Annotated in this window: 193 protein-coding genes, 1 tRNA gene and 3 pseudogenes (2 of these 197 cut by a window edge); 136 read left to right on the top strand and 61 right to left on the bottom strand. The window is 68.8% G+C overall.

The window, feature by feature from the left end; translation table 11 throughout:
- On the bottom strand, window positions 1–81 hold the 5' end (the start) of the coding sequence (locus BM355_RS07185) for a sensor histidine kinase (protein ID WP_091696594.1). Its footprint begins 1,695 nt before the window's first position; 81 of the gene's 1,776 nt are visible here — the first part of the coding sequence; its start codon is at window positions 79–81; the stop codon falls past the left edge of the window.
- 135 nt (window positions 82–216) lie between these two features.
- On the opposite strand from BM355_RS07185, the gene BM355_RS07180 reads away from it, so the two are divergent.
- The 4 genes from BM355_RS07180 to scpB all read left to right on the top strand — a co-directional run bounded on the left by BM355_RS07180 (window position 217) and on the right by scpB (window position 4,595).
- Window positions 217–1,665, top strand: coding sequence for a cation:dicarboxylate symporter family transporter (locus BM355_RS07180; protein ID WP_091696736.1), 1,449 nt, complete (start codon window positions 217–219; stop codon window positions 1,663–1,665).
- Window positions 1,666–2,149: 484 nt separating this feature from the next.
- Entirely contained in the window at window positions 2,150–3,007 is an 858-nt protein-coding gene (locus BM355_RS07175; protein WP_091696734.1) for a ParA family protein, read from the top strand.
- A 44-nt stretch (window positions 3,008–3,051) separates the two neighbouring features.
- On the top strand, window positions 3,052–4,005 hold the full coding sequence (locus BM355_RS07170) for a segregation and condensation protein A (protein WP_425435608.1): 954 nt from the start codon (window positions 3,052–3,054) through the stop codon (window positions 4,003–4,005).
- Window positions 4,002–4,595: an SMC-Scp complex subunit ScpB gene (scpB, locus tag BM355_RS07165; RefSeq protein WP_091696590.1), complete on the top strand. Its 594-nt coding sequence runs from the start codon at window positions 4,002–4,004 to the stop codon at window positions 4,593–4,595. Before BM355_RS07170 ends, scpB begins: the two co-directional genes overlap by 4 nt.
- A 72-nt stretch (window positions 4,596–4,667) precedes the next feature.
- On the opposite strand, the gene BM355_RS07160 is transcribed toward scpB, so the two are convergent.
- The gene (locus BM355_RS07160) at window positions 4,668–5,504 is read right to left on the bottom strand and encodes an NAD-dependent epimerase/dehydratase family protein (protein WP_218154321.1); all 837 of its coding nucleotides are present in this window, start codon (window positions 5,502–5,504) and stop codon (window positions 4,668–4,670) included.
- Window positions 5,505–5,628: 124 nt separating this feature from the next.
- Between BM355_RS07160 and BM355_RS07155 the strand changes: the two genes are divergently transcribed.
- From BM355_RS07155 to BM355_RS07145, 3 genes are all read left to right on the top strand, one after another.
- Window positions 5,629–6,108, top strand: a complete 480-nt coding sequence (locus tag BM355_RS07155; protein WP_177227875.1) for a DUF2975 domain-containing protein — start codon at window positions 5,629–5,631, stop codon at window positions 6,106–6,108.
- A complete protein-coding gene (locus tag BM355_RS07150; RefSeq protein WP_091696587.1) occupies window positions 6,108–6,326 on the top strand; it encodes a helix-turn-helix domain-containing protein in 219 nt (72 codons plus the stop codon). The genes BM355_RS07155 and BM355_RS07150 overlap by 1 nt, the downstream gene beginning before the upstream one ends.
- A gap of 77 nt (window positions 6,327–6,403) precedes the next feature.
- Window positions 6,404–7,723 (top strand): APC family permease, encoded by a 1,320-nt coding sequence (locus BM355_RS07145; RefSeq protein WP_091696585.1) that lies wholly within the window; start codon window positions 6,404–6,406, stop codon window positions 7,721–7,723.
- On the opposite strand, the pseudogene BM355_RS07140 reads toward BM355_RS07145, so the two are convergent.
- A pseudogene (locus BM355_RS07140) lies at window positions 7,724–8,773 on the bottom strand (cytochrome c oxidase subunit I); the annotation flags it as partial. It lies immediately after the preceding gene.
- 132 nt (window positions 8,774–8,905) lie between these two features.
- Here BM355_RS07140 and BM355_RS07135 point away from each other — a divergent pair.
- The 4 genes from BM355_RS07135 to der are packed head-to-tail and all read left to right on the top strand — an operon-like array spanning window position 8,906 to window position 13,400.
- Complete coding sequence (locus tag BM355_RS07135) at window positions 8,906–9,949, top strand: pseudouridine synthase (protein WP_091696582.1); 1,044 nt, start codon at window positions 8,906–8,908, stop codon at window positions 9,947–9,949.
- Window positions 9,946–11,073: a prephenate dehydrogenase gene (locus BM355_RS07130; protein ID WP_091696579.1), complete on the top strand. Its 1,128-nt coding sequence runs from the start codon at window positions 9,946–9,948 to the stop codon at window positions 11,071–11,073. Before BM355_RS07135 ends, BM355_RS07130 begins: the two co-directional genes overlap by 4 nt.
- A complete protein-coding gene (gene cmk / locus BM355_RS07125; RefSeq protein WP_091696577.1) occupies window positions 11,074–11,841 on the top strand; it encodes a (d)CMP kinase in 768 nt (255 codons plus the stop codon).
- Complete coding sequence (gene der / locus BM355_RS07120) at window positions 11,838–13,400, top strand: ribosome biogenesis GTPase Der (RefSeq protein WP_091696575.1); 1,563 nt, start codon at window positions 11,838–11,840, stop codon at window positions 13,398–13,400. Before cmk ends, der begins: the two co-directional genes overlap by 4 nt.
- On the opposite strand, the gene BM355_RS14605 is transcribed toward der, so the two are convergent.
- Both BM355_RS14605 and BM355_RS14600 read right to left on the bottom strand, forming a co-directional pair.
- Window positions 13,309–13,944: an FAD-dependent monooxygenase gene (locus BM355_RS14605; RefSeq protein ID WP_342715248.1), complete on the bottom strand. Its 636-nt coding sequence runs from the start codon at window positions 13,942–13,944 to the stop codon at window positions 13,309–13,311. The genes der and BM355_RS14605 overlap by 92 nt on opposite strands.
- Before the next feature lie 164 nt (window positions 13,945–14,108).
- A pseudogene (locus BM355_RS14600) lies at window positions 14,109–14,213 on the bottom strand (FAD-dependent monooxygenase); the annotation flags it as partial.
- Between the two features lie 108 nt (window positions 14,214–14,321).
- Between BM355_RS14600 and BM355_RS07110 the strand changes: the two are divergent.
- Window positions 14,322–14,756, top strand: a complete 435-nt coding sequence (locus BM355_RS07110; protein ID WP_177227874.1) for a DUF4825 domain-containing protein — start codon at window positions 14,322–14,324, stop codon at window positions 14,754–14,756.
- A gap of 27 nt (window positions 14,757–14,783) precedes the next feature.
- On the opposite strand, the gene BM355_RS07105 is transcribed toward BM355_RS07110, so the two are convergent.
- The gene (locus BM355_RS07105; protein ID WP_245760651.1) at window positions 14,784–15,659 is read right to left on the bottom strand and encodes a transporter substrate-binding domain-containing protein; all 876 of its coding nucleotides are present in this window, start codon (window positions 15,657–15,659) and stop codon (window positions 14,784–14,786) included.
- 166 nt (window positions 15,660–15,825) lie between these two features.
- On the opposite strand from BM355_RS07105, the gene BM355_RS07100 reads away from it, so the two are divergent.
- Window positions 15,826–15,899 (top strand) — tRNA-Pro (locus BM355_RS07100).
- A 196-nt stretch (window positions 15,900–16,095) separates the two neighbouring features.
- Here the strand turns inward: BM355_RS07100 and BM355_RS07095 are convergent.
- Window positions 16,096–16,287 carry a tyrosine-type recombinase/integrase gene (locus tag BM355_RS07095; protein ID WP_091696570.1) on the bottom strand — a complete coding sequence of 64 codons (192 nt, stop codon included), beginning with the start codon at window positions 16,285–16,287 and terminating at the stop codon, window positions 16,096–16,098.
- A gap of 245 nt (window positions 16,288–16,532) precedes the next feature.
- Here BM355_RS07095 and BM355_RS07090 point away from each other — a divergent pair, with 245 nt between their 5' ends.
- The 5 genes and pseudogenes from BM355_RS07090 to BM355_RS07070 all read left to right on the top strand — a co-directional run bounded on the left by BM355_RS07090 (window position 16,533) and on the right by BM355_RS07070 (window position 23,458).
- On the top strand, window positions 16,533–17,153 hold the full coding sequence (locus tag BM355_RS07090; RefSeq protein WP_218154320.1) for a hypothetical protein: 621 nt from the start codon (window positions 16,533–16,535) through the stop codon (window positions 17,151–17,153).
- A gap of 39 nt (window positions 17,154–17,192) precedes the next feature.
- Window positions 17,193–20,729: pseudogene (mobF, locus tag BM355_RS07085) on the top strand (MobF family relaxase).
- 45 nt (window positions 20,730–20,774) lie between these two features.
- Entirely contained in the window at window positions 20,775–21,005 is a 231-nt protein-coding gene (locus BM355_RS07080; RefSeq protein WP_245760659.1) for a helix-turn-helix domain-containing protein, read from the top strand.
- 48 nt (window positions 21,006–21,053) lie between these two features.
- On the top strand, window positions 21,054–22,568 hold the full coding sequence (locus tag BM355_RS07075) for a hypothetical protein (protein ID WP_091696562.1): 1,515 nt from the start codon (window positions 21,054–21,056) through the stop codon (window positions 22,566–22,568).
- Window positions 22,565–23,458: a DNA adenine methylase gene (locus tag BM355_RS07070; protein ID WP_091696559.1), complete on the top strand. Its 894-nt coding sequence runs from the start codon at window positions 22,565–22,567 to the stop codon at window positions 23,456–23,458. Before BM355_RS07075 ends, BM355_RS07070 begins: the two co-directional genes overlap by 4 nt.
- A 48-nt stretch (window positions 23,459–23,506) precedes the next feature.
- On the opposite strand, the gene BM355_RS07065 is transcribed toward BM355_RS07070, so the two are convergent.
- The 6 genes from BM355_RS07065 to BM355_RS07040 all read right to left on the bottom strand — a co-directional run bounded on the left by BM355_RS07065 (window position 23,507) and on the right by BM355_RS07040 (window position 29,665).
- Window positions 23,507–24,757 (bottom strand): AlbA family DNA-binding domain-containing protein, encoded by a 1,251-nt coding sequence (locus BM355_RS07065; protein ID WP_091696557.1) that lies wholly within the window; start codon window positions 24,755–24,757, stop codon window positions 23,507–23,509.
- A 184-nt stretch (window positions 24,758–24,941) separates the two neighbouring features.
- Window positions 24,942–26,054 carry a hypothetical protein gene (locus BM355_RS07060; RefSeq protein ID WP_091696554.1) on the bottom strand — a complete coding sequence of 371 codons (1,113 nt, stop codon included), beginning with the start codon at window positions 26,052–26,054 and terminating at the stop codon, window positions 24,942–24,944.
- Window positions 26,055–26,356: 302 nt separating this feature from the next.
- Window positions 26,357–27,487, bottom strand: coding sequence for an NAD(P)/FAD-dependent oxidoreductase (locus tag BM355_RS07055; protein WP_177227873.1), 1,131 nt, complete (start codon window positions 27,485–27,487; stop codon window positions 26,357–26,359).
- A 141-nt stretch (window positions 27,488–27,628) separates the two neighbouring features.
- Window positions 27,629–27,931 carry a putative quinol monooxygenase gene (locus BM355_RS07050; RefSeq protein WP_091696548.1) on the bottom strand — a complete coding sequence of 101 codons (303 nt, stop codon included), beginning with the start codon at window positions 27,929–27,931 and terminating at the stop codon, window positions 27,629–27,631.
- Window positions 27,928–28,497 carry a type 1 glutamine amidotransferase domain-containing protein gene (locus BM355_RS07045; RefSeq protein WP_091696546.1) on the bottom strand — a complete coding sequence of 190 codons (570 nt, stop codon included), beginning with the start codon at window positions 28,495–28,497 and terminating at the stop codon, window positions 27,928–27,930. The genes BM355_RS07050 and BM355_RS07045 overlap by 4 nt, the downstream gene beginning before the upstream one ends.
- Window position 28,498: 1 nt before the next feature.
- Window positions 28,499–29,665 (bottom strand): glutathione-independent formaldehyde dehydrogenase, encoded by a 1,167-nt coding sequence (locus BM355_RS07040; protein ID WP_091696544.1) that lies wholly within the window; start codon window positions 29,663–29,665, stop codon window positions 28,499–28,501.
- A 466-nt stretch (window positions 29,666–30,131) separates the two neighbouring features.
- Here BM355_RS07040 and BM355_RS07035 point away from each other — a divergent pair, with 466 nt between their 5' ends.
- The gene (locus BM355_RS07035; protein WP_091696542.1) at window positions 30,132–30,929 is read left to right on the top strand and encodes a MerR family transcriptional regulator; all 798 of its coding nucleotides are present in this window, start codon (window positions 30,132–30,134) and stop codon (window positions 30,927–30,929) included.
- A 296-nt stretch (window positions 30,930–31,225) separates the two neighbouring features.
- Entirely contained in the window at window positions 31,226–32,878 is a 1,653-nt protein-coding gene (locus BM355_RS07030; protein WP_091696539.1) for an AbgT family transporter, read from the top strand.
- A gap of 21 nt (window positions 32,879–32,899) precedes the next feature.
- On the opposite strand, the gene BM355_RS07025 is transcribed toward BM355_RS07030, so the two are convergent.
- Window positions 32,900–33,964 carry an SH3 domain-containing protein gene (locus tag BM355_RS07025; RefSeq protein WP_091696536.1) on the bottom strand — a complete coding sequence of 355 codons (1,065 nt, stop codon included), beginning with the start codon at window positions 33,962–33,964 and terminating at the stop codon, window positions 32,900–32,902.
- A gap of 206 nt (window positions 33,965–34,170) precedes the next feature.
- On the opposite strand from BM355_RS07025, the gene BM355_RS07020 reads away from it, so the two are divergent.
- Together BM355_RS07020 and BM355_RS07015 are read left to right on the top strand one after the other, a co-directional pair.
- The gene (locus BM355_RS07020; RefSeq protein WP_091696533.1) at window positions 34,171–34,872 is read left to right on the top strand and encodes a DUF4190 domain-containing protein; all 702 of its coding nucleotides are present in this window, start codon (window positions 34,171–34,173) and stop codon (window positions 34,870–34,872) included.
- Window positions 34,873–35,048: 176 nt separating this feature from the next.
- Window positions 35,049–36,263, top strand: a complete 1,215-nt coding sequence (locus BM355_RS07015) for a globin domain-containing protein (RefSeq protein ID WP_342715246.1) — start codon at window positions 35,049–35,051, stop codon at window positions 36,261–36,263.
- A gap of 9 nt (window positions 36,264–36,272) precedes the next feature.
- On the opposite strand, the gene BM355_RS07010 is transcribed toward BM355_RS07015, so the two are convergent.
- Entirely contained in the window at window positions 36,273–37,010 is a 738-nt protein-coding gene (locus BM355_RS07010; RefSeq protein ID WP_177227872.1) for a winged helix-turn-helix transcriptional regulator, read from the bottom strand.
- 36 nt (window positions 37,011–37,046) lie between these two features.
- Entirely contained in the window at window positions 37,047–37,583 is a 537-nt protein-coding gene (locus BM355_RS07005; protein WP_091696527.1) for a DUF488 domain-containing protein, read from the bottom strand.
- Between the two features lie 120 nt (window positions 37,584–37,703).
- Between BM355_RS07005 and BM355_RS07000 the strand changes: the two genes are divergently transcribed.
- The 6 genes from BM355_RS07000 to BM355_RS06975 all read left to right on the top strand — a co-directional run bounded on the left by BM355_RS07000 (window position 37,704) and on the right by BM355_RS06975 (window position 43,968).
- Window positions 37,704–39,236 (top strand): peptide MFS transporter, encoded by a 1,533-nt coding sequence (locus BM355_RS07000; RefSeq protein WP_281247569.1) that lies wholly within the window; start codon window positions 37,704–37,706, stop codon window positions 39,234–39,236.
- 173 nt (window positions 39,237–39,409) lie between these two features.
- Window positions 39,410–39,964 (top strand): hypothetical protein, encoded by a 555-nt coding sequence (locus BM355_RS06995; RefSeq protein WP_143109440.1) that lies wholly within the window; start codon window positions 39,410–39,412, stop codon window positions 39,962–39,964.
- Window positions 39,965–40,052: 88 nt separating this feature from the next.
- Window positions 40,053–41,429 carry an MFS transporter gene (locus BM355_RS06990; protein WP_091696521.1) on the top strand — a complete coding sequence of 459 codons (1,377 nt, stop codon included), beginning with the start codon at window positions 40,053–40,055 and terminating at the stop codon, window positions 41,427–41,429.
- Window positions 41,430–41,519: 90 nt separating this feature from the next.
- The gene (locus BM355_RS06985) at window positions 41,520–42,278 is read left to right on the top strand and encodes an SDR family NAD(P)-dependent oxidoreductase (RefSeq protein ID WP_091696519.1); all 759 of its coding nucleotides are present in this window, start codon (window positions 41,520–41,522) and stop codon (window positions 42,276–42,278) included.
- Window positions 42,278–43,459: an acetyl-CoA C-acetyltransferase gene (locus BM355_RS06980; protein ID WP_091696516.1), complete on the top strand. Its 1,182-nt coding sequence runs from the start codon at window positions 42,278–42,280 to the stop codon at window positions 43,457–43,459. Before BM355_RS06985 ends, BM355_RS06980 begins: the two co-directional genes overlap by 1 nt.
- A complete protein-coding gene (locus tag BM355_RS06975; RefSeq protein WP_091696514.1) occupies window positions 43,459–43,968 on the top strand; it encodes a nuclear transport factor 2-like protein in 510 nt (169 codons plus the stop codon). The genes BM355_RS06980 and BM355_RS06975 overlap by 1 nt, the downstream gene beginning before the upstream one ends.
- A gap of 18 nt (window positions 43,969–43,986) precedes the next feature.
- Here the strand turns inward: BM355_RS06975 and BM355_RS06970 are convergent, their stop codons facing one another.
- Window positions 43,987–44,970 carry an amidohydrolase gene (locus BM355_RS06970; RefSeq protein ID WP_342715245.1) on the bottom strand — a complete coding sequence of 328 codons (984 nt, stop codon included), beginning with the start codon at window positions 44,968–44,970 and terminating at the stop codon, window positions 43,987–43,989.
- Window positions 44,971–45,308: 338 nt separating this feature from the next.
- On the opposite strand from BM355_RS06970, the gene BM355_RS06965 reads away from it, so the two are divergent.
- From BM355_RS06965 to BM355_RS06940, 6 genes are all read left to right on the top strand, one after another.
- Window positions 45,309–45,830, top strand: a complete 522-nt coding sequence (locus BM355_RS06965; RefSeq protein WP_091696512.1) for a mycothiol transferase — start codon at window positions 45,309–45,311, stop codon at window positions 45,828–45,830.
- A 97-nt stretch (window positions 45,831–45,927) separates the two neighbouring features.
- A complete protein-coding gene (gcvH, locus tag BM355_RS06960) occupies window positions 45,928–46,314 on the top strand; it encodes a glycine cleavage system protein GcvH (RefSeq protein WP_091696509.1) in 387 nt (128 codons plus the stop codon).
- Window positions 46,315–46,402: 88 nt separating this feature from the next.
- Window positions 46,403–46,873 carry an FHA domain-containing protein gene (locus BM355_RS06955; protein WP_091696507.1) on the top strand — a complete coding sequence of 157 codons (471 nt, stop codon included), beginning with the start codon at window positions 46,403–46,405 and terminating at the stop codon, window positions 46,871–46,873.
- A 158-nt stretch (window positions 46,874–47,031) separates the two neighbouring features.
- Window positions 47,032–47,718 carry a transcriptional regulator FtsR gene (gene ftsR / locus BM355_RS06950; RefSeq protein WP_091696504.1) on the top strand — a complete coding sequence of 229 codons (687 nt, stop codon included), beginning with the start codon at window positions 47,032–47,034 and terminating at the stop codon, window positions 47,716–47,718.
- A 39-nt stretch (window positions 47,719–47,757) separates the two neighbouring features.
- Entirely contained in the window at window positions 47,758–48,387 is a 630-nt protein-coding gene (locus BM355_RS06945) for a bifunctional nuclease family protein (RefSeq protein WP_091696502.1), read from the top strand.
- Between the two features lie 228 nt (window positions 48,388–48,615).
- On the top strand, window positions 48,616–49,209 hold the full coding sequence (locus BM355_RS06940) for a MerR family transcriptional regulator (protein WP_245760650.1): 594 nt from the start codon (window positions 48,616–48,618) through the stop codon (window positions 49,207–49,209).
- Window position 49,210: 1 nt separating this feature from the next.
- Here BM355_RS06940 and BM355_RS06935 read toward each other — a convergent pair whose 3' ends face one another.
- On the bottom strand, window positions 49,211–50,038 hold the full coding sequence (locus BM355_RS06935) for a ParA family protein (protein WP_091696497.1): 828 nt from the start codon (window positions 50,036–50,038) through the stop codon (window positions 49,211–49,213).
- Window positions 50,039–50,426: 388 nt separating this feature from the next.
- Between BM355_RS06935 and BM355_RS06930 the strand changes: the two genes are divergently transcribed.
- Together BM355_RS06930 and BM355_RS06925 are read left to right on the top strand one after the other, a co-directional pair.
- Window positions 50,427–53,870, top strand: coding sequence for a pyruvate carboxylase (locus BM355_RS06930; RefSeq protein WP_091696722.1), 3,444 nt, complete (start codon window positions 50,427–50,429; stop codon window positions 53,868–53,870).
- Between the two features lie 47 nt (window positions 53,871–53,917).
- On the top strand, window positions 53,918–55,339 hold the full coding sequence (locus tag BM355_RS06925; protein WP_091696495.1) for a mycothione reductase: 1,422 nt from the start codon (window positions 53,918–53,920) through the stop codon (window positions 55,337–55,339).
- A gap of 90 nt (window positions 55,340–55,429) precedes the next feature.
- Here the strand turns inward: BM355_RS06925 and BM355_RS06920 are convergent, their stop codons facing one another.
- A complete protein-coding gene (locus tag BM355_RS06920; protein WP_091696493.1) occupies window positions 55,430–57,247 on the bottom strand; it encodes an AMP-dependent synthetase/ligase in 1,818 nt (605 codons plus the stop codon).
- Between the two features lie 191 nt (window positions 57,248–57,438).
- Here BM355_RS06920 and BM355_RS06915 point away from each other — a divergent pair, with 191 nt between their 5' ends.
- Window positions 57,439–58,536 carry an ROK family protein gene (locus tag BM355_RS06915; RefSeq protein ID WP_143109439.1) on the top strand — a complete coding sequence of 366 codons (1,098 nt, stop codon included), beginning with the start codon at window positions 57,439–57,441 and terminating at the stop codon, window positions 58,534–58,536.
- Here the strand turns inward: BM355_RS06915 and BM355_RS06910 are convergent.
- Window positions 58,475–58,921, bottom strand: coding sequence for a hypothetical protein (locus tag BM355_RS06910; protein WP_091696487.1), 447 nt, complete (start codon window positions 58,919–58,921; stop codon window positions 58,475–58,477). The genes BM355_RS06915 and BM355_RS06910 overlap by 62 nt on opposite strands.
- Window positions 58,918–59,727, bottom strand: coding sequence for an alpha/beta hydrolase (locus BM355_RS06905; protein ID WP_091696484.1), 810 nt, complete (start codon window positions 59,725–59,727; stop codon window positions 58,918–58,920). Before BM355_RS06905 ends, BM355_RS06910 begins: the two co-directional genes overlap by 4 nt.
- Window positions 59,728–59,832: 105 nt before the next feature.
- Here BM355_RS06905 and BM355_RS06900 point away from each other — a divergent pair, with 105 nt between their 5' ends.
- Both BM355_RS06900 and BM355_RS06895 read left to right on the top strand, forming a co-directional pair.
- Window positions 59,833–60,612, top strand: a complete 780-nt coding sequence (locus BM355_RS06900) for a lysophospholipid acyltransferase family protein (protein WP_091696482.1) — start codon at window positions 59,833–59,835, stop codon at window positions 60,610–60,612.
- A gap of 94 nt (window positions 60,613–60,706) precedes the next feature.
- Window positions 60,707–62,113 (top strand): class II 3-deoxy-7-phosphoheptulonate synthase, encoded by a 1,407-nt coding sequence (locus tag BM355_RS06895; protein WP_091696479.1) that lies wholly within the window; start codon window positions 60,707–60,709, stop codon window positions 62,111–62,113.
- A gap of 68 nt (window positions 62,114–62,181) precedes the next feature.
- Here BM355_RS06895 and BM355_RS06890 read toward each other — a convergent pair whose 3' ends face one another.
- On the bottom strand, window positions 62,182–64,422 hold the full coding sequence (locus BM355_RS06890; protein ID WP_091696477.1) for a Stk1 family PASTA domain-containing Ser/Thr kinase: 2,241 nt from the start codon (window positions 64,420–64,422) through the stop codon (window positions 62,182–62,184).
- Window positions 64,423–64,470: 48 nt separating this feature from the next.
- Complete coding sequence (locus BM355_RS06885; protein ID WP_091696475.1) at window positions 64,471–65,805, bottom strand: lytic transglycosylase domain-containing protein; 1,335 nt, start codon at window positions 65,803–65,805, stop codon at window positions 64,471–64,473.
- Window positions 65,806–66,208: 403 nt separating this feature from the next.
- Between BM355_RS06885 and BM355_RS06880 the strand changes: the two genes are divergently transcribed.
- Window positions 66,209–66,547 carry an Rv2175c family DNA-binding protein gene (locus BM355_RS06880; protein ID WP_091696720.1) on the top strand — a complete coding sequence of 113 codons (339 nt, stop codon included), beginning with the start codon at window positions 66,209–66,211 and terminating at the stop codon, window positions 66,545–66,547.
- Window positions 66,548–66,573: 26 nt separating this feature from the next.
- On the opposite strand, the gene BM355_RS06875 is transcribed toward BM355_RS06880, so the two are convergent.
- Window positions 66,574–67,674, bottom strand: a complete 1,101-nt coding sequence (locus tag BM355_RS06875) for a polyprenyl synthetase family protein (RefSeq protein WP_245760649.1) — start codon at window positions 67,672–67,674, stop codon at window positions 66,574–66,576.
- A 114-nt stretch (window positions 67,675–67,788) separates the two neighbouring features.
- Between BM355_RS06875 and dinB the strand changes: the two genes are divergently transcribed.
- From dinB to nrdR, 24 genes are all read left to right on the top strand, one after another.
- A complete protein-coding gene (gene dinB, locus BM355_RS06870; RefSeq protein ID WP_091696472.1) occupies window positions 67,789–69,036 on the top strand; it encodes a DNA polymerase IV in 1,248 nt (415 codons plus the stop codon).
- A gap of 78 nt (window positions 69,037–69,114) precedes the next feature.
- On the top strand, window positions 69,115–69,498 hold the full coding sequence (locus BM355_RS06865; RefSeq protein ID WP_091696470.1) for a DUF3040 domain-containing protein: 384 nt from the start codon (window positions 69,115–69,117) through the stop codon (window positions 69,496–69,498).
- A gap of 431 nt (window positions 69,499–69,929) precedes the next feature.
- Window positions 69,930–70,361, top strand: coding sequence for a division/cell wall cluster transcriptional repressor MraZ (gene mraZ, locus BM355_RS06860; protein ID WP_091696467.1), 432 nt, complete (start codon window positions 69,930–69,932; stop codon window positions 70,359–70,361).
- A 209-nt stretch (window positions 70,362–70,570) separates the two neighbouring features.
- On the top strand, window positions 70,571–71,566 hold the full coding sequence (gene rsmH, locus BM355_RS06855; RefSeq protein WP_091696465.1) for a 16S rRNA (cytosine(1402)-N(4))-methyltransferase RsmH: 996 nt from the start codon (window positions 70,571–70,573) through the stop codon (window positions 71,564–71,566).
- A complete protein-coding gene (gene ftsL, locus BM355_RS06850) occupies window positions 71,563–72,222 on the top strand; it encodes a cell division protein FtsL (protein ID WP_143109438.1) in 660 nt (219 codons plus the stop codon). The genes rsmH and ftsL overlap by 4 nt, the downstream gene beginning before the upstream one ends.
- Before the next feature lie 64 nt (window positions 72,223–72,286).
- On the top strand, window positions 72,287–74,083 hold the full coding sequence (locus tag BM355_RS06845) for a peptidoglycan D,D-transpeptidase FtsI family protein (RefSeq protein ID WP_091696460.1): 1,797 nt from the start codon (window positions 72,287–72,289) through the stop codon (window positions 74,081–74,083).
- A gap of 34 nt (window positions 74,084–74,117) precedes the next feature.
- The gene (locus tag BM355_RS06840) at window positions 74,118–75,830 is read left to right on the top strand and encodes a Mur ligase family protein (protein ID WP_091696457.1); all 1,713 of its coding nucleotides are present in this window, start codon (window positions 74,118–74,120) and stop codon (window positions 75,828–75,830) included.
- Between the two features lie 13 nt (window positions 75,831–75,843).
- Window positions 75,844–77,394 (top strand): UDP-N-acetylmuramoyl-tripeptide--D-alanyl-D-alanine ligase, encoded by a 1,551-nt coding sequence (locus BM355_RS06835; protein WP_091696454.1) that lies wholly within the window; start codon window positions 75,844–75,846, stop codon window positions 77,392–77,394.
- Window positions 77,391–78,494: a phospho-N-acetylmuramoyl-pentapeptide-transferase gene (gene mraY, locus BM355_RS06830; RefSeq protein ID WP_091696451.1), complete on the top strand. Its 1,104-nt coding sequence runs from the start codon at window positions 77,391–77,393 to the stop codon at window positions 78,492–78,494. Before BM355_RS06835 ends, mraY begins: the two co-directional genes overlap by 4 nt.
- Entirely contained in the window at window positions 78,491–80,020 is a 1,530-nt protein-coding gene (murD, locus tag BM355_RS06825) for a UDP-N-acetylmuramoyl-L-alanine--D-glutamate ligase (RefSeq protein ID WP_091696449.1), read from the top strand. The genes mraY and murD overlap by 4 nt, the downstream gene beginning before the upstream one ends.
- An 11-nt stretch (window positions 80,021–80,031) precedes the next feature.
- The gene (gene ftsW / locus BM355_RS06820) at window positions 80,032–81,327 is read left to right on the top strand and encodes a putative lipid II flippase FtsW (protein ID WP_177227871.1); all 1,296 of its coding nucleotides are present in this window, start codon (window positions 80,032–80,034) and stop codon (window positions 81,325–81,327) included.
- Complete coding sequence (gene murG / locus BM355_RS06815) at window positions 81,324–82,463, top strand: undecaprenyldiphospho-muramoylpentapeptide beta-N-acetylglucosaminyltransferase (RefSeq protein WP_091696447.1); 1,140 nt, start codon at window positions 81,324–81,326, stop codon at window positions 82,461–82,463. The genes ftsW and murG overlap by 4 nt, the downstream gene beginning before the upstream one ends.
- Window positions 82,460–83,947, top strand: coding sequence for a UDP-N-acetylmuramate--L-alanine ligase (gene murC, locus BM355_RS06810; RefSeq protein ID WP_091696444.1), 1,488 nt, complete (start codon window positions 82,460–82,462; stop codon window positions 83,945–83,947). The genes murG and murC overlap by 4 nt, the downstream gene beginning before the upstream one ends.
- Complete coding sequence (locus BM355_RS06805) at window positions 83,937–84,746, top strand: cell division protein FtsQ/DivIB (RefSeq protein ID WP_177227870.1); 810 nt, start codon at window positions 83,937–83,939, stop codon at window positions 84,744–84,746. The genes murC and BM355_RS06805 overlap by 11 nt, the downstream gene beginning before the upstream one ends.
- Before the next feature lie 177 nt (window positions 84,747–84,923).
- Window positions 84,924–86,147, top strand: coding sequence for a cell division protein FtsZ (gene ftsZ, locus BM355_RS06800; RefSeq protein ID WP_091696712.1), 1,224 nt, complete (start codon window positions 84,924–84,926; stop codon window positions 86,145–86,147).
- Window positions 86,148–86,160: 13 nt separating this feature from the next.
- Window positions 86,161–86,982 (top strand): purine nucleoside phosphorylase YfiH/LACC1 family protein, encoded by an 822-nt coding sequence (locus tag BM355_RS06795; protein WP_245760648.1) that lies wholly within the window; start codon window positions 86,161–86,163, stop codon window positions 86,980–86,982.
- Complete coding sequence (locus BM355_RS06790; RefSeq protein WP_091696436.1) at window positions 86,979–87,761, top strand: YggS family pyridoxal phosphate-dependent enzyme; 783 nt, start codon at window positions 86,979–86,981, stop codon at window positions 87,759–87,761. The genes BM355_RS06795 and BM355_RS06790 overlap by 4 nt, the downstream gene beginning before the upstream one ends.
- A gap of 87 nt (window positions 87,762–87,848) precedes the next feature.
- The gene (locus BM355_RS06785) at window positions 87,849–88,421 is read left to right on the top strand and encodes a cell division protein SepF (RefSeq protein ID WP_091696433.1); all 573 of its coding nucleotides are present in this window, start codon (window positions 87,849–87,851) and stop codon (window positions 88,419–88,421) included.
- 74 nt (window positions 88,422–88,495) lie between these two features.
- Window positions 88,496–88,786, top strand: a complete 291-nt coding sequence (locus BM355_RS06780) for a YggT family protein (protein WP_091696431.1) — start codon at window positions 88,496–88,498, stop codon at window positions 88,784–88,786.
- Window positions 88,787–88,955: 169 nt separating this feature from the next.
- A complete protein-coding gene (locus BM355_RS06775; RefSeq protein WP_091696429.1) occupies window positions 88,956–89,726 on the top strand; it encodes a DivIVA domain-containing protein in 771 nt (256 codons plus the stop codon).
- Window positions 89,727–89,918: 192 nt separating this feature from the next.
- A complete protein-coding gene (gene lspA / locus BM355_RS06770; RefSeq protein ID WP_177227881.1) occupies window positions 89,919–90,473 on the top strand; it encodes a signal peptidase II in 555 nt (184 codons plus the stop codon).
- Window positions 90,463–91,419: an RluA family pseudouridine synthase gene (locus tag BM355_RS06765; protein WP_091696710.1), complete on the top strand. Its 957-nt coding sequence runs from the start codon at window positions 90,463–90,465 to the stop codon at window positions 91,417–91,419. Before lspA ends, BM355_RS06765 begins: the two co-directional genes overlap by 11 nt.
- A gap of 154 nt (window positions 91,420–91,573) precedes the next feature.
- The gene (gene dnaE / locus BM355_RS06760) at window positions 91,574–95,086 is read left to right on the top strand and encodes a DNA polymerase III subunit alpha (RefSeq protein ID WP_245760657.1); all 3,513 of its coding nucleotides are present in this window, start codon (window positions 91,574–91,576) and stop codon (window positions 95,084–95,086) included.
- Between the two features lie 118 nt (window positions 95,087–95,204).
- A complete protein-coding gene (gene nrdR / locus BM355_RS06755; RefSeq protein ID WP_091696420.1) occupies window positions 95,205–95,699 on the top strand; it encodes a transcriptional regulator NrdR in 495 nt (164 codons plus the stop codon).
- Between the two features lie 106 nt (window positions 95,700–95,805).
- Here nrdR and ppgK read toward each other — a convergent pair whose 3' ends face one another.
- Window positions 95,806–96,570, bottom strand: a complete 765-nt coding sequence (gene ppgK, locus BM355_RS06750; protein ID WP_091696707.1) for a polyphosphate--glucose phosphotransferase — start codon at window positions 96,568–96,570, stop codon at window positions 95,806–95,808.
- Window positions 96,571–96,728: 158 nt separating this feature from the next.
- Complete coding sequence (gene map, locus BM355_RS06745; protein ID WP_091696418.1) at window positions 96,729–97,676, bottom strand: type I methionyl aminopeptidase; 948 nt, start codon at window positions 97,674–97,676, stop codon at window positions 96,729–96,731.
- Window positions 97,677–97,740: 64 nt separating this feature from the next.
- Between map and BM355_RS06740 the strand changes: the two genes are divergently transcribed.
- The gene (locus BM355_RS06740; protein WP_091696415.1) at window positions 97,741–97,944 is read left to right on the top strand and encodes an SPOR domain-containing protein; all 204 of its coding nucleotides are present in this window, start codon (window positions 97,741–97,743) and stop codon (window positions 97,942–97,944) included.
- Window positions 97,945–98,015: 71 nt separating this feature from the next.
- Here the strand turns inward: BM355_RS06740 and panB are convergent, their stop codons facing one another.
- Complete coding sequence (gene panB, locus BM355_RS06735; RefSeq protein ID WP_091696413.1) at window positions 98,016–98,861, bottom strand: 3-methyl-2-oxobutanoate hydroxymethyltransferase; 846 nt, start codon at window positions 98,859–98,861, stop codon at window positions 98,016–98,018.
- Window positions 98,862–98,995: 134 nt separating this feature from the next.
- Between panB and glnA (BM355_RS06730) the strand changes: the two genes are divergently transcribed.
- Together glnA (BM355_RS06730) and BM355_RS06725 are read left to right on the top strand one after the other, a co-directional pair.
- The gene (gene glnA, locus BM355_RS06730) at window positions 98,996–100,336 is read left to right on the top strand and encodes a type I glutamate--ammonia ligase (RefSeq protein WP_091696411.1); all 1,341 of its coding nucleotides are present in this window, start codon (window positions 98,996–98,998) and stop codon (window positions 100,334–100,336) included.
- Window positions 100,273–103,404 carry a bifunctional [glutamine synthetase] adenylyltransferase/[glutamine synthetase]-adenylyl-L-tyrosine phosphorylase gene (locus BM355_RS06725; protein ID WP_091696408.1) on the top strand — a complete coding sequence of 1,044 codons (3,132 nt, stop codon included), beginning with the start codon at window positions 100,273–100,275 and terminating at the stop codon, window positions 103,402–103,404. The genes glnA (BM355_RS06730) and BM355_RS06725 overlap by 64 nt, the downstream gene beginning before the upstream one ends.
- Before the next feature lie 4 nt (window positions 103,405–103,408).
- Here BM355_RS06725 and BM355_RS06720 read toward each other — a convergent pair whose 3' ends face one another.
- Together BM355_RS06720 and glnA (BM355_RS06715) are read right to left on the bottom strand one after the other, a co-directional pair.
- Entirely contained in the window at window positions 103,409–104,401 is a 993-nt protein-coding gene (locus BM355_RS06720) for an LLM class flavin-dependent oxidoreductase (RefSeq protein ID WP_091696405.1), read from the bottom strand.
- 206 nt (window positions 104,402–104,607) lie between these two features.
- On the bottom strand, window positions 104,608–106,032 hold the full coding sequence (glnA, locus tag BM355_RS06715; protein WP_091696403.1) for a type I glutamate--ammonia ligase: 1,425 nt from the start codon (window positions 106,030–106,032) through the stop codon (window positions 104,608–104,610).
- 236 nt (window positions 106,033–106,268) lie between these two features.
- On the opposite strand from glnA (BM355_RS06715), the gene BM355_RS06710 reads away from it, so the two are divergent.
- Window positions 106,269–106,706 (top strand): RDD family protein, encoded by a 438-nt coding sequence (locus BM355_RS06710; RefSeq protein WP_091696400.1) that lies wholly within the window; start codon window positions 106,269–106,271, stop codon window positions 106,704–106,706.
- A 93-nt stretch (window positions 106,707–106,799) separates the two neighbouring features.
- Here BM355_RS06710 and BM355_RS06705 read toward each other — a convergent pair whose 3' ends face one another.
- From BM355_RS06705 to lipB, 3 genes are read right to left on the bottom strand one after another with little or no spacing between them, the layout of a single operon-like run.
- Window positions 106,800–107,675 carry a DUF4191 domain-containing protein gene (locus BM355_RS06705; RefSeq protein WP_091696398.1) on the bottom strand — a complete coding sequence of 292 codons (876 nt, stop codon included), beginning with the start codon at window positions 107,673–107,675 and terminating at the stop codon, window positions 106,800–106,802.
- A gap of 12 nt (window positions 107,676–107,687) precedes the next feature.
- The gene (gene lipA, locus BM355_RS06700) at window positions 107,688–108,692 is read right to left on the bottom strand and encodes a lipoyl synthase (RefSeq protein WP_091696396.1); all 1,005 of its coding nucleotides are present in this window, start codon (window positions 108,690–108,692) and stop codon (window positions 107,688–107,690) included.
- The gene (lipB, locus tag BM355_RS06695; protein ID WP_091696394.1) at window positions 108,689–109,417 is read right to left on the bottom strand and encodes a lipoyl(octanoyl) transferase LipB; all 729 of its coding nucleotides are present in this window, start codon (window positions 109,415–109,417) and stop codon (window positions 108,689–108,691) included. Before lipB ends, lipA begins: the two co-directional genes overlap by 4 nt.
- 112 nt (window positions 109,418–109,529) lie before the next feature.
- On the opposite strand from lipB, the gene BM355_RS06690 reads away from it, so the two are divergent.
- A complete protein-coding gene (locus tag BM355_RS06690) occupies window positions 109,530–111,101 on the top strand; it encodes a serine/threonine-protein kinase (protein WP_091696392.1) in 1,572 nt (523 codons plus the stop codon).
- A 13-nt stretch (window positions 111,102–111,114) separates the two neighbouring features.
- The gene (locus BM355_RS06685; protein WP_091696391.1) at window positions 111,115–114,513 is read left to right on the top strand and encodes a S41 family peptidase; all 3,399 of its coding nucleotides are present in this window, start codon (window positions 111,115–111,117) and stop codon (window positions 114,511–114,513) included.
- A 108-nt stretch (window positions 114,514–114,621) separates the two neighbouring features.
- On the opposite strand, the gene BM355_RS06680 is transcribed toward BM355_RS06685, so the two are convergent.
- The 4 genes from BM355_RS06680 to BM355_RS06665 all read right to left on the bottom strand — a co-directional run bounded on the left by BM355_RS06680 (window position 114,622) and on the right by BM355_RS06665 (window position 120,044).
- Window positions 114,622–114,978: a hypothetical protein gene (locus BM355_RS06680; RefSeq protein ID WP_091696389.1), complete on the bottom strand. Its 357-nt coding sequence runs from the start codon at window positions 114,976–114,978 to the stop codon at window positions 114,622–114,624.
- The gene (gene sucB, locus BM355_RS06675) at window positions 114,978–116,783 is read right to left on the bottom strand and encodes a 2-oxoglutarate dehydrogenase, E2 component, dihydrolipoamide succinyltransferase (RefSeq protein ID WP_091696387.1); all 1,806 of its coding nucleotides are present in this window, start codon (window positions 116,781–116,783) and stop codon (window positions 114,978–114,980) included. The genes BM355_RS06680 and sucB overlap by 1 nt, the downstream gene beginning before the upstream one ends.
- A 98-nt stretch (window positions 116,784–116,881) precedes the next feature.
- Window positions 116,882–118,279: a dihydrolipoyl dehydrogenase gene (gene lpdA / locus BM355_RS06670; RefSeq protein ID WP_091696385.1), complete on the bottom strand. Its 1,398-nt coding sequence runs from the start codon at window positions 118,277–118,279 to the stop codon at window positions 116,882–116,884.
- A gap of 148 nt (window positions 118,280–118,427) precedes the next feature.
- Window positions 118,428–120,044: a leucyl aminopeptidase gene (locus tag BM355_RS06665; RefSeq protein WP_245760646.1), complete on the bottom strand. Its 1,617-nt coding sequence runs from the start codon at window positions 120,042–120,044 to the stop codon at window positions 118,428–118,430.
- Window positions 120,045–120,221: 177 nt separating this feature from the next.
- Between BM355_RS06665 and BM355_RS06660 the strand changes: the two genes are divergently transcribed.
- The 4 genes from BM355_RS06660 (at window position 120,222) to BM355_RS06645 (ending at window position 125,490) form a co-directional block, all read left to right on the top strand.
- Entirely contained in the window at window positions 120,222–121,256 is a 1,035-nt protein-coding gene (locus tag BM355_RS06660) for a proteasome assembly chaperone family protein (protein ID WP_091696383.1), read from the top strand.
- 138 nt (window positions 121,257–121,394) lie between these two features.
- Entirely contained in the window at window positions 121,395–122,612 is a 1,218-nt protein-coding gene (locus BM355_RS06655; RefSeq protein ID WP_091696382.1) for a DUF4192 family protein, read from the top strand.
- A gap of 239 nt (window positions 122,613–122,851) precedes the next feature.
- A complete protein-coding gene (locus BM355_RS06650) occupies window positions 122,852–124,213 on the top strand; it encodes an RNA polymerase sigma factor (protein WP_091696379.1) in 1,362 nt (453 codons plus the stop codon).
- Window positions 124,214–124,353: 140 nt separating this feature from the next.
- Window positions 124,354–125,490 carry an SGNH/GDSL hydrolase family protein gene (locus BM355_RS06645; RefSeq protein WP_091696377.1) on the top strand — a complete coding sequence of 379 codons (1,137 nt, stop codon included), beginning with the start codon at window positions 124,354–124,356 and terminating at the stop codon, window positions 125,488–125,490.
- Between the two features lie 82 nt (window positions 125,491–125,572).
- On the opposite strand, the gene BM355_RS06640 is transcribed toward BM355_RS06645, so the two are convergent.
- Window positions 125,573–125,794, bottom strand: coding sequence for a DUF7455 domain-containing protein (locus BM355_RS06640; protein ID WP_091696374.1), 222 nt, complete (start codon window positions 125,792–125,794; stop codon window positions 125,573–125,575).
- Between the two features lie 258 nt (window positions 125,795–126,052).
- Here BM355_RS06640 and BM355_RS06635 point away from each other — a divergent pair, with 258 nt between their 5' ends.
- Window positions 126,053–128,161, top strand: coding sequence for a DNA gyrase/topoisomerase IV subunit B (locus BM355_RS06635; RefSeq protein ID WP_091696371.1), 2,109 nt, complete (start codon window positions 126,053–126,055; stop codon window positions 128,159–128,161).
- Window positions 128,162–128,173: 12 nt separating this feature from the next.
- Here the strand turns inward: BM355_RS06635 and BM355_RS06630 are convergent, their stop codons facing one another.
- From BM355_RS06630 to BM355_RS06605, 6 genes are all read right to left on the bottom strand, one after another.
- Window positions 128,174–128,872 (bottom strand): type 1 glutamine amidotransferase domain-containing protein, encoded by a 699-nt coding sequence (locus tag BM355_RS06630; RefSeq protein ID WP_091696369.1) that lies wholly within the window; start codon window positions 128,870–128,872, stop codon window positions 128,174–128,176.
- A gap of 61 nt (window positions 128,873–128,933) precedes the next feature.
- Window positions 128,934–129,929 (bottom strand): NAD-dependent epimerase/dehydratase family protein, encoded by a 996-nt coding sequence (locus BM355_RS06625; RefSeq protein ID WP_177227867.1) that lies wholly within the window; start codon window positions 129,927–129,929, stop codon window positions 128,934–128,936.
- A complete protein-coding gene (locus tag BM355_RS06620) occupies window positions 129,926–132,733 on the bottom strand; it encodes an alpha/beta fold hydrolase (protein WP_245760645.1) in 2,808 nt (935 codons plus the stop codon). Before BM355_RS06620 ends, BM355_RS06625 begins: the two co-directional genes overlap by 4 nt.
- Window positions 132,730–133,752, bottom strand: coding sequence for a 3-oxoacyl-ACP synthase III (locus BM355_RS06615; protein ID WP_177227866.1), 1,023 nt, complete (start codon window positions 133,750–133,752; stop codon window positions 132,730–132,732). Before BM355_RS06615 ends, BM355_RS06620 begins: the two co-directional genes overlap by 4 nt.
- A 105-nt stretch (window positions 133,753–133,857) precedes the next feature.
- Complete coding sequence (locus tag BM355_RS06610; RefSeq protein WP_091696360.1) at window positions 133,858–134,817, bottom strand: M56 family metallopeptidase; 960 nt, start codon at window positions 134,815–134,817, stop codon at window positions 133,858–133,860.
- Window positions 134,818–134,861: 44 nt separating this feature from the next.
- Window positions 134,862–135,221, bottom strand: a complete 360-nt coding sequence (locus tag BM355_RS06605) for a BlaI/MecI/CopY family transcriptional regulator (protein ID WP_091696357.1) — start codon at window positions 135,219–135,221, stop codon at window positions 134,862–134,864.
- 313 nt (window positions 135,222–135,534) lie between these two features.
- Between BM355_RS06605 and BM355_RS06600 the strand changes: the two genes are divergently transcribed.
- The 3 genes from BM355_RS06600 to cydC are packed head-to-tail and all read left to right on the top strand — an operon-like array spanning window position 135,535 to window position 141,786.
- On the top strand, window positions 135,535–137,136 hold the full coding sequence (locus BM355_RS06600) for a cytochrome ubiquinol oxidase subunit I (RefSeq protein WP_091696355.1): 1,602 nt from the start codon (window positions 135,535–135,537) through the stop codon (window positions 137,134–137,136).
- A gap of 47 nt (window positions 137,137–137,183) precedes the next feature.
- Complete coding sequence (gene cydB / locus BM355_RS06595; RefSeq protein WP_091696352.1) at window positions 137,184–138,203, top strand: cytochrome d ubiquinol oxidase subunit II; 1,020 nt, start codon at window positions 137,184–137,186, stop codon at window positions 138,201–138,203.
- Between the two features lie 7 nt (window positions 138,204–138,210).
- Window positions 138,211–141,786: a thiol reductant ABC exporter subunit CydC gene (gene cydC, locus BM355_RS06590; protein ID WP_091696350.1), complete on the top strand. Its 3,576-nt coding sequence runs from the start codon at window positions 138,211–138,213 to the stop codon at window positions 141,784–141,786.
- A gap of 10 nt (window positions 141,787–141,796) precedes the next feature.
- Here cydC and BM355_RS06585 read toward each other — a convergent pair whose 3' ends face one another.
- Window positions 141,797–144,373, bottom strand: coding sequence for a DNA gyrase/topoisomerase IV subunit A (locus BM355_RS06585; RefSeq protein WP_091696348.1), 2,577 nt, complete (start codon window positions 144,371–144,373; stop codon window positions 141,797–141,799).
- Window positions 144,374–144,475: 102 nt separating this feature from the next.
- Between BM355_RS06585 and BM355_RS06580 the strand changes: the two genes are divergently transcribed.
- The 3 genes from BM355_RS06580 (at window position 144,476) to BM355_RS06570 (ending at window position 149,056) form a co-directional block, all read left to right on the top strand.
- Window positions 144,476–147,208, top strand: a complete 2,733-nt coding sequence (locus tag BM355_RS06580) for a bifunctional acetate--CoA ligase family protein/GNAT family N-acetyltransferase (protein WP_091696346.1) — start codon at window positions 144,476–144,478, stop codon at window positions 147,206–147,208.
- 67 nt (window positions 147,209–147,275) lie between these two features.
- Window positions 147,276–147,890, top strand: coding sequence for a DUF5998 family protein (locus BM355_RS06575; protein ID WP_091696700.1), 615 nt, complete (start codon window positions 147,276–147,278; stop codon window positions 147,888–147,890).
- Complete coding sequence (locus BM355_RS06570; protein ID WP_091696344.1) at window positions 147,887–149,056, top strand: alkaline phosphatase family protein; 1,170 nt, start codon at window positions 147,887–147,889, stop codon at window positions 149,054–149,056. Before BM355_RS06575 ends, BM355_RS06570 begins: the two co-directional genes overlap by 4 nt.
- A gap of 28 nt (window positions 149,057–149,084) precedes the next feature.
- Here BM355_RS06570 and sepH read toward each other — a convergent pair whose 3' ends face one another.
- Window positions 149,085–150,449, bottom strand: coding sequence for a septation protein SepH (gene sepH / locus BM355_RS06565; protein WP_091696342.1), 1,365 nt, complete (start codon window positions 150,447–150,449; stop codon window positions 149,085–149,087).
- A 431-nt stretch (window positions 150,450–150,880) separates the two neighbouring features.
- Here sepH and BM355_RS06560 point away from each other — a divergent pair, with 431 nt between their 5' ends.
- Complete coding sequence (locus BM355_RS06560) at window positions 150,881–151,180, top strand: DUF4193 domain-containing protein (protein ID WP_091696340.1); 300 nt, start codon at window positions 150,881–150,883, stop codon at window positions 151,178–151,180.
- A gap of 68 nt (window positions 151,181–151,248) precedes the next feature.
- Here BM355_RS06560 and BM355_RS06555 read toward each other — a convergent pair whose 3' ends face one another.
- Window positions 151,249–151,824 (bottom strand): DUF3093 domain-containing protein, encoded by a 576-nt coding sequence (locus BM355_RS06555; protein WP_091696338.1) that lies wholly within the window; start codon window positions 151,822–151,824, stop codon window positions 151,249–151,251.
- A gap of 156 nt (window positions 151,825–151,980) precedes the next feature.
- Between BM355_RS06555 and dut the strand changes: the two genes are divergently transcribed.
- Genes dut through BM355_RS06535 form a run of 4 tightly spaced genes read left to right on the top strand, consistent with a single transcriptional unit; the run spans window position 151,981 to window position 154,373 of the window.
- On the top strand, window positions 151,981–152,466 hold the full coding sequence (dut, locus tag BM355_RS06550) for a dUTP diphosphatase (protein WP_091696336.1): 486 nt from the start codon (window positions 151,981–151,983) through the stop codon (window positions 152,464–152,466).
- A 46-nt stretch (window positions 152,467–152,512) separates the two neighbouring features.
- On the top strand, window positions 152,513–153,286 hold the full coding sequence (locus tag BM355_RS06545) for a DUF3710 domain-containing protein (RefSeq protein WP_091696334.1): 774 nt from the start codon (window positions 152,513–152,515) through the stop codon (window positions 153,284–153,286).
- Window positions 153,287–153,601: a hypothetical protein gene (locus tag BM355_RS06540; protein WP_091696332.1), complete on the top strand. Its 315-nt coding sequence runs from the start codon at window positions 153,287–153,289 to the stop codon at window positions 153,599–153,601. It begins immediately after the preceding gene.
- Complete coding sequence (locus BM355_RS06535) at window positions 153,594–154,373, top strand: DUF3159 domain-containing protein (RefSeq protein ID WP_177227865.1); 780 nt, start codon at window positions 153,594–153,596, stop codon at window positions 154,371–154,373. The genes BM355_RS06540 and BM355_RS06535 overlap by 8 nt, the downstream gene beginning before the upstream one ends.
- A gap of 30 nt (window positions 154,374–154,403) precedes the next feature.
- Here BM355_RS06535 and BM355_RS06530 read toward each other — a convergent pair whose 3' ends face one another.
- Together BM355_RS06530 and BM355_RS06525 are read right to left on the bottom strand one after the other, a co-directional pair.
- Complete coding sequence (locus tag BM355_RS06530) at window positions 154,404–155,177, bottom strand: potassium channel family protein (protein ID WP_091696329.1); 774 nt, start codon at window positions 155,175–155,177, stop codon at window positions 154,404–154,406.
- On the bottom strand, window positions 155,174–155,896 hold the full coding sequence (locus tag BM355_RS06525) for a potassium channel family protein (protein WP_091696695.1): 723 nt from the start codon (window positions 155,894–155,896) through the stop codon (window positions 155,174–155,176). Before BM355_RS06525 ends, BM355_RS06530 begins: the two co-directional genes overlap by 4 nt.
- Window positions 155,897–155,996: 100 nt before the next feature.
- Between BM355_RS06525 and BM355_RS06520 the strand changes: the two genes are divergently transcribed.
- The 7 genes from BM355_RS06520 to BM355_RS06490 all read left to right on the top strand — a co-directional run bounded on the left by BM355_RS06520 (window position 155,997) and on the right by BM355_RS06490 (window position 166,396).
- Complete coding sequence (locus BM355_RS06520; RefSeq protein WP_091696327.1) at window positions 155,997–158,015, top strand: APC family permease; 2,019 nt, start codon at window positions 155,997–155,999, stop codon at window positions 158,013–158,015.
- 65 nt (window positions 158,016–158,080) lie between these two features.
- Window positions 158,081–159,514 carry a class I SAM-dependent RNA methyltransferase gene (locus BM355_RS06515; RefSeq protein WP_091696325.1) on the top strand — a complete coding sequence of 478 codons (1,434 nt, stop codon included), beginning with the start codon at window positions 158,081–158,083 and terminating at the stop codon, window positions 159,512–159,514.
- 128 nt (window positions 159,515–159,642) lie between these two features.
- Window positions 159,643–162,342, top strand: coding sequence for an aconitate hydratase AcnA (gene acnA, locus BM355_RS06510; protein WP_091696323.1), 2,700 nt, complete (start codon window positions 159,643–159,645; stop codon window positions 162,340–162,342).
- A 234-nt stretch (window positions 162,343–162,576) separates the two neighbouring features.
- Complete coding sequence (gene dxs / locus BM355_RS06505) at window positions 162,577–164,589, top strand: 1-deoxy-D-xylulose-5-phosphate synthase (protein WP_091696320.1); 2,013 nt, start codon at window positions 162,577–162,579, stop codon at window positions 164,587–164,589.
- A complete protein-coding gene (locus tag BM355_RS06500; RefSeq protein ID WP_091696318.1) occupies window positions 164,586–165,104 on the top strand; it encodes a hypothetical protein in 519 nt (172 codons plus the stop codon). Before dxs ends, BM355_RS06500 begins: the two co-directional genes overlap by 4 nt.
- Window positions 165,105–165,134: 30 nt before the next feature.
- Window positions 165,135–166,109, top strand: coding sequence for an aldo/keto reductase (locus BM355_RS06495; RefSeq protein WP_091696315.1), 975 nt, complete (start codon window positions 165,135–165,137; stop codon window positions 166,107–166,109).
- 2 nt (window positions 166,110–166,111) lie between these two features.
- Complete coding sequence (locus tag BM355_RS06490; protein WP_091696312.1) at window positions 166,112–166,396, top strand: PLD nuclease N-terminal domain-containing protein; 285 nt, start codon at window positions 166,112–166,114, stop codon at window positions 166,394–166,396.
- Window positions 166,397–166,398: 2 nt separating this feature from the next.
- Here BM355_RS06490 and BM355_RS06485 read toward each other — a convergent pair whose 3' ends face one another.
- On the bottom strand, window positions 166,399–166,914 hold the full coding sequence (locus tag BM355_RS06485) for a QcrA and Rieske domain-containing protein (protein ID WP_218154319.1): 516 nt from the start codon (window positions 166,912–166,914) through the stop codon (window positions 166,399–166,401).
- Window positions 166,915–167,027: 113 nt separating this feature from the next.
- On the opposite strand from BM355_RS06485, the gene BM355_RS06480 reads away from it, so the two are divergent.
- Window positions 167,028–167,669, top strand: coding sequence for a hypothetical protein (locus BM355_RS06480; protein ID WP_091696310.1), 642 nt, complete (start codon window positions 167,028–167,030; stop codon window positions 167,667–167,669).
- Between the two features lie 79 nt (window positions 167,670–167,748).
- Here the strand turns inward: BM355_RS06480 and BM355_RS06475 are convergent, their stop codons facing one another.
- The 5 genes from BM355_RS06475 to msrB all read right to left on the bottom strand — a co-directional run bounded on the left by BM355_RS06475 (window position 167,749) and on the right by msrB (window position 173,454).
- Complete coding sequence (locus tag BM355_RS06475; RefSeq protein WP_091696308.1) at window positions 167,749–169,899, bottom strand: 3-hydroxyacyl-CoA dehydrogenase NAD-binding domain-containing protein; 2,151 nt, start codon at window positions 169,897–169,899, stop codon at window positions 167,749–167,751.
- 87 nt (window positions 169,900–169,986) lie between these two features.
- Window positions 169,987–171,273 (bottom strand): HRDC domain-containing protein, encoded by a 1,287-nt coding sequence (locus BM355_RS06470; protein WP_091696689.1) that lies wholly within the window; start codon window positions 171,271–171,273, stop codon window positions 169,987–169,989.
- Between the two features lies 1 nt (window position 171,274).
- The gene (locus BM355_RS06465) at window positions 171,275–171,889 is read right to left on the bottom strand and encodes a DUF3000 domain-containing protein (RefSeq protein WP_091696687.1); all 615 of its coding nucleotides are present in this window, start codon (window positions 171,887–171,889) and stop codon (window positions 171,275–171,277) included.
- Window positions 171,890–171,937: 48 nt separating this feature from the next.
- Window positions 171,938–173,047, bottom strand: coding sequence for a threonine aldolase family protein (locus tag BM355_RS06460; protein WP_091696305.1), 1,110 nt, complete (start codon window positions 173,045–173,047; stop codon window positions 171,938–171,940).
- A complete protein-coding gene (gene msrB, locus BM355_RS06455) occupies window positions 173,044–173,454 on the bottom strand; it encodes a peptide-methionine (R)-S-oxide reductase MsrB (RefSeq protein ID WP_260062607.1) in 411 nt (136 codons plus the stop codon). The genes BM355_RS06460 and msrB overlap by 4 nt, the downstream gene beginning before the upstream one ends.
- 181 nt (window positions 173,455–173,635) lie before the next feature.
- Here msrB and BM355_RS06450 point away from each other — a divergent pair, with 181 nt between their 5' ends.
- Window positions 173,636–174,958, top strand: a complete 1,323-nt coding sequence (locus BM355_RS06450) for an alpha/beta hydrolase family protein (protein ID WP_091696300.1) — start codon at window positions 173,636–173,638, stop codon at window positions 174,956–174,958.
- A 1-nt stretch (window position 174,959) separates the two neighbouring features.
- Here BM355_RS06450 and BM355_RS06445 read toward each other — a convergent pair whose 3' ends face one another.
- Window positions 174,960–176,993, bottom strand: coding sequence for a M3 family metallopeptidase (locus tag BM355_RS06445; RefSeq protein ID WP_091696684.1), 2,034 nt, complete (start codon window positions 176,991–176,993; stop codon window positions 174,960–174,962).
- A gap of 177 nt (window positions 176,994–177,170) precedes the next feature.
- Between BM355_RS06445 and BM355_RS06440 the strand changes: the two genes are divergently transcribed.
- The 8 genes from BM355_RS06440 to BM355_RS06405 all read left to right on the top strand — a co-directional run bounded on the left by BM355_RS06440 (window position 177,171) and on the right by BM355_RS06405 (window position 186,653).
- A complete protein-coding gene (locus BM355_RS06440; protein ID WP_091696297.1) occupies window positions 177,171–177,926 on the top strand; it encodes a YebC/PmpR family DNA-binding transcriptional regulator in 756 nt (251 codons plus the stop codon).
- An 8-nt stretch (window positions 177,927–177,934) separates the two neighbouring features.
- The gene (gene ruvC, locus BM355_RS06435; RefSeq protein WP_245760644.1) at window positions 177,935–178,642 is read left to right on the top strand and encodes a crossover junction endodeoxyribonuclease RuvC; all 708 of its coding nucleotides are present in this window, start codon (window positions 177,935–177,937) and stop codon (window positions 178,640–178,642) included.
- A 75-nt stretch (window positions 178,643–178,717) separates the two neighbouring features.
- Window positions 178,718–179,356 carry a Holliday junction branch migration protein RuvA gene (gene ruvA, locus BM355_RS06430; protein ID WP_091696294.1) on the top strand — a complete coding sequence of 213 codons (639 nt, stop codon included), beginning with the start codon at window positions 178,718–178,720 and terminating at the stop codon, window positions 179,354–179,356.
- A 9-nt stretch (window positions 179,357–179,365) separates the two neighbouring features.
- Window positions 179,366–180,475, top strand: a complete 1,110-nt coding sequence (ruvB, locus tag BM355_RS06425; protein WP_245760643.1) for a Holliday junction branch migration DNA helicase RuvB — start codon at window positions 179,366–179,368, stop codon at window positions 180,473–180,475.
- A 133-nt stretch (window positions 180,476–180,608) separates the two neighbouring features.
- Window positions 180,609–181,115: a preprotein translocase subunit YajC gene (gene yajC / locus BM355_RS06420; protein ID WP_091696291.1), complete on the top strand. Its 507-nt coding sequence runs from the start codon at window positions 180,609–180,611 to the stop codon at window positions 181,113–181,115.
- Between the two features lie 64 nt (window positions 181,116–181,179).
- Window positions 181,180–183,081: a protein translocase subunit SecD gene (gene secD, locus BM355_RS06415; protein ID WP_091696288.1), complete on the top strand. Its 1,902-nt coding sequence runs from the start codon at window positions 181,180–181,182 to the stop codon at window positions 183,079–183,081.
- The gene (gene secF, locus BM355_RS06410; protein ID WP_091696286.1) at window positions 183,078–184,160 is read left to right on the top strand and encodes a protein translocase subunit SecF; all 1,083 of its coding nucleotides are present in this window, start codon (window positions 183,078–183,080) and stop codon (window positions 184,158–184,160) included. The genes secD and secF overlap by 4 nt, the downstream gene beginning before the upstream one ends.
- A gap of 81 nt (window positions 184,161–184,241) precedes the next feature.
- Window positions 184,242–186,653 carry a RelA/SpoT family protein gene (locus tag BM355_RS06405; RefSeq protein ID WP_091696283.1) on the top strand — a complete coding sequence of 804 codons (2,412 nt, stop codon included), beginning with the start codon at window positions 184,242–184,244 and terminating at the stop codon, window positions 186,651–186,653.
- Between the two features lie 12 nt (window positions 186,654–186,665).
- On the opposite strand, the gene BM355_RS06400 is transcribed toward BM355_RS06405, so the two are convergent.
- Window positions 186,666–187,292, bottom strand: a complete 627-nt coding sequence (locus BM355_RS06400; RefSeq protein WP_091696281.1) for a hypothetical protein — start codon at window positions 187,290–187,292, stop codon at window positions 186,666–186,668.
- A gap of 92 nt (window positions 187,293–187,384) precedes the next feature.
- Window positions 187,385–189,070: a DUF349 domain-containing protein gene (locus tag BM355_RS06395; RefSeq protein WP_342715238.1), complete on the bottom strand. Its 1,686-nt coding sequence runs from the start codon at window positions 189,068–189,070 to the stop codon at window positions 187,385–187,387.
- Between the two features lie 278 nt (window positions 189,071–189,348).
- On the opposite strand from BM355_RS06395, the gene hisS reads away from it, so the two are divergent.
- A complete protein-coding gene (hisS, locus tag BM355_RS06390) occupies window positions 189,349–190,716 on the top strand; it encodes a histidine--tRNA ligase (RefSeq protein WP_091696279.1) in 1,368 nt (455 codons plus the stop codon).
- Between the two features lie 73 nt (window positions 190,717–190,789).
- On the opposite strand, the gene BM355_RS06385 is transcribed toward hisS, so the two are convergent.
- Complete coding sequence (locus tag BM355_RS06385; RefSeq protein WP_091696276.1) at window positions 190,790–192,058, bottom strand: APC family permease; 1,269 nt, start codon at window positions 192,056–192,058, stop codon at window positions 190,790–190,792.
- A 170-nt stretch (window positions 192,059–192,228) separates the two neighbouring features.
- Here BM355_RS06385 and aspS point away from each other — a divergent pair, with 170 nt between their 5' ends.
- Both aspS and BM355_RS06375 read left to right on the top strand, forming a co-directional pair.
- Window positions 192,229–194,064 (top strand): aspartate--tRNA ligase, encoded by a 1,836-nt coding sequence (aspS, locus tag BM355_RS06380; protein ID WP_091696273.1) that lies wholly within the window; start codon window positions 192,229–192,231, stop codon window positions 194,062–194,064.
- A complete protein-coding gene (locus BM355_RS06375) occupies window positions 194,061–194,309 on the top strand; it encodes a hypothetical protein (RefSeq protein ID WP_091696270.1) in 249 nt (82 codons plus the stop codon). Before aspS ends, BM355_RS06375 begins: the two co-directional genes overlap by 4 nt.
- Here BM355_RS06375 and dtd read toward each other — a convergent pair.
- A complete protein-coding gene (dtd, locus tag BM355_RS06370) occupies window positions 194,292–194,738 on the bottom strand; it encodes a D-aminoacyl-tRNA deacylase (protein ID WP_091696267.1) in 447 nt (148 codons plus the stop codon). The genes BM355_RS06375 and dtd overlap by 18 nt on opposite strands.
- 72 nt (window positions 194,739–194,810) lie before the next feature.
- Window positions 194,811–196,514: a choice-of-anchor I family protein gene (locus BM355_RS06365; RefSeq protein WP_091696265.1), complete on the bottom strand. Its 1,704-nt coding sequence runs from the start codon at window positions 196,512–196,514 to the stop codon at window positions 194,811–194,813.
- A gap of 198 nt (window positions 196,515–196,712) precedes the next feature.
- Here BM355_RS06365 and BM355_RS06360 point away from each other — a divergent pair, with 198 nt between their 5' ends.
- From BM355_RS06360 to BM355_RS06230, 27 genes are all read left to right on the top strand, one after another.
- The gene (locus BM355_RS06360) at window positions 196,713–198,194 is read left to right on the top strand and encodes a replication-associated recombination protein A (protein WP_245760642.1); all 1,482 of its coding nucleotides are present in this window, start codon (window positions 196,713–196,715) and stop codon (window positions 198,192–198,194) included.
- A 77-nt stretch (window positions 198,195–198,271) separates the two neighbouring features.
- Window positions 198,272–198,775, top strand: coding sequence for a YflT domain-containing protein (locus BM355_RS06355; RefSeq protein WP_091696675.1), 504 nt, complete (start codon window positions 198,272–198,274; stop codon window positions 198,773–198,775).
- 298 nt (window positions 198,776–199,073) lie between these two features.
- Window positions 199,074–199,700, top strand: a complete 627-nt coding sequence (rpsD, locus tag BM355_RS06350; protein WP_091696261.1) for a 30S ribosomal protein S4 — start codon at window positions 199,074–199,076, stop codon at window positions 199,698–199,700.
- 135 nt (window positions 199,701–199,835) lie between these two features.
- Window positions 199,836–200,426, top strand: coding sequence for a hypothetical protein (locus BM355_RS06345; RefSeq protein WP_091696259.1), 591 nt, complete (start codon window positions 199,836–199,838; stop codon window positions 200,424–200,426).
- A complete protein-coding gene (alaS, locus tag BM355_RS06340) occupies window positions 200,423–203,137 on the top strand; it encodes an alanine--tRNA ligase (RefSeq protein WP_091696256.1) in 2,715 nt (904 codons plus the stop codon). The genes BM355_RS06345 and alaS overlap by 4 nt, the downstream gene beginning before the upstream one ends.
- Complete coding sequence (ruvX, locus tag BM355_RS06335) at window positions 203,134–203,655, top strand: Holliday junction resolvase RuvX (RefSeq protein ID WP_091696253.1); 522 nt, start codon at window positions 203,134–203,136, stop codon at window positions 203,653–203,655. Before alaS ends, ruvX begins: the two co-directional genes overlap by 4 nt.
- Window positions 203,648–205,063 (top strand): endolytic transglycosylase MltG, encoded by a 1,416-nt coding sequence (mltG, locus tag BM355_RS06330; protein WP_177227864.1) that lies wholly within the window; start codon window positions 203,648–203,650, stop codon window positions 205,061–205,063. Before ruvX ends, mltG begins: the two co-directional genes overlap by 8 nt.
- A 6-nt stretch (window positions 205,064–205,069) precedes the next feature.
- A complete protein-coding gene (locus tag BM355_RS06325; protein ID WP_091696248.1) occupies window positions 205,070–205,969 on the top strand; it encodes a shikimate dehydrogenase family protein in 900 nt (299 codons plus the stop codon).
- Window positions 205,970–206,022: 53 nt separating this feature from the next.
- Window positions 206,023–207,264: a chorismate synthase gene (gene aroC / locus BM355_RS06320; RefSeq protein ID WP_091696246.1), complete on the top strand. Its 1,242-nt coding sequence runs from the start codon at window positions 206,023–206,025 to the stop codon at window positions 207,262–207,264.
- Between the two features lie 161 nt (window positions 207,265–207,425).
- Window positions 207,426–207,989 (top strand): shikimate kinase, encoded by a 564-nt coding sequence (locus tag BM355_RS06315; RefSeq protein WP_143109437.1) that lies wholly within the window; start codon window positions 207,426–207,428, stop codon window positions 207,987–207,989.
- A complete protein-coding gene (gene aroB / locus BM355_RS06310; protein WP_091696241.1) occupies window positions 207,989–209,143 on the top strand; it encodes a 3-dehydroquinate synthase in 1,155 nt (384 codons plus the stop codon). The genes BM355_RS06315 and aroB overlap by 1 nt, the downstream gene beginning before the upstream one ends.
- Before the next feature lie 120 nt (window positions 209,144–209,263).
- Window positions 209,264–209,827: an elongation factor P gene (gene efp / locus BM355_RS06305; RefSeq protein WP_091696673.1), complete on the top strand. Its 564-nt coding sequence runs from the start codon at window positions 209,264–209,266 to the stop codon at window positions 209,825–209,827.
- A 6-nt stretch (window positions 209,828–209,833) separates the two neighbouring features.
- The gene (gene nusB, locus BM355_RS06300) at window positions 209,834–210,244 is read left to right on the top strand and encodes a transcription antitermination factor NusB (RefSeq protein WP_091696238.1); all 411 of its coding nucleotides are present in this window, start codon (window positions 209,834–209,836) and stop codon (window positions 210,242–210,244) included.
- 170 nt (window positions 210,245–210,414) lie between these two features.
- Complete coding sequence (gene pyrR, locus BM355_RS06295) at window positions 210,415–211,047, top strand: bifunctional pyr operon transcriptional regulator/uracil phosphoribosyltransferase PyrR (protein WP_091696236.1); 633 nt, start codon at window positions 210,415–210,417, stop codon at window positions 211,045–211,047.
- Window positions 211,044–212,030, top strand: a complete 987-nt coding sequence (locus BM355_RS06290; protein WP_091696233.1) for an aspartate carbamoyltransferase catalytic subunit — start codon at window positions 211,044–211,046, stop codon at window positions 212,028–212,030. Before pyrR ends, BM355_RS06290 begins: the two co-directional genes overlap by 4 nt.
- Window positions 212,027–213,367, top strand: a complete 1,341-nt coding sequence (locus BM355_RS06285) for a dihydroorotase (RefSeq protein WP_091696230.1) — start codon at window positions 212,027–212,029, stop codon at window positions 213,365–213,367. The genes BM355_RS06290 and BM355_RS06285 overlap by 4 nt, the downstream gene beginning before the upstream one ends.
- 50 nt (window positions 213,368–213,417) lie before the next feature.
- Window positions 213,418–213,978 (top strand): PH-like domain-containing protein, encoded by a 561-nt coding sequence (locus BM355_RS06280; protein WP_245760641.1) that lies wholly within the window; start codon window positions 213,418–213,420, stop codon window positions 213,976–213,978.
- A 36-nt stretch (window positions 213,979–214,014) separates the two neighbouring features.
- The gene (gene carA, locus BM355_RS06275; RefSeq protein WP_091696228.1) at window positions 214,015–215,250 is read left to right on the top strand and encodes a glutamine-hydrolyzing carbamoyl-phosphate synthase small subunit; all 1,236 of its coding nucleotides are present in this window, start codon (window positions 214,015–214,017) and stop codon (window positions 215,248–215,250) included.
- A gap of 6 nt (window positions 215,251–215,256) precedes the next feature.
- Complete coding sequence (gene carB / locus BM355_RS06270) at window positions 215,257–218,571, top strand: carbamoyl-phosphate synthase large subunit (RefSeq protein ID WP_091696226.1); 3,315 nt, start codon at window positions 215,257–215,259, stop codon at window positions 218,569–218,571.
- Between the two features lie 77 nt (window positions 218,572–218,648).
- Complete coding sequence (gene pyrF, locus BM355_RS06265; protein ID WP_091696669.1) at window positions 218,649–219,455, top strand: orotidine-5'-phosphate decarboxylase; 807 nt, start codon at window positions 218,649–218,651, stop codon at window positions 219,453–219,455.
- A gap of 198 nt (window positions 219,456–219,653) precedes the next feature.
- On the top strand, window positions 219,654–219,968 hold the full coding sequence (gene mihF / locus BM355_RS06260; protein ID WP_091696223.1) for an integration host factor, actinobacterial type: 315 nt from the start codon (window positions 219,654–219,656) through the stop codon (window positions 219,966–219,968).
- Between the two features lie 128 nt (window positions 219,969–220,096).
- Window positions 220,097–220,714 carry a guanylate kinase gene (gene gmk, locus BM355_RS06255; protein WP_091696667.1) on the top strand — a complete coding sequence of 206 codons (618 nt, stop codon included), beginning with the start codon at window positions 220,097–220,099 and terminating at the stop codon, window positions 220,712–220,714.
- A gap of 84 nt (window positions 220,715–220,798) precedes the next feature.
- A complete protein-coding gene (gene rpoZ, locus BM355_RS06250) occupies window positions 220,799–221,269 on the top strand; it encodes a DNA-directed RNA polymerase subunit omega (RefSeq protein WP_091696221.1) in 471 nt (156 codons plus the stop codon).
- A 99-nt stretch (window positions 221,270–221,368) separates the two neighbouring features.
- Complete coding sequence (locus BM355_RS06245; RefSeq protein WP_091696219.1) at window positions 221,369–222,709, top strand: bifunctional phosphopantothenoylcysteine decarboxylase/phosphopantothenate synthase; 1,341 nt, start codon at window positions 221,369–221,371, stop codon at window positions 222,707–222,709.
- Between the two features lie 60 nt (window positions 222,710–222,769).
- On the top strand, window positions 222,770–223,972 hold the full coding sequence (gene metK / locus BM355_RS06240) for a methionine adenosyltransferase (protein ID WP_143109445.1): 1,203 nt from the start codon (window positions 222,770–222,772) through the stop codon (window positions 223,970–223,972).
- Window positions 223,969–226,170, top strand: coding sequence for a primosomal protein N' family DNA-binding protein (locus tag BM355_RS06235; protein WP_245760640.1), 2,202 nt, complete (start codon window positions 223,969–223,971; stop codon window positions 226,168–226,170). Before metK ends, BM355_RS06235 begins: the two co-directional genes overlap by 4 nt.
- 71 nt (window positions 226,171–226,241) lie before the next feature.
- Window positions 226,242–226,469 carry a hypothetical protein gene (locus BM355_RS06230; protein WP_091696213.1) on the top strand — a complete coding sequence of 76 codons (228 nt, stop codon included), beginning with the start codon at window positions 226,242–226,244 and terminating at the stop codon, window positions 226,467–226,469.
- A gap of 28 nt (window positions 226,470–226,497) precedes the next feature.
- Here BM355_RS06230 and BM355_RS06225 read toward each other — a convergent pair whose 3' ends face one another.
- Window positions 226,498–227,547, bottom strand: a complete 1,050-nt coding sequence (locus BM355_RS06225) for an alpha/beta fold hydrolase (RefSeq protein WP_091696211.1) — start codon at window positions 227,545–227,547, stop codon at window positions 226,498–226,500.
- Window positions 227,548–227,697: 150 nt separating this feature from the next.
- Here BM355_RS06225 and glpK point away from each other — a divergent pair, with 150 nt between their 5' ends.
- From glpK to leuS, 3 genes are all read left to right on the top strand, one after another.
- Window positions 227,698–229,248: a glycerol kinase GlpK gene (gene glpK, locus BM355_RS06220; RefSeq protein WP_091696208.1), complete on the top strand. Its 1,551-nt coding sequence runs from the start codon at window positions 227,698–227,700 to the stop codon at window positions 229,246–229,248.
- Window positions 229,249–229,267: 19 nt separating this feature from the next.
- A complete protein-coding gene (locus BM355_RS06215; protein ID WP_218154322.1) occupies window positions 229,268–230,170 on the top strand; it encodes a dihydrodipicolinate synthase family protein in 903 nt (300 codons plus the stop codon).
- Between the two features lie 141 nt (window positions 230,171–230,311).
- Window positions 230,312–230,686 carry the 5' portion of a leucine--tRNA ligase gene (gene leuS, locus BM355_RS06210; protein WP_091696204.1) on the top strand. It continues 2,148 nt past the right edge of the window, so the window shows 375 of its 2,523 coding nt (coding positions 1–375); it begins with the start codon at window positions 230,312–230,314; its stop codon lies beyond the right edge, outside the window.

The following is a 230,686-nucleotide window of genomic DNA, read 5'->3' as shown; positions in this document are numbered from 1 at the left end:
CCCGGCGAAGACCGTGAGCACCAGCAGGCCCAGCAGCTGCGCGGCTGCCAGGCGGCGGGCGATGCTCCAGGGGTGCTGCACGGGTCTCCTCTGCCGGTGATGGTCCTGCCATGAACTTTATGACCGCAACGGTGACCAGCGGCACAGCCGGACGTGATGATCGTCTCAGCAATCCTGACACCACCGGCGTCCGCGCCCCCACTGAAGAAGGTCACCATGGCTGAACAGCTCAGCTCGCAGCAGGCGACGGAGGCATCCGTCCAGAAGAAGACGAAGGACCGGACCCACTGGCTCTACATCTCCGTGATCGCCTCGGTGATCCTGGGTGCCGCCGTGGGCCTGATGTTCCCCGAGTTCGGCAAGTCCCTCAAGCCGCTGGGCGACGGCTTCGTCTCCCTGATCAAGATGATGATCGGCCCGGTCATCTTCTGCACGATCGTGCTGGGCATCGGCTCGATCGCCAAGGCCGCCACCGTCGGCAAGGTCGGCGGCATGGCCCTGGGCTACTTCATGATCATGTCCACCTTCGCACTGGGCATCGGCCTGGTGGTGGGCAACCTGGTCCACCCGGGCGAGGGCCTGAAGCTGGTCCCCTACGACCCGGCCAAGAAGGCCGAGCTGGACCCGACCGTCCAGTTCCTGCTGGACATCATCCCGGACTCGGTCCCGGTGCTGCCGGTGCTGTTCGTGGCCCTGCTGGTCGGCTTCGCGCTGCAGCAGATGGGTGAGTCCGGCAAGCCGCTGCTCAAGGGCCTGACCCTGGTCCAGGGCGTGGTCTTCCGCATCCTGATGATGATCATGTGGGTGGCCCCGATCGGCGCCTTCGGTGCCATCGCCGCCGTGGTCGGCTCCACCGGCTGGTCCGCCATCGGCGCCATGGCCCTGCTGATGGGCGCGTTCTACGCCACCTGCATCGTGTTCATCGTGGTCATCCTGGGCGGACTGCTCAAGATCGTCACCGGCCTGAGCATCTTCAAGCTGATGAAGTACCTGGGCCGGGAGTACCTGCTGATCTTCGCCACCTCGTCCTCCGAGTCCGCGCTGCCCCGCCTGATCGCCAAGCTGGAGCACGCCGGCGTCTCCAAGCCCGTGGTCGGCGTGACCGTGCCCACCGGCTACTCCTTCAACCTGGACGGCACCGCCATCTACCTGACCATGGCCGCGCTGTTCGTCTCCAACGCCATGGGCCTGGAGATGTCCCTGGGCGAGCAGATCGGTCTGCTGGTCTTCATGATCGTGGCCTCCAAGGGCGCGGCCGGTGTCACCGGTGCCGGTCTGGCCACCCTGGCCGCCGGCCTGCAGGCCCACAGCCCCGCACTGCTGGGCGGCATGGGCGTGATCGTGGGCATCGACAAGTTCATGTCCGAGGCCCGCGCCCTGACCAACTTCACCGGCAACGCCGTGGCCACCATGCTGATCGGCAAGTGGGTCGGCGAGTTCGACGGTGCCCAGGCCCGCGACGTGCTGGAGGGCCGCATCAAGTTCGACGAGGCCATGGTCACCGGTGACCACGGACTCTCCTTCGGTGGGAAGTCCGAGGGGGAGCTGGAGGCCCGGCAGGGTGAGGTCTTCGATCCCTACGCCTCGCCCACCGCTGCCGAGCAGGCCTTCGAGGGGCACCCCGAGTCGAGCCTGAACGTCACCGGGCGCTCTGAGCGCCGCTGACCTGCTCACCGGCTCAGCTGAGCACGGCAGGGGGGTGTCCCTGCCGACAGCGCCCCGCATCGTCTCCGGACGGTGCGGGGCGCTCTGCTGTGTGCTGGGATCAGCCGCAGTGTTTGCCGCACCGTTCGTGTGACAGCGTCCCCTGTCCGTCACCGCTGGTGTGACCGCACCACGCGTGCTGAGCGGCGTTCCGGTCACACGAACGGTGATGGAGCAGCCCACAGCGGAATCGGACCTGGGAACCGCCGCCGGGGCACCCGTGGTGAGGGGCCGTCGTCGGGACGCTGGACGTATACACTCTCAACCTGCACTTGAAGGTGAGGGCTCGCCGGTGGGGCTCCGGAAAGTTTCTCCGCATGCGGCCTGGCGCATTAGTGTTGCCTCTGTGCCGCGGACCCTGTCCGGCGCGCACTGTCCCGTCCGTCCCCGATCACCCGCAGGAGCAGGCCCCATCGTGAACAGCCAGCAGCCCACCCCCGTCCTGATGATCTCAGGGGAGCCGGTGATCGGACCCACGGGGCGGCCGAAGCACGATTTCCCGGAGCCGCCGCCGCTGGAGTCGCACGGCCCGGCGCGGATCATCTCGATGGTGAACCAGAAGGGCGGGGTCGGCAAGACCACCTCGACCATCAACCTGGGCGCCGCCCTGGCCGAGTACGGGCGCAAGGTGCTCATGGTGGACTTCGACCCGCAGGGCGCCCTCTCCGCCGGTCTGGGCACCAGCCCGCACGAGCTGGACACCACCGTCTACAACGTGATGATGGAGCGCTCGGTGACCGCCCGGGACGCGATCGTGGAGACGGACTTCGAGAACATCGACCTGCTGCCGGCGAACATCGACCTCTCCGCCGCCGAGGTGCAGCTGGTCAACGAGGTGGCCCGTGAGCAGGTGCTCGAGCGCGCACTGCGCCAGGTGCGGGACGACTATGACGTCATCCTGATCGACTGCCAGCCCTCGCTCGGACTGCTCACCGTCAACGCCCTGACCGCCTCGCACGGGGTGATCATCCCGCTGACCGCCGAGTTCTTCGCCCTGCGTGCGGTGGCCCTGCTGGTGGAGACCATCGAGAAGGTCCAGGACCGGCTGAACCCGGACCTGGAGATCGACGGCGTGCTGGCCACCATGTTCGACCAGCGCACCCTGCACTCCAAGGAGGTCGTGGGACGACTGGTGGAGGCGTTCGGGGACAAGGTGTTCGAGACCGTCATCAAGCGCACCATCAAGTTCGCCGACGCCACCGTGGCCGCCGAGCCGATCACCGCCTTCGCCCAGAACCACCCCGGCTCCAAGGCCTACCGCCAGCTGGCCCGCGAGCTGATCTGCAGGGGCGGAGCGCCGTGACCCCCCGGGCCGGCACCGCGCCGGCCCTGCCAGACCCTGCGGAGCTGCTCAGCGCTGACGCGCTGGGAGATCCCGACGACGGCCCCTCCGGCTTCTCCGTCAGCCTCACCAACTTCGCCGGTCCCTTCGATGTCCTGCTCTCGCTGATCGCACGGCGCCAGATGGACATCACGGAGGTGTCCCTGGCGGCGGTGACTGATGAGTTCATCGCCTACATCGCCCAGCTGCGCGAGACCGCCCGGGCCGCGGTGGCAGAGGGGACGGACGCCGGGAATGATGCCCCCGCGGCAGCCACAGCCCGAAGGGTGGCCGACGCCGCGCTGGACGAGTCCAGCCAGTTCCTGGTGGTGGCCTCCACCCTGTTGGACCTCAAGGCCGCCCGGCTGCTGCCAGCCGGCACCACGGACACGGAGGCGGACGAGGCTCTCCTGGAGGCCCGGGACCTGCTGTTCGCCCGGCTGCTGCAGTACAAGGCGTTCAAGGACGTCTCCGCCATGATGTCCACACGCATGGCCGAGGAGGCCCGGCGCTTCCCCCGGCAGACCTCCCTGGACCCGCGCTTCGCCGCCGTGCTGCCCGAACTGGTGTGGACCCTGAGCCCGGAGCAGTTCGCCGCCCTGGCCCAGGACGTGCTCACCCGCACCCCGGAGGAGAAGCCCGACGGCGTGGGGTTGGGACATCTGCACGCCCCAGCGGTCTCCGTGCGGGAGCAGGCCGGGCTGATCGCGGCACGGTTGCAGGCGGCCGGACGGCTCAGCTTCGCCGAGCTGGTGGCAGACGCCGACTCCACCCTGGTGGTGGTGGCACGGTTCCTGGCGCTGCTAGAGATGTACCGGGACCGAGCCGTCACCTTCGAACAGGACACTCCGTTGGGAGACCTGCAGGTGCAGTGGGACCCGACCGCAGCCGACGAGCTGCCGGTGATGAGTGGAGAGAGCGACTTCGACCAGGAGCCCGGTGAACCGGGGGAGTCCGAACCTGTGGAGGAGGAGTCATGAGCGATCAGGAGATCCCGGCCACCCCGCTGCGGGAGCTGGTGGAGGCCGTGCTGATGGTCGTGGACGAGCCCGTCACCGACGAGCAGCTCGCCGAGGCCACGGGAGCCGACGGCGCCGAGGTGCACCAGGTGCTGACCTCCTTGGTGGGCGACTACAACGGCGAGAACGGCTCGGCCCGCCGAGGCTTCGAGTTGCGCGAGGTGGCCGGCGGCTGGCGGATCTACTCGCGTCCGGCCCACGCCGAGGTGGTGGAGCGGTTCATCGTGGAGGGGCAGACCGCACGGCTGACCCAGGCCGCCCTGGAGACCCTGGCGGTGGTGGCCTACCTGCAGCCGGTCACTCGCTCGCGGGTGGCGGCCATCCGCGGGGTCAACACGGACACCGTCATGCGCACCCTGGTCAGCCGCGGCCTGGTCTCCGAGACCGGATCCGACCCGCTCACCGGCGCGGTCCTCTACGGCACCACGGGGACCTTCCTGGAGACCTTGGGCGTGGACTCCCTGGAGGAGCTTCCCAAGCTCTCCGCCCATCTGCCGGGAATCGGCGATCTTCCTGCCTTGGCTGAGGCGGACGAGGGGTTCCGGGGCTGACCCACGCTGGAATGATCCCCGGCTAGGGGCTGGGCTGACAGGACTGACGGACTCGATGCTCGGTCTCCTCGCTCAGTCCGGCGCCCACAGGTCCGCCGCGTGACTCCTCGAACGCCAGCGCGTCGGCCAGGGTGTCCTCCAGTGGCCTGAACGTGAGTCCGGCAGTGCTGGCACCACCGCCGCGCCACCAGGACCGGTGCCATGACCCGTCGCACGGCCGGCCACTCGCCGAGCCGCGCCGATCGCGTCGGTGAGCGACGTCGTCGGGCCGGTGGCATGGAAGGTCCCGGTGAGGCGTTGCTCCAGGCACCGCACCAGCCAGGCGGCGAGGTCCTTCACATCGATCATGGCGACGACGGCGCCCGCGGCATCTGGCACCACCACGCTCGGTCCTGTGAGGTGGGCGAAGCGCCACGGGTAGTAGCCAGTGCGGCCGGTGTCATCCCCAGCACCGCCGATCAGCCCGGGGCGCACCACCGTCCAGGCGCTCGCGGACTGCTGGACGATCTGTTCGCAGGCCACCTTGGCCGGGCCGTAGTCCTGCGGGCCGGACAGGCCGTCAGCGTTGAGTGGAGGCACCAGTTCGGCGTCCTCGGTGCGGCAGGGCTGGTCATGGAGCGCGTAGACGCTGATCGAGGAGACGTAGAGCCAGTGGTCGGCGGTGATGGAGGAGGTCGCCTCGCGGACGCGGCCAGGGGCGGAGGCCAGTTCGACGACGGCGTCCAACCGGGTGCCCTCCACCTCACGGTAGGGGTGAGGCAGGTCGCGATCTGCTCGGACCAGCTGGGCGCCGCCCGGAGCCGGGTTCGTGCCCCGGGCCAGGCAGGTGACGCTGTGCCCCGAGTCAAGGGCGGCCGCGACGATGTGGCGGCCGAGTTGGCCGGTGCCGCCGAGGATGAGCAGGTCCATGGACACAGCCTGCGCCATCGGCCCGGGGCGGGGCAGGGCTTCAGCGGTGGGCGTAGGCGCCACCGTGGTGATCGGCTCACAGGAACTATCGACTTTCGATAGAAAACTGTCTAGTGTCGGTGGCATGAGCAATCGCATCGTCGTCGACACCCTTCGAGTCATGCTGGTGGTGGCCCTGGTGGCCATCACCGCCCTCCAGGTCATCGGACTGCCGTGGCTGTCCGGCGTGATGGCTGAGGGCCTCCCAGGAGAGGCGCATATGCGCTGGCCGATCCTGATCCTGTCCATGCTGGGGCTGGCCTGTGTGCAGGTCGGCATCGTGTGCACCCTGCGGCTGCTGGGGTTCACGCGCAGCGATGAGGTGTTCTCCCCGCGTGCCTTCCGCTGGGTCAACGGCATCATCGGTGCGTTCCTGGGATGCAGCCTGGTCTGTGCGGCGACCATCGTGTACCAGTCGGCCACGGTGGCCGGACCTCCCCTGTGGATGATGGCTCTGCTGGGTGGAGTCTTCGCCGGGTTGGGCCTGGCGCTGCTGATGACGGTCATGCGCACCCTGTTGGTCCGTGCCACCACGCTGCAGAGCGAGATGGATGTGGTGATCTGATGGCGATCATCGTCCGCATTGATGTCCAGCTGGCCCGGCGGAAGATGTCCGTAGGGGAGTTCGCCGATCGAGTGGGGATCACTCCGGCGAACGTCGCCGTGCTCAAGAACGGCCGGGCCAAGGCCATCCGGTTCAGCACCCTGGAGTCGATCTGCGAAGTGTTGGAGTGCCAGCCCGGAGACCTCCTGGAGTGGGAGCCGGACGACGTGGAGGCATGACCGTCAGTTCTCTCTGGACGGGCAGACCTGTCCCTCCCGGTACCGCCCCAGGCGGCGTCAGAGCGTAGGTTGGGTGCATGTCTCACACCCCCACAGACGGCACTGCTCCGTCACTGCGCCGCGCAGTCACCACCACCGGACTGTTCCTCTTCATCCTCGGTGATGTCCTGGGGGCGGGGGTCTACGTTCTGGCGGGGACGATTGCCGGCATCTCCGGCGGAGCCGTCTGGGTTCCCCTCGTGACCGCTCTCGTGCTGGCACTGCTCACCGCCGGCTCCTATGCGGAGCTGGCCACCAAATACCCGCGAGCCGGCGGATCCGCGCACTACACCACGCGAGCCTTCGGACCGTTCATCGGGTTCCTCGTGGGGTTCTGCATGCTGGCAGCTGGCATCGTCTCCGTGGGCGCCCTGGCCCTCGGGTTCGCCGGGGACTACCTGACGGAATTCGTCTCACTCCCCGTCGCGGCCGTCGTCGTGGTCTTCCTGGGCCTGCTGGCCGCACTCAACGCCCGCGGGATCTCTGAATCCATGGGGGCCAACCGGGTGGCCACCATCATCGAGGTGGCCGGTCTGGTGGTGATCATCGTGCTCGGGATCATCGTGGTCTCACGTGGAGAGGGCGACCTCGGGCGTCTGACTCAGCTCGGCACGCCGGAGAACGGACCGCTGGCGGCTGTGCTGGCCGGCACCGTGCTGGCGTTCTACTCCTACGTGGGGTTCGAGACCAGTGTGAACATCGCCGAGGAGACCAAGGACCCGGCACGGTCCTACCCCCGGGCCCTGTTCGGAGCGCTGATCGTGGCCGGACTGGTCTACGCGCTGGTGGGAGCGGCTGCGTCCGTGGTGGTGCCCACAGCCGCTCTGGCCGAGTCCACCGCACCGCTGCTGCAGGTGGTGCAGGCCGCGGGGATCATCCCGCCCGTGGTCTTCAGTGCGGTCGCTCTGGTGGCGGTTGCCAACGGTGCGCTGCTGACCGGGATCATGTCTTCGCGCCTGGCCTACGGCATGGCCCGGGACGGGCTGCTGCCCGGGTTCCTCACCAAGGTCCTTCCCGAGCGCCGCACCCCGTGGGTGGCCATCCTGGTCACCACGGCCATCTCGGTGTTGCTGGCCTTGACCGGAACGCTCGAGGTGCTGGCCAGCACCATGGTGCTGCTGCTGCTTGTCGTGTTCACCGCCGTCAACGCCGCAGTCCTGGTGCTGCGCCGGGACACGGTGGAAGGCCGCCACTTCCGCGTACCGATCGCTCTGCCGATCGCGGGGATCGTGGCCTGCCTGGGGCTGGCCACCCAGGTCGAGGCAGAGGTATGGGCCGTAGGCCTGCCGTTCCTGGGTGTAGCCGCTGTGCTGGCCGGCATCGCCGCCTGGCGCCGAAGGACCGCTCGCTCCACCTGATCAGATGGATGCCCGCTCACCGAACAGCTCGGGTTCGTGCTGGGGTGAGGAGGGACTGAGTTCGGGGTGGTGCAGGTCCAGGGCAGGACGTTCGGAGCGGATGCGGGGCAAGGAGGAGTGGAAGTTGTGCCGCGGCGGCGAGCAGGAGGTGGCCCACTCCAGGGAGCCGCCGAAGCCCCAGGGGTCGTCCACCGTGACCTTCTTGCCGTGGCGGGCGGTATGGACGAGATTCAGGAAGAACGGGATCATCGAGGCCCCCAACAGCAGCGAGAACACCGTGGAGAACTGGTTCATCGCCGTGAATCCGTCCTCCACCAGATAGTCCGCGTAGCGACGGGGCATGCCGATCACACCCAGCCAGTGCTGGATCAGGAACGTGCCGTGGAAGCCGGCGAACAGCATCCAGAACTGGATCTTGCCCAGACGCTCATTGAGCTTCCGCCCGGTGAACTGGGGCCACCAGAAGAAGAACCCGGCGAACATGGCGAACACCACCGTCCCGAAGACCACGTAGTGGAAGTGAGCCACTACGAAGTACGTGTCGGTGACGTGGAAGTCGAGCTTGGGCGCCGCCAGGATCACGCCGGTCAACCCTCCGAAGAGGAAGGTCACCAGGAACCCCAAGGACCAGAGCATGGGCGTCTCGAAGGTGATGGATCCGCGCCACATGGTGCCGATCCAGTTCAGGAACTTCACCCCGGTGGGCACGGCGATCAGCATGGTCATCAGTGAGAAGAAGGGGAGCAGCACGGAGCCGGTGGCGTACATGTGGTGCGCCCAGACCGTGACAGAGAGCGCGGCGATGGCCACGGTGGCGAACACCAGGGACTTGTAGCCGAAGATCGGCTTGCGGCTGAAGACCGGGATGATCTCCGAGACGATGCCGAAGAACGGCAGCGCGATGATGTACACCTCGGGGTGGCCGAAGAACCAGAACAGGTGCTGCCACAGGATGGCACCGCCGTTCTCCGGATCGAACACCCGCCCGCCGAACCGGCGGTCGATCCCCAAGGCGAACAGAGCGGCGGCCAACGGCGGGAACGCCATCAACAGTCGGTCGTCGGCTGACACCAGAGCGTGGACTATGATGGAGTGTTCGGTGTAGCGCACTCCTGCGCCCCGATCCGGCCGTCACTGGCCACCTCGACCCCTGCACATGCCGTGAGGCACTGAAAGGACCCCATGACTCCGCGTACCCCAGGCAACCGCTCCGGCGGATCTCAGAACTCCGGCGGCGCTCGCCGCGGCCAGGGCGGATCCCGTCCCGGCTCGAACAAGGGCTTCAGCAAGTCCGGCGCCGGCAAGTCCACGTCTCCACGCTCCGGCGGACCGACCTCCGGCCGCGGCCGCACCCCGCAGCCCGGTCAGAAGGGTGGTCCGTTCCAGCGGGACAACTATGACCGCAACCTCGGCGCAGCTCCCCGCGCGGCTGGCCAGTTCGCCAAGGAGGCCGGCCGTCCCTCAGGCAAGATCGATCCGGCCGTCAAGCGCATCCATGACCAGGACGGTGAGCGTCTGCAGAAGGTCATGGCCCAGGCCGGAGTGGCCTCCCGCCGCGTCTGCGAGGACCTGATCGCCGAGGGCCGCGTGGAGGTGGACGGCGTGGTCGTCACTGAGCCGGGCATCCGTGTGAACCCGGAGCGTGCCGTCATCCATGTGGACGGCATCCGTCTGCAGCTGGACACCCGTCTGCAGTACTTCGTCTTCAACAAGCCCCGCGGCGTGATCTCCACCATGGTGGACCCCGAGGGACGGCCCAGCATCTCCAACTACCTCAAGGCCGGCCAGGAGCGACTGTTCCATGTGGGCCGCCTGGACAACGAGACTGAGGGGCTGCTGCTGCTGACCAATGACGGCGAGCTCTCCAACCGGCTGACCCACCCACGCTACGAGATCCCCAAGACCTACCTGGTCCAGGTGCCCGGTCCCATGGCCAAGGGCGTGGGCACCCAGCTCAAGGAAGGCATCGAGCTGGAGGACGGGATCGCCAAGGTCGACTCCTTCAAGCTGATCGACTCCACCCCGGGCCACGTGCTGGTGGAGGTCGTGCTGCACTCGGGCAAGAACCGGATCGTGCGCCGCATGTTCAAGGAGGTCGGCTACCCGGTCGAGCGTCTGGTGCGCGTGCAGATGGGCCCCATCCACCTGGGCGACCAGCGCCAGGGCACCGTGCGCCCGCTGAACTCCCAGGAGGTCGGGCACCTCATGGCGGCGGTGGGACTGTGACCGCACCGGTCTCCACGGTGCTGATCCGCGGGACCGGCCTGCTGGGCACGTCGATCGGTCTGGGCCTGCGCGCCCGCGGCACCACGGTGCTGCTGCATGACCCCTCGCCGTCCGCTCAGGCGGTGGCCCAGGACATCGGTGCCGGGCGGGCCTACCCGGTGGACGCCGCAGGCGTCCTGATTCACGACGACGGCCCCTCACCTGAGGTGGTCATCGTCGCCGCGCCGCCGGACGTCACCGGGCAGGTCGTGGTGGACTCGCTGCGCAGGTTCCCGGCCGCCGTCGTGATGGACATCGCCTCGGTGAAGGTGCAGATCGCCGCTGACGTGGCCGAGGCCGTGTCTGAAGGGACCATCACCGCGCAGGACGCCGCCCGCTATGTGGGCACCCACCCCATGGCCGGGCGGGAGCGCTCCGGGCCGGTGGCCGCACGGGGTGCGCTGTTCACCGCAGCACCGTGGGTGGTCTGCCCCAACGAGCACACCGCCCCGGAGGCCGTGGAGTCCGCCGAGCAGCTGGCCCGGGCCCTGGGCGCCACCGTCTACCGGATGGGCGCTGAGGAGCATGACGCCTCGGTGGCCCTGATCTCGCACCTGCCGCAGATCGCCGCCTCGCTGGTGGCCTCTCGGCTGCAGGAGACACCGGCCGGATCCCTGGCGTTGGCCGGCAACGGGCTGCGGGACACCACGCGGATCGCCGCCTCAGACCCGCAGCTGTGGGTGCAGATCCTCTCGGCCAACGCCCCGCAGATCGTGGAGATCCTCTACGGAGTGCGGGAGGATCTGAACCGGCTGATCGGGACCATGGAGCAGCCCACTGCGCCGGGCTCGCGCCTGGACATCGCCCAGCTGATCGCCGAGGGCAACGCCGGACAGGCCCGCATCCCCGGCAAGCACGGCGCACCGCCGCAGGCGTTCGCCGTGGTCACCGTGCTGGTGGACGACACTCCGGGCCAGATCGCCGCCGTGCTGGCGGACGTGGGTGAGGCTGGAGTGAACGTGGAGGATCTGCGCATGGACCACTCCGCTGGGTACGAGGTGGGCATGCTGGAGATCTCCGTGGTGCCCGGCCACAAGCAGGAACTGACGGACGCGCTGACCGCGCGGGGATGGAAGGTGGTCTGAATGACCGAGGTGAACGCACAGGAGAGCCCCCGCCTGGTGGTGGCCGTGGACGGTCCCTCCGGCTCCGGCAAGTCCTCGGTCTCCAAGGAGGTCGCCCGTCGGCTCGGAGCCGCCTACCTGGACACCGGTGCCATGTACCGGGCCGTGGCCTGGCACTGCGCGAACTCCCAGGTGGACCTGACCGATCCGGAGGCGGTGCTGGCCGCCGCCCAGGGGATCGAGCTGGTGATCTCGGTGGATCCGGACGCGGAGCGCGTGGTGGTGGGCACCGAGGACATCACCCAGGCCATCCGTGAGCCCGAGGTCACCGCCGTGGTCTCCACCGTGGCCACCAACATGCCCGTGCGACAGTTGTTGGTGGAGCGCCAGCGCCAGATGATGGACACCCACCGGCGGATCGTGGCCGAGGGCCGGGACATCACCACCGTGGTGGCCCCGGACGCCGACGCCCGCGTGCTGCTGACAGCCTCCGCCGAGGCCCGGATGGCCCGCCGCGGGATCCAGCTGGGCGGCACCGTGGGTGAGAAGGACCTGAAGGAGCAGATCTCCGGCCGAGACGCCAAGGACTCCACCGTGGTGGACTTCATGACCCCCGCGGACGGGGTCGGCCTGGTGGACTCTACCGAACTGGACCTGGAACAGACCGTGACCGCGATGCTCGGTGAGATCGAGCGTCAGGCCGGGGCCGCCGTCGGGAATCCCCTGGAGGGGAATGCCGCGGCGACCGGCCAGAATGACCTGACTGACAGCGAAGGACGTGCCGAATGAGCACCGAGAACACCAACGCCCCTCTGGGCGGATCAGACGGCTCCGAGGACGAGTACGTCCCCACTCATGAGGACCAGATCGCCCAGCGCCTGGCCGAGCTCTCCGAGGAGGACGCCCGCCAGCGCGCGGAGGCCCTGCGCGCCGGGCTGCTCGACTATGACCTGGACGAAGAGGACGCCGCGCTCCTGGACCTGTGGGAGGAGGGCGAGCCTGAGCCTGAGGACGAGCCGATCCCGCCGGTCCTGGCGATCGTCGGACGTCCGAACGTGGGCAAGTCCACCCTGGTCAACCGCATCATCGGCCGGCGTGAGGCCGTGGTGGAGGACGTGCCGGGTGTGACCCGTGACCGCGTCAGCTATGAGGCTGAATGGAACGGCAGGGTCTTCACCGTGGTGGACACCGGGGGTTGGGAGCACGATGCCAAGGGCATCCACCAGCGGGTGGCCGAGCAGGCCGAGCTGGCCGTGGACGTGGCCGACGCCGTGGTGTTCGTGGTGGACTCCACCGTGGGCCCCACCTCCACGGACGAGGCCGTGGTGAAGATGCTGCGCCGCAAGGGCAAGCCGGTCATCCTGGCCGCCAACAAGGTGGATGACATCACCCAGGAGGCCGACGCCGCCTCGCTGTGGGGCCTGGGCTTCGGCTACCCGTACCCGGTCTCGGCCATCCACGGCCGCGGCACCGGCGACCTGCTGGACGCCGCCCTGGACGAGCTGCCGGAGGAGTCGGCCTACGGCGGGCTGATCCCGCGCGGCGGTCCCCGGCGGGTGGCGCTGCTGGGGCGTCCGAACGTGGGCAAGTCCTCACTGCTGAACAAGCTGGCCGGATCCGACCGCGTGGTGGTGGACGACCTCGCCGGCACCACCCGTGACCCGGTGGATGAGCTGGTGGAGCTGGGCGGACGGCTGTGGAGGTTCGTGGACACCGCGGGCATCCGCCGGCGCCAGCACATGGCCCACGGCGCCGACTACTACGCCTCCCTGCGTACCCAGTCCGCCCTGGACAAGGCCGAGGTGGCCGTGGTGCTGCTGGAAGCCTCCGAGGTGCTCTCCGAGCAGGACGTGCGCATCCTGCAGCTGGTCCTGGAGTCCGGCCGCGCCCTGGTGCTGGCCTTCAACAAGTGGGACCTGCTCTCCCAGGACGAGGATCGCCGCTGGTACCTGGAGCGGGAGATCGAGAAGGACCTGGCCCACGTGGCCTGGGCCCCACGGGTGAACCTCTCGGCCAAGACGGGCTGGCACAAGGACAAGTTGGTGCCCGCCCTGGACACCGCCCTGGAGTCCTGGGACAAGCGCATCCCCACCGGCAAGCTCAACGCCTTCCTGGGTGAACTGGTGGCCGAGCACCCGCACCCCGTCCGCGGTGGCAAGCAGCCTCGCATCCTCTTCGCCACGCAGCCCAGTTCGCGTCCGCCCAAGTTCATCCTGTTCACCACCGGGTTCCTGGACCCGGGCTACCGCCGCTTCATCATCCGGCGCCTGCGGGAGACCTTCGGGTTCGAGGGCACCCCGATCGAGGTGGCCATGCGCGTGAGGGAGAAGCGCGGACGGCGCCGCTGACCGGGCCGCGCCTCGCCCAGTGCGGGGCGCGCTCGGAGAGCAGCCCGACGCCCACCAGGTACCCCGGGATCGGCGCCAGCGCCGGGACCCGGCGCAACAGCGCCACCAGGGGCTGGGGCGCTTCGGCGAGCCTCCCGCTGAGCACCTGGATGATCGGTCGGGCGTGCAGGATGCGTTGGAGTCCCTGGGCGGCCACCGTCGGCATCAGACGACGACGTCGGACCCTTGCCAGGTCCTGCACGCTCACCTCGCCCTGGCGCAGGGAAGGTGCCAGCAGCCGCGCCGTGGCCACCGCATCTTGAACCGTCAGGTTGATGCCCACCCCGCCGACCGGGGACATGGCGTGGGCGGCATCGCCAATGCACAGCAGCCCGGCGCAGTGCCACCAGGTGAGCCGGTCCAGGCGAACATCGAGGTGCTTGACCTCATCCATCGAGGCGAGCTGCTCCACCTGGGAGCCTTCGGGCAGCAGGTCCCGGACGCTCTGGCGGAACGCTTCGATTCCGGCGGCGCGCAGCTGGGCGTCGCGACCCTTGTGACCCAGTAGGGCAACCTGCAGGTACCCGGTGCGGGGGATGGCAACCGGGAGAAGTCCACTGCCCGCACCACGGTCCCGTCCGGCTGGGTGAGGTCCATTCCCTCCAGTCGGCTCTGAGGGAGCGCATCAAACTCGTTGAACAATGCCAGATCGTCAAGCGGGGTTATCGTGCTGGGGTGGACGGTGTCGCCACGGAAGTCACGCAGAAAGTCCGTGTGCTTCTCCAGCACCGTCACGGTGATGCCGGCGCGGGCCAAGAGCAGCCCCAGGACCATTCCGGCCGGACCGCCGCCGACCACCACCACGGAGCTCGTCATGAACCCATGGTGTTCCTTCGGGGTGTCTCCGGGCAATATCCCAGGTCAGGCTGGCACACTGCGACCATGAAACGTTGCATCCAGCCCGCCGGGGCGGCCGTTCTTCTCGCCGTGACCCTGGTGGGGTGTGCCGAGGCACAGCAGGTCCGCGACCAGGCCGATCAGGTGATCTCCCAGGCCCAGGAGCTGGGCGACCTCACGCGCGAGTCCGTGGAGAACTTCGATTGGAACTCCCTGAGTGAGTACCAAGACATCTACCTGGGCGACAACTCGAAGGTCGTGGAGTTCTTCCGCTCCATGCCTTCCGGCCCGGACATGGAGACGTTCCAGATCCAGGGGGACGAGGGCAAGCTCATCGTGAACTACGGCGACGAGGCCACCACCATCGACCCCGCGGTGCTGCAGACCACCATGGAAGAGGTCGCCGCCCAGGCCAAGGAACGCGTGCAGAACCTCGAGACGGTCGAGTTCCACGTGGGGGACAAGACCTACACCTTCTGACGCGTTGCAGCAGGCGCGTCGGCGCCGTCAGTCCTCGGGGATCAGCTCCACATTGCCAACCCACGGTTCAGCGATCTCGTCGTACGTTCCGTCCTTCAGCGCAATCGTCAGCCACTGGTCGACGTACTCCTTGAAGACCACATCGCCCTGCGGGAGCATGTAACCCATCACCGAGAAGTCGTAGGTCTCATCCGGGTTCACCGCGCACAGTTCGTCGTACTCGTGGGCGATGTAGAGCACCTCTGCACGATCAGTCGTCATGACATCGGCACCGCCGGCCACCAGCTCGTCGAAGATCGTCAGATTGTCGTGGGTCTTCAAATCCCCGTTGGGGAAGTGCTCCCGGGCGAAGGCCTCATTGGTCCCACCCTCCGGGAAGATCGAGGTGACGTTGGGCTGGTTGATGTCCTCGATGGTCTGGTAGTTCTGCACCTCATCGCAGCGCGCGATCGACGTCTTGCCGTCCTCCAGGATCGGATCGCTGAAGAAGACCTGCTCCGCGCGGGGCGGGTTCATAGAAATTCCCCCGACGGCGATGTCGCAGTCGCTGAGGAACGTGTCCATCAGATCGCCCCAGCTCGTCTGATGCCACTCGATGTCCACCTCAAGTGTCTCGGCGAGGTCCGCAGCCATGTCGACGTCAATGCCGGTCAGTTCGCCGTCTCCGGTGTCCTCAGTAAACGGTGGGTAGTCGCCCGTGGTGCAGGCGTTCAGAACGCCGGAGGTCTTGATCGTTTCAAGGCGTGACTCGTTGGTGCTGGACTGAGCGCCGTGTGCCGATGGCCCCTCTGAGTCCGCGCTGTCGATTGCACGGAACTGATCGGCACAGCCAGTCATGAGAATGAGCGCCGTGACTGCTCCCAATGCGGTCATGGTGTGGCGAATGCAGTGGGCGGTCGTCATGATGTTCTCCAGACTCTTTAGCGCAAGCACGTTATTCGAGTCACGCTACTCCGGCTGTTCGTCGGAGGGGATGGGCGACATGGCCGATCAGGCCCATTGAGTGGTCCGAAGTGAGGCTCTGAATGGGGTACAGTTGTCTGGTGGCCGCGCCAAGTTGGGCGGCCAGCGGGCTGTGGCGCAGTTTGGTAGCGCACTTGACTGGGGGTCAAGGGGTCGCAGGTTCAAATCCTGTCAGCCCGACAGAAAAGCCCCGATGAGAAGCCATTTTCATCGGGGCTTCGTCGTGTCTGGCGACGGGATTTTGTTGGTCCCCTCTGGTCCCCTCGCCAAGGCATCGATGCGGGTTCACGGACGTCGGAGGGCGTATCTGGCTCTCTGGAGGTCGTTGCCTGTGGATAAGGGGACCAGAGCCTCCGTCGTGGCTCCCGGCTCCCCGTCACAGTGACCTCGAGGCCTCGCGCCGGCTCGGTCTGCTGGCCTTAGCGGATCTGGGAAGGAAGGCTTTGGCCTGCTCCGCAGCAGAGGCGAGGTGTCGGTCGTTGGGGTGCAGGTATCCGCGTGTGGTCTCGACGGAGGCGTGGCCGAGGATGTCCGGAAGGACGTGGAGCGGGATGCCTGCGTCGGCCATCCAGGTCGCGCCGGTGCGCCGGAGGCCGGGCCGGGTGAGGTCGGGCAGGCCGAGATCGCTGACGATCTAGTCCCCGTTCGTCGCTGCCCGCACGGTCGCGGTCTTGAGAGCGCCGCACTTCGGGCCGACCAGCAGCCGGTCCTCGGGTTCTTTCCCCTCTGTGAGCCGCTCCAGGACCGGTAATGTACGTTCCTAGTCTGCAAGACGCCGTGAATCGGTACGCCACGAGTCTCGTGGTGCCCTCGATGCTTGCGAAACTGCATCCTGGCGCCCGAGGGAACCCCGGCAACGCTGGGGCGCTCGCGCCTGCGATCGTTCTCACCGCGGTGTCTGCCTCTGAAGGTTTCGTTGAGGAGTTCGTGGCGCTCGTCGCCGCTCACCGAATCCAGAGCTTTCGACAGATCGCCAAATTGGTGTCTATGAACAACCCCACTGTGAGGGTGTTCGATGAGAAGCTCCGACAGGTGCTTGCCTGGGGAGACGGCACGATTTTGAAGACGCCTTTCGCTGTGAACGTCTGGAAGCCTACAGCGATCGGCGACTCGTCGTGGGTTCGTAAGCAGGCGCTCTCGTGGACGGATGCGGAGACGCACGCCGAGGGCTGGATGCAAGTCCGTCATTGCCTCACACATGGGTTAGCGCGCGGATTCCGTTCCGAGGTGTGGCCTGGACCGCTCAGAGGAACAGTGTCGGCCTCGAGTGTGTTGCGGCCGAGGAGCAACGGCAAGTACTCATTGTCGGTTCATGGCGCCGAATCTTATGCACATATCTATTGTGTATGTGCACAACGCCTCGCTGATGAAGCAGCTTTTTTTGTAGGCAATCCCACGCTGGACTGGTCAAGGGTGCCCGACTTCAAGCTCTAGGCGTATCGGTGCGCGTACCTGCAATACGTGACGGTCTCGATGCGCGTGATGTCGGCGAGTGACGGGTATAAGTACCTGTTTCGCACCGTCGCGGCCGGAGACGGTGACCGCTCGCTCTCGACTCCGTTGACGCGATAGTACAACGCCGAGGGCACCTCGCCGGGTCGCTGGCTCGGCGCCGGAGTCGCCATGCTCGGCAGCGGACGGATCAGCGTGGGCGGTCAGGTCTCCGAAGCCCAGCTCCAGCTCCTGGTCGGCATGGGCCGCGACCCGATCACCGGGGAACCGCTCGGTCGCGCCTACCCGGAATACCGGAGCGTGGCCGAGCGGATAGAGGCCCGCACCGGTGCACTCGACCCGGCCCTCGACCCTGCCTCACGAGCCGAAGCAGTTGCGGCAATCGAGGCCGAGGAGTCCGAGCGCGGGACGCGCCGGGCGGTTGCGGGGTTCGACTTCACGTTCAGCACCCCGAAGTCCGCGAGCGCACTCTGGGCGGTCGCTGATGCCGGGACGCAGACGCTGATTGCGGACGGTCATCATGCGGCGGTCGCGGAGGTGATTGCGTTCATGGAGCGGGAGGTTGCAGCCACGCGCACGGGCGCAACCGGCCGCGACGGCGCGGTTGCACAGGTCGACGTCCGGGGCCTGATCGCGACGGCGTTCCATCACTACGACAGCAGGGCGGGTGATCCGCACCTGCACACGCACGTCGTCATCAGCAACAAGGTGCAGACCGTCCTCGAGGGCAAATGGCGGAGCCTTGATGGGCGGCCGATGCAGGCCGCCGTGGTCGCTCTCTCCGAGTTGCACGGGGCGGTCTTCGCTGACCATCTCACGCGGATGCTCGGGGTCGGCTGGGAGGCGCGCGACATGGGTCGCGACCGTAACCCCGCCTGGGCGGTCACCGCGGTGCCGGAGGCGCTGGTCAAGGAGTTCTCCACCCGTGCTCGGCACATCGACGCCGAGACCGACCGCCTCATCGAGCGCTACATCTCCGAGCATGGGCGGCGGCCGTCGCCGGCGACGATCATGAAGCTCCGTGCCCAGGCCACCCTCTCCACACGGCCGGAGAAGGAGATGCGGTCGCTGGCCGACCTCACCGCCTCCTGGCGGGAACGGGCCGGGCGGGTGCTCGGGGCGGATGCGACCTCGTGGGCGCGCGGCGTGACGGCGAACGAGGAGCCGTTGCTGCTGCGTGCCGACGACGTGCCGCTGGACTTGATCGCCTCGTTTGGGCAGGACGTCGTGGACGCGGTCGGTGAGAAGCGCTCCACCTGGCATCGATGGAACCTCACGGCCGAGGCCGCGAGGCAGACGATGGCCTTCCGGTTCGAGTCGACCGAAGATCGAGAAGCCGTTGTCAGCCTGGTCATGGATGCCGCCGAGGCCGCGTCGTTGCGCCTGACCGCGCCGGAGCTCGCATCCAGCCCGGCCGTGTTCCGTCGGACGGACGGCACGAGTGTGTTCCGGCCGAAGCACTCCGCGCTGTTCTCCTCCGAGGTGCTGCTGACGGCCGAAGACCGCCTTCTCGAGCGCGCCCGCACCACCACGGCCCCGACCGTGCCGCTGACCACCGTCGAACGAATCACGAAGCGCGCTGACAGCAAGGGCCGGATGCTCGGCGAAGACCAGGCGGCCGCACTGACGAAGATCGCGGTCTCCGGGCGGATGGTCGGTTTGCTGGTCGGCCCGGCGGGGGCTGGGAAGACGACGGCGATGTCGGCGTTGCGGCGGGCGTGGGAGCACGAGCACGGGCGCGGCAGCGTGGTCGGGCTCGCGCCGTCAGCGGTCGCCGCGCAGGTCTTGGCCGATGACCTTGGCATCCAGACCGAGAACACGGCGAAGTGGCTCGACAGTCACGACCGCACCGGCGAGACGTCCGCCAAGGGTCAGCTCGTCATCGTCGATGAGGCGTCCCTGGCTGGCACGCTCTCCCTCGACCGCATCACCGCCCTCGCTGCGGAGGCCGGGGCGAAGGTGCTGCTCGTCGGGGATCACGCCCAGCTCCAGTCGGTCACGGCCGGCGGAGCGTTCTCCCTCCTCGTTCACGACCGCGATGACGCCCCCGAGCTGGTCGACGTGCACCGGTTCGTCAACCCGTGGGAGAAGACCGCGTCCCTCGCGCTGCGCCACGGCCGCACCGATGTCATCGACACCTACGCCGAGCACTGCCGCGTGATCGGCGGGGAGACCGAGGCGATGATCGACGCTGCCTACACCGCCTGACGCTCCGACACTCTCGTCGGGCGGGCGAGGGTCCTCGTGACCGACTCCAACGAGTCCGTCCAGGCGCTCAACAACAGGGCACGGGCCGATCTCACCCTCGACGGCACCGTGAACGCCCGCCGCGAGGTCGAACTACACAACGGCACCCGTACCGCGGCCGGGGATACCGTCATCACCCGCCGCAACGACCGACGCCTTCGCGCCGGCCGCTCCTGGGTCCGCAACGGCGACAGATGGACGGTCACCGAAGTCCGCGACGACGGCGCCCTCACCCTCCGCCGCGCAGGGCGCAAGTGGGGTGCCCACGTCGTGATCCCGGCCGAGTACGCGGCCGAACATCTCGACCTCGGCTACGCCGTCACGTCCTACCGGGCGCAGGGCATCACCGTGGACACATCGCACGTCCTGGCGGATGCCTCGATGACCAGAGAGACGTTCTACGTCGCCATGACAAGGGGACGCGAGCAGAACATCGCCTACGTCGCCGTTGACAAGCCCGACTCCGCCCACGACGGCCCGCACCCCGGCGACAACGAGGAAGCGACCGCCCGGTCGGTGCTTTTCGGGGTGCTACAGCACGTCGGCGCCGAGCCGTCCGCGCACGAGACGATCACCACCGAGCAGGACGCCTGGGGCTCGATCGCCCAGCTCGCCGCCGAGTACGAGACCCTGGTCGCGGCCGCACAGCACGACCGCTGGGCCGCACTAATCCGCTACTCCGGTCTCAGTGACGACGACGCAGACGACGCGATCACCTCTCCCGCCTTCGGAGCGCTGACCGCCGAGCTCCGGCGAGCCGAGGCGAACCAACACGATGTCGAGACCCTGCTCCCACGCCTCGTGCGAGCACGCGGGTTCGGGGACGCCGACGACATCGCCGCTGCCCTGCACTACCGGGTCGCGAGGGCGACCGCCCGCCTCGCCAGGTCCGGGGGTGCCCGGAAGAGACCGCGGCTGAACGCCGGCCTGATCCCCGAGGCCACCGGCACCATGTCCCCGGACATGCGGCAGGCGCTGACCGAGCGACGCGACCTCATCGAGACCCGAGCCGGTACTCTCCTCGACACGGCGCTCGCCGAGAATCACGAGTGGATCACGAAGCTCGGCGTCCAGCCGAAGCAGGCACGAGCGGCCCAACCATGGCGGAACGCCGCTCGCACCATCGCTGCCTACCGCGACCGCTACGGCGTCAATGGGCCTGCACCCCTCGCGGCACCCGCCGAGGCCGAGTCGCGAAAGCTCGACACTGCCCGCGCCCGCGCTGCGCTTGACCGAACTCGCTCGCTCGAAGGAGAGCCGAAAGGCGCGCGCCAATCGCCTGCTGCTAGGCCGGTCGGACCCTCCTTGTAGCGCCTGAACGCCAACGTACGGACGCCGCGACCTGGTAGCGTGAAGATGCGTCCCGCACAAGGAGGCTACGAAAAGGTGCCGGAAGATAACGAGGTTCTGACCGCTGATGAGGCGGCAGCGCTCTTGCGTGTCTCCACCAAGACGGTGCTCTCACTCGCCCGCGCGGGGTCGCTGCCTGGGGAGAAGGTGGGACGTGCTTGGCGCTTCGTGAGGAGCGATGTCCTTGCGTACGTCCGCGGCGCACTGCCGCAGGCAGGAGCGGAGCACAATGAGTGAGGCCGTGACGGCGCTGTCCGAGATGAACGGCGCAAAAGGCGGCGACGAATGCTAGATACATCGAACTGGCCCGAAGTTGAGCTTGATGTCTTGAAGGAAGTCCAACTCGACCCGAAGAACGTCCGCCTTGAAGTGGCCGACGCGAAGGTCGAGGCCGACATCATTGAAGACCTGTTCGTCAACGAAGATGCATTGGGGCTTGTCGAGGGCATCTGCAAGGTCGGCTATCTGACGCACGAGACGCCGGTCGTCCTGAAGCGACGCGGTAAGTACGTGATGGTTGAGGGGAACCGCAGGCTCGCTGCACTCAAAGCCATCCAGAACCCGATGCTGGTCCCCGACTATCAGGCGCGGGTCGCGTCGCTGGCGGCCCTTCTGCCAGACCGCTCTGTGCTCTCGAAGGTCCGGGTCATGGTTGCACCGAACCAGACCGAAGCGGATCAGTTGATCGCGGCTATCCACACCGGGAATTTGCGGCGGGCTTGGAGTCCCAGCAGGCAGGCGGCGTTCTTCCAGGCGCAGATCGACGCGGGGAGGAAGCTCCGTGAACTTCTGACTAGGTATCCTACGATCGACGTTCGCAAGTTCGTTTTCCGAGCGCACATCATCAATCTCTTCAAGTCCGTGCAGTACGACGAGGCCGAGCTTCAAGACTTCCTCGCAACGAAGAAGTGGGCCAGGGGCCTATCGACGCTGGCGCGCATCTACGAGTCGAAAGAGTTCCTTGACCTGACGGGGCTTGCGATGGATTCAGACGGCAACGTCACGAAGACGCTCTCGGATGCAGTCTTCAAGGATGTTGCTACCGCGATCGTTCGCGGGATGTACGACGAGAACATCAATACGCGCAGCCTGAACTCGGTCTCAAGTCCTCGCTACACGCAACTGATGAAGGAACTGCGTCAGATCGTTGCCGACGCGGGAGACACAGCTCCTACTGACCCCACGACCCCGATTACAGGAACGACTCCCGGCGGAGGGGACAACCCGCCGTCCGGTGGCCCCGGCGCTAAGCCGACTCCGCCCACGGGAGCACCCGGTCCTGGAGAACCTCCGAGCGGTGCGCCTGGCCCCACGGGGCCGAAGCCTCCGAGGAAGCGTCCGGCCAAGAAGAAGCTCAGGAACCTTGACCTCGGGCAGATCAAGGCTCCCGCGAGTTACCCCGAAGGGTTGAAACTGCTGCTCGGCGAACTCTCTGAGGTCGACGTGCAAAAGTTCCCTAACGCCACCTTCCTCATGCTCCGGGCCGTACTGGAGAAGTCGATCAAGGCATATGCGGAGGCAAGGTCGATCGACATCAAGGGCTCCGGGAACAACCAGAACGGCCGTGTCCAACTCGGCCACGCCCTAGATTGGCTCTTGGAACACGTAAAGGCGAGCGGCCCGAAGTACCTGGTCCAGGTCATCGAGGGTGTCAGGACAGGGAAGCTCGTTACTTACACGAACTCAGGCGACTCGCTCAATGCGATCAACCACAACCACCACTTCCTAGTCGATCCCGACCAGGCGTTCTCAATGTGGGCCTCCATCGACTCGATCATGAGATACGTGATGAAGCCATGAGCACGAGCGCCATCGGGGTGTCCACACGACGCCCGCGAATATCCCCGCTCCGGTACCCAGGCGGCAAGTCTGCCTTGTACTCGCGCCTCCGCAAGATGATCCGAGACATGGATCTCGCAGGCTGCACCTACGTCGAGCCGTATGCGGGCGGAGTCGGCGCCGGTCTCAGTCTTCTAGTAACGGGGCAGGTCGAGCGCGTCGTCATCAACGACCTAGACCCGGCTATTCACGCATTCTGGACTACCGTTCAGTCCGAGCCCGGATGGCTGATCGAGCGAATCCATAAGGCCAAGCTTGACGTCACCGAGTGGCGGCGGCAGCGCGAAATCTATGTTGCCGCCGACACCAGCGATCTGTCACAGCTCGGATTTGCGACCTTCTATCTCAATCGCACAAACAGGTCCGGCGTGCTCAACGGCGGTCCGATCGGCGGGCTAGACCAAACGGGTAACTACAAGATCGACGCCCGCTTCAACCGGGACGGCCTTGTTGAACGTATCCGCATACTGTCGCTCTATGCCGACAACATCGTCCCGACGTCGCGCGATGGCATCGAAGTCATCTCTGAGTACGCTCCCAAGGACGATGTCTTCATATACGCCGACCCGCCCTACTTCGAGAAGGCCGGGTCGTTGTACCTCAACGCCTTCTCTGCGACCGACCACGAAGACCTTGCGCGAGTCCTCAACTCCGTCGCAGACAGGCCGTGGGTTCTCACCTATGACAACGCTCCACAGGTGGCGGAGCTCTACGCGGCGCGTCGGCGTCGAGAGTTTGAGCTCCACTACTCAGCGCATCGCGTTGGCAAAGCCACTGAGATCGCCGTGCTCTCTGAATCCGTTCCAGAGATCGGACAGGGCTGGCCGCTCACACCGACAACGTTGACGTAGCCCGCTCCTACGGGACGAAGCCCGCCCACCGCAGAAGTGGCGGAAGAACTATGCCTCCTCGCGCTCGGGCGGACGGATCAGCCGTACGTTTGATACACCGCCTTGGTTGACGCAATCCTGAGCGAGGTCGTGAACGTGCCAGTAGAAGTCCAGGTCGGCCTCCACCGCGTTCACGGTGGTCTCGACAGGTATGTAGCGATGCAATGGCGTGGAGACACCGTCGTAAGAGTGACCGAGGTTGTTCACAGTCAGGATCGCCAGTGGCTCTGAACCGGACCACTCGATCCCGACGCGCACGTCGTACTCATCGTTGCCCGTCGCGTCGGCGGTCGCCCTGATGAGAGCCATCAGGTCTGCAACGCCGCACTCGACCGCGTCCGACTGGACCTGCGATCCCTCGAAGTACCCGTCGCTACTCATGCGATGGCCGCCGATTGCGGCTGCGAGCGTGACTGATCCGTCGTGGTGGAGACTCGCCCATGCTTCCTTCCACATTGATCGATCGCCTGTTGCGGTGTTGACGGCGACCCAACGGCGCAACCCCGGTCGTGGATTGTGCCGGTCGACGTTCTCCAGCGGGTGCACACCGCCACGTCCGGCGTGGAACAGGGCGAGGCCTTCGGCCCGGGTCAGCACGTCGCGCGCTCCGTCGTGCGTCAGGCGGTTGTGGCGGCGAGGGAGGTGCGGGTGGGCGACAGCGATCAGCCAGGCGCGTTCGCTCGTGGTCCGCCCACCCGCGGTCTCGGCATACAGGTTGTCGAGTGCTTCGCTGGCGTGGCGGCGTTCATCGAAGCGAGCTCGGTACATCGCCTCGATCTGTCGTTCCTTCATCCATACGGTGTCGGAGTCGTTGCGCACCGGCGCGCCGAAGTAGTCGTTGCGGTAGATCAGGTGCGGTCCGTCGACGCTTGCCGGCACTTCCACGACGACAGCACGTGCACCCTCAACTCCGAGACGGTGCACGTTGAGGCCGAAGACAGGCGGGGAGATAGCGGTGATCGCTGCGGAGCGCAGGGATCGCTCGTACGCTTCATCGAACTCTCCGACGTCGACCCGCTCTGTCGCGGCCTTCTGCGACTCGCGTACTCCGAACACGATGATGCCGCCGCCACTGTTCGCCATCGCTGCGACATCCTTGGGGAAGTCCGTTTGCGGTAGTCCCTTCGCCGGCGGCAACTCTGACTTCCAGTCCAGATCGTTCGTCTCCACGACGCCGTCGCTCACCGCCGCATCCAGCAGTTCGTCCGTCAGCGGTCCAGGAGCGGACCCGAGGGCGCGATGCAGAGCGGTGAAGGTCATTATTCCAGCATACGGATCTTCCACGAGGATGTGAGCGCGGTCTACAGCTGACCATCTCCAGAGTGTGCCGCACCGATCTGGAGTCCACGGCTGTGAGCACGTCTGTCAAGGGGTTCGTTCTCAACGGAGTGGTTTGCCTCGGCCAGATCGATGAGGCGATGCTCAAGGGGCGGTAGGCATCTGCTCAAGAATTTGCAGTCCTGACGCCGGAGTTCGGCATGGAGAAAGCCCGACCTGAAGCGTCGACCAATCGCATGGATGCGCCGAGCAGCCGGTCGTCGTACGGCAGAGGCTCAGGTGTCTGGAGATGGTACTCGCTGTCACCGGGGCCGAGTTCGTCCCAGGCTGTCTTACTCGAGATATGATCTACACTCGACGTGATGTCGTCAAGGAGTTCAGGAAGGCTGTGGAGCTTTGCGACAACTTTCGTGCCGTGCCGTGTCCCGGCGCCGGTGCGGCCGAGGAGGTCGGCTGCGTCCTTGTCGGTGACGACGACATGACAGTAGGGGATGGCAAGGCTGAGCGCGTCGATATCTCGAAGCATGTTCCAAGACCAGCTACGCCCCTTGTTCCGGAAAAGCAGCGCTTTCATGTCCGCGGAGATCCGGGCTGTGGGAACACGTTCCATGAACGCGACGGCCTTCGCGCGGCTTGCCATGCCGGTGCTACCCCCGGTGATCATCGACAGCGTAAGCCGATAGTCGGCGAAGAGGTCGTTGAGCAGGTCGGTGTACTCGTGATGGATCTCGCGCGCCATCACTAAGGCTCGTAGCTCGTCCGTGTCGGGGCTGCGGTCGGCGAGCTGCTCTGAGAGCCATTGCTCGTATTCGACGCGACTACCGGGACGGCTCTCGAGAACGCGCGGCGCGACGTATCCGAGATCAACCAGGCCCGGTAGCTCGTCCGGCAAAGGGCCAGCGAACACTGCAGCCTCGGCGTACTGATTGAGATGTCGTAGACGCGTCGTGTCGACGTCGATCACCTGCCCTTCGTCGTTCACGACTTTGAATAAGGCCTGCACACCGCTGAACGCCCAATGGACGCCAACGCCGAGGACCTCGGGTCGCGGCGGGCGGAATGCGGGGCGTCCAAGCGTCTCGTGAAGCGCAACCAGGAACTGATGTCGCATGAGCACAGGCTGCGCTCGGATCGTTTGCATGAGCGAGATAGGCGCGACCACATCGGTGAGGTTCTTCCGCTGTCGCCAGTCCAAGATGCGCCCGGTTTCCGCATAGTGGATCGCTGACAGCGGAAAGCGGACTCCCCTCGCGGCAGCGGCTCGTACCGCATCCAGCACTCGCTGGTCCTCGTTATGCTGGGGGCGTCCGACGTTCGCGCGAGCGAGTCGAATCCATACCCACTGATCCAGGTATACGGCTGGATGCGAGAGTTTCAACCCAACCTCGTGCACTACTCGTCACCATGTTTCGTCGTCGAGGCGTCTCCGTCGAGCTGCAGACGAGTCAGGAACGACAAAGCCACAGCTCGTCGATTCTCAGGGTTGTCTTCGAGTCTCCTGCGGTCCGCTTCTTCAAGCAGCGGGCTCGGGATCCGGCCTCGTAAGGCATGTAGTACCCCCACGCGATGGGGAGACACGCCCTAGCCCTGAGCCTCGCCGAGGCACGCTTCGGGCGTGAGCTCGGCGCGGAGACCGCCGCCGGTCGCAGCCTGGGCAAGAGCGCGCCCCAGCGCAGGTGCCTGCTTGAACAGATTGTGACCGGCCACAAAAAAGACAGACCCTGCCTCCCACACGGCCACGCCGTCCTCACTCCACGGGAGGTCGGTCACCCAGCAGTGAAGGAAGTCGCGCGGCTCTGGGTGGAGACCGGGCAGCGCCCGTGTCACGTATTCGCGTGCGCGTTCGTCCAGCGACCGAATGGCCGCCGGGTCAATGAAAGTACCGTCGTCGCGGACGCCGACGGTGTCGCTGAGTCCGACCGAATAGCTGCTGTTGCCCGGTAGCGGCGTCGCGTAGACGCCGACTTCGCCATAGACGCCGCTGCTGTCCTGCAGGCAAGCGACTCGTGCCGGGGCGGCGGCTTTCACGTCGAAGGTCAGCCGGACGTGTGCGGCAAGGCGAACCGGCAGCGACAGGCCGACGCTGCGTGCCAGGCGGGCGGTTTCCCGGCCGGCGCACACGACCACCTTGGAGTAGACAGCCCGGTCGGTGACGCTGCGGACCTCGACCGTCCCGTCGGCGCGGGGATCGATGGAGATGACCTCACCGGTGGTGACCGCATCTGCCAGGGCACCCGTGAGTGCCGTGATCGCGGCGCGGGTGCGGATCGCGCCGCCCGACTCGTCGAGCACCGCCGGCCCCGAGTAGCCAGCGAGCAGCGGCATCCTCTGGGCGACCTCGGCCGCGTCGATCTCGTGCGCTTCCACGCCGCCGACCTGGTCGAGCACCCGCAGCCGCTCCAGGGCGCTGTCTCCGATCGCCAGGACACCGTCTGATGAGACCAGCTCGACGTCGAAGTGTTCGGCCCACTCATCCCATACGCCGCGGCTTTCGCGCGCGAAAGCAACGAGTCGCGGGTCGTCGTGGGCATGTCGGAAGATCCGCGACTCGCCTGCGGACTGACCCGTCCCGGGCAGACCAGCCTCGTACAAACGCACCGGCACGCCCTGCTCCCGAAGAGCGTACGCCGTCGACAGACCAACGATCCCGCCCCCGATCACTGCTACCTCGGGTGAACGCGTCGTGGCAACGCCGTCGTCAGTTCCTGTCATCGCGGTTCCTCGATCTGTTGGTGATGAGCGAAAGGCCGCAGGAGAAGGGGCCGCTGCCACGACGTCAGCGGGCTGTGTAAGCCCGAAGTCACCGCGCGCGGCGACCCCTCCTCTCTGGGCCAGTGCTCCCGTCCTGTGGTGTCAGGCGGGGAGTTTGGAGCCCAGTACGTCGAGCTTCTCGATCGTCGGTTCGGAGAACAACGTGCCCGTCTGCTCGCCGAGAGCCACCGCAACAGGGCCGGTCAGGTGGGCGTCACGTCCGGCGTCATCGGGGAACACGTCGAAGATCCCGAACGAGGTCGGCCCGAGGCGGATCGCGAACCACGCGGTGGTCGCCTGCTCGTCCTCAACAAGCGCACGTCCGCTGTCAAGGAACTCCTTCACGTCGTCCTCCTTCCCGGGCAACGCGTCAAACCTGACCAGCAATCCCTTGGTCACACTCATGACTTCTCCTCTTCCTTTGTCGGGGTGCCCGCGAGTTGGGACACTATCGCCTCGGAGAACGCCGGCAGGTCCTCCGGCGAGCGGCTGGTGATCAGGTTCCCGTCGACCACCACCTCCTGGTCGACGACCTCCGCACCGGCGTTGCGCAGGTCGGTGCGAATGCTCGGGAACGACGTCAGGGTGCGACCGGCGGCCACGCCAGCCTCGATCAACGTCCACGGCCCGTGACAGATCGCCGCCACTGGCTTGCCGCTCTCGACGAAGTCGCGGACGAAGGAAACGGCGTCCTTGTCGACCCGGAGCTGGTCGGGGTTCACCGTGCCGCCGGGAAGCAGCAGGGCGTCGTAGTCGCCCACCGAGGCGTCGGCGACCAGCCCGTCGACGGTGAACGTGCCCGCTTCATCCAGGTCGTTCTTACGGGCCTTGATCTCGCCGTCGTGGATCGAGAGGACCTCGGTCTGAGCGCCCGCGCGGTCCAGTACTTCGCGGGGTTGCTCGAGCTCAACGCGTTCGACTCCATCGGCGGCGAGGATTGCGACCTTCTTGCCCTGAAGATCTGCTGCCATATCAGCTTGCCGCTTTTCCGTTGGACATGCCGGGCTTGATGACGACCTTGGTCCAACCCTCGGACCTGGAGTCGAAGTTCCTGTAGGCGTCGGCAGCCTGATCCAGCGAGATCTCGTGGGAGACGATCCAGGACGGCTTCGCCTTGTCAGCCGCAATGAGGTCTCGCAGCCGACGGTTGTACCGCTTGACCGGGGCCTGACCGTTACCCATGGTCTGTCCCTTGAACCAGTGGGTGCCGAAGTCGATGGCCACCTTGCCCTGCTTGGCCAATTCGTCCTTGGCCCCCGGGTCCTGGGGCACGAACACGCCGACGGTGCCGATCCCGCCGGTGAACCGCACCGAGTTGATGAGCATGTTCAAGGTGGCAGCCGGATCTTCGTTGCCCTCAGGATCGTGGGCCTGGTATCCGACGCACTCGCAGCCGCGGTCGGCTCCGAGCCCCATGGTCTCGTCCAGCACAGCCTGCACGGGGTCGACCTTGGAGTCGTCGATGGCGATCGCTCCGATCTGCTCGGCCAGCGCGAGCCGGTCGGGATGACGATCGACCACCATCACCTTCGAGGCACCCTTGATCGTCGCGGACAGGGCGGCCATCAGTCCCACGGGGCCGGCCCCGGCGATCACGACGCTGTCGCCCGGGATCACGCCGGCCATCTCGGTGGCGTGGTAGCCGGTGGGGAAGATGTCGGAGAGCATGACGTAGTCGTTCTCCTTGTCCTGCGCGTCTTCACCCAGGCGCAGCGCGTTGTGGTCTCCGAAGGGCACCCGGAGCAGTTCTGCCTGCCCGCCGCCGTACTGGCCCATTTCGGCGAAGCCGTAGGCCGCACCGGCGGCCGACGGGTCAGGTTGCGTCGTCAGGCAGTAGTTCGTGAGCCCGCGCTCGCAGTTCTTGCAGAACCCGCACGAGATGTTGAAGGGCAGCACGACCCGGTCGCCCACCTTGACCTTCTCAACTCCCTTGCCGATCTCCACCACCTCTCCCATGTTCTCGTGACCGAACGTCCGGCCCTTCTCGAAGGAGGTTCGCCCCTCGTACATGTGCAGGTCCGAGCCGCAGATGTTGGTCGTTGTCACCCTGACCAGCACATCGGTGGGCCGCTCGATCTTCGCGTCCGGAACATCCGTGACTGCGACATCGTGCGGTCCCTGATAGACCACAGCCTTCATGGTGAAACTCCAATCGTTGGTTGATGGTCTGACTTTCGAGACGGTACACCCTCCACCCACAACGAACGAGGGGGTCGTAGGTACATCAGGCCGAACCCGGGGGCTAACCCGGACCGTTCACGACGCCGCGGAGTGATCGGCGCGTAGAAGCACGGCACGACGAAAGTGATCAAGAAGCAGGGGCTAGGGGCAGCCTGACGGCCGGAATCACGCAGAATCCGGTCTCGCGGGAGCAGTCTGGACGCCTGGGGGTCAAGGGGTCGCAGGTTCAATACCTGTCAGCCCGACCGCATGATGTCTCGTGGCATCGAAAAAGTCGGACCTGCATTCCTGTAGGTTTAGCTGTTTTCATGGTGGCTCCATCTGGGCGCCCCGGTCAGTGGGCAGTCGCGTGTCGGGTGCGTCTGCGAGAGATCTGCGGCGCAGGACTTGACCCTCACACTGTGGCAGCTGGAACAAAGGACGCATGATGAAGATCGGAGACTTCGCCCGACTCGGTCAGGTGTCGGTTCGGATGCTGCGCCACTACGACGCGATCGGGCTGCTGCGGCCTGCGCACGTGGATGTGGGCACCGGCTACCGCTCCTACGATCCCGAGCAGCTCCACGCCCTCAACCGTCTCGTAGCTCTCAAGGACCTCGGCTTCACTCTCGAGCAGGTGCGTGAGCTGCTTGTCGACGACGTGGGTCCGCGCGAGTTGCGGGGCATGCTTCGCCTCAGACAGGTGGAGTTGGAGGCCGAGGAGCGCGCCGTCAGGACCAGGCTGGCGGCGGTTGAGTCGAGGCTCCGGATGATCGAGAAGGAGAACCACATGCCCACCGACTACGTCATCAAGTCCCAGCCCGCACTGCGGCTGATCGCCCGGACTGCGACGCTCGACCCAGACCGGATGGGCGAGCACATCGGCCCGATGTTCGACGCCGTCGCTGATGCGATCGCCCATGCTCCGGGCGCATTGGAGACGCCCGTGGCGACTTACGCGCCCAGCGACGACGGCATGGACGTCGTGGTCGGCTATGCAACCAGCCTCAGCCAGGCACCTCAGGGCACCGAACTCGTCGACCTGCCAGCAGTGCAGGCCGTGTGCGGTGTGCACCTGGGACCGATGACGACCATCCATGAGAGCTGGCAGGAGATGCATCGCTGGATCGTGGACAACGGGTACGAACCCGCCGGGTCATGCCGTGAGCTGTACGTCCGGGCCGAGGCCGAGGACCAAGCCGACTGGGTGACTGAGCTGCAGCAGCCGGTGTCTCGAAGCTGATTCCGCCGTGCCGCGTCCGCACAGCTGAGCATCGCGGGTGTGCTCAGCTGTGCGGACCGGCTAGCTACTCCAGCAGGAGCGCGGCACGAGGTCCCGGGTTCCCGGTGGGGACGAGTCAGCTCCGGGCGGGCTGCCGCTGTTCGGCGCGGACACCGTCAATGCCAGGACTCCGCGCTCAGCCGTCAGCGCCCGATGACCCGCGCACATGACGCCGCAGGTCTCCGAACGCTGTCCGGCGCTTCGTCCGGATCCTAAACTGGCCACGTCCCCCACCCCAGAGACACCAGAGGTCTGCCTTGTCCTCCCTCCCCACCGGCACCCCCACGTCCCGCAGCCTCGGGGACCGCCTGCTCGGCGGCGTCGAGAAGTGGGGCAACCGCCTGCCGGATCCCCTGATCCTCTTCACCGGACTCTTCCTGATCGTCGCGGTGCTCTCCACCGTCTTCGGTGCCCTGGGCACCACGGTCACCGTGCCAGGTTCGGAGGAGGGCCCGGTCACGGTCAAACCGTTCTTCAGTGGTGAGGGCCTGTCCTGGTTCACCACCACGCTGGGGGAGAACTACATCGGCTTCCCGCCGCTGGTCAACGTGTTGCCCATCATCCTGGCGGTTGGCGTGGCCGAGGGATCCGGTCTGCTCGGCACCTCCATCCGGATGATGTTCGGCTCGGCTCCGCGCTGGCTGCTGCCCTACGCGGTGGCCTTCGTGGGCGTGATGGGCAACTTGATGAGCGACACCGCATTCGTCGTCATTCCTCCTCTGGCTGCGCTGGTCTTCGCCGCTGCGGGACGTCACCCCATGGCCGGCCTGCTGGGTGGATTCGCAGCCGCTGGCGCCGCCTTCTCCACCAACCTGCTGCCGTCCCCGATCGACGGCAACTTCGCCGGCATCACCACCAGTGTCATCGGAGCGCTGCCCTCGGACCTGGCCATCGACCCGGTCACCATCGTCTCCAACTACTGGATCAACATCGCCTCGTCGCTGGTCATCATCCTGGCCACCGGCCTGCTGATCGACCGCGTCCTGGAGCCCCGCCTGGAGCGCATGGGTGTCTCCCGCACGCGGGTGGACACCACAGACCTTCCCGACGACGGCTTCGTCACCTCGGGTGACCAGCCCGCCCCGAGCGGTGCCTCGCCGGGTGGAAAGACCACCGACGAGCAGCAGGACGTGGATGTGGAGGTCACGCCTCAGCAACGCCGTGCGGTCCGGTGGGCGATGATCGCCGGAGCGGTGTTCCTGGCTCTGGTCCTGGTCGCCGTGCTGCCTGCTGGCTCGGCCTGGCGGAACGAGGAGGGGGCGTTCCTGCCCCGCTCGCCCTTCATGAGCTCCATCGTGTTCCTGATCGTGGCGTTCTTCCTGCTCACCGGCATCGTCTACGGCAAGGTCGCCGGGACCATCCAGTCCGGGGGTGACGTCGGACGTCTGATGGGCGAGGGACTGAAAACGATGCTCACCTTCCTGGTGCTGGCCTTTGTGCTGGCACAGTTCCTGGCGCTGTTCACCTGGTCCAACCTGGGCACTGTGGCAGCGGTGAAGGGTGCCGAGGGGCTGGAGAGCATCGGGCTGACCGGTCCTGTGGTGATCCTGCTGTTCATCCTGCTCTGCGCGGGCGTGAACCTGATCATCACGTCCGGCACCTCCATGTGGGGACTGATGGCAGCCGTGTTCGTGCCGATGTTCGCTCTGATCGGCTTTGAGCCGGCCTTCGTCCAGGCGGCGTTCCGGATCGGTGACTCCTCGACCCAGATCATCACGCCGTTGAACCCGTATCTGATCGTCTTGCTGGGCATGGTGCGTCGCTACGAGCCGGCGGCGGGTCTGGGCACCCTGATCTCACGACTGCTTCCCTTCACCATCGTGTTCTTCATCGTCTGGACGGTGACGCTGGGAGTCTTCTACGCCTTCGACCTGCCGATCGGGCCGGGCAACGGCATCCACCTGGACTGACCAGGTGGATGCCGCCACGGATCACCAGCCCCGGAAACGGTAGCCCTGCTTGTTCCAGAACGAGTCGCCCCACGTGCGGGTGAGCTGAGTGGCACCGATGCCGCCGGTCTGCTCGATGGTGCGGAACCGCGTCTTGGTGCTGTCCGTCCAGCCGTTGAAGATGACTACGTGGCCGGCGGCACCGGCGCTGGCCGGATCGCCGAGGTTGCCGATGATGTCCCCTCGCTGCAGGCTGCTCTTGGCGATCGGGTAGAACTTGCTCGTCAGATTCCCGGTGTAGTAGCTCTGATCGCGCAGGTTGTAGGCCATGGCGATCATGCCGGAGCAGTCGGTGCGCCAGCGGTAGCCATCAGCATCCGGTCCGGCGGTGTAGTTGTACATCGAGTAGGGGATGCGCCGGTTCACCCAGTTCATGCCGCGGTCCAGGACGCGCTGCCGGGCGGCGCTGATGTCCGGCGCAGGAGCGCTGGTGGTGCATTCCTTCAGCCCCGTGGCGTCGGGGATCCGCACATAGGCGCGGGAGACGTAGCCGGTCCTGCCACCGTACGTGACCTTGCCCCAGTAGTGGGTGGAGTAGGTGCCGTTGACGGTCTGACCCGGAGTCTGGCATTGGACGGTGATCGCGGCGCCGGAGGGAATGGTGGCCAGCGCGGTGGTGCCGGTGTTGGTGCCGGACCGCACTGTCAGTGACGCGGTGGCGTATCCGGTGACCCCGGTGGTCGGGACGGGAGTGCTGGTGCTGCACGCACCCAGTCCGGTGGCGTCCGGTACCCGGATATAGGCGCGGGAGACGTAACCGGTCTTGCCGCCGTAGGTGACCTTGCCCCAATAGTGGGTCGAATAGGTGCCGTTGATGGTCTGACCGGCCGTCTGACACTGCACCGAGACGGCCACACCTGCCGGAATGGTGGTCAATGCGGTGGTGCTGGTGTTGGTCCCGGATCTGACCGTGACGGATGCCGTGGTGTAGCCGGTGGCTGCGGCGTGGGCGGCCGGAATGCCGAGTAGGCCGGCCCCGGTGATGGTGAGCAACGTGGTGGCTGAGGCCGCCGCGATGCGTCTGCGCAGGGTGGATCGAATGGTCATGAGAATTCCCGTTTCAGTTCAGAGCGACTGAACTGCCGCTGATGATGATCGCCACCCATCCCCGAGTGGTGATGTGCGTCACAGCAGACCCCTTGACCTGGAAGAGCCATAGCAGGGGCTCGATGACCTAGTGTTCTGCGCAGAAGGGGTTGGAATCGCGTGAGTTCACGGTTCGCTCCTGCTGACCACCGACGAGGAGAACCCAGATGAGCCACCAGGCGCCCGGTCCGAACGAGACCGCGAACAATCCCTACGGACAGACGCACGGACAGGACCCTCGAGGACAGGCCCCGCAGGGGTATCACCAGCAGGGGTATGCTCCGGGCGGCTACCCCCAGGGCGGATACGGCCAGCCCCCGCAACGGCCGGGGAACGGCTTCGGGGTGGCGGCACTGGTGGTGGGCATCATCGCCCTGCTGCTCGCCTGGATCCCTGTCATCAACATCGGGGCCATCGTGCTGGGCGTCATCGCCGTCATCCTGGGCATCCTGGGGCTGCGCAAGAAGTTCGCCGGCAAGGGCATGTCGATCGCCGGCATCGTCCTGGGTGCTCTGGCCATCATCGGATCGGTGATCGTGCTGATCGCCACGGCTGCCTTCGTGGGGCTGGTGGAGGAGGAGATCCAGCGGACTGAAGGCCAGGAGTTCTCGGTGGAGTACATCGCCACCGTCGACCAGGGCGAGGCGCAGGTGAGCTACGGAAGCGCTGGCGGCTCCTCCACGGAGTCCATCACGGGGGAGTGGAACGAGGAGACCACCGTGACCGGGTTCAACCTGCTCTCGGTCACCGTCACCGGTGATGCCACGGCCGGGGAACAGCAGCTGGGCTGCGAGATCCGCGTCAACGGAGAGACCGTTGCGGAGGAGACCGGCACCAGCCTGGCAGCCTGCTCAGCGCCGACCCGCTGATCCAGCAGAGCCACCATGCCAGGCGTGCCCGTCCCCACCACCGGGGGCGGGCACGCTCGTATGATCTGGGCGGATGCAGATCACCGAATAAACACGGTGAACAGGGGTGTACATCCGGGACGGCCAGGGACATGATCGGGGTGTCCCCGCAATGAGCGACCCACCCAGGAGCACCCATGTCGTTGAAACTCTCCCCTGACCATGAGGCGATCGTCGCCCAGACCGCTGGCGTGGTCGCCGAGCATGCCGAAGAGATCACCAAGGTGTTCTACCCGGACATGTTCGAGGCTCACCCCGAACTGCTCAACGTCTTCAACCGGGCCAACCAGGCCATCGGCGAGCAGCCCAAGGCCCTGGCAGCCTCCGTAGTGGCCTTCGCCGTGCACCTGATCGACCCTGACGCTCCGGACTTCACCCCGGTGATGCAGCGCATCGCCCACAAGCACGTCTCCTTGGGCATCAAGGCACCCGAGTACCTGATCGTGGGCCGCTACCTGCTGGGCGCCGTCAAGAAGGTCCTGGGAGACGCCATCACCCCGGAGATCGCCGCCGCCTGGGACGAGGTGTACTGGCTCTTCGCCACCGCACTGATCGCGGAGGAGGCCAAGCTCTACGCCTCAGCCGGGACCGATCCCGAGCAGCCCTGGCGTCAGTACCGCGTGGTGGAGCGGTTCGAGGAGTCCGACCACGTCTTCTCCCTGCTGCTGGCACCGGTCTCCGGGCAGGTCCCCGAGCACCGCACCGGTCAGTACGTGGCCATCGCCGTGGACCTGCCCGAGGGCATCCGTCAGCCGCGCCAGTACACCATCTCCTCCGGCCCGGGCGGGAACACGCTGCGCGTGACCATCAAGAAGGTCATCGGGGTGGACGGCAATCCGGACGGTCAGGTCTCCGGTTGGCTGCATGAGAACGCCCAACCCGGCACCGTGCTGGATGTCTCCCAGCCCGCCGGTGATGTGGTCCTGGACGACGGCGACACCCCGCTGGTGCTGGTCTCGGCCGGGATCGGCATCACTCCGGTGGCGGCCATCGTGGAGGATGTCTCCCGGCGCCAGCCGGACCGCACCGTGCGCCTGTTCCACGCGGACAAGTCCCACGCGGACCACGCCCTGTACCAGAGCCTGCGCCGCCAGGTCCTGTCCATGTCCGACGCCAAGGCCCAGAACTGGTATGAGAAGGACGCCGAGACCGCACCGACCCTGCACCCGGCCAGGTCCGGTTTCATGGACCTGGTGGATGTGGAGCTGCCACAGGAGGCCCAGGTGTTCATGTGCGGCTCCCTGCCGTTCATGCAGGCCGCCCGCACGTCCCTGATCAGGCAGGGCGTGCCCAGCGAGAACATCCACTACGAGGTGTTCGGTCCGGACCTGTGGGCCCAGCAGCCGGTGTGATCGGTGGGGTCAGCTGACCCCGTCCTCTCCGGTTCTTGCGAGCTGGGCGCGGTAGGCCTGCACCGCCTCCGCTCCCAGCTCGCTGTCCTGTGCTGAAGGGTCGACGCCGGCCGGCCGGGTCACGCGGGCAGCCTCGCCTCTCCGCCCCAGCACCAGCAGGCAACGCTCGCGCCCGACGAAGGGGTGGAGCCGACGCAGCTCCAGGGGCCCGCCGGCCTGATCCAGCTGTGCCTGCACCAGGCGGGCGTGGACCGAGCAGACCTCGGGTTCGTCTGAGTCCATCAGCGCCTCATAGATGCAGGGGCGCAGCCCGACGGTCAAGTCCTGTTCGTCGACGTGCGGCTCCATGCCGGCATCCTCGAGATGGTCGTAGAGGGCGTCCAGCTGGTGGACGGCCTCCACCCCCAGCGTGTGGCTGTGGTCCAGGTCCGGCTCCAGTCCGCGCAGGATCTCACCCCGTGCCCGGGCGTCCCTCACCCGCCGCTCAGCCGCAGGACTGTGCTCGGCCTGACGCACGGGCGACCAGCCCAGGGGAGGGCGACCGCGCCGGCCGGTCTCCACCGGGGCACTGACGATCAGCCCCTCGTCCTCCAGCACGCGCAGGTGGTCACGTGCGGTGTTGACCGGCAGGCCGGTCTCTGCGGCCAGCTCCTGGAGCCGCCGACCTGGGGCGCGCTGGATCGCATGCAGCAGCAGCACCCGGCTGCGCTGCGTCAGTCCTCGGTAGTCCTCCACTCGGCGCGGCACGGCGACCATTGTAGAAGGACGCGCTGAGCGTCAGCCTCACTGGGCCGGATAGGTGACCTGGCCGTCGTCGGGATCCGCCACCGCACCGGAGGTGAGTTCAGCGGGGACGGTCGTGCCGGCCTCCATCAGGTGCAGCACCTCGTGGCCGCGGGCCACCAGATGATCGGCGATGATCCGCCGGTGGCACCGCCACCACACGGCCTCCGAGCACATCACCGCCAGGCGCGTCCGGGCGCCCCAGCCGATCAGCTCCTTGAGCCCGCCGGCGAAGGGGGTAGAGAGCGCGTAGTCCGCGTAGTTGTGGAAGCTGCGGTTCTCCCAGAAGCCGTTGACCTCGTCCGGAACGGAGCGATCGCGGCTCCGGCGTCCACCGAGGGCCTCCGCGCGGCGGTAGGAGATGCCGTGCTGGGGCAGGGACTGCTCCAGGGCATCCTGGTTGAACTGCGGATGGCGGTTCGACCCGGGAAGTCGACGCACATCCACGACCAGCTCGACCTGCGCGGAATCCAGCAGCTGGACGAACTCCTCCAGCGTGCGGGTGGAATGGCCGACCGTGAAGAAGGGATGGGACATCTTCTCATCGTCGTCCGCCGGACCCCGCGCGTCCAGGGAACCCCCAGGAATATGTGTTGGTTTTCACATTCTCTCCACTGTGATTTGCATTTCATCGGGCGGAAGAGGAGGGTACTGCGGGTGAATCGTCAAGAACCGCCCACGATCGAGCCCGCAGCCGTCTCCGGTGCCGGGGCCACACCTCCGCGCGATGCACGCGAACCCGGAGAGCGTGACCTGAACCCGAGCGGCAAGACCTTCCTGGGACAGCCGCGCATGCTCGCGAGCCTGTTCAACGTGGAGATGTGGGAACGGTTCTCGTTCTATGGCATGCAGGGCATCCTGCTCATCTACATGTACTTCCAGACCACCGAGGGCGGCCTGGGCATCCCGGAGCCGGTCGCCGCCGGGATCGTGGGCGCCTACGGCGGCATGGTCTACGTGTTCTGCATCATCGGCGGCTGGATCTCCGACCGGCTGATCGGCTCCGAGCGGACCATGTACATCTCCGCCGTGCTGATCATGCTCGGACACATCGGCCTGGCGCTGGTCCCGGGCATTCCCGGCCTGATCATCGGCCTGGTCCTGGTGGCCCTGGGCTCGGGCGGACTGAAGGCCAACGTGGCCAACCTGGTCGGCAACCTCTACACCCGCGAGGACCCGCGGCGTGATGCCGGCTTCTCCATCTTCTACATGGGCGTGAACATCGGCGGCCTGCTCGGCCCGCTGCTCACCGGATGGCTGCAGAAGGAGTGGGGCTTCCACTTCGGCTTCGGCCTGGCAGCGGTGGGCATGGCGATCGGTCTGATCCAGTACACGATCGCCCGCAAGAACATGCCCGAGTCCGTCCACGTCGTGCCCGACCCCCTGCCGCGCAGCCAGTACCCCACGTGGATCGGCATCGCCGTGGCAGCCCTGGCTGTGGTCGCCGTGCTGCTGCTCACGGGAGTGGTCAACGCCGCCAACCTGGCCGACGTCGTGGTCATCCTCTCCGCCGTGGCCGCCGCAGGCATCTTCATCCTGCTGCTCTCCTCCACCAAGGTGGACTCCCTGGAGCGCTCCCGCGTGTGGGCGTTCATCCCGCTGTTCATTGGTTCGGCGGCGTTCTTCGCCCTGTTCCAGCAGCAGTTCACCGTGGTGACCATCTACTCGGACACCCGTCTGGACCGGAACATCTTCGGCTGGGAGATGCCGATCCCGTGGGTGCAGTCCATCAACCCGGTGTACATCATCCTCTTCGCTCCGCTGTTCGCCCTGCTGTGGACGAAACTGGGCAAGCGCCAGCCGAACACCCCGGTGAAGTTCGGCCTGGGCATCATCCTGATGGGCGCGGCGTTCCTGCTGTTCCTGCCGATGGTCTCCACCCCGTCCGTGCCGGTGATGTGGATCGCCCTGGTCCTGTTCTCCGCCACCATGGGCGAGCTGCTGGTGTCCCCGGTGGGTCTGTCCCTGTCCACCAAGCTGGCCCCGGCCGCGTTCCCGGTGATGATGGTGGCCCTGTACAACCTCTCCGTGGCACTGGGCACCGCGCTGTCCGGGTCCCTGGCCGGCTACTACTCCCGCGAGACCGAGGCCAGCTACTTCGGGATCCTGGGTGCGGTGACGATCGGGATCGGTGTGGTCATGCTGCTGATCTCCAAGCCGATCCACCGCGCCATGAAGGGTGTGGACTGACCTCCTCAGTGCACCTCGCATAGACCGATTGGGACCCCTGTCCGGCTGACCGCCTGGCAGGGGTCCCGTGCATGTGCATACGAAAGTCGGTAGAGACTCGTGCTGACCGTTGGAAAGGTGGGACACCGGACCTTTCGACGTCGGGGCGGAAGGCCAACTGCAGAGGGGGAAGCATGACTGACCATATTCCGGACTGGATCATGGCTCTGTCAGCGGTTGCAGCGCTGGTGGCTGCCGTGATCGCCGGCATCATCTCTTACCGGCTGCTGAAGGTTGAAGTCCGACGTGACGCCGCCAGCCGGACGCGAGAGCGGGCCGGGCAGGCAAGTCAGGTTTCAGCGTGGTGCATCCTGTTCGAGGACTTCGACACCGCCAGACTCAACTCCAAGGAGGTGCCTCCTGACAAGAACGGCCTCAGGATCCAGAACGGATCAGCGACACCGATCTACAACGTCGAGATCCTCAGTCGCGATCGGACAGGTCAAGAGAAGCGTCCCTTGAAACTCGAAGTGCTGCCGCCGGGGGACTACGTGGTCACCTCGCATGCGACCTACAACTGGGGATTCCCGTACTCCGTGGAAGCCGCGCCCGGGTCAAGCACACCGATCACGAAGAACCGCACGTGGGTCGTCACCAGTCTGTCATTCAACGACTGCCACGGCAGCCGTTGGCAGCGACTCACGGACGGATCGCTGTCTGAGCTGCCCACCGGGGCAGAACCATCATGACTGCGCCTGACTGAACACCAGGACCCCTGTCCGGCTGACCGCCTGGCAGGGGTCCCGTGCATCTGCCGTGCAGGAGTACGCTCACCGGGTGAGCACCCATCCGGGCCAGATCACGACGACGACGCCACCTCGCCGCACCGCCGCCGAGCGAGCCCGCACCTTTCGCGGGATCCTGGTCAACACCGCCGTGGCGAATCTGACCACGAGCTATCTCTGGTTCTCCCTGACGTTCTGGATCTACCTCGAGACGCGCAATGTGATCGCCACCGGCGTGACCGGCGGGATCTACATGCTGCTGCTGGCCGGGTCCTCCATCAGCTTCGGAACGTTCGTGGACCGGACGCGGAAGCTGCGGGTGATGCAGTTTGCCGCCGCGTTCACGCTGGTGATGTTCCTGATCGCCGGGGCCCTGTGGCTGATCTCCCCGCAGGAGTCCATCTCCGCCCTGGACCAGCCTTGGTTCTGGGCGATGGCCGCCGCCATCCTGATCGGCGCGGTGGTGGAGAACATGCGCAACATCGCCCTGTCCACCACGGTCACCATCCTGATCGATCCCGATGACCGGGCGAAGGCGAACGGCCTGGTGGGCATGGTCCAGGGGATGGCGTTCATGGTCACCTCGGTGCTCTCTGGTCTCTCCATCGGCCTGCTGGGCATGGGTGCCACCGTGGCGATCGCCGTGGTGCTGACCGCCGCGGCGTTCGTGCACCTGCTGACCCTCTCCCTGCCGGAGGAGATCCGTCCCGCGCCTTCGGACTCCACCGGGGCGTTCGACCTCGCCGGGTCCTGGCGCGCCGTGGTGGCCGTGTCCGGCCTGTTCGCCCTGATCCTGTTCTCCACCTTCAACAACTTCATCGGCGGGATCTACATGGCCCTGATGGACCCCTATGGGCTGGAGATGTTCACCGTGGAGCAGTGGGGGATCGCCTTCGCGGTGGCCTCCACGGGGTTCATCGCCGGTGGCGCGGTGATCGCCAAGACCGGGCTGGGCCGCAATCCGCTGCGCACCATGCTGCTGGTGGTGATGGCCATGGGGCTGCTCGGCGCCCTGTTCACCATCCGGGAGTGGGCCTGGCTCTATCTGGTGGGGATCTGGCTGTACATGGCACTGTTCCCCGCGGTCGAGGCTGGCGAGCAGACCGTGATCCAGCGTGTGGTCCCCCTGGAGCGGCAGGGACGCGTGTTCGGCTTCGCCGGCGCGTTCGAGGCCTCGGCTGCTCCGATCACCGCCATCCTGGTCGCCCCCGCCGCCGAGCTCTGGATCATCCCGTACGCCCGCTCCGAGGCCGGTGCCCAGGTGCTCGAGCCACTGCTGGGCACCGGCACCTCACGGGGGATCGCGCTGATCTTCCTGTGCGGCGGCATCCTGATGGTCATCGCCGCGGCGATGGCCTTCCTCACCCCGGTCTACCGCCGGGTCTCCGCCGAGTACGCCGAAGCCGCCCGTGCAGACAACCCTGTGTGAGGTGGACAACACCGGGATGATCGGACATCCTACGAAGGCGGGCGGCACAGTGGCCGTTCGCATTCTGCATGCCCCGCGAAAGGACAGCCCGTGGACCTGACCAACTCCTCCGCCATCGTCACCGGGGGCGCCTCCGGACTGGGCGCCGCCACCGCAGGCCTGCTGGCCTCCCGTGGGGTGAAGGTCATCGCCCTGGACCTGCCCGCTGGGATCGAGAAGGCCCCTCAGGTCGAGGGCATCACCTATGCCCCTGCCGACGTGACGAATGAGGAGCAGGTGCGTCACGTCGTCGGGAAGGCTGTCCAGGCAGCGCCGCTGCGACTGGCCGTGAACTGCGCGGGGATCGCCACCGCCTCCCGGATCCTGAGCAAGAAGGGAACCCATGACCTCGGACTGTTCGCCAAGGTCATCCAGGTCAACCTGATCGGCACCTTCACCGTGCTCACCCTGGCCGCCGAGGCGATGGCGCAGCAGGAGCCGCTGGATGCCGACGGGCAGCGCGGACTGATCATCAACACAGCGTCGGTGGCAGCGTTCGAGGGGCAGATCGGACAGGCCGCTTACGCCGCCTCCAAGGGAGGGGTGCACTCCCTGACCATCTCCGCTGCGCGGGACCTGGCCCAGTCCGGCATCCGTGTCAACACCATCGCCCCCGGGATCGTGGAGACCCCCATGATGGCCGGCATCACCGAGGAGTACCGCGAGCGGCTGGCACAGGACGTGCCGTTCCCGCAGCGTCTGGCCCAGCCCGCCGAGTATGCGCAGCTGGTGGAGATGATCGCCGCACACGACTACCTCAACGGCACCACCATCCGGATGGACGGCGCACTGCGGATGGCCCCGCGCTGATGTCTGCGGAGACGGGAGCCGCAGGAACGGCCTACATCGTGGACGCTGTGCGCACCCCCGTGGGGCGGCGCGGCAAGGGACTGTCCCAGGTGCACCCGCTGGACCTGGCGGCGGCACCATTGCGCGAGCTCGTGGAGCGTGTGGGCGTGGACTCGGCGGAGTACGACGAGGTCATTCTGGGATGCATCGACCAGTTGGGTCCCCAGGCCATGGACATCGCCCGCAACGCCTGGCTGGCCGCGGGCCTGTCCGAGCAGGTTCCCGGCACCACGGTGGAGCGCCAGTGCGGGTCCGGCCAGCAGGCCGTGCACTACGCCGCCCAGGCGGTGATGAGCGGGACCTCTGACCTGGTGGTGGCCGGGGGAGTGCAGTCCATGTCCGCCCTGCCGCTGAGCCACTCCAACGTGGCCGCCGCCGAATTCGGCTTCCCGGACCCGTTCACCGGATCACAGGGCTGGTCCCAGCGGTACGGGGACCAGGAGATCTCCCAGTTCCGGGGTGCCGAGATGATGGCCGAGCGGTGGGGGTTCAGCCGGGAGGACCTGGAGGCCTTCGCTGTCCGATCCCACGAACGGGCGCTCGCCGCCCAGGCCGAGGGGCGGTTCGACCGGGAGATCCTGCCCCTGGCCGGGCTCAGCGCCGATGAGGGACCACGGGCTCCGGACCTCGAGAAGATCCGTTCCCTGGCACCGATCGTCGAGGGCGGACTGCACACGGCGGCCACCGCCTCGCAGATGTCCGACGGAGCCGCAGCCCTGCTGATCGCCTCGCCCGAGGCGGTGGAGCGTCACGCCCTGACCCCGCGCGCACGGATCCACCATGTCTCCGCCCGTGGCGACGACCCGGTCATGATGCTCTCGGCCCCCATCCGGGCCACCCGGCATGCCCTGGAACGGAGCGGGATGAGCCTGGAGCAGATGGACCTGATCGAGATCAACGAGGCGTTCGCGGCGGTGGTGCTGGCCTGGCAGTCCGAGCTGGGAGCTGACCCGGAGAAGGTCAACGTCAACGGCGGGGCGATCGCCCTGGGGCACCCCATCGGCGCCACGGGCGCACGCCTGATGACCTCCCTGCTGCACGAGCTCGAGCGGAGAGACGCGCGCTGGGGGTTGCAGACCATGTGCGAGGGCGGCGGTCAGGCCAACGTGACGATCATCGAGCGCCTCGACCGGGTCTCCTGATGCACCCGGCCATCCTCGCCTGGGCCGACCGCCGGCTGGACCTGGAGGCCATGCGCGAGCAGCTGGCCGAGGACGTGCAGCTGGACTCTCCGCTGACGGACGCCTTCACTTTCACCGGTCCGGACCAGGTGATGGCGGTGATGGAGTCGGCGTTCGAGCTGCTCGAGCAGATCGAGATCCACAAGGTCACCGGTGCTGCGCGGACCTACGCCCTGTACGGGACGAGTCGTCTGCGGGGCAGGAACCTCGAGGAGATCCAGAGGCTGGAACTGAGTCCAACGGGAAGGATCCAGAAGATCACCCTGTTCATCCGGCCCGTGCCCGCCGCTGTCTCCCTGCTGGCATTGATCGGACCGGAGCTGGCCCGTCGTGGCGTGCTCACGCGCAGAGCGACCGTGGCCTCTCGGGCTGCAGCACCGATCGCCTCGGTGCTGCGCGCTGTGGAGACCTCGGTCATGCCCCGTCTGCGCCGCCCCGGTGTCACGGGTGGGCCGCACCGGACGGACTGAACCGACGTGCCTGGCCGCTCAGGCCAGCCAGGCCCGCGCGGCCACGATGATCGCCTCGGTGCCGGCCTGCAGAGTCGGCCCGGGCTCCGGTGCGAAGTAGGGGGAGTGGTTCGCGGGAATGGTCCCCTCCTCGCCACCGGCAGCCGCCTCGGCATGGCCGCCGCCCAGCCCCCAATAGACAGAGGGGGTGCCGAAGGCCTCGGGGATCACCGCGAAGTCCTCGCTGGCGGTCTGACGGTCGATCGGCTGCAGGTCCTCCCCGAAGTGCTCCGCGAAGGCGACACGAACGCGCTCGGAGGCATCGTCGTCGTTCACCGTGACGGGGAACCCGTCATGGAAATCGAACTCCGGCTCCTTCGGTGACCCGGCTGCGGCACACTCGCCCCGGACGATCCGATCGATGGCGGCCAGCACCTGGGCTTCGGTCTCCTCGCTGTACGTGCGCAGGTTCAGTTCCATCACGGCTCGGTCGGCGATGATGTTCGACTGCGTGCCGGCGATGATCTGACCGACCGTGACCACGGCGAACTCACCCGGAGGCAGCTCGCGGGAGACGATCGTCTGCAGTCGACCCACGATCGCCGCCGCCAGCACCACCGGATCCACCGTCAGGTGCGGTGCCGATCCGTGGCCGCCTTCACCGTGCACCGTGATCTTCAGGTTCGCCGCCGTGGAGTAGAACGGGCCGGGCCGCACGCCCAGCTGACCGGCCGGAAGCGCCAGCACATGCTGGGCGAAGGCGATGTCCGGACGGGGCACCGGCTCGGTCAGCCCGGCGTCCACCATGGACTGCGCACCGGCGCCCTGCTCCTCGGCCGGCTGGAACAGGGCGATGAAGGTGCCCGCCCACTGATCGCGATGTGCGGACATCCACTCTGCGGCCGAGATCAGAGCCGCCACGTGCACGTCATGCCCGCAGCCGTGCATCACGTGCACATCTTCGCCGCCAGGCCCCGTGGCCGTCTGGGTGCTGGCGTAGTCCAGTTCTGTCTGCTCCTGCATCGGCAGGGCGTCCATGTCCGCTCGGACCAGGACCACCGGTCCCTTACCCGGGGGAGGACCCCCACCACGCCGGTGGTCCCCACGTTCTCGTGCACCTCGAACCCGGCCTCCCGCAACGCCTGCGCCGCGATCCCCGCTGTTCGGGTCTCCTGGTGGCTCAGCTCCGGGTGGGCGTGCAGGTCCTGATAGAGCTCCAGCTGGCGTTCAGCGAGCTCTGGAACGCCGACCAGGGGAGTGCGGTCGGTGCGTGAGGAATCGTTCATGGAACTCACCCTAGAGACCACGGAACCCCTCGCTGGGACTGGCCGGCCGTCGTCGGGAAGGGAGAGACTGGATACATGGACGCACTCGACCTGCTCAACGACCTGGCCCAACGCCCCCTGGACGCCCTGGGGTACGTGCAGGACCGGTGGGATCCCCGCCGCCTGAACGCCCACCCGGGAGGACACCCGAACTCGCCGGCGTGGCTGCTCTGGCATGCCGCGCGGGAGATCGACGTCCAGGTGGCCCACCTCTCCGGACGAGACCAGGTGTGGACGGCCCAGGGGTTCGACGAGCGCTTCGGTCTGGAGGTGGACCCGGACGACCTCGGCTACGGCCACACCCCCGAGCAGTCACGCGCCGTCACCGTCTCCGAGGATGCCGCCGGTCTGCAGCTGCTGCAGGACCACCTGGCCGCCGTGGTGGCACATGCCCAGGAGTACATCGGAACCCTCAAGGAGACCGACCTGGACGAGGTCATCGACCGCAGCTGGGATCCACCGGTCACCCGGGGCGTGCGCCTGGTCAGCGTGTTCGACGACGCCGCCCAGCACGTGGGCCAGGTCGCCTATGTGATGGGGATGGGCAGGGGCGACTGAATGAGGGCAGGTCAGCTGTAGGCGGCGCGGTGGCGCAGGTGAGTCTGCGGCACTACGCTCAGAGCACCAGGTACGACCGACGCCTCCAGGAGGAACCATGACCTCGATCCCCGACCAGCTGCGCTACAGCTCCGAGCACGAGTGGATCAGCGCTCCGGATGCGGACGGCGTGGTGCGCGTGGGCATCACCGACTACGCCCAGGACGCCCTGGGGGACGTGGTCTACGTGGACCTGCCCGAGGTCGGGGCCGAGGTCACCGCGAACTCCGTGGTGGGCGAGATCGAGTCCACCAAGTCCGTCAGCGACATCTACGCCCCCGTCAGCGGCACCGTGCGCGCCCGTAACGAGGACCTGGACGGCGAGCCCGGTGTGGTCAACTCTGCGCCGTACGAGGCCGGATGGCTGCTGGAGATCACCCTGTCAGACCCGTCTGAGATGGACGGTCTGCTCGACGCCGCAGGCTACCGCGACCAGGTAGGCTAGTCGGGCCGACGCGCACGGGTTTTCGCCCCGGCGTGTCCCCTGCATCGGACGGGCTTCTGAGTCCGCCCACGAACACCTCGGAGGAGTCATGCCACAGGACGGAACCCCCCACCCGGGCGAGCAGCATCAGTGGGAGTCGGACCCGGCCACGGCGACCACCAGCATCGGCCTGCCTGACCTGGGCGATGCCCCGGTCGGCGAGCACCAGCTGGACGAGGACAACCGCGCCGCGGTCAACGCCCTGCCGATCGGCTCCGGGCTGCTGGTGGCACACGCAGGTCCCAACCAGGGGGCCCGGTTCCTGCTGGATCAGGACGTCACCACCGTGGGCCGGCACCCCAACGCCGACATCTTCCTGGACGATGTCACCGTCTCCCGGAAGCATGCCGAGTTCCGCCGCTCCGGCACCGGGTTCCTGGTGGCGGACGCCGGCTCGCTGAACGGCACCTACGTCAATCACGATCGTGTGGACTCCGTGGTCCTGCGTTCGGGCATGGAGGTCCAGATCGGCAAATTCCGCCTGACCTACTACGCCGGGACCCAGCACACCACTGCCTGACGGTCTCGGGTCCGCCCGTTCCGCCCGTCACTGTCCGCCCGTCGTCCACAGCTGAGGTTCACGTGGTCTCATCCGCTTCGTCCGCATCATCTGCATCGTCTGCCCGACTCCCTCTGGCCGCCGCCTCGGCCGCCGGGGGAGCCGGTCGGCGTGCCGTGATGAACATCGGCGAGGTCCTGGGCGAGCTGCAGCAGGACTTCCCCCAGGTGACTGCCTCCAAGATCCGGTTCCTGGAGGAGAAGGGGCTGGTCACTCCGCAGCGCACGGCCGCCGGGTACCGCAAGTACACCGATGCGGACGTGGACCGGCTCCGGTTCATCCTCGCCCTGCAGCGGGACCAGTATCTGCCGCTGAAGGTCATCAAGGACTACCTGGACGCTGTGGACCGAGGGGAGCATCCGGAGTCCCTGCCGGGCGGGCTCACGCTCTCGCCCCGCTCGGTCTCGGACCAGCTCGCCCAGGAGATCGCCGGTCACATCCGTCCGCTGACCCGGGCCGAGCTGCAGGGCATCTCCGGAGCCGGCGGTGACCTGCTGGACTCCTTAGAGCAGTTCGGGATGATCCAGGCTGATGAGGACGGCCGCTATGGCGACCATGCCCTCAAAGCAGCGCGCGCCGCCGTCGTGCTCTCCTCCCACGGGCTGGAGCCGCGTCACCTGCGCCCCTTCCGTGCTGCGGCCGATCGAGAGATCGGCCTGGTGGAGCAGGCCACCGCCGCCATGGCCACCCGCCGCGATGCCGCAGCCCGCGCCCGCGTGGCCGAGGCAGCCCGTGAGATCAGCGAGGCCTGCCTGGGGCTGCACAGCGCCCTGGTGGGCGCCGCGATCGCCGACCTGGACACCTGACCGTCCGTCACCGACCACCTCAACCCTGCGGAGGCATCCATGAGTCTTCCCGACATCGAGATGACCGTGCTGGGCATCCGTGTGGAGCTGCCGGCCAACCAGCCGCTCGTGTTGCTGCAGGACCCGGGCGTGGGCACTGTGGTCCCCATCTGGATCGGCGCCCCGGAGGCCAGTGCGATCGCCCAGTGGCAGCAGGGCCTGATCCCGCCCCGACCCCTCACCCATGATCTGGTGCTGTCTGTCTTGGAGGGTGCCGGGACGAGCCTGGAGTCCGTGCGCATCACCTCGGTGGACGAGGCGGTCTTCCACGCCGAGCTGGTCCTGTCGAATGGCTCCCGCGTGGATGCCCGTGCCTCGGACGCCATCGCCTGTGCACTGCGGGCCCAGGTCCCGGTGCTCTGCGCTGCGGAGGTGCTCGAGTCCGCCGGAGTCGAGCTGGACGAGGATGGCGAGGAGGACGATGAGCCAGCCGTGACCGGGTCCGGTGCGCAGGCGACGGCGCCATCCGGCGCAGGATCTCCCGACGACGGCCCGGCCGGTGAGGCGTCGAGGCAGGCCCAGCCGGGCCCTAGGGATCGGCTGCAGGACCAGGAGCTGGACGAGTTCCGCAGGTTTCTCGAATCCGTGGATCCCGATGACTTCGCCGACGGTGAGAAGGGTCAGGGATGACGCGGTTCATCTCCCGAAGCGGAGCGACACGATGGATCCGTCGCCACTCAGGTCTTTGACCCAGGGCCTCCACGGGCCTACCGTCTGTGTCAGAGGTTCCACTCTGTCAGCCGGTTCGACTCGCACCGGCGGTCTCTGTGGTGCAGGTGAAAATCTGCTCCATGCGGTCCGCCAGAGCCATCTGACGACTTCCTTCCCCAGATGGAACCCCAGACCAGGAGGGTATCTGTGACACCCAAGGGAGAGTCCGGTCAGACGCCGGCTTCACCGCGTGAGCTCGTGACGCGCCCGGGACAGGGAGTGCTGTTCACCGAAGATCTGCCGGTGCTCGACGAAGAGGCCGGCTACCGCGGACCTACGGCCTGCAAGGCCGCCGGGATCACCTACCGCCAGCTGGACTACTGGGCACGCACCGACCTGGTGGTCCCCACCGTCCGAGGCGCCAGCGGATCCGGTTCCCAGCGTCTCTACTCCTTCCGCGACATCCTGGTCCTGAAGGTCGTCAAGCGCCTGCTGGACACCGGCGTCTCCCTGCAGCAGATCCGCTCAGCCGTGGAGCATCTGCGTGAGCGCGGTGTCGAGGACCTGGCCCAGATCACCCTGATGAGTGACGGCGCCTCGGTGTACGAGTGCACGTCTGCCGATGAGGTGATCGACCTGGTCCAGGGTGGCCAGGGCGTCTTCGGCATCGCCGTGGGACGGGTCTGGCGCGAGGTCGAGGGCACACTCGCAGAACTGCCGAGCGAGCACATGCCCTCTGCAGAGGACTTCCCGGGAGACGAGCTCTCCGCTCGCCGCGCCCGGCGCCGCTCCGCCTCCTGAGTCAGGAGCCGCGGCGCGCGCTGCGGCGGTCGGTCTGCGGCCGGTGGATGGTGGCCAGCAGCTTATCGAACAACGCCGAGGACTGTGCCGCGGTCTCGCCCGGCCAGGCGTGGACAGGCCAGGCCGCACCCTGGATCTGCTGCCAGTTGCTCTGCTCCACCAGGTGGACGGGAAGCAGTCGATCGCCGAACATGCGCTCCATCTCGCCCAGTCGGAACTGATGCTCCGTACTGGAGGGGCGGACCCGGTTGGCCACCACTCCAGTGGCACGCACTCCTTGGGCATACTCCTTGCGGAACAGGTCGAGTGCGCGCAGGGTGCGCTCGGTCCCGGCCACCGAGAAGAGGCTCGGCTCCGCCACCAACAGCACATCGGAGGAGGCCGTCCAGGCCATGCGGGTGACGCCGTTCAGAGCCGGAGGGCAGTCGACGAGCACCAGCGCGTAGCGGGTTACCGTGTCCAGCAGGGAGGCCAAGCGGCGCAGCTCGCGCGGCCGGGTGGACGGACGCTCGAACAGCGAGGTGCGCGAGGAGCCGCGCACCACATCCAGCACACGCCCGGAGCCGGCCTCCGCACCACGAGGCTCAGGCCAGCCTGAGGGAACCACGTGCTCGGAGAGCGTGTAGCGGCGCGGATGGCTGAGCAGGGTGCCCAGATCCTGGACGCCGGACTCCTGTGACACTCCGAGTCCGGTGGTGGCGTCTCCATGCGGGTCCATGTCCACCACGAGGGTGGGGATGCCGGCGGCGCGTGCCGCGGAGGCCAGTCCCAGCGTCACCGACGTCTTGCCGACGCCGCCCTTGAGGCTGGAGATGGAGATGATCTGCACGGAGGATGATCCTGACTCTGGAAGGGTGACGGCCAGAGGCCATTCTACGGGGCCGAACGGACAGGCCAGCCTGTCAGACTCCGGTGCATCCGGGCGGGCCAGGCAGAGGGAGGCGCGACTGGCTGGAGGATCGATCGCGATCTCCGTGTCTGTGATCGATCTCATATGACCAGGATGTCGCGTGTGACACACTCGGAGATGATGGGAGCCACACAGGCGTGGCTCCTTCCCGTCATGCCCTTCACCCCACACCGGACGAAGGGACTGGACACGTCCGGTGGACACTCATCGGCGTCAAGGAGGCACTGTGACCACAGCCCAGGAAACGCCCCAGTCGGAGACCCCCGGGGGACAGCAGGAGAACGAGGACCGCGGGCTCGGGCAGGGCATGTTCCGCAAAGTCCTGGTGGCCAATCGTGGTGAGATCGCAGTGCGAGCCTTCCGTGCCCTGTACGAGCTCGGCGCCAAGACGGTGGCCGTCTTTCCGTATGAGGACCGCAACTCCATCCATCGGCAGAAGGCGGACGAGGCCTATCGCATCGGTGAGAAGGGGCACCCGGTCCGGGCGTACCTGGATGTGGAGGAGATCATCCGGGTGGCGGTGGAGGCGGGGTGCGATGCCATCTACCCGGGATATGGATTCCTCTCAGAGAACGCCGGGCTGGCCCGTGCCGCGGCGGAGAAGGGGATCACCTTCGTCGGTCCGCCTTCGGATGTGCTGGAGCTGACCGGGAACAAGGTGGAGGCGCTCCGGGCCGCCAAGCGCGCGGGCATCCCCACGCTGAAGTCCTCCGAGCCCAGCGCGGACATCGACTGGTTGGTGGGAGAGGCCGAGAAGATCGGCTTCCCGATCTTTGTCAAGGCCGTGGCCGGGGGAGGCGGGCGTGGCATGCGCCGGGTCGAAGAGGCCTCAGCGCTGAAGGAGGCCCTCTCTGCGGCGATGCGGGAGGCTGAGACGGCCTTCGGTGATCCGACGGTGTTCCTGGAGCAGGCGGTGCTGCGGCCTCGCCACATCGAGGTCCAGATCCTGGCCGATGGGCAGGGCAATGTGGTGCACCTGTTCGAGCGCGACTGCTCCCTGCAGCGTCGTCATCAGAAGGTCGTGGAGATCGCTCCGGCCCCGAACCTGGATGATTCCATCCGGCAGGCGCTGTACCGGGATGCGGTGAAGTTCGCCCAGGAGATGGGTTATCAGAATGCCGGAACCGTGGAGTTCCTGGTGGACACCGCCGGTGAGCGTGCCGGTGAGCATGTGTTCATCGAGATGAATCCGCGCATCCAGGTCGAGCACACGGTGACCGAGGAGGTCACCGACATCGATCTGGTCTCGGCCCAGCTGCGCATCGCAGCAGGACAGTCCTTGGAGCAGATCGGGATCTCTCAGAACCGGCTGACCCTGCGTGGTGCTGCTCTGCAGTGCCGGATCACCACGGAGGATCCGGCCAACGGTTTCCGTCCGGACACCGGCACGGTCACGGCCTATCGGTCCGCTGGCGGTTCCGGGGTGCGTCTGGACGGCGGAACCGTGTACACCGGGGCAGAGATCAGCCCTCACTTCGACAGCATGCTGGTCAAGCTCACCTGCCGCGGCCGGGACTATCCGACGGCGGTGCGGAGGGCCCGCCGTGCGCTGGCGGAGTTCCGCATTCGCGGAGTGGCCACCAACATCCCGTTCCTGATGAACGTGCTGGACTCACCCGAGTTCATCGCCGCGGATGTGGCCACGGACTTCATCGATGCCCACCCGGAACTGGCCCAGGTCAACCGCAGTCAGGACCGGGGTTCGCGTGCACTGCAGTATCTGGCCGATGTCACCGTCAATCAGCCCAATGGTCCCCGGGTGGAGGGGATCGATCCCCGGACCAAGCTGCCCCGGTACCCCGGTGACAAGACGGATGAGCCTGATCGCAGTCCCTTCGACGGCCCGTCCCAGGCCGCCCCGCCGGCAGGGTGGCGTCAGGTGCTGGTGGAGCAGGGCCCGGAGGGCTTCGCCCGCGCCCTGCGCGAGCAGACGGCTCTGGCCGTCACGGACACCACTTTCCGCGACGCCCACCAGTCGCTGCTGGCCACCCGCGTGCGCACCCGTGATCTGCTGGCCGCCGCACCGGCGGTGGCCCACACCCTGCCGGGACTGCTGTCGGTGGAGGCCTGGGGAGGGGCCACCTATGACGTGGCTCTGCGCTTCTTGGGTGAGGATCCCTGGGAGCGTTTGGAGCGCCTGCATGCTGAGCTGCCGAACATCCCGATCCAGATGCTGCTGCGGGGCCGGAACACCGTGGGGTACACCCCGTACCCGGTCGAGGTCACCCAGGCCTTCGTCGAGGAGGCCGCCGCCACGGGGGTGGACATCTTCCGGATCTTCGACGCCCTGAACGACGTCTCCCAGATCGCTCCGGCCATCGAGGCTGTCCGGTCCACGGGTACTGCGGTGGCCGAGGCAGCCCTGTGCTACACCGGGAATCTGCTGGACCCGGACGAGACCCTGTACACCCTGGACTACTACCTGGACCTGGCCCGGCGGATGGTGGACGCCGGTGCGCACGTGCTGGCGATCAAGGACATGGCCGGGCTGCTGCGTCCGCGTGCGGCGACCGAACTGGTCGGGGCACTGCGCGCCGAGTTCGACCTGCCGGTGCACCTGCACACCCATGACACGGCCGGAGGGCAGCTGGCCACCCTGCTGGCCGCCGCTGACGCCGGTGTGGATGCCGTGGACACCGCTGTGGCCTCGATGGCCGGCACCACCAGTCAGGTGCCGATGTCTGCCCTGGTCGCGGCACTGGAGCACACCGAGCGGGACACCGGACTGGGATTGGACGCCGCCGCGGGCCTGGAGCCGTACTGGGAGACCGTGCGCACCATCTACGCACCCTTTGAGTCCGGCCTGCCCGCCCCCACCGGACGGGTCTACCAGCACGAGATCCCGGGAGGGCAGCTCTCCAATCTGCGCCAGCAGGCCATCGCCCTGGGCCTGGGGGAGAAGTTCGAGGCGATCGAGCAGATGTATGCCGCCGCCAACCGGATGCTGGGCAACATCGTCAAGGTGACCCCCAGCTCCAAGGTGGTCGGCGACCTGGCCCTGCAGTTGGTGGGCATGGACGTGGACCCCGCCCAGTTCGAGGCCGAACCCCAGGACTTCGACTTGCCGGACTCGGTCATCGGATTCCTCTCCGGCGAACTGGGCGATCCTCCCGGCGGCTGGCCGGAGCCCTTCCGCTCCAAGGCCCTGCAGGGGCGCACCGTCAAGGTGGCCGAGCAGCAGATCGAGGATGAGGACCGGGCTGCGCTGACAGCGGCGGGACATGAACGTCGCTCCACGTTGAACCGACTGCTCTTCCCCGGGCCCACCCAGGACTTCGAGTCCAACCGTGAGGAGTACGGTGACACCTCCGTGCTCCACACCCGCGACTGGCTCTATGGGCTGGTCCGTGGCCATGAGCACGTGATCTCGCTGGGCAAGGGCGTCCGCCTGCTCACCACCCTGCAGACCGTGAGCGAGCCGGACGAGAAGGGCATGCGCACCGTGATGGTGACCCTGAACGGGCAGGCCCGCCAGATCACCGTCCGAGATCGCTCCGTGGAGTCCACCGCACGCACGGCGGAGAAGGCCGACACCTCCCAGAAGGGCCAGATCCCTGCGCCCTTCGCCGGCGTCGTGACCGTCACCGTGTCCGAGGGGGACACCGTAGAGGCCGGACAGGCCATCGCCACCATCGAGGCGATGAAGATGGAGGCCTCCATCACCACCCCGGTGGCTGGCACCGTCTCCCGCGTGCTGCTCTCCGGGGCCACCGCCGTCGAGGGCGGTGACCTGCTGGCCGTCGTGGAGTGATCATGCACACTGCCGGATGAGGAGTGGGTGCCCACTAGGGTTGACCTATGAGCACCCACTCCTTCGATCTGGCGATCATCGGCTCCGGTTCCGGCAACTCTCTGGTCACTCCCCACTGGGACGACCGCCGGGTGGCGATCTTCGAGGCAGGGGTCTTCGGCGGCACCTGCTTGAACCGAGGCTGCATCCCCACCAAGATGTACGCCTACCCTGCACAGTTGGCCGCCTCACCGGCAGAGGCGGCTCGGCTGGGGGTGGACCTGCGCTACCAGGGAACGGACTGGACGGCGCTGCGCGACCGGATCTTCAGCCGGATCGACGCCATCTCCCGCGGTGGACGGACGTACCGGGCGGAGACCCTGGAGAACACCACCCTGATCGAGGACGAGGTCCGCTTCGCTGACCAGCACACTCTGGTCACCGCCTCCGGGGAACGGATCCAGGCCGAACAGATCGTGGTCGCGGCAGGATCGCGTCCCCGCCTGCCCCAGGTGCCGGGCATCGAGCTGCCGCAGGTGCACACCTCGGACACGTTCATGCGCATCGCCCGACTGCCAGAACGCCTGGTGGTCGTCGGCGGTGGGTACATCGCCGCCGAGTTCGCCTCGGTGTTCTCCGCACTGGGGACCACCGTCGTGCAGGTCAACCGCTCGGAGCGGCTGCTGCGCCATCATGATGAGACCATCTCCGAGCGGTTCACCCAGCAGGCCCGCAGTCAGTGGGAGCTCAAGACGGGGTGGGAGCTGGCCGGCGTGGAGGACGGCCTGAACGGGTGGGTCTCTGTGCAGTTCACCGGTCCCACGAACACCGGGTTCAGCGTAGACGCCGACGCCGTGCTGGTGGCCACCGGGCGGATCCCGAACAGTGACCGGCTGGACCCGGAGGCCGCCGCCCTGGACCTGCACGAGGACGGACGCCTGGTGGTGGATGAGTATCAGCGGATCCTCTCCGGCGGCGAGCCCGTCCCCGGGCTGTGGGCGCTGGGTGACATCTCCAGCCCATGGCAGCTCAAGCACGTGGCCAACCACGAACAGCGCCTGGTCTCCCACAATCTGGAGCACCCGGAGGACCTGCGGCGCAATGACCTCGGTCCGGTGCCCGCCGCGGTCTTCGCCCGGCCGGAAGTGGCTTCGGTGGGGCTGACCGAGGCTCAGGCCCTGGAGCAGTTCGGGGCTGACCGGATCACGGTGAAGGTCCAGGGCATGGGGGACGTCGCCTACGGGTGGGCCATGGAGGACAGCCAGGGTCTGTGCAAGATCATCGCCGACCGCCAGGACGGGACGCTGCTCGGCGCGCACCTGATCGGCCACGACGCCTCGAACCTGATCCAGCCCCTGGTCCAGGCGATGAGCTTCGGGCTGACCGCACATCAGATGGCCCGCGGGCAGTACTGGCCCCACCCAGCGCTGTCCGAGGTCATCGAGAACGCCCTGCTGGGGCTGGCGGTTCCGGACAGCGGGCTGCTCTGAACCACCGGCACGACGACGGCCCCGCACCGATGGCCATCTGGTCACCGAGGCGGGGCCGTCCTGGTTGAGCGTGGAGCCCTCAGTCGCGGCTCACTGCGGCTTGGGCGCGCTGTAGATCTCCTCGACCAGGTCCTTGAAGTCCTCCATGACCACGTTGCGCTTGAGCTTGAGCGAGGGCGTCATCTGACCGGACTCCACGGTGAAGTCCACCGGCGCGATCCGGAAGGCGCGCACGGACTCGGCCTTGGACACGGACTGGTTGGCCTTGTCGATCACCGACTGCACGTGGTCCTTGACGGCCTGGTTCTCGGCCAGCTCCTCCACCGGGGTGTCCGCCGGGATCCCGTGCTGCTGCAACCATCCGCCGATCGTCTCGCCGTCCAGGGTGACCAGGGCCGCCACGAACGGTCGGTTGTCGCCGACCACCATGACCTGGGAGATGATGGCGTCGGCGCGGATCTGGTCCTCGAGCTGGGCCGGGGCCACGTTCTTGCCGCTGGCGGTGACGATCAGCTCCTTCTTCCGGCCGGTGATGGTCAGGAAGCCATCCTCGTCCAGGGCGCCGATGTCCCCGGTGTGGAACCACCCGTCCACGATCTCCTGCTCGGTGACGTCAGGCCGGTTGTGGTACCCGCGCATCAGGCAGACGCCGCGGGCCAGGACCTCGCCGTCGTCGGCGATCTTCACGCCGTTGCCCGGGAGGGGACGTCCAACGGTGCCGATCTTGACCTTGGCCGGGCTGTTGACGGTGACCGGAGCCGTGGTCTCGGTCAGTCCGTAGCCCTCCATGATGTTCACCCCGATGCCGCGGAAGAAGTGACCCAGGCGTGCGCCCAGCGGGCCGCCGCCGGAGACGGCACTGGTGACCTTGCCGCCCATGGCCTCCCGGATCTTGCCGTAGAGCAGCTTCTCGAACAGGGCGTGCTTGAGCTTCAGCCCCAGCGGGACCTTGCCGTCCTGCAGCGCCGTGGAGTAGTCGATGGCGGTCTGGGCGCCGGCGGCGAAGATCTTGCCCTTGCCGCCGGCCTCGGCCTTGAGCATGGCGGAGTTGTAGACCTTCTCGAACACGCGGGGCACGGCCAGCAGGAAGGTGGGCTGGTAGGACTGCAGGTCCGGGACCAGCTGCTTGACGTCCGCGGTGTGGCCGACCTTGGCGCCGGCGGCCACGGAGACGATCGCGATGAACCGGGCGAACACATGCGCCAGGGGGATGAACATCACGGTGCTGGCGTCGTGGTGGAGGACCTTCTTGAGGTCACTGTTGATGGCCTGCAGGCTCAGCTCCACGAAGTTGCCGTGGGTCAGCTCGCAGCCCTTGGGCTTGCCGGTGGTGCCGGAGGTGTAGATGATCGTGGCGATCTCGTCCAAGCCGGCCCGGGACCGGCGCGACTCCATCTCGGCCTCCTCGGGGCCCTGGTCGGCCAGTGCGCGGAGCTCGTCCAGCCCGCCGCCGTCCATCTGCCAGATCCCCACCAGGGGGTCCAGCTTCTCCTGGCGCACGGCGGTGTCCACGACCTTCTGGTGCCGAGGGTTCTCCAGGATGACCGCACGGACATCGGCATCGGAGACGATCCAGGCGACCTGGCTGGGGGAGGAGGTCTCATAGATCGGCACCGTCACGGCTCCGGCGTACCAGATCGCGAAGTCCATCAGTGTCCACTCGTAGCGAGTGGCGGCCATGATGCCCACGCGGTCGCCGACGTTGATGCCGATCGCGGCCAGACCTCGGGCCAGGGTCTTCACATCGGCCTGGAACTCCTCTGCGGAGACATCGGTCCACTCTCCCTCGGTGAGCTGACGGCCGAAGAGGGGACGGCGGCGGTCCTCCTGGACCTGAGTCTCCAACAGGTCGGTGATGTTCATGTCCCGGGGGACGTCCACCACAGGCGGGACGATGATTTCCTTCACGGTGCGGCTCCTCAGTCTGACGGTTGCCCAGGTCATGGCAGAGTGGATCTGCAGGCGCAGGAGGCCTGCTCGGCAGGGGGGGTGCCGGGTTCACTCACACTACCTGGTCTGTTCCTACGGGTGTGTGCTGCACCACACTCTACTGGCCGGTAACTAGCGGTGCCACCGCGACGCACGGAAGTGATCACCCTGTGACCAGAACAGCGCCACCGCACGGACCGGGTCCCATCCCGGACCGTGGCATCGCCGCCGCGGCGATCGGGCTCGATGTCGGAGGGGGGTCCATCAAAGTCGGGGCCGTCCTGCAGGACGCGGCAGGCCGACTCCACGCCGCCCACCGCTGGCCAGGTCTGGAGCACCTGCAACCACGGCGGGTGGGTCATCGTTCCCTCGGACTCTCCGACGCCGCCGACCTCGACCAGCTGTGCGCCGCCACGGCGCAGCGGATGGCGGCTGAGCTGGCGCACTGCATCCCACCGGTCCCGATGGGGTGGGGTGTCGCGGCAGCCGCCTGGATCCGTCCCGACGACGGCCACAGCGTCTTCAGTCCCCACTTGACTGCGTGGCGGGACCACCCGGTGCGCGCAGCGCTCACCACAGCGGTCACCTCCCAGCCCGGGCCACTGAGGACCGCCCCGGCTGTGGCGAATGACGCGGACGCCGCAGCGTGGGCCGAGGCACGGCTCGGAGCAGGGGCCGACCCGCTTCCGCAGCTCGGTGACATGCCGAGGCGGCTGGTGTTCGTGGCCATCGGCACCGGAATCGGTGGCGCGCTGATCCGAGACGGCGTGCTGGAGACCGGTGCCCACGGCATGGCGGGGGAGTACGGCCACATGACTCTGGACCCCTCGGGTCCGCCGTGTGCCTGCGGCGGAGCCGGCTGCTGGGAGACACTGGTCTCGGCCTCAGCCCTGGCTCACCGAGCTGGACGCACCTCAGCTCGGTCCGTCCTCGATGATGCTCTCGCGGGTGACCGGCGGTGTGAAGAGGCCCTGGTTGAGACCGGCCGGTGGCTGGGCAGGGGGCTCTCGGTGCTGACTGCGGCCCTGGACCCGGATCTGCTGGTGATCGGCGGCGGAGTCTCCGTGGGAGGCGAACTGCTGCTGGGGCCGGCTCGGACCGAACTGGAGCGTCTTCTTCCCGGTCGCCGTCACCGCAGCGCACCAGCCGTGGTGGGCGCCCGCCTGGGCAATGATGCCGGGTGGCTGGGAGCCGCCGGGCTGGCGTTCAGACCCGAGCGCCGTCGTCGGGACCCTGATCTCGGCGATCCCTCTCCCGCGGAAGGGTGAGGAACAGACCTGCCGCACCGGCCACGAAGACGGCGATCAGCACCCCGACCATCACGGCCGGCATGCCTCGCCAGAGGACCGACGCCAGCAGCAGCACGGCCGGTGCACCGGCCACGGCCACCATGCTCAGCACCACCGCAGGACGTCCCGACCCCAGTGCGGGGGGATCCGGCGGCACGAAGTCACCGGTGTCCTCTTCCACCGCATAGTCACGTGGTCCCCAGGAGCGCGGGGTCGGCACCGGGCCGGCCGCGGCTTCCGTGGAGTCATCCAGGGTGATCCCCGAGCTGCCCCTGGCATCCTGCCAGGGGCCGAACCCTGCCACGATCTGCTCGAACTGGCGGTCCACCTCCTCCGGGGTGGGACCCTCCGGGCGCTCGCTCATGCTCTGGGCCCCTGGACCGCGCGATGTGCACGTGAGCCGAGCAGTCCGGCGATGAACCGCACGGACTCCTCGTGGATCAGCGGCGCATCCCAGTCCAGGGTGGCCACGTGGAAGGAGTTGTACAGCGGGCGCACCGTCAGCAGCCCGGGGCTCAGGCCCTGGCCCAGAGCGGTGATGGAACGTGCGGGCACCACATGATCCGTCCGCGAGGCGAAGGCCAGGACGGGGGAGTCGATCCGGGGCAGGCCGCGCCGTGCAGCGGCCTGGATCCGGCCCAGCTGCGCCACTGCGGCCACTGGTGTGCGGGGGTAGGCGTGCTCGCTCACACCGGGCCGGACCAGGTCATCGGCGATCGGGGCGACCGAACGCACCAGATGCTTCAGGGCCGGAGCCAGGGGCGCCAGCGGTGAGGCGAAACGCAGGGCGGGATTGACCACGACCGCGGCGGTGACCGGTCGATGTGCGGCGGCATCCAGAGCCAGGGCGCCGCCCATGGAGTGTCCTGCCACCGCCACGTCCTCGTGGTCACGCAGCAGCTCATCCACGGTCCTGCGGGCTGCGGCCCGCAGGTCCTCGGCGCTCACTGACTCCAGGTCCTCCCAGCGCGTCCCGTGACCGGGCAGCAGGGGGACCTCCACCCGTGCGCCGGCATCGGCTAGGGCCTGTGCCCAGGGAGCCACGGAGTGAGGGCCCGAGGTGAACCCGTGGAACAGGGCGACGGCGGCGCCGGCCAGCGGCATGCCAGCCTGGGCGCGCCGCTCGATCGGAAGGCCTGGGACGGAGAGGGGCTGTTGGCTGACAGGCATGGGCACAGCCTAACGGGGTGTGCCCAGCGTGCACTGAAGTCCCTAGAATGTCCGTGGTCCGCCGCACGGACCGCCGCGCCCCCATCTGAGAGGACCTCACCCACCGTGTTCTACTGGTTCGCCAAGACCTTCGTGGTGGCACCTGTGACCCAACTGCTGTTCCGACCCTGGGTGAAGGGGCTGGACAACATCCCGGAGCAGGGCGGGGCCATCCTGGCCAGCAACCACCTCTCGGTCTCCGACTCCATCTTCATGCCGGCCCAGCTCTCCCGTCAGGTGCACTTCCTGGCCAAGAAGGAGTACTTCACCGGCACCGGGGTCAAAGGGGCGCTCACCCGCAAGTTCTTCGAGGCCACTAACCAGCTGCCCATGGACCGCTCCGGCGGTTCGGCCTCCCTGGCATCGCTCCATTCAGGACTGGAGGTCCTCAAGGACGGAGGACTGCTGGGCATCTATCCCGAGGGCACCCGCAGCCCGGACGGTCGGCTCTACCGAGGCAAGCTGGGGGTGGCCAAGCTCGCCTTGGCCGCGCAAGTCCCGGTCATCCCCATCGCCATGATCGGCACGGACAAGGTCCAGCCGATCGGGCGCACCATCCCCAACATCCGCCGCGTGGGTATGATCTTCGGTCAGCCCCTGGACTTCTCTGAGCACTACGGCAAGCTCGGTGATCGGTTCGTGGAACGTCAGGTCACCGATCAGGTGATGGAGGCCATTCGGCGGCTCTCCGGTCAGGAGTATGTGGACGTCTACGCGGCCACTGTCAAGAACGGGGGCGCCGGCGCGCCCACCGCCAGCGCCGCCCCGCCGGCCGTGCCGTCCGTCACGGAGCTGCCCGACGGCGACGCCGCGCCTCCCAGCGCCGATGACCGGCCGTCGTCGTGACGGGTGTCACCTTCATGACGTGACCGGGCCGGTTCCGCGTCATGCGGGGGTCACGGGACACCCGGCACCTCGGCGATTCCGTAGCCTGGAGCGCATGATCTTCGACTCCACTGCAGACATCCAGGCCTTCGGCACCGCCACGTCCAACGGCGCCGCTGACTATCCCGGCCTGGACCAGTGGCGCGAGCTGCCCATCAGTCAGCAGCCGGCCTGGCAGGACCATCCGGCCTTCGACTCGGCCGTGGCCGAGCTCTCGGCCCTGCCCCCGCTGGTGTTCGCCGGCGAGGTGGATGTGCTGCGCCAGCGACTGGCCGCCGCCGCCAACGGTGAGGCCTTCCTGCTGCAGGGTGGGGACTGCGCCGAGACCTTCGCCGGGGCCACCGCCAACAAGATCAGTGCCCGGGTCAAGACCATCCTGCAGATGGCCGTGGTGCTCACCTACGGTGCCTCCCTGCCCGTGATCAAGATGGGCCGGATGGCCGGCCAGTTCGCCAAGCCCCGTTCCTCGGACACCGAGACCCGGGACGGCGTGAGCCTGCCCTCCTTCCGCGGGGAGATCGTCAACGGATTCGACTTCACCGAGGAGTCCCGCCGCCCCGATCCCCAGCGCATGGTCACCGCGTACCACACCTCCGCGGCCACCCTGAACCTGGTGCGCGCCTTCACCCAGGGCGGGTTCGCCGACCTGCGATCCGTGCACTCCTGGAACCAGGGCTTCACCCAGAACCCGGCTCACGTCCGCTACGAGGAGATGGCCGGGGAGATCGACCGGGCCGTACGCTTCATGGACGCCGCCGGCGTGGACTTCGAGGCGCTGCGCCGCACCGAGTTCTTCGCCGCCCACGAGGCACTGCTGCTGGACTACGAGCGGGCGCTGACCCGGCTGGACTCCCGCACCGGTCTGCCCTACTCCACCTCCGGCCACTTCCTGTGGATCGGAGAGCGCACCCGCGACCTGGACGGGGCCCACGTGGACTTCCTCTCCCGCGTGCGCAACCCGATCGGCGTGAAGCTGGGCCCCACCACCACGCCGGACGATGCCCTGGCCCTGATCGACAAGCTGGACCCCGAGCGTGAGGCGGGCCGACTGACCTTCATCTCGCGCATGGGCGCCGGGAAGATCCGCGAGGCCCTGCCGCCGCTGGTGGAAGCCGTCCGAGACTCCGGCGCGAAGGTGGTCTGGGTGACCGACCCCATGCACGGGAACACGGTCACCGCCCAGAACGGCTACAAGACCCGCCGCTTCGACGACGTCATGGACGAGGTCCGCGGCTTCTTCGAGGTCCACCGCGCCGCCGGGACCTTCCCGGGCGGACTGCACGTGGAGATGACCGGCGACGACGTGGCCGAATGCCTCGGCGGATCCGATCCGGTGGACGAGGCGGCCTTCGCCGACCGTTACGAGTCGCTGTGCGACCCTCGGCTGAACCACCAGCAGTCCCTGGAGATGGCTTTCCTGGTCACCGAGGCGCTCTCTCACCCGGAGCGCTCAGCCCGCTGACGGAGTCCGTGCCGCCCGGCATCCTCCGGGCGGCACGGCAGCGGGTCGGTCTGCACGGCTGTGCTCGGTCAGAAGACCAGCAGGTGCACGGTGGAGCCCTCTTCGGCCTCCGTGCCGGCATCCGGGTTCTGCGACCGCACCCGGGATCCGTCACCGAAGACATCGCCCAGGATGGTGGTCTCCTCCACCTGGAAGCCGGCATCCTCCAGCAGCTGACGCGCCTGCTCCAGGTCCAGGTCGGTCAGATCGGGGACCTCGACCAGGCGCGGTCCCAGGGACTCGGTCACCTGGACCGTCTCGCCCGGGCGCAGCTGGCCCTGAGCCGGATCCTGCGCGCTGATCCGGCCAGCCTGTACCTCGGTGGAGTGCTCCGAGCCGGCCACCTCCAGATCCAGTCCCAGCTGCTCCAGGGCCTGAGTGGCCTGGTCCACGGTCAGACCGGTCAGGTCGGGGACGGTCACCGGCTCGGGGCCGTCCGAGAGGACCACGGTGACCCGGTGGTCCCGGCGCAGCTCGGCGCCCGGGGCGGGATCCTGATCGAGCACGAGTCCTTCGTCCACGGTGTCCGAGTGGGCGTGGGTGACGGCTCCGAGCCGCACCCCTGCTGAGCGGAGCCGTTGACCCGCCTGCTGCTGTGTCATCCCGGAGACATCCGGGACGGCGAACAGCTGAGGACCCTGAGAGAGGGTCACCACCACTGTGGTCAGGCGGCGGACCTCCGTGCCGGCCACCGGATCTGTCTCGATCACGCTGTCCTCGGCGACGAGATCGTGATGCGCTGCGGTGAGGGTGTAGCCCACCCCGAGGTCCTCCAGCTGCTGGACGGCTGAGACTCGGCTGCGCCCCGCGACATCCGGCACCGTCACGATCCCGCCGGGGCCCGAACCGAAGTACCAGCCCAGCAGAGACAGCAGGCCGGCCAGGATCAGCAGCACGGCTCCCCAGATCCACCACCGGCGAGGCGAGGTCTGACCCAGGTCCTCCGTGGGGGTTCGCGCCGCCCGCGCCGCCTGGCGTCTCTGCTGCCGCGTTGACGGAGCCCGGTCCGCGCGATCGGCGGCAACGGGCAGCAGCGGTCCTGCGGGCGCACTGTCCTGCGTGCGGTCCGCTGAGGTCTCCACGGCTGGAGATCGCGGGCTGTGCTCCGGACGCGCGGGCAGTGGCACGGTCCGTCCGTTCGGCTCCGCTGCAGGCCGAGGGATGGTCGTGGTGGTCTCAGGGTCCAGGGCGACGGTGGAATGCACACCGATCACCTCGGTCTGATCCGGGCCGAAGGCCTCGGTGCGGTCAGGGTCGTCGACCTCATCGAGGTCGTCATCGTCGCGGGGGTGAACCGGTGACGCGCCCAGGGCGACTGTGGTCGCCTCGCCGGCGGGGCCGTCGTCGGGAATCCCCGGGGAGGCCGGTGCGGTGGCGAGCACCGCACCCTCGAAGTCCAGGTCCTCATCGGCCAGGGCCATCCGGATCTGACGCAGCTCGGTGAGCAGCGCTCCGGCATCCGCCGGTCGGTCCTGGGGCTCCTGGGCGGTGCACCACAGGACCAGCTCATCCAGATCCTCGGCCAGTCCTGGTGCGACCTCAGACGGCGCCGGGACCTGATCGTTGATGTGCTGGTAGGCCACCTGGATGGGGGAGGCGCCAGTGAAGGGCTGGCGCCCAGTGAGCATCTCGTAGAGCATGATGCCCACCGCATAGATGTCCGAGCGTTCATCCGCCGGAGAGCCCTTGACCAGCTCCGGGGAGATGTAGGCGACGGTTCCGACCAGGGTGGCGCCGGTGCCGGTGTGGTGCGTGGCCGCGCGGGCCAGGCCGAAGTCAGCGACCTTGATCCGGCCGTCCCGGGACACCAGCACGTTCTCCGGCTTCATGTCCCGGTGCACGAGGCCGGCCGCATGGGCCGCCGCCAGTCCGTCCACGATCGCGTCCAGATAGGCCAAGGCGATCCGAGGCGTCAGGGCCCCCTGCCGCTGGAGCACCGTGCGCAGGGTGTAGCCGGGCACATATTCCATGGCCAGGTAGGCGATCTCACTGTCCGAGCCGTCCGCGCGGTCCACACCCTGGTCCAGGACGTTGACCACATGCGGGTGGGAGAGTCGGGCGGCGGTCTTGGCCTCCAGTTCGAACCGGGCCACCAGTGCGGGGTCCTCGGCCAGGTGGGGGTAGAGCACCTTCAGTGCGACCTCACGGTCCAGGCGCAGGTCCACGGCGCGGTACACCGTGGACATGCCGCCACGGGCCAGCCGGGCGCGCACATCGTACCGTCCGTCCAGGACGGAACCGATCAGGGGGTCGGTCCGGTGTTCACTCACCGTTCCAGGGTAGACGGGCCGTCACGGCTGGACGGGGAGGCCGAACCGTCAGAACTGCTGCATGAAGCGCTTGACCTTGGCCACGTACTGCCGGGTGTCCGGGTACATGCCGTGGCGACGCACGCCGGCCGCACCCTGGTAGTAGGAGGCGATGCCGATGTCCATGTCCGGGCTGGTGCGCTGCAGATGACGGATGATGGCCACCCCGGCGGTGACGTTGTCCTGGGGATCGAGCAGATTCAGTTCACGTCCCACCATCTGGGAGGCCCATTCGCCCGAGGAGGGGATGACCTGCATGGTGCCGATCGCGTTGGCGGGGGAGACCGAGGCATGGTTCAGGCTGGACTCGGCCATGGCGTGTCCCAGCGCCAGCCGGGGGTCCACGCCCATCTTGCGCGCGGTGTCCCGGATCAGGGCCACGGTCTGTGCCCGCGATGGGATGGGGGAGTCCAGCAGGGCGCGCTTGTTCTGATTCGCCGAGGCGACCACATGGTCCGGATACCGGTAGTGGAGGAACGTGCTGGGGACCAGCTGCTCCTTCTGGGGCTTGCTCTTCGGCTTCGCGGACGAGGTGGAGGAGGCGCGTTCCACGGATGCTCCGCCGGAGAGTCGCAGCACCGTGCCCGGGTGGATGATCGCGGACCGCTTCAGACCGTTGGCCGAGAGCAGGTCCTGAAGGCGCATCCCGTGCCGAGAGGCGATGCCGGAGAGGGTGTCGCCGCGCTTGATCGTGTACGTGGCGGGCGCGGCGGCCTGAGGCGAGCGGGTCGTGGCGGCGGCTGCCTTCGCCGGAGAGGCCGCGGCCAGCTTCAGGACCTGGCCGGGACGGATCAGCGAGCTGCGGCCCAGGTCGTTGGCCGACTGCAGGGTCGCGACGCTGACGCCGTGCCGAGCGGCGATGTGCGACAGGGTGTCACCCGCGCGCACCGTATGGGTCTTGACGGCGGCCTGGGTCGGCGCGGCGGCCGGCCTGCTCCGGTCGGTCTTCGTGGAGCCGCGGGTGGGCGCCGGCTCGGCCAGCTTCAGGACCTGACCGGGGTGGATGATCGAGGTCCGCTTCAGGCCGTTGGCCTTCATCAGGGTGCTCAGGCTCACGTCGGTCCGCAGGGCGATGTGCGAGAGGGTGTCCCCGCGTCGGACGGTGTACGTGGCTCCGCTGCGGGCCGTCGGCACGGGGAGTGCGGACAGGGCTCGCGGAGCGGACAGCTGCGAGGGGATGGAGCCACTGGTGTGGATGGTCTTCGAAGCCACGGTCCGGGGGGCCTGCGGTGCAGCCGCTGCCGGACCCGCCATGACAGCGGAGCCCAGGACGACCAGGGACAGGGTCGATCCGGCGACGGCCGTGGTGAGCAGGCGCGATGCACCCTGGGCGTGGTCAGTCATGTGGTTCCTCTGCGATGGGCGTCACTGTGTGGCTCGGCCTGCTGTGGTCCCCGGCCCGCAGGGCTGATCCGGATCGACGGATGATAACGGGGCATAACCCGGATTCTCCGCCGACACACAATGACTGTGATGTAAATGTGACGTAGGAGAACCTACCGGAGAGTTCGTCGCCATGCTCAGTCAGAAGATAACGATAAGGTCACAAGCGGCGCGTCACGCGGGGTGTTGTCGTCATAGGATGCCGTGGGTGCCAGCTGGGCGGACGTCCTTCCGGAATCCTGCCGTGATCGATCTGTGACCGGTGAACATGATGGGTCGGTAGGCTGGAGGCGTGAGTCCTGAACAGAGCAGCGCAGCCGTCCCCGCCGATCGACCCGCCGGTGCGGAGGGCGCCGAGACACCTCTGGCCGATCTGGTCGGAGAGTGGGTCACCTTCCCTGATGTCGCTGAGCGGTGGGACATGCCCGTGACCCGCGTGCACAACCTGGTCGGGGACAGGAGGCTGCTGGCGGCCAGAATCGGCGAAGTCCGCTCCATCCCCGCCCTGCTGCTCGGTGAGGGCGGACCGCTGGAGTCGTTGCGGGGAACGGCAATGGTCCTGCAGGACGCCGGGTTCACCGATGAGCAGGCTATCCGGTGGCTCTTCACCCCGGATGACACGCTTCCCGGCCGACCCATCGATGCCCTGAGGGACGGGCGCAAGACCGAGATCCGCCGTCGGGCCTCAGCCCTGGGCTGGTAGTCGGAGTCAGCCCCGCATCACGGCGGTCAGTGTCTGCGGCTCAGGATCCGCTGGGCCAGGTCGCTGAGTCCCTCGTGCACGGTGGCGGGGACCTGCAGCTCAGACAGGGCGGCCACGGCCTGGCCCCCGAGGTCGCTCACCTCCGCCTCCACGCGTGCGCGCGCACCGCTGTGCTCCAGGAGCTCCTGAAGCCGCGCGACCTGGTCGGCGCTGAGCTGTGGATCACCGAGCCGCGCATCGAGTTCGGCACCCTCGTCGGGGGAGAGCAGGTCCATGGCGTGGGCCACGAGTTCGGTGCGCTTGCCCTCCCGCAGGTCATCCCCGGCCGGCTTGCCCGTCACCTCCGGATCGCCGAACACTCCCAGCAGGTCGTCCTGCAGCTGGAAGGCCTCGCCCAGAGGGAGGGAGAACGCGTCATAGGCGCTCAGCAGTGTCGGCTCCGCGCCGGCGAGGATCCCGCCGAGGGCCAAGGGGTGCACGGTGGAGTAGTGGGCGGACTTGAAGCGGAGGACCGTCCTGGCCCGGTCCAGCGCGACCTGTGGGTCCTGCGCAGGGATCTCCACTTCATCCAGCACATCCAGGTACTGGCCGACCATGACTTCGAACCGCATGGTGTTGAAGCGTTCCCGTGCCGCCGGCCCGGTGCCCACGCTCTCAGCGGCCTCGGCGAAGAGCTCCTCGCTCAGGGCCAGGCAGAGGTCTCCGGTCAGGATGGCCGCGGCCACACCGAAATGGGCGGGGTCCTGGCGCCAGCCTGAACGGCGATGCAGAGACTCGAAGGATCGGTGCACGCTCGGAGCGCCGCGGCGGGTGTCCGAGCGGTCCACCACGTCGTCGTGGATCAGTGCCGCCGCCTGGAACAACTCCAGTGCCACGGCCGCATCGAGGATCCCGGGATGATCGGGCTCGCCGCCGGCTCCCTGCCAGCCCCACCAGCACAGCAGCGCCCTCATCCGCTTGCCGCTGGCCGAGAGCCGGGCGATGGACTCGACCATGGGCCGGGCTGAGGCGGAGATCGTCTCAGCTCGCTGCAGATGAACGTCGAGGACTTCCGCCAGGCGCCGTCCGACCGCCTCGACGAAGACGGCATCGGATGAGGTGCTCTGGGACTGCAGGGGGACGGGCACTGGTCTCCTCAGAGGTGGGGTGTACGTTGCCTCCAGCGTAGGCGAGACGCGCACGGTCGCCCACGAGTGTCCGGAGCGGGGCCCGGCGACGGCGCGGGGTCCTAGTCTGGACAGATGCACGACGACGGCCACTCACCTCACGGGGCGGCGCACCTGTCCTGGGGCGCGGTGATCCTGCACGTGGACATGGACGCCTTCTTCCTCTCCGTGGAGCTGCTGGAGCGCCCCGACCTGCGGGGGCGCCCGTCGCTGGTCGCGCACCGGGGCGGCCGATCCGTGGTGCTCTCGGCCTCCTATGAGGCGCGGGAGTCAGGGATCCGCTCGGCCATGCCGTTGGCCCACGCTCTGGCCCGGTGCCCCGGTGTGGAGGTGATCGAGCCTGATCACCGGAAGTACACGGCGGCGTCAGCCCGGGTGATGGAGGTCTTCTCCGAGGTCACTCCCTGGGTGGAGCAGCTGAGCATCGACGAGGCCTTCCTCGATGTCAGCGGAGCGAGGCGACGGCTGGGACCACCCGCCCGCATCGGTGCGATGATCCGCGCCGAGGTGCGTCGGCGGACAGGGCTTCCGTGCACGGTCGGTGCCGCACAGACCAAGTCAGTGGCCAAGATCGCCTCCACACGCGGCAAGCCCGATGGGCTGCTGATCGTCCCTCCCGCGCGCACCCAGGAGTTCCTGGACCCGCTGCCGGTCTCCGCCCTGTGGGGGGTCGGACCGGTGTTGGAACGGCGATTGGTCGATGCCGGGCTAACGCACGTGGGACAGATCGCCAGACAGGATCCTGCTCGCATGCGACGATGGCTGGGCCGCCAAGGGCCGGCCCTCGTGGAGCTGGCCCGCGGGATCGACCCCCGGCCGGTGACCCCTGACCACGAGACCAAGTCGATCGGGGTGGAACGGACCTTCGAGACGGACGTGACCGAGCCCGATGAGCTGCACCGAGCCCTGCTGGGTCTGGCCGATGAGTGCGCGAGGCGCCTGCGCCGAGCGGGGCTGCGCGCCGGGGGAGTCGCCCTGAAGGTCAAGGCACCGGACATGAGTGTGCGGACACGCGCAGCCACGCTGTCCGCCACGGCGGACACCGCCGGTCGCCTCGCTGAGGCCGGGCAGCAGGCCCTGGATGAGCTGCTTCGCGCTCGCCGGCATCCCGTGAGGCTGCTGGGCATCCGAGCGGAACGGCTCGCCGCGGACACCGAGCCGTTCCAGGCCAGCCTCCTCGACGATGATGAGGCCGGCGGTGCCGCGGCCTGGAGTGATGCTGAGCGGGTGGCCGATGACATCCGGCGTCGTTTTCCCGGGGCGGCTGTGCGGCCGGCCAGCCTGTTGGGACATGAACTCCCAGAGCGCCCGCGTGATCTGTGACCTCAGCCGCCCCACCCGTCTGGCGGCACCTGCCTCAGGCCCGTATCCTGGAGGTCCGGGTCCACAGAGGAGGCAGCCATGCCATTGTCTGAGCGGGAGCAGAAGCTCCTGGAGCAGCTGGAGCAGCAGCTGAGCGCGGATGACCCGCGCTTGGCCAGCAGCATGAGTGAGACGGGACGTGCTGGCTTCTCCACGCGCCACCTCGTCTTCGGTGCCGTCGCGGCTGTGGTCGGTCTCGGCGTCCTGCTCTGGGGTGTCTCCGCTCAGCTGATCTGGCTCGGGCTCATCGGGATGGCCGTCACTGCCACCGGGATCTATGTCGCCACCACTCGTCCCCGCGCTCAGCGGAACCCCGACTCCACGGACGGACCGGCGCGCCAGCCTGCCGGAGCACCGCGGTCCAGCTCCTTCATGGACGGACTGGAGCAGAAATGGGACGAACGGCGTCGGCAGGAGCCCTGACCCCAGGGAGCGGTGACGATTCCGGCGCTGCTCACCACTGGTTGAAACCACTGAACAAGGCCTCGCTTCGGCGGGGCCTTCGTCATGTCTGGATCCTGTCCCGGGACGGCCCTCCTGAGCCTCCACATTCCTCCCTCCACCTCACTCCACCCTCGTCTCCGCCCGCCGAGATGAGGGTGTCTGCGCTGCGACGCACCTGACTCACGGTGGCCCTGATGTCGCGGACAGGTCAAGGTCCCCACCTGCCCTCCACTGTCCTCCACCCCTGCTCTGCCCTGTGATTTCGGGGGAGTGCGGGCACTCCCTCTGCCTCGCTTGCCGGCCGTGGTGTTGACGGTGGAGGGAAGTGGGGTAATGTGGAGGACAGCAGAGGACGCTGGTGCAGCGGAGAGGTGCGGGACTCCTCTCAGAGAGTGAAGGCAGGTGGGCCCATGTTCTTGGGCACCTACACGCCGAAGCTCGACGAGAAGGCCCGGCTGATCCTTCCCGCCAAGTTCCGTGACGAACTGGCCGACGGGCTGGTCCTGACACGAGGACAGGAGCGGTGCATCTATGTCTTCAGCACACGTGAGTTCGAGAGGGTTCACGAGCAGATGAGGTCGGCACCGCTGTCCTCACGCCAGGCACGGGACTACATCCGCGTCTTCCTCTCCGGTGCCTCCGACGAGACGCCGGACAAGCAGGGGCGGATCACCATCCCGGCTCCGCTGCGCAGCTATGCGGGGCTGGACCGAGAGGTGACGGTGATCGGAGCCGGCACACGAGCAGAGATCTGGGACTCAGTGGCCTGGAACTCGTACCTCGAGGAGCAGGAGAACTCGTTCTCCGAGACCGATGAGGATGTCATCCCCGGCATCTTCTGAGATCAAGCCCCTCATAACTGAACAGCACGGACCTTTGAATGAGACCTCCAGCCGCACCGTGGCCGGACCTGACCCGACTTCCCCCGGGCCAGGCACGGACACACCGCGCGGATGGGGATCTGATCCAAGGGTCCTCTGCTTTCCAGGGCCCTCACGTCCCTGTCGTCGACCCACCACCCACACTGCCCACACTGCCTCAGGAGCGCGAGATGACGAGCGAACGTCCCACTGCAGACCGTCACGTGCCGGTCATGCTCGAGCGCGTCCTGGACCTGATGGCACCCGGGCTGGAAGCAGCGCGGGCGGCAGGTCGGACACCCGTGGCCCTGGACGGGACGCTCGGCATGGGCGGTCACACGGAGGCGATCCTGCGACGCCACCCGGACACGATCGTGGTCGGGATCGACAGGGACACCCAGGCGCTGCGCCTGGCCACCGAACGACTCAGCTGGGCAGGGGACCGGCTCCGGACCTGGCACGGCACCTATGACGAGGTGTCCGAAGCCCTGGCCGACGCCGGGGTGGAGGGCGTCGACGCAGCCCTCTACGACCTCGGTGTCTCCTCCTATCAACTGGACGAACGTGAACGAGGGTTCGCCTACTCCTACGATGCTCCACTGGACATGCGGATGGACCCCACTGCAGAGCTGACCGCCGAGACCGTGGTCAACACCTATCCCGAAGCCGAACTGCGCCGGATCATCCGCAGCTGGGGCGAGGAGAAGTTCGCAGGACGGATCGCCGCGGCCATCGTCCGGTCCCGGGCAGAGGAGGCGTTCTCGAGCACGGGACGGCTGGTCGAGGTCATCCGTGGTGCGGTCCCGGCTGCCGCCGGCAAGAGCGGCGGGCATCCTGCGAAGCGGACCTTCCAGGCCCTGCGCATCGAGGTCAATGAAGAGCTGGATGTGCTCGAACGGGCGCTTCCGGAGGTGATGTCCCGGCTGAATGTGGGAGGTCGCCTGGTGGTGATGAGCTACCACTCGCTCGAGGATCGCATCACCAAGAGGCAGATGACGGCCTTGGCCACCTCGACGGCGCCCCCCGGTTTTCCGATCGAGCTGGAGGAGCACGCGCCGGTGGTCAAGATGCTCACGCGCGGCGTGGACAAGCCCACACAACACGAAATCGAAGAAAACCCTCGCGCCTCATCGGCAAAAGTGCGTGCGCTTGAGAAGATCAGAACATCACCAAGGAGCTCAGCATGACCGCACAGCCACATCGCCCTGCCATGCAGCAGCCGAACCTGACCGACGGCAGCGCCGCCCGTCAGCTGACACCGGCTGCTCCTTGGCGACCCGCAGCACCGTCCGAGTCGGGCAGCTCCACGCGTCGTCGCACGCCGCTGTCCGTGGTGCCTGCTCCGCTGCCGAAGACCGGCCGGGGCTTCATCGCCCTGTGCGCCATGATGCTGATCGCAGCTCTGGGCGTGGTGCTGGCGGTGAACATCACCGTCTCCAACCGGCAGTACGATCTGGTGACCCTGCGCGCTGAGCACACGGACCTGACACAGACCAATGAGCGGCTGACCCAGCAGGCCGAACACCTGGCGGCGCCGCAGAATCTGGCGGCCCAGGCCTCGAGCCTGGGCATGGTGATGCCAGGGGACATCGCAGCGATCGATCTGGGCACCGGCGCGGTGACCGGACAGGCCACCGCCGCTGATGCTGAGAACAAGCCCACGGACTTCGTGGCAGCACCCTCGGTGCCGCATGGTCCGAACCAGGCGGGAGCTGAGCCGGACGAGAAGCCCACCGCTCAGGACGAGGCCGCGACGCCGGCTCCTGCTGAACCGGAGTTCGACCCGGCCGAGCTCAACGGCGGCAGCATCCCGGCTCCTCAGCTCCAGACTCCGGGCCGCTGAAGCCTGAGCCGGCAGCGCGGAACCCCCTCCTGACATCCCCTCCAGACCCGGAAGGACGCCCTCTATGGCCCACGCCCCCGTCGCCAGTGACACGCTGCATCTGAGTGCTCGTCGACTGCGTGTGGGGGTGGCGGTGGCCCTGGTGCTGCTGCTGATCCTGGGACTGCGTCTGATGTTCGTGCAGGGCGTGGACGCGGCCGGACATGCCCAGAAGGCGATGGACGAGCGGCTGCGTTCGATCACCCTGACCCCAGACCGGGGGTCCATCCTGGACCGGGAAGGCCGGGTCCTGGCCTCGTCGGTCCAACGGTACGACCTGGTGGTGGACCAGCGACTGGTGACGGAGGAGTACAAGCGCTGGAACCGCGAGACGAACAGCCAGCAGGTGGTCCGACTGGACGATGACGTGGCCACGCTCGCCCCGATCCTCTCCATGGACCCGGATGAGCTGAAGCAGCGTCTGGTGGGGGAGCGGCCCTACCGTGTGGTGCTGCGAGGAGTCACGCCAGAGGTGAAGAACGGAGCCATGGAGGTGCGTGTCCCCGGACTGCTGGCCGAGCCGGTGGCCGAACGGTCGTACCCCAACGGTGCGGTGGCCGGGAACATCCTGGGCTTCATCAGTGATGACGGTCAGCCGCTGGAGGGTCTCGAGGTCAGCCAGGACGAGCAGCTGGCCGGTACGCCCGGCACGCGCACCTATGAGATCGGTCGAGATGGCATCCGCATCCCCAACGCCGAGTTCTCTGAGACGCCGGCTGTGGACGGCAAGGACATCCGGCTGACGATCGACCAGGATGTGCAGTGGTTCGCGCAGGAGGCGATCGCCACCAAGGCCGCTCAGTACAACGCGGCCTGGGCGAACGTCGTGGTCCAGGACGTCAAGACCGGCGAGATCCTGGCGATGGCGGACAACCAGACGGTGGACCCGTCCAACCCTCAGGGGACCGACTCCCTCTTCTGGCGTCCGACCTCGTTCACCCAGTCCTATGAGCCCGGCTCCACCGGCAAGGTCGCGACCTTCGCCACGGCCCTGGAGAAGGGCGGTGTCAAGCCCCTGGACGAGTACTCCGTGCCGAACCAGCAGGAGTTCGAGGGACACATCATCAACGATTCCCTGCCGCATGCCACCTACGACATGACCACGGCGGGGATCTTCACCCGTTCCTACAACACCGGCACCGTCCAGGTGGCCAACTCGGTGGACACCGCCACCCGTTTCGACTTCATGGAGAAACTGGGATTCGGCCAGCCGATCGACATCGGGCTGCCCGGAGGCAACCAGGGCATCCTGGCCCCGCCGGATCAGTGGGACGGACGGCAGAAGTACACCACCATGTTCGGGCAGGGGTACACCGTGACCAGCCTGCACACCGCCCAGATGTTCCAGACCGTGGCCAACGGTGGAGTGAAGATGCAGCCGCGACTGATCGACTCCTATATCGACGCCGACGGGATCGAGCACCGCGCCGACTCGGGCGAGGGGACCCGGGTCTACTCCGAGCAGACCTCGCAGGAGATGCTCAAGCTCATGGAGGGCGTGGTCCAGGAGGGCACCGGCGGAGACGCCAGGATTCCGGGCTACCGAGTCGGCGGCAAGACCGGAACCGGCCAGGCCGCAGGAGCGGGTGGCTATGACGGGCACACCACCTCCTTCACCGCAGTGGCACCGCTGGACGATCCCCGGTTCGTGGTCTCCGTGGCGGTGCATCGGCCGCAGGGCTACTGGCGGGACTGGAAGGTCACGGACACCGCAGGACAGGTGATGGGGTACCTGCTGAACAAGTACAACGTGCCCCCAACGGACGCCGAGCCGCAGCACTACGATGTCTTCACCGAGGAACCACAGAAGCGACCGTGGTGACAGCCTCTTGCCCCCACGACGCCCAGGACCACACATGACCACACATCTGAGCCCCGCCGACCAGGATGCCGCGTTCCGACCAAAGCGGACCGCCGCGCTGCCCTGGGACACGCTGCTCCGGGCATTGGAAAGCCAGGGCCAGGGAGCCCTGGTGGCCCGCGGCGGCTCCTCCGGAACCGGTCCGTCGGGGATCTCCATGGACTCGCGCACGGTGCGTGCCGGCGACCTGTACGTGGGCGTTCCGGGCGCGCGCCGTCACGGCGCCGAGTTCGCCGCGCAGGTCGTGGAACAGGGGGCCGTCGGTGTGCTCACCGATGAGGCCGGCGCCGCGTGGTGTGCGGATCTGCCAGAAGGCACCGTCGTGCTGATCGTGCGGGACGTGCGTGACGCCGTCGGGCCTGCCGCCGGAGCGATCTACCGGGGAGTGGAGGACGCAGCGGGGCCTCGGCTGATGGGCCTGACCGGAACCAACGGCAAGACGACCACCAGCTGCTTCCTCACCGCGCTGCTGCGGGAGCTGGGAGAGCGCACCGGGCTGATCGGGACCATCGAGATCCGGGCCGGCGAACGGACCGTCCCCTCCACCCTGACGACTCCTGAAGCCACACAGCTGCACGCCCTGATGGGGCTGATGCGGCAGGAACAGGTGGACACGGCGGTGATGGAGGTCTCCTCGCACGCGGTGAGCTACCGCCGGATCTCCGGCCTGCACTACCGGGTGGCCGGTTTCACCAATCTCAGTCAGGACCATCTGGACCTGCATGGGTCCATGGAGGACTACTTCCAGGCCAAAGCCGGACTCTTCCAGGCCGAGCGCACGGACCGGGCGGTCATCACCCTGGACGGGGGCCCCGAGGCCAGCTGGGGTCGCCGGATGGCGCAGGCGGCCACCTGCGAGGTCTCCACCCTGAGTCTGGGGCCGGTCGCCGAACACGACTCCGCCGACGGCAGTGTGGACCCCGGTGCCGACTGGGCCGTGCAGGAGCTCATGCCCGAGGCGTTGGGCCACCGCTTCACCCTGGTCCACCAGCCCACCGGACGACGCTTCCCCGCCTCGACCGGACTGCCCGGACGGTTCAATGTGGCCAACGCCGCTCTGGCGGCCTGCATGGTCCTGGAGGGGGCGCCCCAGGACTGGGACAGGATCGGCCAGGTGTTGGATGTTCCCGTGGGCCGCGGCCCCTTCGCCACCGCCGTGCCCGGCCGGATGGAGGTCGTGGGGCACTCCCCGGCGGCCATCGTGGACTTCGCACACAACCCGGACGGCATGGTCCGTGCCCTGGACTCTGTGCGTGAAGCTCGCCGGGCAGCGGGCAACACCGAGGGACGGACCATCATCGTCTTCGGCGCCACCGGTGACCGCGACGCGACCAAACGCCCCCTGATGGGCCAGATCGCCGCTGAGTGGGCCGACGTCGTGATCGTCACCGATGACGACCCCCATTCGGAGGACCCTGGGGTGATCCGCGCCGATGTGCTGGAGGGCGTGCGGGCGGCTGCCGCGCGGGCCGGACAGGACGGCCGCTCCGTGCAGGTGCACGAGTCCGCGCCGCGCCCGACGGCGATCGAGCTGGCCGTGAGCCTGGCCACGCCCCAGGACACCGTCCTGCTGGCCGGCCGTGGCCACGAGACCTCCCAGGACTTCAACGGGACACGGGTCGAGTTGGATGACCGGGTGGCGCTGCGCGAGGCCCTGCACCGCCATGGACACCCGTTCCTCACCGGTTCCTCATCTGCAGAGCGGTAAAGTCAGTGCGGTCATGATCGAACTCAGCGCAGCCGACATCGCCTCGGCCACCGGCGGAACACTCACCGCCACCGTCTCCCCGGACACGGTGGTCCACAGTGCGACCACCGATTCACGAGAGATCACCTCCGGGGCCCTGTTCATCGCCAAGCCGGGTGAGCAGGCCGACGGCCATGACTTCATCCCGGCGGCCCGCAGTGCCGGAGCCCGGCTGATCCTGGCCGAGAGGGAGACCACGGACGCCTCCGGGACGGTGGATCCTGCCGTGATCGTGGCTGACGTCGTGGTGGCCATGGGGGCTCTGGCCGCAGAGATCGTGCGACGGATCCGTGCGCATTCGCCCACCACGGTCATCGGGATCACCGGCTCTGCCGGAAAGACCACCACCAAGGACCTGCTGGCGGCGCTGCTGAGCACCCAGGGTCCCACCGTGGCGCCCATCGGCTCCTACAACGGGGAGGTCGGCGTACCTCTGACCGTCTTCGGAGCCGATCTGGACACGCGCTATCTCGTGGTGGAGATGGGCGCTGACCACGTGGGCAACATCGAGTACCTGTGCCAGATGGTCCAGCCGGACATCGGCGTGGTCCTGATGGTCGGCACCGCGCACGCCGGAAGCTTCGGGGGAGTGGAGAACATCGCCCGCACCAAGGGCGAGCTGGTGGAGGCGCTGACGTCCACGGGAGTGGCCGTGCTGAACCGGGACGACTCTCGCGTGCGGCTGATGGCCGAACGCACCCAGGCCCCCGTGGCATGGTTCTCCACGGATCCCGGTGCCTTCGCCGGCATCGACCAGGCGCTGCAGGACGGATCAGCCGCCTTCTCCGCCCTGGCCCAGGACCTGACGACCTCCCAGATGGGCGAGCCCGACTTCACCCTGCGCATCGGCCAGGGCACGCACGCCGAGGGTCATCACGTGGTCTCAGGGCTGATCGGCTCTCACCACGCCTCCAACCTGGTGGCGGCCGCAGCGGCAGCCCACGCCGCCGGCATGGACCCGCAGCAGATCGCCGCCACCCTGCACGGTCTGGGCGCGGTGAGCCGGCACCGGATGGAGCGACGCGATCGTCCGGACGGCGTGACCATCATCAACGACGCCTACAACGCCAACCCCGAGTCCATGCGCGCCGCCCTGCAGACCCTGGCCATCCTGGGCCGCTCGACCGGGCGTCGCACCGTCGCCGTGCTGGGGGAGATGCTGGAGCTGGGCGAGCACCGGATCAGGGAGCACACCCTGATCGGGGAGACCGTGGTCCGGCTGAACATCGATCAGCTGCTGGTGGTCGGAGACGGGGCACGCCCGCTCTTCGTCGGTGCCGTGAACGAAGGCTCGTGGGGTGCGGAGGCCGAGCATGTCTCGACCCTGGACGAGGCCGAGGCCCTGTTGGCCGATCGCCTGCAGCCCGGTGACATCGTGCTGGTGAAGTCCTCGAACGGGGTGGGTCTGAGGTGGCTGGGCGATCGTCTGGCAGATGCCGGGCACGCCGCGTCCACACCGGCCCCGGGCCCCGCAGCGTCCGACCACCAAGACCCCTCGGGGATGCAGAAGGAGCAGGTTCGATGATCGGAGTGCTGATCGGCAGCCTGCTCGGGCTGCTCATCACAGTGGCGGGAACGCCCCTGTTCATCAAGGTCCTGGTCAAACGCGGCTACGGCCAGTTCGTGCGCGACGACGGTCCCACCACGCACAAGACCAAGCGTGGCACCCCCACCATGGGCGGGGCGGTCATCGTCTTCGCCCTGATCGTGGCGTACTTCCTGACGCACTGGATCCTGAGCCTGATGGGTCTGGACAACGCCGGACCCACGGTCTCGGGCATGATCCTGCTCTTCCTCACGGCAGGCATGGGTCTGGTGGGCTTCATCGACGACTTCACCAAGATCTCCAAGCAGCAGTCCCTGGGCCTGACCGCCTGGGCCAAGATCGTGCTGCAGGGCGTGGTCGGCATCTCCTTCGCCGTCCTGGCGCTGAACTTCCCCAACGAGCGGGGCCTGACGCCGGCCTCCACGGCGATCTCCGTGGTCCGGGACACCAGTGTCGACCTGGCGTTCGCCGGACCGCTGCTCGGTGCCATCCTGTTCGTGATCTGGTCCAACCTGATCACCACGGCCACCACCAATGCGGTCAACCTCACGGACGGTCTGGACGGCCTGGCCACCGGTGCCACCGCCATGGTGACCGGTGCGTACGTGCTGATGACCATCTTCCAGGCCAACCAGTCCTGCCGGGTGCTGCCCGGCACGGAGGGGTGCTACGAGGTGCGTGATCCCATGGACCTGGCCATGCTCGCCGCGATGCTCACCGGTGCTCTGGCCGGTTTCCTGTGGTGGAACACCTCCCCGGCGAAGATCTTCATGGGTGACACCGGTTCCCTGGCCCTCGGAGGCGCCCTGGCCGGACTGGCGATCCTCTCCCGGACCGAGCTGCTCCTGGTCATCCTGGCCGGACTGATGGTCGTCATCGCGGCCTCGGTCATCATCCAGGTCGGCTTCTTCAAGCTCTCCGGCGGCAGGCGGGTGTTCCTGATGGCGCCGCTGCAGCACCACTTCGAGCTCAAGGGGTGGGCGGAGGTCACCGTCGTCGTGCGGTTCTGGCTGATCGGCCTGCTGTGCGTGAGCGTCGGCGTCGCCCTGTTCTACGGTGAGTGGGTGCTGGGCCGATGACCACCTCCACACCGATCGACGATCGCCTGGCCACCCTGACCACCTGGGACGCCGACTGGTCCGGGCTGCGGGTCGTGGTCACCGGCATCGGCGTCTCCGGCTTCGCCATCGCCGACACCCTGGCCGAGCTGGGGGCCGACATCGTGGTGGTGGACGGGGCTGACACTGAGCAGAACCGGGCCAAGGCGGACACGCTGCGGATCGTGGGGGTGCGCGAGGTGCGGCTGGGTGCCCAGCACGTCCAGACCCTTCCCGACGTCGGCGGCGCACCTGCCGAGCTGGTGGTCACCTCCCAGGGATGGAGACCGGACCAGCCGCTGCTGGTCGCCGCCGGGCAGGCGGAAATCCCGGTGTGGGGCGAGGTCGAGCTGGCCTGGCGGGTGCGTGAACGGTCCGGACGCAGGACCGCGGACTGGCTGTGCATCACAGGCACCAACGGCAAGACGACCACCGTGGGGATGGTCGAGTCCATGCTGCTGGCCGCCGGTCAGCGGGCGATCGCCTGCGGCAATGTGGGCATGCCCCTGTTGGACGCCATCCGCGACCCGGAGGGCTTCGACACCCTGGCGATCGAGCTGGCCAGCTTCCAGCTGCACTGGACCCATCACATGGAGCCGGCTGCGTCGGTGGTGCTCAACGTGGCTGAAGACCACGTGGACTGGCACGGGTCGTTCGATGCGTACTGGGCGGACAAGGCCAAGATCTACGAGAACACCCGTCTGGCGTGCATCTTCAATGAGCAGCAGGAGCTGACCATGCGGATGGTCGAGCAGGCCGATGTCCAGGAGGGATGCCGAGCGGTCTCCTTCTCCACCCAGACTCCGGGGCTGTCCTCCCTGGGTGTCGTGGATGACCTGCTGGTGGATCGTGCCTTCCTGGACGAACGGCGCCATCAGGCCCTGGAACTGGGATCCCTGCAGGACCTGGGACCGATCGCCCCGCAGCATCTGGTGGCCAATGCCCTGGCCGCCGCCGCGCTGGTGCGGGCCATCGGCGTCTCACCGGAAGCTGTGCGGGACGGTCTGCGCGCGTACCGTCCAGGCGACCACCGCATCCAGCTGGTGGCCCGGGCCGAGGACGTGATGTGGATCAACGACTCCAAGGCCACCAACCCCCATGCCGCCGATGCCTCGCTGTCCGCGTTCAAGGACGTGATCTGGATCGCCGGAGGGCTGCCCAAGGGCGTCACCTATGACGAGCTGGTGCAGTCCCACCGGGACCGGCTGCGCGCGGTGGTGCTGATCGGCGCCGACTCCAGCGAGCTCGCAGGAGCGTTGCGGCGACACGCGCCGGACCTCCCGGTCCTCGGCCCGGGCGTGGGCGAGACTGGTAGCGGCCTCACGGACGGGCACCAGGCCATGGAGCTGGCCGTCCGCGCGGCCGACTCCGTGGCTCGATCCGGAGACGTGGTGCTGATGGCACCGGCCGCCGCGTCCATGGACCAGTTCACGTCCTATGCCGATCGCGGCACCGCCTTCATCCACGCCGTCGCCCGCCTCATGGACTCCAAGGGGCTGGGCAGCTAAGGAGCCCGTCCATGGTGACCACCCCACACCGGCCCTCGAGCCGCACCCGGGGACCAGCCAGGGCCGGAGGATCCTCCAGCGTCGCCCCGCCGCCGCTGCTGCGCCGGATCTGGGCGTGGATCGAGGGCAGCGCCGCCTCCTCCACCTCCTACTTCCTGGTGCTGGGCTGCACGCTGGCCCTGACCGTGATCGGGCTGGTCATGGTGCTGTCCTCCTCGTCCGTGGAGAACATCGGCACCCGCGCCGGCTCGTACGACCTGTTCATCAAACAGGGGATCTTCGCCTGTGGCGGCATCGCCCTGATGTTCATCGTCTCTCGATTCCGACCTCACCAGCTCAAGGCCCTGGCCTGGCCCGCGCTGGGGCTGGCCATCATCCTGCTGCTGCTGGTGTTCACGCCCCTGGGCAAGGAGGTGGGCGGCAACCGGAACTGGATCGAGATCGGCGGTCAGACCGCCCAGCCCTCCGAGGCGGCCAAGCTGGCCCTGTGCCTGTGGTCCGCAGCCGTGCTGGAACGCAAGGCCAGACTGGTCGGCAAACTCCAGCACAGTCTGGTGCCGGTGGTCTTCCCCGGCGGGGCCGTCGTCGTCGCGCTGATCCTGCTGGGACGTGACCTGGGCACCTCCCTGGTGATCATGCTCATCCTGGCCGTGGCACTGTTCCTGGCCGGAACCAGGCTGACCTACTTCGCCATCGCCGGTGGCGTGGCCGTCGTCGGGGTGGTGATCCTGGCCCTGGCTTCCGGCAACCGCAACACCCGCATCCTGGCCTGGCTCGGCCAGAACTGCGATGCCCCCTCGGACCCGTGCTATCAGTCGGACCACGGGATGTATGCCCTGGCCTCCGGCGGCTGGTGGGGGGTGGGCCTGGGACAGTCACGCCAGAAGTGGAGCTACATCCCCGAAGCCGAGAACGACTTCATCTTCACCATCCTGGGCGAGGAGCTGGGCCTGCTGGGTGCTCTGCTCGTGCTGGCGCTGTTCGCCGGACTGGCGGTGGGCATGTTCCGGGTGGCACGCCGTGCAGACTCGCTGTTCGTGCGGATCTGCACGGGCACCATCATGGCGTGGATCATCGGCCAGGCCTTCGTCAACATCGCCATGGTCACCGGGCTGCTCCCGGTGATCGGCATCCCGCTGCCGTTCATCTCCTATGGTGGATCCGCGCTCACCCTGGTGCTGCTGGCCATGGGTGTGGTGCTGTCCTTCGCCCGGGAGGAGAGGCGTGCGATCCTGGCACGGACGGGACAGCCTCCAGCCCCGACTCCAGCCGACCCCACTGCGAAGCCCACAGGAGCCACGTCATGACCGTAGCCACAGGTGCCACCGCCTCGCCCGCGGGAGTCCTCAGGGTGGTGCTGGCCGGTGGCGGGACCGCCGGTCACATCAGCCCCATGTTGGCCATCGCCGAGGCCCTGCGCCACCAGGACGGGGACGGCCCGGTGCACTGCACCATGGTCGGCACCGCCTCCGGGATGGAGACTCGATTGGTCCCCGCCGCCGGGTACGAGCTGGACCTGATCGACCGTGTGCCGCTGCCTCGGCGCCCCACCATGGACCTGGTCAGGCTGCCGGGCAGGATGCGCCGGGCCATCCGCGCCGCCGGAGAGATCCTGGACCGCCGGCAGGCAGACGTGGTCGTGGGCGTGGGCGGGTACGTCTCCACACCGGTCTACCTGGCGGCCGCCCGCCGGGGCGTGCCCGTGGTGATCCATGAGGCCAACGCCCGGCCGGGACTGGCCAACCGGGTCGGTGCCCGGCGTGCCGCCTTCGTGGCCACCGCCTTCCAGGAGACCGTGCTGCCCAAGGCCCAGTGGGTCGGGATGCCCATGCGCACCCAGATCTCCTCCCTGGACCGGGCCGTGGCACAGCTGCCGGCGCGCCAGGCGCTGGGGCTGGATCCGGACCTGACCACCCTGGTGGTGACCGGCGGGTCATCGGGCGCGTTGAACATCAACCGGACGGTGACCCAGGCGCTGCCGGCACTGCTGGAGGCAGGGATCCAGGTGCTGCACCTCACCGGACGGGACAAGCCGGTCCTGGATTCCCAGGGCGAGCTGCTCACCGCTGCGGGATACCACCAGCGCGAGTACCTGGACGGCATGGAACTGGCCTACGCCGCCGCCGACCTGATCGTGGCCCGCGCCGGCGCCGGGACGGTCTGCGAGGTGGCCGCCGTGGGCCTGCCCTCAGTGCTGGTCCCGTTGCCGATCGGCAACGGCGAGCAGGCCCTGAATGCCCGCGGACTGGTGGCCGCCGGGGGAGCACTGACCGTGCGAGACGAGTCCTTCACCGCAGACTGGGTCCGCACCCAGCTGGTTCCGCTGCTCTCCGAGCCTGAGCGTCTGCTGCGCATGGCCGACGCCGCGGCCTCCTTGGGAGTGCGGGACGCCGATCAGACCATGGCCCGCCTCGTGACCGAGGCAGCAGGAGGCAAGAGATGACGACCGCACACACCACCCTGTCCGGGGAGCTCCTCAGCCTGGGGCGTGTCCACTTCCTGGGCATCGGAGGCGTCGGTGTCTCCGGCATCGCGCGGATCCTGCTGGAGCAGGGTGTCCCGGTGTCCGGGACTGACGCCATGGACCTGCCGGTGATGCATCAGCTCGCTGACGAAGGTGCCACCGTGTTCGTGGGATACGACGCCGCCCATCTGGAAGCCGCCGGGCAGGTGGACACGGTCATCGCCTCCTCGGTGGCCGGACCGGGGAATCCGGAGTACGACGAGGCGGTCCGCCGGGGCATCCCCGTCCTGCATCGCTCTCAGGGCCTGGCCGCGGCCATGGCCGGTCATCGGGTGCTCGCCGTGGCCGGGACACACGGCAAGACGACCACCTCGTCCATGGCGGCGATGGCCTTCACCCGGGCCGGAGCCGAGCCCACCTTCGCGGTCGGTGCGGCCGTCGCCGGTCTCGGCACGAACGCCCGTGCCGGGGCAGGGGAGTGGTTCATCGCTGAGGCGGATGAGTCCGACGGCACCCTGCTGAACTATCGCCCCGAGGTCGCGATCGTGACCAATGTGGAGGCCGACCACCTGGACTTCTACGGTTCCGAAGAGGCCGTCCATCAGGTCTTCCGCGACTTCTCCCTGCTGCTGCCGCCCACGGGCACCCTCGTGGTCTGCACGGATGACGCCGGCGGACGTCACCTGGCCGAGTGGATCGCCGCGGAGCGCCAGGCCGGCCGCCCGGCGCCGCAGGTGGTGACCTACGGCTCGCCATCCCTCTCCCTGGAGGCGGACGTGATCCTGGAGGCCAGCGCATCCGCTGTCCAGGACACCGGACCCGGCCAGCGGGCGCGGTTCCGGTTGCAGGACGGTCGGACTCTGGACCTGGACCTGGCCGTGCCTGGCCAGCACAACGCCTTGAACGCCCTGGCCGTCCTGGCGGCCGGACAGGCGGCTGGGCTGCCTGCTGAGCAGGTCGCCGCCGGCCTGGAGGCGTTCCGAGGCACCGCACGCCGTTTCGAGCACCGTGGCGGTGCCGGCGGCGTCCGTGTCTTCGACGACTACGCGCATCACCCCACCGAGGTGGCGGCCGCCGTCGCCGCGGCCCGGACCGTCGCCGGAGAGCACCGAGTCCTGGTCATGTTCCAGCCACATCTGTTCTCCCGGACCCGGGACTTCGCCGAGGGCTTCGCCCAGGCGCTCTCGGCGGCTGACATGGTGCGAGTGCTCCCGATCTACGCCGCACGTGAGCAGCCGATGGCCGGTGTGGACGCCACCCTGATCACCGACCGGATCGATCCCGCGGTGGACGGCTCCGGGGCGGTGGCAGAGGACACCGCCCGGGGCGTGCGTGATCTCGTCGAGGCCGCGCAGCCCGGTGACGTCATCCTGACCATGGGTGCCGGAGACGTCACCGCTCAGGGGCCGGTGCTGGTGGATCTGCTGCGTCAGCGCTTCACCGAGGACGACCGTGGTCGGTGAGCGCCCTGGCTCCAGCGGGACGGCTGAGTCCACCGACTCGTCGGAGTCGACAGACTCCGACGGGCAGGTGTTGGAGTTCCCGGAGACCGATCACCGGCAGCGGCTGCGCCGCCGACGTATCGGACTGATCACCGGGATCAGCGCTGCCGTGCTGCTGGGCATCCTGGTGGCGGTGCTGTACTTCTCTCCTCTGCTGGCCCTGCGCACCATCCAGGTGAGCGGGACCGATCTGCTGCCGCGGGCCCAGGCAGAGCGGCTGCTCCAGCCTTTGATCGGTCGGCCTCTGCCGCAGGTGGGCACTCGTGAGGTGGAGGAGCTGCTGGCCCAGGAGGCGGCAGTGGACCAGGTGCGGGTGCAGGCCCAGCCTCCGTCCGGGATCGCCGTGGAGATCACCGAGCATGTCCCGGTGGCGGTCGTCCCGCGTGGCCAGCAGGCCACCCTCTACTCCGCCTCGGGCCAGGCCCTGGCCGAGGCGAGCCGGGATGAGGCCGAGTCACGGGGACTGCCCGTGGTCTCCTCGGTGAACGACGTGCAGAACCCCGAGGTGTTCAGTGCGATCACCCAGGTCCTGGGCTCGCTGCCGGCAGACATCCGAGGCCAGATGGTCTCGGCATCGGCCTCCACCGTGGATTCGGTGCGGTTGACCCTGGACGATGACCGCACGGTGCTCTGGGGCAATGCGGAGGACGCCGAAGCCAAGGTGGCCGTGCTGCGTGCTCTGATGAAGGCCGAAGCCGATGCCGAGGCCCCGGCGGATGAGTTCGACGTCTCGATTCCCGATCAGCCGGTCACCCGCTGATCGGAGGGGTGCACACCGGTGTGTCCCGGCGACACGCGGTGGTGGTCTTTGCGTGATCCCGGTGTGGGCCATAACGTTTCTACAGAGCGTTCAACTTGACATAACACTAACCTTCAACCTGAGGGTTAGACCAGTTTGAACCAGACCGTCCAGCACACCGAACAAGGGACAGACAACGTGGCAGCACCTCAGAACTACCTGGCCGTGATCAAGGTCGTCGGCATCGGCGGCGGCGGCGTCAACGCCGTGAACCGAATGATCGACGTCGGACTGCGCGGCGTGGAGTTCATCGCGATCAACACCGACGCCCAGGCACTGCTGATGAGTGATGCCGACGTCAAGCTGGACGTGGGCCGCGAGCTGACCCGTGGACTGGGTGCCGGCGCCAACCCTGAGGTCGGCCGCCAGGCCGCTGAGGATCACGCCGAGGAGATCGAGGAGGTCCTGCGCGGAGCGGACATGGTCTTCGTGACGGCAGGCGAGGGCGGCGGCACCGGTACCGGCGGCGCACCCGTGGTGGCCCGCATCGCCCGTTCGCTCGGCGCACTGACCATCGGTGTGGTGACCCGCCCGTTCACCTTCGAGGGACGCCGTCGCGCCACCTCGGCTGAGAACGGCATCGACGCGCTGCGCGATGAGGTCGACACCCTGATCGTGATCCCGAATGACCGACTGCTCTCCATCTCGGATCGCAACGTCTCCGTTCTGGACGCCTTCCGCTCGGCTGACCAGGTCCTGCTCTCGGGTGTCCAGGGCATCACCGACCTGATCACCACTCCGGGCCTGATCAACCTGGACTTCGCCGACGTGAAGTCCGTGATGCAGGGTGCCGGCTCGGCCCTGATGGGCATCGGCTCGGCCCAGGGTGAGGACCGTGCGGTCAAAGCCGCTGAGCTGGCGATCGCCTCCCCGCTGCTGGAGGCCTCGATCGACGGCGCGCACGGCGTGCTGCTCTCCATCCAGGGCGGCTCGGACCTGGGCCTGTTCGAGATCAACGAGGCCGCCCGCCTGGTCCAGGAGGTCGCCCACCCCGAGGCCAACATCATCTTCGGCGCTGTGATCGACGACGCCCTGGGCGACGAGGCGCGCGTGACCGTCATCGCCGCCGGCTTCGACCAGGTCGACGCCACCTCGGCGCCCGCCCAGGGATCCCAGGGCTCGCAGCGCCAGAACACCCCGCTGCCGGGATCTCTGCCGGTCAACGACCAGCAGAGCCAGCAGCGGTCTTCCCAGGGGCAGGACCACGGGTACGGGCAGGGTTCCTCCGCGCCTCAGGCAGCCCCGGTGGAGCAGTCCGGCTACCGCCAGGAGCCTGCCCAGCAGGACTTGCCCACCGTGGTCGAGCCCGAGTCCCACGGCTCCGGCCGTGACGACCTGGACGTCCCCGACTTCCTGAAGTGAGCGCCTGATCCCGGTGGTCTTCAGCACCCGTGTGCAGGTCTCGCCGGGCCTGCAGGTGGGCTTCACCACGACGGCGGCCGGGAACCTGGCCTTCCACGTCACCGGTGAGGCCGTCGGGCCCGGCGAACCTGCCCAGGATCCTGCATCCCTGGACCCCGAGGCCCAGGCGCGACTGCGCGATCAGGTGGCCGGCCGCCGTCGGGCCCTGGATGAGGTGATGGGCGTGCCAGCTGGCCGGACCGAATACCTGGACCAGGTGCACTCGGCCCGGGTGGTTCCTGCACGAGGCCGGGGATGGGACGCCGTCGGCTCGGCGCCGGTCCAGGCGGACGCCCAGGTCAGCCCGGCCGGACTGGACCCGTTGGCCATCATGGTGGCCGACTGCCTCCCGGTGGTGTTCGTCTCGCAGCGCGCCGGCGCATCGGAGCGGTCCGACCAGTGGGACGGACCCACCGCTGTGGCGCACGCGGGACGCCGTGGTCTGTTGGACGGCGTGCTGGAGGCCACCGTCGAGCAGATGCATGCGGCGGGCGCCAGTCGTGAGCCGGGGCGGATCCAGGCCTGGATCGGCCCGGCGATCTGCGGCCGGTGCTACGAGGTCCCGGAACGGATGTTCCAGGAGTCGGTCAGGGCACTGCCGCAGGTCGCGGCACAGACGTCCTGGGGAACCCCTGCGCTGGACCTGCCCGCCGGCGCTGAACACGTGCTCTCCTCGCTCGGGGTGCGCGTGCATCGGACCGGGGAGTGCACCCGTGAGGACGAACGCTTCTATTCGCATCGCCGGGCGCCCGGAGCCGGGCGCCTGGCAGGGCTGGTCTGGAGGACCGAGACATGACCGAGTCGACAGAGCAGCCTCGGGTCGATCCAGCCCGCCGGGAGGAGCTGGGGCGGCGTCTGGCCGTCGTGCAGGAGCGTGTGGATGAGGCGTGCCGGGCGGCCGGACGGCAGGATCGTCCCGAGCTGATCGTGGTCACCAAGTTCCACCCGGCCCAGGATGTGCGCCTGTTGGCCGAGCTCGGGGTGCGAGCGGTGGGGGAGAACCGTGACCAGGAGGCGCGGGCCAAGGCTGCCGAGGTGGCCGACCAGGACCTGGACTGGCACTTCATCGGACAGCTGCAGACCAACAAGGCCAAGTATGTGGTGCGCTACGCCTCCGCCGTCCACTCCGTGGACCGCGGCGACCTCGTGGACGCCCTGGACTCTGCGATGGGTCGGGAGCAGGCCAAGCGGCGGGATCAGGATGAGCCGGAACGGGCACCCCTGGACTGCCTGATCCAGGTGGACCTGGACCGGCGACCGGCCGAGGAGCAGCCTGCCGGGATCGGGGCCCGCGGCGGCGCTCAGCCGACTGACGTCGCCGCACTGGCGGAGCGGATCGCCGGCTCCGAGCAGCTGCGGCTGCGTGGTGTGATGGCTGTGGCACCCCTGGGGCAGGACCCGGCCCCGGCCTTCGCCGAACTGGCCGAGATCTCCCGCCGGATCCGTCAGGACCATCCTGATGCCGCGTGGATCTCCGCGGGGATGAGCGCCGATCTGGAGCAGGCGATCGCCGCAGGGGCGACACACCTGCGGATCGGCACTGATGTCCTGGGACCGCGTCCAGCGGTGGGTTAACCTCGAAGATGACCGTGGGGCATCTGCTCCACCGGCTCAGCAGTCGGCCCGAAGACCCGGGCAACGTCCACATGGTGAGGAATTTCGATGGCTGGTGCACTCAAGAAGACGATGATCTATCTCGGTCTCGCTGACGGCGACGATCAGTACGAGATGGATCAGCGTGCCGACACGCGGAACGCACGTGAGGAGCGAGAGGCCCCGTCCTACGAGCGTGCCCCGGAGCCGCGTGCTGAGCGGGCTGTCGAGGCAGAGCGCGCCGACCGCTCGGTCGGGTCCCGTGCGGTCAGCACCCGGCCCGCTGCCGAGGAGCGCGAGTACCGCGCCCCGGTCACCCCCATCAAGCGTGCAGCCCAGGGGCGGGACGACGCCTCCGCCGTGCGCCAGATCACCACGGTGCACCCGCGCTCCTACAACGACGCCAAGCTGATCGGTGAGTCCTTCCGCAGCGGGATCCCGGTGATCATGAACGTCACCGACATGGGTGAGGCCGACGCCAAGCGTCTGGTCGACTTCTCCGCCGGGCTGGTCTTCGGCCTGCACGGCTCCATCGAGCGCGTCACCAACAAGGTGTTCCTGCTCACCCCGGTCAACGTCCAGGTGCTCGGTGACGACACCGCCCTGGGCGAGGACCAGGCCTCCTTCTTCAACCAGAGCTGATCGCCGCCCCGCCGCCTGGCTCGGCCCTCACCCCGGGCCAGCGGCGTGGAGACGACTGACGTGGACAGGCTGACGTGACACTCCTCTTCTCCCTCATCTACCTGGCCTTGGCGCTCGTCCAGTACCTCCTGGTGCTGCGCATCGTGCTGGATGTGGTCCAGTCCTTCGCGCGCTCCTGGCGCCCCCAGGGACTGGTGCTGGTGATCGCCTCGGCCGTCTACACGCTGACCGACCCGGCACTGCGCTGGCTGCGCTCCAAGATCCCTCCGGTCAACGTGGGGGGCATCGGCCTCGACGTGGCGTTCCTCGTCCTGTTCCTGGCCGTGGTCATCCTCAAGTCCGTGGCTCGAGGCCTCGCCATCTGACCGTCTGAACGCCCCAGAACACCCGGTTCCCGACTCCGGAAGCGCCGGCGGCCAGTGGTAGCCTGAAACCCAGAATGTCCACGGTGCAGCAGAGTTGCCTGTGGACGAAGACCGACCTGCCACCATGTGGTGACAGGACCAACGCAGATCACGACGATGGGGTGACCACATGGCTCTCACGCCTGAGGATGTTGTCAACAAGCGATTCCAGCCGACGAAGTTCCGTGAGGGATACGACCAGGACGAGGTCGATGACTTCCTGGACGAGATCGTGGTGGAGCTGCGCCGTCTGAACCAGGAGAACGACGAGCTGCGTCGCAAGGTGGCCCAGCTCCAGGACGGTGGCGCCACCGAGACTGCCGTGCCGGCACCGGTCTCCGCTGACGGACAGGACCTGTCCGTCGTCGAGGCGGACGAGGACGCCACCACAGCCATCCCCGCTGAGCCTGTCTCCGCAGACCACGCCGAGGACGAGGGCACCCGAGCCACTTCGGAGATCCAGGACGACGAGCTCCGCGCCGAGGACGAGACCGCCACCCCGGCCGCCTTCGCTGAGACCGACTCTGAGGTCCAGGCACCCGTCGAGGCCACGTCCTCCCAGCCGGTCATCACCGAGTCCTCCCAGTCGGCCGCCGCCGTGCTGGCCATGGCCCAGCGCCTGCATGACGAGTACGTGGCCGAGGGCCAGCGGAAGCGCGATGAGATCATCGCCGAGGCTCAGACCGAGGCCACCGGCCTGGTCAACGACGCTCAGGAGACCTCGCGCAAGACCCTGGCCGAGCTGGAGGAGAAGAAGACCGTCCTGGAGCGCACGGTCGATCAGCTGCAGGGCTTCGAGCGGGACTACCGTTCGCGTCTGAAGGCCTACATCGAGGGCCAGCTGCGCGATCTGGACAGCCAGACCACCATCCAGGAGGAGACGGCCGTCAAGAAGGCCTGATCTCACCCTCATCTGACACTGCGCCGATCCGGCGCGACCCTGGCACGGGGCCGACCACGGTGAGCACTGTGGCCGGCCCCGCGTCGTCACCGCCCCAGCGAAACGTGAGCCTCCGCCACCGTGCCATCCACTGCTGCCGCCCCTGATCCACACCGCCCCTCGGCGGACCCGCATGAGCCGGTCCCTGCCCCGCTGCCGCAGCGCAGGCGCCGGTGGGCCTGGTTGGCCGTCCTGGTCCTCGTGCTGGGCTATGCCGCTGACCAGCTGACCAAGTGGTGGGTCGAATCGACCATGGAGCTGGGGCAGATCACCGATGTCCTGCCGCCGCTGCTGCGTTGGCACTACATCCTGAACCCGGGTGCGGCCTTCTCGATCGGCGAGGAGCACACCTGGGTCTTCACCATCATCCAGGCGGTGGTGGCCGTGGTGGTGATCGTACAGATCGTCCGGGTCCGCTCCGCCGTCTGGGCGGTGGCTCTCGGCGGTCTGCTCGGCGGCGTGCTGGGCAACCTCACCGACCGGCTGTTCCGGCCCCCGGGGTTCGCGGTGGGCCATGTGGTGGACTTCATCGCCCTGCCGAACTTCGCCATCTTCAACATCGCCGACTCGTTGATCGTCTGCTCGATCATCGGGATCGTGCTGTTGATGTTCACCGGCCGTCGCCCGGACGGGACCCGTGAGCAGGATCATCAGGACGGGGCCGAACCTCCTGCCCAGCCTCAGCGTGCCGGTGACCATGACGCCTGAGCCGGGGATCGTCGTCGTGCCCGTGCCGGAGGAGGAGGCGGGCAGGCGCGTGGACGCGGTGCTGGCCGGTGCGCTCGGCGTCTCTCGGACGGTGGCCGCGCAGTGGTGCGCGGAGGGGCATGTGACCGAGCGGGCCACCACCGGTCGGCGCGCTGAGCGGATCGTGGCGAAGTCCGCCAAGGTGAGTGCCGGGAGCGAACTGGTGGTCCACGTGCCGCAGACGGCTGACCCTCTGGAAGTGAAGGTGGAGATCGTGCAGGACCTCGACATCCTGGCTGATGACCCGGACTATGTGGTGGTGGACAAGCCGGTGGGCGTCGCCGCACACCCCTCGCCGGGCTGGGTGGGGCCCACCGTGGTGGGCGGTCTGGCCGGTCTGGGCTACCGCATCTCCACCTCGGGTGCACCGGAGCGCCAGGGGATCGTGCACCGTCTGGACGTGGGCACCTCCGGGATCATGGTGGTGGCCAAGACCGAGCGGGCCTACACGGTCCTGAAGGACGCCTTCCGGGACCGGACGCCGAAGAAGACCTACCATGCGGTGGTCCAGGGGCTGCCGGATCCGCTGGACGGGACCATCGACGCTCCCATCGGACGGCATCCCGGGCATGACTGGCGCTTCGCGGTGATCGAGGGCGGCCGCGAGTCGATCACCCACTACCGCACCGTGGAGGCGTTCGGACGCGCCACCCTGGTGGACGTCACCCTGGAGACCGGACGCACCCACCAGATCCGCGTGCACTTCTCCGCCCTGCGCCACCCCTGTGCCGGCGATCTGACCTACGGTGCGGACCCGCGGCTGGCCTCCGAGCTGGGGCTGACCCGGCAGTGGCTGCATGCGCACCGACTCGGCTTCCCGCACCCGGTCACGGGGGAGTGGGTGGAGTACCAGAGCGAGTATCCGGATGACCTTCGCTACGCCTTGAGCGTGTTGCGCGGGGAGTGACTAGGGTGTCCTGGCAGACGAGGCGAGGGCGTGCCTGCCAGGCGGGCACGAGACGAAGGACAGGCAACAGGTGACCACGACGACGGCCGGTACAGGGACAGCGAACGGCAAGGGCAAGGGCTTCGCTCACCTTCACACCCACACCGAGTACTCCATGCTGGATGGGGCGGCCAAGCTCACCGAGCTGTTCGCGGAGGCCGAGCGGCTGGGCATGGACTCCATGGCCATCACCGACCACGGGTACCTCTTCGGTGCGTTCGACTTCTGGAAGAAGGCCACGGACGCGGGGATCAAGCCGATCATCGGGCTTGAGGCGTACCTGGCGCCGGGTCATCAGCACCGCACGGACAAGACCAAGGTCCGCTGGGGCGAGCAGCATCAGAAGAGCGACGACGTCTCCGGCGGCGGTGCCATCACGCACATGACGCTGCTGTCCAAGAACAACACGGGCATGCACAACCTGTTCCGAGCCGCCTCGATCGCCTCTCTGGACTCGGCCTACGCCAAATGGCCGCGCATCGACCGCGAGCTGCTCTCCACCTATTCGGAGGGACTGATCGGCACCACCGGCTGCCCGTCCGGCGAGATCCAGACCCGACTGCGGCTCGGGCAGTACAACGAGGCCCGCGAGGCCGCCGCCGAGTTCAAGGACATCTTCGGGGCCGGGAACTTCTACTGCGAGCTGATGCAGCACGGGCTGGACCTGGAGAAGCGGGTCATCACCGACCTGCTCAAGCTGGCCAAGGACCTGGACCTGCCGCTGGTGGCCACCAACGACCTGCATTACACGCACGAGCACGACGCCAAACCACACGAGGCGCTGTTGGCGATCCAGTCCGGATCGACCCTGCTGGAGCCCACCTATGACCAGGGCGGTTCCCGGTTCGCCTTCTCCGGCACGGAGTACTACCTGAAGTCCCCGCATCAGATGCGCTCCCTGTTCTCCGAGCTGCCTGAGGCCTGCGACAACACCCTGGTGATCGCCGAGCAGTGCGAGGTCTCCTTCAACACCTCGGCGAACTACATGCCCAAGTTCCCCTGCCCGCCGGGGGAGGACGAGACCAGCTGGCTGATCAAGGAGGTCACCACCGGTCTGGCCGGGCGGTACCCGAACGGCGTTCCGGACCATGTGCGCAAGCAGGCCGACTATGAGCTCGAGGTCATCATCTCCATGGGCTTCCCCGGGTACTTCCTGGTGGTGGCCGACTTCATCAACTGGGCCAAGGACCACGGCATCCGCGTGGGCCCGGGACGTGGCTCCGGCGCCGGTTCCATGGTGGCCTACGCGCTGAAGATCACCGAGCTGGACCCCCTGGAGCACGGGCTGATCTTCGAGCGGTTCCTCAACCCGGACCGTGTCTCCATGCCCGACTTCGACGTCGACTTCGATGATCGCCGCCGCTCGGAGGTGATCGACTACGTCACCGAGAAGTACGGGGACGAGCGCGTGGCGATGATCGTCACCTACGGCACCATCAAGACCAAGCAGGCCCTGAAGGATTCGGCCCGTGTGATGGGCAAGCCCTTCTCCATGGGGGAGACGCTGACCAAGGCGCTGCCGCCGGCGGTGATGGCCAAGGACATTCCGCTCAAGGACATCGAGGACAAGGATGCGCCGCGTTACGGCGAGGCCGGGGAGTTCCGGGAGCTCGTCGCCTCGGATCCGGAGTCCGCGAAGGTCTTCGAGACGGCGAAGGGCATCGAGGGCCTGAAGCGTCAGTGGGGCGTGCACGCCGCCGGCGTGATCATGTCCTCCGAGCCGATCATCGACGTCATCCCCATCATGCGGCGCCTGCAGGACGGCCAGGTCATCACCCAGTTCGACTACCCCACGGCCGAGGGGCTCGGACTGATCAAGATGGACTTCCTGGGGCTGCGGAACCTCACCATCATCTCGGACGCCCTGGAGAACATCACCGCCAACCAGGGGATCACCCTGGACCTGGAGGGGCTGAGCTTCGACGATGCGGAGTCCTATGCCCTCCTGGCCCGGGGCGACACCCTGGGCGTGTTCCAGCTGGACGGCGGCCCCATGCGGTCGCTGCTGAAGATGATGAAGCCGGACAACTTCGAGGACATCTCGGCGACCATCGCGCTCTACCGGCCCGGACCCATGGGTGCCAATTCCCACACCAACTACGCCCTGCGCAAGAACGGCCAGCAGGAGATCACCCCGATTCACCCGGAGCTGGAGGAGCCGCTGCGAGAGATCCTGGACACCACCTACGGCCTGATCGTGTATCAGGAGCAGGTGATGGCGATCGCCCAGAAGGTCGCCGGCTACTCGCTGGGCCAGGCGGACATCCTGCGCCGGGCGATGGGCAAGAAGAAGAAGTCCGAGCTGGACAAGCAGTATGAGGCCTTCCACCAGGGCATGATCGACCGCGGCTACTCTGAGGCCGCCGTCAAGGCGCTGTGGGACATCCTGCTGCCGTTCTCGGACTACGCCTTCAACAAGGCGCACTCGGCCGCCTATGGTCTGGTCTCCTATTGGACGGCCTACCTCAAGGCGCACTACCCGGCGGAGTACATGGCCGCACTGCTCACCTCCGTGGGTGACGACAAGGACAAGATGGCCATGTACCTCAACGAGTGCCGGCACATGGGCATCACCGTGTTGCCTCCGGACGTCAACGAATCGTCGTTGTTCTTCACCCCGGTGGGCAAGGACATCCGTTTCGGCATGGCGGCAGTGCGCAATGTGGGCACCAACGTGGTCACCGCCATGGTGGGCGCCCGTGAGGAGAAGGGAGACTTCACCTCCTACCAGGACTTCTTCAAGAAGGTCCCCGCCGTGGTGTGCAACAAGCGCACCATCGAGTCGATGATCAAGGCCGGTGCCTTCGACTCGCTGGGCTATCCCCGCCGTGCGCTGCTGGCCATCCACGAGGAGGCGGTGGATGCCACGGTGGTGCAGAAGCGGCAGGAGGCGAACAACCAGTTCGACTTCTTCTCGCTGCTGGACGCCGAAGGCGACGGTGCGGCCGACGCCGGCCTGGGCATCGAGGTTCCGGACCTTCCGGAGTGGGAGAAGAAGGACAAGCTGGGTTTCGAGCGGGAGATGCTCGGACTGTACGTCTCGGACCACCCGCTGCAGGGACTGGGTGGCATCCTGGACCAGCATGCGGACCACTCGATCACCAGCATCCTCTCCGACGACGGCGCTCCGGACGGCTCCATGGTCACCATTGCCGGACTGATCACCTCGCTGCAGCGGCGCATCGCCAAGAACTCCGGCAACGCCTATGCGCGCTGTGAGATCGAGGACCTCGCCGCCTCGATGGAAGTCATGTTCTTCGGTCAGGTCTACGGGCCGATCGCCACGCTTCTGGCTGAGGACCTGGTGGTGGCGGTGCGTGGCCGGGTCCAGCGGCGCGACGACGGCTCGGTCACCCTCAACGCCCAGGAGCTGACCATACCGGATCTCTCCGACGGTCTGACCGGGCCGGTGACTCTGACCCTGCCCTCGTTCAAGGCCACCGAGGCGATGGTCACCGAGCTGGGCAATGTGCTCAAGGTCCACCCGGGGACCACCGAGGTGCGGATGAAGCTGACCAAGAACCGCTCGGTGGAGATCCTCCAGCTCTCGCCCGAGTTCCGGGTCAACCCGAATCCGGCCCTGTTCGGTGACCTCAAGGTGCTCCTGGGCCCCTCCTGTCTCGATTGAGGAAGCACTGCCGGCGAACCACAAGATGTAGTTGGATTTCGGTTGTGGTGACGCCATATGTAGGGTTAGGATGAATCCACGTCCTCGATCCGACAGCAGGAAGGCAACGGCACATCCCATGCACTGTCCGTTCTGCCGTCACGAGGACTCCCGGGTCGTCGACTCCCGCTCGATGGACGACGGTTCGGCCATCCGCCGGCGCCGTCAGTGCCAGTCCTGTGGGAAGCGGTTCACCACCATGGAGACCACGTCGCTGACCGTGGTGAAGCGCTCCGGGGTGGCAGAGCCCTTCGACCGGACCAAGATCATCAACGGTGTGCGCAAGGCCTGCCAGGGCCGGCCCGTCACCGGAGACGATCTGGCCATGCTGGCGCAAGAGGTTGAAGAGGTCATCCGCGCCGCCGGCAACGCCGAGGTGGACGCCCACGAGGTGGGTCTGGCCATCCTGGATCCGCTGCGTCGGCTCGACCAGGTCGCGTACCTGCGGTTCGCCTCGGTCTACCAGGACTTCGAGAACCTGAAGGACTTCGAGAAGGCGATCGAGGAGCTGCGCACCTCGGACAGCAAGGCCACACGGCCGGAGGCGCTGCAGCCTCGACTGTTCACCCGCTAGGTGAACCGCCCCGTGACGGGGCCCCACAGCTGCCGGTGGCGGCTCCGGAGGGGAAGCCGGAGCCGCCCCCGGCCACCACCCTCAGCAGCCCGTTCCGCCGACCAGATCAGGCATTCGACTCGGCCGCATACAGCGCGGCCCCCACGATCCCGGCGTTGTTGCGCAGCTCGGCCGGCACGATCGGGGTGCGCAGGTTCAGCAGCGGCAGGAAGTCGTCCGGCCGCTTGGAGATGCCGCCACCCACGATGAACAGGTCCGGCGAGAAGATCCGCTCCACGTAGGAGAAGTAGCGCTGCAGACGCTCCGCGTACGCGGGCCAGTCCAGCCCCTCGCGTTCGCGGGCCGAGGCCGAAGCGCGCTTCTCGGCCATCACGCCGTCCAGCTCCAGTGACCCCAGCTCGAAGTTCGGGACCAGGATCCCGTCATGCACCATCGCCGCGCCGATCCCGGTCCCCAGCGTGATGGTCAGCACCGATCCGGCCACACCCCTGCCCGCGCCGAACCGTGATTCGGCCAGGCCGGCCGCGTCGGCGTCGTTGATGACCCGGACCGGACGGCCCAGGTGATCGCTGAAGAGCCCCTGGACGTCCGTGCCGATCCAGGACGGGTCGATGTTGTTGGCCGAGAGGCACACGCCGTGCTGGATGATCGAGGGGAAGCAGACGCCCACCGCGGCGTCCGGCGAGGGTGCACCCTTGCGGGAATCCAGCTCAGCGGCGATCGACTCCAGGGTCTGGGACACCGATTCCGGCAGCGCTGGCTGCGGCGTGGGGATGCGGAAGCGGTCGCCCTTGAGCTGACCGCTCTTGGGGTGATCGCCCACGCGGACGATCCCACCCTTCATGCCGGTGCCACCGATGTCGATGCCCATGATCTTGCGGTAGGCGCCGTCCTGGCCGGTGACCTGATGCTGTCCGGCGGCGTGAGCCCCGGGCTGCTCGGTCTGGGCTGCTCGGTCTGCGGTGACGTGGTCCATGGGATCTCCGGTCTTGAAGGGCTGGGGGTGTGCAGGTGTGAGGCGAGGGGAGGTCAGGGCAGCGTGAGGATGTCTGCGCCGTCCTCGGTGACCACCAGGGTGTGCTCGAACTGGGCGGTGCGGGTGCGGTCCCGCGTGGTGACGGTCCAACCGTCGTCCCACTGGTCCCAGGCGATCCCACCGAGGGTGATCATCGGCTCGATGGTGAACACCATGCCCGGCACCATCAGTCGGTCGTGCGCGGGTGCGGCGTCGTAGTGGGGGATGACCAGGCCGGAGTGGAACTCCACGCCCACTCCATGCCCGATGAAGTCGCGCACCACGCCGTAGCCGAACCGCTTGGCGTAGGACTCGATCGCCCGGCCGATCACATTGATCTGGCGCCCGGGCTTGACCGCCTTGATCCCGCGCATCATCGCCTCGTGGGTGCGCTCGATCAGCAGGGCCGACTCCTCATCCACCGTGCCGACCGGGAAGGTCATGTTGTGGTCGCCGTGGTGCCCGTCCAGGTAGGCGGTGATGTCCAGGTTGATGATGTCCCCGTCCTCCAGCACGGTGGAGTCAGGGATGCCGTGGCAGATGACCTCGTTGAGGCTGGTGCAGATCGACTTGGGGAACTCGCGGTACCCCAGGCAGGAGGGGTAGGCGCCATGGTCCACCAGGAACTCGTGGGCGATCCGGTCCAGTTCGGCAGTGGTGACCCCGGGAGCGATGTGCTTCGCGGTCTCCTGCATGGCCTGGGCCGCCAGGCGTCCGGCCGCCCGGATCTTCTCGATCCCCTCGGCGTCATACACATCCGAGGCGTTGCCCTCATTCGCGGTCTTCTTCCCCACGTACTCCGGACGCTGGATGTGGGCCGGCACCGGCAGGAGGGGCCCGACGACGCCCGGCGCCAGAGTGCCCAGGGGAGCCTTGGACCCGGGCTCACCCGGGGCAGGGCCAGCAGGACGGGGTGCATTGTGGCTGGAGGTGACGGCGGTGTTCGACGCAGCGGGGGACATGACTCGATCCTATCGCCAGGCACGGACCCGTTCGGTCCTCCGCGCCGAGGTCTAGCATGGCGTCATGAGCGAGTACTGGTTCAACGTGAACACCAAACAGATCGAAGAGGGACCGCAGTCTGACTGGTCTCAGCTGCTGGGGCCCTACGCCACCCGGGAGGAGGCCCAGTCCGCGCTGGCCAAGGTCCAGGCGAACAACGACAAGTGGGACGAGTCCGACGCGCAGGACGCGAACTGGGACAACAACCCCACCAACGACACCGACTGAGACCCACCTCAGACAGCGGCAGGCCCGGGCACCCCTGAGGGTGCCCGGGCCTGTGTGTCAGAGCGTGGGTCTCAGGACTCGAAGCCGTGCTCCGGAGCCGGGAACGCGCCGGACCGGACCTCCTGCACATAGGAGGTGACGGCGTCGTGCACCACGGACCGAAGGTCCGCATACTGCTTGACGAACCGCGGCATCTTTCCGGACCGCAGGCCCAACATGTCCTGCCACACCAGCACCTGTCCGGTGGTGGCGTTGCCCGCGCCGATCCCGATGGTGGGCACCCGCAGTGCCTCGTCCACCTGCCGGGCCACCTCGGAGGGGACCATCTCCATCAGCACGCAGAAGGCACCGGCGTCCTGCAGGGCGGTGGCCTCCTGGATCATCCGAGCGGCGGCATCATCCCCGCGTCCCTGGACCCGGTAGCCGCCCAGGACGTTCTCGGACTGGGGAGTGAAGCCGATGTGGGCCATCACGGGGACGCCGGCGGCCGTCATCATCCGGATGTGCTCGGCGTAGCGCGAACCCCCCTCCATCTTCACCGCATGGACACTGGCCTCCTTGACCAGACGGATGGCCGAGGCCGTGCCCTGCTCCGGGGAGAGCTCATAGGAGCCGAAGGGCAGATCGCACACCACCATGGCGTGCTGGGCGGCCCGGACCACAGAGGAGGCGAAGACGATCATCTCGTCCAGGGTGATGGGCAGGGTGGTGGCATGCCCCATCACGTTGTTGGCCGCGGAGTCGCCGACCAGAATGGTCTCGATCCCGGCCTGATCGAAGATCTGGGCCATCTGGAAGTCGTAGGCGGTGAGCATGGCGAAATGCCTGCCTTCGTCCTTGGCCTGCTGGAGGTGGACGGTCCGGTACCGGGACGGTGCCTTCGGGGTGCCGTAGGGCGCGGTCTCATTCTCAGCCATGGTGCGGAGTCTACCGGCGGGGCCGTGGCCGTCTCCCAGAGGTCCGGGAGCGTCGGTGAAGCTAGAGTGGAATCCATGCCGAACCGGACTGACCGGGGTCCGGCACCGCGATCCCACAGGAGGCCGTCGTCACCATGGACCGTCAACAGGAATTCGTCCTGCGCACCATCGAGGATCGGGATGTGCGCTTCGTCCGCCTCTGGTTCACGGACGTCACCGGGACCCTGAAGTCCGTGGCCCTGGCGCCGGCCGAGGTCGAGGGCGCCTTCACCGAGGGGCTGGGGTTCGACGGCTCCTCGATCGACGGCTTCACCCGCATCTTCGAATCGGACATGCTGCTGCAGCCGGATCCCTCCACCTTCCAGATCCTGCCGTGGCGGGGTGAGGACGAGCCGACCTCGCGGATGTTCTGTGACGTGATGACCCCGGACGGGGAGCCCTCCGCCTCGGATCCCCGCTACATCCTGCGTCGCCAGCTCAACAGGGCGGCGGACATGGGCTTCACCTGCTACACCCACCCGGAGAACGAGTTCTACCTGCTGCGCTCCGAGCAGCTGGGCGCGGACGGCAAGCCCGTCCCGGTGGACCAGGCCGGCTACTTCGATCACGTCCCGGGCGGCGTGGCCCAGGACTTCCGCCGCCATGTGGTGAGCATGCTGGAGTCGATCGGGATCTCGGTGGAGTTCAGTCACCATGAGAACGGCCCGGGCCAGAACGAGATCGTGCTGCGCTACGCGGACGCGCTGCAGACAGCGGACAACATCATGACCTTCCGCACGGTGGTCAAGGAGGTGGCCCAGCTGCAGGGCAGCTACGCCACGTTCATGCCCAAGCCGTTCGGCGAGCACCCGGGGTCGGGCATGCACACCCACTTCTCGCTGTTCGAAGGGGACTCCAACGCGTTCTACGACCCCGCCGCTGAGTATCGCCTCTCCACCACGGCCCGTCGGTTCGTGGCCGGCCTGCTCAAGCACTCCCCGGAGATCACCGCGATCACCCACCAGTTCGTCAACTCCTACAAGCGGCTGTGGGGCGGTGGCGAGGCACCGGCCTATGTCTCCTGGGGCCACAACAACCGCTCCGCGCTGGTCCGGGTCCCGCTGTACAAGCCGGACAAGGCCGGCTCGGCCCGCGTGGAGTACCGCGGGATCGACGCCTCGGCCAACCCCTATCTGACCTACGCCGTGCTGCTCGCGGCAGGCCTGAAGGGGATCGAGGAGGAGTACGAGCTGCCCGAGGCCGCCGCTGAGGACATCAGCGCGCTGACCAACACCGAACGCCGAGCCCTCGGCCATGATCCGCTCCCCGGCACTCTGCATGATGCTCTTCGGCTGATGGAGGAGTCCGAGTTCGTGGCCGGTGTCCTGGGCGAGCAGGCGTGCGAGAACTATCTGCGCAACAAGCGCCAGGAATGGGACGAGTACCGCGTGGAGGTCACTCCCTACGAGCTGCGGCGCTACCTGGGCATCCTGTGACCGGCCCGGGCCGCTCCGAGGAGTCAGGACAGGCCGCACCGAGCCGCCGCGCTCTGGTGGCGGCCGGATTCGGTGAGGTCGAACGGGCCGGCAGCCTGCTGGAGTCCCCGGAGCTGGCCCCGGTACCCGCCGAGGAGATGGTGCGCATCCTCGCCGACGCGCCGAACCCGGACCAGGCCCTGATCCTGTTGATCCGGCTGATCGAGCGGGCACCGTCTGCGGCCACGGCGTTGCAGGAGCCTGATACCGCCCGGCGTCTGGTGCGATTGCTGGGATCCTCCGAAGCCCTGGGCGAGTTCCTGATCCGCCGGACCGAGCACATCGACCTGGTGCTGGACCCTGCCGGGGCGGCCACCACCGCACCGGTGCTGGGCCCGCAACGCTGGGAGGCGGACACCGACGGGCTGCGTCGGCTGCTGCTCGAATCCGTGGGAGCGGACCCGGATCAGACACCGCCGGTCGCCTCGCTGCGGGGCAAGGACGCGGCCACCGCACTGCGGGTGGCCTACCGGCGGCAGCTGACCGCCATCGCCCTGCAGGACCTGGAGGCCGAGGAGCCTGCGGACGCCCAGCCTCGGGTCTCGCTCTGGCTGGCGGACCTGGCAGGGGCGGCGATCGAGGCGAGCCTGGCCGTGGCCCGGGCCGAGGCGGTGGAGCAGCACGGTGAGGATGCGCTGCAGGTGCAGCTGGCCGTCATCGGGATGGGCAAATGCGGGGCTCGGGAGCTGAACTACATCTCCGACGTGGACGTGATCTTCGCCCACAGAACCACTCTGGACGACGAGCGGCGGGCTGCGCAGATCGCGGGGGAACTGGCCTCCGGCATCTCACGGGTGATCTCCGCAGCCGCCCCGGAACAGGGACTATGGGAGGTGGACGCCAATCTGCGCCCCGAGGGCAAGGACGGGGCCCTGTCCCGCACCGTGGACTCCCACGCCGAGTACTACCGCCGGTGGGCGCACAGCTGGGAGTTCCAGGCACTGCTGAAGGCACGACCCATCGCCGGCGATCCAGACGTGGGCCGGGAGTACCTGGAGACCATCTGGCCTCTGGTCTGGACCAGCTCCGAGCGCGAGGGCTTCGTGGAGTCGGTGCAGGCCATGCGTCGTCGGGTCATGGAGAACATCTCCCACAAGGAACGGGACCGGGAGATCAAACTCGGCTCCGGGGGGCTGCGGGACGTGGAGTTCACCGCCCAGCTGCTGCAGCTGGTGCACGGACGCGCTGACGAGTCCGTGCGGGTCCGCGGCACCCTGGAGGCACTGCATGCGCTGCAGGAGGCCTCCTACATCAGCCGTCGGGACGGGGATGCCTTCGCCGGCCACTATCGGTACCTGCGTCTGCTGGAGCACCGGATCCAGATGGTGCACATGCGCCGGACCCATCTGATGCCGCACAAGACGGAGGCCCTGCGGGTCCTGGCCCGGGCCATGCGGGGTCCCGGTGCCACCGGGCCGGTCAACGCCGAGGGCCTGGTGGAGGCCTGGAACCGCACCCGCCGCGACGTCCGGGCCCTGCATGAGCAGATCTTCTACCGGCCGCTGCTCTCCACCACCGCTGTCCTCTCGGCCGACGACGTCCGGCTCAGCGCAGAAGCCGTCCAGGAACGACTGGCGGCTCTGGGCTATCTGGACCCGAAAGGTGCCATCCGCCACATCGAGGCCCTCACCGGCGGGGTCTCCCGCAGGGCGGCGCTGCAGCGCCAGCTCCTTCCGGTCATGTTGGGCTGGCTGGCCAACGGACCAGATCCCGACGGCGGCCTCCTCGCCTTCCGCAGGCTCTCCGAGTCCCTGGGGTCCTCGCCCTGGTTCCTGGGCATGCTGCGTGATTCATCGGCAGCGGCCGAGCGCCTGTGCCAGGTCCTGTCCTCGTCGCGGTACATCAGCGACATGTTGGAGCACCTGCCGGAGGCCGCCGCCTGGCTGGGCAGCGACAAGGACTTGGCGCCGCGCTCCTTCGAGACGCAGTGGACCGAGATCCAGTCGAAGATGAACCGCCATCCCTCAGCCGATGAGGCCATGCGCCTGATCCGGCTCATCCGTCAGCGCGAGATCCTGCGCACCGCGATCGCCGATGCCTCCGGCCTGCTGGACCAGGAGGCGGTCGGCGCGGCGCTGTCCGACGCCGACCAGGCCGCTGTCCTGGGGGCGCTGCACGTGGCGGAGAAGGATCTGGGGCCAGACCAGGAGGAGATCACCGATTTGCTCGTGGTGGCCATGGGCCGGCAGGGCGGCCGCGAGATCGGGTACGGATCCGACATGGATGTCATGTTCGTCCACAGGCCCCACGAGGGAGCCGACCCGGATGAGGCCCAGCGCCAGGCGGTGGAGCTGGCCAAACGCATCAGCGCACTGCTCAAGCAGCCATGCCGGCCCGCGGTGCTGGGCGAGCGTCCGCTGGAGATCGACGCCGACCTGCGCCCCGAGGGCAAGAAGGGCCCCCTGGCCCGGTCCATGGAGTCCTACCGTGAGTACTACCGCCGATGGGCGGAGATCTGGGAGGTCCAGGCTCTGCTGCGTGCCCGCCCGGTGGCCGGTGACGACGACCTTGCCGAAGAGTTCACCGCCTGGGCTGACACGGTCCGCTATGCGGCGGATCCGGGACCTGGTCCGATCCGGGAGATCCGCAGGATCAAGGCACGTGTGGAGGCCGAGCGACTTCCCCGCGGGGCCGATCCTGCACGGCACGTGAAGCTGGGCCGGGGCGGACTCTCGGATGTGGAGTGGCTGGTCCAGACCCTTCAGCTGCGCCACGCCCACGAGCACGCCGCCCTGCGCACCACCTCGACGCTGGAGGCGCTCAAGGCCCTGGTCCACGCCGGGCTCCTTCCAGCGCAGGACGCCGAGGTGCTGCACCGTGCGTGGAGCCTGGCCACCCGCATCAGGGCCGGGAACATGGTCTGGTCCGGCAAGCCGTCCGATGTCGTTCCCACCAAGCGCGGTGACCTGGAGGCGGTGGCTCGCTGGTGCGGGTATGAGCCGGGCCAGGCCTCACGCTTCGAAGAGGACTACCTGCGCACCACCCGCCAGGCGCGGCAGCTGTTCGAGAAGCACTTCTACGGGCTGTAGACGGTCAGCGGCGGATGACGTGCTCGCCCAGCAGTTCCAGCGTCCGCCGCCGCGCCGAGAGGTCAGGGGCGGCGTTGGTGACGATCAGCTCATCGGCCTGGACTCGCTCACGGAAGGCGTCCAGATACTCCCGAACGGTGTCCACGGTGCCCACCGCGGTGTACTTGCTCATGGACATGACCTGTTCTCCGGCGGGGGAGTGCATCAGCATGGTGACCTCATCCTCGGTGAGATCACGGCCGCGACCGAGCATCTGCCGGATCCGCAGCCGCTGAGAGAGCTCCAACTGGCGGTGGGCCTCCTCGTCCGTGTCTGCGGCGATCACGTTCAGGGCGGCGATGAAGTGCGGCTCGGTCAGGGCCCCGTCCTCACCGGTCGGTTCGAAGGACTCCCGGTAGACACGTGCGGCGTGCTCGAGCATCTGGGGTGCGAAGTGCGAGGCGAAGGAGTAGCCCAGACCCAGGGCGGCGGCCAGCTGTGCACCGTACTGGGAGGAGCCCAGGATGTAGAGCGGCACGTTCGTTCCCGTGCCCGGGTAGGCGTCCACACCCGGAATGAGCGAGTTGCCGGTGAGGTATCCCTGCAGCTCCTTGACGTCTCGTGGGAACGTGTCCGCGGCAGAGGGCTCGCGCCGCAGGGCCATCATGGTGCGCTGATCGGTGCCGGGCGCCCGGCCCAGTCCCAGGTCGATGCGGCCAGGATGGAGCTCTGCCAGGGTGCCGAACTGCTCGGCGATCACCAGAGGTGAGTGGTTGGGCAGCATGATCCCTCCGGCGCCGAGCCGGATGGACTCGGTGTGGGCGGCCACATGGGCCAGCAGCACCGAGGTGGCCGAGGAGGCGATGGTGGGGAAGTTGTGGTGCTCGGCGAACCAGATCCGCTCGAATCCCTCACGCTCGGCCAGCTGGGCCAGCTCCACGCTCTGGGCGACCGCCTCAGACACCGCTTGACCGGGACGGACCACGGCCAGGTCCAGGATCGAGACCGGATAGCTCATGCACACACCTTCATTCCCCGCGCCACCGGCGCGGACTCGTCATCGTCCTGGAGTACAGCGGAGACCACGCGGTGACTATTCCCTGACGAGGCTGACAGAGCCCCACAGACGCCAGCGGCACCCAGGCGACCGGTGCAGGTCGGCTGGGTGCCGTCGTCGTGATGGTCGGTCCTCCGCTCAGGTACACCGGAGCCGGCGACCGCAGATCAGCAGCTGTAGTACAGCTCGAACTCGTAGGGGTTCGGGCGGATGGACAGCGGCAGGATCTCCACCTCGCGCTTATACTCGATCCAGGCCTGGATCAGGTCCTCGGTGAAGACGTCTCCGGCCAGCAGGAACTCGTGGTCCTCCTCCAGAGCCTCCAGCGCCTCGTCCAGGGAACCCGGGGCCTTCTGAATGTCCTTGGCCTCCTCGGCGGGCAGCTCGTAGAGGTCCTTGTCGATCGGCTCGGCGGGCTCGATGCGATTGCGGATGCCGTCCAGGCCAGCCATCAGCTGGGCGGCGAAGGCCAGGTAGGGGTTGGCCGAGGCGTCCGGGGCGCGGAACTCCAGGCGCTTGGCCTTGGGGTTGGACCCGGTGATGGGGATGCGGATGGCGGCCGAGCGGTTGCCCTGGGAGTAGACCATGTTGACCGGGGCCTCGAAGCCCTTGACCAGGCGACGGTAGGAGTTCACCGTGGGGTTGGTGAAGGCCAGGACGGCCGAGGCGTGCTTGAGCAGGCCGCCGATGTACCAGCGGGCGGTGTCCGAGAGGTTGGCGTAGCCCTTCTCGTCGTAGAACAGCGGTTCCCCGCCGTTCCACAGGGACTGGTGGCAGTGCATGCCCGAGCCGTTGTCGCCGAAGACTGGCTTGGGCATGAAGGTCGCTGACTTGCCGAAGGCCTCGGCCACACCCTTGACGATGTACTTGAACTTCAGCAGGTCGTCGGCCGAGTGGGTCAGGGTGTTGAAGCGGTAGTTGATCTCGGCCTGACCGGCGGCGCCGACCTCGTGGTGGGAGCGCTCCACGTCGAGCCCGGCCTCGTCCAGGGCCACGCAGATCGCGTCACGCAGATCGGCCTGCTTGTCCACGGGGGAGACCGGGAAGTAGCCGCCCTTGACCGGGGTCTTGTGGCCCAGGTTGCCGCCCTCGTCCTGACGGGCGGAGTTCCACCAGGCCTCCTCGGAGTCCACCGAGTAGAAGGAGCGCTGCGGGGTGGACTCGTAGCGGACGTCGTCGAAGATGAAGAACTCGGCCTCAGGGGCGAAGAACGCGGTGTCGGCGATGCCGGTGGAGGCCAGGTACTCCTCAGCACGCTGGGCGACGCCGCGCGGGTCACGGTGGTACGGCTCGCCGGTGCGCGGGTTGACGATCGAGAAGTTCATGCAGAGGGTCTTCTCCACCCGGAACGGATCGATGTAGGCGGTGGCCACATCCGGGATGAGCTGCATGTCCGACTCGGCGATGCCCTGGAAGCCGCGAATGGAGGAGCCGTCGAAGAGCTGACCGTCCTTGAAGAAGTCCTCATCCACCGCCTTGGCGGGGACGTTGAAGTGCTGCTGCACGCCGGGCAGGTCGGTGAAGCGGACGTCGACGAAGACGACGTCCTCCTCCTTGATGTACGCGAGGACTTCTTCGGGAGATGAGAACATCGTGGCTCCTTGCCGTGTTGCCAGAAGGGGTGAACGGTTGACCCCAGCCTATCGGGGCGGCGTGAAACGACCGTGACGACCGTGTTTCGGGCGTGTAACGAGCGCGGTGCTGGGGCCGCTGTCCGGGGGAGGTGGCGCTCGTGGGCCGTCGGTAGAGTGGATGGGTGGCCAAGCAGACTTCATCACCGGGTGACCCGGCAGATCGTTCACGTCCCGACGACGGCCGGCAGGATCGCGTGATCACGCGCCGCGATCTGGCCAGCTGGGTCGACGGGCCTCCGCAGCGTGGGGGCGATGGATGGCGCGGGCAGCGACTGGGTCTGCCTGCACAGGGACCCACCTCGATGCCCGGCACCGGACGACGCATCCTGGCACTGCTGATCGACTGGGCCGCGGCCCTGGTGATCTCCAATGTCTGGTTCCAGAATGCCCCGCTGGCCACGCTGGTGATCTTCGCCGCCATGCAGGTGCTGCTGCTGGGCACCCTGGGCACCACGTTGGGCAAGCGGATCGTCGGCATCCAGGTGGTGCGGCTCGGTGGCGCCTGGGCCGGGCCGGTGAAGGCCCTGATCCGCACGGTGATGCTGTGCCTGGTGGTGCCCCCGCTGATGGTGGACGCCGACGGTCGCGGCGCGCACGAACGGCTGGCCGGAACGGTGCAGATCCGCATGTGATCTCCGTCTGCAGCCTCACGCCGTGACTCGGCCGAACATGAGTCTGCCCCGGAGCGATGTGCTCCGGGGCAGACTCGTGATGGTGCAGGTGGATCAGCGACCGCGCATGGACTTGCGGTCCGGACGTGCGCGGTAGGGGTCGATCCCCTGAGGGATGGGCAGCTTGCTGGATCCCAGCGCGGAGATGCGCTTGTCCACGGCCTGGACCTCCTGCTTGGTCAGCTTCTTGGGCAGTCGCTTCAGCGTGGAGGAGACCTCGTGCAGTGCGACCTGACCGTCGCCGTTGCCGGTGTGGATGACCTCGATCGGCACGTTGGGCAGGAAGCGCGCCATCTTCTTGCGCTCCTTCTCCACGAGCTGCCGAACCCGCTGAGTGGGGCCCTCGGTCACCAGGACCACGCCGGGTCGTCCCACGGCACGGAAGACGGCATCCTGGGTCTTGGGGTGCACCGCGACCGGCTGCTCGGGGATGATCCATCCGCGACGCAGGGTGGACAGGGCGGCGCCGGCAGCTCCCGGGCGACCCTCGATCTGGGCGAAGGCGGCCTTCTCTGCCTTGCGGTTCATCACCAGCACGGCTGCCAGGAGGCCGAAGGGGATGGAGATCAGCAGCCAGGTGATCCAGTTGTTCAGCAGCAGGCCGATGATCAGGCCCACAGCCACGGACCCGAGGAAGGCCAGCACCATCCACAGCACGACCTTGGGGTCATGCGCACGGGTCATGGTGAAGACCTGCTTGAGCTGCTTGAACACGCCCGGCTTCTTGGTCGCCTTCTTCTTCGCGCGCTTCTCATCCCGGGTGGCCTTGGCCTGCGCCTTCTGATCGGCGCGGGCCTGGCGCTGGGCCGCCTTGACGGCCTTGAGCTTCTCTCGGCTGGTGGAGCCGTCGCCAGAGGAACCGGCAGGGCGGGCGGAGGAGGGCGCAGTGGGCTGACCGGAGCCAGCCGGTGTCTTCTTGGATGAGGCCATAGTGACTCCAGTCTACCGACCGGCGAGGAGTGTGGCGGCCTCCTGCCGCGTCGTGCCGGAGTTCTCCAGGTGGGCCAGCTGGTCGGGGATCGGACGGCCCTTCCGCCGCATGGCTGTGGCCCAGAGCCGTCCGGCGCGGTAGGACGAGCGCACGAGGGGACCGGCCATCACGCCGAGGAAGCCGATCTGCTCGGCCTCCTCGGACAGCTCCACGAACTCCTCGGGGCGCACCCACCGGTCCACCGGATGGTGTCTCTCGGTGGGTCGCAGGTACTGGGTGATGGTGAGCAGATCGCACCCGGCGTCATGCAGGTCCTGCATGGCCTGGCTGATCTCCGCCCGCTCCTCGCCCATGCCCAGGATCAGGTTGGACTTGGTGATCATCCCGGCGTCCCGCCCCTGACGGATCACGTCCAGAGACCGTTCGTACCGGAACGCGGGACGGATGGCCTTGAAGATCCGCGGAACGGTCTCGACATTGTGGGCGAAGACCTCCGGCTGCGCGTCGATCACCTGTCCCACGAGCTCGGGGACCGCATTGAAGTCGGGGATCAGGATCTCCACGCCGGTCCCGGGGTTCACGGCGTGGATCTGGCGGATCGTCTCCGCGTACAGCCAGGCCCCGCCGTCGGTCAGGTCGTCGCGGGCCACGCCGGTCACGGTCGCATACCGCAGGTCCATCTGCTGGACGGACCGGGCGACCTTCAGTGGCTCGGCCCGGTCCAGCGGGGCCGGCCGGCCGGTGTCGATCTGGCAGAAGTCGCACCGCCGAGTGCAGTCGGAGCCGCCGATCAGGAACGTGGCCTCGCGGTCCTCCCAGCATTCGAAGATGTTGGGGCATCCGGCCTCTTCGCAGACGGTGTGCAGCCCGGAGGACTTCACCGTCCGCTTCAGCTCGGCGAACTCCGGGCCCATCTGCACCTTCGCCTTCATCCAGGCCGGCTTGCGCTCCACGGGCGTCTGGGAGTTGCGCTGCTCGATGCGCAGCAGGCGGCGGCCGTCGGGCGAAGCGGTCACAGGGCGGTTCCTTCCAGGAGGGGGGTCAGGACGAGGGAGTCCTCGTCCAGGGGCTGGGTCACCGGTGTCAGGTAGGCCGGCGCCAGCGCCGAGAAGTGGCGCCGGACATCCGGGAGGATGTCGGCGGGCGCGACGGTCCTGCGGATCTCCCGGGTGAGAGTGGTGGAGCCGGCGTCGCGGATGCCGCAGGCCGTGATGTGCGTGTACGGCTCCAGGGAATTGGAGCAGTTCAGGGCGAAGCCGTGCATCGTCACCCCGTGGGTGACCCGCAGTCCCACGGCGGCGATCTTCTCGTCCCGGGGCCGCCGGGCGTCCGCTCGCAGCCAGACCCCGGAGCGGCCCTCCACGCGGACGGCCTGGACGCCATGGTCGGCGAGGCTGAGGATGATGACCTCCTCCAGGAACCAGACGTAGTCCTTCACCTCGGCAGGATGGGCCAGTGCCACCACCGGGTAGCAGACCAGCTGTCCTGGGCCATGCCACGTCAGCTGTCCGCCGCGGTCCACCGGCACCACGTCGGAGCCGTCGTCCGGGAGGTCCTCGGGTCGGGTGCGGCGCCCGGCCGTGTAGACGGAGGTGTGTTCCAGGAACAGGACGGCACCAGGGCTGCGCTGGGCGACGACGTCGGCATGGAGACGCTGCTGCAGGTCCCATGCCTGCCGGTAGTCGACCGTGTCCGGAGACAGTCCCAGGACGCGGTGGACCGGCAGAGAGTCTGTCGGCATGCTCACACTGTAACCCACCCGCCGGACCTGTGGACAACCGACGACGTCGCGCGACGTCCTCGCCCAGGATGGAGCCAGGACACGGACCCACCGACCAGGCAGGAGACCTTCCATGCTGCACGCCGACTCGAGGCTCCACGGCCCGTCCGATGGGGCACTGCCCCCCTCCGCCGAGGCTGTGCCGCCGGTGGTCCCGGGCTACAGGGTGGAGCGCGAGCTGGGACGGGGCGGGGCGTCACGCGTCTGGCTGGTCCACCCGCAGGACGGCGGGCCGGCGCGGGCCCTGAAGGTCCCCGATCATGAGGTGGCGGCCAGCCTGGACGCGCTGGACCACGAGATGCGCGCCATCGGTGAGCTGCGGCATGATCACCTGGTCCGGCCACGGGGCGTGGTCCAGACCGATCAGGGTCCCGGGCTGCTGAGCGAGTATCAGCCCGGCGGGTCACTGGGAGCCCTGGTGCGGGCCGTCGGGCCGCTGCCCGTGGGCCAGGTGGTGACCACACTGGTGCCGATCGCGCAGGCCCTGGACGCACTGCATGGGCACGGCGTCGTGCATGGCGACGTCTCGCCCGGCAACGTCCTGTACTCCGTGGACGGACGGCCGTCGCTGGGAGACCTGGGGTGTGCACGGCTGCTCGGGGGTGCCGCCCGGCCCGGCGGGACCCCGGGCTTCCAGGCCCCCGAGACCCGGCTGGACACCCGCACCGGACCCGCGGCGGACGTGTACTCGCTGGCTGCCGTGGGGTGGTACGCCTTGACCGGGCGAGCCCCGGTGATCACCCACGCGCGAGCTCCGCTGTCTCTGACGCTGCCGGAGATCTCCTCCGAGGTGGTGGCCCTGTTGGAAGCCGGGTTGAGCATGGATCCACAGGACCGGCCCACGGCGGCTCAGTTCGCCACGGCCTGTTATGACTGGGCCACACCGGAACCGGTGGATCTCTTCGGCGCGGCGCACCCCTCTGTCGCCATGGAACTGCCCACCCGCCGCCCCGCTTCGACAGCCAGCGGCTCGTCTCGGTGGCGAGGTCAAGCGCGCTCGAGGCGGCGCGCGCTGGTGGCAGTGACCGCCGTGGCCGCGATGAGCACCGGTGCCATGATCTGGACGATGCAGCAGGACAGCGGACCAGGCGCAGGATCCGGCCAGGTCCGGTCGGCCGAGACGCGGACGACTCCGAGCGCGACACGTCCCCCGGCCGAGGCGACCCATCACAACGCACCGTCGGCGGTCACCGCACCTGCCGTGAGCGACGATCCTGCCGAGGAGGCAGCGGACCTGTTGGCGGACGATGAGGTGACCCAGGCCGTTCGTGGGCTGGGCCCGGCCCGAAGCAGGGCCCTGGTGGACCAGGACGCGGGCCAGGTCCGGAGGTACACCGTGGAGGGATCAGAAGCCCAGGAGCAGGACCTGGCACTGGTCGCCGAACTCACCGACCGTGACCTGCGCTATGAAGGACTGGAGCTCACCGTCCAGGCGGTGGGTCCGGCCACGGAGATCGACTCGGTGGATCCGAGCCCGGTGCGTGTCCCCGTGGAGCTCGAGATCGCTCCGTACACCACTCATGCTCTCGGAGAGGAGGCACCCCTGGCGGAACAGGCCACGACGGTCACCGAGAGAGTGGATCTGGAGATGGTGCGGACCTCCCAGGGATGGAGACTGAACCGGATTCTGGCCGCGGGTGCCTGACTAGGATGTTCCCATGCGAGCCTCGTACCTGCGCTACCCGCACGTCCATGGCGACTCCGTCGTGTTCGTGGCCCACAACGATCTCTGGACGGTGGACTGGAGTGGCGGCATGGCTCAGCGTCGCACCGGAATGAACCTGCCGGCCCAGTATCCACGCTTCAGCGCCGATGGCAGCCACCTGATCTGGACGGTGGTCCAGGGGTCCAGCCCCGAGGCCGTCACCGCGGCCGTGGACGGGTCAGGGTACCGTCAGCTGACCTGGTGGGGTGCCCTGGGCACGCGCACCCGAGGCTTCACGCCCTCGGGCCGTCCCGTGGTCACCGGATCCCATGCCGACGCGGACTTCCGCATGACCTGGGCATGGGCTCTGCCACCGGAGGGCGGACAGGCGCAACGGCTTCCCTACGGCCCGGTGTCGGGTCTGGCCTGGGACACCCGTTCCGCCCCGGGCAGCGACCGGCATCCGCTGGTGGTCTGCTCTGCACAGAACGGGGAACCGGCGTTCTGGAAGCGGTACCGCGGAGGGGCTGCCGGAAAGCTCTGGATCGATCCCGACGGCGAGGAGACCTTCCACCGACTCGTGCCGGAACTGGACGGCAACATCTCGGACCCGTGCTGGTCCGACGGTCGCGTGTGCTTCCTCTCCGACCACGAGGGCCACGGCAACGTCTATTCGGTCCGCCCTGACGGCACGGACCTGCGGCGGCACACCGACCATGAGGGGTTCTATGCCCGGCACCTCTCCTCGGACGGGCACCGACTGGTCTACCAGCGCTCGGGCCGGCTGTATGGGATCGACGGTGCCGGACAGAGGCAGGACGGGTCCTGGGCCGAGGCCGAACGCATCCAGGTGAACCTGGGCGTGCTGGGGCATCATCTGCGCGAGCAGCCCTATGACGGGACCAGTCGTCTGGCCAGCGCTGTGCCCGACTACACGGGATCGGCCTCGGCTGTGGAGAACCGAGGCGCCGTCCACCTGCTCCTGCACGGGCAGGGACCTGCTCGCGCCATCGAGTCCGACGCGGACGTGCGTGCCCGCCTGCCCCGCCTGCCCGGCGACCAGTACTGCGCCTTCATCTCCGATCGCACCGGTGAGGACGCGGTCCATCTGGTGCCCCTGCACACCGCGCACGATCAGCCGAACACGGGAGAGGACGCCACCGCCCACGTGCTCTCCTCAGCAGCCGGTGAGATGGCCAACCCCGGCGAGCCGCGCCGCTTCGACCTTCCCTCGGGCAGTCGTGTCTCGTTGATGGAGGATTCCCTGGATGGCCGGTTCCTGGCGGTCTCGACCTACCTGGGTGTGCTGATCCTGATCGACCTCGAATCCGGGGAGCAGCACCAGATCCAGGACACCCCATACGGGTCCATCACGGATCTGGCCTTCTCCACCGACTCCCAGTGGCTGGCCTGGGCCGAGCCGGTGGGGGCCGATGAGGCACGGTCCCGGATCATGATGGTCCGCACCACGGACCCCGGCGCCGGCACCGTGGAGGTGACCGACGGTCGGTTCCGCGACCATTCGCCCTCCTTCACCCCGGACGGCAAGTTCCTGGCCTTCCTCTCCGAACGCAGCTTCGACCCGGTCTATGACACCCAGGGGTTCGACCTGTCCTTCCCCGCCTCCACCAAGCCCTTCCTGGTGGCCCTGGACGACGACACCCCGTCTCCTTTCGGCCCCTGGACCTTCGGCACCGAGCAGGCCACGGGACGCGCACCGGGCAGCACCGTCCCCCTGGCGGGACAGCCCAAGCCGGTGGTCGGTCTTCCCGAAGCCGGGCCGGTGGCACCTCAGCAGCGCCAATCCGCTGGAACCGTGGTGGACATCGAGGGATTGAGTCAGCGGCTCGTGCCCGTTCCCGTGGTCCAGGGTCGCTACACGACCCTGACCTCGGTGGACGGTGGCCTGCTGTGGCTGGCCGACGCCTCGATCGGCTCGACCGGTGATGGGCGCTCTTCCTCGAGCGCGCCGTCGGAAGGGTTCCGACTGGAGTACTTCTCCTTCCAGGACCGCAGCACCACGGTGCTGGTGGACCGTCTGGACCGGTACCGGGCCTCTGGAGACCGCAAGCGGGTGGTCTGCATCAACGGATCCTCTGCCTGGTGCGTGCCCTCGAACCGACGGACCTCCTCCTCCAACGCCGACCACCAGAGCCTGGACCTGGGGCGGATCAGGATCACTCGGGACCCGCTGGCCGCGTGGCGCCAGGCCCTGACCGAGACGTGGCGGCTGGCCCGGGACTTCTTCTGGACCGAGGACATGGCCGGCATCGACTGGGACGGGGTCCTCCAGCGGTACCTGCCCGTCCTGGAGGCGCTGGCCACGGACGATGACTTCATGGACATCCTGCGGTGCCTGCAGGGTGAACTGGGGACCTCGCATGCCTACGTCACCCCCTGGGCCACCCAGGAGCCTCGGGCCGGCTACCAGGGGCGGCTGGGTGCCGACCTGGTGGTCGACGACGGCCGGTGGCGGATCGCTCGGATCCTTCCGGGCGAGTCCTCGGATCCCCGGGCGAGGTCGCCGCTGACGGCTCCCGGAGCGGCAGCCTCGGCCGGCGAGGTGCTGCTGGAGATCGACGGTCAGACCGTCGACGCCCAGAACCCTCCAGATCGCCTCCTGGCCCACGCCGGTGAGCGCATCGTCGAGCTGACGCTGGAGGCCAGGGACGGGACTCGGCGACGCATCGCCGTCGTCCCCATCCGCACGGAAGGCCGACTGCGGTATCAGCACTGGGTGAACGTGAATCGTTCCTGGGTGCACGGGGTGACCCAAGGCAGGATCGGCTACCTGAACATCCCGGACATGGTGGCCACCGGGTGGGCGCAGCTGCACCGTGACCTGGATGCCGAGACGGCACAGGAGGGGCTGATCGTGGATGTCCGCCGGAACACCGGCGGACACACCTCGCAGCTGGTGGTCGAGCTGCTCTCCCGCACCATCACCGCCTGGTATCAGACCCGCGGCAAGGAGACGACGGCCTACCCGGCCAATGCCCCGCGAGGACCCCTGGTGCTGCTGGCCGACGAGTTCGCCGGCTCCGACGGCGACATCATCACCCAGGTGGCCAAGCTCAAGGGCTTCGCCACGGTGGTGGGCACCCGGACCTGGGGAGGCGTGGTCGGCATCGACAACCTCTTCCGGCTCTCCGACGGCACCAAGATCACCCAGCCCCGCTACCGGACCTGGTTCACCGGCGGTGTGGGCTACCAGGTGGAGAACCGGGGCGTGGAGCCGGACATCGAGGTCGTCTGCCCGCCGCACGCGTGGGGGGCCGGGGAGGATCCTCAGCTGCGCCGGGCCGTGGAGGTGCTGCTGGACCAACTCGCCCAGACCCCTCCGGCCACGGCGCCGGAGCGGGAGGGATATCCGAACCTGGCTGCTCCGCCGCTGCCACCGCGGGACGGCTGAGCCGCCCAGCCGCACCGCATCAGCACAAGGGGCCGACCGGATGATTCCGGTCGGCCCCTTCCGGGTCCTGCTGAAGGCGTTGAGTGAGGGCTGCCTCAGCCCGTCAGATCAGGAGTAGTCGCGCCAGAGGACGGCCACGAGCAGGTTCGCCAGGCCCATACCGCCCACAGCGTGGGCCAGACCGGTGGGCACCGGCTCGCCCTTGTTCTCCTTGCGCCGCCCCAGCAGGGCGGCCACCAGGACGATCAGCCCGATGACGAGCTTCACCGCGATCTTCAGATGGTTCGGGCTGCCGTTGATCTCGGCCAGGACCACCAGGATCAGTCCGGAGAGGATCATCCCCAACGAACCCCACCACTGGGAGAGCGTGACGGTGGGGCTGCGGAAGTGAGCCAGCCAGCCCCCCACGATGGCGGCCACCGAGATCAGGTGGACCGCCACCATGAGGGCGACGAGGACCTCCATCAGAGACCGAGCTCGTTGCCGAACTCGCCCTCTTCCAGACGGGCCTTGACGGTCTGCAGGAAGCGACCGGCGTCGGCACCGTCCACCAGGCGGTGGTCATAGGTCAGGCACAGGTACATCATGTGACGGATGGCGATGGTGTCATTGCCGTCGGCATCGGTCATCACCATCGGACGCTTGGTGATGGTGCCGGTGCCCAGGATGGCCACCTGCGGCTGGTTGATGATCGGGGTGTCGAACAGCGCCCCGACCGAACCGATGTTGGTGATCGAGAAGGTCCCGCCGGAGAGCTCGTCCGGAGAGATCTTGTTGGTCCTGGCACGGTCGGCCAGGTCAGCGATCTTCCCCGCGATGCCGGAGAGGTTCAGGGAGCCGGCGTCGGAGATCACCGGGACGAGCAGACCCTTGTCGGTGTCCACGGCGATCGCCAGGTCCTCCGAGGAGTGGTAGGTGATCTCCGAGGTCTCACCGTTGTACGAGGCGTTGAGCTTCGGGTGCTGCTTCAGGGCCTCGGCCACCGCCTGGGCGATGAACGGCAGGTAGGTCAGCTTCACGCCGTTCTTCTGCTCGAAGGCCGACTTGGCCTTGCCGCGCAGAGCGACGATGCGGGTCATGTCGATCTCGTGCACCTGGGTCAGCTGCGTGGACGTGTCCAGAGACTCGCGCATGCGCTTGGCGATGACCTGGCGGATCCGCGGAGCCTTCTCCGTGGTTCCACGCTTGGCCGGATCCACCGAGCTGGCCGGAGCCTGGGCAGCGGACGTCGAGTCGGCCGGTGCGGCCTTCTCCTCAGCGGCCGGTTCGGAGGCCGAACCCTGCTTCTCCACAGCGGCCAAGACGTCCTGCTTGCGGATCCGCCCGCCGACGCCGGTGCCCTCCAGGGTGGACAGGTCCACACCGTGCTGGTGGGCCAGGCGGCGCACCAGGGGAGTGACGTAACCGTCAGAGGAGGCGGCGCCACCGGAGGACTTCTCAGCGGAGTCGGCCTTCGGCTCATCCTTCTTCGCCGGCTTCTCCTCGGTCTTCTCAGCCTTCTGCTCAGACTTCTCGGCCGGCTTGTCCTCGGTCTTCTCCGGCTTCTCCTCGGAGGCCGGCTCCGACGTCTCCTCGGACTTCTCGGGCTTGTCCTCGGACTTCTCCGTGGAAGCGCCGGCGGAACCGGAGCCGACCAGGGCCAGGATGGCGCCGACCTCGACGGTCTCGTCCTCCTCGACCTTGATCTCCAGCAGCTTGCCGGCCACCGGAGACGGGATCTCGGTGTCGACCTTGTCGGTGGAGACCTCCAGCAGAGGCTCGTCGACCTCGACGTCGTCGCCGACCTCCTTGAGCCAACGAGTGACGGTGCCTTCGGTGACGGACTCGCCGAGCGCGGGCAGGGTCACCTCGGAGGCGTCTCCGGAGCCACGCTCCTCCTGGTCCTCTGCGGCGACCTGCTCGGAGGAGACCTCCTCGCCGGCGGTGTCGTCGTCCCCGGTGGACTCGTCGTCGCTCGCGCCGGAGTCCTTGTTCTCCTCTTCGGCAGCGGCATCCTCGTCGTCGCCGTCGGAGCTCTCATCCGAGGATCCCTCGCCGTCGCCGATCTTGGCCAGCGGAGCGCCGACCTCGACGGTCTCGTCCTCCTGGACCAGGATCTCCTGGAGCACACCGGCCACAGGGGAGGGGATCTCGGTGTCGACCTTGTCGGTGGAGACCTCCACCAACGGCTCGTCGACGGCGACCTCCTCGCCGACCTCCTTGAGCCAACGGGTGACGGTGCCTTCGGTGACGGACTCGCCGAGTGCCGGCAGGTTCACGGTTTCAGACATGGTGTCCGGTTCTCCTTCATGCGTGCCGACTGCTGGGCCGGCGTGAGGTGTGGGTGCGGCGCGGTCCCGTGACGGGACGGGCCGATGATGCGTAGGGGTCAGCCGTGCAGGGGGTGGCCGTTCAGGGCCATGGCGGCCTCGCCCAGAGACTCGTTCTGGGTGGGGTGGGCATGGATGAACGTGGCGACGTCCTCCGGGTAGGCCTCCCAGTTCACGATCAGCTGGGCCTCACCGATCTGCTCGGAGATGCGCTTGCCGATGCCGTGCACGCCGACGATGGGCCCGTCCTTCTGGCGCACCATCTTGATGATGCCGCCGGTGCCCAGGATCGAGGACTTGCCGTTGCCGGCCAGGTTGTACTCTGTGACCTCGATGGCGTCCTCGCCGAACTCCTCCTTGGCCTTGGTCTCGGAGTAGCCCACGGACATGATCTCCGGATCGGTGAAGGTCACCTTCGGGATGTTCACGTCCTCGACGATCAGCGGGTTGTTCCCGGCGATCTCCTCGGCCACGAAGATGCCCTGCTGGTAGCCGCGGTGGGCCAGCTGTAGGCCGGGGACGATGTCTCCCACGGCGTAGATGTTGCCCACACCGGTGTGCAGACGCTCGTCGGTGATGACGAACCCGCGGTCCAGGGTGATGCCCTGCTCCTCGTAGCCCAGGCCCTCGGTCACGGGGCCGCGGCCCACGGCGACCAGGCAGACCTCGGCGGTGAACTCCTTGCCGTCGGCCAGGGTGACCTTGACGCCGTCGCCGGTCTCCTCGACCTTCTCGAAGAAGGTGCCGAGGTTGGTCTTGATGCCGCGCTTCTTGAACTCGCGCTCCAGGACCTTGATGATCGCCGGATCCTCATTGGGAACCAGGTGGTCCAGGCCCTCAATGATGGTGACGTCCACACCGAAGGAGTTCCACGCGGAGGCGAACTCGGAACCGATCACGCCGCCACCCAGGATGATGGCCGACTTCGGGGTGTAGTCCAGTTCCAGGGCCTCGGTGGAGGTCATGATCTTGCCGCCGATCGGCAGGCCGAAGGTCTTGGACTGCGAGCCGGAGGCCAGGACGATGTTCTTGCCGCTGTAGCGGGTGCCGTCCACCTCGATCTCGTTCTGGGAGACGAGCTTGCCCTCGCCCTCGATGACCTGGACCTTCTTCATCTTCATCAGACCGGTCAGGCCCTTGAACTTGCCGGCGACGATCCCGTCCTTGTAGGACTTCACGGCGGCCATGTCCACCTCCTCGAAGGTGGTCTTCACGCCGTACTTCTCGCTGTTGCGGGCGTCGTCGGCCAGCTCAGCGGCGTGCAGGTAGGCCTTGGTGGGGATGCAGCCCCAGTGCAGGCAGGTGCCGCCGAGCTTGGCCTTCTCCACCAGACCGACGGTCATGCCGTACTGCACCGCGCGCAGGGCCGCGGCGTAACCGGCGGATCCACCTCCGAGGACGAGTACGTCGAATTCCTGGGCGTTTGCCTTTTCGGACACAGTGTGCTCCTCAATCATCAAGGGACCGGGATCTCCTGACGTCCCCGTGTTCTCAGGTGCGCCGGGCACATGATCAGTGCCCGGCGCGCCGCGGTGGTGCCTCGTGGTTCACCTTAGCCGCCTGCGGCGAACGGCTGCCACTTGTTCGCGCGAGATTGCGCCGGTGTCAGCGGCGGTCCCGACGGCGGCCGGTCGCCTTCTGGGAGGCGGGTTCGGCGGCCGCGGTGCTCACCCCGGCGCGGCCCTCGAGGAACTGCACGAGGGTGCGCACCATCACGCCGGTGGCGTCCTTGGGGGTGTAGCCCCACGGGGCGGACTCGTTGAAGGACGGGCCGGCGATGTCCAGGTGCGCCCAGGGGGTGGGAGCGGCCTTGGCCTCGGCGGCGTCACGGCCGGCGTCCACGAAGTCGCGCAGGAACGCGGCGGCCGCCATCATCCCGCCGAAGCGGTCGCCCACATTGGAGATGTCGGCGATCGAGGAGTCCAGGGACTTGCGCATGTTCTCCGGGATCGGCATGGCCCAGGCGGTCTCACCGGCGGCATCGGCCGAACGGACCACCTCGTCACGCAGGTCCTCGGTGCCCATCACGCCGGTGGTCCGGGTGCCCAGGGCGATCATCTGCGCACCGGTGAGCGTGGCGATGTCGATCACGGCGTCCGGGGCCTCATTGGTGGCAGCCACCAGGCCGTCGGCCATCACCAGGCGGCCCTCGGCGTCGGTGTTCATCACCTCGACGGTCTTGCCGCCGAAGATGGTGATGACGTCCGAGGGACGGGTGGCGGTGCCGGAGGGCATGTTCTCGGCCAGGCACAGCCAGCCGGTGACCTTGATCGGCAGCTGCAGCTCGGCGGCGGCGGTGATGACCGAGGCCACGGTGGCGGCGCCGGTCATGTCCGACTTCATGGTCATCATCGAGGCCGGGGGCTTCAGCGAGATGCCGCCGGAGTCGAAGGTGATGCCCTTGCCGACCAGGGCGATGTGGGCGGCGTTCTTGGACTTGGCGGGGGAGTACTCCACCTTGACCAGGCGCGGGGGACGGGAGGAGCCCTTGCCGACGTTCAGGATGCCCCCGAATCCCTCCTTCTCCAGCTTCTTCTCATCCCAGACGGTCACCTTCAGGGAGTGCTGGCCCGCGGCGGCGGACACGGTCTCGGCGAAGGAGGCCGGGAAGAGGTGGGACGGCGGGGTGTTGACGAGGTCACGGGTGGCTCGCACGGCGCGTCCGAGCACGGCGGCCCGGTCGAGAACGGGCTTGACCGCCTTCTGCTTCAGGTCGGTGACGATCTCGATCTGCTGCACCGGGGCCTTCTTGCGGGCCTTCTCCTGAGCCGGTGCGGAACGGAACCCGGTGAAGGAGTACGCACCGTAGGAGGCGCCCTCGGCCACCGCGCCCAGCTGCTCAGGCGAGTCGGCCGGCAGAGCCAGTGCGGCCGTCGTCGTGCCGGCCAGGTGGCGAATGGCGGCACCGGCTGCCCGGCGCAGGGCCTCGGCGGAGACACCCGATCCGGCCTCACCGGTCAGTGAGCCCACACCGGTCAGCACCAGGACGGGCACCGGGACGGAGTCCATCCCGGGGATGCGCACGACCTCATCGGCAGCGCCGGTGACCCCCAGTGCCTCGAGCGAGTCGGCCAGGGCACGGGCGGCGGAATCCGCCAGCGGATTGGGCAGCAGGACCGGTCCGTCCTCGGTGGAGGCCACGGCCACCACGAGCGCCTGGGCGGAGCTGCGGCGCAGATCGGAGCCGATGGCCGTGAGCTGGGGGCTGAAGTCTGAGATCACGTGGAGTTCTTCCCGTCGTCGTCGGTGAGCGGTGGGCGCTGGAAGGCGGCAGGGTGGTGCCTGGTTCCACGCGCCGCCCCGATCCTATCGGCAGCGCCCTGTGTGGAATAACGGTCCGCGAGTCGGCGTTGTTCCCAGGTACCGTCTTGGGACCGCCTCGTCGGAAGGGATGACGCCATGCAGGACCCCACCTCTCTGTTCACCCTGGCACCGGCCGGGCAGGACCTGATCGCCAGCGGGATCGGCGACGCCTCTCCGGTGCGTGGCCTGGGCATGCTGGCCGTGTTCAACGGACATCTGGATGCCGGGCACCTGGCTGGCCAGGTCCGGGAGACGCTGCTGGAGACGTTGGAGCACCGGCTCCTGGCCACCTTCGACGCTGACCAGCTGCTGGACTACCGCGCCCGCCGCCCGGTCATCTCCTTCGACGGTGAACGCTTCCACGACTACCAGCAGCCCTCCTTGGAGCTGCACCTGGTCTCGGATCTGCTCGGCCGTCCCTTCCTGCTGCTCTCCGGCCCGGAGCCGGATTTCCAGTGGGAGCGCTTCGTCTCCTCGGTGATGTTCCTGGTGGAGCAGTTGGACGTGAAGCTGGTCGCCCTGGTGGACGCGGTGCCCATGCCCGTCCCGCACACCCGTCCCCTGGGCGTGACCGCGCACGGCAACAGGGAGGACCTGGTGCGGGGGCTCTCCACCTGGAGCCCCCAGGCCCGGATGGTCTCCGGTGTGGCACAGCTGCTGGAGCTGCGGCTGGACGAACAGCGCCGAGGAGCCACCGGGTACACCCTGCACGTTCCTCACTATGTGGCCGATGCGTCCTACCCGCAGGCGGCGGTGGCGGCCCTGGAGTATGTGGGCGCCGCCATGGAGCTGATGCTGCCCACCGACGAGCTGCGCGAGCGCGGACGTGAGGTGGACCGTGAACTGGACCGCCAGACCCAGGGATCGGGTGAGATCACGGCCATGGTCGAGGGGCTGGAGCGCAACTTCGACCAGCACGCCTCGACCGCCAGCCGGTCGCTGCTGGTCCGTCCGGGTGAGGAGATCCCGGATGCGGAGGAGCTCGGTGCAGCCGTGGAGGACTACCTGAGCAGCCAGCCGCGGCATGCCCTGGAGCCGGGCGAGTCCACGGCCTCGGAGTCAGGACAGGACCAGCTCGACGACGGCGCCGCGCCGGATGGTCCGGCCTCGCCAGGACCGGGCCTCACCTGACGTTCGGGGGGCGGTCCACACTGCCCGGAACCGCTGGGCAGGGTTCGGCTCCTGCACAGCAGACCGGTCAGCAGGAGCCGCCCACAGTCAGTCGCGCGGCGATGGTGGGCCCATGCCGGGTCGATCAGTCTGAGGGGCATGGAGAACTCATCGCCCGCCACCGCGCCCCGTCCCGTCGAGCCCCCGCTGGTCCGCGCCACCGAGCCCGCCGACCTGCTCAGCTACATCGATCATTCCCTGGGCTTCCGACCGCGTTCGAGCTGCGTCGGCCTGACCAGACGCGGCACGAGCATCGGAGCGATGGTCCGCCTGGATCTGCCCGCCGCGCTGCAGGAGGGGCGGGTCGATCCACAGCACTATGCAGAGCTGATCGCCGGATACCTGTCCCAGGACGTCCAGGCCACGGACACGCTGATCTTCGTGTTCAAGGAACGGGTGCATCCGGAGGCAGCCGGCCCCGAACCGGTGCAGGATCCGATCAGCGGGGCCGATGGAGCACTCGTGGCCGCGCTCGGGGACGCGCTGGCTGACCGCGGTCTGCCCCTGCGGGAGACCTGGCTCGTGGACCACGGCTGCCTGTGGCACCTGGACTGCCCTGACCCCGCGTCGTGTCCTCCACACGGCGGGTCGGTCTCGCGCAGCGAGGTCAGTGCGGTCAACGCCACCTTCATCGTGCAGGGGTCGGTGGTGGAATCCGGTCCGGAAGCGGCTCGGATGCCCGTCCCCACCGAGAGGCCGTCCCTGGCGTTGGTCGCCGCACTGGAGCGGGCCGCCGTCGGGGTGGACGATTCGGACTACGTGGCGGCCTGGATGCAGCGGTGGGAACGCGTGCTCGACGGGTCGGCGGGAGCGCTCTCGGACTGGTCCCGGGCGGAGCTGGTCGAGCTGGTCGCGGGACTGGACCATGTGTGTCTGCGTGACGGGTTGCTGGCCTCGTCGGCGTTCACCCTCCAACGGGCCGTCTCCGGTGGAGAGTTCATCCGTGCCCTTCCTCGGGGAACCAGCGCACGGATGGGCTGCACGCCTTCGGAAGCCAGCGGATTACTCTACGTCTCGGCCATGCTGGCGGACACGGTGCGAGCACCGGACTGGGACCGGATGGACCGGCTGCGCGAGGCCTGCCGGGACCTGCTTCCGCTGGCGGCCGGGGAGACGGCTTCGGCCCTGCAGTGCCTGGCGGCGTGGGTGGACTGGTGCCGGGGGCGGGGATCCTGGGCCGGAGCCGTGGTGGACCAGTGCCGGGCACGTGATCCGTACTACAGCATGGCCGAGCTGCTCGAGCAGCTGCTGGACCAGGGGCATCTGGCCGGGTGGGCCGCACGAGAGGAGATCGCCTGGCGTCGTCGCAGGCCCTGAACGCCGCCAAGTGGCATAATCGTGCCGGTCCGGCTCCGAACCCGGGGCCGGGCCGCACACCGTCGGGAACAATTCACGACTCGGTGTGGTTGACCGAGGAAAGACCCTGCTGTCAGTGGGGTGCGGAACGGCCGGTGCAGCATGCGCCGAAACGGTCCGCGCCCAACATCGCTGACTTGACAGGGTCATCGTGGTGTTGACCGTCAGGGCGTCGCCGACGTCCGAACGAAAGGCTCTGAGTGACTACAGCTTCCAAGACGACCAGTACGCGGACCGCCGCAGCGACCTCGGACGCCGTGGCCGCGGAGGAGAAGGCCGCGCCGGCCAAGAAGACGGCCACCAAGGCCACGGCGTCACGGACCGCTGCGACCAAGAAGACCGCCACCGCGAAGACACCCGCGAAGAAGACCACGGCGAAGAAGACCGCCGGGACTCGGGCCAAGAAGACCGCAGACCCGGTGGCCGAGGTGGCTGCCGAGGAGGCACAGCTGCAGGCCCAGGAGGCCGAGCTGGCCGAGGACGCCGATGCTGAGACCACCGCCCAGGACGAGGGCATGAAGGACGACAAGGGCGTCAAGGGACAGAAGGCCTCGGACGCCAAGGGGGAGGACGACGAGGAGTCGTCCGGCGCCGGCTTCGTGGTCTCCGACTCCGAGGACGACGCGCCGGTCCAGCAGGTCGTCTCGGCTGGTGCCACGGCAGACCCCGTCAAGGACTACCTGAAGCAGATCGGCAAGGTCGCCCTGCTCAATGCAGAGCAGGAGGTGGACCTGGCCCTGCGCATCGAGGCCGGCCTGTATGCCGAGCACAAGATGAAGGAGAAGCCGATCAAGGACGCCCGGCTCCGCCGGGACATGGAACTGGTGATCGCGGACGGGCGCCGTGCCAAGAACCACCTGCTGGAGGCCAACCTGCGTCTGGTCGTCTCCCTGGCCAAGCGGTACACCGGCCGCGGCATGCTGTTCCTGGACCTGATCCAGGAGGGCAACCTGGGCCTGATCCGTGCCGTGGAGAAGTTCGACTACACCAAGGGCTTCAAGTTCTCCACCTACGCCACCTGGTGGATCCGGCAGGCCATCACCCGCGCCATGGCCGACCAGGCCCGCACCATCCGCATCCCGGTCCACATGGTCGAGGTCATCAACAAGCTGGCCCGCGTCCAGCGCCAGATGCTCCAGGACCTGGGTCGCGAGCCCACTCCGGAGGAGCTGGCCAAGGAGCTGGACATGACCCCGGAGAAGGTGGTCGAGGTCCAGAAGTACGGCCGCGAGCCCATCTCCCTCCACACGCCCCTGGGCGAGGACGGCGACTCCGAGTTCGGCGACCTCATCGAGGATTCCGAGGCCGTGGTCCCGGCAGACGCCGTCAGCTTCACGCTGCTGCAGGAGCAGCTGCATTCGGTGCTGGACACCCTCTCCGAGCGTGAGGCAGGCGTGGTGGCGATGCGCTTCGGCCTGACCGACGGCCAGCCGAAGACGCTGGACGAGATCGGCAAGGTCTACGGCGTCACGCGTGAGCGGATCCGCCAGATCGAGTCCAAGACGATGTCCAAGCTGCGTCACCCCTCCCGCTCGCAGGTGCTGCGGGACTACCTGGACTGAGTCGGACAGCGTCCCAGAACGGCCCCGCACCCGCACGGTGCGGGGCCGTTCTGTGTTCACCGGCGGTACCCCCGGGCTCGTCGGACACCTCCCGTAGTGTGTCCTGCATCACACAGCATCACTCGAGGGCAGGACTTTCCATGACGACGTTCGACCACTCCGCTCCGTCCCGACGATCGCGTTGGTTCGCCGGCGTGGTCCTGGTCGCGGCTCTGATGGCCGGGGCCGCACCGGTTCAGGCCACCGGAACAGAGGGATCCTCCGGCGCGGAGTCCTCGCCAGCGCAGATCGTAGTCCTGGGAGACTCCTATTCGTCCGGCAACGGAGCAGGGGCCTACTCCGACCGGCCCTGCATGCGCTCGGATCTGGCCTACGGGCCGGTGGCCGCTCGGCAGCTGGGGGCCGAGATCACCATGGCCGCCTGCGGCGGAGGCGTGCTGGCCGATCTCTCCCAGCCGCGCCATCTGAGGTGGGAGACGTCCCGCACACGCAGCTATTGGCTGCCACGCAGCTCGTATCCCACGGTGGCGGACCAGTCCGCTGAATGGCAGCGGCGGGTGGAGGCAGAGGGGCTCTGCCGCAGTGCACCTGAGGACCGGTTCTATGAGTACCGGAGGGTGGCTCTGGCGCCGGCTGGGAGCATCTATACGGCCACGGCGGCCTGTCATCTGTGGGCCCACTCGCAGATCGCCTCGGTCTCGGATCAGACCGACCATGTCTTCCTCACGATCGGCGGCAACGACGGCGGCTTCGTGGACATCGTGGTCCAGTGCTTCGTGCTGCGCGAGGCGATCGGGTGCGAGCGGTCGCTCTCCGTGGCTGAGGGACGACTGGGGACCATCCAGGACGGACTGGCCGCGGCGCTGCGGGACATCGACCGTGCCTCGTCCGGCACGGCCACCATCCACCTGGTCGCCTACCCGATGCTCATCAACCGAGACAGCTACACCCTTCCCGAGGGGCCGGCCGGATGGTATGACGCCGGAGCTGAGCTCAACCGGATCCAGCAGGACTACACGGCGCTGCAGCGGGAGACGGTGGAGCGGCTCAATGCCGAGACGGGGTCGGAGCGATTCCGGCTGGTGGACCCCACCGTCACCTTCGAGGGGCGGGGCCTGGACCCGCGCATCGGGGCCAGCCAGCATCACTCCTGGATCGTCCCGCCGTTCTCCAGCCTGGACATCCCCGGGTTCATGCACCCCACAGCCACCGGACACGCGCAACAGGCGCCGCTGCTGGTCACCTCGGTCCTGGAGAGCACGACGACGGCCGGCTGAGTCGGCCAGGGCCCGCAGACAGACGAGGACCCGTCACCACCTGGTGACGGGTCCTCGATGGAGCTGAGTTGGACGGCGGCGATCAGGCGTCCACCGGCTCCTTCTCATGGAGCTTGGCGGTCTCGTCCTGCCAGACCGTGGTCTGAGGGCGCAGGGTATCCTCCACTGCGCGAGCGTGGTGGCCGCAGAACAGCAGCTCGCCTCCGACGTTCAGCACAGCGCGCACATAGGCCTGTGCTCCGCAGCGGTCGCAGCGGTCAGCGCCGGTCAGTGCCGGCGGGTCGATCGTGGCGGTGGTGGTCATGGCTGGCCTCCTCTTCTGGTGCCCCTGATCCTGGGGTCGGCCAGTCGTGGCCGCAGGATCGGTGTTGCGTACACCTATGCAACCACCTTCTGTCGGGTTTTGTTCTCCAGAGACCCTCCGCGTGGCGCGGTTTCGCTTCCCGCGTACCCCATCGCGGGTCAATCCGAGTCCAGCGGCGGCCAGTCGCCAGGGAAAGCGGCAGCCGCGCGGATACCCTGAAGGACGGTCCCATCCGTTCATCCAGCAGAGGAAGACATCGTGTCCCGCAGCAGTGAGTACAACGCCCGTCATCTGTCGGTGCTGGAAGGGCTGGAGGCGGTCCGGAAGCGACCGGGCATGTACATCGGCTCCACGGACTCCCGGGGTCTGATGCACTGTCTCTGGGAGATCATCGACAACTCGGTGGATGAGGCCCTGGCCGGCTATGGGCAGTCGATCGACATCACCCTGCATGCCAACGGGGCCGTGGAGGTCGAGGACAACGGACGCGGCATCCCGGTGGACATCGAGCCCCGCACCGGCCTGTCCGGTGTCGAGGTGGTCTTCACCAAACTGCATGCTGGCGGCAAGTTCGGCGGCGGCTCCTATGCGGCCTCCGGCGGTCTGCACGGCGTGGGCGCCTCGGTGGTCAACGCCCTGTCCTCCCGTCTGGACGTCCAGGTCTTCCGGGGCGGCAAGATCCATCAGATGTCGTTCCGCCGTGGAGAGCCGGGTCGCTTCACGGACTCCGGATCCACCCACCGCCCAGATGCCCCCTTCGAACCCTCCACGGACATCTCGCCGATGGACGTGGTCGGCAAGGCCAAGCGCGGTCAGACCGGAACCCGCGTGCGGTATTGGGCCGATGAACAGATCTTCACGCCTGATGCGAAGTTCTCCTACACCGAGCTGCAGGGCCGTGCTCGGCAGACGGCATTCCTGGTGCCCGGACTGCGCATCAGCATCCGGGACGAGCGGCGTCTGCCCGGCACCCCCGGCGCAGACGGTCCTGTGGAAGAGGTCTTCCAGTACGACGGCGGCATCTCTGAGTTCGCTGAGCACCTGTCCTCCGCCAGCCCGGTGACCGATGTCTGGCGCCTGCAGGGCACCGGATCGTTCTCCGAGCGTGTCCCGGTGCTCGGCGACGACGGTCGGACCGCGATGGAGGATGTGGAGCGCGAGTGCGAGGTGGACATCGCCCTGCGCTGGGACGTCGGATACGACACCACCTTCCGGTCCTTCGTCAACATCATCGCCACACCCAAGGGAGGAACCCATCAGTCCGGGTTCGAGCAGGCTCTGCTCAAGACCTTCCGCAAGACGGTGGAGGCCAACGCGCGCAAGCTCAAGGCCGGCAACGACAAGCTCGAGAAGGACGATGTCCTCGCCGGGCTCACCGCCGTGCTGACCGTCCGACTGGCCGAACCGCAGTTCGAGGGACAGACCAAGGAGGTGCTGGGCACTCCGGCGGTCCGCGCGATCGTGGCCAAGGTGGTGGAGAAGGAGCTCACCGCACTGTTCGCGTCCTCGAAGCGGCAGGACAAGACCCAGACCTCCCAGCTGTTGGAGAAGGTCGTGGCGGAGATGAAGTCTCGGATCTCCGCGCGGACGCACAAGGAGAACCAGCGGCGCAAGAACGCCTTGGAGACCTCCACCATGCCGACCAAGCTGGCCGACTGCCGGACCAATGACGTGGCCAGCTCCGAGCTGTTCATCGTGGAGGGCGACTCTGCACTCGGCACCGCCAAGCTGGCCCGGTCCTCGGACTTCCAAGCGCTGCTGCCCATCCGCGGCAAGATCCTCAACGTGCAGAAGGCCTCGGTGGGCGACATGCTCTCCAACGCCGAGTGCGCCGCGCTGATCCAGGTGATCGGCGGGGGAGCGGGACGCAGCTTCGATCTGGAGGCCGCCCGGTATGGCAAGGTCATCCTGATGACGGATGCCGACGTCGACGGCGCTCACATCCGCACCCTGCTGCTGACCCTGTTCTTCCGGTACATGCGGCCCATGGTGGAGGCCGGACGGGTGTATGCCGCGGTGCCGCCCCTGCATCGGGTGGAGGTGGTCACGCGCGGCTCGGGCGCCAATGAAGTGGTCTACACCTATTCCGAGAACGAGCTGCACACCCTGCTGGCGCAGCTGGAGAAGGACGGACGCAGCTACAAGGAGCCGATCCAGCGCTACAAGGGCCTGGGTGAGATGGATGCCGACCAGCTCTCCGAGACCACCATGGATCCTCGACACCGCACGCTGCGCCGGGTCAACATCTCCGAGGTGGAGCGTGCCGAGCAGATCTTCGACCTGCTCATGGGCTCCGAGGTCGCCCCTCGCAAGCAGTTCATCATCTCCGGTGCCGATGATCTGGACCGCGACCGGATCGATGCCTGACCGGCGGCGGACTCAGCCCAGGTCCGTGATGATCATCTCGGCCAGCCGCTGGGAGGACTGAGGGTTCTGCCCCGAGTAGAGGGTGCCGTCCACCACCACGTGAGGACGGAAGGGCAGCAGCCCCTTCTCGTAGCGAACGCCGATCTGCTCGAGCCGGTCCTGCAGCAGCCACGAGGCCTTCCAGGCGAAGGGATTGACCCGTTCCTCCAGGTTGGACAGTGCCGTGATGCGTCGGCCGGTGAACGGGGAGCGGCCCTGCTGGTCTGCCGTGGCCAAGACGGCTGCGGGGGCATGGCAGAGCAGGGCGATCGGCCGGGCGGACTCCAGACGCTGGCGCAGCAGCTCGCCACTGGCACGGTCCACCGCCAGGTCCTCCATCGGACCGTGGCCGCCGGGGTAGAACACCATGTCCGGGGACATCGGATCCACCTCATGCAGATCCGCAGGAGAGGCCAGGACCGGTTCGAGCGCGGCCAGCTGGGACCGCAGTCGGCGCGTGGTCGAGGGCAGTCCGCCGGACAGACCCAGGCTGAGCTCATCGACCACAGGTGGAACGGCACCGGGTGTGGCGACCAGCACCTCGAAGCCGGCGTCACGGAACGCGGTGTACGGGACCACGAACTCCTCGGCCCAGAATCCGGTGGGGTGCTGGGTGCCGTCAGCCAGGGTCCAGTGACGGGCGGCGCTCAGCGCCATGACGACAGTGGTCATATCAGGTGCTCCTCAGGTGGGGTGTGATGTGAGGCGATGCCCGCTCATTCTGCCCTGAGGTTCACACCGAACGGTAGTGGTCGGCCAGTCGCTCGAGGCCTTCGTCGACGCTGACGCGGGGCGTCCAGTCCAGGACCTCCCGCGTGCGCCGCTGGTCGAACCAGTGAGCGGTGGAGAGCTGCTCTGCCAGGAACCGGGTCAAGGGCGGCTCGTCACCGCTGCGGCCCAGGTCGGCCCATTCCCAGATCCGTTCGATCACCGCACCGGCGGAAGTCGCCACGCGGGCAGGAATCCGCAGGCGGGGTGCCGGTGCGCCGCCGGCGCGGGCCATCTCCCGGACCAGCTCGCCGATGGCCCGCGGTTCGCCGTTGGTGACCACCAGTGCCTCTCCATGCACCCGATCCACCGCCTCCACGGCTCGCAGCACGGCATCCACCGCGTTCTCCGTGTAGAGGGTGTCCACCAGGGCGGCCCCTGGACCGAGAAGGGGCATCCTGCCCTGACGGGCGCGGTCGACGATCCGATCCGTCAGCTGAGTGTCTCCGGGCCCCCACATCAGATGCGGGCGCAGGACCAGGACCCGGAAGTCCTCCGCGTCCGCAGCCAGGGCGAGCAGTTCTGCCTGCGCCTTGGTGCGTGCATAGTGGCCTCGGGCATGGTCCGGATCCGCAGGCCCGGCCCCCTCGCCCACGATCGAGGTCCCTGCGTGCGCCACGGAGGGGGAGGAGATGTGCACCATCCGCTCCACTCCGGCCTCCTGGGCCGCTTCCACGACGTTGCGGGTGCCCTGGACATTGACCTGCTCGTACTGTTCGGCAGGACCGGAGACGGAGACCTTGGCCGCCACATGCACCAGGGTGTCCCGTCCTGCCATCGCCTGGCGCACGGTCTCCGCGGACGTCACGGAGCCCTGGACATCACGGGCACCGGTGACCCCGGAGGGGCGCCGCTGCAGGGTCACCACGTCATGGCCGGCCTCCACCAGGCGGCCGGCCACTCCGGCGCCGAGCAGCCCGGACGATCCGGTGACCAGGACCTTCAACGGCTTCGGTGTCATGGTCGACCGACTTTCCCGCCGGACAGGATGCGCTCGGCCCATCCGGCCAATCGTGTCCGGTCGATCTTGGACTGGTGGCGGATGTCCACCGGGACGGTGTCCGTGACCAGCACGGCCGAGACCGGCACCGGGGCGGCGGCCGAACGGACCTGACGGGTCAGCTCGGCATCGGCCAGCCCGGGACGCGGGGAGCGGACTCCGGGCACCGGTGAGGGTTCGACGACGGCCACCACCGCCTGGGTGCCCACCGGCCCGACCCCCACGACGGCGGCCCGATGCACGCCCGCAAGAGCGTCGATGCGTGCTTCCGGCCCGCCCGGGGCGACCGGGCCATCGGGCGAGGTGACCACATGCTGGAGGCGACCTTCGATCCAGAGCCGACCGTCGTCGTCGAGGTGACCCACATCCTGAGTGCGATGCCAGTCCCGTTCCGGGGTGGAGTCACGCTTGGACCGCGCGTCCGTGAGCCACAGTCGGTCATACCCGGCCTTCATATGCGGCGCTGAGACGACGACCTCGCCCAGGACGCCGAACGCCTCCGGGCCCTCGAGCAGGGTGTCCGAGGAGGTGCCGTCGGCGCGCAGGGGGGCGATGGCCACGCGCACGGGACCCACCGGCAGCCCCACGCAGACACCGTCCTGGTCAGAGTCGGCCGAGGTGACCTGCTCGATAGTGTCCCGATCGATGTCGGTGAGCAGCAGCGACTCGGTCATCCCGTACGGGGAGTGGATCTGTGCCGAGGGGAAGACCTGGGCGACCTGGGCCATCAGGACCGGATGCACCGGTGCGCCGGCGGAGAGCACCAGGTCCACGCGGGCGAGGGTGGAGCGCTGGGCATCGTCCAGCGACTCGGCGGTGGCCACCACATTGCGCAGCGCGGCCGGTGAGGCGAAGACGATCGTGGCGCCGGCGGCGTCGGCGGCCGCGGCCACCGCCTGGGCGGTCAGGCTCGCCGGCTCCGTGACGGACATGTCCGGCGTGGCCGAGGTAGCCCCGATGGCCGGTCCGAGCAGGGCGAACGGAGCGAAGCCGGCCAGCAGGGAGGACCCGGGGCGGACGTCGAAGACATCGCGCAGCAGGGCGGCCAGGGCTGCCAGACGGCCATGCGTGTACATCACACCCTTGGCCGGACCGGTGGATCCGGAGGTGAACAGGATGGCCGCTGGATCAGACGGAGCCGGAGCCGGACCGGTGAAGCGCTCTGCGGCATGGCGGTCCATCATCGAATAGATCGAGTCCTCGACCCGCAGCCCGGATGCCACCACGGCGGAATGCGTGCGCACAGAGATCCGGCGGCCGGGCCAGGACTGCACGCGGGCCACACTGAGGCCGGGCAGCTCACCGATGATCCACTGGGGGCGGGCCGCTCGGACGGCTCGGGTCATCCCGGCCACTCCCAGACCGGCATCGGCCACCACTCCGATGGCGCCCAGTCGCAGGCATGCGTAGAGGATCGCAGTCAGGTCCCGCCCGGGTGGGACCATCAGGGAGACACGGTCCCCGGGACGGACGCCGGTCTCCTGCAGCCCGCAGGCCACGGAGTCCACGACGGAGGCCAAGCGCTCCCAGGTGACCTCGCCAGGGTGCGTCCCGGCCAGATCCACCACCGCGAGCGTGTCCTGGTCACGCCACTCGTCCAGGAATGACCACAGGGGCCGCTGGTCGTCCGACCAGGAGGACGGGGCCCGGTCTGCGGCAGGTGACGGCTGGACGCGATCCATCTCGGTGGGCACAGCCCGCTCGAGCCAGAGCAGGATCGGTTCGGTGATGTCCACGTCCTCGGGCAGCAGATGCCCGGCTGTCTCGAAGCGGTGCAGATCCGCCTGCGGGAGGCGTTCCAGCAGGTCCGCCAGATACCGGTCCAGGAACACCGGATCCTTCGGTCCCCACAGGATCAGGGCCGGCGTGGACTCGCGTCCCAGCAGGGCCAGGTCCGAGGAGACCCGTTGCAGTTCGGCATGGGAACCGTGCTCCGGGCCCACGGGGATGTCCGCCACGAATCCGCCGATCCCGCCACGACGCTCCGCCGCGCCGGCCGCCGTGCCCGGTGCGGCATCGGCCGTGTACGGAGCATGGAAGGCGGTCTTGACCTCAGGGGTCAGAGACGGGTGGCCCAGGGCCGTGGTGGTGCGGAGGAAAGCGTCGGTGACCACGGTGGAACCGGGCAGCAAAGGGCCAGCCAGCGCCGCGCGCAGGGGGGCAGGCAACGGGTCCTCCGACCGCTGATGGACGGCGGTGTTCAGGGTCATCACGGCCGAGACCAGGTCCCGGTTCCGCCCGGCCCAGCCCAGGGACACGACACCGCCCCAGTCGTGTCCCAGCGTGACGATCCGGTGGCCCTGGCGAGCCTGGACATCCAGGCCCAGCTTTCGCACCACCGCATCCAGATCCGCGATGCGCCCGGTGAGGGTGCGGTAGCCCAGCGCCGTGCTCGGCTGACCGGACTCCTCGGCGGTGGCCGGAACGGGCAGACCGGGGTGGGCCAACCGCTCCGAGCAGCCCATGTCCAACTGGTCCAGTGCCACCACGCGCCAGACCTGTCGGGCGCCGGGTCGCTGTCCGGCGCGGACCGTCGCCGCAGCGACAGAACGCCACAGATAGGACCAGGTGGGGTTGCCGTGGACGGCCAGGATGGTGCCGGTGGGACTGATGCCGGCGGCCTCGAGGACCGGTCCGGTGTCCAGCACGTGGAAGGTCCGCTCGCCGTCCACGGTCTGGGCTGTGACGAGTCGGCTCCACGCCGGATCGAGACCCGGCAGCGCGGAGTGGTCAGGGATGAAGGCAGGGGCGGCGGGCAGTCTCACCAGTCGATCTCCAGCATGGCGGTGTTCAGTCCGGAACCGACGCCCAGGCAGAGCACACGGTCGCCGCGCTGGAGCGAATCGGCCTCACGGGCCAGGGTGATGGGCAGGGATGCGGGGCCCACATTGCCCAGGACGGGGAAGGTGGTGGGGATCCGTTCGCGGTCGATGCCGGCGGCCTCGATGATCGAGTCGGTGTGCAGCTGGGAGACCTGATGGGTGATGTACCGGTCCATCTGGCCCCAGTTCCAGTCCTCCGGGACCTCGTTCCAGGCGTCCATGACGAGCTCGAGGCCGTCCTTGAGCAGGGCGGTGGAGTCGGTGAACATGCCCTCGTGGTCGCCCACGCACAGGTCATGGTGGTCGGTGCCTGCGCGGGTGATGCCGCGACGGATCCGGTGTCCTTCCGGGTGCAGGTCGGAGCGGCCGATCACCGCAGCGGCTGCGCCGGAGCCCAGGGTGAGGGAGGCGAACTGCTCCATGACGTTGCTGCGGTCCACGTACTCGGCGTGCAGATTGGCCAGTGTCGCCCGTTGGACCTTCACCGAGTCCTCCCCGGCCACCACCACGGCGTAGTCGATCTGCCCGGCGTCGATCATGGTCGCGGCCAGGGACATGCCGTTGACGAAGGCCAGGCAGGCGTTGGTGATGTCGAAGTTCGTGGCCGAGGTCGGCAGGCCCATCTCGTGGTGGATCCTCACGGCCACGGAGGGCTCCAGGGTCTGGCGGGTCACCGAGGTGTTGACCAGCAGCCCGACGGCGGAGGCATCCACGCCGGCCTGCTCCAGGGCTGCTCGGCCCGCTTCTGCGGCACCGCGCTGGAACTGATCCGGCTCCTCCCAGTTGCGCCGTTCATGCACGCCGGCCACCCGCTGCAGCAGGCCTCGGGGCAGCTTGAGCCGCGTGAGCACCTCCACCAGCTCGTCGTCGATCTGGTCAGAGGTGACCGTGACGGGGGCCACGACCTCGGTGACCGAGAGCAGAGAGGCGTTGGTGTGACGGAAGATCGCGTTGCCTTGCACTATGTGGCCTGGTCCGTTCCTGAAAGGGGTGTGGGGGGACGGCGGTCACGACCGCCGAAGATCCAGCCTAGCGAATCTCCCAGGGTGCAGCGCGTTCGGAGTGGCTCAGGGGCTCAGGAGCACGATCGGCGGCAGCAACGCCAGGGTGCCGGCCGCCAGGACGACACCGAACCGCTGCCAGGCGGGAAGGGGGTCGACGGGGGAGAGGAGACGATAGAGACGCAGGGTGATCGGCACGGAGGCGGCCGATGATGCGGCGGCATCGGTGTCGGTGGTCGGCGGGGGTTCCGTACCGGTTCGAGCCAGGGCCGAGACGAGCACCTCGCGGCGATGCTCCCGCAGGGCAGAGTCGTCGGCGAGCATCTCCGTCAGGCCACTCACGGCGCGCCGGGCGACCTGTGTGGTGGGCAACCAGGGAAAGGCCCGATGCCAGGCCTCGAAGGCCAGCCGAAGCAGGTCGTGCCGCTGGCGCACATGCGCCCGTTCGTGGGCCACCACCGCGCGGACCTCATCCGCGGTCAGCTGCTCCAGCAGGCCATGGGAGACCACGGTCACCGCGCCGGTGAGGCCAGGCAGGCAGTACGCCACCGGGGTCTGGTGGGGAAGCACTCTCGTGGGGGAGCCGCCGATGAGCCCATCGAGCCGACGTGGACGTCCTGGGGCGGCGAGCAGGTCGACCAGCTGGCGGTGTCGGCGGCGCTCCGTCAGGGTGCGCACGCCGGTCACGCCCAGGGTCAGCAGCAGGTGAGCGGTCAGCACGAGCGCCAGCGTCACGGCGGCGATCCGGGCCGGTGCCAGATCGTCCGTGCCGAGTCGGTGGAGCCAGTCTCCGGTGACCAGTGCCTGGACGGCACCGGGCACCGCCGTCTGCAGGCTGCTGCCGTACGGGGCCAGCCCCCAGGCCAACGGGGTCCCGATCATCGCCAGCCCGCCGGCCAGCGCGACGGCCTGCCAGAGCACCATTGCGGTTGCGGGCGCCCGGCGCACCCAGCGGGCCCTGCCGAGCAGCACCGGCACCGGCCAGGCCAGCAGCAGCGCGAGCACGGCCAGGATCAGGGCGGTCATCGGCTCAGTCTAGGTGGGTGGGCCCCGCTCGACTGAGGTCCTGGTCAGCGCGAGAGCAGGCGGCGCAGCGCGGCGGTCTCATCGGCACTGATGCCACCGATGAACCGTGCCAGGACGGCCTCTCGGTCCGAAGCTGACCCCAGGACCTCATGGAGCAGGCCGGCCGTGTGCTCCTCACGGCTGGCCAGGGGTGCATACCGATGAGGCCGCCGATCTCCCTCGCGCCGGACGAGACCCTTCTTCTCCAGACGGGAGAGGACGGTGAGGACGGTGGTCACAGCCAGCGGCCTGGCGGTCTGCGCGCCGTGCTCGGCCAGCGCCTCCCGCACTTCGGTGGCGGTCAGGGACACGCTGCGATCCCACAGCAGATCCATCACCGAGCGTTCCAGCTCGCCCAGTCCCATGGTGCCCCCTTCGACATCCGGCGGAGGCGGTGCCTCACGGCCGGGATCACAGTCTTCAACGGTGTGCGACGCCCCGGCTGCGGTGATCTCACTCACGTTCACCGCAGGGGGGCGACTCGGATTCTACAGGACGTAGAAAACGGGGCTACGCTGGAGTCATCCGGCGGAACAGAGCTGTTCCCCAGCCGGCCTCGCACCGCCCTGCCACCCCCCTGGACAGGGCGATCGGGCCCGGTCTGTCCTGGCCCGCCGTCGACTCATTGGTCGCTGCCCGTGCGCGTCCGGGCAGCCCTGCGGAAAGAGGGCATCCACTGTGGATCCTTTGGACATCGCCCGGTGGCAGTTCGGCATCACCACCGTCTATCACTTCATGATGGTCCCGTTGACCATCGGCCTGGGCATGGTGCTCGTCTACATGCAGACGAAGTGGCACCGCACCGGTCAGGAGCAGTACCTGCGGATGACCAAGTTCTGGGGCAAGCTCTTCCTGATCAACTTCATCATGGGCGTGGCCACGGGCATCGTCCAGGAGTTCCAGTTCGGGATGGCCTGGTCCGAATACTCCCGGTTCGTCGGTGATGTGTTCGGTGCTCCGCTGGCCATGGAGGCGCTGATCGCCTTCTTCCTGGAGTCCGTCTTCCTGGGCATCTGGATCTTCGGCTGGAACAGGATCAACCCTCGGATCCACCTGGCGGCGCTCTGGGCGGCTGTGATCGGCTCGGTCTTCTCCGCCTACTTCATCCTGGCCGCCAACTCCTGGATGCAGCATCCGGTGGGAGTGGAGATGGTGGATGGCCGCCCGGTGATGACGGACATCTGGGCCGTGCTGACCAACAACACGCTGATCGTGCGCTTCCCCCACACCATCTTCGGCGCCGTGTCCGTGGCGGGAGCCTTCCTGCTCGGCATCTCCTGGTACCACTTGTGGAAGCGACGCACGGACGGGATCGACACCGTCGCCGCTGACGGCACCGTCATGGTGGGCACCACCGGATCCAAGGGACGCGATGAGAAGGACCATGCGGTCTGGATCACCTCCTTGCGGTGGGGCGCCTGGGTGGCGGTCGTCGGCTTCCTGGGGACAGCCTTCAGCGGCCATGCCCAGGCACAGCTGATGATCCAGCAGCAGCCGATGAAGATGGCCGCCGCTGAGGCGGCCTGTCGCGACGGCACCGCGTTCTCCATTCTCTCCGTGGCCAATCCGCGCACCGAGGGTGCCACCACCTGCGATGACGTGGTGGGCGTGTTCGAGGTGCCCGGACTGCTCTCGTTCCTGGCGCACAACGACTTCACCACGGACGTGAAGGGTGTGAACACCCTGATCCCGGAGTACCAGGAGATGTACGGCACCCACCTGCCCGACGACCCGATGTACGGAGAGCGGGCAGGCATGGAGATCGACTACCTGCCGGTGATGGAGGTGACCTACTGGGGCTTCCGCATCATGATCACCTTCGGCGGTCTGGCCGCCCTGGCCGCGGCGATCGCCTTGTGGGTCACCCGCAAGGGCACCGTTCCGGCCAGCCGGCCCCTGATGCGCTTGGCGGTGTTCGGCATCCTGGCCCCGTTCGGCGCCAACGCCGCCGGCTGGATCTTCACCGAGATGGGACGTCAGCCCTTCGTGGTGGTGCCCAACCCCGATCCCACGGGCATCGACCAGGTGTGGATGTACACGGCGGCCGCCGTCTCCCCGGGCGTCTCCGGTGGGGAGATCCTGTTCTCCCTGGTGGCCCTGACGCTGATCTACGCCGTGCTGATGGTGGTGGAGGTCATCCTGCTCACGCGGTACGTCAAGGGTGGCGTGCCCGCGGGCATGCCGGAGCTCACCGCAGACGAGCACTCCGACGACCACCACGACGGACCTGGCAGCAGCGGCCGACGAGAGGACTCCGATGTCCTCGCGTTCGCCTACTGACCCGGCCGCCCGAGAACACGTGAGAGACAGAGAGACAGGTCACTGACATGGACGTCCTCCCCACCCTGTGGTTCATCCTGATCGCCGTGCTCTGGACCGGATACCTCCTGCTGGAGGGATTCGACCTGGGCGTCGGCATGCTCATGAAGGTCTGGGCACGCAACGAATCCCAGCGCCGGGTGCTGCTCAACACGATCGGCCCCGTGTGGGACGGCAACGAGGTGTGGCTGCTCACCGCTGGTGGCGCCACCTTCGCCGCCTTCCCGCTCTGGTACGCCTCGCTGTTCTCCGCGCTCTACGTCCCGTTGACCATCGCCCTGCTGGCGCTGATCCTGCGTGCAGTCTCGATCGAGTACCGAGGCAAGGCACTCACCCAGCGAGGACGTGCCACCTGGGACTGGTGCCTGGCCGGCGGGTCCGCTGTGGCCGCGTTCTGCGTGGGTGCCATGCTCGCCCTGACCTCCACCGGGCTGCCGCTGAACGCCAACGGGGACCGCGTGGGCGGACCGTTCGTCTGGCTCAACGGCTACGCGGTGCTGGGCGGACTGGCCGTGGTGGGCTTCGCCCTGGCAATGGGGTGGGCCTTCCTGGGACTGAAGACCGACGGCGCCCCGCGCGAGGCCTCACACCGTCACCTCTCGCGCTGGCTGGGTCTGTACCTGGTCCCGCTGGCCCTGTGGGCCGTCCTGGTCCTGGTCCAGAACCCGAAGGCGGCGCCGTGGATCGCACTGGCGGTGGCCGTCGTCGGGATGGTGGTGGCCTGGGTGATGGCCACTCGCCGCCGCGAGGGATACTCGTTCATCTTCCTGGCCGTCTTCCTGGCGGCCGGGGTGACGGCGATCTTCACCGCGATGTACCCGAACGTGCTGCCCTCGACCCTGGATCCGGCGTTCAACCTCACCGTGCAGAGCGCGTCCTCCTCCGACTACACGCTGGGGGTGATGACCTGGGTGGCGGTCATCTTCGTGCCGATCGTGCTGGCATATCAGGGATGGACGTACTGGGTGTTCCGCAGGCGGCTGCAGGAGACCCACATTCCTGAGTCACACGTGGTGACCCCGGTCTGAGCGCCTCATGAGACCCGAGCTGCCCGCCTCCCGGCGTGGTCGGTCGGCGGTGGCCATGCTGACCCTGCTGGCCGGCGTCAAGGCCGTGGGCTGGGTGCTGCTGGCCACGAGTCTGGCACGCGGCGTGGCGCACCTGGCCTCCGTGCTGCCGGCACCGCAGAGCCAGAACCTGGTGGGGCTGCTGTTCCGCCCGGATCCGTCCGCCTTCGACCCTGCACGGTACGGCCTGACCGCCTGGGCCGGCAGTGCGGAGGCGAGCCTCACCGTGGTCCTCGGGGCGTTCGGAGTCATCGCTCGCGCCCTGGCAGTCTGGGGCCAGCAGGTGATGGCCCGGCGGGCGGCGTTGGGCGCCAAGGAGGAACTGCGTCTGGCCCTGGTCAGGCGCCGACTGGACTCGTCGGGGACCGGGGCTGATCGGGCCGGTGCCGACGCCGTGCTGGCCAGCACCGGGCTGGACGGCATGGATGACTGGTTCACCCAGTACCTGCCCGCGCTGACCACGGCCGCGGTGGTGCCGCTGGCCTTGGGCGTGTGGATCCTGGCGCACGACTGGGTCTCGGCACTGATCCTGGTGCTGACGATCCCGCTGATCCCTCTGTTCATGGTGCTGATCGGCCGATACACCGAGGACCGGGTGGAACAGGCCGCCGACGGCCTCGACCGGCTCTCCGACCACCTGCTGGAGCTGGCTCGGGGGCTGCCGGTCCTGGTGGGTCTGCGCCGTGCCGGGACCCAGCGTCAGGCGCTGGCCGAGGTCTCCGAGCGCTACCGCACCACCACGATGACCACCCTGCGGACCGCATTCATGTCCGGCTTCGCCCTGGAGCTGATCAGCACCCTCTCTGTGGCGGTGGTGGCGGTGTTCATCGGGGTCCGCCTGGTCTACGGCGAGCTGGACCTCTACACCGGCCTGCTGGTGCTGGCTCTGGCCCCGGAGGTGTATCTGCCGTTCCGGGACATCGGCGCCGCCCACCACGCCTCCGAGGACGGACTGGAGGCCATGCGCCGGGCACGGGCGGAGGCCGATCGTCCCGTCCCGGGCCCGTTCGCCGCCCTGGAGCCCGCCGAGGAGGAGGACTCCGTCCCCACCGGACCGGTCCGCCTGCACCAGGTGACCATCGCCTACCGGGACGCGGACGGAGCACCCCTGCCGGCCGTCGTCGGGGCCGCCACTGAGGCCGGACAAGGGGGACTGGACCTGAGGCTGGAGCCCGGACTGACCGTGCTCGCGGGAGCCTCGGGCACCGGCAAGTCCACGCTGGTGGGAGCCCTGGCCGGCGTGCTGCGGGATGATGTCGCCGCCTTCAGCGGGAGCGTGTATGGACTGCGTGGCCGCCCTGTGGCCTGGCTGGGGCAGCACCCGGCCTTCAGCGAATCCACGGTGCGGGCCGAGCTGGAGCTGTATGCTCGCGCGGCCGGGGCGCAGACCGCCGAGCTGGAGGAGATCCTCCGGCACGCGCTCACCGCCAGTGCCCTGCCGGACCTGCTGACACGCCGTCCAGACGATCTGAGCCCGGGCGAACGCCGCAGGCTCGGGCTGGCTCGGGTGCTGACCCGGCTGATGGCCTCTGCCAGAGACGAGTCCCGACGACGTCCGGCCGGGCCGGCGCCCGGCTGGCTGGTGGCGCTGGACGAGCCCACGGCCCATCTGGACCCGGGCAGCGCCGCACGGGTGCGCGCCACGCTGGTGGAGCTGGCGGCCGGTCGGCTGCCGGACGGCCAGAGCCTGGAGTCGATCGTGGTGGCGGCTTCGCATGACCGTCTGCTGCACGGGCGGGCGGCTGTGGTGGTGGACGCCACCGGGCGCACCGCTGCCGGGCGGGCAGGCCTGGAGCCGCCATCGGACGGACCTACTCCGGTGGAGGCTCCAGAGCGGCCGAGTCGGGAGACTGAGCCGTCCCCGGCCCGGCTGACGTGGAAGAAGCTGCTGGCCCTGCTGCCGTTGACCGATCGCCGTTTCCTGTCCGGTGTGGCGTGGTCGGTCGCCGCCACCCTGTCGGCGGCCCTGCTCGCCGCCCTCTCCGGATGGCTGATCGTGCAGGCGTCCTACCAGCCCCCGGTGCTCTTCCTGCTCTCGGTGATCGTGATGGTCCGCTTCTTCGGCATCGGTCGGGCGCTGTTCCGCTACCTGGACCGGCTGGCCACGCACGACGCCGTGCTCGGCTGGGCCAACCGGGTGCGGCTGCGTCTCTGGGATGCCCTGGGCTCTCGGGCCGCGCTGTGGGGACGGCTCACTCGGTCCGGGGGTGCTCTGTCCCTGCTCATCGCCGATGTGGACGAGCTGCGCGATGCGGTGCCCCGGGTGATCGTCCCGCTGCCTGCCGCGCTGGTCAGCTGGGCCGTGACCGTGGGCGTGGTGGCCGTGATGGCGCCCACCGCCTGGTGGCCGGCTGCGGTGGCCGGACTGGTGGGGTTCACCGTCATCCCGGTGACCGTCTGGCTGGCTGACCGGCGCACGTCCGGGGAGCTGGTGGACCACCGCACGGGTGTGCTGCGCCGTACATCGGCCCTGTTCGCGGCCGCCACCGATCTGGCCGCCAACGGCGCCGCCGGACTGGCCGCTGAGCGGTTCGCCACTGCGGACGCGCAGGCATCCAGGCCGCTGCGCCGGTCAGCTGCCGCCGCCGGCCTGGGGCAGGCGCTGGTGGTCGCCGTCTCCGGGTGGGCCGCCGTGCAGTCGATGATCGTCTGCATTCAGCACGGGGTCACCGCCCCGATCACCGCGCTCGTGGTGTTCCTGATGCTCGCGTTGGCCGAGCCGCTGGGGCTGTGCGTGACCGCCGTGCAGCAGGGGGCGGTGCTGCGGCGCCAGCTGGCCAAGACCGGGCCGTTCCTGACCTCGACCGGGCCGGAGGAGCAGGCGAGCAGCTGGGTTCAGGTGGACGGCGAGGGGACCCGCGTCAGCGGGGCGGAGCTGGACCAGGCCTCAGCCCGCTACCCCGGCACCGGCGCCGATGTGTTCACCGGGGCGACCCTGCAGGCCCAGCGCGGGGAACTGGCCGTGGTCACTGGGCCGTCGGGATCGGGCAAGTCCACCCTGCTGGCCGTCCTGCTGGGTTTCCTGCGGCCCCGCACGGGGACGTACACCCTGCGGACCGGCCAGGCCACGGAAGCCGCCCACCGATCCGCTCCGGGCACTGGGCATCCCCTGCAGCAGGTGGCCTGGTGCCCTCAGGACGCGGCGCTCTTCGACTCCACACTCCGCTCAAACCTGGCCCTCTCGCGTGACCCCCAGGACCGCCCGGGGGAGGAGGAGATGGTGCAGGTGCTGCGCACCGTGGGGCTGGGGCCCTGGCTGGATGCCGCACCCCACGGACTGGACACCCGCGTGGGTCCGGCGGGGCATCGTCTCTCCGGGGGCCAGCGGCAGCGGGTGGCGGTGGCCAGAGCGCTCCTGGCCCGGGCCGACGTCGTGCTCCTGGACGAGCCCACCGCGCATCTGGGTGAGGACGAGGCGGAGGCGCTCATGCAGGACCTGGCCGCGGCGCTGCAGGGTGTCACGACCGTCCTGGTCACCCACGACCGCCGATTCATCAGACTCGGCACACACCACCTGGACCTGGGTGCGGCACCGTCTGCTTGACCTGTCCGCCTCAGTCCTGCGCGTCTGACCCGTCGGTGTCAGAGATCTCCGGAGCGGGGAAGGAGCCCAGACCCACGGCCTCGATGAGCTGGTCCATGCCGACTCCCGATCCGTCTCGGGCGCCGAACTCGATCGGCAGGGCACGGGCGACTCCGCCGGAGGAGGCTCCGAGTGCGGGCAGGGGACCGGACCAGGCCAGGGACAGCTGTGTCTCGCCCTTGAGGAGGCGATGCGCACGCACGCCCCCGGTGGCCCGTCCCTTCGCCGGATACTCATCCAGGGGAGTGACCTTCACCGATCCGGGCACGGTGCCGGGCAGCGTCTGCTCACCCTCGGTCACGGTCACGACGACGGCCCGCTGGCTGTCCGGGGCCTCGGCACCGACCGCGGTGGCGGGGACAGCGGCGAAGGAGATGACCTCATCATCAGCGGCGACCTTCAACCCGGCCATGCCTCCAGCGGCACGGCCCTGAGGACGCACCAGCGAGGCCGCATAGCGCAGCAGCTGCCCACGGCGGGTGATGAAGACCAGTTGATCCTCCTCTGCGGCGGGTCCGGCACCCACCACGGCGTCCCCGTCCTTGAGCGTGATCGACTCGAGATCGTCACGGTTCAGCGGCCAGTCAGGGCTGACCCGCTTGACCACGCCTCGCCGGGTGCCCAGCGCCAGGACGGCGTTCAGGGGGACCAGCCCCACGAGGGTCTCACCGCGGTGCAGGGTGAGGAAGTCCTTCACCTTGACCCCGGCGGTCAGGTTCGGCGTGGCGGAGGGATCGGGCAGGGCGGGGACGTCCACCACCTGGATGCGGTGGATCCGTCCCGAGGAGGTCAGTGCACCGATCTCGCCGCGCGCGGTGGTGGGCACGATCGAGCGGTAGGCGTCATGGCGTTGCCGGCGTCCGCCGGGCTGGATCGGGGTGGCGTCGGCGGTGCGGGCCAGCTGGCCGGAGGTGGAGAGCAGCACGAAGCACGGGGTGTCGGCCACCAGCAGATCGGCGGCTGTCCCGCGTGATCCGGCGGTCCGGGCGGCGGGGGCCGCTGCCACGGCCGGGGCCAGGTTCTCGGACTCCAGCAGCACGGTGCGCCGGTCCGTTCCGTGCTCGTCGGCCACGGTGGCCAGCTCGTCGGAGACCACCTGACGCAGCAGCGCGTCCGAGGCCAGGATCGCCTCGAGCTCGGCGATCGCCTTCCTCAGCTCGTCCTGTTCGGCCTCCAGCTCGATCCGGGAGAACTTGGTGAGCTGGCGCAGTCGCAGCTCCAGGATGTGATTGGCCTGGATCTCCGTGAGGTCGAAGACGGCCATGAGCCGTTCCCGAGCGGCCGCGGCATCGTCCGAGGAGCGGATGATCTCGATGACCTCGTCGATGTCCACCAGGGCCAGCAGCAGCCCCTCGACCAGATGCAGCCGGTCCTTCTTCCGTCCCAGGCGGTAGACCGTGCGGCGCCGGACCACATCCAGCCGGTGGTCCACGTAGACCGTCAGCAGGTCACGGAGCCCCAGCGTGCGCGGCTGGCCGTCCACCAGAGCCACATTGTTGATGCCGAAGGACTCCTCCAACGGAGTGAACCGGTACAGCTGGGTCAGGACCGCCTGCGGGTTGAACCCTGACTTGAGCTCGATCTGCAGCTTCAGCCCATGCTTGCGGTCGGTCAAATCCAGCACATCGGCGATCCCAGTGAGCTTCTTGGCGTTGACCGCATCCTTGATCTTCTCGATCACCTTCTCCGGCCCCACGCCGTAGGGCAGCTCGGTCACCACGATCCCGGTCTTGCGCGCCGTGACCTGCTCCACCGTGCTGGTGGCCCGCATCTTGAAGCTGCCCCGTCCGGTGGCATAGGCGTCACGGATGCCGTCCAGGCCCACGATCCGACCGCCCGTGGGCAGATCCGGTCCGGGGACGAAGCGCATCAGCTCCTCCAGGGAGGCCTCCGGCTCGGTCAGCAGATGCCGAGCGGCGGCGATCACCTCGCGCAGGTTGTGCGGGGCCATGTTGGTGGCCATGCCCACGGCGATCCCCGAGGCCCCGTTGACCAACAGGTTCGGGAAGGCCGCGGGCAGCACCGAGGGCTGCATGAACTGGTTGTCGTAGTTCGGCACGAAGTCGACGACGTCCTCGTCCAGGCTGCCGGTCATCGCCAAGGCGGCCGGGGCCATCCTGGCCTCGGTGTAGCGCGGCGCCGCGGGGCCGTCGTCGAGGGAGCCGAAGTTGCCGTGGCCGTCCACCAGTGGCAGCCGCAGGGAGAAGGACTGGGCCAGGCGGACCATGGCATCGTAGATGGCGGAGTCGCCGTGAGGATGGAGCTTGCCCATCACCTCGCCCACCACACGAGCGGACTTGACGTGGCCTCGGTCCGGGCGCAGCCCCATCTGGCCCATCATGAACAGGATGCGCCGTTGGACCGGCTTCAGTCCGTCCCGGGCATCCGGCAGTGCCCGTGAGTAGATCACCGAGTAGGCGTACTCCAGGAACGAGGCCTCCATCTCCGCGGAGACATCGATGTCCACGATGTTCTCCTGCTCCAGCGGGATCGTCTGCGGAGCCGGGCCGTCGGAACGAGAGCGGGAGGTCTTGGAGGTGCGGGCCATGGGGGAGGGACGTGTCCTTCGTGCTGATCGTGCTGATCGTGCTGACCAGGATGGATGCGCGCAGTCCGTGCACGGGCCTGCGGAGATGTCTAGGCTGATCATATGGGCGAATCCACGCGAACCTCTGAATATCCGGCCCACTGGGAAGCCGATGTCGTGCTGCGCGACGGCAGCACGGCGCATCTGCGTCCCATCCGCCCGGACGACGCCGAGGAGCTCGCCCGGATGCACCGGCAGCAGTCGCAGACCTCGATCTACCTGCGCTTCTTCACCTACAAGTCCTCGTTGAGCTCCAAGGAGCTGCAGCGGTTCACCCAGGTCGACCATCGCGACCGGGTGGCGCTGATCGTCCTGCGCGGCGGCGAGATCATCGGCGTGGGCCGCTATGACCGGCTCGATGATCCGCTCGAGGCCGAGGTGGCCTTCAACATCGCCGACTCCCAGCAGGGCAGGGGGCTGGGCTCGATCCTGATGGAGCACCTGGCGGTGGCCGCCCGCGAGAACGGGATCCGCCGGTTCTCCGCCGAGGTGCTGCCGGAGAACCGCAAGATGCTCTCGGTGTTCCAGGAGTCCGGCTTCGAGATCTCGCGGCGATTCGATGACGGAGTGGTCGCTGTCGAGTTCTCCATCGATTCCACGGCCAAGGTCCGCGCTGTGATGGAGTCCCGTGAGCACCGCGCTGAGGCCAAGTCGGTCTCCGAGCTGCTGGCACCGGAGTCGGTGGCGGTGATCGGAGCCAGCCGCGAATGGGGCTCGGTGGGCTATGCCCTCTTGGAGAATCTGATCGAGGGCGGTTTCACCGGGCCCGTCTACGGGATCAACCGAGATGCCCTGGAACTGGCCGGCATGATCTCCCGGGCCTCGTTGGACGAAGTCCCGGGTGAGGTGGAGCTGGCCGTGGTGGCCGTGCCGGTGGATGAGATCCCGCAGGTCATCCAGGACTGCGCGCGCAAGGGCGTCAAGGGGATGCTGGTGGTCACCACCGGATTCGCTGATGCCGGACCAGAGGGGCTGGCCCGCCAGCGTGAGCTGGTGCGTGAGGCGCGGGCCAACGGCATGAGAGTGATCGGACCGGCCTCGGCCGGGCTGGTCAACACGGACCCTGCGGTCTCGCTCAACGCCTCCGTGGCGCCGTTCCTGCCCCTGCGCGGTTCGGTGGGGCTGTTCTCGCAGTCCGCCGCCGTGGGCGCCACTCTCTTCGCCGCCGCCCATCGGCGGGGGATCGGCGTCTCCTCGATGGTCTCGGCCGGCAACCGTGCCGACGTCTCCGGCAATGACGCCATGCAGTACTTCGAGGACGACGACTCCACCACCGCCGTCGGCGTCTACCTGGAGTCCTTCGGCAACCCCCGCAAGTTCTCCCGCATCGCCCGTCGGCTCTCGCGCACCAAGCCGGTGGTGGTGGCCCGTTCCGATGTGATGGGTCGGCGGCTTCCCCCCGGGCACGAGACCCGCACCACGCAGGCACCGGCAGGTGCCGTGGACTCGATGCTCGAGCAGACCGGGGTGATCCAGGTGGACAACCACGACGCCCTGATGGACCTGATCCAGGCGGTGTCCTGCCAGCCCCTGCCCCGAGGGCGCCGTGTCGGAGTGGTCGGCAACTCCCCGGCGCTGAACCGCGTGGTGGCCGATGCCGCTGAACGGCACGGGCTCACGGTCGTGCAGACCGTGGAGGTGGAGGGCATGGACGCCGAACACACCACCTCCGACGCCGAGGCCGCGTTGGACCGAGCGGTGCGCAGCGCCGTCGCCCAGTCCGACGAGTCCTCCGTGGACGCCCTGCTGGTGGTCACCCAGGCGGGCATGCAGCAGAACCCGGGGGACGCCGTCGAGCTGGCCCGCTGTGTGGAGCAGGCGGCGCGCGACTCGCAGATCCCGGTGCTCGCCTCCTTCACGGGCGTGCTGGATCCCACGTTCCAGTCCGCCACAGTGGTCGGCGCCGGTCCCGCTGAGCAGCCCGGGGGGCTGCAGCGAGGACTGCCGGTGTTCTCCAGCCCGGAGCAGGCGGCCCGAGTGCTCAGCCAGCTGGTGGACTATGTCACCTGGCGCAGTGCCGAGGCAGGAGTCCCCGCCGAGCCCACCGGCATCGACCGTCGCCGGGCGGAGGACCTGATCCAGGGCTGGGCTGGCCGGGCCGACGGCGCCGAACTGGTGCGGCTCTCTGCCCAGGAGACCGAGGAGCTGCTGGCCTGCTACGGAATCTCCGTGCTGCCCTCGGCGCGTTTCACCAGCGCAGACGAGGCCGTTGCCGCGGCAGACCGGCTGGGCTGGCCGGTGGCCGTCAAGGCCGTGGACTCGTATGTGCGGCACCGTCTGGACCTGGGTGGTGTGCGCCTGAACATCGTGGACGCCGACTCGCTGCGGCGCAATGTCGAGCAGATGCGTCCTGTGCTCGAGCCCTACGGCAATCCTGACCTGGAGGTCCAGTCCATGGCCCCGTCTGGCCAGGGCTGCACCATCACGGCGCTGGAGGATCCGCTGCTGGGGCCGGTGGTCTCGTTCGGCATCGCCGGGGATGCCGTGGACCTGCTCGACGACTGGGTGCACCGGGTGCCGCCGTTGAACGACCAGGACATCCAGCGCATGGTGCGGGCCCCCCGGGCAGCGGCGAAGCTGTTCGGCCACGGTGGGCTCCCGGAAGTGGACACGGCGGCCTTGGAGGACCTGCTGGCGCGCACCGCCGCGCTGAAGGACGATCACCCCCAGGTGGCTCGCATCCGCTTCAATCCGGTGCTGGCCTCAGCGCAGGGTGTGACCGTGCTGTCTGCCGAGATCGATGTGGCCAACGCCGCCCAGCGCACCGACTCGGCCCGGCGGGCCATGCGGGACTGATCTGAGCCGGTGCCGAGTCGGTCCACGGCACACCACCCGCCGTGGACCGACGGATACGATGGAGGGCATGACTCCACTGCGCAGGAACCCTGGATCCGGGCCCCAGGCGGGCGGCACCACCTTGGGTGAAGCCCTGGAACGGGCGGGGTTCTACCCCGAGCTGGTCGCCGACACCCTGGACGAGGTCCTGGACGGACGCACCGTCTCCACCCACTTGGTGCATGTGGACACCCATTTCGACTACGACGAGATCCACCGGCACATCACGGTGCTCGCCCTGGCCGACGACGTGCTGGCCGCCCTGCACCTGGACGACCACGCCCTGGACGAAGGGGGCCACCACATGATGGCCCAGGTCTCCACCGAGGTCATCCCCGTGCGCAGGATCGACTCGGTGGTGACCACCACTGTCCATCCGCGCCCCGAGCAGTACCGCCGCGGTGACCCGGTGGCTGAGGTGACCCTGGCCGTCACGTGGGCCGGTGGCCAGCGCATCGACCTGGGGCCGGCTGCCTGCGGGGATCCCCACTGCGAGGCAGACCACGGCTACACGGGGACCAGCTCACGAGAGGACCTCGTGCTCCGCGTGGCCGCCGAGGCTGAGGGACAGGCGGCCGTGGACGCTGCCGTGTCCTTCGCCCGCGCCCTGCGTCGATCCACCGTGGAGTGGTCCGGACGGTGAGCGCCCCGGACCGACCCGCCGGACCGGACTACCGTGGACGCAGCCTGAGCCAGGTCCTGCCGTCGGCTGCCGCCAGCCTCGGCCTTCCCGGGTGGACCAACGCGTTAGGCCTGCCCGCGTCCCGCCGGGTGGCGGTGGTGATGGTGGACGGACTGGGCAGTGCACACCTGAAGCGCTTCGCAGGACACGCCCCGTTCCTGAAGTCGGCTCAGAGCCAGCAGGCCAGTCTCGTGCTGAGCGCCGCCTATCCCACGACGACGGCCGCCTCACTCTCCAGCCTGGGCACCGGCTTGGAGCCGGGCCAGCACGGGCTGGTGGGCTACAACGTCCTGGACCCGGAGCGGAATGTGGTCATCAACCAGCTCGGCGGCTGGGATCGGACCACCGCCCCCCTCGCCTGGCAGCCACACCCCACGGTCTTCGAACAGCTCGCCGAGGGCGACACTGAGGCTGAGGCGGTCACGGTGTCCCTGCCCAAGTTCCGTGGCTCTGCTCTGACGGAGGCCTCACTGCGGGGCTCGCGCTTCGTGGAGGGCGGAACCCTGCATGCCCGGTTCCAGCAGGCCCGGCAGGAGCTGTCCACGGGGCCGGCCAAGCTGGTCTACCTCTACCTCAACGAACTCGACCGGGCCGGACACCGTCACGGCACCGGCTCACCGGACTGGCTCTACGCCTTGGAGGAGATCGACGCGGCCCTGCGTCGACTCTCCCACCAGGTGCCCGCAGACACCCTGGTGCTGGTGACGGGGGACCACGGGATGGTGGATGTCCCTGAGTCCGGGCGGATCGACTACTCCACCGACCCGGGGCTGATCGACGGTGTGGAACACACGGCCGGGGAACCGCGACTGGTCCAGCTGCACTTCGCTGCGGATGCCTCGGCCCGGGTGCGCGAGGCCACTGTGGCCCGTTGGCGTGCGGAGCACGGCGGGACCTCGTGGATCCTCACCCGGGAGGAGGCTGTGGCCGCTGGGTGGTTCGGCAGAGTGTCCGGCAGGGTGCTGCCGCGCATCGGAAACCTGCTGATCGCCCCCTTCGAGCAGCAGGCTCTCTTCGACGGGCGGCGGGCCACGGAGAGCGCCTTCGAGATGATCGGGCATCACGGCGCTCCGACACGGGCCGAACGTGAGGTCCCTCTGCTGACCGTCCACGCACCGCGAGGCTGAGCGTGGACGGGGGTCGTCGCCTCCGACGTCAGTCGTTCTTGCGTCCGAAGACGATCTCGTCCCAGCTGGGCACGGTGGGGCGCTTCTGGCGTCCGCGGCGGCGCCCGCCCTTGCCGGTCTCGGCCTCGGGCTCCCCGGGGGAGTCCGCCTCGGGCTCGCTGTGGGGCTCGGGATCAGGAGTCTCCTGACCGGTTGAGGAGGGCTCCAGAGCATCGGTCTGCCCGGCGATCTGTCCGTTGCGTCCGTGGCGGTCATGACGGCCACCGCCGCGAGCGTTGCGCGCGCTGCGCTCCTGGACCCACTCCTCATCGTCCTCCTCGTCCTGGGGACCGACGACCCGGCGGGTCGGGAAGTCCAGGGGAAGCGGAAGGTGCCCGGAATCGTCGTCGTGGTCCTCGGAGGCCGAGTGGTCCTCGAGCCCCTCGTCCTCGAAGAGAGCGTCAGCAGAGGACGGGGCCGGGCCATCAGTGTCCTCGTCCTGTCCGGCCACGCGCAGTCGCGGTCGCTCTGAGGGCTCGGGCGCCGGCTGCTCGTCGCGGGTGAGCATCAAGGCCAGCTCGTCGTCACCCTCTTCATCGGCACCCAGACGCTGACCTCGGCGGGCTCGCAGGACATCGAGCAGCTCGTCCTGGGAATCGGCATCCACCGCCGGCCGCGGTCCACGGGAGGCCGGTGCCGGGAACGGGCTGGGGGAGGGGACGTCCTCCTCCTCGACGTTGAACGGTCGATCGCCCACGGCCGCCAGGCGGCGACCGCCGAAGGGCCCGTCCAGCGGGTCCAGCTCGGAGAGGACCTGCGCCCAGCGGTTGCGGTTGTCCAGGTGGCTGCTGGCAGGGCGGAAGGACCAGACGGCCGGCGGCTGGTCGTCCACGGACGCGTCCAGGCCCTCGGTGGAGAAGTCGGCCACCACGGTCCACGTGCCGTCATGTCCGCGCCAGGCGTCCCACCGCAGCGTGGAGGAGTCCATCCCCATGGCGGAGATCCGGTGGCTGACCATCTCTCCCAGCGTGGCAGGCTCGTCACCGAAGGCGGAACGGTACAGATCATGTCCGGGCTGGGGGCTGGCGACCTCCACGCGACGGGCCAGCTGAGCGGTCCAGTCACGCTCGGCCAGCACGGGGCCCTCATACTTGCGCACCCGATCCAGGTCCAGTCCGAACTCGCTGGCCACCTGCTCGGCGCTGGCTCCCGCCCGGATGCGGGCCTGGATGTCCTTGGGGGCGAGCACACCGGTGGCGGCGTCGGCCGCCTGCGCGGAGGGCCGTCCGATGGGACGCATGGCCGCTGATCGCAGGGACTCGTTGACAGGAAGGGAGAACTCCTCGCCGGCGTCGTTGCTCAACAGCAGGTTCTCGCCGTCCTCCTGGACACCTACGAGCCGAAGCTGCTGCATGTTCGTCCTCCACGGGGTCGACGGCGGGTCTGAAGGGTCCTTCGGCCGGTCCCGCGGTGCTGGATCGCCAGACGCACTGGAGGCAGAAGGGGAATGTCCCTACCGAACTCTGCCACGATTCGCCCCACGACGCACCATGACTCACCACGAGGCACCCGGGCCCCCGGCCGGCTGTTCGCTGAGGGCGATTTGGCGATTCTCTGCCGATACGGAACAATCTCACCGACGCGGGCACCGGGGTGACCGCCTGGACCCAGGGTCCGGGCACTGGTAGGAACGGACTCCCGTGGCGAGTTCTGCAGGGGGCGCCGGGGCGCTGACCTGCACGTCTGAGCGGTACTTGACGCCGTCCTCGCCGAGTGTCCCCCCGAACATCCTGACCACGGGCCGGAGCTGATCCGGCCAGATCGAGCGGAGCGTGAAGACACCTCATGGCCACTGATTACGACGCCCCACGCAAGACAGACGACGACGTCAGCGAGGACTCGATCGAGGAGCTGAAGTCGCGCCGCACCGACACCCAGTCGGCTGTGGTGGACGAGGACGAGACCGAGGCTGCGGAGGGCTTCGAGCTGCCTGGCGCCGATCTCTCCGATGAAGAACTGATGGTCCGCGTGCTGCCCGCACAGGCCGACGAGTTCACCTGCGGCACCTGCTTCCTGGTGCGCCACCGCTCTCAGGTGGCCAAGGAGAAGGACGGCATGCTGCACTGCACCGACTGCATGGGCTGAACCAGCCCGCACTGCACGGCCCCGTCGGACCCTGACGGGCGTCGACCCGGCGACTGGCCCGTGAGGGGTCAGGCCAGGTCGCCGTCCTCAGCGTCTGGCGGGGCCGTCGTCGTCTCCGGGGCCGGGACGTGCATCGCACCGCCCAGGACGTAGACCAGCTGCTCGGGACGCCGGGTGCTGGTGAGCCAGTAGGGGGTGCGGTCGCGCTCATCGGTGATCTGGATGCGCACCACCGGGTCCACCCACCCGCGGATGCAGAGGTAGGCCAGGCCGTGCAGGGATGGTCCGCGCTGTTCGGTGGCGGCGTCCCGCCGGTATCCGGTGACCCGTCCCACATGCTCGCGTTCGATGGTGGCCCGTCCCACGCGCAGGAGCCGCTGGGTGACCTCGATCCGGGGCGTGGAGACGATCAGCAGGATCGCCAGCACCAGGAACATCACCACCGCCGCCGTGATGCCGGTGGTCAGGCTGATCGGCACGAACACCAGGATGGCCAGGGAGGAGACCATCAGCGCCACCAGCCAGATCCACCACGCAGGGGTCAGCCGCTCCTCGTACAGCACCGTGTCAGCGGCTGGGCCGGAACGGGCGGTCGGGGAGTGAGGGGACGGCTGTGCGGTGGGGGAGGACGGGCTCTCGTGCATGGTCTCTACTGTTCCATATCCGGCCTGCCTCCGGGTCTGTGCATCGGTGCTCCTTCGGCGGTGTCCGGTACAGTGCGGACCGGACCGCCCGGCTCCTGCGGGTTCAGGACAGTCCACCCGCGCCCGCTGCTGACCCCGGAGAGGACAGAGGACACCGTGATCGATCGCCCCACCGTGGCCGTGACCCTGCTGGACGAGGGGATCGAGCCGCCGTCCTATGCCCTGCCCGGTGATGCCGGAGCGGATCTGCGGACCACCCAGGACGTGGTCCTGGAGCCGGGGGAGCGCGCCCTGGTGCCCACCGGGGTGGCGATCGCGCTGCCGGAGGGCTATGTCGGCCTGGTCCACCCGCGCTCAGGTCTGGCCGTGCGCCACGGGCTGACCCTGGTCAACTCTCCCGGCACCATCGACGCCGGCTACCGGGGCGAGATCAAGGTCCCGCTGCTGAACACCGACCGCACCGAGCCGATCCGCCTGCAGCGCGGGGACCGGATCGCCCAGCTGGTCATCCAACAGGTGGCGCACGCTCGCTTCGAGCTGGTCCAGGAGCTGCCCGACTCTGCACGGGGTGCGCAGGGCTTCGGGTCCACCGGCGGATTCGGCACGGCGACCGCGGCGGATTCAGAGTCCCCAGCCCACTGACGTACCCTGGATCGGGCCAGGCACCACAGAACAGGTAGGCAACAGCATGCTCTTTGGACGCAATCGCAACGTGAAGGTCGAGACCGTCGTCCTTCCGGAGGAACTCCAGGACCCTCGGGACCGTGAGGTCACGGTCCCAGCACAGCAGGACCCCGACGCCGGCTCCCTCGCCTCCGAGGGCGGCGGCCCCTTCGACATCGGTGAGCGGAATCCAGCACAGGGCTACATGGACGTGGGATCCCTGCGGATCCCCATGGTCGAGGGTCTTCAGGTGCGTCTGGACGTGGAGGACTCCACCCAGCGCCTGATCGCCGTGACGCTGACCCTGGGTGCGTCGACCATGCAGATCCAGGCCTTCGCCGCTCCGCGCAGCGCCGGGCTCTGGGATGAGATCCGTGGGGAGATCGTGGCCTCGGTGGGCAAGAACGCGGGGGCAGAGGCCGGAGAGCGGCCGGGCCCCTTCGGCACCGAGGTGCTGGCCCGCATCCCCGCTCAGCTGCCGGACGGCAAGCCTGGATGGCGCGTGGCACGGTTCATCGGTGTGGACGGTCCGCGCTGGTTCCTGCGTGCCGTCGTCGGGGGCGAGGCCGCCTACCAGGAGCAGGCGGCGGAGCCGCTGAACCGGATCTTCTCCCACGTGGTGGTGGACCGGGGGAACACTCCGCTGCCTCCGCGCGACCTGCTGCCCCTGCACCCGCCGGCCGGCCTGCGACGGGTGGATCCCACCACGGGCCGCCCCGCGAACCTGAAGGATCAGGGACAGACCCCGGGCCCCACGCGGCCGCCGGAGCGTGGCCCTGAGATCACCGAGGTCGGCTGAGTGCCCTCCGCGCCGTCCACTGTCCGGGCCAGCGGCAGGGTGGTGGAGCAGGTCGGATTCGTGGAGTCGGTGACCCGCCCCGGCCACGGGGTGGCACCACGGTTCACGGCCGAGCTGGCCACCGCAGAGCCGGCCCCGGGACAGATCTCCTCGACCGGACGGCGGCTCCGGCTGGTCTGGATCGGTCAACGGGTGGTGCCGGGCATCCTTCCTGGCCGTCGCCTGCGGATCCGCGGCTTCGTCTCCGATCAGGACGGCATGGCCACCGTCTACAACCCCCGTTTCGACCTGTTGCCGAAGGTGCTCCGTGACTGATCAACAGCCTCCTCCCCCCGCCCACGAGCCGGAGGGCTCGCACGCCACCGGGGCCTCCTCGGCATCCGAGGGCGGCTCGTCCACCGGCCAGTGGGATCAGACCCTGAGATCGATCGGCTCCTCGGCCAGCACGCGTGAGGACGGCACCCTGGATGTGCTGGCCACGATCGGCGGCTGGCGTGGGCTGATCGAATCGGTGCTGCCCTCTGCGGTGTTCCTCGTCGTCTTCACCTTCACCGGGCAGCTGTGGGGCGCGGGGATCGGAGCCGTGGCCGTGGCGGCCGTGTTCAGCGTGCTGCGGCTCGTGCAGCGGCAGAGCCCGGTCCAGGCCCTGGCGGGGCTGGCCGCCGTCGCCCTGTGCGTGGTGGTGGCCCTGAACACCGGCGAGGCCAAGGACTTCTATGTCTGGGGCTTCATCACCAACGCCGTCTACATCCTGGTCATGGGCATCTCGGTCGTCGTTGGGTGGCCGCTGATGGGGGTGCTCTTCGGACTCATCCGCGGTGAGGGCCTGGAATGGCGTCAGGTGGCATCACGTCGGCGTCGCTACAGTGTGGCGACCTGGTTCGTGGTGGCCGCCCTGGCCCTGCGCCTGATCGTCCAGGTGCCGTTGTACCTCAGTGACAATCTCGTGGCCCTGGGCACCACCCGGCTGGCCATGGGCCTGCCGCTCTACGGTCTGGCTCTGTGGATGGCGTGGCTGGTCTCCGCCCCGGCGGGGCAGTCACCTGCCGACGAACAGCGGATGGAGCACCCCGACCGCCACCGGTGATCCACCGCGGCGCGGCACCGGGCCAGCTGGTCAGTCCGATCTCGGATCGCCGCCCGGTTCCACGGCGACGTCTCGGCCCTCCATGGCCGGGGCCCGCGTGGCGGTGTCCCGGCGGCTGCGGCGCGCTGAGCGTGCCCGGCGCACCTCCTCGGGGACGAGCATCTCCCGCAGCCGACCCTCGGCCTCCACGGTGGTGAGGAAGAAGACCTCGTCGCCGACCTCCATCACATCGTCCTGATGAGGCGTGATCGGCCGGGCGTCCCGGATGACCGCCACCACGGCGGCGTCCTCCGGCCAGGAGACCGAGCCGATGCGTCGGCCCTCGGTCCAGTGTCCGGCGGGGACGGTGAACTCCACCATGCTGCTCTGTCCGGACCGCAGCGTCAGCAGCCGGACCACGTCGCCGGTCTCCACGGCCTCCTCCACGAGCGCTGTCATGATGCGCGGCGTGGACACCGCCACGTCCACGCCCCAGGCGTCGTCGAAGAGCCAGTCGTTCTTGGGGTTGTTGACCCGGGCCACGGTCCGGCCCACGCCGAACTCGGCCTTGGCCAGCAGAGAGACCACCAGATTGGCCTTGTCATCCCCGGTGGCCGCCACCAGCACATCGGCGGTGGCCAGCTGCGCCTCACGCAGGACCGAGAGCTCACAGGCATCCCCGACCAGCCACTTGGCGCCGCGCAGCCCCGCCCGGGCCACCACCTCCGGGGTGATGTCCACGAGCAGCACCTCATGGCCGTTCTCCAGCAGCTCCCGTGCGATCGAGGACCCCACGGATCCGGCTCCTGTGATGATGACTCTCATCGAGCCCCTCCGTCCTGGACCTGCTGAGGCGACCGGCCGTCGTCGTCGTCCGTCTGGGCGTCCGGCCCCCGGGCGAGCACCCGTTCGGCCTCGGCTCGATCGGTGACCGCGATCATGGCATGCACGATGTCCCCGTGCTGGTAGAGCATCTCGGCTGTGGGCACCACGCCTTCGCCGAACCGGGTGACGAGGCAGACCCGGATGCCGGCCGCCTCCTCCACCTCGGTGAGCGGATGTCCCACCCAGGAGGGGGAGAGGCGGACCTCGGCCATCAGTGCCTGGCCGGAGGCGTCCCTGAAGTCCCCGGCCAGGGCCTGCTCAGGCAGGATCCGGCGCAGCACCTGGTCGGTGGACCAGCGCACGGCGGCGACGGTGGGGATGCCCAGCCGCTGGAAGACCTCCGCCCGGCCGGGGTCGTAGATGCGCGCCACCACATGCTCCACTCCGAAGGTCTCCCGGGCGACTCGGGCGGCGATGATGTTGGAGTTGTCCCCGGAGGAGACGGCCGCGAAGGCGTAGGCGTCCTGGATGCGCGCACGGGTCAGGGCATCCCGATCGAAGCCGACGCCGGTGACGCGCTGACCGCTGAAGTGGCGGCCCAGTCGACGGAAGGCCTGCTCGTCCTGGTCCACCACGGCCACCGAGTGTCCGCCGTCCTCGAGGGTGAGGGCGAGCGAGGAGCCGACCCGGCCGCAGCCCATGATCACGAAGTGCGCCATCTCTTCGGACACCGTCCTCTCTGCACATCCCGGCAGCGGCGCGGGGTGCCGTCGGGGGATCTGCGGTCCCAGTGTGCCACGAGAGGAGTACCGTGGACGCGTGCCACGGCTCCTGGAATCCGCCCGCCGCCTGCTGGTGGGCCGACCCTTCGACACCGCACGGCTGCGTCGCCGCCCGCTGGGCCGGGGGACCGCCCTGCCGGTGTACTCCGCCAATGCCTTCTCCTCCACCGCCTACGCCCCGGACGAGATCCTGATGACCCTGGCGCTGGGTGGGGTGGCCCTGTTGGCACTCGGACCTCAGATCGGCCTGGCCGTGGTGGCGGTGATGCTGCTGATCGTGCTCTCCTACCGGGTCTCCGTGCGCGCCTACCCGCGGGGAGGGGACTACCAGATCGCCTCCTCCAACCTGGGTCCGCGGGCCGGGGTGACGGTGGCCGCCGCCATGATGCTGGACCTGGTGTTCACGGTGGCGGTGTCCGTGGCGGCGCTGGCCCAGTACCTGATCGCTCTGGTCCCTGGGCTGGCCGGACGCGAGCTGTGGATCGCCCTGGGCGCTGTCCTGGTGCTGGCCCTGGCCAATGTGCGCGGCGCCGGTCGCGGCCGGCGGATCACGGCGGTCCTGGTCTATCTCTTCCTGGCCGGGATGCTCGCTCTGCTGGCGACCGGACTGGTCCAGGAGAACCGGGGCACGCTCTCCCCGGCGGCGTCCGCGGGGCTGACCGCCGTGCCGGATCCGGCCTTTGCCACCGGGGTCGGCGCCCTGGCCATGGGCGTGCTGGTGCTGCGGGCCTTCTCCTCCGGTTCGGCGTTGGCCACGGGCGTGGAGGTCCCGGCCTCCAACGTGGCCTCGATGGCCCAGCCCCGGATCCGCACGGCCCGCTTCGTGATGCTGGTGATGGGGCTGCTCACCGCCGTGATGACCTTCGGGGTGATGCACCTGGCCGCGGGAACGGGGGTGGTGGTGACCCTGGAAGCGGACTCGCTGCGGCAGGCGGACGGCGGCTCCCTGCCCTCGGACTACGTGCAGCACCCGGTGCTGGCCCAGCTGGCCCGCGCCGTGTTCGGGGAGGGGACCGTTCCGTCCATCCTGTTGATCTCCGTGGTGGTGGCGCTGCTGGGGATCGCCGGTCAGTCCGCGTTCAGCTCGTTTCCGGACCTGGTCTCCCGGCTGGCCACGGACGGCTACCTGCCGCGGCAGCTGGCCACCCGCGGGGACCGGCTGACCTTCACGCGCAGCATCCTGCTGCTGGCGTTGGCCGCGCTGATCCTGGTGGTCGTCTTCCGTGCGCAGACCGCCCTGCTGGTCCAGCTCTACGTGATCGGCGTGTTCCTGGCCTTCACGCTCTCCCAGCTGGGCATGGTCCGGCACTGGCGCCGCACCCTGGTCACCACGGCGGGGCGGCAGGCCCGCACCGCGGTCCGGACCCGGCTGGTGGTGAGCACGGTGGGCTTCGCCGTCACGGCCCTGGTGGCGATCGTGGTGCTGACCACCCGATTCGTCCAGGGCGCCTGGGTGGCGCTGCTGGCGATCGGCCTCCTGGTGCTGGTCATGACCCGAGTGCGCGGTCACTACCAGGAGGTCTCCGCCGAGCTGGCGCTGACACCGGATCAGGACGCCCGGGCCCTGCCCTCCCGCGTCCACGCGCTGATCCTGGTCTCCACGGTGCACCGCCCCACGCTGCGGGCCCTGGCATACGCGCGGGCCTCCCGACCGTCCACCCTGCAGGCTGTGGTGGTGGACCTGGACGCCGAACGGACCGAGGAGCTGCTCGCTGAGTGGGACCGACTCCAGGTGGAGGTCCCGGTCACGGTCCTGGCCTCGCCCTATCGGGAGATGATCGCCCCGCTGATCCGGCACCTGCGGGCCCTGCGCCGCACCTCGCCCCGAGACCTGGTGGTGGTCTACATCCCCGAGTACGTCGTGGCACCGGGGTGGCACACCCTGCTGCACAACCGCACGGCGGCCCGGATCAAACAGCGGCTGCACCGCGAGCCGGGGGTCATGGTGGCCTCGGTGCCCTGGCAGCTCCAGGAGGCCCTGGAGGACCTGGGGCACGACGACGCCCCGAGGCTCCACGAGGCATCTCACCCTGAGCGCGGCGCGGCAGGGCAGTAGAGTCGGGACCACGGCACCGCCACACCCCGTCGCCGGACCGTCACGACCGTCAGGAGTCCATTGCCATGACCGCCCACTCCTCATCCGGTGCGTCAGCTCAGACCGCTCCTGAGCTGATCGAGGTCGAGGTCGGCCCCATGGCCCACGGAGGCCATTGTGTGGCCCGGCATGAGGGCCGTGTGGTGTTCGTGCGTCATGCCATTCCGGGCGAGATCGTCCGGGTGCTGATCACCGACGCGGGGGAGAAGGCCCGGTTCTGGCGGGGGGACGTGGTGGAGGTCCTGCGCCCCTCGGAGTTCCGGCGGACCCACCAGTGGAAGCTCGCCGACTCGCTGCGGGCCCACGCCGCTGGACGACACCCGGTGGGCGGCGCGGAGTACGGCCACATCGTGCTGCCGCACCAGCGCCGGCTCAAGGCCCAGGTCTTCCGGGACACCCTGCAGCGGATCGCCGGTCTGACCTTCGAGGTGCATGTGAGTGGAGCCGACGGGGATGACCCCACCGGCCTGCACTGGCGGACGCGCAACGCCTTCGCCGTCACCCCGGCCGGACGGCTCTCCATGCATGTCCACCGGTCCTCCATCCTGGTGCCGGTGCGCAACATGCCCCTGGGCGTGCATCGGCTGGATGAGCTGAAGCTGTGGGACCTGAACTTCACCGGCATCGAGCGCGTGGAGGTGGCCACACCGGCGGGCTCGGACGAGGCCCTGGTGGTGCTCACTCCCACCGAGCAGGCCGTTCACGACATTCTGGCCCTGTCCGGTCGGATGCATCAGCAGACCTCGCGCCTGCCGGAAGGGACCTCAGTGGTGCTGTTGGTGCCCGGGCCGCGTCGCCAGGACAGCCCGGAGATCGTGCGCCTGCGCGGACGGACCTGGGTGCAGGAGACGGTCGAGTCCACCCACGCGGGGCGCAAGGACTTCCGGATCACCGCGGACGGCTTCTGGCAGGTGCACCGGCGTGCTCCAGCGCTGCTGGTGGACCATGTCCTGGCCGCCGCCCAGCCCTCCGCCGGTCAGACGGTGGCGGACCTCTACGGCGGTGCGGGACTGTTCTCGGCCTTCCTGGCCGAGGCCGTGGGGCCGGACGGGACGGTGCTGTCGGTCGAGGCCTCTCCGGGTGCCAGCCGAGATGCCCGGCGCAATCTCCATGCCGCTCCACAGGCGGTGGTGCAGAACGGCACCACGGACCGTGTCCTGGCCGGCTGGCTGCGGGACCGGAACGCCTCCCTGGACGAGGGCGGGCTCGGCGACCACCGGCTGGACACGGTGGTGCTGGATCCCCCGCGTGCCGGCGCCGGACAGCGGGTGGTCGAGCAGATCCACCAGCTCTCGCCGGGACGGGTGGTCTACGTCTCCTGCGATCCGGCCTCGTTCGCACGGGACCTGGGCCAGTTCACCCAGCTGGGCTGGCGCACCACGGGCCTGGAGGTGCTGGACCTCTACCCGGACACCCACCACATGGAGTCGGTGGCCGTGCTGGAGCGCGTGGAGCAGTGACCGGCCGTGATGCACGGAACACCGGCGCGCTCTGCGGCTAGGATGGATCCGAAGCCCGCTGTGTGAGAGACAGCAGGCTGCCACATCGCCGTGACATCGCCCGGCACTGGGCGGGAAGAGGAGTCCCCGTGACTACTGTTGACAGCTTCGGCTCCAAGGGCGTCCTTGACGTCCAGGGTGCTGAGTACGAGATCTTCCGACTCAAGGCGGTGGACGGCTATGAGAAGCTGCCGTACTCGCTGAAGGTCCTGCTGGAGAACCTGCTGCGCACCGAGGACGGCGCCAACGTCACCTCCGAGCAGATCAAGGCCCTGGCCTCCTGGAACTCGGATGCCGAGCCGGACACCGAGATCCAGTTCACCCCGGCACGCGTGATCATGCAGGACTTCACCGGTGTGCCCTGCATCGTGGACCTGGCCACCATGCGTGAGGCCATCGAGGACCTGGGCGGGGACCCCAAGCGCGTGAACCCGCTGGCTCCGGCCGAGCTGGTCATCGACCACTCCGTCCAGATCGACTCCTTCGGCAACGATCAGGCGATCGAGCGGAACATGGAGATCGAGTACCAGCGCAACGGTGAGCGCTACCAGTTCCTGCGCTGGGGCCAGACCGCGTTCGATGACTTCAAGGTCGTCCCCCCGGGCATGGGCATCGTGCACCAGGTCAACATCGAGAACCTGGCCCGCACCGTGATGACCCGTGAGGTCGACGGCGTGCTGCGTGCCTACCCGGACTCCTGCGTCGGCACCGACTCCCACACCACCATGGTCAACGGCCTGGGCGTGCTGGGCTGGGGCGTGGGCGGCATCGAGGCCGAGGCCGCCATGCTGGGCCAGCCCGTCTCCATGCTGATCCCGCGCGTGGTCGGCTTCAAGCTGACCGGCTCCATCCCCGCCGGCGCCACCGCCACCGACGTGGTGCTGACCATCACCGAGATGTTGCGCAACCACGGTGTGGTGGGCAAGTTCGTGGAGTTCTACGGCGAGGGCGTGGGCTCGGTGCCGCTGGCCAACCGTGCCACCATCGGCAACATGTCCCCGGAGTTCGGCTCCACCGCGGCCATGTTCCCCATCGACGACGTCACCCTGGACTACCTGCGCCTGACCGGCCGCTCCGAGGAGAACATCGCCCTGGTGGAGGCCTACACCAAGGAGCAGGGCATGTGGCATGACCCCTCCTCCGAGGTGAAGTACTCCGAGTACCTCGAGCTGGACCTGTCCACCGTGGTGCCCTCGATCTCCGGCCCCAAGCGTCCGCAGGACCGCATCGAGCTGACCGACTCCAAGGAGCAGTTCCGCAAGGACATCCACAACTACGCCACCGAGGACGAGGCCGGCGAGGGCCGTCCGTCCAAGTCGGTGCCGGTGTCCATGGAGGACGGCCGCCAGTTCGAGCTGGACCACGGTGCGGTCTCGATCGCCTCGATCACCTCCTGCACCAACACCTCCAACCCCTCGGTGATGATGGCCGCCGCCGTGCTGGCCCGCAACGCCGTGGAGAAGGGCCTGACCTCCAAGCCGTGGGTCAAGACCTCCGTGGCCCCGGGCTCCAAGGTCGTGACCGACTACTACGAGAAGTCCGGCCTGATCCCGTCGCTGGAGGCCCTGGGCTTCCACATCGTCGGCTACGGCTGCACCACCTGCATCGGCAACTCCGGTCCGCTGGAGTCGGAGATCTCCCAGGCCATCCAGGACAACGACCTGTCCGTGACCTCGGTGCTCTCCGGCAACCGCAACTTCGAGGGCCGGATCAACCCGGACGTGAAGATGAACTACCTGGCCTCCCCGCCGCTGGTGGTCGCCTACGCCCTGGCCGGAACCATGGACTTCGACTTCGAGAACGACCCGCTGGGTCAGGACTCCGAGGGCAAGGACATCTTCCTCAAGGACATCTGGCCGGACCCCACCGAGGTCCAGGAGATCATCGACGCCTCGATCGACACCGAGATGTTCATCAAGGAGTACTCGACCATCTTCGACGGTGACGAGCGCTGGCAGTCCCTGGACACCCCCGAGGGCGACACCTTCGAGTGGGATCCGAACTCCACCTACGTCCGCAAGCCCCCGTACTTCGAGGGCATCCAGGTTCAGCCCGAGCCGGTCCAGGACATCACCGGTGCACGTGTGCTGCTGAAGCTGGGCGACTCGGTCACCACCGACCACATCTCCCCGGCCGGCTCGTTCAAGTCGGACACCCCGGCGGGCAAGTACCTGCTGGAGAACGGTGTGGAGCGCAAGGACTTCAACTCGTACGGCTCCCGCCGTGGCAACCACGAGGTGATGATCCGCGGCACCTTCGCCAACATCCGTATCAAGAACCAGCTGCTGGACGGCGTGGAGGGCGGCTTCACCCGCGACTTCACCCAGGAGGGCGCACCGCAGGCCTACGTCTACGACGCCTCCCAGAACTACCAGGCCGCCGGCACCCCGCTGGTCGTCCTGGCCGGCAAGGAGTACGGCTCCGGGTCCTCCCGTGACTGGGCGGCCAAGGGCACCGCACTGCTGGGCGTCAAGGCCGTGATCGCCGAGTCCTTCGAGCGCATCCACCGCTCGAACCTGATCGGCATGGGTGTGCTGCCACTGCAGTTCCCCCAGGGCGAGTCCGCGGACTCGCTGGGCCTGACCGGGACCGAGACCTTCGAGATCTCCGGGATCACCGTCCTGAACGACGGCTCCACCCCGAAGACCGTGAAGGTCACCGCCCAGGGCGAGGACGGCAAGAGCACGGAGTTCGACGCGGTCGTGCGCATCGACACCCCGGCTGAGGCCGACTACTACCGCAACGGCGGCATCCTGCAGTACGTGCTCCGTCAGATCTCCGCCAAGTGAGGCAGCGGGGACCCTGAGTCCTCGCAGCTGATCTGACCGCACCCGACGACGGCCGGTGACCTTTCCAGCGATAGGTCACCGGCCGTCGTCGTGGTCCTGCCTGGTCCCGGGATCCCCAGGTGGGGGCACCGTGCGCGGTAGGCTGGACCGAACGAACGCCGCGGCGGCATCCGGTCCACCCGGACGCCTGACCGGCTGCACACCCCATCCCACAGCAGAGAGGACCGCACGCCCGTGGGCCTTCTGGAGACCATCAGCTCACCCCAGGACCTCTCCCGCCTGACCGACGACCAGATGGCGCGGCTGGCTGAGGAGATCCGCAGCTTCCTGATCACCAACGTCTCGCGCACCGGCGGGCACCTCGGACCCAACCTGGGCGTGGTGGAGCTGACGCTGGCGATCCACCGGGTCTTCGACTCCCCCCGGGACGGGGTCATCTTCGACACCGGTCACCAGTCCTACGTGCACAAGCTGATCACCGGACGGCAGGACTTCTCCACGCTGCGCCAGCAGGGCGGGCTCTCCGGCTACGGGGACCGCGCCGAGTCGGTGCATGACATCGTGGAGTCCTCTCACGCCTCCAGCTCGCTCTCCTGGGCGGATGGGATCTCCCGGGCCTGGAAGCTGCGTGGCGAAGGGGACCGGTTCGTGGTCGCCGTGATCGGTGACGGCGCCCTGACCGGCGGCATGGCCTGGGAGGCCGTGAACAACATCGCCGCAGACCGGGACCGCCGCGTGGTGATCGTGGTCAATGACAACGGCCGTTCCTATGCCCCCACCGTGGGCGGGCTGGCCAATCAGCTCTCCGGACTGCGCCGGGTGTTCCTGGACAAGTTGCGCACGCACCGCAACTACGAGGACACCCTGGACTGGTGGAAGTCGCGGCTGCAGACCGGGGGAGTGGCCGGGCGGTTCATGTACCGCTCCCTGCACGCCACCAAGAAGGGCATCAAGGACTGGTGGGCGCCGCAGGGCCTGTTCGAGGACCTGGGCATGAAGTACATCGGCCCCATCAACGGACATGACCAGGCCGAGCTGGAGGAGGCCCTCCAGGACGCTCGGAACTATGCCGGTCCGGTGATCGTGCACGCCATGACGGAGAAGGGGCACGGATACGGTCCGGCCGTGGCGCATGTGGACGACCAGTTCCACGCGATCGGGCAGATCGATCCGGAGACCGGCGAGCCGGTGGCCTCCTCGTCCGGTCCGTCCTGGACCAGCGTGTTCGGCGAGGAGATCCTGGCGATCGCCGACGAGCGTGAGGACGTGGTGGCGATCACCGCCGCCATGCAGATCCCCGTGGGCCTGGGCGCCATGGCCGCCAAGCACCCCTCGCGGGTGTATGACGTGGGCATCGCCGAACAGCACGCCGTCAGCTCCGCCGCCGGCATGGCCTTCGGCGGCCTGCATCCCGTGGTGGCCATCTACGCGACGTTCCTCAACCGCGCCTTCGACCAGGTCCTGATGGATGTGGGCCTGCACCGGGCCGGCGTCACCTTCGTGCTGGACCGGGCCGGTGTCACCGGTCCCGACGGACCCAGCCACCACGGCATGTGGGACCTGGCGCTGCTGCAGTCCGTCCCGTCGCTGCGCATCGCCGCGCCCCGTGACGCCGAGCGGCTGCGCGAAGAGCTGCGGGAAGCGGTGTCCGTGGAGGACGCGCCCACCGTGGTGCGGTTCTCCAAGGGCTCTGTGGGCCCGGAGATCGCTGCACTGGAGCGGCTCCAGGACGGCACCGATGTGCTGGTGCGTCTGGGTGCGGCCTCGGAGGAGCCCGGCGCCGAACGCGATGTGCTGGTGGTCGCCGTCGGGACCATGGCCGAGCTCGGACTGGACGTGGCAGCGCGCCTGGCGGACCAGGGCGTCACCGCCACCGTGGTGGACCCCAGGTGGGTGCTGCCGGTGCAGGAGAGCGTGATCGATCTGGCGCGCGACCATCGCCTCGTCGTCTGTCTGGAGGACGGGGTGAAGGCCGGTGGAGTGGGGTCCCGGATCCGCCAGGAGATGCGCGCCCGTGGCGTGGACACTGCCCTGAACGAGGTCGGGCTGCCGGTGGAGTTCCTGGCCCACGGGTCCCGTGACCAGATCCTGGAGCGCACCGGCCTGACCGCTCGGCAGATCGCCCAGGACACTCTGGCGCAGGTGCTGGGCACGAAGGTCCCGTTCGCCCGTCCGCTGTCCGAGGGACAGGGTCACGGCCAGGACACCAGCACCGGCCAGTTCCCGACGACGAAGGGTCGCCCATGAGCATCGTCCGCACCTACCGACGCACTGAGCAGGACGGCGGGCAGCGCCGCCTGGAGTATCGCGAAGCCTGGTTCGTGCCGGGGGAGGACGGCCCGGGTGAGTTCGTGGTGCACCACGGGCGCGTGGGCACCACCGGCACCACTGCCGCCGAACCCGTGGCGGAGGCCCAGGACGGAGAGGAGCTGCTGGCCACGTTCGCCGCGCAGTGCCAGGCTGACGGATTCGCTCCGCTGGAGCAGGACCAGCTGGCCCGGGTGGAGGTCACCTACCGGTTCAAGGGCACCGAGCCCACCACGGTGGAGACCTCACTGGTGGAGCGTCTGCGAGCAGAGCTGACCAATCAACTGGCCTGGCGGGGACTGGGTGAGGTCGTGCAGGTGCGCACCGAGAGCGGACAGGCTGTGCTGGAGGTCGAGACCCCGCATGCGGCCAAGGCGCAGGCGGAGATCCCCGCCGCCGCCAAGCACGCCGGGGTGCAGGCCTCGCGGGTGGCCGCCGCCACCCTCCGCTCCTGATCAGAACGACTTCGTGAGAGGACCCTTCCTGTGGACTATCGTCGCCTGGGCCGTTCCGGCCTGACCGTTTCCGTCGTCGGACTGGGCTGCAACAACCTGGGCCGCCCGGGAACCGCCACCCTGGAGCAGGAGGGGACGGACGCCGTCGTGCATGCCGCGCTGGACGCTGGCGTGACCCTGTTCGACGTGGCGGACATGTACGGCGCCCAGCCTGGCCTGAGCGAGGAACGCCTCGGCCGTGCCCTGGGCACGCGCCGCGACGAGGTGGTGCTGGCCACCAAGTTCGGGATGGACATGCAGGGCGTCAACGGCAACGACCATGGGGCTCGCGGCTCCCGCCGCTACATCGTCCGCGCGGTGGAGGCCTCGTTGCGCCGGCTGGGGACGGACTGGATCGATCTCTACCAGTTCCACACCCCGGACCCGCAGACGCCGATCGAGGAGACGCTCTCGGCGCTGGACGACCTGGTGCGGTCGGGCAAGGTCCGGTACATCGGGCACTCCAACCGGTCCGGCTGGCAGATCGCCGAGGCCGAGTTCGTGGCGCGGGAGCAGGGCACCGAGCGCTTCATCTCCGCCCAGAACCACTACAACCTGATGGACCGGCGGGCCGAGCTGGAGGTGCTGCCAGCCTCCCGTGCCTACGGACTGGGCGTGCTGCCCTATTTCCCGCTGGCCAACGGCATGCTCACCGGCAAGTACTCCTCCGGGCAGGCGCCGGAGGGATCCCGCCTCTCCCACACCCGGCAGTCCATGGTGGAGAACGCCGACCTGGACCAGCTGAAGGCCTTCGGCGACTTCGCCCGGGAACGAGGTCTGACTGAGCTGCAGGTCGCCTTCTCCTGGCTCGCCGCCCAGGAGCCGGTGTCCTCGGTGATCGCCGGGGCCACGCGCCCGGAGCAGATCCGCCAGAACGCCGAGGCCGTGTGCTGGGTGTCCATTGAACAGGAGCGTGCTGAGCTGGACGAGATCTTCGCCCCGGCTCAGAAGGTGGCACTGTTCTGACCATGGCCGACCAGATCCCCGTGGCGGGGCAGATCGGGCTGTGGGTCCTCTCGGCGGTCCTGCTGGGGCTGCTCGTGACCGCCCTGGTGTCCCTGATGCGCTCACCGTTGGATGAACACCGGCGCCTGCCGTGGCTGCTGACCCTGTTCGTCCTGCCGGGGATCGGCCCGGCCATCTGGCTGTGGTGGCGCTGGTGGTACTACCCACGCCGGCTGGCCGAGACCCCGGAGTGGGACCCCAACCGGCGGGAGAGCATCGTCAACGCCCCACGTCGACCCCGGCCCTGAGCTCAGAGGGTGACGGTGATCCAGTCACCGTCCACCGCTGCGGTGAACTCGGTCAGTGGCTTGCGGGCCGGGCCGCCGTAGGGCACTCCCGTGGTGACATCGAAGTGGGAGCCGTGGCAGGGGCAGGCGAAGGTCGGTTCCCCCTGACGCTCTCCCAGCCCGACCGTGCAGCCCTGATGCGTGCACACGGCCGAATACGCGTGGACCGTCTGCTCGGCAGAGCGGTGGATCAGGAGAATGCGGCCGCGCAGCTGCACCGACGCCGAATTGCCCACGGGCAGCTCGGCGGTCTCGATCGCCCGGGTGGGAGTGCCTCCCACATGGTGGGAGGGGGCGTTCTGCTCGTTCCGAATGGCGTCGGTGCAGCCGGAGAGCCCGACAGCGGCCACACCGGCGGCTCCGATCAGGGCCCCCCGCTCCAGGAAGGTCCGCCGTGTGGGGCCGCACCCGCCACAGCATGAGGTGTCCTCCGGGGACGGGACGCGGTCAGGGGCAGAGGAGCGATCGGAGGAGGTCATCCCCCCATTATCCGGGGTCGATGCCGTCCCCGGCGAATCCAGGCCTGCGCGTGGCGGCACCGTGGCGTTCAGGACAGAATGGATCAGACACCCGAGACGGAACAGGAGGGCGCATGGAGCGCTGGGAGACGATGTACTTCGAGGGTCGGCGGGCGGGCTTCCTGCTCCGTTCCGTGCAGGACGGAGTGCTGACCACCCGCACAGCCTTCGGCGGGGCGCGGCCCGGGGAGCATCGTGCGGGGCCGGCAGAGCGATTCCTCTCCGAGTCCACGATCACCCTCTCCGCGGGGGCCACTGTCCAGGGATGGCGCGCCTGCACCTTCCAGGACTCCTCGGCGACCCAGCGGGTGAGCGTGGACCGAGAGCGCGCCGGCCTGGACCGGGACGCCCTGCCCAGCTACGGAGAATGGATGCTGCTGCAGCAGCTGGCTGCGCAGGGGACGTCCGGGGCGGAGTACATCCGGCTCGAGGAGTCCCAGTTCTTCACCGGGACCCTGGCACCCTCGCCCGCCCGGATGGTCCGCCGTGGTGCCGAGCCGGTCCAGCGGCCCGACGGGCAGACGCTGGTGGCGGACAGGGTGGAGGTTCTCAGCCACGGACTGGTGCTCGCCACCCACTGGCTGGCCGGAGAGCAGGTGGTGATGAGCGACTGGGGCGGTCCAGCCGTGTCCGTCCCGGTGGACTCCCTGGCCCAGGCGCTGGAGGGGATGGACGACAACATGACGGCCTTCGCCCTGCGCGGCTTCGGCTTCTGAGGCCAGGCCGAATGCCGGACGGGCCCGGCCACACAGTGTGCGTGCCTGGGCCCGTCTCTGCAGGGCGGGCTGCGGTGTCTCAGGTGTGGAAGCGGCGGCCGTTGACTCGCTCTGAGGCTCCGACCTCGTCCAGGTACGGGGTGATCCCGCCCAGGTGCAGCGGCCACCCAGCGCCCAGGATCATGCACAGGTCGATGTCCTCGGCATCGGCCACCACGCCCTCGTCGAGCATCAGGCCGATCTCTTCGGCCAGGGCGTCCTGGACGCGGACCAGCAGCTCCTCGGAGGTCTGGGGAGCGTCCCCGAACTCCATCAGTGCCAGAGTCTGCTCCGGGATGGTCTGCGAGCCGTCCTCAGCCCAGATCCCCTTCACCCGGTGGTCCACCAGGGCCTGCAGGTTCTGGGAGACCGGGAAGCGCTCATCTCCGAAGGAGGCGTTCAAGGACTCGGTGACATGCTGGGCCACCGGCACGCCCACCATGGCCAGCAGGGTGAACGGCGTCATCGGCAGCGCCATCGGATCCAGGGCATGGTCGGCCACCTCGGCCGGCGTGCCCTGGTCGAAGGAGTTCTGGATCTCACCCATCTGACGCAGCAGGATCCGGTTGACCACGAACGCCGTGGCGTCCTGGACCAGCACGGCGGTCTTGCCCAGGGTCTTGGCCGTGGCGAAGGCCGTGGCCAGCACCTCGTCGGTGGTCTGCGGGCCCCGGACGATCTCCAGCAGGGGCATCACGGCCACCGGATTGAAGAAGTGGAACCCGACCATGCGCTCGGGGTGCTGGAGCACCGAGGCCATCTCGGTGACCGAGAGCGAGGAGGTGTTGGTGGCCAGGATGCACTCGGGAGAGACGATCGCCTCGAGCTCGCTCAGGACCTGCTTCTTGACGCCCATCTCCTCGAAGACGGCCTCGATGACGAAGTCGGCGTCGGCGTAGACGTCCTTGGAGACGGAGCCGGAGACCAGTCCCTTCAGGCCCTCCGCCATCTCGGACTTCAGCCGGCCCTTGGACACCAGCTTGTCCACCTGCTCGTGGACGGAGGAGACCCCGCGGTCCACGCGCTCCTGATCGATGTCGGTCATCACCACGGGCACCTGGAGGCGCTGGGCGAACAACAGGGCCAGCTGGCCGGCCATCAGCCCGGCGCCGACCACGCCCACCTTGCGGACCGGCCGGGCCAAGTCCGCCGAGGGCGCGCCCGCCGGATTCTTGGAACGCTTCTGCACCACGTCCAGGAATGCATAGACGGTGTGATGGAACTCAGGGGTCTGCATCAGATCCGCCAGAGCGTCGCATTCGGCCTGCGCGGACTCCTCACGGGTGCGGTGCTGGCCCTGGGCGAACACCTCCAGGGCCCGAGCCGGCGCGGGGACATGCCCACCGGTCTTGGCCTGCACGATCCTCTCGGCCTTCTGCACCGCGCGGCCCCAGGCCTCCTCGGAGGTGTCCCGGCTGCGGTGCCGCTCGATCTGCTCCAGGGCCTGCGCGTCGCCGGCCACCACCTGGGCGGCCCAGTCCACCGAAGCCTGGACGAAGGCGGTGGTGTCGGCGGGATCCTGTCCGGCGTCCAGCAGCGCGTCGGCCAGGCCCAGCTCGTAGGCAGCGGCGCCCTTGAGGGTGCGGTTGCCGTTGAGGGGGTTTTCGAAGATCAGGGTGACGGCAGCCTCCGGTCCGATCAGCCGCGGGGTCTTCCACACGCCGCCCCAGCCCGGGATCAGCCCCAGGTGGGTCTCCGGCAGCCCGAGCCCAGCGGCAGCGGTGGAGATGGTGCGGTACTGGCAGGCCAGAGCGATCTCCAGCCCACCGCCCAGGGCCATGCCGTTGATGAAGGCGAAGGAGGGGACCGGGAAGTCCGTGAGGGTGTTGTACACCTCGTGTCCCAGCTCGGCCATCAGCTGACCGTGCTCATGGCGGGTCAGGCGCTTGATGGAACCCAGGTCGGCGCCGGCCACCAGGAAGCCGGGCTTGCCCACGATCGCCACGGCGGCGATCTGGCCGTCTCGAGCGCGCTGGGCCTGCACGTCCAGGACCTCGCCGATGCCGATCAGGGAGTTCGGGCCCAGCGTGGTGGGCCGGCGCGGTCCCGCGTGGTTGTCCAGGGTCAGCAGCGCCAGGGTTCCTCTGTCGCCGGGGAGGTCGAGGTCGGTCACCTCAGCGCGGGTGATCACCTCGTCGGGGAACAGTGCGGCCAGTTCGTGGAAGCGGTCGAAACGATCTGCAGTGGTCATGACTCTCCTGAGCGGGGGTTCGGTGGTCTCGCCCCGAATGTTACCGGCCAGTAACAGGTTGCTCAAGGAGTGCGGACCCTCGGCGGTTCACTCGGCCGGATCGGGATCCAGCAGGGCGACGGTGATGATGGGGGCGGTGATCCTGACCTGCCACGGGCGGGCCCCGAGGGCGGTGAGCGCAGCGGCCACGGTGTCTGGGTCGATCGGGGACGGCGGTCGCCAGCAGACCCGCCGCAGGGTGTCCGGAGTCAGCAGGTTCTCGGTGGGGATTGTCAGCTCGTCCGCGCGCCGGCCGATCCAGGCCTTGGCCGTCTTCAGGCGACGGTCCGCGAGGGGGTCACGGTCCTTCCAGGCGCGCGGGGGCGGCGGTCCGTCCTGGGGCAGGTGCAGAGCAGGCAGGCCCCCGGGCTCCCGTGCAGCCTGCTGCCCGTCCTTGATGGCCCGCAGCCAACGCGGAGCCTCGCGGCCGGCGGCCCGACCGTGGAAGCCCTGGGTCTTGAGCAGGTCGGGGACGGTCTGCGGCTGCGCGGCCGCCGCCGCCACGATCGCCGAATCGGGGATGAGGCGCCCAGGGGCAGTGTCCCTGCTCTGAGCCAGCTTCTCCCGGGCGTTCCACAGTTCACGGACCACCGCCAGCTGCTGGGGGCGGCGCAGCTTGTGCATCCCGGAAGTGCGCCGCCACGGATCCTGCCGAGGGCCGGGCAGGGGAGCGGTGCGGACGGCCTCGAACTCCTCCTCGGCCCAGTCCATCTTCCCCTGCTCCTCCAGCAGGCCGATGATCGCCTCACGCAGCTCCACCAGCAGTTCCACGTCCAGGGCGGCGTAGGTCAGCCAGTCCTGCGGCAGAGGGCGCTTGGACCAGTCGGCGGCAGAGTGCTCCTTGGCCAGGGTCACGCCCAGCAGGGACTCGAGCATGGCGGCCAACCCGACGCGGGGCAGCCCGGCGATCCGGCCAGCCAGTTCGGTGTCGAACAGGCGGTCCGGCCACAGCCCCAGTTCGGACAGGCACGGAAGGTCCTGCGTGGCTGCGTGGAGAATCCACTCGACCCCGGAGAGGGCCTCCTGGATCACCGTCAGGTCCTCGAACTCCTCGGGATCGATCAGCCAGATCCCGGCACCCTCGCGCTTGATCTGGACGAGGAAGGCCCGTTGGCCGTAGCGGAAGCCCGAGGCGCGTTCGGCGTCGATCGCCACCGGGCCGGTCCCGTGGGACAGCAGGTCCGCGCAGCGATCCAGCTCCTGAGCCGTGGTGGTCAGGAACGGAAGCCCGCCGGCGGGCTCGGTGATCAGGCGCGGCTCGGAGGTCGGGGCCTGATCGGGGCCGTCGTCGAGGCCAGCAGTGGTGACGGGTGCCGGTTCGGTCTCAGCGGTGATGTCAGTTCCTCCTGATGCGGGGCAGTGGGGTGACGCCCTCCGGCACGGGAGGCAATCCGGCGAAGGCGCAGACCATGTCTGACCAGGCCTCCAGATGAGCCGTCGAATCGGGGCCCGCCGGGGTCCAGGAGGCACGCAGCTCGATGTCGATCGTGTCCGGGCGACCCGCCAGTCCACCGAAGCTCTCCGAGAGCACGCGCGTGGCCGTGCCGCCAGCTTCGCTGTACTGGGCCCGGTGGCTCTCCAGTGCCTCCACCAGCCAGGTCCAGGCCACCGCCCCGACCATGGGATCGTTGCCGAGGTCGGCCTCCAGAGAGGCGCGGATGTAGGTGACCACGCGGAAGGTGCCGTTCCAGACGGCTGAGCCGGCGGGATCGTGCAGCAGGATGAACCGACCGGTGGCCAGTTCCTGGGCCGGGGCGTCGTCCTCGCCGGGAGGATGGTCGTGGACCTCGGCGGCCAGGGCCACTGCATAGGGGGCCAGACGGCTCGGCGCCGGGATCTCCTCGAGGGTGACCTCACGCCGGGATCGGGCGCGCCGCAGTCCGCTCAGCGCGGACCGGAAGTCTCCGGGGAGGCGCTGCAGCTCGGCGGGGTGGTGGCCTATCACAGTCACGGACACCACGGTAGATCCGGTGCGGCCACCGGCGTCGGCACCACGCCGTCAGCGCGCTGAGGCCAGGGCCTCCTGCAGAGCGAGCGCGAAGCCGGTGACATCGTCCGCAGTGGTGTCCCAGGAGGTCATCCACCGGACCTCTCCTGTGGATCGGTCCCAGTCGTAGAACGGGAACTGCGCGCGGACGCGATCGGCCACGGCGGGGTCCAGCACGGCGAAGACGGTGTTGGCCTCGGGGCGTTGGGTGAGACGCACGCCGTCCAACGGCTCCACGGCTGCGGCCAGCAGGGCGGCCATGGCATTGGCGTGACGGGCAGAGCGCAGCCACAGGCCGTCCTCCAGCAGCGCGACCAGCTGCGCGGAGATGAAACGCATCTTGGAGGCCAGCTGCATGGAGGCCTTGCGCAGATGCTCCACCGCCAGTCCGGACGTGGTGGCGGTCTGGCCCCGGCCGGTGCCGCCGCCGATCACCGCATCCGGATTCAGCACGATCACCGCTTCGGCTCCCAGGGCACCGTTCTTGGTGCCCCCGAAGGAGACCAGGTCCACGCCGGCATCCGTGGTGAAGGCACGCAGGGGCACCTCCAGGGCGGCCGCAGCGTTGGCCAGCCGGGCCCCGTCCATATACACGCCCAGGCCCAGTCCATGGGCGTGGTCACTCAGAGCCCGGATCTCCTCCGGCGTGTAGACGGTGCCCAGCTCGGTCACCTGGGCGATCTCGACGACGGCCGGCTGGGCCCGGTGGACGAATCCGAAGCCGTGAGCCTGGCGGTCCACGAGTTCCGGGGTGAGCTTGCCGTCAGGAGTGGGCACCGTGAACAGCTTGGTCCGGCCGACCCGTTCCGGCGCCCCGCCCTCGTCCTGGTGGATGTGTGCGGACTCGGCGCAGATCACCGCGCCCCACGGCGGGAGCATGGCCTGCAGGGCCACCACATTGGCTCCCGTGCCGTTGAACACAGGATGGACCGCGGCCCGCTCGCCGAACTCCTGGGTCACCAGCTGCTGCAGACGCGCGGTCCAGGAGTCCCCGCCGTAGGCCGGCTCATGTCCGACGTTGGCGCGGGCCAAGGCCTGCAGCACCTCGGGGTGGACGCCGGCATAGTTGTCCGAGGCGAAGCCACGCCGGGAGACGCCCACGGACACGGTGTCCGCGCTCATGCGCCCGCTGCAGGGTCGGCGGGCTGCAGGGTCAGGGAGATCGAGTTGATGCAGTACCGCAGATCGGTGGGGGTGTCATAGCCCTCGCCCTGGAAGACATGTCCCATGTGCGAGCCGCAGCTTCGGCAGCGCACCTCGATCCGCTCCATGCCCATGCTCATGTCTCGGATGTACTCCACCCGGTCCTCGGCCAGGGGGGCGAAGAAGGACGGCCACCCGCAGTGCGAGTCGAACTTCTGCTGGGACCGGAACAGCTCGGTGCCGCAGGCCCGGCAGGAGTAGACGCCTTCGGTGTGGGTGTCCCAGTACTCGCCGGTGTAGGGGCGCTCGGTGCCGGCCTGGCGCAGCACATGGAACTCCTCCGGGGTGAGACGCTCGCGCCACTGGTCATCGGTGACCTGCCCCACCTGAGGCGAGGGGCCGTCGTCGTGGTGGTCCGTGGCGGTGGCCGGCTGGTCTGGGGACTGGGGACTCTGATGATCGCTCACACCCCCCATAACACCACGGACAGGGCAGCCATTCCGAGCCCTGCGCCACGCCGGACCCGCCGAGTGGACGGGGTGGGCAGGTCGGTGGTGACAATGGAGCATGAGCTCGCGCGCCGCCACCTCCTCCGGACTGTCCCCGCTCCGTGCCGCTGTGACCCAGCGGATCGGCAGGGGAGTGCAGAAGGCGGCCCCCACCGTGAAGTGGTCCTCCTTGGCCGCCGGCGCCGGCGTGGTGGCCGGGTCCCTGGCGGCCGGGGCTGTCTCCGGTCTGGCCGGCGTGTTCGCGCGCACCGTGGTGACCCCGGTCAAGACCCCGGCGGAGGATCTGGAGATCCTGGCGGTGGTGGACGGTGAGACCGGTCAGGAGATCATCCTGCCGGCCACGGAGGAGACCACGGTGCCCGGCACCTACTCCCTGGTGTTCGACGGCGGTGCCTCCGTGGCACGGATCGGCGCGGTGACCTCGTTCGACCCGCGGGACGGCACCGTGCAGCGCCAGGTGGAGCAGGTCTACTCCGGAGACATCACCCGCGCGGTGCGGGGACGGTGGACCGGATTCGTCTACCCCGATCCGCGCGCGGCGGGGTATGAGACCGAGGACGTGAAGATCCCGGTGGAGAACGGCTCCGCCCCGGCCTGGCTGGTGCGCCCGGAGCCGCTCAAGGACGGCTCCCGACGACGGCCCGGCGAGGGCGCCTGGGCGGTGATGGTTCACGGGCGGGGCACCAAGCGCACCGAGGGGATCCGCGCGGTGAGCACGGCGCGGTCCCTGGGCATGACCTCGCTGATGATCTCCTACCGCAACGACGGTGATGCCCCGGCCGCGCCGGACGGACGGTACGGCCTCGGCACCACTGAATGGCAGGACGTGGAGGCCGCGGTGGCCTATGCCCTGGACCAGGGGGCCACCGAGGTGGTCCTGTTCGGCTGGTCCATGGGCGGGGCCGTCTGCCTGCAGCTGGTGGACCGCTCCGAGCTGGCCGCCACCGCGGTGGCCGCCATGGTGCTGGACGGGCCGGTCATCAACTGGATCGACGTGTTGGCCCACCAGGCCAAGGCCAACCGCCTGCCGGAGGCGTCCGGCAGGCTCGGGCAGTGGCTGATGTCCAACAAGGCCGGGCGGTGGGCCACCGGTCTGGCCGCGCCGGTGGACCTGAAGGCGATGAACTGGGTGGCACGCGCTGAGCAGCTGCGCGTGCCCACCCTGATCCTGCACTCCGAGGACGACGACTTCGTGCCTCTGGGCCCCTCCGTCGAACTGGCCGCCAAGGCACCTCAGCTGGTCTCCTTCGTCCGGTTCCGTCAGGCCCGGCACACGCGGGAATGGAACGTGGACCCGGAGAAGTGGCACCGGGCGGTGAGCATCTGGCTCTCCGCCGTGCTCACCTCGCCCCGGCCCGGGGTGCCGCAGCTGACGTCCTGACTCAGGCCAGCCCGCGCCGCACCAGCAGCGGCTGCGGCTCCGGGTCCCGCCCACGGAAGGCACGGTAGGACTCCATGGGGTCCCGCGTGTTGCCCCGAGCCAGCAGCTCGGTCCGGAAGCGGTCGCCGTTCTCCCGGGTCAGCCCGCCGTTCTCCTGGAACCACTGCACGGTGTCCGCGTCCATCACCTCGGACCAGATGTAGGAGTAGTAGCCCGCCGCGTATCCGCCGGAGAAGATGTGCTTGAAGTAGCTGGAGCGGTAGCGCGGCGCCACCAGCTGCGGGTCCAAGCCGGCCGCCGTGAGCTGCTCGGCCTCGAACGCCAGCGGGTCCGCCACCGTCTCGCCGGGGCGCAGCGCGTGCCAGGCCAGGTCCAGGACGGCCGCACCCAGGTACTCGGTGGTGGAGAAGCCCTCGCCCCAGAGCGAGGCGGCCTGGAGCGACTCCAGCGCCGCAGGATCCAACGGCTCTCCGGTGTCCACGTGACGGGCGTAGGCCTGGACGATCTGCGGCCACTGGATCCACATCTCGTTGACCTGCGAGGGGAACTCCACGAAGTCCCGGGGGACCGAGGTGCCGGAGAGCGTGGCATAGCGGGCCTCCGCCAGCAGCCCGTGCAGGGCATGGCCGAACTCATGGAACAGGGTGGTCACCTGGTCCAGGGTCAGCAGAGTGGGCTCACCAGCGGGAGGATGGGGGATGTTGAGATTGTTGACCACCACGGGCCGTTCGTCCAGTTCCGTGGAGCGCTCCCGGATGGGGTTCATCCACGCACCGCCAGACTTGGTGGGACGGGTGTAGAAGTCACCCAGGAACAGTCCCAGTCCGGTGCCGTCGGCGTCGAAGACCTCCCAGACGCGCACATCGGGGTGGTATCCGGCCAGATCGGTGCGTTCCCGGAAGGTGATGCCGTACAGAGCTGTGGCGGCGGCGAACACGCCCTGGGTCAGGGTGCGGTCCAGCTCGAAGTAGGGCCGCAGGGCGCCGGCGTCCACGGCGTAGTCCTCGCGCTCCACCTGCGCGGAGTAGTAGGGCCAGTCCCAGGGCTGGATCGGGTGACCGGCCAGCTGCTCCAGTCGTTCCCGTTCGCGTCGGGCGTTGGCGGCGGCGGCGGGGACCAGCCGACCCAGCAGATCCTGGACCGCCGGCAGATCCGGGGCGGTGCGGTCCTGCAGGGCGTAGTCCGCCCAGGTGGGGTAGCCCAGCAGTCCAGCCTTCTCCGCGCGCAGCGCGGCCTGCTCGGCGGCGATGTCCAGCACGTAGTGCTCTCCGGGCTCGGTGCCGCGCACCCAGGCGGCCTCATGGACCCGCTGGCGGGTGTCTCGATCCTCCAGCTGCTCCAGCCAGGGCTGGGAGGTGAACATCGAGAGCGTGAGGAGGTGGCCGTCGTCGTGCCCTGCCTCCGCTGCTGCGTCCGCCGCGGCGGCGCGGTCGGAATCGCTCAGTCCGGCCAGCTGGGCGGGGTCGGTGATCAGGACGGCGCGCGCCGCGTTCTCGGCGACCATCCGACGGTTGTACTGGGCACCGAGCACCGCCAGGCGCTCGTTGATCTGCTCCAGTCGGGCCTTGGCCGGTGCGTCCAGGCCGGCTCCGCGCAGGATGAACTCCTGCAGGACCACCTCGGCCAGCCGGGCGTCCTCCCCGGTCAGTGCAGTGCGGTCCACGGCCGAAAGGCGCGCGAAGAGCCGTTCGTTGAGGTAGATCGCGTCCTCGTGGGCCGAACGCACGGGCTCGAGCTCCTCATGGATCTGCTGACGGGCCTCAGTGCCGTCCGCAGGGACGAGCGTGTAGAAGACCATCTCCACCCAGCGGCGCAGCTGGCCCGAGCGCTCCAGTGCCAGGAAGGTGTTCTCGAAGGTGGGCTCGGCGCTGTCCGCGGCGATCGCCTCGAGCTCCTCACGGTGCAGCGCCACGGCGTGGCGGAAGGCTGGCACGAAGTGCTCGTCCCGGATAGCCGCGAAGTCCGGCAGGCCATAGGGGAGGTCTGACGGGATCAACAGCGGATTGTCGGCGAGGGCGGGGTCAGTCACAGTCATGGACAGCAACTGTTTCACATTCCCTGTGGTGAGGGGAGTGCCGCGCCGGGATCGGCCGGTAGACTCGGGCGCGGACTTTCTGCAGAGCCGGACGCAGTGGCACCGCCAGCTGCACAGCCGGACGACCACCAGCACTCGGCCGGACGCCTCACGGGCTCGGCCTCGAGAGGAGAGCACATGTCAGGGCATTCCAAGTGGGCCACCACCAAGCACAAGAAGGCCGCCCTGGACGCCAAGCGCGCCAAGGCCTTCGCCAAGTACATCAAGGGGATCGAAGTGGCCGCCCGCGTCGGCGGCGCGGACCTCTCCGGCAACCCCGCACTGGACCTGGCCGTCACCAAGGCCAAGAAGCAGTCGGTGCCCAACGACAACATCGAGCGGGCCATCAAGCGTGGCGCCGGCCTGACCGGTGAGGTCATCGACTACACCGAGATCATGTACGAGGTCCGAGGACCCAACGGCTCCGCACTGATGGTGGAGTGCCTGACCGACAACAAGAACCGCGCCGCCTCCGAGGTCCGGGTGGCCGTCACCCGCAACGGCGGCACGATCGCCGACCCCGGTTCGGTGGCCTACCTGTTCGCTCGCACCGGTGTGGTCCGCCTGCCTGCCGAGGGCAACACCGAGGATGACATCCTGATGGCCGTGCTGGACGCCGGTGCCGAGGAGGTCGTGCAGTCGGGGGACAGCTTCGAGGTGCTGTGCGACCCCTCCGACCTTCAGGCCGTTGCTGCCGCGCTGGATGAGGCCGGCATCCACTACGACACCGACGAGGCCGAGTTCGTGGCCTCCATGAAGGTCGAGCTGGACCTGGACGGAGCCAAGAAGTTCATCCGTCTGGAGGAGGCCCTGGAGGAACTGGACGACGTCCAGTCGGTCTATTCCAACGTGGAGATCCCCGCCGAGGTCATCGAGCAGCTGGACGAGGACTGATCTCGACCGTGGACACGGGCGGGGGCGTCGGCGACCGCACGGCTCGACGTGAGCCCACCGCACTGCGGGTGATCGGGGTCGATCCCGGCCTGACCCGCTGCGGCATCGCCGTGGTGGATGTGACCGCCCGCCGCACGGCCACGCTGGTGGACGTCACGGTAGTGGGCACCCCGGCGGACCACACCCTGGATGCACGGCTGCTGGAGATCGACTCCGCCATCACGCGCATGCTGCAGCTGCATCAGCCGGACCACCTGGCCGTGGAGCGGGTGTTCGCCCAGAACAACACGCCCACGGTGGTCGGCACGGCGCAGGCCTCCGGTGTCGTGATCGCCGCCGCCGCCCGGGCTGGCATCCCGGTGGCCCTGCACACGCCTTCGGAGGTGAAGGCGGCCGTGACCGGCAACGGCAACGCCGGCAAGGAGCAGGTCACCTCCATGGTGACGCGGATCCTGCGCCTGGACGCCCCGCCCCGTCCGGCCGACGCCGCGGACGCCATCGCCCTGGCCATCACCCATGCCTGGCGCGGGGGTCTGATGGGCCGAGGCCTGGAGACCGCCTCCCTCACCAGCCCGGCCCGCCCCTCCAGGTTCCCGACGACGCCCGGCGCCTCTCGCGGTCAGGGTGGCGGGATGACGGCGGCACAGAAGGCCTGGCTGGCCGCCGAGAAGAAGGCGGCGGGCGGGCGGCGCCCTGGAGGGCGTGGCGGTGCCTGAGTGCTCCGGAACACGCGCTAGGGTGGACGCGTACCTCGTAGATGTGTTCGAATCCTCTCGCGCTCGGAGCTGCCTGTGATCTCCTCCCTGACCGGCACGGTGGACCATGTGGGTCTGCATCAGGCCGTCCTCAACGTCTCCGGCGTGGGGATGCTCGTCCACGCCACCCCGCACACCCTGGCCGGACTGCGTCTGGGGGAGACCGGCACCGTGCACACCTCCCTGGTGGTGCGTGAGGACTCCCTGACCCTCTACGGCTTCGGCACGCCGGATGAGCGTGAGGTGTTCGAGGTGTTGCTGGGCGTCTCCGGGATCGGCCCGAGGCTGGGGCTGGCCGTGCTGGCGGTGCACACCCCGGAGGCGGTGCGCGTGGCCGCATCCGGCGGGGATGACAAGGCGTTCACCAAGGTCCCCGGCATCGGTCCCAAGGGAGCGCGGCGGATGATCCTGGAACTGGCGGACAAGCTGGTCCCCACCGGTACGGAGGAGTCCGGCTCCGGCCCTGCCGCGGCCACCCCCGCTGCGGCGTCCTGGACCGATCAGGTGCTCGAGGCCCTCACGGGTCTGGGCTGGTCGGAGAAGGACGCCGAGAAGGCCGTCACCTCCACCCTGGCTCACCAGCCCGAGCTCGAGGAGTCCGGGGATGTGGGCGCCGTCCTGCGCGCCACGCTGCGGCATCTCGGTCAGGGCCAGACCGCGCGGAGCGGGCGGTAGTCGGTGTCCATGTCACCCGAGGAGCGGATGGTCGCCCCCGGCGCCGAGGCCGAGGAGCGTGAACTCGAGGCAGCCCTGCGCCCCAGGACCCTGGACGACTTCGTCGGCCAGCACCGGGTCCGCGAACAGCTCTCCCTGGTCCTGGAGGCCGCCCGCCTGCGCGGCAAGACCGCCGATCACGTCCTGCTCTCCGGCCCGCCGGGCCTGGGCAAGACCACGCTGTCGATGATCATCGCCGCGGAGATGAACGCGCCCCTGCGCATCTCCTCCGGACCGGCCATTCAGCATGCCGGTGACCTGGCCGCCATCCTCTCCTCCCTGACCGAGGGGGAGGTGCTCTTCCTGGATGAGATCCACCGGATGTCCCGTCCGGCCGAGGAGATGCTCTACATGGCCATGGAGGACTTCCGCGTGGACATCGTGGTCGGCAAGGGCGCCGGAGCCACCTCGATTCCGTTGGAGATCCCGCCGTTCACCCTGGTCGGGGCCACCACGCGCGCCGGTCTGCTGCCGGGTCCCCTCAGGGACCGGTTCGGCTTCACCGGTCACCTGGAGTTCTACAGCAGCGCAGAGCTGGAGCTGGTGCTGCGTCGCTCGGCCCTGCTGCTGGACCTGGCGCTGAATTCGGCGGCGTTCGCTGAGATCGCCACCCGCTCCCGGGGCACTCCGCGCATCGCCAACCGGCTGCTGCGCCGGGTGCGGGACTGGGCTCTGGTCAAGGGCCTGGACCAGGTGGACGCCCGCGCCGCCTCCGCAGCCCTGGACATGTATGAGGTGGACGCGCGCGGCCTGGATCGTCTGGACCGCGGCGTGCTCCAGGCGCTGTGCACCAAGTTCGGCGGCGGCCCGGTGGGCCTGTCCACCCTGGCCATCGCCGTGGGCGAGGAGGTCGAGACCGTGGAGACCGTCGCCGAGCCGTACCTGGTGCGGGAGGGACTGCTGGGACGCACGCCGCGCGGGCGCATCGCCATGCCGGCCGCCTGGGAGCACCTGGGACTCCAGCCCCCGCCCGAGGCTCCCGGGGCCGCCTTCTGGACGGTCGCCGCCGGCGCCGCGCAGGAGGCTGAAGGCTCTGGTCTACCCGACGACGACCCCACGGACACGCTCTTCTCCCCGTGACCTGGGGCCGAGGGAGCGCCCGGCGTATGGCTCGGACCACACGCGGCAGGCTCACGTTCCGCTCAGTCACAGGTTCAGCCCCTAGACTGACCCAGTTGACCTGTGCCCCGAACCCGAATGTGGTGTCTCCTTCATGCCTCTGAGCGTCTTCGACCTCGCCCCGACCGCCTCCGTCCTCGCCCAGAACGGCCAGCAGGCCGCTCCGGGCTTCGATCCGTTCCTGCTGGTCATGCTGGCGCTGTTCGGCCTGATGATCTTCTTCATGTTCCGCAAGAGCAAGAAGGTCCAGCAGCAGCAGCAGGAGATGCGCTCCACCGTCGCCCCGGGCGTCGAGGTGATGACCTCCATGGGCCTGTTCGGTCGTGTCGTCTCCGTGGACCAGGAGGAGAACAAGGTCGTCCTGGAGCTCTCGCCGGGCAACACCGCCACCGTGCACATGCAGGCCATCGGCCAGGTCATCGATCCGGTGAGCACTGAGGCCGCCGCTCAGGCAGAGGGCTTCGAGGCCCCGGCCTACGAGCAGGGCAGCGACTATGACCTCAACGGCGAGTCGACGCGCCCGGCCGGTGACCCCACCGACCCCCGCGGTCCCATCGACCCTCAGGACCCCCGCCCGGACACCGGTCGCCCCCAGGCCTGACCTCCCTGCGGCCGGGGCACCCCGGCGCCTGATGACCCTCCGCTGAACGAAAGCCGTCCTCTCCATGTCTGACAAGACCCCTCGAGGCCGGGCCAAGCGCACCCTGTGGTGGCTGCTGGCCCTGACCCTCGCCCTCACCGCTGCCCTCGGCGTCGGCGTGGCCACCGGCCAGACCGATGGCGTCCCCAAGCTCGCACTGGATCTGGAGGGCGGCACGCAGATGGTCCTGGCGCCCCAGGTCAGTGGTGGTCAGCAGGCCACGGAGGAGCAGCTGGGCCAGGCGGTGGAGATCATCCGTCAGCGCGTGGACGGCTCCGGTGTCTCCGAGGCAGAGATCGCCACGCAGGGCGGCAGCAATGTCGTCGTCTCCCTGCCGGGCATCCCCGATGAGCGGACGCGGCAGCTGATCCAGGCCTCCGCGGACATGGAGTTCCGCTCCGTGCTCTCGATCGCCGGCGGTGATCCTGTGCCGGAGGAGGAGCGGACCGCGCTGGAGGACTTCCCCCAGCCCGAGGGCGAACCGGCCAACGGCTCCGACCCGGCCTGGATCACTCCCGAGCTGGCCGCCGAGTTCGAGGCCATGGACTGCGCGGCCGAACTGGCGAACCCCAATCGAGAGCCGAAGCCGGCTGATCAGGGGACCGTGGCCTGCCAGCCTGCCGATGAAGAGCGCGGCATGCCGGCCATCAAGTACCTGTTGGGACCGGTGGAGGTCAAGGGCACCGAGATCGCCGACGCCGACTACGGGATGACCCAGTCTCCGACCGGCGTCTCCACGAACCAGTGGGCCGTCAACCTGTCCTTCACGAACGAGGGCACCGAGAAGTTCCGCGAGGTCACCACCCGACTGACCCCCTTCGCCGACGGCGACCCGCGCAAGCAGTTCGCGGTCCTGCTGGACGGTGCGGTCATCACGGCACCGCAGTCCAATGCCGTCATCACCGACGGGCGCGCCCAGATCACGGGCAGCTTCACCGAGCTGACCGCCCAGGGACTGGCCGAGCAGCTCAGCTACGGCGCGCTGCCCATCAGCTTCGAGATCCAGTCCGAACAGCAGATCTCAGCCACGCTGGGCTCTGACCAGCTGCGGATGGGCCTGATCGCCGGACTGATCGGCCTGATCCTGGTGGCGATCTACTCCTTCTTCCAGTACCGCGTGCTGGGACTGGTCACCATCGCCTCCCTGGTGGTGGCCGGCGTCCTGACCTACCTGGCGATCGTGCTGCTGGGCTGGTCGGACAACTACCGACTCTCGCTGGCCGGCATCGCCGGCATCATCGTGGCCATCGGCCTGACCGCCGACTCGTTCATCGTCTACTTCGAACGCATCAAGGACGAGCTGCGGTCCGGACAGAGCCTGGAGGCGGCCGTGGAGCTGGGCTGGGCCCGCGCCAAGCGGACGATCACCGCCTCCAAGGCCGTGAACCTGCTGGCCGCCGTCGTGCTCTACTTCGTGGCCGTGGGCAACGTCCGCGGCTTCGCCTTCACCCTCGGCCTGACCGCCGTGGCTGACCTGATCGTGATCTTCATGTTCACCCACCCGGTGATGCGCCTGCTGGCTCAGACCCGGTTCTTCGGCGGCGGCCACCGCTGGTCCGGACTGGATCCGTCACTGCTGGGCGTGGAGCCGCTCTACAAGGGCGCCGGCCAGGTCCGTGCCTTCCGTCCTCGGGCCGCGGCAGCGGCCAACGGGGCCGGCGCCAACGGCGGCGGCAAGGCGGCTCGCCGCAGTACCAGATCCGCCAAGGAGGCCGAGCGCCGCCAGACCATCGCTGAGCGTCGGCGCGCCGAGCGGCAGGAGCAGCTGGCCGGAACCCCGGTGGGCGAGGCCCTGAGCTCCCGCCCTGGCTCATCCACCACCCTCAGCCCGGCCGAGGCCGATCAGGCCGGCCGCCGCCCCCGCGGCGGCAGCCACGCCGCCGGCCCTGACACCATCCGCACCCAGGACGGGGAGGACTCCAAGTGACGTCACTGGCACAGTGGGGCAACGAGCTCTACACCGGAAAGCGCTCCTACCCGTTCGTCCAGAAGTGGAAGCTGTGGTTCGCCATCGCCGCCCTGCTGCTGCTGGTCAGCGGCGGCCTGACGATGATGCGCGGCGGATTCAATCTGGGCATCGAGTTCCGTGGCGGATCCGAGTTCACCGTCTCCGGAGTGGAGAACACCGATCCGTCCTTGGGGCAGGCCGCCATGTCCGAGGCCGCGCCTGAGTCCGAGTCCACGGTGACCAACATCGCCCCCGGCACCATGCGGGTCCAGACCGAGCAGCTGGACGACACCCAGACCCTGGCCGTGGGCGACCGCCTCCAGCAGGCCTACGGGGTGGGCGAGGACCAGGTCACCTCCAACTTCATCGGCCCCACCTGGGGAGAGGCCGTCTCACAGCAGGCGCTGTTGGGCCTGATCATCTTCGTGGTCCTGGTGGCCCTGTTGATGGCTGTGTACTTCCGGACCTGGAAGATGTCCCTGGCCGCCGTGATCGGCCTGCTCTATGTGGTGGCCCTCTCGGCCGGGATCTACGGGGCCGTGGGCTTCGAGATCACGCCCTCGGCCATCATCGGGTTCCTGACGATCCTCTCCTACGCCCTGTATGACACGGTGGTGGTGTTCGACAAGATCAGAGAGAACACGGAGACCTCCCTGGAGGACTCCCGCCGCACCTTCGCTGAGAACGTCAACCTGGCCATCAACCAGACCCTGGTCCGCTCCATCAACACCTCCATGGTGGGCGTGCTTCCGGTGGGCTCCATCCTGTTCATCGGCGTGTTCCTGCTGGGCGCCGGTACCCTGCGTGACATCGCGCTGGCCCTGTTCGTGGGCATCATTGTGGGCACCCTGGCCACCCTGTTCATCCAGGCCCCGCTGTACGCGCTGCTGCGCCGCAACGAACCGTCCATCCAGGTCCACGACCGCAAGGTCCTGGACCAGCGCGTGGGCGAGGAGCCGGCCGAGTACGCCGCGACCTTCGAGACCGAGCTGGAGGAGAAGGAGGCCGCTGCCGCACGCAAGCCCGGCGCGGACCTGGAGGAGCGTCCGGCGCACTAAGCTGGAGTGCATCCTCCTCGCGGACTCTCCGTGAGCACGGATGACCATGGCAGCGGACCTCGGCCCGCGGGAAGGACAGCGGTGACAGCGAACCCTGCTCAGCCCGAAGGAACCAGCGCGCCCGGCCCCGCCGGCTCACGCCAGGAGACCGGTCCCGACGACGTCGCAACCGCCCCAGCAGGGGAGGCCGCTCCCAGCCCGGTGGGCAGTGCGTCCACGGCAGGTGTGGGCACCGTCGTCTCGCGGCGTCCGCGCGGTCGTCTGGCCCGGCTGACCGGTCGTCACGTCACGGCCTACTCGCCGATCCTGGAACCGCTGATCCGCACCCTGAAGGTCCGGCAACCCAAGGAGGACCTGGACCTGATCATCCGGGCCTACGAGGTGGCCGAGGCCTGCCACGCCGGTCAGCGGCGCAAGAGCGGGGACCCGTACATCACCCATCCGGTGGCCGTGGCGACCATCCTGGCCGAACTGGGCCTGTCCGGGAACACGTTGGCCGCCGCCCTGCTGCATGACACGGTGGAGGACACCAGCTACTCCCTGGACCAGCTGCGCAAGGATTTCGGCGAGGAGGCCGCCCACCTGGTGGACGGCGTGACCAAGCTGGACAAGGTCAAGTTCGGGGACGCCGCCCAGGCCGAGACCGTGCGCAAGATGGTCGTGGCCATGGCCCAGGACGTACGGGTGCTGCTGATCAAGCTCGCCGACCGCCTGCACAATGCCCGGACCTGGAGGTACGTCTCCCCGGAGTCCAGCGCCCGGAAGGCCAAGGAGACCCTGGAGATCTACGCTCCACTGGCCCACCGGCTGGGTATGAACACCATCAAGTGGGAGCTGGAGGACCTCTCTTTCGCCGCCCTGCATCCCAAGGTGTACGCCGAGATCGTGCGCCTGGTGGGGGAGCGCACCCCGGAACGGGAGAAGAACCTCACCGGCCTGCGCGGCGAGATCGAGAGGCAGCTGCGCGAGTCCAAGATCAAGGCCGTGGTGACCGGCAGGCCCAAGCACTACTACTCCGTGTACCAGAAGATGATCGTGCGGGGTAAGGACTTCGACGAGATCCACGATCTGATCGGCGTGCGCGTGCTGGTCGACTCGGTGCGGGACTGCTATGGCGCGTTGGGTGTGCTGCACTCCACCTGGAGTCCGCTGCCGGGGCGGTTCAAGGACTACATCGCCATGCCCAAGCTGAACATGTACCAGTCGCTGCACACCACGGTGATCGGTCCGGGCGGCAAGCCGGTGGAGATCCAGCTGCGCACCCACGAGATGCACCGGCGTGCCGAGTACGGCGTGGCCGCGCACTGGAAGTACAAGAACCAGGCGCAGACCGGTGAGGGCGGTGCTGCCGGCACCGTGGAGGGCACCCCGGCCTGGTTGCGCTCGGTCATGGACTGGCAGAAGGACACCAAGGACCCGAACGAGTTCCTGCAGTCGCTGCGCACCGAGATCGACGCCGCTGAGGTCTTCGTCTTCACCCCCAAGGGGGAGGTGATGGCCTTGCCGGCCGGCTCCACGCCGGTGGACTTCGCCTATGCCGTGCACACCGAGGTGGGTCACCGCACCATCGGGGCCCGCGTGAACGGCAAGCTGGTGCCCCTCAACAGCGAGCTGGCCCACGGCGACTGGGTGGAGGTCTTCACCTCCAAGACCGAAGGGGCCGGCCCCAGCCAGGACTGGATGAACTTCGTGCGCAGCCCTCGAGCGCGCAACAAGATCCGGCAGTGGTTCTCCAAGGAGCGCCGTGAGGAGTCGATCGAGAAGGGCAAGGAGCAGCTGACCCGTCAGCTGCGGCGGATGAACCTGCCCCTGCACCGGCTGATGAGCGCGGAGGCACTCGGCGAGGTCGCCACCGTCCTGAGCCTGCCGGATGTCCCGGGTCTGTATGCGGCCATCGGTGACGGAAACGTCTCGGCGCAGAACGTGATGGAGCACCTGGAGGCACTGACCGAACCGGTCGAGTCCGAGCCGAGCCTGGACACCGTGCCGATCACGCAGGTCTCCCGGGCACCGCGCCATTCCGACTCCGGCGTGGTGGTCCAGGGCTCGGCCGATGTCATGGTCAAGCTGGCCCGGTGCTGCACGCCCGTGCCGCCGGATGAGATCGTGGGCTTCGTCACCCGCGGATCGGGTGTCTCGGTGCACCGCGCGGACTGCTCCAATGTGGGTCCGCTGACCCAGGAGCCCGAGCGCATGGTCGAGGTGTCCTGGGCCCCCACCCAGTCCTCTGTCTTCCTGGTGGAGATCCAGGTGGAGGCCCTGGACCGCAAGTCGCTGCTCTCGGACGTGACTCGGGTGCTGGCCGAGCACCACGTGAACATCCTCTCGGCCTCGGTGAACACCTCCCGGAGCCGGGTGGCGATCAGCAAGTTCGTCTTCGAGCTGGGGGATCCGAAGTTCCTGAGCCACGTGCTCTCCTCGGTGCGCCGGATCGACGGCGTGTACGACGTCTACCGCACCTCGGGGCGGCAACAGCACCGAGAGTCCCGCTGAGCACCGTTCCGGTCAGACCGTGACCACGGTGCGCTCCAGGACCGCCTCGAGCCGTTCGCGGGCCTGGAGCATGCCCGGCAACCTGCGCCGGCGTTCGAATCGCGCACGCAGCGCGGCGGGGTGAGTGCATCCGGCGAGGCGCTGCACGGTGTGCTCCAGAGCCAAGTCCACGCTGCCGTCGGCGCTGTCCCGCAGCAGGTCCTCCAACGTGCGGTCGGGAGTCGTGCACCGCAGTCCGTGCAGGATCTGGACGTCCTCCTGTGCCTCAGCGGTGTGACCTGCCGGGGCGGCGACGTCGAGCTGACGCAGGACCAGGGGCAGGGCCACGGCCAGGGCAGGTGGACGGTGGAAGTGGCTGACCGCCGCCTCCAGCCGCGTGGGTGCCGTCCCGCCGACGTGGACCCACGCTGCAGTCCTGCCCACGGCACACCAGTGGCCCGCCAGCACGGGGGCGGCGATCTGCAGCACCGCTGCGGCCCGCAGGGCGGCGTCGGCCGGAGTGGCCGCTGAGCGGTAGAGGCCTCCGAGCAGAGGCCGGACCATGCCTGTCTGGGCCATCAGCTGCAGCTCGGGCGCGGTGAACGGGCTGCCGGGGACCAGCAGTGCGTGGTCGGTCGCGGGGTCGTCAGTGGGGTGCACTCCTCCAGGGTGGCAGAGACAGCTGTGGCCCGGCACAGGGCCGGGCCACAGCTGTGGACAACCTCTCCGTAGGGGAGGCTGCACCGGGAGAGTCAGCTCTGGGAGGCCTGGAGCATCTCCAGCCACTGACGCCGTGCGTCCAGGGCCTCCTGGGCCTGGGTGATCTTCTTCTGATCACCCTGGGCCTGTGCCTGCTCCAGGTCCTTCTCCAGTCCGGCGATCGTCTCCTGCAGCTGGCTCACCGCCGAGCTGGTCCGAGCCTGGGTCTCCGGATTGGTCTTCTGCCAGTGCTCGTCCTCGGCCTGCTTCAGCGCCTCCTCGAGCTTGCGGAATCCCGACTCCATGCGGGAGATGTCCTTGCGGGGGACCCGCCCTGCGTCCTCCCAGCGGCCACGGAGGTCATTGAGCGCTGCACGGCCGGCCTTGAGGTCGGTGAACGGCAGCAGCTTCTGGCCCTCGGCGAGGATCTGCTCCTTGACCTTCAGGTTGTCCCCGTACTCCCGGTCGATCTCGTCGTTGGCGGCCTTCCGAGCGGCGAAGAACGTGTCCTGGGCACCCCGGAAGCGGGCCCACAGGGCGTCGTCCTCCTTGCGTGAGGCCCGTGGCGCGGCCTTCCACTCATCCATCAGGTCACGGTAGGCCGCCGTGGTGGGGCCCCAGTCCGTGGAGCTGGAGAGCTTCTCGGCGCGGGCGATCAGCTTCTCCTTGACCGACTTGGCCTCGGCATTGGTGGCATCCAGCTGGGAGAAGAAGGCGCGGCGGTGCTTGTCGAAGGTGGTTCGGGCGGCACGGAAGCGCTTCCACAGTCCGTCCTCGACCGACTTGCCCAGACGAGGACCGGCCTTCTGGGCGGCCTTCCACTGATCGAACAGCTCGGCCATGCGTGCGCTGGCCTGCTTCCACTGGACCTGGTGAGGGTCCTTGGCAGCCCAGTCCTCCGCCTCAGCGACGATGCCCTCACGGACAGCCAGCTGCTCAGCCTGCGCGGCCTCCAGCGCGGCCTTGTCAGCGGTGCGACGCTCGTCCAAGGTGTCCTGCAGGGCGGCGAGTCGGTCCCGGAGCGTGGGCAGATCGCCGACCATGCCGCGGGCCTCGACCGTATCCTGCAGGTGGTCCAGGGTCTTCTGGATCTCCCCGGCCGGAGCTCCGGCGGCAACGCGCTGCTCCAGCAGCATGGTCTGGGAGACGACGTCGTCGTACTTGCGCACGAAGTAGGCCAGGGCCTCCTGCTCGGTGGCGTCCGGGTACTGCCCGACCTGGACCTCCTCACCGTTGTCCAGCAGGGTCACATGGCCGTCCTCGCTGACCCGGGCGAACTGGGCGGCCTCCTCCAACGGCGTGGAGTAGGCCGGGGCGACCAGGGGAGCGGCGGCGGGCTTGGCCCCACTCTTGCCAGCCCCCTTGGCACCGGAGCCGCCGGGGCGCTGGGCCGGCTTGGGCAGAGACGCCGGAGACGGGACTCCGGGCGTGGGCGGCCGGGGAACCGCGGCAGGCTTGGGTGCAGAGAGCGCCGCCGGTGCGGCCGTCGGCTCCTCTGCCGTTGGCGCGGCTTCGGCCTCCGGTGCCTGCTCAGCTGCCGGAGTGCCCTGCTGAGCCTGGTCCTGCGGCTGGTCCTCTCCGGCGGCGGCCGCCGGAGCTTCGGTGCTCTCCACCGACTCCAGCACCGCTGCGGTCTCGGCCTCGGCCGCAGGAAGGTCGGTCTGGTCGGCCGGTGCGGGGACGGGCATGTCCTCGGCGGGGGTGGTGGGCTGGTCGTCGGGCTGCTGACTGGTGGTCACCGCTGGAACTCTCTTTCGGTGCCCTGCACCGACCCCAAGACTGGGTGCGCGCAGGGGGCACGGACACGATCACGGCCAGCCTACCGGCACGGATGCACCGGTGTGACGCATCTGACGCACCGCGGTCACCTGGACGGGAACGCCGAGCCGAAGGACGGGCGACCTAGAATGTGAAGGCGTGTGGCCGTCGTCGGGACGGGCCTGTCTGTGGGGCTCCTTCTGATCACGGGTGTCCACGCGCGTCACGTCCTGTCCCTGAACCGATGAGAAGGTCTCCCATGTCCCGCAAGGCATCCCTGTCCGGCTTCCACGAGTGGCTCCCCGCGGAGCGGATCGTGGAGCAGCATGTGCTGGACACCCTGCGGCGGACCTTCGAGCTGCACGGTTTCAGCTCGATCGAGACCCGCGCGGTGGAGACCCTGGGACAGCTGCTGCGCAAGGGGGAGATCGACAAGGAGGTCTACGCGGTCTCCCGGCTCCAGGAGGACCAGACAGCCCAGTCAGGCGCGGAGGCCAAAGATCCCAACGACCCCAAGCGACTGGCCCTGCACTTCGACCTGACCGTGCCCTTCGCCCGCTACGTGGTGGAGAACGCCGGCCACCTGGCCTTCCCGTTCCGCCGCTACCAGATCCAGAAGGTCTGGCGTGGGGAGCGTCCTCAGGAGGGGCGGGCCCGGGAGTTCACGCAGGCGGACATCGACGTGGTGGGTGACGGCACCCTGCCGTTCCGGTACGACGTGGACGTGGCCCTGGTGATCGCCGAGGCCCTGGGCGCCCTGCCGATCGGGGACTTCACGCTGCGGATCAACAACCGCAAGCTCGCCGAGGGCTTCTACCGGGGGATCGGGCTGGAGGACACCGCCGGGGTGCTGCGCTCCATCGACAAGCTGGAGAAGGTCGGCGCCGAGCGCGTGGCCGAGCTGCTCCAGGAGGAGCTCGGCGCCACCGCCGAGCAGGCCGCCCAGGCCCTGGCGCTGGCGCAGATCCGGACCGAGGACACCTCCTTCGTGGAGCAGGTCCGCGCGCTCGGTGTGGAGCACGAGCTGCTGGAGGTGGGGCTGGCCGAGCTGACCGAGGTGATCGGTGAGCTGCACCGCCGCGCCCCCGGACGTGCGGTGGCCGACCTGTCGATCGCCCGCGGCCTGGACTACTACACCGGGACGGTCTACGAGACGGTGCTCACCGGACACGAGCAGCTGGGCTCGATCTGCTCCGGCGGCCGGTACGACGCGCTGGCGTCCAAGGGCAACCGCGTGTTCCCGGGCGTGGGCCTGTCCATCGGTGTCACCCGACTGGTGATGCGCATGCTCTCCCAGCAGATGGCCACCGCCAGCCGCTCCGTGCCCACCGCCGTCTACGTGACCCTGGCCAACGAGGACTCCTGGAGCGCCGCGCAGGACACCGCCCAGCTGCTGCGCGCCCGCGGGATCGCAGCCGAGGTGGCCGTGTCCGCCGAGAAGTTCGGCAAGCAGATCAAGTACGCCGACCGCCGTGGGATCCCCTTCGTCTGGTTCTCTGAGGTCGGTGAGGACGGTGCGCTGACCCACCAGGTCAAGGACATCCGTTCCGGCGAGCAGGTGGACGCTGACCCGGAGACCTGGACCCCGCCGGCGGCGGACCTCGTCCCGCAGGTGGTGCAGGCCTGACAGGCCTGACGGCGGCCACCTCCATCCTCAGCCGCCGCGCTCACTGGACAGGGTGAGGGCGGGGTCATCCAGGTCACCGAGCAGACGCTCGACCGACCACGGCCCGGCCCACCAGGCCCACGGCGAACACAGCCACCATGGTCAACACGGAGACCGGGGGCAGCGTGACAGCCAGCAGTACGCACAGCGCCAGCCCCACCAGGTTGAACCACCGGGGCCCGGCGATCACCCGCTCCTGCAGCGTGCTCGCGGCCAGGTTGGACACCGCGTAGTACACCAGCACACCGAAGGAGCTGAACCCCACCACGGTGAGGATGTCCGTGGCCAGCACCAGTCCGATCACCACCACGCCCGTCACCACCTGGGCCACCCACGGCACCGAGGTCCGCTCGTCCACCCGGGCCAACGGCCGCGGCAGATCGCCCTCACGCGCCATGGCCAACGCCGTGCGGGAGATCCCCGTCACCAGGTTCAACATGGAGCCCAGGCTCGCCAGCGCGGCTCCCACCACGGCCAGCCAGACCCACCCTGACCCGAGGGTCGCCTCCACGGCGTCCCGCACGGGGGCAGGCGACCCCGCCAGCCCTTCGGCCCCCAGCAGCTGCAGCAGCGCCACAGCCAGCACCACATAGAGCACCAGGGTGAAGCCAAGCGCGCTCATCACGGCACGAGGGATCGACCGCCTCGGGTCCACCACCTCCTCGCCCAGCGTGGCGATCCGGGCGTACCCGGCGAAGGCGAAGAACAGCAGCCCCGCCCCCTGGACCACGCCCCACAGCGAGCCGGGCTGGGAGGTGCCGGCCGTCGTCGGGAACTGCTGCGGTGAGCCGCTGAAGGCGGCGATGATCACCACCACCAGGATCAGCACCACCGGGACCACGATCGCCATGGTGGCCTGGGCGGTGCGGGTGATGCCCAGCAGATTCACCCCGGTGATCACCACGACGGCGGCCACCGCCACCCAGCGCGGCGTCCAGTCGGTGCTGGGGTCACCCGGTGCCACATAGAGGGCGAAGGTGTAGGCCATGGCGGCCACGGAGGCGGACTTCCCGGTCACGAACCCCCAGCCGGCGATGAACCCTGCCGTGTCATTGAGCTGTCTGCGGCCGAAGGTGTACGCCCCGCCCGAGGTGGGGTGGACTGCGGCCAGCTGCGCGGTGGACGTGGCATTGGCCCAGGCGGTGAGCCCGGCCAGCGCCAGGGCGGCCAACAGCCATGCCCCAGCGTGCGCGGCGGCCAGGCCGAGGGCGGAGAACACCCCGGCGCCCACCATGGAGCCGACGCCGATCACGATCGCCTGCGGCAGGGTCAGCCTGCGGGCCAAGGACGGTGTGGCAGACATGGCGGACTCCTTGCGGACGAAGGGACGTGCGGACCGGTCAGGGTGCGGGACGCACTAGACTCGACGGCGAACCCGATCTCTATCACACCGAACCGACGTCCACGTGAACCGTCTGCCACCGCGCCTGCGCGCGGGCTGGAGAGCACCACGATCGGACGGGAAGGACCTCTGTGCTGCGCACACATCAGCTGGGCGACCTCAACGCCTCGCTCATCGGACAGACCGTCACCGTCACCGGCTGGGTGGCCCGCCGGCGTGACCACGGCGGCGTGGCCTTCGTGGACCTGCGCGACGCCTCCGGCTTCGCCCAGGTGGTGGTGCGGGACGAGAAGGACTTCGATCCGCTGCGCAACGAGTACGTCCTGCAGGTCACCGGCACGGTGGAGCGCCGCCCGGAGGGCAACGAGAACCCGAACCTGCCCTCCGGCGAGATCGAGCTGATCACCGAGACCGTGACCGTGCTCAACACCGCCGCACCGCTGCCGTTCCAGATCGACGAGCACGTGGAGGTCGGCGAAGAGGCGCGCCTGCGTCACCGCTACCTGGATCTGCGCCGCCCGGACCCGGCCCGCATCATGCGCCTGCGCTCGGACGTGAACCGAACCGCTCGCGAGCTGCTGCACGGCGAGGGGTTCATGGAGGTGGAGACCCCCACCCTGACCCGCTCCACCCCGGAGGGTGCCCGTGATTTCCTGGTCCCGGCCCGCCTGGCCCCGGGTTCCTGGTACGCCCTGCCGCAGTCGCCCCAGCTGTTCAAGCAGCTGCTGCAGGTCGGTGGCGTGGAGAAGTACTACCAGATCGCCCGCTGCTACCGGGATGAGGACTTCCGCGCCGACCGCCAGCCTGAGTTCACCCAGCTGGACATCGAGGCCTCCTTCGTGGAGCAGGACGATGTGATCGAGCTCGGCGAGAAGATCGTCAAGGCCGTGTGGTCCCTCGTGGGCGTGGACGTCCCCACACCTATCCGCCGGATGACCTACCACGAGGCCATGCAGAAGTACGGCTCGGACAAGCCCGATCTGCGCTTCGGCCTGGAGCTGACCGAGCTGACCGAGTACTTCCAGGACACCCCGTTCCGGGTGTTCCAGGCGCCCTACGTGGGTGCCGTGGTCATGCCCGGCGGTGCCTCGCAGGCCCGCCGCACCCTGGACGCCTGGCAGGAATGGGCCAAGCAGCGCGGCGCCAAGGGGCTGGCCTACGTGCTCATCCAGGAGGACGGGTCCCTCACCGGACCCGTGGCCAAGAACATCTCGGACCAGGAGAAGGCAGGACTGGCCCAGGCCGTGGGCGCACAGCCCGGCGACTGCGTCTTCTTCGCCGCGGGCGAGGCCAAGGCCTCTCGTGCGCTGCTGGGTGCCGCCCGCGTGGAGATCGGACACCGAGTCGGCCTGATCAAGGACGCCGGACCGAATGTCCCCGCCTCTGAGGCCGACTGGGCCTTCGTGTGGGTGGTGGACGCACCCATGTTCGAACCGGCCGCTGACGCTGTGGCCTCCGGTGACGTGGCCGTGGGCGCCGGCGCCTGGACCGCCGTGCACCACGCCTTCACCTCGCCCAAGCCCGAGTTCGCCGAGACCTTCGACACCGACCCCGGCGCCGCCCTGGCCTACGCCTACGACATCGTGTGCAACGGCAACGAGATCGGCGGCGGCTCCATCCGCATCCACCGCCAGGAGATGCAGGAGCGCGTCTTCCAGGTGATGGGACTGTCCGAGGAGGAGGCCCACGAGAAGTTCGGCTTCCTGCTGGAGGGCTTCAAGTACGGCGCCCCGCCGCACGGCGGCATCGCCTTCGGCTGGGATCGCATTGTGGCCCTGCTGGCCGGAACCGAGTCCATCCGCGAGGTCATCGCCTTCCCGAAGACCGGCAACGGCTACGATCCGCTGACCTCTGCCCCGGCCCCGATCACCGCTCAGCAGCGCAAGGAAGCCGGAGTCGACGCCAAGCCTGAGCCCAAGGCCGCTCCGGCCACGGCTGCCGAGGCTGAGGCTCCGGCCACGGCATGAGCCAGCACCCGCAGCAGCCTGCTCGGCGGCAGAATTCTGCCGCCGGGCAGGCGGAGCAGCCCTCACGCTGGGTGATGGCCTTTCCGGTCATCCTCGTGACCTTCCTGGCGAACATGGCCATCGACATCTGGACCGACTGGCCCATGTTGCTGCGCTGGCTGGTATCCATCGCCTTGGGCGTGGTAGCCGGATCGCTGTTCCAGGTGTGGCTACAGCGCCGTCACGACTCAGCTGGCCGCCGGTAGATCGTCGGTATCGACCAGCAGGGTGAACGGTCCAGAGTTGACCAGGGCGACGTCCATCATCGCCCCGAATTCTCCGGACTCCACCCTGGCACCCTGGGCACGCAACTCGGCCATGAACCTCTCGTAGAGCGGTTCTGCCTGGCTGCCCGGAGCCGACCGGGTCCACGACGGTCTGCGACCCTTGCGCACGTCTCCGTAGAGGGTGAACTGGCTGATCACCAGCAACGGCGCCTCGGCGGTAGCGCAGGAGCGCTCATTCTCCAGCATCCGCAGTGTCCATATCTTCTGCGCCAACTGCACAGCCTGGGCCTCGGTATCCTCAGTGCTCACCCCGAGAAGCACCACTAGCCCCTCACCTTCGAAGGAGCCGACCACCTGCCCGTCGATCGTGACGGAGGCGGACCGGGCTCGTTGACACACAGCTCGCATGAACCCATCGTGACATGAGACTGCCCCGGACACCGTGCAGTCTGCTGTCTCGTGCTCAGACGCTCAGCGCGATCAGCGGCGAGTCGGGGTGATCTCGTAGACGCTGGTGGAGCCGGAGACCTCGTGGGCCACGATGACCAGGGCCTTCTTGCGCGGGGAGTCCGAGGCGGGAACGAAGGTCAGACCCTCGGCGCCCAAGTCGCCCTGGCCGGCCTCGGCGTCGTCGCCCTCGGCATCCCAGTTGCGCTCATTGACGTACTGGACGAACTCGCCCTTCGTCGGGTCGGTGATGTCGAAGACCATCACGCCACCGATACGCTCCAGACCCACGAAGGCGTAGGTGTTGCGCTGGATCTCGCCGATCACGACGCCCTCAGGCTCCGGACCCTTGTCGTCGGAGCGGGAGTCGAAGGTCGGGGATTCATCGTTGTTGGCGTTGAAGGCGTGCTCGGGCAGCTCGCCAGCGTCGATGAGGTCCTTGATGGACTGCTCGATCAGGCCAGCCGAGTCGAACAGGCGCTCCCCGTCGGCCGTGAAGATCGAGAAGGACCGGGCACCGTAGGCGTGCAGGGTCTCGTAGCAGTCACCGGAGGCGGACAGGCCCAGATCGGCGATGATCTTCAGGCGTCCGATGTTGGCATCCTTGCGCAGCTCCTTGGCATCGGGGAAGGCGCTGGTGCACAGGTCGACGTCCTTGATGCGCTCCTCGTCGATGAAGTCGCCCCACTCGCGGCCGTCACCCTCGTTGGCGGTGACGACCAGGTCCTGGCCGCGGTAGCGGTAGGAGTCCATGCCGTCGGGCATGGGCACACCCATGACCGGCCAGTTCTTCAGGTTGATTCCACCGTCACGGTCGGAGGCGTCCAGTGCGCCCTCGGTGGACCAGTCGGTCAGCTGCAGGGCCCACAGGTCGGTCAGGGTGGCCGAGGCCAGGTCGACGACGGCGACCGCGTTGGCCTCCTGCACCGAGACGTAGGCTGTCTTGCCGGTCGGGTCGATGGTGACGTACTCCGGCTCCAGATTGCGGGCGATCCGGCCAGCATCAGGCTGGTCGGCCGGGGTCTGCACATCCGGACCGAACACGCGCACGCCCTCGGGAAGGGCCGTGCCCTCGTCGTAGGCACGGAAGTTCACGGTGCGGACGCTGTCCTGGCTCAGGCGGGAGAACTGGTTGACGTTCTTGGGCAGGGTGACCACGGAGATCGTGCCCTCGGGGTCCACCGAGAAGTCATCGGCCGGCTCACCCTCATTGGCGACCACGGCGTAAGAGCCGTTGCCGGCGACTGCCACGGAGTCGGGCAGGGCGCCGACGCGGACAGCGCCCAGCGGGGCCAGGGTCTTGCTGTTGTAGAAGACCAACCAGCCCAGGTCGGTCTTCTCATCGGCCTCCACGGCCACCGAGAGGATGCCGTTGGATACGGCCACCGAGTTCACGGTCGCGCCGGACTCGATCACCGAGCCGTCAGCGGCGCTCACGCCGGCGACGGTCAGGGTGGTCTCGAAGCTCAGGGAGGCCTTCGTGTCGACCTTCAGCACGTCGATCGCGCCCTTCTGGGCGTTGACCACGAACAGGCGGCTGTTCTTGGCGTCGAAGGCGGGGATTTCGGCGGCGGACTCGCCGTACACGCCGGTCTCGTAGCTGCCAGCCAGCGCGAGCTCAATGGACTTCTGATTGGTCGAGACGGCCGGGGGAGCGGCGATCGCCATCGGGGCCATCACGGCGGCGGACAGAGCCGCGGCGCCTCCAGCCAGGGCAAGACGGTGCGAGGTGCGCATGAGGGGTCCTTCCAGGACGGTCGGGGGATGTGAGCGTCCAGGCCGCGTTGCGCAGCCACCCAACGCTCAAGGGTCCAGAACACTCACGTCAGATGAACAGCACGTGTCCACCGCCTCGCGTGTCCATCCTCGTCGTCGTGAACTCCCGGTAAACATCGTCCCGACGGCGTCGCCCACCGATCTCGTTAGGCTGGATGGGTGAGTGACCTGTTCAGTGCCTTCCACGCCGACGACGAGCCGGATGACCCGACCGACTCCGCCGGGCGCGGCGCCGGCCGGTCCCGTCCCACCGCACCCCTGGCCGTGAGGATGCGACCGCGCAGCGTGGAGGAAGTCGTCGGACAGCAGCACCTGCTGCACCAGGGGTCTCCGCTGCGTCAGCTGGCCGAAGGGGGCTCCGGTCGCGGCGGAGCCGGCCCGTCCTCGGTGATCCTCTACGGGCCCCCGGGGACCGGCAAGACCACCCTGGCCCACGTGATCGCCCGTGCCCCGGATCGCAAGTTCGTCGAACTCTCCGCCATCTCCTCCGGGGTCAAGGACGTTCGAGCCGTGATGGACCAGGCCCTGACCGACCGCGACCTATACGGCCGCACCACGGTGCTGTTCCTGGACGAGATCCATCGGTTCAACAAGGCCCAGCAGGATGCACTGCTGCCGGGCGTGGAGAACCGCTGGGTCGTGTTGGTCGCCGCTACCACGGAGAACCCCTCGTTCTCGGTCATCGCCCCGCTGCTCTCCCGATCCCTGATGCTCACCCTCCAGCCGCTCACCGACGAGGACATCGCCGGGCTGATCCAGCGGGCCGTCGCCGACGAGCGTGGCCTGAACGGTGTGGTCGACCTGACTGAGGACGGGCTCGACTACCTGGTGCGCATGGCGCAGGGCGATGCCCGCCGTGCCCTGACGACTCTGGAGGCTGCCGCCGGGGTCACCCTGGACCGCCAAGACCACAGCACCACAGCGAACGCTGACAGCTCCGGCGAGACCTCCAACGGCACGTCGTCCGATGCCGCGGCCACCACTGTCCCGCAGGTGACGGCCGAGGACGCCGCCCAGGCCATGGACCGGGCGGTGCTGCGCTACGACAAAGCCGGGGACCAGCACTACGACGTCATCAGCGCCTTCATCAAGTCCCTGCGTGGCTCCGACGTCGACGCCGCCTTGCACTACCTGGCCCGCATGATCGAGGCGGGGGAGGACCCCCGGTTCATCTGCCGGCGCCTGATCATCTCGGCCTCCGAGGACGTGGGCATGGCCGACCCCACGGCCCTGCAGACCGCCGTCGCCGCCGCCCAGGCCGTCCAGCTGATCGGCATGCCCGAAGGCCAGCTGATCATGGCCGAAGCAGTGGTACACATTGCCAGCGCACCCAAGTCCAATGCTGTCACGACGGCGATCGGTGCGGCCATCGCCGACGTCCGGGCCGGACGGTCCGGACACGTGCCCTTCCATCTGCGTGATGCCCACTACCCGGGCGCAGCGGCGCTAGGCCACGGCAAGGGGTATATCTACTCTCACGATGCTCCCCATGCGGTCGCCCAGCAGCAGTACCTGCCGGACACCCTGGTGAACCAGCAGTACTACCAGCCCACCGACCGCGGCGTGGAACGCGGTATCGCCGAGCGCTGGAAGCACCTGCGATTGATCATCCGCGGATTGGGCCGGGACAGCTCCCGCTGAGACGGAATAAGACACCCTGTCGGGAAGTTGACAACTGTGAGACATCCCACCTCACGAGCCCAGGAGCCACCGTGTCCATGCCCGCCCAGAGCCCCTCGTCCCGCCTGATCCCCAACACCACTGACGTTGACTACCGCGTGCTGCAGTCGGTAGATACCTATGCCAAGGCCCAGGCGCTGGTGGACCGGCTCTCCGACGGCGGATTCCCGGTGGAGAAGGTGCGGATCGTGGGCACCGGCCTGCGCTCTGTGGAGCAGGTGGTCGGTCGACTGACCACGGGCAAGGCGGCCCTGCAGGGTGCGCTGCAGGGTCTGTGGTTCGGCCTGATGGTCGGCATCCTGCTGGGCATCTTCGCGGCTCCCGGCAGCTGGCTGTGGACCGTGCTGGTCGGTGTGGGCATCGGTGCCGTCTGGGGCGCGATCTTCGGGGCCATCTCCCACGCCATGACCGGCGGCAAGCGAGACTTCGCCTCACTGTCCACCTTCGAGGCGGAGGCCTATGACGTCCTCGTGGAGGCCACGCACGTCTCCCAGGCGGCCGAGATCGCCCGCGCGCCGAAAGGTCCGGCCGCCCAGGGCTGACCTGGTAGAGTAGTGCGCTGTCTGGCAAGCGCCGCCAGTTCTCCTCTGCTTCCTGTCCACTCGGGCGGGCATGAGGTCCTCGTTCTCGACATCGCCTCCGGGCGTGGTTCGATGTGCGGCGTTGCAGCGTATGACGGGCAGCGGCATGCCCCTCAGCTCTCCGATGGACGACCGGAGGCCAGGTTCCAGCCCACCCTTGTCTCCGTGGTTCCACGGTGCGCCGGCACGCAGTCACGCGGTCCGGCATCAGGGCTGGAGATCAACCACAACCGTGCCGCCTGACAAGAAAGGAGCCCTCGTGGCTTCCAACCTGCGTACCCGCCGTACCGTGCGTCACTCGCGCGCCCTCGGCATCGCCCTGACTCCCAAGGCCGAGAAGTACATGGAGCGCCGTCCGTACGGCCCCGGCCAGCACGGCCGCGCCCGTCGCAAGGCCGACTCCGACTACTCGGTGCGTCTGAAGGAGAAGCAGCGTCTTCGCGCCCAGTACAACATCCGTGAGGCCCAGATGCGCCGCTACTTCGAAGAGGCCAAGCGCACCTCCGGCCTGACCGGTGAGAACCTGGTGGAGCTGCTGGAGATGCGCCTGGACGCCCTCGTGCTGCGCTCCGGCTTCGCCCGCACCATCCAGCAGGCCCGCCAGATGGTCGTGCACCGCCACATCATGGTGGACGGCAAGCGCGTGGACATCCCCTCCTTCCGCGTCAAGGAGGGACAGATGATCCACGTGCACGAGCGCTCCGAGAAGATGGTGCCCTTCCAGATCTCCGCCACCGGCGCCCACCAGGAGGTCCTTCCGGCCGTCCCCGGGTACCTGAACGTGGAGATCGAGAAGCTGCAGTCCACGCTGACCCGCCGCCCGAAGCGCTCCGAGGTCCCCGTGACCTGCGAGGAGAACCTCGTGGTGGAGTACTACGCTCGCTGATCCTGCGAGTGCGCAGCGGCATCGCCGCCCTGCAATCCTGAGACGGCCCGGTCCTCACACCAGAGGATCGGGCCGTTCCGTTCCCGGTGGGCACCCTGGCGGTACAGTGGTCCAGGCACTCCCGAAAGGACTTCTGTGATCAAGCGTGTTCTCATCCTCGGTGCCGGTGCGGCCGCCGGATGGATCGGCCACACGGCATTCAGCAAGGGCCGTCAGCAGCTCGGCGACCGCGCGGACCGTGCGGTCCGCGATGCCGTGAACCCAGAGACCTGGGGGCAGCAGGTGGGCCAGATGGCCGCCTCCGCCCTGGCCGCCGGTGCTCGTGGCTTCGCCAGCCAGCTGCGCGACGAGCTCCCATCGTGGCGCACCGCCGGCGAACCCCGCTCCACATCAGGAGAGAGCACCGACCCTGGGCATCGGTCGGCCCCTCGTCAGCAGGCTCGTTCGTCGTCCACCTCGGGATCGCCCGATCCTGAGGCGGAGCGCCGAGCGGCAGAGCACCGAGCCCAGCTCCAGGAACGGATGAAGGACATCGCGGCCTCCACGGACTGGAGGGCAGTGGCTGAGGCGGCCGCCTCCCGGAACTGGAGAGGTGCGGCCAACAGCTTCATCAGCACTGGGCTCAGCGGGTCACGGACCACAGCTCCAGGCCAGACCATCCCCGGCACCGTGGCCGATCCCACCCCCACCGACCCGTCCAACCCCGGAGAACGAAAGCAGTCATGAAGTCACAGGAAATCGCCCAGCGTTGGCTCCGGTTCTTCGAGTCCAAGGGACACGCGGCCGTGCCCTCGGCCTCCCTCGTCTCCCCGGACCCGTCCCTGCTGTTCACCATCGCCGGCATGGTCCCGTTCATCCCCTACTTCCTGGGCCAGCAGACCCCTCCCCATCCGCGGGCGGCGAGCGTGCAGAAGTGCATTCGCACCGCAGACATCGAAGAGGTGGGCAAGACGGTCCGCCATGGCACCTTCTTCCAGATGTGCGGCAACTTCTCCTTCGGCGACTACTTCAAGGAGACCGCGATCCCTCTGGCCTGGGAGCTGCTGACCACCTCTCAGGACCAGGGCGGCTATGGCCTGGATCCTGAACGCATCTGGGTCTCCGTGTATGAGGAGGACGACGAGGCCGCACGCATCTGGCGTGAGGATGTGGGCTTCCCTGCCGAGCGGATCCAGCGATTCGGCAAGGCCGACAACTACTGGAACACCGGACAGCCCGGCCCGGGTGGGCCCTGCTCGGAGATCTACTACGACCGCGGTCCCGCGTACGGCCAGGACGGCGGCCCTGCGGTGGACGAGACCCGGTTCATGGAGATCTGGAACCTGGTGTTCATGCAGTACCAGCTCTCCGAGGTCCGTTCCAAGGAGGACTTCGACGTCGCCGGAGAACTCCAGCACAAGAACATCGACACCGGTCTGGGACTGGAGCGGCTGGCCATGCTGCTGCAGGGCGTGGAGAACATGTACGAGACCGATCAGGTCCGTCCCGTGCTCGACCGGGCCGCTGAGCTCTCCGGCAAGGAGTACACCTCCACCGAAGACCCGTCCGATCCGCACTACGCCGATGACGTCCGACTGCGCATGATCGCCGACCACATCCGCTCGGCGCTGATGCTCATCTCCGACGGCGTGGTCCCCGGCAACGAGGGCGGCGGCTACGTGCTGCGCCGCCTGATCCGCCGCGCCGTGCGCGCCATGCGCCTGATGGGTGTCACCGATCCAGTGCTGCCTGAGCTGCTGCCGGTCTCCCGCGATGCGATGAAGGGCACCTACCCCGTCGTCGAGACCGACTTCGAGCGGATCTCCCGCATCGCCTATGCCGAGGAGAAGGCGTTCCTGCGCACCATCACCGCCGGCATCGCCCGGCTCGAAGGTGCCGTGACCGCTGCCAAGTCCGCAGGCGCCGGCATCTCCGGTGCCGACGCCTTCGAGCTGCATGACACCTTCGGCTTCCCCATTGACCTGACCCTGGAGATGGCCGAGGAGGCCGGAGTCCAGGTGGATGAAGCAGCCTTCCGCACCCTGATGACCGAGCAGCGAGACCGTGCTCGTCAGGACGCCAAATCCAAGAAGTCCGGCCATGCGGACACCAGCGGGTACCGTCAGCTGCACGCCGAGGGGGACACGGTCTTCACCGGCTACACCGAGCACACCACCGAGTCCCGGATCCGGGGGCTGCTCAGCGGTGGTGAGGTCGTCCCCTCCGGCGCGGCCGGTCAGGAGCTGGAGGTCGTCCTGGACGCCACTCCGTTCTACGCCGAGGCCGGTGGACAGGCAGCCGACACGGGTCTGATCACCGGTGACGGGTACGTCCTGGAGGTCCTGGACGTCCAGGCCCCGGTCAAGGGACTGAGCGTGCACAAGGTCCGCGTGAAGGAGGGCGAGGTGCCCAGTGGCGCCGTGGCCCTGGGACAGATCGACCTCCAGCGCCGCCTGGACGCGCAGAAGGCCCACTCCGGAACGCACATCATCCACGCGGCGCTGCACCAGATCCTGGGCCCTGAGGCCACCCAGTCCGGGTCCTTCAACAAGGAGGGCTACCTCCGGTTCGACTTCCGGTGGAGCGAAGCGCTCTCGGCGATGGCCCGTTCAGAGGTCGAAGACCTCTCGAACATCGCCATCCGCGACAACCACACCGTGCTCACCCAGGAGATGTCCCTGGACCAGGCCAAGGCACTGGGTGCCATGAGCCTGTTCGGCGAGAAGTACGGAGACCGGGTTCGCGTGGTGGAGATCGACGGCGCCTGGTCGCGTGAGCTCTGCGGAGGCACCCATGTGGGCTCCACCGCCGAGATCGGCTCCCTGGCTCTGCTGGGCGAGCAGTCGGTGGGATCGGGCAACCGCCGCGTGGAGGCGTTGGTCGGGCTGGATGCCTTCCGGCACCTGGCCACCGAGCGCACCCTGGTCAACGAGTTGACGGAGATGCTCAAGGTGCCGGCCGATCAGGTCAAGGACCGCATCAGCGGAACGATGGCGCGTCTGAAGCAGGTGGAGAAGGAGCTGGCCGGGCTGCGCGCGGCACAGCTGCAGGCAGAGGCCGGACGCCTGACCGCCGGTGCCCGCGAGGTCCAGGGCATCACGGTCCTCACCCACGAGGCCGGGCCGGTCGGGTCGGCCGATGAGCTGCGGACCCTGGGCCTGGACCTGCGCGGTCGCCTGGAGTCCGCCGCAGGCAACGCGGCCGGGACACCGGTGGTGGTGGCCCTGTCCGGGATCGCCAAGGACCGTCCGCTGGTCCTGGTGGCCACGAACCAGGCCGCTCGCGACGCCGGCCTGAAGGCCGGCGCGCTGGTGAAGACTGCCTGCGGCGTGCTGGGCGGCGGTGGCGGCGGAAAGGACGACGTCGCCCAGGGCGGCGGCCAGCAGGTGGAGAAGATCGCCGAGGCGCTCTCCGCTGTGGAGGACGCGGTGCGTGCAGAGGCCGGCCGCAGCGCATGACCGCTGCGGGAGTGCTCCGGGGTGTCCGTCTGGGCGTCGACGTCGGCAAGGCCCGTGTGGGCCTGGCCGCCGCCGATCCGGACGGCATCCTGGCCACCCCGGTGACCACACTCAAGCGTGATGCCAAGAAGGGCTTCGACCAGCGGATCATCTGCAAGGAGGCCCTGCAGCGCGATGCCGTGGTCGTCTATGTGGGTCATCCGGTGAACCTGCAGGGGAGGCCGACCGCCTCCACCGAGGACGCCGTGCACTACGCCGAGCAGCTGGCCGAACGTCTGGTGCGAGAGGGCAGTGCCGCCCAGGTGCGGCTCGTGGACGAACGGCTATCCACCGTCACCGCCCATCAGCAGCTGCGGGAGGCCGGCCGCTCGACCCGTGACCACCGCTCGGTGGTCGATCAGGCGGCGGCGGTTCAGATCCTTCAACAGGCCCTGGATATGCAACAATCTCAGCACAAGGATGTCGGCCGCCTCGTGGGCGTGCCCGCCGAAGGACAGAAGGATTCCCCGAGTGACTGATCAGACCCCTGACGACGCAGCCGAGGACCAGCCACAGGCACGTGCCCGGCGGGAGCAGGAGCACCGGGAGGATCGGGATCAGTCGGCGGAGCCGCAGACGTCCACCAACGATGAGCCCGAGACGCCGGCTCCACTGGTGCCGGAGGACGAGCGGGAGTACCCCGTCCTGGACGACGCCATCCACACCACCGATCGTGATGGAACACCGATCATCGTGGCCCCGTCCACCTACGGTCGCGGCTACCAGACCGTCACGGTCAATCCGGACCGGCCCCATGATGAGGCCAAGCGTGAAGCTCGTCGCAAGCGCCGACGCCGCCGCAACTTCGTCCTGGCCGGTGCCTTCGGCGTGTTCGTGCTCGCCGTGGCGGTGCTGTCCCTGACCCTCAAGGGACTGCTGCCTCAACCCACCGCCGAGGACTATCCCGGTCCGGGCGGTGAGCCCGTGAGCTTCACCGTGAACGAAGGTGAGGGCGCCCTGGCGATCGGCAGCCGACTGGTCGAGCAGGACATCGTCGCCAGTCAGGACTCGTTCATCACGGCCATGAACCAGGCGCGTTCGAGCAATGACATCCAGCCGGGAGACTATGAGCTGAAGAAGCAGATGCCGGCCGCTGATGCCGTGTCCGTGCTGCTGCGCGAGGGACAGGAGGCCGTGCACTACGTGGCGATCAACCGCGGCATGCGTCTCTCGGAGGCATTCCAGGCACTGAGCACCTCCACCGGTCGATCGGTCGCGGAGTTCGAAGACGCCGCTGAGGACCCCACTCAGTTCGGACTGCCGTCCAGTGCGCCGAGCCTGGAGGGGTACCTGGCCCCGGGCGAGTACCGCTTCCCCGTCACGGCCGAACCGGCCGAGATCCTCACGATCCTGACCGAACCCACCTTTGAGGAGTTGGAGGACCTGGGGATCACCGACGAGGAGGAGCAGTTCCGCATCGTCACCATCGCCTCGATCGTGGAGGCTGAGGCGCTGCCGGAGGACTACGCCATGGTGGCGGGCATCATCGAGAACCGCTTGGAGCCCAACGAGGAGACCAACGGGTACCTGCAGATCGACGCCACGGTGATCTACGGGCTGGGACAGCGTCAGCTGCAGTTCTCCGAGTCCGAGAAGCAGAACGCCGACAACAAGTACAACTCGTACTACTACAAGGGCCTGCCGCCGGGGCCGATCGGTGCGCCGTCCCGCCAGGCCCTGGACGCGGCCGCCGATCCTGAGGACAGCGACTACTTCTACTGGATCACCACCAACATCGAGACCGGCGAGACGAAGTTCTCGGCGGACTACGCCCAGCATCGTGCCTACCAGCAGGAGTACCGGGAGTACTGTGCCCAGAACGCCGAGATCTGCGGGAACGCTGGGTCCACGGCAGGCGACGGTGCCACTGCGGCGCCCGAGGAGTGATCTGCGGTGAGCCTCTCCCGTCCCCGCGCCGGGGTGCTGGGGCACCCGATCGCGCACTCGAAGTCCCCGGTGCTGCACCGTGCGGCCTATCAGGCCCTCGGCCTGGACATCGCCTATGACGCCCATGACCTGAGTCCGGAGCAGCTCGACGGGTTCGTGGGAGAGATCCGTGCGGGCCAGGCTGCCCGAGGCGCCGACCGCTGGGTGGGCTTCTCGGTCACCATGCCGCACAAGGCGGCGATGGTGCCACAGATGGACCAGGTCTCTGAGCGCGTCCATCTGCTCGGTGTGCTCAACACCGTGGTCTGGGACCGCGACGGGACTGCCACCGGCCACAACACCGATGTGGACGGGATCGTGCGGGCGCTGGAGTTCGCCGGGCATGATCCGCTGCAGCGCGGAGGGACCCTCACCGTGGTCGGGGGAGGCGGCACCGCTGCGGCCGCTGTGGCCGCCGCGCGCGGGCTTGGACTGGACGCCGTGCAGCTGCTGCTGCGCAGCCCGGAGAAGGCTGCGGACCTGATCCGGCTGGCCGCGCAGCTGGAGCTGCAGGCCACAGCCCACCCCCTGGAGGAGCTCAACGCTCGAGCTCCCTCCAGCCGGGCTGTCATCGTGACGCTGCCGCCGCAGGCGGCCGACCCCCTGGTCGCCGCCCTGACGCCTCCGGCCTCGGACGGCGTGCTTCCCCCGCTGCTTGACGTGGCCTACGACCCCTGGCCGTCCGCCCTGGCCCTGGCCTGGGAGTCCCATGGTGGTCGTGTGGTCAGCGGACTCGAGATGCTGCTGTACCAGGCCGTGGAGCAGGTCCGGCTGTTCACCGAGCAGCTGCGCCGGGGTGATGCCGAGCCGGACTGGGCGGCCGTCACCGCACACATGGCCGGCGCCGTGGGACTGCCCCCGCGCTGATCCCGGGGTTCACACGTCCGGGGTGAGCGGCCTCGCGTGAGAGAATCGCAGCTATGGTGCGCTGGTTGACAGCGGGCGAATCACATGGGCCCGCACTCGTAGGAATCATCGAAGGGCTGCCCGCGGGCATCCCCCTGACGACCGCCATGGTCCAGGAGGCGCTGGCCCGCCGGCGCCTGGGCTATGGACGCGGCGCACGCATGAAGTTCGAGCAGGACCAGGTCACCCTCGTGGGCGGCGTCCGGCACGGCCGCACCCTCGGCTCTCCCGTGGCGATCGAGGTGGGCAACACCGAATGGCCCAAGTGGGAGAAGGTCATGTCCGCCGATCCGGTGGACCAGGACGAGCTGGACGGGCTGGCTCGCAATGCCCCGCTGACCCGTCCCCGCCCGGGCCACGCCGATCTGGCCGGGATGCAGAAGTACGGCTTCGAGGAGTCCCGGCCCCTGCTGGAGCGCGCCTCCGCTCGCGAGACCGCTGCACGGGTGGCTCTGGGCACGGTGGCGGCCTCGTTCCTGAACGAATTGGGCATCACCCTGGTCTCCCACACCACCGCCGTGGGCACGGTGTCCGTCCCGGAGGGGACCGCACTGCCCACACCGCAGGATGTGATCGCCCTGGACGCTGACCCGCTGCGCTGCTTCGATGCGGCCACCTCCGAGGCGATGGTGACCGAAGTGGATGTCGCCCACAAGGACGGGGAGACCCTCGGCGGCGTCGTCGAGGTGCTGGTGCATGGAGCCCCGGTGGGCTTGGGCAGCCATGTGCACTGGGACCGTCGGCTGGACTCCCGGCTCTCCGGAGCCCTCATGGGCATCCAGGCGATCAAGGGTGTGGAGATCGGCGACGGGTTCACCACGGCGGCCCGTCGTGGCAGTGCCGCGCACGACGAGATCGTGCGCGGTGAGGACGGTCATCCCGTCCGGGTGTCCAACCGCGCCGGCGGGATCGAGGGGGGCATGAGCACCGGGGGAGTGATCCGGGTGCGCGCCGCCATGAAGCCCATCGCCACGGTCCCCAAGGCCCTGCGCACGGTGGACACCTCGACCGGCGAGTCCACCCGCGCCCACCATCAGCGTTCGGACGTCTGTGCCGTCCCGGCGGCCGGCGTGGTCGCCGAGGCCATGGTCGCCCTGGTGATCGCCGAGGCAGTGGTGGAGAAGTTCGGTGGGGACAGCATCCCGGAGACCCGCCGGAACCTGCACGGCTACCTCGCCGCACTGGCGCCCCTGCCGCAACCGGACGACGTCGATCCCCAGCGCGCCGCGGCGCCCATGGGAGACCCCCTGCAGTGAGGCCCGACGACGGCCAGGGCACCTCGGGCGACCATCTCGCCCCGGTGCCGCATCAGGCCTCGACCACCGATCGCGTCCGGTCACTGGTGGAGGCTCGGACCGACAGCACACAGGTGCCCGAGGACCCCCGGTTTGCCGCTCGCCCGATTCAGGTTCCTGTGGTGCTGATCGGACCCATGGGCTCAGGGAAGTCGACCGTCGGCGCCAAGCTGGGCGACCTGCTGGGAGTGGCCGCCCTGGACACCGATCACCTCTTCGACGAGGTGCACGGACCCATCCCGGCCTACTTCGCAGTCCACGGGGAGCCGGCCTTCCGGGCGGCCGAGTCCGAGATCGTCCTCACCGCCCTCTCGGTGGCCCGGCCCACGGTGCTCTCGCTGGGCGGCGGATCCGTGATCTCCGCCACCACGCGGCAGGCGCTGCGTCAGGGTCCTGCCGTGTCCTATCTGGATGTGGACGAGACGGAGGCCCTGGCCAGACTGGGTGGGGGAGAGGGGCGACCGGTGCTCGCCGGAGACCCGGCCCGGACGTGGCGCCGTATCCGCTCCGAGCGCGAACACCTGTACCGTGAAGTGGCGACCTGGACCGTGACGACCACGGGCCTGGACGCCGATCAGGTGGCCGAGCGCATCGCCGATCTGCTGGCCGCCCAGGCCGTGCAGGCCCCTCCGGCCGTCCCTGACCGGCAGCACCCCGACGACCAGCACCCAGGAGATGCCCGCTGATGAGCGAGCCCACCACTGACCCCGTCCAGCAGACTCCCGCCCCCGCACCGGAGTCGCCCGAACCGACCGTCATCCCGGTCTCCGGAGGCTCGGCCGCCGCTGCCTCAGGAGGCTATGACGTCGTCGTCGGGACCGGACTGCTGGGCCGTCTGCCCGAGATGCTGGGGCCCCAGGTCCGCCGAGTCCTGATCATCCACCCCCGAGCGCTGCGCGCCACCGGAGACGTGGTCAAGTCCGACCTGGAGACAGCAGGCTTCACCGCTCTCTCGGCCGAGATCCCGGACGCCGAGGAGGGCAAGCACATCGAGGTGGCGGCCTTCTGCTGGCAGGTGCTGGGCCAGAACGACTTCACCCGCTCGGACGCCATCGTGGCGGTGGGCGGCGGTGCCGTGACCGATGTGGCCGGATTCGTGGCCGCCACCTGGCTGCGCGGAGTGCGTGTGGTGCACATGCCCACCACCCTGCTGGGCATGGTGGACGCCGCCGTGGGCGGCAAGACCGGCATCAACACCGCCGAGGGCAAGAACCTGGTGGGCGCCTTCCACCCGCCGGCCGGTGTGCTGGCGGATCTGGACACCCTGCTGACCCTGCCCCGCAACGAGCTGGTCTCCGGACTGGCCGAGGTGGTCAAGTGCGGCTTCATCGCCGACCCCACGATCCTGGAGATCATCGAGTCCAACCCGGAGCAGGCTCAGAACCCCCACTCCACCCAGCTGCGCGAGCTGATCGAGCGGGCCATCTCGGTCAAGGCCCGCGTGGTCTCCGAGGATCTGCGCGAATCCGGGCTGCGCGAGATGCTCAACTACGGGCACACCCTGGGCCATGCGATCGAGCACGCCGAGCGGTACCAGTGGCGCCACGGGGCCGCGGTGGCAGTGGGCATGGTCTTCGCTGCGGAGCTGGCCCGATCCGTGGGTCGCCTGGATGACGCGACGGCGGACCGGCACCGCAACGTGCTGGAGTCACTGGGGCTTCCCGTCACCTACCGCGGAGACCGGTGGGAGACCCTGCTGGAGGGCATCCGCCGGGACAAGAAGAACCGCGGCGACCAGCTGCGCTTCGTCCTGCTGGACGGGCTGGCCGATCCCACCACCTATGACGTGCCGGACGCCTCGCTGCTGTTCGCGGCGTACCAGGAGATCGCCGAACAGTGACCGGCCAGGAGGTGGCGCTGCCGTGCGTGGCCCGCACGCGCAGGGTCACCCCTGGAGTGCCCGTAGAATGGGTCACCGGATTGACGACTGCATGACCGCTGACCGACGGAGAGAATGACTGTGGCATCGACGAACGACATCAAGAACGGAACCGTGCTGAACCTGGACGGTCAGCTGTGGAACGTCATCGAGTTCCAGCACGTGAAGCCGGGCAAGGGCGGGGCGTTCGTGCGCACCAAGCTCAAGAACGTCACCACCGGCAAGACCGTGGACAAGACCTTCAACGCCGGTGCGAAGGTCGACACCGCCACCGTGGACCGCTCGGACTACCAGTACCTGTACCAGGACGGCGAGGACTACGTGTTCATGGACACGAAGACCTACGACCAGATCAATGTCCCTGCCTCCGTGGTCGGCGACGCCGCCAACTTCATGCTGGAGAACCAGGAGGTGACCATCGCGCTCAACGAGGGCACTCCGCTGTACCTGGACATGCCCGCCTCGGTCATCCTGGAGATCACCTACTCGGAGCCGGGCCTGCAGGGCGACCGCTCCTCGGCCGGCACCAAGCCCGCCACCCTGGAGACCGGCTATGTCATCCAGGTGCCCCTGTTCGTGGAGCAGGGCACCAAGGTCAAGGTCGACACCCGCACCGGGGACTACCTCGGCCGCGTCAACGACTGATCGACGGTGAGCGCACGAGGCAAGGCCCGCAGGCGGGCACTGGAGATCCTCTTTGAGGCTGAGGCCCGCGGGACGGTGGCCACGGACGGCATCACCGCCCGCCGTGAGTCCACCGAACAGGTCATCAATCCCTACACCGTGGAGATCGTGAACGGCGTGGTGGCCGAGCAGGAGCGGATCGACGAGTTCCTCTCCTCCTACGCCCAGGGGTGGACCCTGGACCGGATGCCCGCTGTGGACCGGATCATCCTGCGGGTGGGCTCCTGGGAGCTGCTGTTCAACGATGAGATCCCGGACGGCGTGGCCGTGGCCGAAGCGGTCTCCATGGCCAAGGAGATGTCCACGGACGCCTCCCCGGACTTCGTCAACGGTCTGCTGGGCCGGCTGCAGCAGCTCAAACCCACCCTGCTGGCCTGACCCAGGACCACTCCGATCGGTTGCCCTGGCGTGGCCGGTCACACAGTGGCCGGCGGGCCAGGGCGTCCCGACCCGCTGATACAGTGGACTGCGGACCACACACCCCCACCACGGGGATGCGTTTCCTTTAAATTCCGTCCTGTGAGGCGGGGAAGGAGGCAGTGTTGGCAATGTCCCCAGCGCCCGATCCGGCGCCGACGACTGCTGCACCGCGAGCGGCTCGGACCGTGCTGTCCGCCGCTGACATCGACCGGGCCCTGACCCGGATCGCCCACGAGATCCTGGAGTCCAACAAGGGCCCGGAGAACCTCGTCCTGCTGGGCATCCCCCGCCGCGGCTACCCGCTGGCCCAGCGTCTGGCGGCCAAGCTGGCCGGCATCGAGCCGGGATTCGACCCAGAGGCCTCCACCGGACAGCTGGACGTCACCATGTACCGTGACGATCTGCGCCGCTCCACCTCACGCACCCCGGCCCCCACCCGCCTGCCGGCCCGCGGCGTGGACGGGGCCGTCGTCGTGCTGGTGGATGATGTGCTCTTCTCCGGCAGGACCATCCGCGCGGCGTTGGACGCGCTCTCGGACATCGGCAGACCTGACGTGGTCCGACTGGGCGTCCTGGTGGACCGCGGCCACCGCGAACTGCCCATCCGTGCGGACTTCGTGGGCAAGAACCTGCCGACCTCCACCGCCGAGCGCGTCCAGGTCCGGTTGACCGAGATCGACGGGCCGGACGGCACCGGTGAGTCGGCCGAGGACGGCGTGAGCATCTTCGACCGTGCCGACGAGCCCGGTGATGCACGATGAAGCACCTGCTCTCCACGGCCGACCTCTCCCGGTCCGATGCCCTCCAGATCCTGGACACCGCCGAGGAGATGGCCGCCGTCTCCGGGCGCGAGGTCAAGAAGCTGCCGGCCCTGCGCGGCCGCACCGTGGTCAACCTCTTCCTCGAGGACTCCACCCGCACCCGCATCTCCTTCGAGGCCGCGGCCAAGCGGCTGAGCGCCGATGTCATCAACTTCTCCGCGAAGGGCTCCTCGGTCTCCAAGGGCGAGTCCCTCAAGGACACCGTGCAGACCCTGGAGGCGATCGGCGCGGACGCGATCGTCATGCGCCACTGGGGATCGGGCGCCGCCGCTCAGCTGGCCTCCTCCGGCTGGATCACCTCCGCCGTGGTGAACGCCGGGGACGGCACCCATGAGCACCCCACCCAGGCCCTGCTGGACGCCTTCACCCTGCGCCGGCACCTGAGCCGCCGTCACGGTTCTGCCCCGCACGGGCGGGACCTGGAGGGCATGCACGTGGTGATCGTGGGGGACATCCTGCACTCCCGGGTCGCCCGCTCCAATGTGTGGCTGCTGACCACGCTCGGCGCCCGCGTCACCCTGGCCGCCCCGCCCACCCTGATGCCCTTCGGGGTGGATGCCTGGCCGTGCGAGGTCACCTACTCCCTGGACGAGGCCCTGGCCACCGGACCGGACGCCGTGATGATGCTCCGCGTGCAGGCCGAGCGGATGAAGGACGCGTTCTTCCCCTCCGCCGCCGAGTACACCCGCTCCTGGGGTCTGACGGACGAGCGCCTGGCCGTCTTCGAGTCCACCAGCGCCGCTGACGCCATCATCATGCACCCCGGCCCCATGAACCGCGGACTGGAGATCTCCTCCGCCGCGGCAGACTCACCGCGCAACACCGCACTGGAGCAGGTCACCAACGGCGTCTCCGTGCGCATGGCTGTGCTCTACCTGCTGCTCTCCGGCAGCGCCCCCGACTCCCAGGAGGCCACCGTATGACCGCCACCGAACCGTCCCATCTGATCCTCGGTGCCACGATGCCGAACGGGACCACCGCCGATGTCCTGATCCAGGGCGAGGTGATCGCCGCCGTCGGGACGGACGCCGCGGACCGCGCTGACGAGGCCACCGTGCGCATCGAGGCCGCTGGCCGGGTGCTGCTGCCGGGCCTGGTGGACCTGCACACCCACCTGCGTGAGCCCGGCAAGGAGGACGCCGAGACCGTCGAGACCGGCACCCGCGCCGCGGCCATGGGCGGCTTCACCTCCGTGCACGCCATGGCCAACTCCACGCCGGTGGCAGACACCGCGGGCGTGGTGGAACAGGTCTGGCAGCTGGGCCAGGAGGCCGGCTGGTGTGATGTCCACCCGGTGGGTGCGGTCACCGTGGGCCTGGCGGGCGAGCAGCTGGCCGAACTCGGCGCCATGGCCCAGTCCCGCGCCCAGGTCCGGATGTTCTCCGATGACGGCATGTGCGTGCAAGACCCCGTGCTGATGCGCCGAGCACTGGAGTACGTCAAGGCCTTCGACGGCTTCATCGCCCAGCACGCCCAGGAGCCGAAGTTGACCGCCGGTGCGCAGATGAACGAGGGGGAGCTCTCCTCCATGCTCGGTCTGGCCGGCTGGCCTGCCGTGGCCGAGGAGGCGATCATCGCCCGCGACGTGCTGCTGGCCCAGCATGTGGGCTCGCGGCTGCACGTCTGCCACGTCTCCACGGCCGGTTCGGTGGAGATCATCCGGTGGGCCAAGGAGCGCGGGATCGAGGTGACCGCCGAGGCCACTCCGCACCACCTGCTGCTCACTGAGGAGCTGGTGCGCACCTACAACCCGGTGTTCAAGGTCAACCCACCGCTGCGCCGTGAGTCGGACGTCATGGCCCTGCGCGAAGGCCTGGCGGACGGCACCATCGACACCATCGGCACCGACCACGCCCCGCACACCGCCGAGACCAAGGAGTGCGAGTGGACGGTGGCCGCCATGGGCATGACCGGTCTGGAGACCGCCCTGCCCGTGGTCCAGCACGCCCTGGTGGACACCGGTCTGATGGACTGGGCCGGCGTGGCGCGGGTGATGAGCGTGAATCCGGCGCGCATCGCGCGCCTGGAGACCCAGGGGCAGATGGACCCCGACGGCGGCCTGGCAGCAGGTGCCCCGGCCCACCTGGCCCTCTACGACCCCAACATCACCCGCACGGTGGATCCGGAGACGCACACCACCAAGTCCCGCAACAGCCCGTACCGCGGCATGGAGCTGCCGGGCCAGATCACCGACGTGTTCTACGGGGGACATCCCGTGGTGCGCGACCGTGCCCTGTCCGCCCCGCGCCAGCACCGCTGAACCAGACTGCCTCCCGTATCCCCTCCGAGCACCGAAGGACCAGACCGCCTGTGACCGAGAACGCCGCAGCCTCCCCCCTGACCTTGCTGACTGTGGCGGCGATCGCCGCCCTGATCTTCGCACTGATCGCCTGGGGATGGCGCAACCGCAAGCGACGTCAGCAGGATCTCGCCGCTCCCGCCGGGGTCCCGCAGCGGGTTTTGGACGCCGAGCCGCTGGCCGGCGCCGAAGGGATGTATGTCTCCACCGTCCGCGGTCGTGACTGGCTGGACCGGATCGCCGTGCATGGCCTGGGTCTGCGCACCACCGCGCGCCTGGAGGTCCACCCGGACGGCGTGGCCCTGCTGCGCAGCGGAGCCGAGAACCTGTTCATTCCCGCTGCGGACCTCACGGATGTGCGTCTGGAGTCAGGGATGCAGGGCAAGTTCGTGGAACGCGACGGACTGCTCGTGGTCTCCTGGATGCTGGGAGCGGACGAGGTCTCCACCGGCTTCCGCACCCGGGCCGCGGCTGACCGGGCCCCGCTGATGGAGGCCCTGCAGTCACTGACCGGCACGGCCACCGCCGCCGTTCCAGCCACCCCTGATCCCACTGACACCACCGACCGTTGATTCGCCGCTGACACGCCGTTGAGAAGAGAAGAACCCATGAGCCAGAACCACTCCCCGTCGGCCGCGTCCGCTGCAGGATCCGCTGCCGCCCAGCCTGCTCTGCTCGTCCTGGAGGACGGCACCGTCCACCGTGGCCGGTCCTACGGCGCCGTGGGCACCACCCTCGGTGAGGCCGTCTTCACCACCGGGATGACCGGGTATCAGGAGACGCTGACCGATCCCTCCTACGCCCGCCAGATCGTGGTGCAGACCTTCCCGCACATCGGCAACACCGGGGTGAATGACGAAGACCCGGAGTCCCGGGCCATGTTCGTGGCCGGCTACGTGGTGCGTGACGCGGCCCGCCGCGCCTCCAACTGGCGTGCCCAGCGCACGCTGGACGAGGAGCTGCAGGCCCAGGGCGTCGTCGGGATCCAGGGGGTGGACACCCGGGCGATCACCCGTCACCTGCGCTCCGAGGGCTCCATGAAGGCTGGGATCTTCTCCGGAGAGGCTGCCGAGCGTCCGGTCGCCGAACTGGTGGCCGAGGTCCAGGGCCAGCCCTCCATGGCCGGGGCGCGCCTGGCCGAGGAGGTCACCACGGTGCAGCCCTACACGGTGGAGCCCGCCGACCACGGATGGGAGAGCGAGCCGCTGTTCGAGGTCGCGGCGATCGACCTGGGCATCAAGGCCGCCACGCCCCGCCACCTGGCCCAGCGTGGGGTGCGCCTGCACGTGCTGCCGGCCACGGCCAGCTACCAGGACATCGCCGCGCTGGATCCGGACGGCGTGTTCCTCTCCAACGGTCCTGGCGATCCGGCCACAGCCGACGCCCAGGTGGAGCTGCTCACCCAGGTGCTGGACGCCGGGCTGCCCTTCTTCGGGATCTGCTTCGGCAACCAGATCTTCGGACGGACGCTGGGCTTCGGCACCTACAAGCTGCCGTTCGGCCACCGCGGTCCCAACCAGCCGGTGATGGACAAGGCCACCGGACGGGTGGAGATCACCTCCCAGAACCACGGGTTCGCCGTGGATGCGCCGCTGGGTGAGGTGGTCACCGCGCCGAACGAGCGGTTCGGCCGGGTGGAGGTCTCCCACTGGTCCCTGAACGACCAGGTGGTCGAGGGACTGCGCCTGCTGGACCGCCCCGCCTTCTCCGTCCAGTTCCACCCCGAGTCGGCGGCCGGACCGCATGACTCCGCCGGTCTGTTCGATCGGTTCATCACCCTCATGCAGCAGCGCTCGGCCGCCGCCGGCACCGCCGCCGCCCAGACCACCTCCGAAGGAGCCTGACCCACGATGCCCAAGCGCACTGATCTGAACTCTGTCCTGGTCATCGGCTCCGGTCCGATTGTGATCGGACAGGCCGCCGAGTTCGACTACTCCGGCACCCAGGCCATCCGGGTGCTCAAGGAGGAGGGCATCCGCGTGGTGCTCGTGAACTCCAACCCGGCCACCATCATGACCGATCCCGAGCTCGCCGATGCCACGTACGTCGAGCCCATCACCCCGGAGGTGGTCGAGAAGATCATCGCCGCTGAGCGTCCGGACGCCGTGCTGCCCACCTTGGGCGGCCAGACCGCGCTGAACACCGCCATCGCCCTGGACAAGAACGGGGTGCTGGAGAAGTACGGCGTGGAGCTGATCGGCGCCAACATCGAGGCGATCGAGCTCGGTGAGAACCGTGAGCTGTTCAAGGGCGTGGTGGAGCGCTGCGGCGCCGAGTCCGCGCAGTCCGAGATCGTCCACACCATGGATGAGGCCCTGGCCGCCGCCGAGAAGCTGGGTTACCCCATGGTGGTCCGCCCCTCCTTCACCATGGGCGGGCTGGGCTCGGGCATGGCCTATGACGAGGCCGACCTGCGCCGGATCGCCGGAGCGGGCCTGCAGTACTCGCCCACCTCGGAGGTGCTCCTGGAGGAGTCGATCCTGGGGTGGAAGGAGTACGAGCTGGAGATGATGCGCGACCGCAACGACAACGTCGTGGTGGTCTGCTCCATCGAGAACTTCGACCCGGTCGGCGTGCACACCGGCGACTCCATCACGGTGGCCCCGGCCATGACCCTGACCGACCGCGAGTTCCAGAAGATGCGGGACATCTCCATCGCCGTGATCCGTGAGGTCGGCGTGGACACCGGTGGCTGCAACATCCAGTTCGCGGTGAATCCCGAGGACGGCCGGATCATCGTGATCGAGATGAATCCCCGCGTCTCGCGCTCCTCGGCCCTGGCCTCCAAGGCCACCGGCTTCGCCATCGCCAAGATCGCCACCAAGCTGGCCGTGGGCTACACCCTGGACGAGATCCCCAACGACATCACCCAGAAGACCCCGGCCTCCTTCGAGCCGGTGCTGGACTACGTGGTGGTCAAGGTCCCGCGCTTCGCCTTCGAGAAGTTCCCGGCGGCCGACCCCACGCTGACCACCACCATGAAGTCGGTGGGCGAGGCCATGGCCATCGGCCGCAACTTCACCGAGGCCCTGCAGAAGGCTCTGCGATCCCTGGAGCAGAAGGGCGCCGAACTGGACTTCTCCTCGGTGCCGGACCAGGCCGAGCTGGCTGAGCTGATGGACCAGGTCAGGATCCCGACGACGCAGCGCCTCTCCCAGGTCCAGCGCGCCCTGATGGGTGGGGCCAGCATCGAGGAGATGTTCGAGGCCACCGGCATCGACCCCTGGTTCCTGGACCAGCTGGTGCTGATCAACGAGGTGGCGGCGCAGACCGCTCAGGCTCCGGAGCTGACCGAGCAGGTGCTGCGTCACGCCAAGCGGCACGGGTTCTCCGATGCTCAGATCGGCCTGCTGCGCCACATGGACCCCTCCGTGGTGCGCGGCGTGCGGCACGCGCTGGGGGTGCGCCCGGTGTACAAGACCGTGGACACCTGTGCCGCCGAGTTCGAGGCCTACACCCCGTACCGGTACTCCACCTATGACCTGGAGGACGAGGTCACCGAGCATGAGAAGCCCTCGGTGATCATCCTGGGGTCGGGGCCGAACCGGATCGGACAGGGCATCGAGTTCGACTACTCCTGCGTGCACGCCACGATGGCCCTGCGCGACGCCGGGTACGAGACCGTGATGGTCAACTGCAACCCGGAGACCGTCTCCACGGACTATGACATCTCCGACCGTCTCTACTTCGAGCCGCTGACCTTGGAGGACGTGCTGGAGATCATCGCCGCCGAGGAGCGCACCGGCGGGGTGATGGGCGTGTTCGTCCAGCTGGGCGGTCAGACACCGCTGAAGCTGGCCCAGCAGCTGGCGGATGCCGGAGTGACGATCCTGGGCACCTCCCCGGAGGCGATCGAGCTGGCCGAGCACCGCGGCGAGTTCGATCAGGTCCTGCAGCGTGGGGGACTGGTGGCCCCGAAGAACGGCACAGCCGTCTCCTTCGAGGACGCCAAGCGCGTGGCCGACTCGATCGGCTACCCGGTCCTGGTCCGTCCCTCCTTCGTGCTGGGCGGCCGTGGCATGGAGATCGTCTATGACGAGCCCTCGCTGTCCCGGTATGTGGAGCACGCCACCGAGATCACCCCGGAGCACCCCATGCTGGTGGACCGCTTCCTGGAGGACGCCGTGGAGATCGACGTGGACGCGCTCTTCGACGGCACCGACCTGTACATGGGCGGGATCATGGAGCACATCGAGGAGGCCGGCATCCACTCCGGCGACTCCGCCTGCGTGCTGCCCCCGCTCACCCTGGGCCCGGACACCGTGCAGCGGGTGCGTGAGGCCACGCGGATCATCGCCGAGGGCGTGGGCGTGCGCGGACTGATCAACATCCAGTTCGCCCTGGCCGCTGACGTGCTGTACGTGATCGAGGCGAACCCGCGCGCCTCCCGCACCGTGCCGTTCGTCTCCAAGGCCACCGGCGTGCAGCTGGCCAAGGCCGCGGCGCTGATCGGCACCGGCAGCAGCATCGCTGACCTCAAGGACCAGGGCATGCTGCCCTCCACCCATGACGGCTCCACCCTGCCACTGGACGCCCCGGTCTCGGTGAAGGAGGCCGTGCTGCCCTTCACCCGCTTCCGCACGCCGGAGGGTCGGGTCGTGGACTCCCTACTGGGCCCGGAGATGCGCTCCACCGGTGAGGTGATGGGCATCGACCGGTTCTACGACACCGCCTTCGCCAAGGCCCAGACCGCTGCCGGCGGACCCCTGCCCACCTCGGGCCGGGTCTTCGTCTCGGTGGCCAACCGGGACAAGCGCGGCGTGGTCATGCCCGTCAAGCGTCTGGTGGACCTGGGCTTCACCATCGTCTCCACGGGCGGCACCGCCGAGGTGCTGCGCCGCAACGGCATCCAGGCGGACGTGGTGGACAAGATCGCCGCCGCGGACGACGAGACCGGGGCCGGCACCATCCTGGAGCAGCTCACCGCCGGTGAGGTCGCCCTGGTGCTCAACACGCCCTCGGGCGGTGACTCCCGCGGGGACGGCTACGAAATCCGCGCCGCAGCCACCTCCATCGGCGTGCCGATGATCACCACGCTGGCCGAGTTCGGCGCGGCGATCCAGGCCATCGAGGCGGTGCGCGAGCACGAATGGTCGGTGACCAGCCTGCAGGACCATGACCGAGCCCTCCAGGAGGCCATCACCCGCGCCGGGGCCGCACAGTGAACCAGCCCGACGACGTCCGGCAGGCGAGCGTTCCGGCGCCGGTCCGCGTTCCCTTCGGTCAGCGGCTGGCCGCCGCGATGCAGGAGCACGGTCCGCTGTGCATGGGCATCGATCCCCATGCGGGACTGCTGGCCGAGTGGGGACTGACGGACACCGCTGAAGGCCTGGAGACCTTCTCGCTGCGGTCGCTGGAGGCGGCCGCAGCGGAGGGGGTGGCCGCGATCAAGCCGCAGGTCGCCCTGTATGAGCGTCACGGATCGTCGGGCATCGCCGCGTTGGAACGGCTCCTGGGCCAGGCGCGCGATGCCGAGGTGCTCACCATCGCTGACGCCAAGCGCGGTGACATCGGCTCCACCATGGCTGGATATGCCGAGGCCTGGCTCTCGGACGGATCCCCTCTGGCCGCAGACGCGGTGACCCTGAGTCCCTACCTGGGATACGAGTCGTTGCGACCGGCCATCGATCTGGCCGTCCAGAACGGCCGAGGCGTGTTCGTCCTGGCACTGACCTCCAATCCAGAGGGAGCCTCGGTCCAGCATGTCGGCGGCGCCGACGGGTCGGTGGCGCGGTCCATCGCCAGGGCCGCTGCCGCGGACAATGCTGAGGCCGGGCCGGACCACCTGGGCCCCGTCGGACTGGTGGTGGGTGCCACGGTGGCTGAGGATGCTGCGCGGCTGGGCCTGGATCTGGCCACCGTGGGCGGTGCGTTGCTGGCCCCTGGCTTCGGCGCCCAGGGAGCCACCGCCCACGGCATGAAGACCGGGTTCGGGCAGGCCTGGCCGCACGTGGTGGCGACGTCCAGCCGAGCCATCCTCCAGGCCGGACCCACGATCGAGAGCCTGCGCGAGGCGATTCGTCGAAATCGGGCTGATCTGGCCGGATGACCTGTCGGCTTTCCTGGAATCGAGCCCCGGTTACCGATCAGTTTCATATTTCACTGCACCTTGGATGAGGCCTGTGCATTGTATTCATAGAGGCCCAGGTCGCTGTATAGTCTGAACCCAGATCTTGTATTCTCAGGTGTCATTGTGGGAACCAGAACCCCACCCCGACTGGATCTCGACACCCCAAGGTGGTTCAGCATGGCATTGAAGGATCTTTCACCCCAGGAGCGTGCGGCCGCTCGCGCCAAGGCGCTGGAGGCCAGGTCGGCACGAGCCGACCTGAAGGAGCAGTTCCGGCAGGAGAAGATCGGACTGCGTGAGGTGTTCGCAGCGGCGGACCAGGACCCGGCGATCGCGAGGATGCGCACCATCGACCTGCTCCAGACCCTCCACGGAGTGGGGGAGGTGCGTGCCAACGGCATCATGGACTCCTGTCAGGTGTCCCGCAGTCGTCGCCTGGGAGGCCTGGGCCGTCGCCAGCGCGAGGCGCTGATCGCCTATATTGGCCGGTAGGCCACCTCTGGCTGGCAGGTCCCTGCACGGGCTCGCCGGGTGCGGAGGCCCGCCAGACCCACTGCACCTGATCCACCAGCGCCTGTCCGGGAGGACCTGTGACCTCATCCAGCCCCGATGCTCCCGCGATTCCCGGACCTCGACCGGTCCGGACTCGCGAGGAGCTCAGCTCTCCAGGCCGTCCACAGGTCACGGTCCTGGCCGGACCCACTGCGGTGGGCAAGGGGACGGTCTCGCAGTTCATCCGCGAGCACTTCCCTCAAGTGTGGCTCTCCGTCTCCGCCACCACCCGGGCGGCTCGGCCAGGCGAGGAGGACGGGCGGCACTACTTCTTCGTCAGTCCCGAGCGGTTCGACGAACTGGTCGAGCAGGACCAGATGCTCGAGTGGGCGGTGGTGCACGGTGTAAACCGCTACGGAACGCGGCGGGACACCGTCCAGCAGGCGTTGGACCAGGGACAGCGTGTTCTGTTGGAGATCGACCTCCAGGGAGCTCGCCAGGTGCGCGAGTCCCTCCCGGAGGCGACCTTCGTCTTCCTGGCCCCGCCGAGTTGGGACGAACTGGTCCACCGTTTGGTCGGGCGCGGCACGGAGTCGCCTGAGGAACAGCGGCGTCGCCTGGAAACAGCTAGAATGGAACTCGCTGCCGAGCCGGAGTTCGATGCTGTGGTGGTCAATGACACCGTGGAGCGCGCCGCTGAGGAGCTGGTGCGCATCATGGGCCTGGACCCCGCTGAGCGTCGCTGAGCTCGGCACCGGCTGCCTGAGCAGCCCATCAGACTCCGCCCTCACACCGAGTGGCGCGACCCCTAGACAGACCGTGGAGACCCTGTGACCGAACTGTACGAAGGCATCGTCAACCCGCCCATCGACTCCCTGCTGGACAAGGTTGACTCCAAGTACGCCCTGGTGCTGTTCGCCGCCAAGCGAGCCCGCCAGATCAACGCCTACTACTCCCAGCTGCACGAGGGCCTCTTCGAGTACGTCGGCCCCCTGGTGGACACCAAGCTCAACGAGAAGCCGCTGTCCATCGCCCTGCGCGAGGTCGATGAGAACCTGCTGGAGATCGCCCCGGCCGTGGACGAGCCGGCCGAGCCCGCCGCTGACGAGTTCGCCGACTTCAGCCTGGAGGGCCAGGACGACTCCGCAGCCTTCTCCGATGAGGGCTTCCTGCCGGACGCTCCGGTGGCCGACGCCACCACCGACCCCGGCACCGCCACGGATGACGTCCCCGCAGCCGAGCAGGCCGAAGGCGGCGATCTGGACGGCACCCCCACCGAGGGTGACGAAGACCAGCAGTGACCCCCTGCTCCGGCCGGTGCCTGACGGCGCCGGCCGGAGCTGTCTTCAGGCCCAGAGCTCCGGAACTGCACCGGAGTGCAGCAGACAGGAGTGCCACGGATGCGGATCGTCCTGGGAGTGACCGGCGGAATCGCCGCCTACAAGTCAGCGCTGCTGCTGCGCCTGATGAAGGAGGCCGGACACCACGTGGACGTGGTCCCCACTCCAGCGGCACTGAACTTCGTGGGGAAGGCCACCTGGGAGGCGCTCTCGGGGAGGCCGGTGCACACCGACACCTTCGAGGCTGTGGACCAGGTCAACCACGTGCGCCTGGGCCGAGAGGCCGAGCTGGTGGTGGTGGCCCCGGCGACCGCTGACTCCCTGGCTCGAGCGGCGACCGGCCTGGCCTCGGACCTGCTGGGCAACGTCCTGCTGACTGCCACCTGCCCGGTGCTGATGGCGCCGGCCATGCACACCGAGATGTGGCTGCATCCGGCCACCCAGGCCCATGTGGCCACGCTGCGCGAGCGCGGTGTGCACGTGATGGACCCGGACTCGGGCCGACTCACGGGACGGGACTCCGGCCCCGGTCGCCTGCCGGAGATGGATCGGATCTGGTCCGAGGCACAACGATGGGCCGCCACCGCTCCTCGTTCCTCGCGCCAGTCAGCCCAGACTGCATCCGAGGACTCACCCCAGAGCGCTGCCCGGCATGAGTCCTGGGCATCAGTGCTGTCGTCCCCCTCGCCCTCGAAGACCGCCGCCGGCCCTCTCACCGGCCGGACCGTCGTCGTGACCGCCGGAGGCACCCGGGAGGCACTGGATCCGGTGCGCTATCTGGGCAACCGGTCCTCCGGGAAGATGGGAGTGGCCCTGGCTGAGGCCGCTCTGGCAGCCGGGGCGTCGGTGCGGTTCATCGGGGCCGCCATGGACGTGCCGGCACCGAGCGGTGCGGAGGTCACCCGCGTGGAGTCCACCGGGGAGCTGCGCGAGGCGGTGTTCGCCCACTGTGCCGGAGCCGACGGACTGATCATGGCTGCTGCTGTGGCCGACTTCCGGCCGGCCGAGTACACCGACGCCAAGATCAAGAAGACCGAGGATGGAGCCAGCCCGGTCATCACCCTGGAACGGACCCCGGACATCCTGGCCGAGACGGTGTGCCGCCGAACCGAGGGAGCGGACGTGCCGCCGGTGATCGTCGGCTTCGCCGCCGAGACGGGGGACGACTCAGGCTCCGTGCTCGAGTACGGCGCGGCCAAGCTGCAGCGCAAGGGGTGTGAGGCGCTGGTGGTCAACCAGGTCGGGCGGGACCAGGTGTTCGGTCAGGACACCACGGAGGTCACCGTGCTCTTCGCCGACGGGCGTGAACCGGTCCAGGCGGCGGGAAGCAAGGCCGAGGCGGCATCCGTGGTGGTGGAGCAGCTCGCGGGCCTGATGGGCCGTGAGGTCCAGCCTGGCTAGGATGGTCCGGTGACTGACGCTGCGAACACCTCCCCGAGCCCGTACGAGTCCTACTCCGGAGTGGGAGGACGCGGACTGCGCCTGTTCACCTCCGAGTCCGTCACGAGCGGACATCCGGACAAGATCTGCGACCAGATCTCCGACTCCATCCTCGACGCGCTCCTGGCCGCCGACCCTGACGCCATGGTGGCAGTGGAGACCCTGACCACCACCGGACTGGTGCACGTGGCCGGAGAGGTCACCACCTCGGCCTACGTGGAGATCCCCACGATCGTGCGCCAGACCATCCTGGGGATCGGCTACGACTCCTCGGCCAACGGCTTCGACGGCGCCCGGTGCGGGGTGTCCATCTCGATCGGCCAGCAGTCACCGGAGATCAACGAGGGCGTGCAGTACTCCTGGGAGTGGCGCAACGGCTCCCGCGATCCCCTGGACCGTCAGGGCGCCGGCGACCAGGGCATCATGTTCGGCTACGCCTCCTCCGAGACCCCCGCCTTCATGCCCACGCCCATCTACCTGGCGCACCGACTCTCCGAGCGACTGACCCGCGTGCGCCAGTCCGAGAACGGGCTGGCCTACCTGCGCCCGGACGGCAAGACCCAGGTCACCGTGGGCTACGACGAGCATCACCTGCCCGTCTCGGTCGAGACCGTGGTGGTCTCCACCCAGCACACCGACGACGTCAGCCTGGACCAGCTGCGCCAGGACATCGCCGACCACGTGATCGCACCGGTGCTGCGAGACTCGGGACTCAAGCACGACCACACCCAGCTGATCGTCAACCCCGGGGGCCAGTTCGTCATCGGCGGCCCTGTGGGCGACGCCGGACTGACCGGACGCAAGATCATCGTGGACACCTACGGCGGCATGGCCCGCCACGGCGGCGGCGCCTTCTCCGGCAAGGACCCCTCCAAGGTGGACCGTTCGGCGGCCTACGCCATGCGGTGGGTGGCCAAGAACGTGGTGGCCAGCGGCCTGGCCGAGCGCGCCGAGTTCCAGGTGGCCTACGCGATCGGCAAGGCCCGTCCGGTCGGCCTCTATGTGGACACCTTCGGCACGGCCAAGGTCCCGGAAGAGCAGATCATCGAAGCGGTCAACCAGGTCTTCGACCTCCGCCCGCTGGCGATCATCGACCAGCTGGACCTCAAGCGTCCCATCTACGCCCGGACCGCGGCCCACGGCCACTTCGGCCGCACCGATCCGGACTTCACCTGGGAGCGGCTCGACCGCGTGGACGCTCTGCGCGACGCCGTCGGCTGGTGACCGCCGCGCCGCCGCCGGACGACGCGCTGTTCATCCTGCCCGATCCGGAGGAAGGGCCCCGAGGCCTGCCGGAGGTCGCGGGGGGATGGCCTGACGATCCCGTGGCCCAGGTGCTGCTCGACAGCCCGGTGCCCCACCTGGACCGGGAGTTCGACTACCTGGTGCCCCGGGAGATGGACGCCGAGGCTCAGCCGGGCGTGCGGGTCAAAGTCCGGTTCGGGCACCGCGACGTGACCGGGTGGCTGATCCGTCGCACAGCAGAGCCGTCCACGGGGACGAAGCTGCAGCCTCTGCGCCGGGTGGTCTCCGCCGAGCAGGTGCTCGCTCCTGAGGTGCTGGCCCTGGCCCGGGCAGCGGCGCGACGCTATGCCGGGACCACCGCGGACGTCCTGCGCCTGGCCCTGCCCCCGCGGGTGGCCAAGGTCGAGAAGGAGCTGCGCGTGGCACAGGTGGTTCCGGAAGCGACCGGCCAGTCCGGGGTCACGGATACACCCTCGGGTGCTGAGGCTGAGGAGACCTCATCGGAGCCTGCATCCCAGCGGGCTCAGGTCTGGTCTGAACTGTCCGGGGCAGAGGCCTTCTGGACGGCGGTCGCTGAGGGTGGACACCCTCGTTCTGCCGTGGTCCTGCCCAGCGCGCACGGCGCCTGGGACGCCGCCGTCATCCTGGCCGACTCGGCAGCCCTCGCCGTCAGCGCAGGGCGAGGGGCCGTCGTCGTGGTCCCTGATCAGCGGGATCTGGACCGGCTGTGCCGCGCGCTGGACGAACGGGTGGGGCCAGAGGGCTACGCCCGGCTCACGGCTGAAGACGGCCCGACGCCGCGCTACCGGTCGTTCCTGCAGCTGCTGCACGGCTCACGACGGATCGCCGTGGGGACACGGTCGGCGATCTGGGCCCCGGTGCAGGACCTGGGGCTGATCCTGGTCTGGAACGACGGAGACTCGCTGCTGGCCGAACCCCGAGCTCCCTATGCCCACACGCGGGAGGTCGCCCTGCTGCGGTCCGAGCTGGACGGCGCCGCGCTGATGTTCGCCTCCACTGCTCGAACTCCGGAGATCCAGCGGCTCGTGGAGTCCGGCTGGCTGCAGGAGCTGGCGGTGGACCGTCCGGGCCTGCACGCTGCGACGCCGCGCGTGGTCTCCACCGCGGACTCCTGGGAGTCCGAGCGTGATCCGTTCCTGCAGCGGGCACGTCTGCCTCAGGCGGCCTGGCGTGCGGCCCGGGAGGCGCTGGAAGGGCGTCACGGGGAACCCGGTCCGGTGCTGGTGCAGGTGGCCCGCAGCGGGTTCATCCCGGCGGTGCTGTGCCAGGACTGCGGCACTCCGGCGCGGTGTCAGGCCTGTGCCGGGCCGCTGGGTTACCCGGACCGTCATGCCGCCGCGCGCAGTGAGCTGGCCTGCAGGTGGTGCGGACGCCGTGAGCGTCGGTTCGCCTGTCCCGAGTGCGGGGGGCAGCGGCTGCGTGCTGGTTCACGTGGCGTGGACCGGACGGCGGAGGAGCTGGGCCGGGCCTTCCCCCACACTCCGGTGCTGTCCTCCTCGGGCGACCACATCCTGTCCACCGTGACAGATCGTCCCGCGCTGGTGGTGGCGACCACGGGCGCGGAACCGGTGGCCGAAGGCGGCTATGCGGCGGCGCTGCTGCTGGATGGAGACGCGCAGCTGCAGCGTGAAGGTCTGCGGGTGCCGGAACAGGTGCTGGCCCACTGGTTCGCGGCGGCATCGCTGGTACGGTCCCGGCAGGACGGGGGAGCCGTGGTGGTGACGGCCTCGCAGCAGGAGGTCGTCGGTGCCCTGGTGCGGATGGATCCTGCAGGCTTCGCCTCCCGCCAGCTGGAGGAGCGGCGGCAGCTGCACCTGCCGCCGGGCGCCCGGATGGCAGAGGTCACGGGGCCGGCCGGCGCCGTGGAGGCCTTCCTGACGCTGGTGGACGAGGCACTGGCCGTGCAGCCCCAGCGCCCGGGCGCGCCTGCAGGGGCGCATGCCCTGCCGTGGATCGGACCGGTGCCGGTGGAGGATCCGCGCGTGCTCGGCACGGCGGAGGCCTACGACGACGTCCCTCACCGTGCCCTGCTGTTCTTCCCCTATGCGCGGGCCGAGCAGGTGGTGGGCGCGTTGCGCGCGGCCCGGTCGGCCGCCAGTGCGCGGCGGGAGCATGAGCCGGTGCGCGTCCGTGTGGATCCGGCGGATCTGCCGTAGCCTCTGCGGACCGGATCGGTGACGGGCCATCCGGCGGCCCAGAGGCCACAGGGACCACACAGGGGGAGACCATGACCACCCAGAGCATCCGTCAGATCACCGGCGTCACCATGGCTGCGGGATTGGGACTGGCACTGCTGTCCGGCTGCGCACAGGAGCCTGCCCAGTTGACCTCCGGCACGGCAGCGCAGGCCTGCACGGAGGACACCTCGGCAGACACCGTCACGGTGGAGATGCTGGAGGAGGGCGTCCCGGTGGGCACGGCGGAGATCCCCGTCCTGCACAACGACTGCGACTGAACCGCCAGTCAGCTGTTCATCCACTGGGTCAGCGGGTCACGAACTCCTGCAGCAGCCGGGCGGTCTGCGGCGCGCGTTCGTAGTGCACCAGGTGACCCACGCCGTTCAGCATCTCGAGCCGTACCGACGGCGAGACCTCACCGACCCGCTCGGCCAGGTGCTCCTGTCCGGCCACGGAGCCCAGCTCGTCCTGCGCTCCGGCCACCAGCAGCACCGGCAATTCCAGCTGATCGGCCACGTCCAGGACCGTCCCCGACGTGGAGGCACGGTAGGACTCCACCAGCACCTGGCGGGTGTCGAACGCGGAGAAGTACTGGTGGTGCTGATCATGCAGGTAGGCCAGTGTGCGCCGGTCCTGGGTCTTGGTCATCACCGTCCCGGTGATCCACACGACCACCGGCGAGCCGAGCAGCGCCATGCCCAGCCGTTCGGGCACCGCGGCCGAGACCTCGTAGTAGCCCTGGGCCACCCGCGCCAGGACCCGTTCGAAGACTGAGCCATCTGCGCGCAGTGCCGGTTCGCAGATCGGGTTGAGCAGGGCCAGGCCCTCCCACCGGCTCGGCGACTGGGCGGCCAGGTGCGAGGCCACCACCGAGCCGAAGGAATGCCCCACCAGCGTGGGGCGAGATGCCCCGTGGCGGTGCGTGCCGTCGTCGGGAATCACGCCCAGCTGAGTCATGGCCTTCCCGACGACGGCCGCATAGTTCTCCACGGAATGCTCGGCCTGGGGGAAGGCAGGGGAGTGGCCGAAGCCGGGGAGCTCGGGCAGGTAGAGCTCGAGATCGGGCAGGCAGTCGGCGATCAGCGCCAGGCCGTGGTGGTCCCCGCGGAAGCCGTGGACCATCACCAGCGGCGCCGACGGTGCGAGGTGGTCGGCAGTCGACTCCGGGGTGTAGTGCCAGACGGCCAGGGGAGTGGGCTCTCCGGAGACCGGGTCCGGGACCTGCACCATCAGCCGCTCGGGCGTGCGTGCCGGGTGCCCTGTGATCAGGGAGGTGTCGCGAGGAGCGTGGGGGACCAGGATGCGGTCGCGCAGCCGGATCGGCAGGGGAGCGGCGGGACGGGATGGGGTGCGCACCGGCCCAGCCTATCCAGGCCGTCCCGACCCAGGGACCCGCCTCATCCGAATCACGTGCGCAGATCATGGCGAGACACGCCGCGGCAGAACCCTGTTGGCGTGATCGTGTTCGGGAGGTGGGTGTGGTGTGCGTCTCGGTAGGCTCACTCCATGAGCGCCAGCACCGGTTCCTTCGTGATCAGCATCGACCAGGGCACCACCTCCACCCGCGCCGTGGTGATGGGGCAGGACGGCCAGGTCGTGGCCACCGCCCAGCGCGAACACCGTCAGCACTTCCCTCGGCCAGGCTGGGTGGAGCATGATCCCGCCGAGATCTGGGAGAACACCCGTGAGCTGACCGGCCTGGCTCTGACGCGCGCCCGCCTGCGCCCGGCTGATGTGGCCGCGGTGGGGATCACCAACCAGCGCGAGACCACCGTGCTGTGGGACGCGGACACCGGCCGTCCCGTGCACCGTGCGATCGTCTGGCAGGACACCCGCACGGACTCCATGATGAACCGCCTGCGAGCGGACGGGCACGAGGACGCCGTCCGGGAGAAGACCGGCCTGCCGCTGGCCTCGTATTTCGCCGCGGGCAAGATCGCCTGGACCCTGGAGCACGTGCCGGAGGCCGCCGAGCTGGCCGCCAACGGGAGACTGCGCGCCGGGACCATGGACACCTGGCTGCTCTGGAACCTCACCGGTGGACCGGACGGAGGAGTCCACGCCACCGACGTCACCAACGCCTCACGCACACTGCTGATGGACCTGACCACGTTGGACTGGGACAGCGACCTCGCCGCCGTGTTCGGGATCGACCCGGAGCTGGCCGCCGCCATGCTGCCCCGCATCCACCCCTCTGTGGGTGAGCTGGGCACCATCAGCGGCCCGATGTCCCTGGCCGGCATCCCCGTCTGCGGCATCCTGGGCGACCAGCAGGCGGCCACCTTCGGTCAGGCCGCGTTCAGCCCCGGGGACGTGAAGAACACGTACGGCACCGGGTGCTTCCTGCTGCAGAACACCGGCACGACGACGGAGACCTCCTCCCACGGTCTGGTCACCACGGTCGCGTATCAGGTGGAGGACCAGCCGGCCCACTATGCGCTGGAGGGCTCCGTAGCGGTGGCCGGGTCTCTGGTGCAGTGGCTGCGGGACAACCTGGGGCTGATCCGCACCTCGGAGGAGGTCGAGGCTCTGGCCGGGTCCGTGGAGGACAACGGTGGGGTCTACTTCGTGCCCGCCTTCTCCGGTCTGTACGCCCCGCACTGGCGACCGGACGCCCGTGGGCTGATCGCCGGGCTCACCGGCTACGCCACCGCAGGCCACCTGGCCCGGGCGGCGGTGGAGGCCACGGCCTATCAGACCAGGGACGTGCTCGAGGCCGTGGTGGCCGACACCGGGCAGCGTCCCGAGGAGCTGCGCGTGGACGGCGGGATGACGGTGAACGATGACCTGATGCAGTTCCAGGCCGACATCCTCGGTGTTCCCGTGGTCCGTCCCCTCCAGACCGAGACCACGGCCGCAGGGGCAGCCCACGCCGCCGGCCTGTCCGCCGGTCTGTGGTCCGGACTGGATGAGCTGGCCGGACTCTGGCAGGAGGACCGTCGCTGGGAGCCGGGCATGGACGCCGCCCGGCGGGATGACCTGCTCGAGCACTGGGACCGTGCCGTGGCCAAGTCCATGGACTGGGTGCAGGACGGTCCGGGTGCCTCCCGTGGCTGAACCGCGCGTGGTCCCGCCCCTGTTCACCGGACTCAGTGCCTTCCCGCTGACCCCGCTGCGTCAGGACCGGGTGGACGAGCGATCCTTCGTGCACCTGGTGGAACGCTGCGCTGCCGCCGGGGTCGACTCGATCACCGCGCTGGGGTCCACCGGCTCCTACGCCTACCTCCACCGGGACGAACGAGCGGCCGTGGCGCGGCTGGCCGTGGAGCATGCAGGACAGACACCGGTGTTCGTGGGGATCGGGGCCCTGCGCACCTCCGATGTGCTCGCCCATGCCGAGGACGCCCAGGCCGCAGGCGCCGCCGCGCTGCTGCTGGCCCCGATGAGCTATCAGCCCCTGACGGACGACGATGTGGTCGACCTCTTCGCGGCGGTCACCGCGTCCTCCTCCGTGCCGGTGATCGTCTACGACAACCCGGGGACCACGCACGTCACCTTCACCCCGGAGCTGTACGGGCGGATCGCACAGCTGCCCGGCATCGCCTCGATCAAGATCCCCGGAGTGCCCCCGGACCCGGACGAGGCGCGAGAGCATGTCTCAGGGCTGCGTGACGCGGTGCCGGAGCACATCGGTCTCGGGGTCTCCGGAGACGCGCATGCCGCCCGTGGCCTGCTCGCCGGCTGTGACTCCTGGTACTCGGTGATCGGCGGCACCCTGCCCGAACTGGCTGTGGCGATCACCCGCGCCGCGCAGCAGGGCCGCCCGGAGGAGGCTCAGGAGCTCTCCGCCCGGCTGCAGCCGCTCTGGGATCTGTTCGCCGAGCACGGCAGTCTGCGCGTGGTGGCCGCGATCGCCGAACAGCTCGGCGTGGCGGAACGCTCCTGCCTCCCGCTGCCCCTGCGCGGACTGGACGCCGCCGCACGCGCCCGCGTCGCCGACGTGATGGAGGGGTCCGTCGCCCCGCTCTGCCTGCACTGAGGCACGGAGTAGAATGGACTGGCACACCGGTGCGCCCCCGGCGCCTGCCCGCCCTCAGCGGCAGGCGCCTGTTGTTGCCCTACGGGACGCGCCGTCGTCGGGAAGTTTCCCTGCACCCGCCCACCAGATGACAGGACCAGCGTGAACCAGCCAGCGCAGAGCACCCCAGAGACCACCGGGCCCCAGGAGTACTCGTTCCGGGCCCTAGAGGAGCGCTGGGGCGGGTACTGGGAGCAGGCCGGCACCTTCACCCCTGCCGATGACGGCTCGCGCGAGCGCAAGTACGTCCTGGACATGTTCCCGTATCCCTCGGGCGATCTGCACATGGGGCACGCCGAGGCCTTCGCCATGGGCGATGTGGTGGCCCGGTACTGGATCCAGCGCGGCTATGACGTTCTGCACCCCATCGGTTGGGACTCCTTCGGTCTGCCCGCCGAGAATGCCGCCATCAAGCGCAACGCGCACCCGGCCGAGTGGACCTACGCGAACATCGAGACCCAGAAGGGCTCCTTCCAG

It is taken from the genome of Micrococcus terreus (assembly GCF_900116905.1).
Lineage (GTDB): Bacteria > Actinomycetota > Actinomycetes > Actinomycetales > Micrococcaceae > Citricoccus > Citricoccus terreus.
This window is presented reverse-complemented; position numbering and strand designations above follow the sequence as displayed.

Excerpts from the sequence above, each read along its gene's own strand:
- BM355_RS07065 (WP_091696557.1), bottom strand. The coding sequence starts at position 24,757 with ATGACCTTCACCGCTCTGCATCGCGCCCTCGGGTCCGCTCCTGGACCG.
- BM355_RS06490 (WP_091696312.1), top strand. The coding sequence starts at position 166,112 with ATGGCCGACCAGATCCCCGTGGCGGGGCAGATCGGGCTGTGGGTCCTC.
- yajC (WP_091696291.1), top strand. The coding sequence starts at position 180,609 with ATGCCTCTGAGCGTCTTCGACCTCGCCCCGACCGCCTCCGTCCTCGCC.
- pyrF (WP_091696669.1), top strand. The coding sequence starts at position 218,649 with ATGCAGGAGCACGGTCCGCTGTGCATGGGCATCGATCCCCATGCGGGA.
- BM355_RS07155 (WP_177227875.1), top strand. The coding sequence starts at position 5,629 with ATGAGCAATCGCATCGTCGTCGACACCCTTCGAGTCATGCTGGTGGTG.
- murD (WP_091696449.1), top strand. The coding sequence starts at position 78,491 with ATGACCACCTCCACACCGATCGACGATCGCCTGGCCACCCTGACCACC.
- BM355_RS07160 (WP_218154321.1), bottom strand. The coding sequence starts at position 5,504 with ATGGACCTGCTCATCCTCGGCGGCACCGGCCAACTCGGCCGCCACATC.
- BM355_RS06740 (WP_091696415.1), top strand. The coding sequence starts at position 97,741 with ATGAGCGAGTACTGGTTCAACGTGAACACCAAACAGATCGAAGAGGGA.
- BM355_RS06485 (WP_218154319.1), bottom strand. The coding sequence starts at position 166,914 with ATGACCTCCTCCGATCGCTCCTCTGCCCCTGACCGCGTCCCGTCCCCG.
- BM355_RS06930 (WP_091696722.1), top strand. The coding sequence starts at position 50,427 with ATGTTCCGCAAAGTCCTGGTGGCCAATCGTGGTGAGATCGCAGTGCGA.
- BM355_RS06560 (WP_091696340.1), top strand. The coding sequence starts at position 150,881 with ATGGCCACTGATTACGACGCCCCACGCAAGACAGACGACGACGTCAGC.
- BM355_RS06610 (WP_091696360.1), bottom strand. The coding sequence starts at position 134,817 with ATGACCGCCCTGATCCTGGCCGTGCTCGCGCTGCTGCTGGCCTGGCCG.
- BM355_RS07145 (WP_091696585.1), top strand. The coding sequence starts at position 6,404 with ATGTCTCACACCCCCACAGACGGCACTGCTCCGTCACTGCGCCGCGCA.
- dnaE (WP_245760657.1), top strand. The coding sequence starts at position 91,574 with ATGCTGGATGGGGCGGCCAAGCTCACCGAGCTGTTCGCGGAGGCCGAG.
- BM355_RS06575 (WP_091696700.1), top strand. The coding sequence starts at position 147,276 with ATGACTCCACTGCGCAGGAACCCTGGATCCGGGCCCCAGGCGGGCGGC.
- BM355_RS07090 (WP_218154320.1), top strand. The coding sequence starts at position 16,533 with ATGCTTGCGAAACTGCATCCTGGCGCCCGAGGGAACCCCGGCAACGCT.
- BM355_RS07105 (WP_245760651.1), bottom strand. The coding sequence starts at position 15,659 with ATGACGACCGCCCACTGCATTCGCCACACCATGACCGCATTGGGAGCA.
- BM355_RS06365 (WP_091696265.1), bottom strand. The coding sequence starts at position 196,514 with ATGCGCACCTCGCACCGTCTTGCCCTGGCTGGAGGCGCCGCGGCTCTG.
- BM355_RS06585 (WP_091696348.1), bottom strand. The coding sequence starts at position 144,373 with ATGGCCCGCACCTCCAAGACCTCCCGCTCTCGTTCCGACGGCCCGGCT.
- BM355_RS06355 (WP_091696675.1), top strand. The coding sequence starts at position 198,272 with ATGCCCGCCCAGAGCCCCTCGTCCCGCCTGATCCCCAACACCACTGAC.
- BM355_RS07025 (WP_091696536.1), bottom strand. The coding sequence starts at position 33,964 with ATGACCATTCGATCCACCCTGCGCAGACGCATCGCGGCGGCCTCAGCC.
- BM355_RS06785 (WP_091696433.1), top strand. The coding sequence starts at position 87,849 with ATGGCTGGTGCACTCAAGAAGACGATGATCTATCTCGGTCTCGCTGAC.
- mihF (WP_091696223.1), top strand. The coding sequence starts at position 219,654 with ATGGCATTGAAGGATCTTTCACCCCAGGAGCGTGCGGCCGCTCGCGCC.
- BM355_RS07180 (WP_091696736.1), top strand. The coding sequence starts at position 217 with ATGGCTGAACAGCTCAGCTCGCAGCAGGCGACGGAGGCATCCGTCCAG.
- BM355_RS07070 (WP_091696559.1), top strand. The coding sequence starts at position 22,565 with ATGAGCACGAGCGCCATCGGGGTGTCCACACGACGCCCGCGAATATCC.
- BM355_RS06705 (WP_091696398.1), bottom strand. The coding sequence starts at position 107,675 with ATGGCCTCATCCAAGAAGACACCGGCTGGCTCCGGTCAGCCCACTGCG.
- alaS (WP_091696256.1), top strand. The coding sequence starts at position 200,423 with ATGAAGTCACAGGAAATCGCCCAGCGTTGGCTCCGGTTCTTCGAGTCC.
- glpK (WP_091696208.1), top strand. The coding sequence starts at position 227,698 with ATGAGCGCCAGCACCGGTTCCTTCGTGATCAGCATCGACCAGGGCACC.
- BM355_RS06720 (WP_091696405.1), bottom strand. The coding sequence starts at position 104,401 with ATGAGCTATCCGGTCTCGATCCTGGACCTGGCCGTGGTCCGTCCCGGT.
- BM355_RS06450 (WP_091696300.1), top strand. The coding sequence starts at position 173,636 with ATGAGCTCGCGCGCCGCCACCTCCTCCGGACTGTCCCCGCTCCGTGCC.
- aroC (WP_091696246.1), top strand. The coding sequence starts at position 206,023 with ATGGTGCGCTGGTTGACAGCGGGCGAATCACATGGGCCCGCACTCGTA.
- BM355_RS06460 (WP_091696305.1), bottom strand. The coding sequence starts at position 173,047 with ATGAGCGCGGACACCGTGTCCGTGGGCGTCTCCCGGCGTGGCTTCGCC.
- pyrR (WP_091696236.1), top strand. The coding sequence starts at position 210,415 with ATGTCCCCAGCGCCCGATCCGGCGCCGACGACTGCTGCACCGCGAGCG.
- aroB (WP_091696241.1), top strand. The coding sequence starts at position 207,989 with ATGAGCGAGCCCACCACTGACCCCGTCCAGCAGACTCCCGCCCCCGCA.
- map (WP_091696418.1), bottom strand. The coding sequence starts at position 97,676 with ATGTCCCCCGCTGCGTCGAACACCGCCGTCACCTCCAGCCACAATGCA.
- BM355_RS06555 (WP_091696338.1), bottom strand. The coding sequence starts at position 151,824 with ATGCACGAGAGCCCGTCCTCCCCCACCGCACAGCCGTCCCCTCACTCC.
- lipB (WP_091696394.1), bottom strand. The coding sequence starts at position 109,417 with ATGCCGACAGACTCTCTGCCGGTCCACCGCGTCCTGGGACTGTCTCCG.
- BM355_RS06865 (WP_091696470.1), top strand. The coding sequence starts at position 69,115 with ATGCCATTGTCTGAGCGGGAGCAGAAGCTCCTGGAGCAGCTGGAGCAG.
- BM355_RS06765 (WP_091696710.1), top strand. The coding sequence starts at position 90,463 with ATGACGCCTGAGCCGGGGATCGTCGTCGTGCCCGTGCCGGAGGAGGAG.
- sucB (WP_091696387.1), bottom strand. The coding sequence starts at position 116,783 with ATGTCTGAAACCGTGAACCTGCCGGCACTCGGCGAGTCCGTCACCGAA.
- BM355_RS06790 (WP_091696436.1), top strand. The coding sequence starts at position 86,979 with ATGACCGAGTCGACAGAGCAGCCTCGGGTCGATCCAGCCCGCCGGGAG.
- BM355_RS06640 (WP_091696374.1), bottom strand. The coding sequence starts at position 125,794 with ATGACCACCACCGCCACGATCGACCCGCCGGCACTGACCGGCGCTGAC.
- BM355_RS07150 (WP_091696587.1), top strand. The coding sequence starts at position 6,108 with ATGGCGATCATCGTCCGCATTGATGTCCAGCTGGCCCGGCGGAAGATG.
- BM355_RS06895 (WP_091696479.1), top strand. The coding sequence starts at position 60,707 with ATGATCTTCGACTCCACTGCAGACATCCAGGCCTTCGGCACCGCCACG.
- murC (WP_091696444.1), top strand. The coding sequence starts at position 82,460 with ATGACGACCGCACACACCACCCTGTCCGGGGAGCTCCTCAGCCTGGGG.
- ruvX (WP_091696253.1), top strand. The coding sequence starts at position 203,134 with ATGACCGCTGCGGGAGTGCTCCGGGGTGTCCGTCTGGGCGTCGACGTC.
- rsmH (WP_091696465.1), top strand. The coding sequence starts at position 70,571 with ATGACGAGCGAACGTCCCACTGCAGACCGTCACGTGCCGGTCATGCTC.
- BM355_RS06725 (WP_091696408.1), top strand. The coding sequence starts at position 100,273 with ATGGGACGAGTACCGCGTGGAGGTCACTCCCTACGAGCTGCGGCGCTA.
- BM355_RS06980 (WP_091696516.1), top strand. The coding sequence starts at position 42,278 with ATGTCTGCGGAGACGGGAGCCGCAGGAACGGCCTACATCGTGGACGCT.
- dinB (WP_091696472.1), top strand. The coding sequence starts at position 67,789 with ATGCACGACGACGGCCACTCACCTCACGGGGCGGCGCACCTGTCCTGG.
- BM355_RS06775 (WP_091696429.1), top strand. The coding sequence starts at position 88,956 with ATGGCTCTCACGCCTGAGGATGTTGTCAACAAGCGATTCCAGCCGACG.
- BM355_RS07040 (WP_091696544.1), bottom strand. The coding sequence starts at position 29,665 with ATGAAGGCTGTGGTCTATCAGGGACCGCACGATGTCGCAGTCACGGAT.
- BM355_RS06500 (WP_091696318.1), top strand. The coding sequence starts at position 164,586 with ATGAGCATCGTCCGCACCTACCGACGCACTGAGCAGGACGGCGGGCAG.
- BM355_RS06515 (WP_091696325.1), top strand. The coding sequence starts at position 158,081 with ATGACCGCCCACTCCTCATCCGGTGCGTCAGCTCAGACCGCTCCTGAG.
- BM355_RS06845 (WP_091696460.1), top strand. The coding sequence starts at position 72,287 with ATGGCCCACGCCCCCGTCGCCAGTGACACGCTGCATCTGAGTGCTCGT.
- carA (WP_091696228.1), top strand. The coding sequence starts at position 214,015 with ATGAGCCAGAACCACTCCCCGTCGGCCGCGTCCGCTGCAGGATCCGCT.
- murG (WP_091696447.1), top strand. The coding sequence starts at position 81,324 with ATGACCGTAGCCACAGGTGCCACCGCCTCGCCCGCGGGAGTCCTCAGG.
- BM355_RS06230 (WP_091696213.1), top strand. The coding sequence starts at position 226,242 with ATGACCACCCAGAGCATCCGTCAGATCACCGGCGTCACCATGGCTGCG.
- panB (WP_091696413.1), bottom strand. The coding sequence starts at position 98,861 with ATGGCTGAGAATGAGACCGCGCCCTACGGCACCCCGAAGGCACCGTCC.
- BM355_RS07015 (WP_342715246.1), top strand. The coding sequence starts at position 35,049 with ATGTCGTTGAAACTCTCCCCTGACCATGAGGCGATCGTCGCCCAGACC.
- BM355_RS07110 (WP_177227874.1), top strand. The coding sequence starts at position 14,322 with ATGAAACGTTGCATCCAGCCCGCCGGGGCGGCCGTTCTTCTCGCCGTG.
- dtd (WP_091696267.1), bottom strand. The coding sequence starts at position 194,738 with ATGCGAGCTGTGTGTCAACGAGCCCGGTCCGCCTCCGTCACGATCGAC.
- BM355_RS07050 (WP_091696548.1), bottom strand. The coding sequence starts at position 27,931 with ATGAGTGTGACCAAGGGATTGCTGGTCAGGTTTGACGCGTTGCCCGGG.
- BM355_RS06475 (WP_091696308.1), bottom strand. The coding sequence starts at position 169,899 with ATGACCACTGCAGATCGTTTCGACCGCTTCCACGAACTGGCCGCACTG.
- mraZ (WP_091696467.1), top strand. The coding sequence starts at position 69,930 with ATGTTCTTGGGCACCTACACGCCGAAGCTCGACGAGAAGGCCCGGCTG.
- cmk (WP_091696577.1), top strand. The coding sequence starts at position 11,074 with ATGACCGAGGTGAACGCACAGGAGAGCCCCCGCCTGGTGGTGGCCGTG.
- BM355_RS06975 (WP_091696514.1), top strand. The coding sequence starts at position 43,459 with ATGCACCCGGCCATCCTCGCCTGGGCCGACCGCCGGCTGGACCTGGAG.
- BM355_RS06905 (WP_091696484.1), bottom strand. The coding sequence starts at position 59,727 with ATGCCTGTCAGCCAACAGCCCCTCTCCGTCCCAGGCCTTCCGATCGAG.
- BM355_RS07080 (WP_245760659.1), top strand. The coding sequence starts at position 20,775 with ATGCGTCCCGCACAAGGAGGCTACGAAAAGGTGCCGGAAGATAACGAG.
- mraY (WP_091696451.1), top strand. The coding sequence starts at position 77,391 with ATGATCGGAGTGCTGATCGGCAGCCTGCTCGGGCTGCTCATCACAGTG.
- BM355_RS07055 (WP_177227873.1), bottom strand. The coding sequence starts at position 27,487 with ATGACAGGAACTGACGACGGCGTTGCCACGACGCGTTCACCCGAGGTA.
- hisS (WP_091696279.1), top strand. The coding sequence starts at position 189,349 with ATGTCCCGCAAGGCATCCCTGTCCGGCTTCCACGAGTGGCTCCCCGCG.
- BM355_RS06630 (WP_091696369.1), bottom strand. The coding sequence starts at position 128,872 with ATGACCACTGTCGTCATGGCGCTGAGCGCCGCCCGTCACTGGACCCTG.
- BM355_RS06480 (WP_091696310.1), top strand. The coding sequence starts at position 167,028 with ATGGAGCGCTGGGAGACGATGTACTTCGAGGGTCGGCGGGCGGGCTTC.
- BM355_RS07005 (WP_091696527.1), bottom strand. The coding sequence starts at position 37,583 with ATGTCCCATCCCTTCTTCACGGTCGGCCATTCCACCCGCACGCTGGAG.
- BM355_RS06385 (WP_091696276.1), bottom strand. The coding sequence starts at position 192,058 with ATGTCTGCCACACCGTCCTTGGCCCGCAGGCTGACCCTGCCGCAGGCG.
- ruvB (WP_245760643.1), top strand. The coding sequence starts at position 179,366 with ATGTCACCCGAGGAGCGGATGGTCGCCCCCGGCGCCGAGGCCGAGGAG.
- gcvH (WP_091696509.1), top strand. The coding sequence starts at position 45,928 with ATGACCTCGATCCCCGACCAGCTGCGCTACAGCTCCGAGCACGAGTGG.
- BM355_RS06605 (WP_091696357.1), bottom strand. The coding sequence starts at position 135,221 with ATGGGACTGGGCGAGCTGGAACGCTCGGTGATGGATCTGCTGTGGGAT.
- BM355_RS06910 (WP_091696487.1), bottom strand. The coding sequence starts at position 58,921 with ATGAGCGAGCGCCCGGAGGGTCCCACCCCGGAGGAGGTGGACCGCCAG.
- BM355_RS06955 (WP_091696507.1), top strand. The coding sequence starts at position 46,403 with ATGCCACAGGACGGAACCCCCCACCCGGGCGAGCAGCATCAGTGGGAG.
- der (WP_091696575.1), top strand. The coding sequence starts at position 11,838 with ATGAGCACCGAGAACACCAACGCCCCTCTGGGCGGATCAGACGGCTCC.
- BM355_RS06655 (WP_091696382.1), top strand. The coding sequence starts at position 121,395 with ATGGAGAACTCATCGCCCGCCACCGCGCCCCGTCCCGTCGAGCCCCCG.
- BM355_RS06690 (WP_091696392.1), top strand. The coding sequence starts at position 109,530 with ATGCTGCACGCCGACTCGAGGCTCCACGGCCCGTCCGATGGGGCACTG.
- BM355_RS07045 (WP_091696546.1), bottom strand. The coding sequence starts at position 28,497 with ATGGCAGCAGATCTTCAGGGCAAGAAGGTCGCAATCCTCGCCGCCGAT.
- ppgK (WP_091696707.1), bottom strand. The coding sequence starts at position 96,570 with ATGGGCATCGACATCGGTGGCACCGGCATGAAGGGTGGGATCGTCCGC.
- BM355_RS06445 (WP_091696684.1), bottom strand. The coding sequence starts at position 176,993 with ATGACTGTGACTGACCCCGCCCTCGCCGACAATCCGCTGTTGATCCCG.
- BM355_RS07075 (WP_091696562.1), top strand. The coding sequence starts at position 21,054 with ATGCTAGATACATCGAACTGGCCCGAAGTTGAGCTTGATGTCTTGAAG.
- BM355_RS06995 (WP_143109440.1), top strand. The coding sequence starts at position 39,410 with ATGACTGACCATATTCCGGACTGGATCATGGCTCTGTCAGCGGTTGCA.
- cydC (WP_091696350.1), top strand. The coding sequence starts at position 138,211 with ATGAGACCCGAGCTGCCCGCCTCCCGGCGTGGTCGGTCGGCGGTGGCC.
- BM355_RS06945 (WP_091696502.1), top strand. The coding sequence starts at position 47,758 with ATGAGTCTTCCCGACATCGAGATGACCGTGCTGGGCATCCGTGTGGAG.
- scpB (WP_091696590.1), top strand. The coding sequence starts at position 4,002 with ATGAGCGATCAGGAGATCCCGGCCACCCCGCTGCGGGAGCTGGTGGAG.
- BM355_RS07020 (WP_091696533.1), top strand. The coding sequence starts at position 34,171 with ATGAGCCACCAGGCGCCCGGTCCGAACGAGACCGCGAACAATCCCTAC.
- nrdR (WP_091696420.1), top strand. The coding sequence starts at position 95,205 with ATGCACTGTCCGTTCTGCCGTCACGAGGACTCCCGGGTCGTCGACTCC.
- BM355_RS06530 (WP_091696329.1), bottom strand. The coding sequence starts at position 155,177 with ATGAGAGTCATCATCACAGGAGCCGGATCCGTGGGGTCCTCGATCGCA.
- carB (WP_091696226.1), top strand. The coding sequence starts at position 215,257 with ATGCCCAAGCGCACTGATCTGAACTCTGTCCTGGTCATCGGCTCCGGT.
- BM355_RS06925 (WP_091696495.1), top strand. The coding sequence starts at position 53,918 with ATGAGCACCCACTCCTTCGATCTGGCGATCATCGGCTCCGGTTCCGGC.
- glnA (WP_091696403.1), bottom strand. The coding sequence starts at position 106,032 with ATGTTCTCATCTCCCGAAGAAGTCCTCGCGTACATCAAGGAGGAGGAC.
- BM355_RS06970 (WP_342715245.1), bottom strand. The coding sequence starts at position 44,970 with ATGCAGGAGCAGACAGAACTGGACTACGCCAGCACCCAGACGGCCACG.
- BM355_RS06835 (WP_091696454.1), top strand. The coding sequence starts at position 75,844 with ATGATCGAACTCAGCGCAGCCGACATCGCCTCGGCCACCGGCGGAACA.
- BM355_RS06580 (WP_091696346.1), top strand. The coding sequence starts at position 144,476 with ATGGGCGAATCCACGCGAACCTCTGAATATCCGGCCCACTGGGAAGCC.
- lpdA (WP_091696385.1), bottom strand. The coding sequence starts at position 118,279 with ATGATTGAGGAGCACACTGTGTCCGAAAAGGCAAACGCCCAGGAATTC.
- BM355_RS06625 (WP_177227867.1), bottom strand. The coding sequence starts at position 129,929 with ATGACACCGAAGCCGTTGAAGGTCCTGGTCACCGGATCGTCCGGGCTG.
- BM355_RS06685 (WP_091696391.1), top strand. The coding sequence starts at position 111,115 with ATGCGAGCCTCGTACCTGCGCTACCCGCACGTCCATGGCGACTCCGTC.
- BM355_RS06525 (WP_091696695.1), bottom strand. The coding sequence starts at position 155,896 with ATGGCGCACTTCGTGATCATGGGCTGCGGCCGGGTCGGCTCCTCGCTC.
- BM355_RS06660 (WP_091696383.1), top strand. The coding sequence starts at position 120,222 with ATGCAGGACCCCACCTCTCTGTTCACCCTGGCACCGGCCGGGCAGGAC.
- BM355_RS06285 (WP_091696230.1), top strand. The coding sequence starts at position 212,027 with ATGACCGCCACCGAACCGTCCCATCTGATCCTCGGTGCCACGATGCCG.
- BM355_RS06245 (WP_091696219.1), top strand. The coding sequence starts at position 221,369 with ATGCGGATCGTCCTGGGAGTGACCGGCGGAATCGCCGCCTACAAGTCA.
- ftsW (WP_177227871.1), top strand. The coding sequence starts at position 80,032 with ATGGTGACCACCCCACACCGGCCCTCGAGCCGCACCCGGGGACCAGCC.
- cydB (WP_091696352.1), top strand. The coding sequence starts at position 137,184 with ATGGACGTCCTCCCCACCCTGTGGTTCATCCTGATCGCCGTGCTCTGG.
- BM355_RS06545 (WP_091696334.1), top strand. The coding sequence starts at position 152,513 with ATGCTCTTTGGACGCAATCGCAACGTGAAGGTCGAGACCGTCGTCCTT.
- BM355_RS06885 (WP_091696475.1), bottom strand. The coding sequence starts at position 65,805 with ATGACTGACCACGCCCAGGGTGCATCGCGCCTGCTCACCACGGCCGTC.
- BM355_RS07175 (WP_091696734.1), top strand. The coding sequence starts at position 2,150 with ATGATCTCAGGGGAGCCGGTGATCGGACCCACGGGGCGGCCGAAGCAC.
- BM355_RS06440 (WP_091696297.1), top strand. The coding sequence starts at position 177,171 with ATGTCAGGGCATTCCAAGTGGGCCACCACCAAGCACAAGAAGGCCGCC.
- BM355_RS06680 (WP_091696389.1), bottom strand. The coding sequence starts at position 114,978 with ATGGAGGTCCTCGTCGCCCTCATGGTGGCGGTCCACCTGATCTCGGTG.
- BM355_RS06375 (WP_091696270.1), top strand. The coding sequence starts at position 194,061 with ATGAGCCAGCACCCGCAGCAGCCTGCTCGGCGGCAGAATTCTGCCGCC.
- secD (WP_091696288.1), top strand. The coding sequence starts at position 181,180 with ATGTCTGACAAGACCCCTCGAGGCCGGGCCAAGCGCACCCTGTGGTGG.
- BM355_RS07135 (WP_091696582.1), top strand. The coding sequence starts at position 8,906 with ATGACTCCGCGTACCCCAGGCAACCGCTCCGGCGGATCTCAGAACTCC.
- BM355_RS07035 (WP_091696542.1), top strand. The coding sequence starts at position 30,132 with ATGATGAAGATCGGAGACTTCGCCCGACTCGGTCAGGTGTCGGTTCGG.
- sepH (WP_091696342.1), bottom strand. The coding sequence starts at position 150,449 with ATGCAGCAGCTTCGGCTCGTAGGTGTCCAGGAGGACGGCGAGAACCTG.
- ftsR (WP_091696504.1), top strand. The coding sequence starts at position 47,032 with ATGAACATCGGCGAGGTCCTGGGCGAGCTGCAGCAGGACTTCCCCCAG.
- ftsL (WP_143109438.1), top strand. The coding sequence starts at position 71,563 with ATGACCGCACAGCCACATCGCCCTGCCATGCAGCAGCCGAACCTGACC.
- BM355_RS06965 (WP_091696512.1), top strand. The coding sequence starts at position 45,309 with ATGGACGCACTCGACCTGCTCAACGACCTGGCCCAACGCCCCCTGGAC.
- BM355_RS06290 (WP_091696233.1), top strand. The coding sequence starts at position 211,044 with ATGAAGCACCTGCTCTCCACGGCCGACCTCTCCCGGTCCGATGCCCTC.
- BM355_RS06840 (WP_091696457.1), top strand. The coding sequence starts at position 74,118 with ATGACCACACATCTGAGCCCCGCCGACCAGGATGCCGCGTTCCGACCA.
- glnA (WP_091696411.1), top strand. The coding sequence starts at position 98,996 with ATGGACCGTCAACAGGAATTCGTCCTGCGCACCATCGAGGATCGGGAT.
- BM355_RS07095 (WP_091696570.1), bottom strand. The coding sequence starts at position 16,287 with ATGGCCGACGCAGGCATCCCGCTCCACGTCCTTCCGGACATCCTCGGC.
- BM355_RS06645 (WP_091696377.1), top strand. The coding sequence starts at position 124,354 with ATGACGACGTTCGACCACTCCGCTCCGTCCCGACGATCGCGTTGGTTC.